At 53.1% G+C, this 226,913-nt stretch carries 215 protein-coding genes, 8 tRNA genes, 3 rRNA genes, 10 pseudogenes and 1 riboswitch (1 of these 237 cut by a window edge); of the genes and pseudogenes, 144 read left to right on the top strand and 92 right to left on the bottom strand.

The window, feature by feature from the left end; genetic code table 11:
• Positions 1-203: 203 nt before the first annotated feature.
• Positions 204-1,007: a tRNA pseudouridine(38-40) synthase TruA gene (truA, locus tag FGL10_RS07595; protein WP_003711606.1), complete on the top strand. Its 804-nt coding sequence runs from the start codon at positions 204-206 to the stop codon at positions 1,005-1,007.
• Positions 1,008-1,344: 337 nt separating this feature from the next.
• Positions 1,345-2,358, top strand: coding sequence for a trimeric porin PorB (gene porB / locus FGL10_RS07585; protein WP_036470733.1), 1,014 nt, complete (start codon positions 1,345-1,347; stop codon positions 2,356-2,358).
• A 134-nt stretch (positions 2,359-2,492) separates the two neighbouring features.
• On the opposite strand, the gene FGL10_RS07580 is transcribed toward porB, so the two are convergent.
• The 4 genes from FGL10_RS07580 to apbC form a co-directional block, all read right to left on the bottom strand.
• Entirely contained in the window at positions 2,493-3,449 is a 957-nt protein-coding gene (locus tag FGL10_RS07580) for an IS110 family RNA-guided transposase (RefSeq protein WP_003711642.1), read from the bottom strand.
• A gap of 584 nt (positions 3,450-4,033) precedes the next feature.
• Complete coding sequence (pilC, locus tag FGL10_RS07565; protein WP_003710813.1) at positions 4,034-7,078, bottom strand: PilC family type IV pilus tip adhesin; 3,045 nt, start codon at positions 7,076-7,078, stop codon at positions 4,034-4,036.
• An 897-nt stretch (positions 7,079-7,975) separates the two neighbouring features.
• Positions 7,976-8,245, bottom strand: coding sequence for a hypothetical protein (locus FGL10_RS07560; RefSeq protein ID WP_003710820.1), 270 nt, complete (start codon positions 8,243-8,245; stop codon positions 7,976-7,978).
• Between the two features lie 230 nt (positions 8,246-8,475).
• Positions 8,476-9,555 (bottom strand): iron-sulfur cluster carrier protein ApbC, encoded by a 1,080-nt coding sequence (apbC, locus tag FGL10_RS07555; RefSeq protein ID WP_036470280.1) that lies wholly within the window; start codon positions 9,553-9,555, stop codon positions 8,476-8,478.
• A 210-nt stretch (positions 9,556-9,765) separates the two neighbouring features.
• On the opposite strand from apbC, the gene FGL10_RS07550 reads away from it, so the two are divergent.
• From FGL10_RS07550 to murU, 5 genes are all read left to right on the top strand, one after another.
• Positions 9,766-9,841 (top strand) — tRNA-Lys (locus FGL10_RS07550).
• Positions 9,842-9,918: 77 nt separating this feature from the next.
• The gene (locus tag FGL10_RS07545) at positions 9,919-10,428 is read left to right on the top strand and encodes a protein disulfide oxidoreductase (RefSeq protein ID WP_003710827.1); all 510 of its coding nucleotides are present in this window, start codon (positions 9,919-9,921) and stop codon (positions 10,426-10,428) included.
• Between the two features lie 308 nt (positions 10,429-10,736).
• Positions 10,737-11,177, top strand: coding sequence for a homoprotocatechuate degradation operon regulator HpaR (gene hpaR, locus FGL10_RS07540; RefSeq protein WP_003710829.1), 441 nt, complete (start codon positions 10,737-10,739; stop codon positions 11,175-11,177).
• Positions 11,178-11,291: 114 nt separating this feature from the next.
• On the top strand, positions 11,292-11,792 hold the full coding sequence (gene hpaC, locus FGL10_RS07535; protein ID WP_003710832.1) for a 4-hydroxyphenylacetate 3-monooxygenase, reductase component: 501 nt from the start codon (positions 11,292-11,294) through the stop codon (positions 11,790-11,792).
• Between the two features lie 16 nt (positions 11,793-11,808).
• Positions 11,809-12,504 (top strand): N-acetylmuramate alpha-1-phosphate uridylyltransferase MurU, encoded by a 696-nt coding sequence (gene murU / locus FGL10_RS07530; protein ID WP_003710834.1) that lies wholly within the window; start codon positions 11,809-11,811, stop codon positions 12,502-12,504.
• Positions 12,505-12,537: 33 nt separating this feature from the next.
• On the opposite strand, the gene FGL10_RS07525 is transcribed toward murU, so the two are convergent.
• Complete coding sequence (locus FGL10_RS07525; RefSeq protein ID WP_002240016.1) at positions 12,538-12,969, bottom strand: EamA family transporter; 432 nt, start codon at positions 12,967-12,969, stop codon at positions 12,538-12,540.
• Between the two features lie 174 nt (positions 12,970-13,143).
• Here FGL10_RS07525 and FGL10_RS07520 point away from each other — a divergent pair, with 174 nt between their 5' ends.
• The gene (locus FGL10_RS07520) at positions 13,144-14,820 is read left to right on the top strand and encodes a formate--tetrahydrofolate ligase (RefSeq protein WP_003710837.1); all 1,677 of its coding nucleotides are present in this window, start codon (positions 13,144-13,146) and stop codon (positions 14,818-14,820) included.
• A gap of 59 nt (positions 14,821-14,879) precedes the next feature.
• Here FGL10_RS07520 and FGL10_RS07515 read toward each other — a convergent pair whose 3' ends face one another.
• Positions 14,880-15,929 carry a bestrophin family protein gene (locus FGL10_RS07515; RefSeq protein ID WP_003710840.1) on the bottom strand — a complete coding sequence of 350 codons (1,050 nt, stop codon included), beginning with the start codon at positions 15,927-15,929 and terminating at the stop codon, positions 14,880-14,882.
• Positions 15,930-16,004: 75 nt separating this feature from the next.
• Here FGL10_RS07515 and ychF point away from each other — a divergent pair, with 75 nt between their 5' ends.
• The 5 genes from ychF (at position 16,005) to FGL10_RS07490 (ending at position 20,858) form a co-directional block, all read left to right on the top strand.
• Positions 16,005-17,096, top strand: a complete 1,092-nt coding sequence (ychF, locus tag FGL10_RS07510; protein WP_003710843.1) for a redox-regulated ATPase YchF — start codon at positions 16,005-16,007, stop codon at positions 17,094-17,096.
• Positions 17,097-17,133: 37 nt separating this feature from the next.
• Positions 17,134-17,361 carry a hypothetical protein gene (locus tag FGL10_RS07505; RefSeq protein WP_228372562.1) on the top strand — a complete coding sequence of 76 codons (228 nt, stop codon included), beginning with the start codon at positions 17,134-17,136 and terminating at the stop codon, positions 17,359-17,361.
• Positions 17,358-19,238: an acyltransferase family protein gene (locus FGL10_RS07500; RefSeq protein WP_138251444.1), complete on the top strand. Its 1,881-nt coding sequence runs from the start codon at positions 17,358-17,360 to the stop codon at positions 19,236-19,238. Before FGL10_RS07505 ends, FGL10_RS07500 begins: the two co-directional genes overlap by 4 nt.
• 62 nt (positions 19,239-19,300) lie before the next feature.
• Positions 19,301-20,596: a tyrosine--tRNA ligase gene (gene tyrS, locus FGL10_RS07495; protein WP_003710849.1), complete on the top strand. Its 1,296-nt coding sequence runs from the start codon at positions 19,301-19,303 to the stop codon at positions 20,594-20,596.
• 16 nt (positions 20,597-20,612) lie between these two features.
• Entirely contained in the window at positions 20,613-20,858 is a 246-nt protein-coding gene (locus FGL10_RS07490; protein ID WP_003710851.1) for a hypothetical protein, read from the top strand.
• Positions 20,859-20,884: 26 nt separating this feature from the next.
• On the opposite strand, the gene FGL10_RS07485 is transcribed toward FGL10_RS07490, so the two are convergent.
• From FGL10_RS07485 to FGL10_RS07465, 6 genes are all read right to left on the bottom strand, one after another.
• On the bottom strand, positions 20,885-21,574 hold the full coding sequence (locus FGL10_RS07485; protein ID WP_003710853.1) for a M48 family metallopeptidase: 690 nt from the start codon (positions 21,572-21,574) through the stop codon (positions 20,885-20,887).
• Complete coding sequence (locus tag FGL10_RS07480; RefSeq protein ID WP_003710855.1) at positions 21,571-22,314, bottom strand: lysophospholipid acyltransferase family protein; 744 nt, start codon at positions 22,312-22,314, stop codon at positions 21,571-21,573. Before FGL10_RS07480 ends, FGL10_RS07485 begins: the two co-directional genes overlap by 4 nt.
• A gap of 30 nt (positions 22,315-22,344) precedes the next feature.
• Complete coding sequence (gene gmhB / locus FGL10_RS07475; RefSeq protein WP_003710857.1) at positions 22,345-22,908, bottom strand: D-glycero-beta-D-manno-heptose 1,7-bisphosphate 7-phosphatase; 564 nt, start codon at positions 22,906-22,908, stop codon at positions 22,345-22,347.
• 248 nt (positions 22,909-23,156) lie between these two features.
• Positions 23,157-23,669, bottom strand: coding sequence for a glycosyltransferase (locus FGL10_RS12605; RefSeq protein ID WP_230455351.1), 513 nt, complete (start codon positions 23,667-23,669; stop codon positions 23,157-23,159).
• Positions 23,638-24,207 (bottom strand): glycosyltransferase family 4 protein, encoded by a 570-nt coding sequence (locus tag FGL10_RS12600; protein WP_232043757.1) that lies wholly within the window; start codon positions 24,205-24,207, stop codon positions 23,638-23,640. Before FGL10_RS12600 ends, FGL10_RS12605 begins: the two co-directional genes overlap by 32 nt.
• Positions 24,208-24,359: 152 nt before the next feature.
• Positions 24,360-25,601, bottom strand: a complete 1,242-nt coding sequence (locus FGL10_RS07465) for an aromatic amino acid transporter (protein ID WP_003710866.1) — start codon at positions 25,599-25,601, stop codon at positions 24,360-24,362.
• 152 nt (positions 25,602-25,753) lie between these two features.
• On the opposite strand from FGL10_RS07465, the gene ubiG reads away from it, so the two are divergent.
• The 6 genes from ubiG to FGL10_RS07435 all read left to right on the top strand — a co-directional run bounded on the left by ubiG (position 25,754) and on the right by FGL10_RS07435 (position 30,940).
• Positions 25,754-26,482, top strand: a complete 729-nt coding sequence (gene ubiG / locus FGL10_RS07460; RefSeq protein WP_003710869.1) for a bifunctional 2-polyprenyl-6-hydroxyphenol methylase/3-demethylubiquinol 3-O-methyltransferase UbiG — start codon at positions 25,754-25,756, stop codon at positions 26,480-26,482.
• Between the two features lie 35 nt (positions 26,483-26,517).
• Positions 26,518-27,435, top strand: a complete 918-nt coding sequence (thrB, locus tag FGL10_RS07455; protein ID WP_036470286.1) for a homoserine kinase — start codon at positions 26,518-26,520, stop codon at positions 27,433-27,435.
• A gap of 244 nt (positions 27,436-27,679) precedes the next feature.
• Positions 27,680-29,221, top strand: a complete 1,542-nt coding sequence (locus FGL10_RS07450; protein ID WP_036470274.1) for an ABC transporter permease — start codon at positions 27,680-27,682, stop codon at positions 29,219-29,221.
• Positions 29,222-29,249: 28 nt separating this feature from the next.
• Positions 29,250-29,837 (top strand): beta-class carbonic anhydrase, encoded by a 588-nt coding sequence (locus tag FGL10_RS07445; RefSeq protein ID WP_003710879.1) that lies wholly within the window; start codon positions 29,250-29,252, stop codon positions 29,835-29,837.
• Positions 29,837-30,445: a nicotinate-nucleotide adenylyltransferase gene (nadD, locus tag FGL10_RS07440; protein ID WP_036470277.1), complete on the top strand. Its 609-nt coding sequence runs from the start codon at positions 29,837-29,839 to the stop codon at positions 30,443-30,445. Before FGL10_RS07445 ends, nadD begins: the two co-directional genes overlap by 1 nt.
• A 21-nt stretch (positions 30,446-30,466) precedes the next feature.
• Entirely contained in the window at positions 30,467-30,940 is a 474-nt protein-coding gene (locus FGL10_RS07435; RefSeq protein WP_003710883.1) for a hypothetical protein, read from the top strand.
• On the opposite strand, the pseudogene FGL10_RS07430 reads toward FGL10_RS07435, so the two are convergent.
• The 11 genes and pseudogenes from FGL10_RS07430 to FGL10_RS07380 form a co-directional block, all read right to left on the bottom strand.
• Positions 30,941-31,906 (bottom strand): annotated as a pseudogene (locus FGL10_RS07430) (IS110 family RNA-guided transposase).
• An 860-nt stretch (positions 31,907-32,766) separates the two neighbouring features.
• Positions 32,767-33,822, bottom strand: coding sequence for a zonular occludens toxin domain-containing protein (locus FGL10_RS07425; RefSeq protein WP_036475113.1), 1,056 nt, complete (start codon positions 33,820-33,822; stop codon positions 32,767-32,769).
• A gap of 2 nt (positions 33,823-33,824) precedes the next feature.
• On the bottom strand, positions 33,825-34,112 hold the full coding sequence (locus FGL10_RS07420; RefSeq protein ID WP_036475189.1) for a DUF2523 domain-containing protein: 288 nt from the start codon (positions 34,110-34,112) through the stop codon (positions 33,825-33,827).
• A 1-nt stretch (position 34,113) separates the two neighbouring features.
• Entirely contained in the window at positions 34,114-35,664 is a 1,551-nt protein-coding gene (locus FGL10_RS07415) for an IgG-binding virulence factor TspB family protein (protein WP_138251443.1), read from the bottom strand.
• On the bottom strand, positions 35,597-35,905 hold the full coding sequence (locus FGL10_RS07410; RefSeq protein WP_003711561.1) for a DUF1132 family protein: 309 nt from the start codon (positions 35,903-35,905) through the stop codon (positions 35,597-35,599). Before FGL10_RS07410 ends, FGL10_RS07415 begins: the two co-directional genes overlap by 68 nt.
• A 128-nt stretch (positions 35,906-36,033) precedes the next feature.
• Entirely contained in the window at positions 36,034-36,309 is a 276-nt protein-coding gene (locus FGL10_RS07405; protein WP_003711560.1) for a hypothetical protein, read from the bottom strand.
• A gap of 10 nt (positions 36,310-36,319) precedes the next feature.
• On the bottom strand, positions 36,320-36,538 hold the full coding sequence (locus FGL10_RS07400) for a major capsid protein (protein WP_003711558.1): 219 nt from the start codon (positions 36,536-36,538) through the stop codon (positions 36,320-36,322).
• An 83-nt stretch (positions 36,539-36,621) separates the two neighbouring features.
• A complete protein-coding gene (locus FGL10_RS07395; protein WP_003711556.1) occupies positions 36,622-36,825 on the bottom strand; it encodes a hypothetical protein in 204 nt (67 codons plus the stop codon).
• 17 nt (positions 36,826-36,842) lie between these two features.
• On the bottom strand, positions 36,843-37,154 hold the full coding sequence (locus tag FGL10_RS07390; protein WP_003711554.1) for a hypothetical protein: 312 nt from the start codon (positions 37,152-37,154) through the stop codon (positions 36,843-36,845).
• A 20-nt stretch (positions 37,155-37,174) separates the two neighbouring features.
• Positions 37,175-38,524, bottom strand: coding sequence for a replication initiation factor domain-containing protein (locus FGL10_RS07385; RefSeq protein WP_003711552.1), 1,350 nt, complete (start codon positions 38,522-38,524; stop codon positions 37,175-37,177).
• On the bottom strand, positions 38,521-38,736 hold the full coding sequence (locus tag FGL10_RS07380; protein WP_003711415.1) for a hypothetical protein: 216 nt from the start codon (positions 38,734-38,736) through the stop codon (positions 38,521-38,523). The genes FGL10_RS07385 and FGL10_RS07380 overlap by 4 nt, the downstream gene beginning before the upstream one ends.
• Positions 38,737-39,192: 456 nt before the next feature.
• Here FGL10_RS07380 and rsfS point away from each other — a divergent pair, with 456 nt between their 5' ends.
• From rsfS to coaD, 5 genes are all read left to right on the top strand, one after another.
• Positions 39,193-39,579 carry a ribosome silencing factor gene (rsfS, locus tag FGL10_RS07370; RefSeq protein ID WP_002214954.1) on the top strand — a complete coding sequence of 129 codons (387 nt, stop codon included), beginning with the start codon at positions 39,193-39,195 and terminating at the stop codon, positions 39,577-39,579.
• Between the two features lie 53 nt (positions 39,580-39,632).
• Entirely contained in the window at positions 39,633-40,103 is a 471-nt protein-coding gene (rlmH, locus tag FGL10_RS07365; RefSeq protein ID WP_002251643.1) for a 23S rRNA (pseudouridine(1915)-N(3))-methyltransferase RlmH, read from the top strand.
• 74 nt (positions 40,104-40,177) lie between these two features.
• Positions 40,178-40,444 carry an oxidative damage protection protein gene (locus FGL10_RS07360; RefSeq protein ID WP_002214948.1) on the top strand — a complete coding sequence of 89 codons (267 nt, stop codon included), beginning with the start codon at positions 40,178-40,180 and terminating at the stop codon, positions 40,442-40,444.
• A gap of 156 nt (positions 40,445-40,600) precedes the next feature.
• Positions 40,601-41,284: a Bax inhibitor-1 family protein gene (locus FGL10_RS07355; RefSeq protein ID WP_003711410.1), complete on the top strand. Its 684-nt coding sequence runs from the start codon at positions 40,601-40,603 to the stop codon at positions 41,282-41,284.
• Positions 41,285-41,407: 123 nt separating this feature from the next.
• Positions 41,408-41,920, top strand: a complete 513-nt coding sequence (gene coaD / locus FGL10_RS07350; RefSeq protein WP_036470654.1) for a pantetheine-phosphate adenylyltransferase — start codon at positions 41,408-41,410, stop codon at positions 41,918-41,920.
• Between the two features lie 134 nt (positions 41,921-42,054).
• On the opposite strand, the gene FGL10_RS07345 is transcribed toward coaD, so the two are convergent.
• Positions 42,055-43,518: a YadA-like family protein gene (locus FGL10_RS07345; protein WP_003711407.1), complete on the bottom strand. Its 1,464-nt coding sequence runs from the start codon at positions 43,516-43,518 to the stop codon at positions 42,055-42,057.
• Positions 43,519-43,605: 87 nt separating this feature from the next.
• Between FGL10_RS07345 and FGL10_RS07340 the strand changes: the two are divergent.
• The 7 genes and pseudogenes from FGL10_RS07340 to FGL10_RS07305 form a co-directional block, all read left to right on the top strand.
• Positions 43,606-43,821: pseudogene (locus FGL10_RS07340) on the top strand (TIGR01621 family pseudouridine synthase); the annotation flags it as partial.
• A gap of 278 nt (positions 43,822-44,099) precedes the next feature.
• A 16S ribosomal RNA gene (locus FGL10_RS07330) occupies positions 44,100-45,640 on the top strand.
• Between the two features lie 100 nt (positions 45,641-45,740).
• Positions 45,741-45,817, top strand: a tRNA-Ile gene (locus FGL10_RS07325).
• A gap of 5 nt (positions 45,818-45,822) precedes the next feature.
• Positions 45,823-45,898 (top strand) — tRNA-Ala (locus FGL10_RS07320).
• 361 nt (positions 45,899-46,259) lie between these two features.
• Positions 46,260-49,151 (top strand): 23S ribosomal RNA (locus tag FGL10_RS07315).
• A gap of 96 nt (positions 49,152-49,247) precedes the next feature.
• Positions 49,248-49,361: ribosomal RNA gene (gene rrf, locus FGL10_RS07310) — 5S ribosomal RNA — on the top strand.
• Together the 16S, 23S and 5S rRNA genes with 2 tRNA genes alongside form the textbook arrangement of a ribosomal RNA operon.
• 34 nt (positions 49,362-49,395) lie before the next feature.
• Positions 49,396-49,850: pseudogene (locus FGL10_RS07305) on the top strand (helix-hairpin-helix domain-containing protein).
• A 438-nt stretch (positions 49,851-50,288) separates the two neighbouring features.
• Here the strand turns inward: FGL10_RS07305 and FGL10_RS12930 are convergent.
• Positions 50,289-50,378 carry a hypothetical protein gene (locus tag FGL10_RS12930; protein WP_308029116.1) on the bottom strand — a complete coding sequence of 30 codons (90 nt, stop codon included), beginning with the start codon at positions 50,376-50,378 and terminating at the stop codon, positions 50,289-50,291.
• A 16-nt stretch (positions 50,379-50,394) separates the two neighbouring features.
• Positions 50,395-50,598: a hypothetical protein gene (locus FGL10_RS12095; RefSeq protein WP_003714034.1), complete on the bottom strand. Its 204-nt coding sequence runs from the start codon at positions 50,596-50,598 to the stop codon at positions 50,395-50,397.
• Between the two features lie 407 nt (positions 50,599-51,005).
• Between FGL10_RS12095 and aroG the strand changes: the two genes are divergently transcribed.
• The gene (gene aroG, locus FGL10_RS07290; RefSeq protein ID WP_004467512.1) at positions 51,006-52,061 is read left to right on the top strand and encodes a 3-deoxy-7-phosphoheptulonate synthase AroG; all 1,056 of its coding nucleotides are present in this window, start codon (positions 51,006-51,008) and stop codon (positions 52,059-52,061) included.
• Positions 52,062-52,128: 67 nt separating this feature from the next.
• Positions 52,129-52,617 (top strand): dihydrofolate reductase, encoded by a 489-nt coding sequence (locus FGL10_RS07285; protein WP_004467510.1) that lies wholly within the window; start codon positions 52,129-52,131, stop codon positions 52,615-52,617.
• A gap of 350 nt (positions 52,618-52,967) precedes the next feature.
• Here the strand turns inward: FGL10_RS07285 and FGL10_RS07280 are convergent, their stop codons facing one another.
• Together FGL10_RS07280 and FGL10_RS07275 are read right to left on the bottom strand one after the other, a co-directional pair.
• Positions 52,968-53,444, bottom strand: coding sequence for a CYTH domain-containing protein (locus FGL10_RS07280; RefSeq protein ID WP_003711425.1), 477 nt, complete (start codon positions 53,442-53,444; stop codon positions 52,968-52,970).
• Positions 53,445-53,455: 11 nt separating this feature from the next.
• On the bottom strand, positions 53,456-53,884 hold the full coding sequence (locus FGL10_RS07275) for a CopD family protein (RefSeq protein ID WP_003711424.1): 429 nt from the start codon (positions 53,882-53,884) through the stop codon (positions 53,456-53,458).
• A 111-nt stretch (positions 53,885-53,995) separates the two neighbouring features.
• On the opposite strand from FGL10_RS07275, the gene FGL10_RS07265 reads away from it, so the two are divergent.
• The 3 genes and pseudogenes from FGL10_RS07265 to FGL10_RS07250 all read left to right on the top strand — a co-directional run bounded on the left by FGL10_RS07265 (position 53,996) and on the right by FGL10_RS07250 (position 58,718).
• The gene (locus FGL10_RS07265) at positions 53,996-54,241 is read left to right on the top strand and encodes a hypothetical protein (RefSeq protein ID WP_002226028.1); all 246 of its coding nucleotides are present in this window, start codon (positions 53,996-53,998) and stop codon (positions 54,239-54,241) included.
• Positions 54,242-54,934: 693 nt separating this feature from the next.
• Positions 54,935-57,022, top strand: a pseudogene (locus FGL10_RS07260) (autotransporter outer membrane beta-barrel domain-containing protein); the annotation flags it as partial.
• A gap of 229 nt (positions 57,023-57,251) precedes the next feature.
• Positions 57,252-58,718: a surface lipoprotein assembly modifier gene (locus tag FGL10_RS07250; protein ID WP_003711359.1), complete on the top strand. Its 1,467-nt coding sequence runs from the start codon at positions 57,252-57,254 to the stop codon at positions 58,716-58,718.
• Between the two features lie 200 nt (positions 58,719-58,918).
• Here the strand turns inward: FGL10_RS07250 and FGL10_RS07245 are convergent, their stop codons facing one another.
• Entirely contained in the window at positions 58,919-59,887 is a 969-nt protein-coding gene (locus tag FGL10_RS07245; RefSeq protein ID WP_003711351.1) for a hypothetical protein, read from the bottom strand.
• 77 nt (positions 59,888-59,964) lie between these two features.
• Between FGL10_RS07245 and FGL10_RS07240 the strand changes: the two genes are divergently transcribed.
• Positions 59,965-61,257: a DD-carboxypeptidase/endopeptidase Mpg gene (locus FGL10_RS07240; RefSeq protein ID WP_036470632.1), complete on the top strand. Its 1,293-nt coding sequence runs from the start codon at positions 59,965-59,967 to the stop codon at positions 61,255-61,257.
• Positions 61,258-61,758: 501 nt separating this feature from the next.
• Here the strand turns inward: FGL10_RS07240 and FGL10_RS07235 are convergent.
• Together FGL10_RS07235 and queF are read right to left on the bottom strand one after the other, a co-directional pair.
• Positions 61,759-62,445, bottom strand: coding sequence for a 7-cyano-7-deazaguanine/7-aminomethyl-7-deazaguanine transporter (locus tag FGL10_RS07235; protein ID WP_003710992.1), 687 nt, complete (start codon positions 62,443-62,445; stop codon positions 61,759-61,761).
• Positions 62,446-62,520: 75 nt separating this feature from the next.
• A complete protein-coding gene (queF, locus tag FGL10_RS07230; RefSeq protein WP_003710991.1) occupies positions 62,521-62,994 on the bottom strand; it encodes a preQ(1) synthase in 474 nt (157 codons plus the stop codon).
• 3 nt (positions 62,995-62,997) lie between these two features.
• A riboswitch (PreQ1 riboswitch) is annotated at positions 62,998-63,042 on the bottom strand.
• 232 nt (positions 63,043-63,274) lie between these two features.
• On the opposite strand from queF, the gene farA reads away from it, so the two are divergent.
• From farA to rpmG, 4 genes are all read left to right on the top strand, one after another.
• The gene (gene farA, locus FGL10_RS07225) at positions 63,275-64,447 is read left to right on the top strand and encodes a fatty acid resistance MFS efflux transporter adaptor subunit FarA (protein WP_003710990.1); all 1,173 of its coding nucleotides are present in this window, start codon (positions 63,275-63,277) and stop codon (positions 64,445-64,447) included.
• A gap of 23 nt (positions 64,448-64,470) precedes the next feature.
• Positions 64,471-65,997 carry a fatty acid resistance MFS efflux transporter permease subunit FarB gene (gene farB / locus FGL10_RS07220; RefSeq protein WP_036470342.1) on the top strand — a complete coding sequence of 509 codons (1,527 nt, stop codon included), beginning with the start codon at positions 64,471-64,473 and terminating at the stop codon, positions 65,995-65,997.
• A gap of 249 nt (positions 65,998-66,246) precedes the next feature.
• The gene (rpmB, locus tag FGL10_RS07210) at positions 66,247-66,480 is read left to right on the top strand and encodes a 50S ribosomal protein L28 (protein ID WP_002216391.1); all 234 of its coding nucleotides are present in this window, start codon (positions 66,247-66,249) and stop codon (positions 66,478-66,480) included.
• 31 nt (positions 66,481-66,511) lie between these two features.
• On the top strand, positions 66,512-66,667 hold the full coding sequence (rpmG, locus tag FGL10_RS07205) for a 50S ribosomal protein L33 (protein WP_003689824.1): 156 nt from the start codon (positions 66,512-66,514) through the stop codon (positions 66,665-66,667).
• Positions 66,668-66,855: 188 nt separating this feature from the next.
• Here the strand turns inward: rpmG and ubiM are convergent, their stop codons facing one another.
• The 3 genes from ubiM to rplU form a co-directional block, all read right to left on the bottom strand.
• Positions 66,856-68,040, bottom strand: a complete 1,185-nt coding sequence (gene ubiM, locus FGL10_RS07200) for a 5-demethoxyubiquinol-8 5-hydroxylase UbiM (RefSeq protein WP_003714013.1) — start codon at positions 68,038-68,040, stop codon at positions 66,856-66,858.
• Between the two features lie 233 nt (positions 68,041-68,273).
• Positions 68,274-68,546 (bottom strand): 50S ribosomal protein L27, encoded by a 273-nt coding sequence (gene rpmA, locus FGL10_RS07195; RefSeq protein WP_002212328.1) that lies wholly within the window; start codon positions 68,544-68,546, stop codon positions 68,274-68,276.
• Between the two features lie 25 nt (positions 68,547-68,571).
• The gene (rplU, locus tag FGL10_RS07190; RefSeq protein WP_002216394.1) at positions 68,572-68,880 is read right to left on the bottom strand and encodes a 50S ribosomal protein L21; all 309 of its coding nucleotides are present in this window, start codon (positions 68,878-68,880) and stop codon (positions 68,572-68,574) included.
• A 223-nt stretch (positions 68,881-69,103) separates the two neighbouring features.
• Between rplU and FGL10_RS07180 the strand changes: the two genes are divergently transcribed.
• From FGL10_RS07180 to pilB, 4 genes are all read left to right on the top strand, one after another.
• Positions 69,104-70,078: a polyprenyl synthetase family protein gene (locus FGL10_RS07180; protein WP_003710984.1), complete on the top strand. Its 975-nt coding sequence runs from the start codon at positions 69,104-69,106 to the stop codon at positions 70,076-70,078.
• A gap of 4 nt (positions 70,079-70,082) precedes the next feature.
• The gene (locus FGL10_RS07175) at positions 70,083-70,529 is read left to right on the top strand and encodes a DUF441 domain-containing protein (protein WP_003710982.1); all 447 of its coding nucleotides are present in this window, start codon (positions 70,083-70,085) and stop codon (positions 70,527-70,529) included.
• Positions 70,530-70,549: 20 nt separating this feature from the next.
• Positions 70,550-70,621, top strand: a tRNA-Arg gene (locus FGL10_RS07170).
• Between the two features lie 539 nt (positions 70,622-71,160).
• The gene (gene pilB / locus FGL10_RS07160; RefSeq protein WP_003710978.1) at positions 71,161-72,837 is read left to right on the top strand and encodes a type IV-A pilus assembly ATPase PilB; all 1,677 of its coding nucleotides are present in this window, start codon (positions 71,161-71,163) and stop codon (positions 72,835-72,837) included.
• An 84-nt stretch (positions 72,838-72,921) separates the two neighbouring features.
• On the opposite strand, the gene FGL10_RS07155 is transcribed toward pilB, so the two are convergent.
• The 4 genes from FGL10_RS07155 to pilG all read right to left on the bottom strand — a co-directional run bounded on the left by FGL10_RS07155 (position 72,922) and on the right by pilG (position 75,924).
• Entirely contained in the window at positions 72,922-73,131 is a 210-nt protein-coding gene (locus tag FGL10_RS07155; RefSeq protein WP_003710977.1) for a DNA gyrase inhibitor YacG, read from the bottom strand.
• Entirely contained in the window at positions 73,124-73,756 is a 633-nt protein-coding gene (gene coaE, locus FGL10_RS07150) for a dephospho-CoA kinase (protein ID WP_003710976.1), read from the bottom strand. The genes FGL10_RS07155 and coaE overlap by 8 nt, the downstream gene beginning before the upstream one ends.
• 1 nt (position 73,757) lies before the next feature.
• A complete protein-coding gene (locus FGL10_RS07145) occupies positions 73,758-74,618 on the bottom strand; it encodes a prepilin peptidase (RefSeq protein ID WP_003710975.1) in 861 nt (286 codons plus the stop codon).
• A gap of 73 nt (positions 74,619-74,691) precedes the next feature.
• Complete coding sequence (gene pilG / locus FGL10_RS07140; RefSeq protein WP_003710974.1) at positions 74,692-75,924, bottom strand: type 4 pilus assembly protein PilG; 1,233 nt, start codon at positions 75,922-75,924, stop codon at positions 74,692-74,694.
• Between the two features lie 353 nt (positions 75,925-76,277).
• On the opposite strand from pilG, the gene pgi reads away from it, so the two are divergent.
• From pgi to fabI, 4 genes are all read left to right on the top strand, one after another.
• Complete coding sequence (gene pgi / locus FGL10_RS07135) at positions 76,278-77,921, top strand: glucose-6-phosphate isomerase (protein WP_036475187.1); 1,644 nt, start codon at positions 76,278-76,280, stop codon at positions 77,919-77,921.
• Complete coding sequence (locus tag FGL10_RS07130) at positions 77,891-78,121, top strand: hypothetical protein (RefSeq protein ID WP_036475185.1); 231 nt, start codon at positions 77,891-77,893, stop codon at positions 78,119-78,121. Before pgi ends, FGL10_RS07130 begins: the two co-directional genes overlap by 31 nt.
• 9 nt (positions 78,122-78,130) lie before the next feature.
• Entirely contained in the window at positions 78,131-78,952 is an 822-nt protein-coding gene (gene dapD / locus FGL10_RS07125; RefSeq protein WP_003710970.1) for a 2,3,4,5-tetrahydropyridine-2,6-dicarboxylate N-succinyltransferase, read from the top strand.
• A 154-nt stretch (positions 78,953-79,106) separates the two neighbouring features.
• Positions 79,107-79,892: an enoyl-ACP reductase FabI gene (gene fabI / locus FGL10_RS07120; RefSeq protein ID WP_002223367.1), complete on the top strand. Its 786-nt coding sequence runs from the start codon at positions 79,107-79,109 to the stop codon at positions 79,890-79,892.
• A gap of 185 nt (positions 79,893-80,077) precedes the next feature.
• Here the strand turns inward: fabI and ilvE are convergent, their stop codons facing one another.
• The 5 genes from ilvE to FGL10_RS07095 form a co-directional block, all read right to left on the bottom strand.
• On the bottom strand, positions 80,078-81,076 hold the full coding sequence (ilvE, locus tag FGL10_RS07115) for a branched-chain-amino-acid transaminase (protein WP_036470345.1): 999 nt from the start codon (positions 81,074-81,076) through the stop codon (positions 80,078-80,080).
• 85 nt (positions 81,077-81,161) lie between these two features.
• Entirely contained in the window at positions 81,162-81,965 is an 804-nt protein-coding gene (locus FGL10_RS07110; protein ID WP_003710966.1) for a LicD family protein, read from the bottom strand.
• A gap of 126 nt (positions 81,966-82,091) precedes the next feature.
• The gene (locus FGL10_RS07105) at positions 82,092-82,820 is read right to left on the bottom strand and encodes an NTP transferase domain-containing protein (RefSeq protein WP_003710964.1); all 729 of its coding nucleotides are present in this window, start codon (positions 82,818-82,820) and stop codon (positions 82,092-82,094) included.
• The gene (locus tag FGL10_RS07100) at positions 82,817-83,695 is read right to left on the bottom strand and encodes a DMT family transporter (RefSeq protein WP_003710962.1); all 879 of its coding nucleotides are present in this window, start codon (positions 83,693-83,695) and stop codon (positions 82,817-82,819) included. Before FGL10_RS07100 ends, FGL10_RS07105 begins: the two co-directional genes overlap by 4 nt.
• Entirely contained in the window at positions 83,695-84,615 is a 921-nt protein-coding gene (locus FGL10_RS07095) for a choline/ethanolamine kinase family protein (protein WP_179951443.1), read from the bottom strand. The genes FGL10_RS07100 and FGL10_RS07095 overlap by 1 nt, the downstream gene beginning before the upstream one ends.
• A gap of 169 nt (positions 84,616-84,784) precedes the next feature.
• Between FGL10_RS07095 and FGL10_RS07090 the strand changes: the two genes are divergently transcribed.
• The 3 genes from FGL10_RS07090 to gloA are packed head-to-tail and all read left to right on the top strand — an operon-like array spanning position 84,785 to position 86,721.
• Positions 84,785-85,099: a LapA family protein gene (locus FGL10_RS07090; RefSeq protein ID WP_003710956.1), complete on the top strand. Its 315-nt coding sequence runs from the start codon at positions 84,785-84,787 to the stop codon at positions 85,097-85,099.
• Between the two features lie 10 nt (positions 85,100-85,109).
• Positions 85,110-86,279, top strand: coding sequence for a lipopolysaccharide assembly protein LapB (gene lapB / locus FGL10_RS07085; RefSeq protein WP_003710955.1), 1,170 nt, complete (start codon positions 85,110-85,112; stop codon positions 86,277-86,279).
• A 25-nt stretch (positions 86,280-86,304) separates the two neighbouring features.
• A complete protein-coding gene (gene gloA, locus FGL10_RS07080; RefSeq protein WP_036470332.1) occupies positions 86,305-86,721 on the top strand; it encodes a lactoylglutathione lyase in 417 nt (138 codons plus the stop codon).
• Positions 86,722-86,824: 103 nt separating this feature from the next.
• Here gloA and FGL10_RS07075 read toward each other — a convergent pair whose 3' ends face one another.
• Together FGL10_RS07075 and tspA are read right to left on the bottom strand one after the other, a co-directional pair.
• Complete coding sequence (locus FGL10_RS07075) at positions 86,825-87,031, bottom strand: hypothetical protein (RefSeq protein WP_003710953.1); 207 nt, start codon at positions 87,029-87,031, stop codon at positions 86,825-86,827.
• A gap of 230 nt (positions 87,032-87,261) precedes the next feature.
• Complete coding sequence (gene tspA / locus FGL10_RS07070; protein WP_036475181.1) at positions 87,262-89,913, bottom strand: FimV/HubP family polar landmark-like protein TspA; 2,652 nt, start codon at positions 89,911-89,913, stop codon at positions 87,262-87,264.
• A gap of 288 nt (positions 89,914-90,201) precedes the next feature.
• Between tspA and FGL10_RS07065 the strand changes: the two genes are divergently transcribed.
• The 7 genes from FGL10_RS07065 to dusA all read left to right on the top strand — a co-directional run bounded on the left by FGL10_RS07065 (position 90,202) and on the right by dusA (position 94,651).
• Positions 90,202-90,732 (top strand): septation protein A, encoded by a 531-nt coding sequence (locus FGL10_RS07065; RefSeq protein WP_003711205.1) that lies wholly within the window; start codon positions 90,202-90,204, stop codon positions 90,730-90,732.
• A 2-nt stretch (positions 90,733-90,734) separates the two neighbouring features.
• Positions 90,735-91,025: a YciI family protein gene (locus FGL10_RS07060; RefSeq protein ID WP_171007433.1), complete on the top strand. Its 291-nt coding sequence runs from the start codon at positions 90,735-90,737 to the stop codon at positions 91,023-91,025.
• Positions 91,025-91,303 (top strand): BolA family protein, encoded by a 279-nt coding sequence (locus tag FGL10_RS07055; RefSeq protein ID WP_003711207.1) that lies wholly within the window; start codon positions 91,025-91,027, stop codon positions 91,301-91,303. The genes FGL10_RS07060 and FGL10_RS07055 overlap by 1 nt, the downstream gene beginning before the upstream one ends.
• Positions 91,304-91,351: 48 nt before the next feature.
• Positions 91,352-92,218: a peptidyl-prolyl cis-trans isomerase gene (locus FGL10_RS07050; protein WP_003711208.1), complete on the top strand. Its 867-nt coding sequence runs from the start codon at positions 91,352-91,354 to the stop codon at positions 92,216-92,218.
• 69 nt (positions 92,219-92,287) lie between these two features.
• On the top strand, positions 92,288-93,046 hold the full coding sequence (locus FGL10_RS07045) for a peptidylprolyl isomerase (protein ID WP_003711209.1): 759 nt from the start codon (positions 92,288-92,290) through the stop codon (positions 93,044-93,046).
• 72 nt (positions 93,047-93,118) lie between these two features.
• Positions 93,119-93,610, top strand: coding sequence for a D-aminoacyl-tRNA deacylase (gene dtd / locus FGL10_RS07040; protein WP_003711210.1), 492 nt, complete (start codon positions 93,119-93,121; stop codon positions 93,608-93,610).
• Between the two features lie 30 nt (positions 93,611-93,640).
• Complete coding sequence (dusA, locus tag FGL10_RS07035; RefSeq protein ID WP_003711211.1) at positions 93,641-94,651, top strand: tRNA dihydrouridine(20/20a) synthase DusA; 1,011 nt, start codon at positions 93,641-93,643, stop codon at positions 94,649-94,651.
• Between the two features lie 69 nt (positions 94,652-94,720).
• Here dusA and gluQRS read toward each other — a convergent pair whose 3' ends face one another.
• The 5 genes and pseudogenes from gluQRS to tal form a co-directional block, all read right to left on the bottom strand.
• Positions 94,721-95,608: a tRNA glutamyl-Q(34) synthetase GluQRS gene (gene gluQRS, locus FGL10_RS07030; RefSeq protein WP_003711212.1), complete on the bottom strand. Its 888-nt coding sequence runs from the start codon at positions 95,606-95,608 to the stop codon at positions 94,721-94,723.
• 16 nt (positions 95,609-95,624) lie between these two features.
• Positions 95,625-95,832 (bottom strand): annotated as a pseudogene (locus FGL10_RS07025) (hypothetical protein); the annotation flags it as partial.
• Between the two features lie 64 nt (positions 95,833-95,896).
• The gene (locus FGL10_RS07020) at positions 95,897-96,256 is read right to left on the bottom strand and encodes an immunity 8 family protein (RefSeq protein WP_002221979.1); all 360 of its coding nucleotides are present in this window, start codon (positions 96,254-96,256) and stop codon (positions 95,897-95,899) included.
• Positions 96,257-96,353: 97 nt separating this feature from the next.
• On the bottom strand, positions 96,354-96,488 hold the full coding sequence (locus FGL10_RS12800) for a hypothetical protein (protein WP_003711215.1): 135 nt from the start codon (positions 96,486-96,488) through the stop codon (positions 96,354-96,356).
• A gap of 14 nt (positions 96,489-96,502) precedes the next feature.
• Positions 96,503-97,558 carry a transaldolase gene (gene tal, locus FGL10_RS07015; RefSeq protein WP_003711216.1) on the bottom strand — a complete coding sequence of 352 codons (1,056 nt, stop codon included), beginning with the start codon at positions 97,556-97,558 and terminating at the stop codon, positions 96,503-96,505.
• Positions 97,559-97,654: 96 nt separating this feature from the next.
• Between tal and FGL10_RS07010 the strand changes: the two genes are divergently transcribed.
• The 6 genes from FGL10_RS07010 to FGL10_RS06985 all read left to right on the top strand — a co-directional run bounded on the left by FGL10_RS07010 (position 97,655) and on the right by FGL10_RS06985 (position 101,643).
• On the top strand, positions 97,655-98,629 hold the full coding sequence (locus tag FGL10_RS07010; protein WP_036470551.1) for a KpsF/GutQ family sugar-phosphate isomerase: 975 nt from the start codon (positions 97,655-97,657) through the stop codon (positions 98,627-98,629).
• Between the two features lie 217 nt (positions 98,630-98,846).
• Positions 98,847-99,383, top strand: a complete 537-nt coding sequence (locus tag FGL10_RS07005; protein WP_003711183.1) for a KdsC family phosphatase — start codon at positions 98,847-98,849, stop codon at positions 99,381-99,383.
• Entirely contained in the window at positions 99,380-99,961 is a 582-nt protein-coding gene (gene lptC, locus FGL10_RS07000) for an LPS export ABC transporter periplasmic protein LptC (protein ID WP_003713951.1), read from the top strand. Before FGL10_RS07005 ends, lptC begins: the two co-directional genes overlap by 4 nt.
• On the top strand, positions 99,942-100,457 hold the full coding sequence (gene lptA / locus FGL10_RS06995) for a lipopolysaccharide transport periplasmic protein LptA (RefSeq protein ID WP_003713950.1): 516 nt from the start codon (positions 99,942-99,944) through the stop codon (positions 100,455-100,457). The genes lptC and lptA overlap by 20 nt, the downstream gene beginning before the upstream one ends.
• 72 nt (positions 100,458-100,529) lie before the next feature.
• Positions 100,530-101,264 carry an LPS export ABC transporter ATP-binding protein gene (lptB, locus tag FGL10_RS06990; protein WP_003711181.1) on the top strand — a complete coding sequence of 245 codons (735 nt, stop codon included), beginning with the start codon at positions 100,530-100,532 and terminating at the stop codon, positions 101,262-101,264.
• A gap of 303 nt (positions 101,265-101,567) precedes the next feature.
• Positions 101,568-101,643, top strand: a tRNA-Phe gene (locus tag FGL10_RS06985).
• Positions 101,644-101,871: 228 nt separating this feature from the next.
• Here the strand turns inward: FGL10_RS06985 and mtgA are convergent.
• Genes mtgA through FGL10_RS06970 form a run of 3 tightly spaced genes read right to left on the bottom strand, consistent with a single transcriptional unit; the run spans position 101,872 to position 103,660 of the window.
• On the bottom strand, positions 101,872-102,573 hold the full coding sequence (gene mtgA / locus FGL10_RS06980) for a monofunctional biosynthetic peptidoglycan transglycosylase (protein WP_003711179.1): 702 nt from the start codon (positions 102,571-102,573) through the stop codon (positions 101,872-101,874).
• A gap of 1 nt (position 102,574) precedes the next feature.
• On the bottom strand, positions 102,575-103,384 hold the full coding sequence (gene aroE / locus FGL10_RS06975; RefSeq protein WP_003711177.1) for a shikimate dehydrogenase: 810 nt from the start codon (positions 103,382-103,384) through the stop codon (positions 102,575-102,577).
• Positions 103,385-103,414: 30 nt separating this feature from the next.
• A complete protein-coding gene (locus FGL10_RS06970; RefSeq protein WP_003713941.1) occupies positions 103,415-103,660 on the bottom strand; it encodes a hypothetical protein in 246 nt (81 codons plus the stop codon).
• A 22-nt stretch (positions 103,661-103,682) separates the two neighbouring features.
• Here FGL10_RS06970 and glnA point away from each other — a divergent pair, with 22 nt between their 5' ends.
• The 3 genes from glnA (at position 103,683) to FGL10_RS06955 (ending at position 106,804) form a co-directional block, all read left to right on the top strand.
• Positions 103,683-105,101, top strand: coding sequence for a type I glutamate--ammonia ligase (gene glnA / locus FGL10_RS06965; RefSeq protein WP_013448455.1), 1,419 nt, complete (start codon positions 103,683-103,685; stop codon positions 105,099-105,101).
• 147 nt (positions 105,102-105,248) lie between these two features.
• On the top strand, positions 105,249-106,532 hold the full coding sequence (locus FGL10_RS06960; protein ID WP_036470521.1) for an MFS transporter: 1,284 nt from the start codon (positions 105,249-105,251) through the stop codon (positions 106,530-106,532).
• Entirely contained in the window at positions 106,529-106,804 is a 276-nt protein-coding gene (locus tag FGL10_RS06955; RefSeq protein ID WP_003711175.1) for a GIY-YIG nuclease family protein, read from the top strand. Before FGL10_RS06960 ends, FGL10_RS06955 begins: the two co-directional genes overlap by 4 nt.
• 623 nt (positions 106,805-107,427) lie before the next feature.
• On the opposite strand, the gene FGL10_RS12595 is transcribed toward FGL10_RS06955, so the two are convergent.
• The 13 genes and pseudogenes from FGL10_RS12595 to FGL10_RS06875 all read right to left on the bottom strand — a co-directional run bounded on the left by FGL10_RS12595 (position 107,428) and on the right by FGL10_RS06875 (position 116,179).
• Positions 107,428-107,718, bottom strand: coding sequence for a hypothetical protein (locus FGL10_RS12595; protein WP_003711173.1), 291 nt, complete (start codon positions 107,716-107,718; stop codon positions 107,428-107,430).
• A 71-nt stretch (positions 107,719-107,789) separates the two neighbouring features.
• Complete coding sequence (locus FGL10_RS12795; RefSeq protein ID WP_003711172.1) at positions 107,790-107,918, bottom strand: hypothetical protein; 129 nt, start codon at positions 107,916-107,918, stop codon at positions 107,790-107,792.
• Positions 107,919-107,924: 6 nt separating this feature from the next.
• Positions 107,925-109,058, bottom strand: coding sequence for a hypothetical protein (locus FGL10_RS06935; RefSeq protein ID WP_036470500.1), 1,134 nt, complete (start codon positions 109,056-109,058; stop codon positions 107,925-107,927).
• Between the two features lie 63 nt (positions 109,059-109,121).
• Complete coding sequence (locus tag FGL10_RS06930; RefSeq protein ID WP_003711170.1) at positions 109,122-109,499, bottom strand: immunity 41 family protein; 378 nt, start codon at positions 109,497-109,499, stop codon at positions 109,122-109,124.
• A 68-nt stretch (positions 109,500-109,567) separates the two neighbouring features.
• Positions 109,568-110,023 (bottom strand): hypothetical protein, encoded by a 456-nt coding sequence (locus tag FGL10_RS06920; protein ID WP_010360642.1) that lies wholly within the window; start codon positions 110,021-110,023, stop codon positions 109,568-109,570.
• Positions 110,024-110,207: 184 nt separating this feature from the next.
• A pseudogene (locus FGL10_RS06915) lies at positions 110,208-110,633 on the bottom strand (HINT domain-containing protein); the annotation flags it as partial.
• 144 nt (positions 110,634-110,777) lie between these two features.
• On the bottom strand, positions 110,778-111,008 hold the full coding sequence (locus FGL10_RS06910) for a hypothetical protein (RefSeq protein WP_002259487.1): 231 nt from the start codon (positions 111,006-111,008) through the stop codon (positions 110,778-110,780).
• Between the two features lie 335 nt (positions 111,009-111,343).
• Positions 111,344-111,538, bottom strand: a pseudogene (locus FGL10_RS12290) (MafB family polymorphic toxin); the annotation flags it as partial.
• Positions 111,539-111,684: 146 nt separating this feature from the next.
• On the bottom strand, positions 111,685-112,044 hold the full coding sequence (locus tag FGL10_RS06900) for a hypothetical protein (protein WP_003711165.1): 360 nt from the start codon (positions 112,042-112,044) through the stop codon (positions 111,685-111,687).
• 2 nt (positions 112,045-112,046) lie between these two features.
• On the bottom strand, positions 112,047-113,450 hold the full coding sequence (gene mafB / locus FGL10_RS06895; RefSeq protein WP_036475178.1) for a polymorphic toxin MafB class 1: 1,404 nt from the start codon (positions 113,448-113,450) through the stop codon (positions 112,047-112,049).
• A 3-nt stretch (positions 113,451-113,453) separates the two neighbouring features.
• Positions 113,454-114,395, bottom strand: a complete 942-nt coding sequence (mafA, locus tag FGL10_RS06890) for an adhesin MafA (protein WP_003709864.1) — start codon at positions 114,393-114,395, stop codon at positions 113,454-113,456.
• Between the two features lie 122 nt (positions 114,396-114,517).
• Positions 114,518-114,904, bottom strand: a complete 387-nt coding sequence (locus FGL10_RS06880; protein WP_036470000.1) for a hypothetical protein — start codon at positions 114,902-114,904, stop codon at positions 114,518-114,520.
• Positions 114,905-115,078: 174 nt separating this feature from the next.
• Positions 115,079-116,179 (bottom strand): anhydro-N-acetylmuramic acid kinase, encoded by a 1,101-nt coding sequence (locus tag FGL10_RS06875; protein ID WP_171007444.1) that lies wholly within the window; start codon positions 116,177-116,179, stop codon positions 115,079-115,081.
• 153 nt (positions 116,180-116,332) lie between these two features.
• On the opposite strand from FGL10_RS06875, the gene FGL10_RS06870 reads away from it, so the two are divergent.
• Together FGL10_RS06870 and FGL10_RS06865 are read left to right on the top strand one after the other, a co-directional pair.
• A complete protein-coding gene (locus FGL10_RS06870) occupies positions 116,333-117,907 on the top strand; it encodes an inorganic phosphate transporter (protein ID WP_036475176.1) in 1,575 nt (524 codons plus the stop codon).
• Between the two features lie 13 nt (positions 117,908-117,920).
• Entirely contained in the window at positions 117,921-118,151 is a 231-nt protein-coding gene (locus FGL10_RS06865) for a hypothetical protein (protein ID WP_003709875.1), read from the top strand.
• 7 nt (positions 118,152-118,158) lie between these two features.
• Here FGL10_RS06865 and hemN read toward each other — a convergent pair whose 3' ends face one another.
• A complete protein-coding gene (gene hemN, locus FGL10_RS06860) occupies positions 118,159-119,571 on the bottom strand; it encodes an oxygen-independent coproporphyrinogen III oxidase (RefSeq protein ID WP_003709876.1) in 1,413 nt (470 codons plus the stop codon).
• 134 nt (positions 119,572-119,705) lie between these two features.
• On the opposite strand from hemN, the gene fnr reads away from it, so the two are divergent.
• Positions 119,706-120,440 carry a fumarate/nitrate reduction transcriptional regulator Fnr gene (fnr, locus tag FGL10_RS06855; RefSeq protein ID WP_013448471.1) on the top strand — a complete coding sequence of 245 codons (735 nt, stop codon included), beginning with the start codon at positions 119,706-119,708 and terminating at the stop codon, positions 120,438-120,440.
• Between the two features lie 111 nt (positions 120,441-120,551).
• Here fnr and FGL10_RS06850 read toward each other — a convergent pair whose 3' ends face one another.
• On the bottom strand, positions 120,552-121,502 hold the full coding sequence (locus FGL10_RS06850) for a CysB family HTH-type transcriptional regulator (protein WP_036469983.1): 951 nt from the start codon (positions 121,500-121,502) through the stop codon (positions 120,552-120,554).
• Between the two features lie 374 nt (positions 121,503-121,876).
• Here FGL10_RS06850 and FGL10_RS06840 point away from each other — a divergent pair, with 374 nt between their 5' ends.
• Entirely contained in the window at positions 121,877-122,569 is a 693-nt protein-coding gene (locus FGL10_RS06840; protein ID WP_003709883.1) for an OmpA family protein, read from the top strand.
• Between the two features lie 604 nt (positions 122,570-123,173).
• Here the strand turns inward: FGL10_RS06840 and FGL10_RS12090 are convergent.
• Positions 123,174-123,287, bottom strand: a pseudogene (locus tag FGL10_RS12090) (IS5/IS1182 family transposase); the annotation flags it as partial.
• A 22-nt stretch (positions 123,288-123,309) separates the two neighbouring features.
• Here FGL10_RS12090 and thiL point away from each other — a divergent pair.
• Positions 123,310-124,266 (top strand): thiamine-phosphate kinase, encoded by a 957-nt coding sequence (gene thiL / locus FGL10_RS06830; RefSeq protein ID WP_003709886.1) that lies wholly within the window; start codon positions 123,310-123,312, stop codon positions 124,264-124,266.
• Entirely contained in the window at positions 124,259-124,744 is a 486-nt protein-coding gene (locus FGL10_RS06825) for a phosphatidylglycerophosphatase A family protein (protein ID WP_003709887.1), read from the top strand. The genes thiL and FGL10_RS06825 overlap by 8 nt, the downstream gene beginning before the upstream one ends.
• 59 nt (positions 124,745-124,803) lie before the next feature.
• On the opposite strand, the gene ettA is transcribed toward FGL10_RS06825, so the two are convergent.
• On the bottom strand, positions 124,804-126,480 hold the full coding sequence (gene ettA, locus FGL10_RS06820) for an energy-dependent translational throttle protein EttA (RefSeq protein WP_003709889.1): 1,677 nt from the start codon (positions 126,478-126,480) through the stop codon (positions 124,804-124,806).
• A gap of 389 nt (positions 126,481-126,869) precedes the next feature.
• On the opposite strand from ettA, the gene FGL10_RS06815 reads away from it, so the two are divergent.
• The 3 genes from FGL10_RS06815 (at position 126,870) to pgmB (ending at position 131,282) form a co-directional block, all read left to right on the top strand.
• Positions 126,870-128,225, top strand: a complete 1,356-nt coding sequence (locus FGL10_RS06815; protein ID WP_003709890.1) for an SLC45 family MFS transporter — start codon at positions 126,870-126,872, stop codon at positions 128,223-128,225.
• Between the two features lie 120 nt (positions 128,226-128,345).
• The gene (locus tag FGL10_RS06810) at positions 128,346-130,604 is read left to right on the top strand and encodes a glycoside hydrolase family 65 protein (RefSeq protein ID WP_003709895.1); all 2,259 of its coding nucleotides are present in this window, start codon (positions 128,346-128,348) and stop codon (positions 130,602-130,604) included.
• A gap of 12 nt (positions 130,605-130,616) precedes the next feature.
• Entirely contained in the window at positions 130,617-131,282 is a 666-nt protein-coding gene (pgmB, locus tag FGL10_RS06805; protein WP_003709897.1) for a beta-phosphoglucomutase, read from the top strand.
• A 175-nt stretch (positions 131,283-131,457) separates the two neighbouring features.
• On the opposite strand, the gene nadB is transcribed toward pgmB, so the two are convergent.
• Both nadB and nadA read right to left on the bottom strand, forming a co-directional pair.
• Complete coding sequence (gene nadB / locus FGL10_RS06800; RefSeq protein WP_003709901.1) at positions 131,458-132,966, bottom strand: L-aspartate oxidase; 1,509 nt, start codon at positions 132,964-132,966, stop codon at positions 131,458-131,460.
• A 51-nt stretch (positions 132,967-133,017) separates the two neighbouring features.
• Positions 133,018-134,130: a quinolinate synthase NadA gene (nadA, locus tag FGL10_RS06795; protein ID WP_036470003.1), complete on the bottom strand. Its 1,113-nt coding sequence runs from the start codon at positions 134,128-134,130 to the stop codon at positions 133,018-133,020.
• A 353-nt stretch (positions 134,131-134,483) separates the two neighbouring features.
• Between nadA and FGL10_RS06790 the strand changes: the two genes are divergently transcribed.
• The 6 genes from FGL10_RS06790 (at position 134,484) to FGL10_RS06760 (ending at position 138,958) form a co-directional block, all read left to right on the top strand.
• The gene (locus tag FGL10_RS06790; protein ID WP_003709906.1) at positions 134,484-135,422 is read left to right on the top strand and encodes an NUDIX hydrolase; all 939 of its coding nucleotides are present in this window, start codon (positions 134,484-134,486) and stop codon (positions 135,420-135,422) included.
• A gap of 229 nt (positions 135,423-135,651) precedes the next feature.
• Positions 135,652-136,533 (top strand): carboxylating nicotinate-nucleotide diphosphorylase, encoded by an 882-nt coding sequence (gene nadC / locus FGL10_RS06780; RefSeq protein WP_036469986.1) that lies wholly within the window; start codon positions 135,652-135,654, stop codon positions 136,531-136,533.
• Positions 136,534-136,560: 27 nt separating this feature from the next.
• Positions 136,561-136,797: a hypothetical protein gene (locus FGL10_RS06775; RefSeq protein ID WP_003709909.1), complete on the top strand. Its 237-nt coding sequence runs from the start codon at positions 136,561-136,563 to the stop codon at positions 136,795-136,797.
• A gap of 206 nt (positions 136,798-137,003) precedes the next feature.
• Positions 137,004-137,285, top strand: a complete 282-nt coding sequence (locus FGL10_RS06770) for an ArsR/SmtB family transcription factor (RefSeq protein ID WP_003709912.1) — start codon at positions 137,004-137,006, stop codon at positions 137,283-137,285.
• Positions 137,286-137,344: 59 nt separating this feature from the next.
• Positions 137,345-138,115, top strand: a complete 771-nt coding sequence (gene xth / locus FGL10_RS06765; RefSeq protein WP_003709914.1) for an exodeoxyribonuclease III — start codon at positions 137,345-137,347, stop codon at positions 138,113-138,115.
• Positions 138,116-138,388: 273 nt separating this feature from the next.
• On the top strand, positions 138,389-138,958 hold the full coding sequence (locus FGL10_RS06760) for a hypothetical protein (RefSeq protein ID WP_003709915.1): 570 nt from the start codon (positions 138,389-138,391) through the stop codon (positions 138,956-138,958).
• A gap of 191 nt (positions 138,959-139,149) precedes the next feature.
• Here the strand turns inward: FGL10_RS06760 and FGL10_RS12085 are convergent.
• The 3 genes and pseudogenes from FGL10_RS12085 to putP all read right to left on the bottom strand — a co-directional run.
• Positions 139,150-139,263 (bottom strand): annotated as a pseudogene (locus tag FGL10_RS12085) (IS5/IS1182 family transposase); the annotation flags it as partial.
• A 68-nt stretch (positions 139,264-139,331) separates the two neighbouring features.
• Positions 139,332-142,937 (bottom strand): bifunctional proline dehydrogenase/L-glutamate gamma-semialdehyde dehydrogenase PutA, encoded by a 3,606-nt coding sequence (putA, locus tag FGL10_RS06755; RefSeq protein WP_036475320.1) that lies wholly within the window; start codon positions 142,935-142,937, stop codon positions 139,332-139,334.
• Between the two features lie 250 nt (positions 142,938-143,187).
• On the bottom strand, positions 143,188-144,714 hold the full coding sequence (gene putP, locus FGL10_RS06745; protein ID WP_003709921.1) for a sodium/proline symporter PutP: 1,527 nt from the start codon (positions 144,712-144,714) through the stop codon (positions 143,188-143,190).
• 481 nt (positions 144,715-145,195) lie between these two features.
• Between putP and FGL10_RS06730 the strand changes: the two genes are divergently transcribed.
• The 6 genes from FGL10_RS06730 (at position 145,196) to FGL10_RS06705 (ending at position 150,009) form a co-directional block, all read left to right on the top strand.
• A complete protein-coding gene (locus FGL10_RS06730; protein ID WP_003709924.1) occupies positions 145,196-145,516 on the top strand; it encodes an accessory factor UbiK family protein in 321 nt (106 codons plus the stop codon).
• A 13-nt stretch (positions 145,517-145,529) separates the two neighbouring features.
• A complete protein-coding gene (locus tag FGL10_RS06725; protein WP_003709925.1) occupies positions 145,530-147,026 on the top strand; it encodes a YifB family Mg chelatase-like AAA ATPase in 1,497 nt (498 codons plus the stop codon).
• A 110-nt stretch (positions 147,027-147,136) separates the two neighbouring features.
• Positions 147,137-148,006 carry a cell division protein FtsN gene (ftsN, locus tag FGL10_RS06720; RefSeq protein WP_171007432.1) on the top strand — a complete coding sequence of 290 codons (870 nt, stop codon included), beginning with the start codon at positions 147,137-147,139 and terminating at the stop codon, positions 148,004-148,006.
• A 2-nt stretch (positions 148,007-148,008) separates the two neighbouring features.
• Complete coding sequence (locus FGL10_RS06715; protein ID WP_003709928.1) at positions 148,009-148,653, top strand: thiol:disulfide interchange protein DsbA/DsbL; 645 nt, start codon at positions 148,009-148,011, stop codon at positions 148,651-148,653.
• 33 nt (positions 148,654-148,686) lie between these two features.
• The gene (locus FGL10_RS06710; RefSeq protein ID WP_003709929.1) at positions 148,687-149,508 is read left to right on the top strand and encodes an undecaprenyl-diphosphate phosphatase; all 822 of its coding nucleotides are present in this window, start codon (positions 148,687-148,689) and stop codon (positions 149,506-149,508) included.
• 234 nt (positions 149,509-149,742) lie between these two features.
• Complete coding sequence (locus tag FGL10_RS06705; protein ID WP_118778675.1) at positions 149,743-150,009, top strand: hypothetical protein; 267 nt, start codon at positions 149,743-149,745, stop codon at positions 150,007-150,009.
• Positions 150,010-150,357: 348 nt separating this feature from the next.
• Here FGL10_RS06705 and FGL10_RS06700 read toward each other — a convergent pair.
• From FGL10_RS06700 to FGL10_RS06690, 3 genes are all read right to left on the bottom strand, one after another.
• Positions 150,358-150,433 (bottom strand) — tRNA-Ala (locus FGL10_RS06700).
• A 6-nt stretch (positions 150,434-150,439) separates the two neighbouring features.
• Positions 150,440-150,516: transfer RNA gene (locus tag FGL10_RS06695), tRNA-Met, on the bottom strand.
• A 131-nt stretch (positions 150,517-150,647) separates the two neighbouring features.
• Complete coding sequence (locus tag FGL10_RS06690) at positions 150,648-151,796, bottom strand: class I SAM-dependent methyltransferase (protein WP_036469992.1); 1,149 nt, start codon at positions 151,794-151,796, stop codon at positions 150,648-150,650.
• A gap of 348 nt (positions 151,797-152,144) precedes the next feature.
• Between FGL10_RS06690 and mraZ the strand changes: the two genes are divergently transcribed.
• The 21 genes from mraZ to FGL10_RS06580 all read left to right on the top strand — a co-directional run bounded on the left by mraZ (position 152,145) and on the right by FGL10_RS06580 (position 174,397).
• Positions 152,145-152,600, top strand: a complete 456-nt coding sequence (mraZ, locus tag FGL10_RS06685; protein WP_003709938.1) for a division/cell wall cluster transcriptional repressor MraZ — start codon at positions 152,145-152,147, stop codon at positions 152,598-152,600.
• Positions 152,597-153,556 (top strand): 16S rRNA (cytosine(1402)-N(4))-methyltransferase RsmH, encoded by a 960-nt coding sequence (rsmH, locus tag FGL10_RS06680; protein ID WP_003709939.1) that lies wholly within the window; start codon positions 152,597-152,599, stop codon positions 153,554-153,556. Before mraZ ends, rsmH begins: the two co-directional genes overlap by 4 nt.
• 22 nt (positions 153,557-153,578) lie before the next feature.
• A complete protein-coding gene (ftsL, locus tag FGL10_RS06675; RefSeq protein ID WP_003709941.1) occupies positions 153,579-153,842 on the top strand; it encodes a cell division protein FtsL in 264 nt (87 codons plus the stop codon).
• A gap of 65 nt (positions 153,843-153,907) precedes the next feature.
• Entirely contained in the window at positions 153,908-155,653 is a 1,746-nt protein-coding gene (penA, locus tag FGL10_RS06670) for a peptidoglycan D,D-transpeptidase PBP2 (RefSeq protein ID WP_003709943.1), read from the top strand.
• A gap of 24 nt (positions 155,654-155,677) precedes the next feature.
• Complete coding sequence (locus tag FGL10_RS06665) at positions 155,678-157,156, top strand: UDP-N-acetylmuramoyl-L-alanyl-D-glutamate--2,6-diaminopimelate ligase (RefSeq protein ID WP_003709945.1); 1,479 nt, start codon at positions 155,678-155,680, stop codon at positions 157,154-157,156.
• Positions 157,157-157,213: 57 nt separating this feature from the next.
• On the top strand, positions 157,214-158,227 hold the full coding sequence (locus FGL10_RS06660; RefSeq protein WP_036469997.1) for a Card1-like endonuclease domain-containing protein: 1,014 nt from the start codon (positions 157,214-157,216) through the stop codon (positions 158,225-158,227).
• Positions 158,228-158,257: 30 nt separating this feature from the next.
• Positions 158,258-159,616 carry a UDP-N-acetylmuramoyl-tripeptide--D-alanyl-D-alanine ligase gene (locus FGL10_RS06655; RefSeq protein WP_003709949.1) on the top strand — a complete coding sequence of 453 codons (1,359 nt, stop codon included), beginning with the start codon at positions 158,258-158,260 and terminating at the stop codon, positions 159,614-159,616.
• A 2-nt stretch (positions 159,617-159,618) separates the two neighbouring features.
• Positions 159,619-159,795, top strand: a complete 177-nt coding sequence (locus FGL10_RS06650) for a hypothetical protein (RefSeq protein ID WP_002218790.1) — start codon at positions 159,619-159,621, stop codon at positions 159,793-159,795.
• A 246-nt stretch (positions 159,796-160,041) separates the two neighbouring features.
• A complete protein-coding gene (gene mraY / locus FGL10_RS06640) occupies positions 160,042-161,124 on the top strand; it encodes a phospho-N-acetylmuramoyl-pentapeptide-transferase (RefSeq protein ID WP_013448496.1) in 1,083 nt (360 codons plus the stop codon).
• A gap of 126 nt (positions 161,125-161,250) precedes the next feature.
• The gene (locus FGL10_RS06635; RefSeq protein WP_036475173.1) at positions 161,251-162,279 is read left to right on the top strand and encodes an SEL1-like repeat protein; all 1,029 of its coding nucleotides are present in this window, start codon (positions 161,251-161,253) and stop codon (positions 162,277-162,279) included.
• Between the two features lie 86 nt (positions 162,280-162,365).
• Positions 162,366-163,703 carry a UDP-N-acetylmuramoyl-L-alanine--D-glutamate ligase gene (gene murD, locus FGL10_RS06630; RefSeq protein ID WP_003711137.1) on the top strand — a complete coding sequence of 446 codons (1,338 nt, stop codon included), beginning with the start codon at positions 162,366-162,368 and terminating at the stop codon, positions 163,701-163,703.
• A 143-nt stretch (positions 163,704-163,846) separates the two neighbouring features.
• A complete protein-coding gene (locus tag FGL10_RS06620) occupies positions 163,847-165,181 on the top strand; it encodes an FtsW/RodA/SpoVE family cell cycle protein (RefSeq protein WP_036475171.1) in 1,335 nt (444 codons plus the stop codon).
• 3 nt (positions 165,182-165,184) lie between these two features.
• Complete coding sequence (gene murG, locus FGL10_RS06615) at positions 165,185-166,252, top strand: undecaprenyldiphospho-muramoylpentapeptide beta-N-acetylglucosaminyltransferase (protein WP_036470468.1); 1,068 nt, start codon at positions 165,185-165,187, stop codon at positions 166,250-166,252.
• A complete protein-coding gene (locus tag FGL10_RS12790; RefSeq protein WP_003711132.1) occupies positions 166,242-166,367 on the top strand; it encodes a hypothetical protein in 126 nt (41 codons plus the stop codon). Before murG ends, FGL10_RS12790 begins: the two co-directional genes overlap by 11 nt.
• 38 nt (positions 166,368-166,405) lie before the next feature.
• On the top strand, positions 166,406-167,815 hold the full coding sequence (gene murC, locus FGL10_RS06610) for a UDP-N-acetylmuramate--L-alanine ligase (protein ID WP_003711131.1): 1,410 nt from the start codon (positions 166,406-166,408) through the stop codon (positions 167,813-167,815).
• A 147-nt stretch (positions 167,816-167,962) separates the two neighbouring features.
• A complete protein-coding gene (locus FGL10_RS06605; RefSeq protein ID WP_003711130.1) occupies positions 167,963-168,877 on the top strand; it encodes a D-alanine--D-alanine ligase in 915 nt (304 codons plus the stop codon).
• Positions 168,867-169,595, top strand: a complete 729-nt coding sequence (locus FGL10_RS06600; RefSeq protein WP_003711129.1) for a cell division protein FtsQ/DivIB — start codon at positions 168,867-168,869, stop codon at positions 169,593-169,595. The genes FGL10_RS06605 and FGL10_RS06600 overlap by 11 nt, the downstream gene beginning before the upstream one ends.
• 85 nt (positions 169,596-169,680) lie before the next feature.
• The gene (ftsA, locus tag FGL10_RS06595) at positions 169,681-170,925 is read left to right on the top strand and encodes a cell division protein FtsA (protein ID WP_003711128.1); all 1,245 of its coding nucleotides are present in this window, start codon (positions 169,681-169,683) and stop codon (positions 170,923-170,925) included.
• 122 nt (positions 170,926-171,047) lie between these two features.
• Complete coding sequence (gene ftsZ / locus FGL10_RS06590; RefSeq protein WP_003711127.1) at positions 171,048-172,229, top strand: cell division protein FtsZ; 1,182 nt, start codon at positions 171,048-171,050, stop codon at positions 172,227-172,229.
• Between the two features lie 135 nt (positions 172,230-172,364).
• Positions 172,365-173,675 carry an NCS2 family permease gene (locus tag FGL10_RS06585; protein ID WP_003711126.1) on the top strand — a complete coding sequence of 437 codons (1,311 nt, stop codon included), beginning with the start codon at positions 172,365-172,367 and terminating at the stop codon, positions 173,673-173,675.
• A 101-nt stretch (positions 173,676-173,776) separates the two neighbouring features.
• Complete coding sequence (locus tag FGL10_RS06580) at positions 173,777-174,397, top strand: L-threonylcarbamoyladenylate synthase (RefSeq protein WP_036470463.1); 621 nt, start codon at positions 173,777-173,779, stop codon at positions 174,395-174,397.
• Positions 174,398-174,559: 162 nt separating this feature from the next.
• Here FGL10_RS06580 and FGL10_RS06575 read toward each other — a convergent pair whose 3' ends face one another.
• The gene (locus FGL10_RS06575) at positions 174,560-175,006 is read right to left on the bottom strand and encodes an Rrf2 family transcriptional regulator (protein ID WP_003711123.1); all 447 of its coding nucleotides are present in this window, start codon (positions 175,004-175,006) and stop codon (positions 174,560-174,562) included.
• 174 nt (positions 175,007-175,180) lie between these two features.
• Here FGL10_RS06575 and FGL10_RS06570 point away from each other — a divergent pair, with 174 nt between their 5' ends.
• Positions 175,181-175,570, top strand: coding sequence for a hemerythrin domain-containing protein (locus tag FGL10_RS06570; protein ID WP_036470462.1), 390 nt, complete (start codon positions 175,181-175,183; stop codon positions 175,568-175,570).
• Positions 175,571-175,597: 27 nt separating this feature from the next.
• Positions 175,598-176,755 (top strand): NnrS family protein, encoded by a 1,158-nt coding sequence (locus FGL10_RS06565; protein ID WP_003711121.1) that lies wholly within the window; start codon positions 175,598-175,600, stop codon positions 176,753-176,755.
• 63 nt (positions 176,756-176,818) lie between these two features.
• On the opposite strand, the gene FGL10_RS06560 is transcribed toward FGL10_RS06565, so the two are convergent.
• Positions 176,819-177,691 (bottom strand): prephenate dehydrogenase, encoded by an 873-nt coding sequence (locus FGL10_RS06560; RefSeq protein WP_003711120.1) that lies wholly within the window; start codon positions 177,689-177,691, stop codon positions 176,819-176,821.
• A gap of 83 nt (positions 177,692-177,774) precedes the next feature.
• Here FGL10_RS06560 and FGL10_RS06555 point away from each other — a divergent pair, with 83 nt between their 5' ends.
• Together FGL10_RS06555 and FGL10_RS06550 are read left to right on the top strand one after the other, a co-directional pair.
• On the top strand, positions 177,775-178,587 hold the full coding sequence (locus FGL10_RS06555; RefSeq protein ID WP_036470466.1) for a carbon-nitrogen hydrolase family protein: 813 nt from the start codon (positions 177,775-177,777) through the stop codon (positions 178,585-178,587).
• 98 nt (positions 178,588-178,685) lie between these two features.
• A complete protein-coding gene (locus FGL10_RS06550; RefSeq protein WP_003711118.1) occupies positions 178,686-179,540 on the top strand; it encodes a DMT family transporter in 855 nt (284 codons plus the stop codon).
• Between the two features lie 421 nt (positions 179,541-179,961).
• Here FGL10_RS06550 and FGL10_RS06545 read toward each other — a convergent pair whose 3' ends face one another.
• Entirely contained in the window at positions 179,962-180,480 is a 519-nt protein-coding gene (locus tag FGL10_RS06545; protein WP_036470459.1) for an opacity family porin, read from the bottom strand.
• A gap of 530 nt (positions 180,481-181,010) precedes the next feature.
• Here FGL10_RS06545 and FGL10_RS06540 point away from each other — a divergent pair.
• From FGL10_RS06540 to FGL10_RS06505, 8 genes are all read left to right on the top strand, one after another.
• Positions 181,011-182,243 carry a multidrug effflux MFS transporter gene (locus FGL10_RS06540; RefSeq protein ID WP_138251441.1) on the top strand — a complete coding sequence of 411 codons (1,233 nt, stop codon included), beginning with the start codon at positions 181,011-181,013 and terminating at the stop codon, positions 182,241-182,243.
• A gap of 36 nt (positions 182,244-182,279) precedes the next feature.
• Positions 182,280-183,407, top strand: coding sequence for a prephenate dehydratase (pheA, locus tag FGL10_RS06535; RefSeq protein ID WP_115178074.1), 1,128 nt, complete (start codon positions 182,280-182,282; stop codon positions 183,405-183,407).
• 33 nt (positions 183,408-183,440) lie between these two features.
• Complete coding sequence (gene recO, locus FGL10_RS06530; protein WP_003710418.1) at positions 183,441-184,232, top strand: DNA repair protein RecO; 792 nt, start codon at positions 183,441-183,443, stop codon at positions 184,230-184,232.
• A gap of 23 nt (positions 184,233-184,255) precedes the next feature.
• Positions 184,256-184,984 (top strand): pyridoxine 5'-phosphate synthase, encoded by a 729-nt coding sequence (gene pdxJ, locus FGL10_RS06525; RefSeq protein WP_003710416.1) that lies wholly within the window; start codon positions 184,256-184,258, stop codon positions 184,982-184,984.
• 48 nt (positions 184,985-185,032) lie between these two features.
• Positions 185,033-185,410, top strand: a complete 378-nt coding sequence (acpS, locus tag FGL10_RS06520) for a holo-ACP synthase (RefSeq protein ID WP_002258477.1) — start codon at positions 185,033-185,035, stop codon at positions 185,408-185,410.
• Positions 185,411-185,483: 73 nt separating this feature from the next.
• Positions 185,484-186,296 (top strand): NUDIX domain-containing protein, encoded by an 813-nt coding sequence (locus tag FGL10_RS06515; protein WP_003710411.1) that lies wholly within the window; start codon positions 185,484-185,486, stop codon positions 186,294-186,296.
• Positions 186,289-186,711, top strand: a complete 423-nt coding sequence (locus FGL10_RS06510) for a hypothetical protein (protein WP_003710410.1) — start codon at positions 186,289-186,291, stop codon at positions 186,709-186,711. Before FGL10_RS06515 ends, FGL10_RS06510 begins: the two co-directional genes overlap by 8 nt.
• Before the next feature lie 48 nt (positions 186,712-186,759).
• Positions 186,760-187,902: a THUMP domain-containing class I SAM-dependent RNA methyltransferase gene (locus FGL10_RS06505; RefSeq protein WP_003710408.1), complete on the top strand. Its 1,143-nt coding sequence runs from the start codon at positions 186,760-186,762 to the stop codon at positions 187,900-187,902.
• Between the two features lie 57 nt (positions 187,903-187,959).
• Here FGL10_RS06505 and FGL10_RS06500 read toward each other — a convergent pair whose 3' ends face one another.
• Positions 187,960-189,210 (bottom strand): N-acetylmuramoyl-L-alanine amidase, encoded by a 1,251-nt coding sequence (locus FGL10_RS06500; RefSeq protein WP_036475168.1) that lies wholly within the window; start codon positions 189,208-189,210, stop codon positions 187,960-187,962.
• Entirely contained in the window at positions 189,207-189,668 is a 462-nt protein-coding gene (gene tsaE, locus FGL10_RS06495; protein WP_002212547.1) for a tRNA (adenosine(37)-N6)-threonylcarbamoyltransferase complex ATPase subunit type 1 TsaE, read from the bottom strand. Before tsaE ends, FGL10_RS06500 begins: the two co-directional genes overlap by 4 nt.
• A 186-nt stretch (positions 189,669-189,854) precedes the next feature.
• On the opposite strand from tsaE, the gene murI reads away from it, so the two are divergent.
• Complete coding sequence (murI, locus tag FGL10_RS06485; RefSeq protein ID WP_036470143.1) at positions 189,855-190,667, top strand: glutamate racemase; 813 nt, start codon at positions 189,855-189,857, stop codon at positions 190,665-190,667.
• A gap of 581 nt (positions 190,668-191,248) precedes the next feature.
• Here murI and fic read toward each other — a convergent pair.
• Positions 191,249-192,358, bottom strand: coding sequence for a protein adenylyltransferase Fic (fic, locus tag FGL10_RS06480; protein WP_003710400.1), 1,110 nt, complete (start codon positions 192,356-192,358; stop codon positions 191,249-191,251).
• A 198-nt stretch (positions 192,359-192,556) separates the two neighbouring features.
• Here fic and FGL10_RS13090 point away from each other — a divergent pair.
• From FGL10_RS13090 to tbpA, 3 genes and pseudogenes are all read left to right on the top strand, one after another.
• Positions 192,557-192,673: pseudogene (locus tag FGL10_RS13090) on the top strand (Fic family protein); the annotation flags it as partial.
• Between the two features lie 387 nt (positions 192,674-193,060).
• Entirely contained in the window at positions 193,061-195,187 is a 2,127-nt protein-coding gene (locus FGL10_RS06475; protein WP_036475167.1) for a transferrin-binding protein-like solute binding protein, read from the top strand.
• Between the two features lie 86 nt (positions 195,188-195,273).
• On the top strand, positions 195,274-198,021 hold the full coding sequence (gene tbpA / locus FGL10_RS06470; RefSeq protein ID WP_036475165.1) for a transferrin-binding protein TbpA: 2,748 nt from the start codon (positions 195,274-195,276) through the stop codon (positions 198,019-198,021).
• 1,008 nt (positions 198,022-199,029) lie between these two features.
• Here tbpA and FGL10_RS06460 read toward each other — a convergent pair.
• The gene (locus FGL10_RS06460; RefSeq protein ID WP_002224944.1) at positions 199,030-200,172 is read right to left on the bottom strand and encodes an extracellular solute-binding protein; all 1,143 of its coding nucleotides are present in this window, start codon (positions 200,170-200,172) and stop codon (positions 199,030-199,032) included.
• Positions 200,173-200,474: 302 nt separating this feature from the next.
• Between FGL10_RS06460 and rpsT the strand changes: the two genes are divergently transcribed.
• The 5 genes from rpsT to FGL10_RS06435 all read left to right on the top strand — a co-directional run bounded on the left by rpsT (position 200,475) and on the right by FGL10_RS06435 (position 205,194).
• Positions 200,475-200,738, top strand: a complete 264-nt coding sequence (gene rpsT, locus FGL10_RS06455) for a 30S ribosomal protein S20 (RefSeq protein ID WP_002212556.1) — start codon at positions 200,475-200,477, stop codon at positions 200,736-200,738.
• A 183-nt stretch (positions 200,739-200,921) separates the two neighbouring features.
• Complete coding sequence (locus tag FGL10_RS06450) at positions 200,922-202,049, top strand: phospholipase A (protein WP_036470148.1); 1,128 nt, start codon at positions 200,922-200,924, stop codon at positions 202,047-202,049.
• Between the two features lie 142 nt (positions 202,050-202,191).
• The gene (locus FGL10_RS06445; RefSeq protein WP_036475161.1) at positions 202,192-202,893 is read left to right on the top strand and encodes a DUF502 domain-containing protein; all 702 of its coding nucleotides are present in this window, start codon (positions 202,192-202,194) and stop codon (positions 202,891-202,893) included.
• Between the two features lie 58 nt (positions 202,894-202,951).
• Positions 202,952-204,760 (top strand): aspartate--tRNA ligase, encoded by a 1,809-nt coding sequence (aspS, locus tag FGL10_RS06440; protein ID WP_003710379.1) that lies wholly within the window; start codon positions 202,952-202,954, stop codon positions 204,758-204,760.
• A gap of 149 nt (positions 204,761-204,909) precedes the next feature.
• A complete protein-coding gene (locus FGL10_RS06435) occupies positions 204,910-205,194 on the top strand; it encodes a PepSY domain-containing protein (protein ID WP_036470138.1) in 285 nt (94 codons plus the stop codon).
• A gap of 81 nt (positions 205,195-205,275) precedes the next feature.
• On the opposite strand, the gene FGL10_RS06430 is transcribed toward FGL10_RS06435, so the two are convergent.
• Entirely contained in the window at positions 205,276-206,298 is a 1,023-nt protein-coding gene (locus tag FGL10_RS06430) for a L,D-transpeptidase (protein WP_114935699.1), read from the bottom strand.
• Between the two features lie 63 nt (positions 206,299-206,361).
• Here FGL10_RS06430 and rlmD point away from each other — a divergent pair, with 63 nt between their 5' ends.
• From rlmD to FGL10_RS06395, 7 genes are all read left to right on the top strand, one after another.
• A complete protein-coding gene (rlmD, locus tag FGL10_RS06425; RefSeq protein ID WP_003710376.1) occupies positions 206,362-207,693 on the top strand; it encodes a 23S rRNA (uracil(1939)-C(5))-methyltransferase RlmD in 1,332 nt (443 codons plus the stop codon).
• Positions 207,694-207,945: 252 nt separating this feature from the next.
• A complete protein-coding gene (locus FGL10_RS06420) occupies positions 207,946-209,364 on the top strand; it encodes a tetratricopeptide repeat protein (RefSeq protein WP_003710375.1) in 1,419 nt (472 codons plus the stop codon).
• Positions 209,365-209,383: 19 nt separating this feature from the next.
• Entirely contained in the window at positions 209,384-210,481 is a 1,098-nt protein-coding gene (locus FGL10_RS06415; RefSeq protein ID WP_003710374.1) for a response regulator, read from the top strand.
• A gap of 11 nt (positions 210,482-210,492) precedes the next feature.
• Positions 210,493-211,029 carry a GTP-binding protein gene (locus FGL10_RS06410; protein WP_003710372.1) on the top strand — a complete coding sequence of 179 codons (537 nt, stop codon included), beginning with the start codon at positions 210,493-210,495 and terminating at the stop codon, positions 211,027-211,029.
• Between the two features lies 1 nt (position 211,030).
• A complete protein-coding gene (locus FGL10_RS06405; protein WP_003710371.1) occupies positions 211,031-211,675 on the top strand; it encodes a hypothetical protein in 645 nt (214 codons plus the stop codon).
• A gap of 20 nt (positions 211,676-211,695) precedes the next feature.
• Complete coding sequence (locus tag FGL10_RS06400; RefSeq protein WP_003710368.1) at positions 211,696-212,055, top strand: roadblock/LC7 domain-containing protein; 360 nt, start codon at positions 211,696-211,698, stop codon at positions 212,053-212,055.
• An 83-nt stretch (positions 212,056-212,138) separates the two neighbouring features.
• A tRNA-Asn gene (locus FGL10_RS06395) sits at positions 212,139-212,214 on the top strand.
• A gap of 446 nt (positions 212,215-212,660) precedes the next feature.
• On the opposite strand, the gene pntB is transcribed toward FGL10_RS06395, so the two are convergent.
• The 3 genes from pntB to FGL10_RS06380 form a co-directional block, all read right to left on the bottom strand.
• Positions 212,661-214,046, bottom strand: coding sequence for a Re/Si-specific NAD(P)(+) transhydrogenase subunit beta (gene pntB / locus FGL10_RS06390; protein ID WP_013448527.1), 1,386 nt, complete (start codon positions 214,044-214,046; stop codon positions 212,661-212,663).
• A 65-nt stretch (positions 214,047-214,111) separates the two neighbouring features.
• Positions 214,112-214,495 carry an MAPEG family protein gene (locus tag FGL10_RS06385; protein WP_003710363.1) on the bottom strand — a complete coding sequence of 128 codons (384 nt, stop codon included), beginning with the start codon at positions 214,493-214,495 and terminating at the stop codon, positions 214,112-214,114.
• A gap of 3 nt (positions 214,496-214,498) precedes the next feature.
• Positions 214,499-216,040: a Re/Si-specific NAD(P)(+) transhydrogenase subunit alpha gene (locus tag FGL10_RS06380; RefSeq protein ID WP_003710359.1), complete on the bottom strand. Its 1,542-nt coding sequence runs from the start codon at positions 216,038-216,040 to the stop codon at positions 214,499-214,501.
• 290 nt (positions 216,041-216,330) lie between these two features.
• Here FGL10_RS06380 and serB point away from each other — a divergent pair, with 290 nt between their 5' ends.
• From serB to FGL10_RS12070, 4 genes are all read left to right on the top strand, one after another.
• On the top strand, positions 216,331-217,164 hold the full coding sequence (gene serB / locus FGL10_RS06370) for a phosphoserine phosphatase SerB (protein ID WP_036475158.1): 834 nt from the start codon (positions 216,331-216,333) through the stop codon (positions 217,162-217,164).
• Positions 217,165-217,227: 63 nt separating this feature from the next.
• Complete coding sequence (locus FGL10_RS06365; protein WP_003710352.1) at positions 217,228-218,451, top strand: chloride channel protein; 1,224 nt, start codon at positions 217,228-217,230, stop codon at positions 218,449-218,451.
• A gap of 165 nt (positions 218,452-218,616) precedes the next feature.
• Positions 218,617-220,197, top strand: a complete 1,581-nt coding sequence (gene purH, locus FGL10_RS06360) for a bifunctional phosphoribosylaminoimidazolecarboxamide formyltransferase/IMP cyclohydrolase (protein WP_003710350.1) — start codon at positions 218,617-218,619, stop codon at positions 220,195-220,197.
• Between the two features lie 416 nt (positions 220,198-220,613).
• Positions 220,614-220,970, top strand: coding sequence for a hypothetical protein (locus FGL10_RS12070; RefSeq protein ID WP_155270586.1), 357 nt, complete (start codon positions 220,614-220,616; stop codon positions 220,968-220,970).
• Between the two features lie 299 nt (positions 220,971-221,269).
• Here the strand turns inward: FGL10_RS12070 and FGL10_RS12065 are convergent, their stop codons facing one another.
• Positions 221,270-221,425 carry a hypothetical protein gene (locus tag FGL10_RS12065; protein WP_155270585.1) on the bottom strand — a complete coding sequence of 52 codons (156 nt, stop codon included), beginning with the start codon at positions 221,423-221,425 and terminating at the stop codon, positions 221,270-221,272.
• Between the two features lie 17 nt (positions 221,426-221,442).
• Positions 221,443-223,239 carry an aminopeptidase P family protein gene (locus tag FGL10_RS06340; protein WP_004467471.1) on the bottom strand — a complete coding sequence of 599 codons (1,797 nt, stop codon included), beginning with the start codon at positions 223,237-223,239 and terminating at the stop codon, positions 221,443-221,445.
• A gap of 321 nt (positions 223,240-223,560) precedes the next feature.
• Between FGL10_RS06340 and FGL10_RS06330 the strand changes: the two genes are divergently transcribed.
• Complete coding sequence (locus FGL10_RS06330; protein WP_004467469.1) at positions 223,561-224,814, top strand: NRAMP family divalent metal transporter; 1,254 nt, start codon at positions 223,561-223,563, stop codon at positions 224,812-224,814.
• Between the two features lie 154 nt (positions 224,815-224,968).
• Entirely contained in the window at positions 224,969-226,480 is a 1,512-nt protein-coding gene (gene lysS, locus FGL10_RS06325) for a lysine--tRNA ligase (RefSeq protein ID WP_004467468.1), read from the top strand.
• A 76-nt stretch (positions 226,481-226,556) separates the two neighbouring features.
• Here lysS and FGL10_RS06320 read toward each other — a convergent pair whose 3' ends face one another.
• Positions 226,557-226,913 carry the end of an NAD(P)/FAD-dependent oxidoreductase gene (locus tag FGL10_RS06320; RefSeq protein WP_004467466.1) on the bottom strand. The gene runs 882 nt beyond the window's last position, so 357 of the gene's 1,239 nt are visible here — the last part of the coding sequence; its start codon lies off the right edge, out of view; its stop codon occupies positions 226,557-226,559.

Here is a 226,913-nt window from a genome sequence, read left to right as displayed (position 1 = left end):
CAACGGTTGTGTGCCTTGGGTGGGCGCGGGTGGCGGCCGGGCGGTTTGTTGCTATGATACGGTGATTCCAATATACAAGGGTGGGCTTCAGCCCACCGATTCCGCCAATTTCACCGCATCAAAGGTTTTGGCGATTCGGCAGTTTCGTTTCCCCGCAAAATCTGAGATACAATGCCGTCTGAAACCCACCGGCAGAATCCGCAATGAACACACAACCCCCCGACACGCAACGCTGGGCATTGACCCTATCCTACGACGGCAGCCGTTTTTACGGCTGGCAGAAACAGGCGGGCGGCGTGCCGACCGTTCAGACGGCATTGGAAGACGCGCTCGCCCAAATCGCAGGAGAATCTGTCGCCACCACCGTTGCCGGCAGGACCGATACCGGCGTGCACGCAACCGCCCAAGTCGTCCATTTCGACACCGCCGCCCGCCGTCCGGCACAAGCCTGGATACGCGGCACAAACGCCGCGCTGCCCGAAGGCATAGCCGTTTTGCACGCCCGGCAGACCTCCCCCGGATTTCATGCCCGCTTCGACGCATACGGACGGCACTACCGCTACCTGCTCGAATCCTCCCCCGTCCGTTCCCCGCTGTTGAAAAACAGGGCGGGCTGGACACACCTCAAACTCGACATCGGGCCGATGCGGCAGGCTGCCGCCTTATTGGTCGGCGAACAAGATTTTTCCAGCTTCCGCGCCGCCGAATGCCAGGCAAAATCCCCCGTCAAAACCATTTACAGCGCAACCCTTGCCCAAACCGGCGGGCTGATACGCCTGGATTTGCACGGCAACGCCTTTTTGCACCATATGGTACGCAACATTATGGGCGCGCTCGTCTATGTCGGCAGCGGCAGGCTCAGTGTAGAGGGTTTTTCCACCCTCATACGGGAACGCAGCCGCCTCAAAGCCCCCCCGACCTTTATGCCCGACGGGCTTTACCTGACCGGTGTCGATTATCCCGAGGCATACGGCATCGTCCGCCCCGATCCCCCCAAATGGCTTTAAACCGGCATTTCGGGCGCATTCGGTGCGGCAAACCCCGTTGCAGCGGCAGATTTCATTCCCGCCCCGCCCCTTTTCCGATAAGTGTTGTAAAAATGCAAATTTTAAAAGCAAATCACAACACAATGTTTTCAAACAAGAAAAACAAACAAATCCCCTTCAGCTTCCAATTCCGGTACACGCATTGCCCGTATCGGGCGGGCAGAAGTTTGTTTTTTTGGGCGGGAACATTTATAGTTTCAAACAAGGAATCGCCGAAAACGTCGGCGGTAAATGCAAAGCTAAGCGGCTCGGAAAGCCCGGTTCGCTTAAATTTCTTAACCAAAAAAGGAATACAGCAATGAAAAAATCCCTGATTGCCCTGACTTTGGCAGCCCTTCCTGTTGCAGCAATGGCCGATGTTACCCTGTACGGCACCATCAAAGCCGGCGTAGAAACCTACCGTACTGTAAAACACACAGACGGCAAAGTAACTGAAGTGAAAACCGGCAGCGAAATCGCCGACTTCGGTTCAAAAATCGGCTTCAAAGGTCAAGAAGATTTCGGCAACGGCCTGAAAGCCATTTGGCAGTTGGAACAAAGCGCCTCCATCGCTGGCACTAACAGCGGCTGGGGCAACAAACAATCTTTCATCGGCTTGAAAGGCGGCTTCGGTACCGTCCGCGCTGGTAACCTGAACAGCATCCTGAAAAGCACCGGCGACAACGTCAACGCTTGGGAATCCGGCAAGGCTACCGAAGACGTGCTGCAAGTCAGCAAAATTTCCGCTCCGGAACACCGCTACGCATCCGTACGCTACGACTCTCCCGAATTTGCTGGCTTCAGCGGCAGCGTACAATACGCGCCTAAAGACAATTCAGGTGCAAACGGCGAATCTTACCACGTTGGTTTGAACTACCAAAACAGCGGCTTCTTCGCACAATACGCCGGTTTGTTCCAAAGACACGGCGAAGGCACTAAAGCCACAGTCGGCGAGCCTGTTGAAAAACTGCAAGTTCACCGTTTGGTCGGCGGTTACGACAATGATGCCCTGTACGCTTCCGTAGCCGTACAACAACAAGATGCGAAACTGGCCGCTGCTCCCAATTCGCACAACTCTCAAACCGAAGTTGCCGCTACCGTGGCATACCGCTTCGGCAACGTAACGCCCCGCGTTTCTTACGCCCACGGCTTCAAAGGCACTGTTGCTAAAGCAGACGGCGACAACCGTTACGACCAAGTGGTTGTCGGTGCGGAATACGACTTCTCCAAACGCACTTCTGCCTTGGTTTCTGCCGGCTGGTTGCAAGAAGGCAAAGGCGCAGGCAAAACCGTATCGACTGCCAGCACCGTCGGTCTGCGCCACAAATTCTAATCTGCAAAGATTGGTATCAACAAAAAGCCTGTCGTCAGACAGGCTTTTTTCTGTTTTTTGTTTTTAGCGAGCCGTAGGGTGGGCTGTAGCAACTGTATTTTTCACCCCGTCGGGCAAAAATACCAAAACTCAAATCAAGCCGTCCGGATATCGTTTTCGGCGGTATCGTTTTCGGCAAAATAATCACGTATCCGGGCATTCAATATCGTCAGCAGTTTGCGCATACATGCCGTAACGGCAACCTTATACGGCTTACCCTCGGACAGCAGGCGTTGGTAGAAATCCCGAATAAGCGGTTCAAAACGTGCCGCTGCCACGGCAGCCATATACAGCGCCTTACGCACCGCAGACCTTCCGCCGAAGCAGCGGCTTTTGAATTTGGTTTCCCCGCTCTCCCTCGGGTGCGGGGCAATGCCGATCAAACCCGCTATCCGTTTGTGGCTCAGCCGCCCCAACTCAGGCAGCATCGCCATCAGCGTAGCCGTCGTTATCGAACCGATGCCTTTGATTTGCTCTGCCACTTGGGCTTTGCCGTCAAAATGCGTGTGGGTGTGGTCGTCGATTTGTTTGTCCGATTCGCCAATCAGCCGGTCAAAATGGGCAATCAGTTGTTTGACGCTTCCGACTTGCGTTTCGTGAACCTGATGCAGACGGTTTTTCTCGGCAGTCCGCATATCCACCGGTTGGTTGCGGCGGTTGACCAAGGCTTCCAACACTTCTTCCGCTTCGGTGGGCGGTTGGTAGGGCATGGTTTGCCAACCTTCTTTCTGCATCATCATCTGCGCGAAGAAGGCGGGCATTTTGGCATCTTTGGCATCGGTTTTGGTCAGCGGCTGCGACTGGGCAAACTGATGCGTCTGACGCGGGTTGGCGATAATCACGGCTATGCCTGCCCGGCGGATGGCTTTGGCGGCGGGGATTTCGAGACCGCCGGTGCTTTCCGTCACGACGAGGGCGACGTTGTGCTTTTTAAGGTATTCGACAGTATGGGCGATACCTTTTGGGTTGTTGGTTTCGGTTTTGGTTTTAGACAAAGACGAAACGGCGATGACGAAGTTTCGTTTGGCGATGTCGATATAGTGAATTAACAAAAATCAGGACAAGGCGGCGAGCCGCAGACAGTACAAATAGTACGGCAAGGCGAGCCAACGCTGTACTGGTTTTTGTTAATTCACTATGCCTGCGTAATGGTATCGGGTACTCATCATCAACCTGCCTTGCATTCGGTTGTGTTGTCCGGCAACTGTCCGGTTGTGTCGATGGGTTGCCCTGCCGCTCCCTGAGCTGCGCAACGGTTGTGTGCCTTGGGTGGGCGCGGGTGGCGGCCGGGCGGTTTGTTGCTATGATACGGTGATTCCAATATACAAGGGTGGGCTTCAGCCCACCGATTCCGCCAATATTACCCATCCCGTAAATTCCCCATTTCCGCCGATTCCGCCAAGAACGAAACCGCCGAATCCCGCCGGTTCGCCAAAAATTTTTGATGCGGTGAACTCGGTGAAATTGGTGGGCTGAAGCCCACCCTACATCCCACCCTACATCTCGCCCTGCAACCCATCCTACATCGCGCCCTGCAACCCGCTTTTTACGAACCGCCCCCTCCGAAAAACGCAAAAAAATGCCGTCTGAAGACCTTTCAGACGGCATTTGCGGGGGAATCGGACGCGCGGGCGGGTTAGAAGAAGACTTCGCGCCAGCTTACCCGTTTCATATTGCAGATCGGGCCGGCAACGTCCAAGTCGGACATATCGTTCATCAGCAGCGTGTGCACGCCTTTGCTGAAGAAGCAACGGTTGCCGGATTTTTGGAAGGGGGTGTTGTCATTGCCACTGCCGCCCGCGTCGCCGTCTGCCGTTGTCGGGTGATCGCTTGTTTTTTGGCTGTCCAAATAGCTTGCGGTCAGCAGTTTCGGATAAACATATCCGCTCGGGCAGACGGTTTCAGTGCCTTTTTCCATACAGCCCACGGGGATATTGTTGCCTTTCGCGTCTTTTTTCTCGCCGACTTTTTTTGCCACGCGGTTATCCGGTACGACGGGGCGCGCGCTTTTCTTCGTCAGCTTGCCGCCGTCGGCGGTATTGATGCCCAAAAATGCCGTTTCCGCGCCGCAGCCGTTGGCATTGTAGTTGCGGATGGTTACAAAGGCGGTACGCAATACCACGGTCGGTTTGACGGTAACGCGCTGTCCGGGCTGCAATTTCACTACCCAGCCCTTATCGCCCGAGCCGTCAGACCTTTTGTAGTCGCTCAAGAACAGCGTACTGCCGTCTTTTGTCAGCACTTGCTCAAGCAGCCCTTTGCCCAAACCGTCTTCTGCCGGCAAAGAATCCGTATCGTTATCAAAGATACCGTAAACGTGTTGGATGTCTTGGCTTGCCACATCTTCTTCGGTCAAATCGCTGCCCGTGCCGAAGATGACGACGCGTTTGTCTTTCAGTTGGGAAATGGCGGGCGCGGAAGTAATCGGCTTCGTGCCGTTGAAAATGGCGCGTGCAGACCATCTGGTCGGATCGTTGCCGCCCAAATCAAAGCGGTACATCTTGCCGCCGCGATCGCCGGCATAGGCGATATCGACCGTGCCGTCCAAATCCGTATCGACAAGCGTTGGGGACGAAAGTCCGCCCTTGCCGCCGGGTACATCGATTTTTTTAATCAGCGTACCGTTGCTTTCCAAATCATACACATACAGCGCGGTTTGATTATCGCCGCTGTTAATATCTTTAGTCGCATAACCGGAAGCGAGGAAGGCGGCGTATTTGCCGTCGTGGGTTTTGCCGATTTGCGGCGTACCGACGGTGTAGCCTAATGTTGCGCCATTCTCTCCATTCTTCACATCAAACAGGGAAACGCCGGTCTGATTGCTTTCGGCTTTAGTCAAATCCAAGGCATACGCGCCTTTGCCGCCCTGACCCATCGCGCCGAACATAAACACGCGATCTTTGTATTGGCGCAAGACAAAGCCGCCGTCCACGCCGTACAAACCGCCCGTGTAGTTTTCGTTGGCAAAATTGTGCAGGTCTTTTGCCAAATCGGAATCTTGGTTATCCAAATCTTTGCGCGGCATCGTGCCGGGGATGTAGCTGAGCTTCAGATTGTAGCCGCCGCCGCTTTTTTTGAAGATATGCACCATCCCGTCGTTGGCGGCGGTTGCCAGATAGTCGCCGACCGCCGTTACCGGGCTGTTGACGATGTCGCCCAAATCGCGTTTGCCGTTGTCGCGGATGCGGTATTGCTGGCTATACAGTTTGCCGCGTGTTGAGGCATCTATCGCATTGTTAAAATAGTTAAACTGATTGTCGTTTCCATCGCGCCTGTCGGTCCAGCGCAATAACACGTCTTTCCATTCTTGCTGATTATTCCCATTATCGCCGATACCGAATGTGCCATTCGTAATGCCGTTAATATTGCTGTCGCTCAAGGATACGCCGTTTGCCAAGCGGATTGCCGCCTTGCGTCCGGCAAAGACGGGTTCGGTAAAACCTTTGCTTGGCAGATAATCCGCGCCGCCGTTTTTCTTATTGTTTTTATCCAAGGTGTAAAAGAGGATGCGGCTGCTTGCCGACTTGGGATCGGTAACGACCGCCGCAGCACCGCCCGGGAAACCCGCGCCCAAAGGGGCTGGGGCGACAATGGCGTATTGGCTGCCGTCCGGGCCGGCGGCGGTATATTGCGCCCGCGTACAGCCGCCCGCGCCTATGCTGGGAAGCTGGAGTTTTACGTCGATATGGCCTTGTTCGCGTACCTTATATATAGTTGCTGTCCGCCCATTGCCGTTTTCGTTATGCGGCATAAAGGCGAAGTTGGGCATACTAATCTCGCCCAGCTTGATTTCTTGGGCGTTGAGGCTGCCGGAGTTGCCCAGCATATGCAGTTTGGCGCGCAGGGCGAATACTTGACCCTTGCTTCTTTCCCCTGTCGGCTGGGTAATCATTTTGCTGACTTCGGTATGGTCTCTCTGAATGGCGAGCCAGTTTTCCGGCGTTTTCCCATCCGATAAAGCTAATTGGAAGGAAACGCCCAGCCACGGATGGTCTGTCAGCTTGTATATCGGCAGGCCGTCTGAACTGGTTCCCACCGATGTGGAGTCGAGCGCGCTATTGGTAAAGTCGAAAAAAAACTGGAAGGGCAGGTCGGGACACTGGCGGCTTTGACCCGTCGAGACACCCAAGCCCTTGAGGAAGCAACTCAAGCCGGTAAAATCGTAACCCATCTTCCCTTTATGGACGGTCGTCAGCCAACTGTCGGTTTTGCGCCCCGCCATATTGTCGGCATCAAGCCCGGAAACTTTGCCCCACAGCGGGGCGGAACCGCCGCCGAGAATCAGCTTCCCACCGTTCTTGCCCGCAAGCAGCGTGTCGGTATTTGCGTAGGTGAGTTCATAAGTTGTTGCGGCGAAAAAGGGACACCCTTGTGTGGCATCAAATTTGATACCCAGTTCCCTACATATGTTTCTTCCCGGGCGTGTAGAGCTTCCGATTGGGAAAGTTTCTTTCTTACCCGTGCGTACGCCCTTGCCGCCGGGTGTCTGATCGCCTTTTACGCTGCCGTCGTCGTTGACGATAAAATTGAAATTTGCAGTATCGCCCACGCCGAACGCCTGTTGGGACGATACCGCCAAGAGCATCGCGGTATAAACCGCAGTATGGCGGAGCAAGTGCCGTTTGGGTGTTTTTTTCATATCGTTTTCCTTCCGTTTGTTTTCCCGATGGCCGGACGGCATTCCCGCCTGGCCGTAAATATCGCAATATGCGCCGTGATGCGGATTTTCAGGGCGCGGGGTGTTTCGTGAGGCGGATGCGTAAGGTGGGTTGCGGGGCGGGTTGTAAGGTGAGTTGTAGGGTGGGCTTCAGCCCACCACATCCTACCAACTCCACCAATCCCGCCGATTCCGCCGCCGTCATTCCCACAAACCTACATCCCGTCATTCCCACGAAAGTGGGAATCTAGAACGTAAAATCTCAAGAAACCGTTTTACCCGATAAGTTTCTGCGCCGACAGGTCTGGATTCCCGCCTGCGCGGGAATGACGAATCCATCCGCACGGAAACCTGCACCGCGTCATTCCTACGAACCTGCATCCCGTCATTCCCACGAAAGTGGGAATCTAGGATGCGGAATCTAGAGAAACCGTTTATCCGATAAGTTTCCGTGCCGAAAGGTCTAGATTCCCGCCTGCGCGGGAATGACGGCGGTAGTTGTATGGTGGGCTGTAGGGTGGGCTTCAGCCCACCAACTCCACCAACTCCACCAATGTTACCAAATCCATCAATCACGCCTATTCCGTCAATTCCAACCACATCCACCAGTCCCACCCTACATCCTACCTTACAACCCACCTTACGCATCCGCCTCGCGCGTCCGTAATGACGGACGGGAACGGCGCACGGGCATTGCCGGAATCTTCCGTGTTTCCATTATCATACTCTTTTTAATGCGCTATTCCAAGAATATGATGCCCGCCGGCGGCATCGCGCCTTATCCGCGCGCTCCGGAACAGGACTGTATGGCGAATACGCAGGATGGATGTAGGCGAGATGTGGCGGGTTACTATTAGGAATACTCGAATCGTCATTCCCGCGCAGGCGGGAATCTAGAACGTAAAATTTAAAGAAACCGTTTTACCCGATAAGTTTCTGTGCCGACAGGTCTGGATTCCCGCCTGCGCGGGAATGACGGCATATTTCTTTCAGCGGGTGCAAAGTGGGTTGTAGGTGCAAAGCGGGCTGTAGGGTGGGCTTCAGCCCACCACATCCACCAATCCAACCGATTCCAACCAACTCCGCCAATTTCAACAATTCCAACGATTCCGTCAAATCCAACCGATTCCAACCAACTCCGCCAATTTCAACAATTCCAACGATTCCGTCAAATCCAACCAATTCAGCCATTTCCGCCGAAAACCGAAACCGCCGAATCACGCCGGTTCGCCGAAAACCTTTGATGCGGCGGAATCGGTGGGATTGGCGACATCGGTGGAGTTGGTGGATATGGTGGGATTGGTGGGCTGAAGCCCACCCTACAGCCCACCCTACATCTCACCCTACGGCTCGTTGCGCGGGAATGACGGCGTATCGGCAGGCGCGGGGTTTCAGACGGCATTGCGGTTTCGGGCGGGGCTTTATTCGACGACGATTTTGGGGAAGCGGCTGCTGAAGTCTTTGCCTTTGTCGGCAATGCTCAGGGCGATTTGGAATGCTGCATCGGTGTAGATTTTGGCGATGGCGGGGTGCTTGTCGAACAGTTGCGCCGGTGTGCCGCCGTCCATCGCTTCGCGCACGGGCAGGCTTAATGGAAGCTGTCCGAGCAGGGGGACGTTGAGGCGTGCCGCCAAGTCTTTGCCGCCGTCCGTGCCGAACAGGGCTTCGCTGTGTCCGCAGTTGGTGCAGATGTGGACGGACATATTTTCCAATACGCCTAAAATGGGAATGTTGACCTTGCGGAACATATCCACGGCTTTGCGTGCGTCTATCAGCGCGATGTCCTGCGGCGTGGTTACGATGACGGAACCGGTTACGGGGATGCGTTGGGACAGCGTGAGCTGGATGTCGCCCGTACCCGGGGGCAGGTCGATAAACAGGTAGTCCACTTCGTCCCACTCGCTTTGAAACATCAGTTGCTGCAAGGCTTGGCTGACCATCGGCCCGCGCCAGACGACGGCTTGGTCGGTATCGACGAGAAAGCCGATGGACATAACCTGTATGCCGTCTGAAGATTCGACGGGAATGAGTTTTTGGTTTTTCTGATCGGGTTTGCGGTCGTCCACCCCCAGCATCGTGGGCTGGCTCGGGCCGTAAAGGTCGGCATCGAGCACGCCGACGCGTGCGCCCATGCGCGCCATCGCGGCGGCAAGGTTGGCGGTGGTTGTTGATTTGCCCACGCCGCCTTTTCCCGATGCGACGGCGATGATGTTTTTCACACCTTTGATGGTGGTAACGCCGGGCTGGACTTTGTGTGTGCCGATTTCCGTGTCCATGGACAGATGGATGTGTGTGTTGCCTGTTTCGGGCATCAGGGTTTCTTGCACGGAATCGGCGACGGCGGCGGCAATGTGCGCGACGGGGAAGCCGAAATGCAGGGCGATATGGATGCCGTCTGAACGCTGTTCGACCGAGCGGACGGCCTTTTCGCTGCCGAGCGTGCGTGCCGTATTCGGAATACTGACAGTTTCAAGGAGGGTGCGGATGTTTTGTATGTTCATAATGTGTGTTTCTGTGTGCAGTTTGGGAAACGGGCGGAAAGTGTACATTGATTTCGGGCGGTTTGCCTTTCCTTGTGCGAACTTTTACACGGTATGCGGCGGATTGTGAAAATCTGTTGCCAAAATATCCCGTGCAAACAGTGGCCTGCAATTAAGCCTGTAAAATTTGCTTGACGAGGCAGGATGGTGCTGTATAATGCACGGCTTATCGGGTCGTTAGCTCAGCCGGTAGAGCAGCGGACTTTTAATCCGTTGGTCGAGCGTTCGAATCGCTCACGACCCACCAGATAACCGGAAGCCAAGTTTTAGGACTTGGCTTTTTTGTTTGCCTGCAGGTTGCGCGGGCGTACCGTTTGGGGGCGTATGAAAAAGAAACTGCTTTCGGGCATCAAATTTGCCGTTCGGACGGTATTGGTGTTTTTATTGGTGTCGCTGTTTTTGGATTGGGTACGCAAGCCCGACGAACCGGCGGGCGCGGCGCGGCAGGTTTTGACCCTGCTGTCGGGGCAGCGGCTGACTTTGGAACAATTGGGACGGGATAGGGCGGTTTTGGTGTATTTTTGGGGAAGCTGGTGCGGCGTGTGCCGTTATCAGTCGCCGATAATCGATGATTTGGCGGCGGACGGCGTTCCGGTCGTCGGCGTGGCGGTACGTTCCGGCAGTTCGGCGGAAGTGGGGGCGTATATGGAAAAACGCGGCTTGGGCTTTCCGACGGTCAACGATGAGGACGGGGGTTTGGCAAGGTCTTGGCGGATTGTGGCAACGCCGACTGTCGTTTTGGTCAAAAATGGGAAAATGGTCCACTATACGACGGGAATCAGTAGTTATTGGGGCTTACGCGCAAGAATTTTTCAGGCGGATGTTTTCGGTTAACCTTTGTTTTTGTTAAACTTTCCGCTATGTAGAGAATAAAACGGCATATGCCTTGCGCGGCGGATGCGGCGGCTTTTGTTTTTTGGGAAAGAGCCGGCGCGCCTGCCGGTGTAATCCCTTGTTGTGATTATGGGAAAAATAGATTAAGATATAACCATTAAAATATTTTCGGACAGGATAATCGGCAATCCGATGCGGTTTGCGGCATATTTTCCCCATCTGTTCGTTTTGTTGTATAACGGTCGTATCAAAATGATGCCCGCAGACGGTTTGAGGGTTTGATTTTCGACAACTTGGAGACTTGAGCAATGGCTACCCCATCCAAACACGCTTCCATCAATATCGGCCTGGTGCAGGCAAGGGAAGCCCTGATGACCCAATTCAGACCTATTTTGGGTCAGGCAAACATTACCGATCAGCAGTGGCGGATTATCCGGCTTTTGGCGGAAAACGGCACGCTGGACTTTCAAGATTTGGCGAATCAGGCGTGCATCCTGCGCCCCAGCCTGACCGGCATCCTGACCCGCCTTGAAAAAGCGGGCCTGGTCGTCCGCCTGAAACCTTCCAACGACCAACGCCGCGTTTTTCTGAAGCTGACTGACGAGGGCGAGAAGCTGTATGAGGAAATCGGCGAAGAAGTGGACGAGCGTTACGACGCTATCGAGGAAGTGCTGGGCCGCGAGAAAATGCTGATGCTTACGGAGCTGCTGGCGGATCTCGCCAAAATCAGGGATGCGCTGAATCCGTAAAATGCCGCAATGCGCGGAAACGCCCGCCCGGCGGGATTCCGGATCGGGATTGCTGCACATAGGGAGTGCCTTGTGTGCAGCATTCTTATATAGGGGACGGCTTAAAGGGGAAAAATGACGGATTTGCAGAAAAATTTTCAAATTTCGTTCCGCGATGCGATGGCATCTTTTGCGGCAGGGGTCTGCGTCATCACGACAGACGGGGCGGCAGGGCGTTACGGCATCACGATGACGGCGGTTGCGCCGGTGACGGACGAGCCGCCGACCGTGATGCTGTGCATCAACCGGGGCGCGCGGATTGTCCCGATTCTGTCGGAAAACGGCAGACTGTGCATCAATATGCTGGCGGACGAACATCAGGATGTTGCCGAACATTTTGCCGGGCTGACCGGCCTGTCGCCCGAAGAGCGGTTTGCCTACCACATCTGGCATCGCGGCAAAACCGGACAGCTTGAAATAGAGGGCGCGTTGGCGCACCTGCACGGGCATATTGTCGGCAAACATGAAATCGGCACGCATTTTGTGTTTTACGTCAGGCTCGACGAAATCAAAAACTGCGGGTGCAAACGCCCCGCGCTGCTGTATTTCAGACGGCAGTTCCGGTCTTTAGACTGATATTCGGACAGATATTATGAAAGCGATGATACTGGCGGCGGGGCGCGGCGAGCGTATGCGTCCTTTGACCGACACCACTCCGAAGCCGCTGCTGGACGTGGCGGGCAAGCCCCTGATCGGCTGGCACTTATGCCGTCTGAAGCAGGCGGGGTTTACCGAAATCGTCATCAACCACGCTTGGCTGGGTCGGCAGATAGAAGATGCTTTGGGCGACGGCTCGGCTTATGGCGTGAACATTGCCTATTCGCCCGAACCCGCAGGCGGTTTGGAAACGGCAGGCGGCATCGCGCAGGCATTGCCGCTGTTGGGCGACGCTCCGTTTTTGGTCGTCAACGGCGATGTATTGACCGACATTGATTTCGCGGCGGCGTTTCAGACGGCATCGTCCCTGCCCCGGCATATTCGGGCGCATCTGTGGCTGGTGGAAAATCCCCCGCACCATCCTGACGGCGATTTTTCCCTGCTGCCGGACGGAAGCGTACAGGCGGAAATATCCGGCGGCAACGGGCTGACATTCAGCGGCGCGGGCATTTACCGCCCTGAAATGTTCGGAGGCATCGAAGCGGGCGGCACGACAAAACTCGCGCCCGTATTGCGGAACGAAATGCGGCAAAACCGCGTCAGCGGTCAGAAGCATACGGGCTTGTGGCTGGATGTCGGCACGGCAGGCCGTCTGAAGGAAGCGCAAGCCCTTGCAGGGGCTTGGAAGTAAAAACCCGGTTTCAGACGGTATGGCGGATTCGGTTTAACGTTTCAACGCCAGCACCAACACGCCCGCCGTTACCAGTCCCAAGCCTATCCATTCCTGCGTGTTCGGGCGTTCGTCCAAAAAGACCACCGCCATCAGCGCGACCAAGACCAGGCTGAATTTGTCAACGGGCGCGACTTGCGAGGCGTTGCCCAGTTGCAGGGCTTTGAAGTAGGCGAGCCAAGATGCGCCGGTCGCCAAACCCGACAGAATTAAGAATGTCCAGTTTTTTCCTGTAAACCCGTTTACGCCCTGCCATTTGCCGGTGTAGGTCAAAAACAGTACCAAAGCGGCGAGGATCACCAAGGTGCGGATAAAGGTGGCGAAATCGGAATCGATGCCCTGCAAACCCATTTTGGCGAAAATGGCGGTCAGCGAGGCGAAGCCTGCCGATGCCAATGCCCAAAACAGCCATGCGTTGCTGCCCATGTTTTCTCCTTGGATTGTGAACAATATGAACGGTATTTTTGTTGCTGCGTCAAAAATTTCACTGCGGGTTTGGTGCGGATAACGTTATAATATGCCTGATATTATTTTCAATCCACCTGTTTGTCGCCTGATGCTTTCAGACGGTATGTCCCTCCTCATTTCTAAAGGAAAATCATGAGCTTCAAAACCGATGCCGAAATCGCCCAATCCTCCACTATGCGCCCGATTGGCGAAATTGCCGCCAAGCTGGGTTTGAACGTGGACAATATCGAACCCTACGGCCATTACAAAGCCAAAATCAATCCTGCCGAAGCGTTCAAGCTGCCGCAAAAACAAGGTAAATTGATTTTGGTAACCGCGATTAACCCGACTCCTGCCGGCGAGGGCAAAACGACTGTTACCATCGGCTTGGCGGACGCATTGCGCCACATCGGCAAAGATGCCGTGATTGCCCTGCGCGAACCTTCTCTGGGGCCGGTGTTCGGCGTGAAAGGCGGTGCGGCAGGCGGCGGCTACGCGCAAGTTTTGCCGATGGAAGACATTAATCTGCACTTTACCGGCGATTTTCACGCCATCGGTGCGGCAAATAATCTGCTTGCCGCGATGCTCGACAACCACATCTACCAAGGCAACGAGTTGAACATCGATCCGAAACGCGTGCTGTGGCGGCGCGTGGTCGATATGAACGACCGCCAGTTGCGCAACATTATCGACGGTATGGGCAAACCTGTTGACGGCGTGATGCGTCCCGACGGTTTCGACATTACCGTTGCCTCCGAAGTGATGGCGGTATTCTGCCTTGCCAAAGACATCGGCGATTTGAAAGAGCGTTTGGGTAACATCCTTGTCGCCTACGCCAAAGACGGCAGCCCCGTTTACGCCAAAGATTTGAAGGCACACGGCGCAATGGCGGCATTGCTTAAAGATGCGATTAAGCCCAACTTGGTGCAAACCATTGAAGGTACTCCGGCATTTGTACACGGCGGCCCCTTCGCCAACATCGCCCACGGCTGCAACTCCGTTACCGCCACCCGACTGGCGAAACACCTTGCCGACTACGCCGTAACCGAAGCAGGCTTCGGCGCGGATTTGGGCGCGGAAAAATTCTGCGACATCAAATGCCGCCTTGCCGGTTTGAAACCCGATGCGGCTGTCGTCGTCGCTACGGTTCGCGCTTTGAAATACAACGGCGGCGTGGAGCGTGCCAACCTCGGCGAAGAAAATTTAGACGCTTTGGCAAAAGGTCTGCCCAATCTTTTGAAACACATTTCCAACCTGAAAAACGTATTCGGCCTGCCCGTCGTCGTCGCCATCAACCGCTTCGTGTCCGACTCCGATGCCGAGTTGGCAATGATTGAAAAAGCCTGCGCGGAACACGGCGTTGAAGTTTCCCTGACCGAAGTGTGGGGCAAAGGCGGTGCGGGCGGCGCGGATTTGGCGCACAAAGTCGTCAACGCCATCGAAAATCAAACCAATAACTTCGGTTTCGCCTACGATGTCGGGTTGGGCATTAAAGACAAAATCCGTGCGATTGCCCAAAAAGTATACGGCGCGGAAGATGTCGATTTCAGCGCGGAAGCGTCTGCCGAAATCGCCTCGCTGGAAAAACTGGGCTTGGATAAAATGCCGGTCTGTATGGCGAAAACCCAATATTCCCTGAGCGACAACGCCAAACTCTTGGGCTGCCCCGAAGGCTTCCGCATTACCGTGCGCGGCATCACCGTATCCGCCGGCGCAGGCTTCATCGTCGCACTGTGCGGCAATATGATGAAAATGCCGGGTCTGCCGAAAGTTCCGGCCGCCGAGAAAATCGATGTGGACGCAGACGGCGTGATTCACGGCTTGTTCTGATACCGTTTCTATATTCACGCTGAAAAAATGCCGTTTGAAGCTCTTCAGACGGTATTTTCTTATTGGACGATACAGGGCGACGGACGCGCGGTTTCGCTTGACGGCGGCAACGTCAGCCCCGACAGCGTACAAAGTTGCGTTTCGATGGTTTGGCAGATTTGTGTCAGCGACAAATCGTTTTCGTTTTTGCCGAAAGGCTCGCCGATTTCATCGACAATTTCGTTCAGACACATAAACGTATAGCCGACAAAAGTCGCCATAAACGGTGTCACCCAGCCGATGGCGTTGACCAGCCCGAAAGGCAGCAGGAAACAATAGCCGTGCACCGTACGGTGCATCAGCACAAAGTAGGCAAACGGAATCGGCGTATTGTTGATGCGCTCGCAGGCGGCTTGGATTTCCGACATTTTGGCAAACGTGTCTTCAAACGCGTGCCAGCAAATCGTATCGATTATGCCGTCTGAAAGCAGCGCGGCATTGTATTCGCCCAAAATCTGGCAGCAGGTCATGGCAGGGTAGTCGGACGCGAGCAGACGGTTTTTCCATTTCTCGGGCGCGGTGCGGCAGATGTCTTTCTGCGGACTTTCGCGGCGCAACTGGTGGCGCAGGCAGTGGGCAAATGTAATGCTCAAAGCCAGCATTTCCGTACGCACAGCATCGGGCACATTCGGCAGCGTCAGGATTTTTCGGCAAAACGAACGGCTCACGTGCAGCAGATTGCCCCACTGTTTTCGTCCTTCCCAAAAACGGTCATAGGCGGACGCATTACAAAAGCCGTGGAAAATCGCCAGCGCAATCCCCAACAGCGTAAACACCGACGTATTGAGCGGAATATGGTATTTCAACAAATGGCTCTGGTAATAGGCAACCACGGTCGAAAACACAAACAAAGCCAGCAGCGGCTTCCATAGTTTTGAAAAAAACGAACCCTGCAAAATATACAGAATCTGAAAGCGGCGGATGGGGCGGATAATCATATAGGGCTTCTTGCGGGAGGTTTCGGTTTGCGAAGTGAATGTGTAAACATTATAACGATATTCGACATAAAAAATCCCGACCGCCGCGATAGCCTGCCGACGGCAAACCCGAAACCGCGCTTCAGACGGCATACCGCGCAAACAGGTATTTTTAACGGCAGATATGCTATAATCCGCCGTTAAATTTCTCTATTTTCAGGAAAAAACATGAGTTTGAAATGCGGCATCGTCGGTTTGCCCAACGTCGGCAAATCCACCCTCTTTAACGCGTTGACCCAATCGGGTATCGAAGCGGCAAACTATCCTTTCTGTACCATCGAACCCAACGTCGGCATCGTCGAAGTCCCCGACCCGCGTATGGCGGAGCTGGCGAAAATCGTTAATCCGCAAAAAATGCAGCCCGCCATCGTCGAATTCGTCGATATCGCCGGTTTGGTCGCGGGCGCGAGCAAAGGCGAGGGCTTGGGCAACCAGTTCCTTGCCAACATCCGCGAAACCGACGCGATTGTGAATGTCGTGCGCTGCTTTGACGACGACAATATCGTCCACGTTGCAGGCCGCGTCGATCCGATTGCCGACATCGAAACCATCGGTACAGAGTTGGCCCTTGCCGACCTCGCCAGCGTCGAAAAAGCCATCGTCCGCGAAGAAAAACGCGCCCGTTCAGGCGACAAAGACGCGCAAAAGCTGGTCGATTTGTGCAAAAAACTGCTGCCGCATCTGGACGAAGGCAAACCCGTGCGTTCCTTCGGTTTGGACGCGGAAGAACGCGCGATGCTCAAACCGCTGTTCCTGCTGACCGCCAAACCGGCGATGTATGTGGGCAACGTCGCCGAAGACGGTTTTGAAAACAATCCGCACCTCGACCTCCTGAAAGAATTGGCGGCAAAAGAAAACGCCCCCGTCGTCGCCGTTTGCGCCGCAATGGAAAGCGAAATCGCCGAATTGGAAGACGACGAAAAAGCCGAGTTCCTCGCCGAAATGGGCTTGGAAGAACCGGGCCTGAACCGCCTGATCCGTGCCGGCTACGACCTTTTGGGGCTGCAAACCTACTTTACCGCCGGCGTGAAAGAAGTCCGCGCTTGGACGATACACAAAGGCGACACCGCCCCGCAAGCCGCCGGCGTGATTCATACGGATTTTGAACGCGGCTTCATCCGCGCCCAAGTGATTGCCTACGATGATTTTGTCTCGCTCGGCGGCGAAGCCAAAGCCAAAGAAGCCGGCAAAATGCGTGTGGAAGGCAAGGAATACGTCGTGCAGGATGGGGATGTGATGCACTTTTTGTTTAACGTGTAACCCAAATGCGGCAGGTTTTCAGACGGCTTTGCCGGAAATGCCGTCTGAAGCCGGTTTTGGTGGTTTTCGGCGTTTCCATACCGCCGGAATGCAGCCGCATCAAAATAAAATCCCGCCCGCATTTCCGATTTGCCCTCCCCGATTCCTGCAAAACAAACCGCCTGCCCCGCTGTTGCAAAAAGCCGTCCGGCATTCCGAATATCCCGTACAAAATGACCTTTCAGACGGCATTTGCGCCGCCGCGATGAAAGCAAAAACATTATGAGCCAAGCCTTACCCTATCGTCCGGACATCGACACATTGCGCGCCGCCGCCGTCTTGTCCGTCATCGTGTTCCATATCGAAAAAAATTGGCTGCCGGGTGGGTTTCTCGGTGTCGATATATTTTTCGTGATTTCAGGCTTTTTGATGACGATGATTCTTCACCGCGAAATGTCGGGGGGGGGGGGGAGGTTTTCCCTGAAGGCATTTTATATCCGCCGCATCAAGCGGATTCTGCCCGCATTTTTCGCCGTATTGGCGGCAACGCTGACAGGCGGCTTCTTTTTATTCACCAAAGATGATTTCTTTCTTTTATGGAAATCCGCGCTGACAGCCTTGGGTTTCGCCTCCAACCTGTATTTTGCAAGGGGGAAGGATTATTTCGATCCCGCGCAGGAAGAAAAGCCCTTGCTGCACATTTGGTCTTTGTCGGTCGAAGAACAATTTTACTTTGTCTTTCCGATATTGCTGCTGCTTGTCGCCCGCAAAAGCCTGCGCGTCCAAGCCGGCTTCCTCGCCGCACTGTGCGCGTTAAGCCTTGCCGCTTCCTTTATACCTTCCGCGCTCGATAAATATTACCTGCCCCACCTGCGCGCCTGCGAATTACTGATAGGATCGCTGACCGCCGTGTGGATGCGCTGCCGGCAACAGCGGCAACCTGCTATCGGCAGACGCTGTGCCGCCGCCGGCGCATTGTTCGCCGTGTGCATATTGTCAACCTGCCTGTTTTCCTATTCGGAACAAACCGCCTATTTCCCGGGGCCCGCCGCGTTGATTCCCTGTCTGGCTGTTGCCGCGCTGATTTATTTCAACCATTACGAACACCCGCTTAAAAAATTTTTCCAATCGAAAATCACCGTTGCCGCCGGTTTGATTTCCTACTCGCTTTATCTGTGGCATTGGCCGATATTGGCCTTTATGCGCTATATCGGCCCGGACAACCTGCCGCCTTATTCGCCGGCGGCGGCTGTCGTCCTGATATTGCTGCTTTCCCTGATTTCTTACCACTGCATCGAAAAGCCGTTTAAAAAATGGCAAGGTTCGTTCGCGCAATCCGTTTTATGGATTTATGCCTTGCCTATGCTCATTTTGGGCGCGGGCTCGTTTTTTGCGATGAGGCTGCCGTTTATGGCGCAATACGACCGCTTGGGGCTGACGCGTTCCAACACCTCCTGCCACAACAATACCGTCAGACAATGCCTATGGGGGGATACGGAAAAACAGCCGGAACTGCTGGTTTTGGGCGATTCCCACGCCGACCATTACAAAACATTCTTCGATGCCGTGGGCAAAAAAGAAAAATGGTCCGCCACAATGGTTTCCGCCGACGCTTGCGCCTATGTGGAAGGCTACGCGTCCCGAGTGTTCCAAAACTGGGCCGCCTGCCGCGCCGTTTACCGCTATGCCGAAGAACACCTGCCCCGGTATTCAAAAGTGGTTTTGGCGATGCGCTGGGGCAGCCAGATGCCCGAAAACAGCCGCTCCCTTGCCTACGATGCCGGTTTTTTCCAAAAATTCGACCGTATGCTGCACAAACTCTCATCCGAAAAACAAGCCGTTTACCTGATGGCGGACAACCTTGCCTCGTCTTACAACGTCCAGCGCGCCTATATCTTGTCTTCACGCATACCGGGCTACCGCCAAACCCTGCGCCCGGACGACGAAAGCACCCTGAAAGCCAATGCACGCATCAGGGAATTGGCAGCCAAATACCCCAACGTCTATATTATTGATGCCGCCGCCTATATCCCCGCAGATTTTCAAATCGGCGGATTGCCGGTTTACTCGGACAAAGACCACATCAACCCTTACGGCGGCACGGAATTGGCAAAGCGTTTTTCCGAAAAACAACGGTTTCTCGATACGCGCCATAACCATTGATTCGCTTAAATTTGTTACAATCGGCGGTTTGCAAAAACGCTAATTTTTTTTGAAAGAGACCGATGAGCGTCATCCAAGACCTGCAATCGCGCGGCCTTATCGCGCAAACTACCGACATCGAAGCCTTAGACGCTTTGTTAAACGAACAAAAAATCGCCCTTTACTGCGGTTTCGATCCGACCGCCGACAGCCTGCACATCGGACACCTGCTGCCCGTATTGGCATTGCGCCGCTTCCAACAGGCGGGGCATACGCCGATTGCTTTGGTGGGCGGCGCGACCGGTATGATCGGCGACCCCAGCTTCAAAGCCGCCGAACGCAGCTTGAATTCCGCCGAAACCGTTGCCGGCTGGGTGGAAAGCATCCGCAGCCAATTAACCCCTTTCTTGAGCTTTGAAGGCGGAAACGCCGCCATTATGGCGAACAACGCCGACTGGTTCGGCAAAATGAACTGTCTCGACTTCCTGCGCGACATCGGCAAGCATTTCTCCGTCAACGCCATGCTGAACAAAGAATCCGTCAAACAGCGCATCGACCGCGACGGCGCAGGCATTTCCTTCACCGAGTTCGCTTATTCCCTGCTGCAAGGTTACGACTTCGCCGAGTTGAACAAACGCCACGGCGCGGTTTTGGAAATCGGCGGCTCCGACCAATGGGGCAACATCACCGCCGGCATCGACCTGACCCGCCGCCTGCACCAAAAACAAGTGTTCGGACTGACCCTGCCTTTGGTTACCAAATCAGACGGCACCAAATTCGGCAAAACCGAAGGCGGCGCGGTGTGGTTGAACGCGAAAAAAACCTCGCCGTACCAGTTCTACCAATTCTGGCTGAAAGTGGCCGATGCCGATGTGTATAAATTCCTGAAATACTTTACCTTCCTGTCGGTTGAAGAAATCGATGCCGTCGAAGCCAAAGACAAGGCAAGCGGCAGCAAGCCCGAAGCGCAACGCATCCTCGCCGAAGAAATGACCCGCCTGATTCACGGCGAAGAAGCCCTTGCCGCCGCGCAACGCATTTCCGAAAGCCTGTTTGCCGAAGACCAAAGCCGGCTTACCGAAAGCGACTTCGAGCAACTTGCCCTCGACGGCCTGCCCGCATTTGAAGTTTCAGACGGCATCAATGTCGTTGAAGCCTTGGTCAAAACCGGCTTGGCATCCTCCAATAAAGAAGCGCGCGGCTTTGTCAACGCCAAAGCGGTTCTGCTCAACGGCAAACCTGCCGAAGCCAACAACCCCAACCACGCCGCCGAACGCCCCGATGACGCCTGCCTGCTGACCGAAGAACACAAACGTTTCGGCAAATATACTATCATCCGGCGCGGCAAACGCAACCACGCGCTTTTGGTCTGGAGATAATCCGGTTGCCGCAGAAATGCCGTCTGAAGCCTTCAGACGGCATTTTTATCAAATGCAAAACACCCTGCTTCGGACGATATGCCGTCATTCCCGCGAAGGCGGGAATCTAGACCTGTCGGTGCAGAAATTTATCGGTTTGACAGCGTTTCACTTCACCTTCCATCCCGAAAAACGCAAAAAATACCGTCTGAAAGCGGCGGCAGCGGTATGTGCCGCCGGCTGTGATGCTGCCTTCCGGATGTCCGTTTGGGCGGAAGCCTGAATTGGCGGATGTCTGCCCGGGCAGCGTCAGCCCAAGGCGAAAAGTTCCCTGCCGTGCGCTTTGAGCCACTGTTTCGCTTCGTCCGCGTAGGGGGCGAAGCGGCGGGTCAGCGCCCAGAATGCGCGGCTGTGGTCGGGGTGGGCGAGGTGGCAGAGTTCGTGTATGCAGACATAGTCGGCAACGTATTCCGGTGCGCCGACCAGCCGCCGGTTGAGGCGTATGCCTGTGGTTTTGCGGCACACGCCCCAGAAGGTTTTGGCGGAGGTCAGCGAGGCGGCGGCGGGGAATAGTTGCGTGGCGCGGGCGTGGCGTTCGAGGCGGGGAATCAGGTAACTGTGCGCCTGCCGTTCCAAAAAGTCCCGCAGCAGCGCAAGCTGTTTGTCGTGCGTGTCTTCGGGAACGCGGATTTCAGACGGCATCAGCAGGATTTGCGCGTCCTGATGGGCGGTGAGGGCAAGCTGCCTGCCGTGGAACCAGATATGTTCGGGCAGCCGGTTTGCCGTATTGTGCGGCGGTGTTTTCGCCAGTGTCCGCCGCAGGACGGCTTCGTTTTCGGACAGCCAGCGGTTGAGGGCGGCGGCGGACAGGTGCGGTGGGACGCTGATACTGACGGTATGTGTGCCGATAGGGCGGATAATCAGGTTTTTCTTGGCACGGCGTTTGACTTCTATGGTCAGTTCTATGCCGTCTGAAAGGGTGTGGATCAGGGAGGTCATACGGTTTCAGACGGCATTTTGGCGGCAAACGGGCCTGCGCCGGAAATGAGCGGCTGCTGCGTTTCGATGAGGCGTTCGCATTTTTCCATCAATTCGGCTTCGCTGCCGCTTGCGTGCGGGACGGGCGGACAGATGACGACGGTGATTTCGCCCGGATATTTCAGAAAGGAGTTTTTCGGCCAAAATTCGCCGCTGTTGAGGGCGACGGGGACGATGTCCATCTCAAACATTTTCGCCATACGCGCGCCGCCGAGCTTGTATTTGCCGCGCTTTCCGGGCGCAAGGCGCGTGCCTTCGGGGAAGATGGTGATCCAATAGCCTTCGTTTTTGCGCGCCAAGCCCTGCTTCATCAGCCGTTCGTTGGCCTCGCGGCGGTTGTTGCGGTCTATGCCTATGGTTTTGACCAATTTCAAGCCCCAGCCGAAAAAGGGGATTTTGAACAACTCACGTTTGGCGACGAACACCTGCGGCGGAAAAATCTCTTGGAGCGCGAGCGTTTCCCAGCCGCTTTGGTGTTTGGCGCAGATGACGGAGGGGCGGCCGGGGATGTTTTCCGCGCCGATGATGCGGTATTTGAGCCCGACGATGTGTTTGAGCGAGAGGTTGAGGATTTTGACCCAGACACGCGCCATCTTGTGCGCCCCGTCCCGGAAAGGCGAGGCAAGCAGCATAAAGGGGAACAAAAAAATCAGGCTGGAAGCGAGTATCAGCCAGTAAGCCAGATTGCGGATGATGAGCATGGTTTTGCCTTGTCGGGGCGGGCAGCGCGTTCAGACAGCGTCCGGCGCGGCGTTTTCCCGCATAATGTATTGCGAAAAATCAAGCAGGCTGTCGAAAACCTGTGTGTGTTCGGGCAATTCGTGTCCGTGTTGGGAGAGCGTTTTTTTGCCTTTCCCGGTCAGAACCAGCGCGGGTTTTCCGCCGACGGCATCGATTGCCTGCAAATCGCGCAGGCTGTCGCCGACCAGCCAGGTTTCCGAGGCTTGGGCGTTGAAGCGTCCGATGATGTCTTCGACCATACCCGGTTTGGGCTTGCGGCAGTTGCAGCCGTCGGCATCGGTGTGCGGGCAAAACCAGATGCCGTTGATTTCGCCGCCCGCCTGACGGACGAGGCGGTGCATTTTGGCGTGCATTTCGGTGAGGTCTTGAACGGTGAAATATTTGCGCCCGATGCCGGATTGGTTGGTGGCGACGGCGACGGTGCAGCCTGCCTGCGTCAGGAATGCCACCGCATCCATGCTGCCTTCGACAGGTATCCACTCGTCGGCGGATTTGACGAAGTCGTCTCGATCTTGGTTGATGACGCCGTCGCGGTCGAGAATAATGAGTTTCATCGCGTTTCCTTTGGGTTTGGGGCGTGTCGGGGGTGGCATTATACTGAAATATCGGCAGTAATGCGCCTGTGCCGCGCGATAACGCGCCTGTGCCGGCAACCGCTTGCAATGCGCGGGTACGGCGTTGCGGGGGCGGTTGCCGATGTTTTCCTGCCTGTTCCTGCAACGGCGGATTTGCCGCCGGACGTATTTTCCGCTGCAAAAGTCTCGGCGCGGAAGTTGCGCGGCAATGCCGTTTGGGGACGCGGTCAGGCGGCAAGCATTTCAAGAATCAGCCCGATGTGTTTGTCTAAAGCCGGGTTGTAGTTCAGTGCCCGCATCGGGTCGGACAGGCGGTGTCCGCCCTGTTTTTTAAGGCTGACGGCTTGGGCAACGGCTTGCGCCAGGGTTTCCGGGTTTTGGCGTGAGAAAAAGAAGCCGGCTTCTTCGTTCATGACTTCTGTGCACGCCATATTGTCGGAGAGGACGACGCGTGTGCCGCATAGGACGGATTCGACGCCGACCAGCCCGAAGGGTTCGTACAGGGAAGCCATAATGGTAAAGTCGGCGGCGCGGTAGAGTTCGGGCATATCGGTGCAGAAGCCCAGTCCGACGACGTTTTTCATAGTGCGGGGAAGCGGTGAACCGGCAACGGCGAGCTTGACGGGCAGACCGGTGTGTTCGAAAAAGTCGGCGAGCAGTTCCAAGCCTTTGCGCGTGTGGCCGGTCGATGGGAATAGGAAAACGGTTTCATGGTCGGCAAAACCGTATTTGGCGCGCAGGGCGGCAGTTTCTCCGGATTGGGGGAAGAAGCGTTCCGTATCTGCGGGGGGGGGCGACTTGGATTTTTTCGGGGGAAACGCCGTACAGTCCGACCAGTTCGCGCCGCATCATATGGGAATGCGCCATAATCAGTTTGGCGGTGGCGTAGTTGCTGCGGTTGCGGCGTATGGCGAGGCGGTCGAGCAGGTTCGGTTTTTGCGCCATATGGTGCAGGTAGCCCAAGTGCGTGCCGCCGCAGATGAAGAGGTCGGCGTAATCGGCGTGGTGGCAGGCAACCAGTTTGGCGGCACTGTTTTTTCTGGTTTGAGCGAGCCGGCTTGAAAAGAGGAACGAGCGCAGTTTTTTCAGCGTCCGGCGTTGATCGACAAGATGGGGTTCGATTAGGGCGTATTCGGGAATGCTGTGATCAAATTTCGTCGCATAAACGGCCGGTGTGATGTTTTGCCTGTTCAGACCGTTTACCAAATCCAATGTGTAGCGTTCCGTGCCGCCGCCGTGTTTGAAGTTGTTGGTTGCAATGTCTATTTTGAGCTTCATCATTGTTCCTTTATGGTTGCGTCCCGCGCCTGACGGGGCGGGATTTGTGCGTGAGGGGGTAGGGTAATGCGCTGTGTGCCGGAACACGGTTGCCGTTTGTTGCGGCAATGCCGTCTGAAGCCGCCGGCGGGCTTCAGACGGCATTTTGCCTTTTATCCTTTAAATACGGGGACGAGTTCCATTTGGCTCAATACCTGTGCGGCGATGTTGGCGATGCCGAAAAGGAAGACCCAAACCATCAGCCACAAGCCGCCGTAAACTTTATAGGTTTTGCCCGCGCCGAATTTTTGGCGCGAACGGTAGAGCAGCATAGCGGGGATGATGCCTGTCCAGACGGTTGCCGCCAGGCCGACGTAGCCGATGGCGGTAACGAAGCCGGTGGGGAAGAGCAGGCAGGAAATCAGGGGCGGCAGGAAGGTCAGCGCGGCGGTTTTGGTGCGGCCGGAGATGCTGTCGTTCCATTTGAAGATGTCGGCGATGTAGTCGAAGAGTCCGAGCGTTACGCCTAAAAACGAGGTGGCGATCGCCATATAGGAAAACAGGGACAATATTTTATCCATATTGCCGGTTTGGGCGAATTTGGACAGAGTTTCAATCAGGACGGAGACTTGCCCTTCGGCGGCGATGACGGGGGCGAACTCGTTGCGCGGCAGGTTGCCTTGGATGGCGGTTTGCCAGAGGACGTAAATCACGAGCGCGACCAATGTGCCCGTCCAGATGGATTTAGCCACTTTGGGCGCGTCGCCTTTAAAGTATTTGAGCAGGCTGGAGACGTTGCCGTGGAAGCCGAAGGAGGCGAGGCAGACGGGCAGGGCGGTGGCGGCGTAAATCCAGTAGTTTGTGCCGGCCGGTGCTTGGGTGTCGAACAGGACGGACGGTTTGGCATCGGCAATCAGCCCGCCGGTTGCCCAAATAAAGGTCAATACCATACCGCCGATAAGGATGCCGGTGAAGCGGTCGACCAAGCGTGCGGATGCCCACACGCAAAAGGCGAGGATGCCGAAGAAGACGAGTTGTCCGACGGTGAGCGAAACATTGCCGCCCAAGGCGTTGCCTAAGCCTTTGGCGGTCAAATCGCCGCCGACGAAGATGTAGGCGTAGGTGAGCAGGTATAGGACGAAGGCGACGGCGATGCCGTTGATGATGTTCCAGCCGCGTCCGAGCAGGTCTTTGACCATCGTGTCGAAACTTGCGCCGTGGGGGTAGTGGGTGTTGACTTCCAAAATCATCAGGCCGCTGGATAGCATAGAAAACCAGGTGTAGAGCAGCACAATCAGCGAGCCGGCAAACCATACGCCGGAGGTGGCGGTCGGGTTGGCGAGCATACCGGCGCCGATGACCGTACCGGCGATAATCATCGCGCCGCCGAACAGGGAAGGGGTTTTGTTGGGCATATTTTGTCTTTCTGCCAAAAAAAGCGTGCCGCCATTATGCCGTAAAGTGTAAGGGTTTGTAAGGTATTTGCGCCGCGCCGCCCGAAAAGGCTTTCAGACGGCATCGCGTTCCATAGTATAATCTTGGGTTTTTGAGTGGGGCGGTTCGTCAGATGGGAGGGAAAATGTCCGACAAAGAATATAATGTCGATGAGGGGGAAATCGCCAAATTCAGCCGGATTGCCGACAAATGGTGGGACAAATCGGGCGAGTTCAAAACCTTGCACGACATCAATCCGCTGCGGCTGGATTATATCGACGGACACGCGGATTTGCGCGGCAAACGGGTTTTGGACGTGGGCTGTGGCGGCGGGATTTTGGCGGAAAGTATGGCGCGGCGCGGCGCGGCGTTTGTCAAAGGCATCGATATGGCGGAGCAGTCTCTGGAAACCGCCCGCCTGCACGCGGCTTTGAACAATGTCGCCGATATCGAATACGAATGTATCCGCGTGGAAGACCTTGCCGGGGCGGAACCGCATTCTTTTGATGCGGTAACGTGCATGGAAATGATGGAACACGTCCCCGATCCCGCCGCCATCGTGTGTGCTTGCGCCAAGCTGGTCAAACCGGACGGTATGGTGTTTTTTTCCACCATCAATAAAAACCCGAAATCGTACCTGCATCTGATTGTGGCGGCGGAATATCTGTTGAAGTTTGTCCCCAAAGGCACGCACGACTGGAAAAAATTTATCGCGCCTGCCGATTTGGCGCGGATGTGCCGTCAGGCGGGTTTGGACGTGGTGGAAACCAAGGGTATGACTTACCACGTGTTGTCGCAAACTTATGCCCTGTGCGATTCGACCGATGTGAATTATATGTTTGCCTGCCGTCCGGCGTTCTGACGGCGGGTTTGATTGTTTTGAACGGGTGAATGGATATGTCTGTTTATACCAGTGTTTCCGATGATGAAATGCGCGGCTTTTTGGATGATTACGATTTGGGAGAATTTGTTTCCCTGCAGGGCATCGCGCAGGGGATTACCAACAGCAATTATTTTCTGACGACGACTTCGGGACGTTATGTGCTGACCGTGTTTGAAGTGTTGAAACAGGAAGAGCTGCCGTTTTTTCTGGAGCTTAACCGGCATTTGAGTATGAAGGGCGTGGCGGTTGCCGCGCCGGTTGCGCGCAAAGACGGCCGGCTTGATTCCGTTTTGGCGGGCAAGCCGGCTTGTTTGGTTGCCTGCCTGAAAGGTTCGGATACCGCGCTGCCGACGGCGGAGCAGTGTTTCCATACCGGCGCGATGTTGGCAAAAATGCACCTTGCCGCCGCCGATTTCCCTTTGGAAATGGAAAACCCGCGTTACGATGCGTGGTGGACGGAGGCGTGCGCCCGGCTGCTGCCCGTGCTGCCGCAAGACGATGCCGCGCTGCTGTGTTCCGAAATCAATGCACTGAAGGACAATCTCGGCAACCATCTGCCTTCGGGCATCATCCACGCCGATTTGTTTAAAGATAATGTGTTGCTTGACGGCGGTCAGGTATCGGGCTTCATCGATTTTTATTATGCCTGCCGGGGCAATTTTATGTATGACTTGGCGATTGCGGTCAACGATTGGGCAAGGACGGCGGACAATAAGTTGGATGAGGCGTTGAAAAAGGCGTTTATCGGCGGTTATGAGGGCGTGCGCCCCTTGAGTGCCGAAGAAAAGGCGTATTTCCCGACCGCCCAACGTGCCGGCTGCATCCGTTTTTGGGTGTCGCGCCTGTTGGATTTTCATTTTCCGCAGGAGGGCGAGATGACGTTTATCAAAGACCCGAACGCGTTTCGCAACCTGCTGTTGAGTTTGGATTGAGTGCGTCCGGCGTTTGACAGAAATGCCGTCTGAAAGGGTTTCAGACGGCATTTTGTTTCGGGTTTGAATATGTTTTCCGGTTCGGCGTACCGGTTTCGGCTGCTTTGTTACGCACCCGCGCCGGTGTTTGACTCTGAATTCCGGCGGTTGGCGGCGGTTTGACTGCGGACGGATAAAATTGTGCAGTCATTTTTGATCGGCTTTGGGTACAATCCAGCCATTATGTTTTGAAATGGGAAAACGGATGGATATGCGGCGTTGGGCGGTTGTCGGATTGGTTACGCTGCCGCCCCTGTTTTTTTTGACCGCGATGGTGCTTGCGCCTTTGTGGGCGATGGCGGCATATGACGGTTTGGCGTGGGGCACGGTGCTGTCGGATGCTTATATGCTCAAACGTTTGGCGTGGACGGTATTTCAGGCGGCGGCAACCTGTGTGCTGGTGCTGCCTTTGGGCGTGCCGGTGGCGTGGGTGCTGGCGCGGCTGGCGTTCCCGGGGCGGACTTTCGTGCTGCGCCTGCTGATGCTGCCGTTTGTGATGCCCACGTTGGTGGCGGGCGTGGGCGTGCTGGCTCTGTTCGGGGCGGACGGCCTGTTGTGGCGCGGCTGGCAGGATACGCCGTATCTGTTGTTGTACGGCAATGTGTTTTTTAACCTTCCTGTGTTGGTTAGGGCGGCATATCAGGGGTTTGTTCAAGTGCCTGCGGCACGGCTTCAGACGGCACGGACATTGGGCGCGGGGGCGTGGCGGCGGTTTTGGGACATTGAAATGCCCGTTTTGCGCCCGTGGCTTGCCGGCGGCGTGTGCCTTGTCTTCCTGTATTGTTTTTCCGGGTTCGGGCTGGCATTGCTGTTGGGCGGCAGCCGTTATGCCACGGTCGAAGTGGAAATTTACCAGTTGGTTATGTTCGAACTCGATATGGCGGGGGCTTCGGCACTGGTGTGGCTGGTGTTGGGGGTAACGGCGGCGGCAGGGTTGCTGTATGCGTGGTTCGGCAGGCGCGCGGTTTCGGATAAGGCGGTTGCCCCCGTGATGCCGTCGCCGCCGCAATCGGTCGGGGAATATGTGCTGCTGGCATTTTCGGCGGCGGTGTTGTCCGTGTGCTGCCTGTTTCCTTTGTCGGCAATTGTGGTGAAAGCGTGGTCGGCCGGCGAATCGTGGCGTGTGTTAATGGAAAGTGAAACGTGGCAGGCGGTGTGGAATACTTTGCGCTTCTCGGCGGCGGCGGTGTTTGCGGCGGCGGTTTTGGGTGTGGTGTATGCGGCGGCGGCGCGGCGGTCGGCGTGGATGCGCGGGCTGGTGTTTTTGCCGTTTATGGTGTCGCCGGTTTGTGTTTCGGCGGGCGTGCTGCTGCTTTATCCGGGGTGGACGGCTTCGTTGCCGTTGCTGCTGGCGATGTATGCGCTGCTGGCGTATCCGTTTGTGGCAAAAGATGTTTTATCGGCCTGGGACGCACTGCCGCCGGATTACGGCAGGGCGGCGGCAGGTTTGGGCGCAAACGGCTTTCAGACGGCATACCGCATCACGTTCCCCCTTTTGAAACTGGCGTTGCGGCGCGGTCTGACCTTGGCGGCGGCAACCTGCGTGGGCGAATTTGCGGCGACATTGTTCCTGTCGCGTCCGGAATGGCAGACGTTGACGACTTTGATTTATGCCTATTTGGGACGCGCGGGTGCGGACAATTACGCGCGGGCGATGGTGCTGACATTGCTGTTGGCGGCGTTCGCGCTGGGTATTTTCCTGCTGTTGGACGGCGGCGAAGGCGGAAAACGGACGGAAACGTTATAATGCGAACCCTTTTTCAGAGGACGGCAAAATGAGCGAGTTGGATAACATCCTTGCCCACAACCGGCAGTTTGTCGAATCGGGCGAATATGAAAAATACTTTACCGACAAATACCCCGAACGCGGGCTGGCAGTTTTGTCCTGTATGGATGCGCGGATTATCGAGCTGCTGCCCAATGCTTTGGGGTTGAGGAACGGCGATGCCAAGCTGATTAAAAATGCCGGCGCGCTGGTTACGCACCCGTGGGGTTCGGTGATGAGGAGCCTGTTGGTCGCCGTGTTTGAACTGAAGGTCAGAGAGATTATGGTCATCGCCCATCACGATTGCGGGATGCAGGGGCTGAATGCCGAAGAATTCCTCGGGCGCGTCCGGGAAAGCCGGATTCCCGAAGACCGCATCGAAACCCTGCGTTATGCCGGCATCGACCTCGACGGCTGGCTGACCGGTTTCGACAACGTCGAAGACAGCGTGCGCCACACGGTCGAACTCATCCGCCACCATCCGCTGATGCCGCGCCATATCGCCGTTCACGGGCTGATTATCCATCCCGTTACCGGCAAACTGACCACGGTGGTGCGGGACGGCGTTTCAGACGGCATTTCAAGGGAGGCAGTATGATGGAGAAAATCGGACTCTTCGGCGGCACTTTCGACCCGATACACAACGGACACCTCCATATCGCCCGCGCCTTTGCCGACGAAATCGGCTTGGACACGGTTGTTTTCCTGCCGGCAGGCGGCCCGTACCACAAAGATGCCGCCTCCGCTTCCGCAGCCGACCGCCTTGCCATGGTCGAACTGGCGACGGCAGAAGACGCGCGTTTTGCCGTCAGCGACTGCGACATCGTCCGAGAAGGTGCAACCTACACCTTCGACACCGTCCAAATTTTCCGTCAGCAGTTCCCCTCGGCGCAACTCTGGTGGCTGATGGGCAGCGACAGCCTGATGAAGCTGCATACTTGGAAAAAATGGCAGATGCTCGTGCGCGAAACCAATATCGCCGTCGCCATGCGGCAGGGCGGCAGCCTCAAACACGCCCCGCACCAGCTGCACGCATGGCTGGGCAATGCGCTTCAGGACGGCAGCGTCCGCATCTTGTCCGCCCCGATGCATAATGTGTCGTCAACGGAAATCCGCCGCAACCTTGCCGGCCAAGGCGTTTCAGACGGCATACCGCCTGCCGCCGCCCGTTATATCCGAGAACACCGGCTATACGAAAAATTATGATAAATAATACTCACTAGAAATATGAACAGCAAAACTAAACTTCGAGTTAATAAAATAATCGAACTGAAGCATCATATTGAGAATTGGGAAACTCAAACAAGCGAAGAGATCGAAAAGCTTCTTGTTGATTTTGAGAAACAGCCTAGGCAAGAAATGTCTTCTTATTATACGGAGCTTTTTAGAGATGTTCAATTTGCGGGTGTTTTGGTGCAAATAGCAAATAAGTATGCGGAAAACAGTAAAATCAATCGCTGTATAGTATCTGCTCTTGGGATGATGATGTGGAGGTATAAGCTTCCTGAGAGTGAGGAAATATATCGCCTTATGTTAGCGAATATTCAAAGAAAGATGTTTCTTTATTATTCAAACAAAATAAATTGTAAATTTATTATCTTGTTGTTTTTATTGGCTATTCAGTTTTACATTTTTTCGGAATACAAAAATCCAAGCGGATTTTTTACAATCCGCTTTTGCTGTTTTTATCAGTTCGGTTAGCTAAGCCGTCTGATAACGTGTTTTATCGAAGTCGGTTTCTGTTTTATAAAGATTAAATGCAACGACTAAAATTTTTCTCATCAATGCGCCGATGATCAGCATTTTGGGCTTTTTGGCTTTTTTCAGCCTGTTTGTGAATGCTGGAAAGTAGTTGTTTTTGAATGCGACTAATGCGGCCATGAACAGGGATCCGCGTATTCTTCGGTTTCCGTATTTGGTCATTTTGCTTTTTTTGTTGACGCTTGTCCCTGATATGTTTTGATGCGGATTTAATCCGGCATAGGCTGTAAACTGCTTTGCGTTTTCGAATGTGCTGTTAATAAGGTAGCTCATTAGCGATATGGCTGTTGTTTTGCCTACTGACGGTATTGTCTCTAACCGTTTTGTCAGCTCTTTCATTTTTTTGTCTGATTTGATTGTTTGGTCGATTTTCTTTTTTACTGCATTTAGATGGTTTTCAAGTTCTTTTAGCTGTTTTTCATGTATTTTCTGTACAAATGAATCTTTTGCTGCTTTGATTCTATTTTTTTGCGATGTCTGTTGTTCTAAAAGTTGGCTTTGAAGTGATAGCAGTCTTTTCAAGCTGTATTGCTATTCAGTCGGTTTTTCTCTCTTTGGCAGCTCTTCTATTAATGCTGTTTGGCAAAACTCTGCGATTAGTTTTGCGTCTTGTTTGTCGTTTTTGACTCTGCTGAATCGCTTTTGTGCATAGGCTTTGATTTTTAGCGGGTTTATTACTGATACGTGGTATTCTTCGGCCAAGCAGTCTGCGGCCTGTTCGTAGTAGTTTCCTGTTGCTTCCATGCATACGTATATGTCTTTTTCTCTTTTTGCCGATATCCATTCTTTCAGGTTTTTGCAGCCTTGTTCATCGTTGCTGAATTTTCTGTAATCGGTTTCGCCGTTGATTATGGTAACGACATCAAATGTTTTTGCGGATATGTCTAATCCTACTGCGTTTCTCATGTTAATTTTCCTTACGATTCAGGCTTTAATGCCTTTGATGTTTCTCAATTTCAAACATAAGAAAACCGCCGTCCTTATCTTTCTTTCAATCTTGCGATTAGGAAGTAATCAGGTTCGGCGGCTTTGTCGTCGGTTAGCTATTCCGAGACGTTTGAAGTATATCAGAATCGTATGAATTAATTTTTTGTATTTGCTGGTTTATTTAAAAATTGCTGTTGCGACCCGCTGCATTGTGTTTTTTTACTGCTTTCAGTCCGGTTTTCGCAGGCATGGGGTTTGTGTGCGATTGGAGAACAACCGATAAAAAGGTGCAAGGGGGTATTCATAAAGATTTGGAAAAAAGCACTCCAAATCTTTACAAAACTTCCCCCTTGCACCTTTTTATCGGCCGTTCTCTGTCAAACGCCCCCCCATACCTCAGCGAAAACCGGACTGAAAGCAGTAAAAAAAAACAATTCCGCTAGATATTTTCCCCCGCCCTAGCTCCTCCGTCCTGAAGGGCTGGGAAAGGTTTCTGAAACTCAAACAGGCGCGGCAAGCGCGGAAAGGTAGATTGATATGACTTAGATTTGATGATATGACAATTTGTAGAGCGGTGGGGATAAGCAAAATCCCCGAGCGCGAACTAGGGGATTTTTGCATTCCTGCCAAGTTTTAAACTTTACAGGAAATTTTAAAATGCGAATTACCGTTAGCCTCGGAAAACTGCATTTGACTGTATCGGTAGATACGCGGTTTATTCTATCCGTGTTCATGCTGTTTAGTCAATAACCCACGATTAGAAGGCCGCCATGCAGCGGCCTTTCTTAATTCGCTGCGCCGACAACCGCGCCGCTTTGCGGCTCGAACTTCGCGCCCGCTTAGGACGTTGTAGGGGCTTTTTGCGCGTTGTTTGCGCTGTTGTCCTGTTCTTTGTATGGATTAAAGGGTAGGCCGTTTCTTGCGTACTGTTTGCACATTTCTTTTGTTACTTCTTCCAGCGGTGTTGCTTGATCGCTGTAGCAGGTGCAGCCGGTTTTTCCGCCTTCGATACATGCGGCGATACGCTCATAGGTTTTGACTTGGCGGACGTTGTTGTAAATCGGTTTGGATTCGGGTTTTTCGGCCAACGTCGGGATAAAATCGTCTGCTTTCAAATCCTGATTGATTTTTTGTGATTGTACTGCTGTATTTAAATCTGCTTCTTTATTTATCGGCTCTGATGCTGAAACTTGTGATGTTGTTTCAAACTGTTCTGGATTTATGGCTTTTTGTGATATTCCATAAACTGTATAGATTTTCCAGCCGATAAATCCGATTATCAGAATTAAAGCCCAAACGGCCAACGGTACTTTTTTCTTAAATTTGATGTGCTGGCTTGATGATTTGTAGTATTTAAATGCTTCTTTGGGCGGTGTGAAATTCTTCGATTCTGTATTTGAAACAGCTGCGGGATTTTCTAAGCTGGTTACGCATTTGTACCACGAATATTGTTTTGTTCCTAATGCTTTTCTTTCTAAATGGATGTGCTTGGATATCAGGTTTCTAACGAAGATATCAAGCTGCTGCGGGTGTTGTGTCATCATGATAACCGTATGGCCGTGATGTCTTAATTCTGTTAATTCTTGAATATAAGGCGGTACGGCTCGGCCTGATGATCTTACCGGATAGGTATAGTGTGCTTCGTCTACTATCAGAACCGCGCCATCAGGGATGATGTCTCTTAGCGGCGCGGACATGATTTGTTCTTCTGTTAGTTCGTGTGCGTTGAACTTTTTTGCGTCTAGTCCGTCGATATGGCAAAAATATAAGGGCCTATCTACTTCTGTTCCGTCTTCGAGTTTCATTTTAAACAATCCGTCTTCGTTGTTTAAAATCATTGAAACTGCTTTTGATGTTTTGCCGGTTCCCATGTTGCCGGTAATCAGATAAATCATTTTTATCCTTTCGGTAATACTGTTGTCAGTTTGTTCAATGCTTTCATGCTTACCCAAAAAGAGAACGCACCGAAAAGATAGTTAAAACCTGTTCCGAATCCGCCTATCAGTAGAAGGTTATAAATGTCTTCAGGCATGGAGTTTGCCGCATTTAAAAAGTATTCTTTGAATTTATTCAATGCGACAATATAGCCGGCGAATGATACAAACGTTAGTCCTGTTGCAATGATGATCTTTACTATCAGCATTCTTAACAGAAATGCGATTAATGGAATTAGAGCAGCCGGCATTTTATTCCTTTCTCAATGATCCGAATGTGATAAACGCGGACATGATGATAAAACCGAGGATAACGGCAAATCTGACGTTTTCCATTAATATACACAATGGCTGATAACTGACGTTAAACGCTTTTCCGAAAACGTGGAATGTTTTGTCTTTCGGACAAACTCCGCTTGACGAAAACATGTTATCGGGCGACCACGTTTCTTCATTTACGGCTTTGGGTATGGCTATGCCTTCAAAATCGTTTTCTGAAGGTTCGCCCATATCTGCACAGGCTAAGATTGTAGGAAAGAGATCACAGAGCAATCCGCCGTTTCCGTCTGGTTTCTTTTCTTCTCGCCGATCTTTCGGGCTTTCGTTCGGGCTTGGTGTTTCGCCCGGTGTGGGCGTGGGTTTGGGATTGTCTTGATCTGCTTCGCGCGGGTTTTCTTTTTGCTTTGGATTGGTTTCGGGCGTAGGCGCTGGATTCGGCTTGATTTCGGGTGCTTCTGCGCTTCCGGGTGTGAGATCGGGACGCTGTATCTCTTCTACCGATGCCGTTGTGTTGCCTTGTGCGTCTTGGCCGAATGTGATTTTTATCTGCTTGGGCTTTCCGTCTTCGCCTGTTACGGGGCCGAGCATTACGATTTTGCCGTTTTCGATTTTGACATCTTCCTTGTAGCCCGGAAAGCCTGTTGCTTTGATAAATCTGTCGGGATTGGCATCGACTTTTAAGGATAAAATCTCTTCCAGCTTTTTGGCATCCATTTCTTCTTTGTATTTTGGATCTCTTGAAAGTGAAAAATTGATAAAACCTCTATAATCATCTCCTTTATGAACTGAACAACCTCCGCCGTTCCAGCCGAATTCACAAGGTCCGAAATTGTAATTTTTGTAACTAACCATATCAGGACGATTTCTTAACTTTTCCCAATACTTTCTGCCGAGAATTTCCATTCTGGCTTCCATCAGTTCTTTAACTTCTGGGAATCTGCTGTAATCTGACATAAGGCGCATAGTCGAACTGTCGACGCCATAGCAGGAATCATTTACCAACTTTTCATGGGGGTAATCTCCCACCCTGTACCAAATGCAATTACTATATTCGTAGCCTTTTACAAATTTATCGGTTTTGGGATCGTATTGATAGCCTTGTTCCTGAATGTCTTCTTTAAATGTTTCGTAAATGTCGTGAGCTAAAAGGGCAGTGCCGACATAGGGAACTGCCCTCGTGCTGAATTTCGCGCCTAAGCGGGCGAGTTTGCCGACCCCTGCCAAGACTCCGGCGCGGGAGACGGTACTTTCTATTGTTGCGGGGAGAGTGGAGGCGGAGCGGAGTCCGGTGGGAGTGTGTTCGATGATGGCCGGTTCTATTCTTCTAAAACCAAAGAAGTCGCCGCCACTGCTTCTAGAAAATCTATCGACAACATCTTTATTTGCATCCCAAATTACATTAACTGAAGAATTAGGAATTTTAACAACTTTCAAATTTTCATTTGATGAAAAAGCATTAATCGGGAAATAAGCTAGAGCAATCAACGCTATCAGATGCACATTGGAAATAGTATTTTTCTTCATCTTTTTCCTTAACTCGTTTTATTAAAATTGTAGAGCCATCTGGAAAAGAAAATTCCCAAATATCATTATAAATTTTTCTATTCCAAAAATGTGAAAAACATTCAATGACACTTACAGCAGATTTTGAAACTTTTCCAAACTCAATAAATTCATTTCTCGCAATTAAAGACATCGGCTTATTAAAATATTTAGATGCAGCCTGATACTTATAAAGAGCCAATTGCGCTTCAGTGATAAACATGATTCCAACTTCCTTTTTTGTTGTTCGGAAGTAGGATTATCTGCCTAACCGTTTTGAATATCAATCCTTGAACAGGATGGCGGCGATGATGATCGGAACGGAAAGACCGACATAAAAATAAAAATCCATCATCTCAAGAGCCTTTTAATCACGATTACGAAATAGACGGATGCCGCGATTCCGAAAATCAGCCAGCCTATATACATGCCGTCTTTCAGGTTTTCGGACGGGTCGCATTCAGGTAAATCGGCCTTGATGATTTGGCCGTCTATTTTCCAATCTTTGCCGTTGTATTCGGGTTTTATGATTTTCCCGTCTTCAGTTATTTTAGGTACTACCAAGCTGAAATAGACGTTTTCGGCCTGATGCTGCTCTAAACACTGATTTCCAACTTGGTAGTACATTTTGCCGACCTTATCGCATTACACGTTTTACAATCGCGATCACAAACAGTGCCGCGAATACGCCGATAACGAGCCAACCGGCTTCCAGACCGTCATTTTTTGCGCCTTCTAATGCTTGTTTTGCAGGTTCGGGCAATGCTGCATAGGTATTTGCTGCCAGTGCGAACGGAGCAGCTGCGAAAGCGGCGATTTTCGCGCCGTATTTTTTCAGGTTATTCATGAATTTCATGATTTTTTCCTTAGTCGGTTAAAAAAATGGTTTTGCGGGCTTTGTGAAGGTTTTACAGACCGCCCGCCGAGCCTGTTAACTTTTTATTCTTCTCTGATGTATAAGCTGAAAATCTGAAAATGTCCGCCAATCTCTTCTAATCCGGCATTGAATGCGTCTTCATAGTTTTCATACTGTCCGGCTTCTTTCAGATTTTGGGTAAATCCAATATCGCCTAACTGATTGGGGAAGATGAATTCATAGTTTTCCAGTTCCTGAACAATAAATTTTTGCTGATAGCTGCTCATATTCCGGACTTTCTGCCTTAGGCTTTGGTCGCCGCGCCTTTCACTTCAAAATCAAGCAGCTTGGGTACTAAGCCTTTGCCGGTAGATTCCATTGCGACGGTTACATTTACGGAACAGGGGAATTTGAGGTTTTTCAGCCGATCGAAATTGTGGCTTTCGCCAAACTTCATGCTGGCGGCGGTAAAACCTACGCTGTTGCCGTTTGCGGGCATAGGGGTTGCTACCAGTACGGTACAGGTATCGATTTTGTTGCCGTCAATCTCACCTTTAAACTGTTTTGCGCCCAAGAGTGTGGCGGGATAGTTGATTACTTGTAATTGATCAAACATGGGTATTTCCTTTCTTTGATTTATAGATATTTCCAGTAGTCTAACTGGTCTGATATTTGATACTGCTCTTTGTCGTAATCGCGCTCATGCTGTTTATGCCTGTCTTGCGGATACTCGTATTGCTTTTCCTGATTTAATTCAAACTCTAAGACTTCGATATTCAGGGCGTTTATGGCTTTTTGCTCATCATGGATATAAAAAACACTGGCTTTGCTGCTGTCGTATTCTTCGGGCTGGAGACCTTTGGGATAGCCTTCAACGCCATTAGTTAGGTCTTTGACGATATCTTCGGCCGTCCAACCGATGTCTTTTAAAAAATTGACCCATTTGCCGACTTGCTGCCTTGCGTAAAATTGTTTGTGTTCAAACGTGAGATTGACCTCTTTAACCGTTGAATCCATGCGCTTGGCTTCGCATTTGAATATCTGTTCACAGACGGGATACGCTCCGCCAAGATACGAACCGGCATGAATCAGTATGTCTATGGGGACTTCTATATCTCCGTTTCTGAACTCTGTTTCAAATCGAACCCACGGGCTTGATTTATCGCCTAGCTGTTTGCCTTTTTCGTAAATCCTTGTGTATTTGGCGTTTCCGCGTTTGCCGATGTAGAAGCTTTTGCCGCTGCCGTCTTCGTGTCTCCAAGCAACGCCTTTACATTCGCTTTTCGGGCGGACGTTATGGCAATCAAAAAGGCCGTTATCGTGGTCGGTTAAAGCGTGCTGGGGCGTGTACTCTCCATTGAAAAAATCATGTGATACGTCAACCCTTGTTATTTTTGGCCGGACACACTTTTGCAGAAATTCATAAAGCCTGTTTTCCCAACCGGGTTTTGCTGCTGTGCAGCCGGTGCCGTTCAGCTCTACAAGTATGGTTTCTCTTTGGCCGCCGTAGTGGACTTTGCCATACTCAACATTTTGCGGGCCGAGCTGATAGCAGGACTTATAGAAAAATTTGCCTTTGTAGGGCAGTTTTGCACTGATGCCGAAACCTAGAATTTCCTGCAGCAATTCGCTGTACTTTGCGAGGTACTCGGCATCTGTTACATAGGCTTTTTGGGTTACTTTGGGTATGGATTCCTCATGTATCGTAAATGTGATCTGGTCGATGAATGCACCGTCTTCCCTGCCGCGTCTTAGCGGAATTTCTATCAGACGGCCTTTACCGTCGGTTACGTATTGGGAAAAATATTCAAATTCGACTTGATGCGATTCAAGAATTTCTATGGGCTGTTCCCCACCCTGCAGATTAGGGTTTTTTTGCTCCCCCCCTATTAGCCTAGGGGGGCATTCGACGGCGTGGGTCGTCTGCGGCGCGCAAGGCGCGCCCACACACGCCCCCGCCGTTTCTGCTCTCTCTTCGGCTCTCATGCGGTTTTCTCCTGCTTATCCATAAGAGCCTTGACAGTCAGACGGCCGTATTCTTCGGCTTCTTGCCTTGTTTTATATGTGTTTTGCGGATTTGTAATAGGAAATGCTTTTGTTTCGGTTAATTCGTCATCTACGAAAATACGCACGATGAAAGCGCGTGATTTTTGATATTCGTCTTGATCGGGATTAACGGTATAAAATGCGATGCACATAAGAAAGCCCCTTCACTGGCTAGAGTTAAAGGGGCTTGATGTTTGTAAAGACTTGCGCCCCTTGATGGGGTGCAATATATAAGGGAGTAGCTCTTTTTGTAGCATTTCATCTCCCTAAGATGAAAATGTTTGAGGAATTCCCGAATAAATGGACCTATTTTATGAGTATACCTAAACTCTCTCCTAAAAAGACTTCTGCGGAATACTTTACTAACTTGGTCGAAGAATACATTTACTTTGTACCTATGATGTATAAGTCAGAATTGATTCAATACTTCAGTTTGAAATATAGTGAAACAAAAAGTGAATATCTAAAAGATAGATATAAAAAAATACTAATAATCCTGCGGGATTAGTACTTAATTGAGTAATTTTTGAGGAAAAACATCAACCCGAAAAGTCAAATCAGTAAGGAACGGCTATAATGCCGTCTGAAAACATCCCGTTAGGAACATAATGAACGAACAAGAACTGCAAGACCTGCAAAAAATGGTCGGGGTCGCCGTCAACGCCCTCGAAGACATCAAAGCCAAAGACATTTCCGTTCTCGAAACGCAAGACAAAACTTCGCTGTTTGCCAGAATGATTATCGCCAGCGGCGACAGTACGCGCCAAGTCAAAGCGCTGGCCAACAACGTTGCCGTCGATTTGAAAGAAGCCGGTTTTGAAATCCTCAGCACCGAAGGCGACAGCGGCGAATGGACGCTGGTCGATGCGGGCGACCTCGTCGTCCACGTTATGCTCCCCGCCGTGCGCGACTTCTACGACATCGACACCCTGTGGGGCGGAGAGAAACCGAGTTTTCACGCAGGAATGCAGAAGCCGTGGCACGCGGCAGACTGATTCCCGATGCCGTCTGAATGTTCAGACGGCATTTTCCTGTCAGGGAGAAAGCATTGAACATCACCGTCTTGGCAGTCGGCACCAAAATGCCGCGCTGGGTTGACGAAGCCGTCGCCGAATACGCCAAACGTTTCGGACGCGACGTCGCCTACGCACTCAAAGAAATCAAACCCGAAAAACGCGGTGCGGGCGTGAATGCCGCCCAAGGTATGGCGGCGGAAGAAAAACGCATCCTCGAAGCCGTACCGCAAGGCGCGTTCCTCGTCGTCCTTGACGAACGCGGCAAAGCACCGACCTCCGTCGAGCTGGCGGAACACCTCAAAAGCTGGCAGCAAAACGGCGAACACGTCTGCTTCGTCATCGGCGGCGCGGACGGTATGACCGACCGCCTCAAACAACAGGCGCGCATGATGATGCGCCTGTCCAGCCTCACCCTGCCGCACGGGATGGTGCGCGTCCTTCTGACCGAACAACTCTACCGCGCCGCCTCCATCCTGCACAACCATCCCTACCATCGGGAATAAGAAGGCTTTTGTCCGCACTCCCAATCGGTTAAAATCCCCCCGTTATTTCTGAACACACAGCAAAGGAATCCGCTATGGCACGCATGGTATTCTGCGTCAAGCTCAACAAAGAAGCCGAAGGCATGAAATTTCCGCCGCTTCCCAACGAATTGGGCAAGCGCATTTTTGAAAACGTATCGCAAGAAGCGTGGGCGGCGTGGACGCGCCACCAAACGATGCTGATTAACGAAAACCGTTTAAGCCTCGCCGATCCGCGCGCGCGCGAATACCTGGCTCAGCAGATGGAGCAGTATTTCTTCGGCGACGGCGCGGATGCCGTTCAGGGGTATGTTCCGCAATAAACGGTTTCCTGCTTCAAATAAAAGGCTGTCCGAACCTGTTTCAGACGGCCTTTAAAATACGCCGGACAACTTTATCTTCACGCAACCGGACAAATTTTGACATTGGGCAATGTTAAAATCCCGTTATTTCCAACCGCGCTTTCAGGAGCAGATGATATGCAACACGACGTTTACGACTACACCGCGCATACGGTTTCTAAAAACACCGTCCTGCAGAAAACCTACCGCCTGCTCGGATTTTCATTTATTCCGGCAGCCGCAGGCGCGGCACTTGCCGCCAATGCCGGCTTCAATTTTTACGCCGCCTTCGGTTCGCGCTGGATAGGGTTTGCCGTCGTGCTGGCGTTTTTCTACGGTATGATCCACTTCATCGAGAAAAATCGTTACAGCAATACTGGCGTTACCCTGCTGATGGTATTCACATTCGGTATGGGCGTATTGATCGGCCCCGTGCTGCAATACGCGCTTCATATTGCCGACGGTGCGAAAATCGTCGGCATTGCCGCCACGATGACCGCCGCCGTCTTTTTAACGATGTCCGCCTTGGCGCGCAGGACCCAGCTCGATATGAACGCACTCGGACGCTTCCTGACCGTAGGCGCAGTCATTCTGATGGTCGCCGTAATCGCCAACCTGTTTTTGGGTATTCCCGCACTTGCCCTGACCATTTCCGCCGGTTTTGTCTTGTTCAGTTCCTTAATGGTTATGTGGCAGGTACGCACCGTCATCGACGGCGGCGAAGACAGCCACATCAGCGCGGCACTGACACTGTTTATCTCGCTTTATAACATCTTCAGCAGCCTGCTCAACATCCTGCTGTCCTTAAACGGCGAGGATTGATGCCGGCAAAACGCCGTCCGGCTATGCCGTCTGAAAATGCTTCAGACGGCATTTTACTTTGGGCATACAATACGGATGCACACGCACCAACACACAGCCGGCTATGAGGCTGGGAGGAATCAAATGTTACCGAATACACCGCGCCGCGCCGTTTATGCCGGCAGTTTCGATCCGCCCACATTGGGGCATCTGTGGATGATACGGCAGGCGCAATCTATGTTTGACGAACTCATCGTCGCCATCGGCATTAATCCCGACAAACGCAGCACCTACACGATAGCCGAAAGGCGGGATATGCTGCACGATATTACTAAAATGTTTCCTAACGTCAGAACCGATGTATTTGAAAACCGGTTTTTGGTGCATTACGCCCGTGAGGTAGATGCAGGATTCATCGTACGCGGCATCCGTTCCGCCTCCGATTATGAATACGAACGCTCTATGCGCCACATCAACAGCGACCTCGCCCCCGAAATATCCACCGTATTCCTTATGCCGCCGCGCGAAATCGCCGAAGTATCCTCCACTATGGTCAAAGGATTGGTCGGGCCGGAAGGCTGGACGGAAACCGTCAAAAGATATGTGCCGCCGGCCGTGTATCAAAAAATGATTGCAGAACATCACAAAAATGCCTGACAGAAAGTTCCTGTCAGGCATATTCGGGTTCAAACTTGCTGAGGTGTTGGCAGTTCATTGAATATTATCAAAGGATTGCCGATGATGCACTTTATCATTGGCGATATACCCGGTAAACCGCTATCGCCACAAGGCTACATAGCATTTAGACGGGCTTCTAATTTCTCCAATCGTGCTTTCAATTGGCGATTATCTTGTATCAACTGTTCCATAAGCACCTTATCACTTGTAGCCGGAACACCTTGGCTCGTTCCAAATTTCCAAGTCAGACCTACATTCATCATATGTCCCGTTTTATTGCCTCCGCCTAAAGTTCCGCCCACTTTTACCATAAAGCGGTCATTAACGAAATGGGACAATCCTAATGCCACAGCTTGACGGCCTTTGTATGTGCCGAAACCGACCATAAACTGCGTCGGATTGTTTGCATCATAGGATAACGGGGTCAGTGCCGATAGGGCTGCGCTACTCGCTGCCACACCGTGCACTTCGCTACGCACTGAAAACAGATCCGCCATATTTTGCCCTTGCATCGCTTTCAACTGGCGGACATTGACGGCATCAAAATCATTGGCACCATCATCAACACCCACAATTCTTCTATGGGAAAGTTCTGTAGATTGTGGTGTTTCTTTATAGGCAACAGAGACAACATTATTTTCACTAGCTACTGAACCATACCCCAGTGCCACAGAATTGCTCACACCATCTTTTATTTCACTATAAGATCCTAAACTTACAGAATGATTTCCGTTTGCCCTTGCGTATCGGCCAATGGCAAGCGCGTTTTCCTTAGTCGCTTCAGCCTTATTCCCCACAGCCACCGCAAAATCTGCCTCTGCTTTAGATTGGTTACCGAGACCTACACTGCCTTGCCCCTTTGCCTTACTTTCATTACCCACAGCGGTACTGAAAGCACCGGCAGCTTCTGATTCTACGCCAAGTGCCATTCCCTTTTGTTTCGTTGCTTTTGCTTGTTTTCCCAAAGCAATAGCACCACCTTTGTTAGCCTCTGCTTGATACCCAACAGCAATAGTGTCCGCATAATATGCCGGTCCATTGAACTGTGGGTTCGTTGTTTCGCCTCCTGCTTTGGCTTCTTTACCAATCGCAATACCATGTTCTGCATTTACCCTTGCCTCAGAACCTACCGCAATCCCTTGATCTGCTTTTAGTTTTACTTGTCCTGAATTGCCAATTACAACACTGCCCTCTGCGCTGGCAACACTACTTGGCCCTATCGCCATAGAATTTGGTGCAGAAGCCACAGAACTATGCCCTACTGCATAGGATTTCTCTCCACTGGCAGCAGAATTCGCTCCTAATGCGACCGCATACTTATTCTCTGCCTTACTTTCAGTACCAATCGCTACTGCATTCAATGCCGTTGCCTTTGAAGAAACACCTACTGCAATTCCTTTCGTACCACTGGCAGCGCTTTTTCTTCCTAAAGCAATAGAAAACGCCCCCGATGCTGACGCACCAGTACCCCACGATAATTTATCATTATCTTCTTGCAAAGTAGAACCTGCCCCATAAGAAGAAAAAGCACTCATTAACAAAACACTAGCCGCTATCGCGGTACGACCTACATACATAACATTACCTTATATGATTTCATTCAGTATCAATAGTATAGGATAACTCCCCCCCCCCCCGTCAATCGAAATAATTCTCGTATTTTTCAGTTGGGAATAGCAATGAAAAGCCCGGGCAGTCCTATTTTGGGAGACAGCTTATATGGAGGGACGGAATCCGAGACTATGTTTCTGTATGCATGGAAAATACAATTTACCTATCAATAACAAGAAATCGAAATTACCGCACCTTTGAAAAATACATGGCAGGCTGAAAATATCTCTCATGCGCTGGAAGAATTTTATATGGCAAAAGCAGGTTAATAGATATAAATCAATTTATAAACAATATGATAAGTATTTTTATAAAAATTTTTCAAGAAAACGGTTGACCGCAAATCTCTTCAAGCGTATAGTTCGCGTCTTCGCTGCTGACGAAGCGGCGGTGATGAAGCAGTTCAAACGCTCTTTAACAAAACAGATTACCGATAAGTGTGAGTGCCTTGGGCCTCACACTGTTTGAAAGACAGACAAGATAATGTTTTGAACATTGTCCTGTCGGTTTCTTTGAAGCAGACCAGAAGTTAAAAAAGTTAGAGATTGAACATAAGAGTTTGATCCTGGCTCAGATTGAACGCTGGCGGCATGCTTTACACATGCAAGTCGGACGGCAGCGGGGTAGTGCTTGCACTACTGCCGGCGAGTGGCGAACGGGTGAGTAACATATCGGAACGTACCGGGCAGTGGGGGATAACTGATCGAAAGATCAGCTAATACCGCATATTTTCTGAGGAAGAAAGCAGGGGACCTTCGGGCCTTGCGCTATCCGAGCGGCCGATATCTGATTAGCTGGTTGGCGGGGTAAAGGCCCACCAAGGCGACGATCAGTAGCGGGTCTGAGAGGACGATCCGCCACACTGGGACTGAGACACGGCCCAGACTCCTACGGGAGGCAGCAGTGGGGAATTTTGGACAATGGGCGCAAGCCTGATCCAGCCATGCCGCGTGTCTGAAGAAGGCCTTCGGGTTGTAAAGGACTTTTGTCGGGGAAGAAAAGGTCGGGGTTAATACCCTCGGCTGATGACGGTACCCGAAGAATAAGCACCGGCTAACTACGTGCCAGCAGCCGCGGTAATACGTAGGGTGCGAGCGTTAATCGGAATTACTGGGCGTAAAGCGGGCGCAGACGGTTACTTAAGCAGGATGTGAAATCCCCGGGCTCAACCCGGGAATTGCGTTCTGAACTGGGTGGCTAGAGTGTGTCAGAGGGAGGTAGAATTCCACGTGTAGCAGTGAAATGCGTAGAGATGTGGAGGAATACCGATGGCGAAGGCAGCCTCCTGGGATAACACTGACGTTCATGCCCGAAAGCGTGGGTAGCAAACAGGATTAGATACCCTGGTAGTCCACGCCCTAAACGATGTCGATTAGCTGTTGGGCAGCCTGACTGCTTGGTAGCGAAGCTAACGCGTGAAATCGACCGCCTGGGGAGTACGGTCGCAAGATTAAAACTCAAAGGAATTGACGGGGACCCGCACAAGCGGTGGATGATGTGGATTAATTCGATGCAACGCGAAGAACCTTACCCGGTTTTGACATGTACGGAATCCTCCGGAGACGGGGGAGTGCCTTCGGGAGCCGTAACACAGGTGCTGCATGGCTGTCGTCAGCTCGTGTCGTGAGATGTTGGGTTAAGTCCCGCAACGAGCGCAACCCTTGTCATTAGTTGCCATCATTCAGTTGGGCACTCTAATGAGACTGCCGGTGACAAGCCGGAGGAAGGTGGGGATGACGTCAAGTCCTCATGGCCCTTATGACCGGGGCTTCACACGTCATACAATGGTCGGTACAGAGGGTAGCCAAGCCGCGAGGCGGAGCCAATCTCACAAAACCGATCGTAGTCCGGATTGCACTCTGCAACTCGAGTGCATGAAGTCGGAATCGCTAGTAATCGCAGGTCAGCATACTGCGGTGAATACGTTCCCGGGTCTTGTACACACCGCCCGTCACACCATGGGAGTGGGGGATACCAGAAGCAGGTAGGCTAACCGCAAGGAGGCCGCTTGCCACGGTATGCTTCATGACTGGGGTGAAGTCGTAACAAGGTAGCCGTAGGGGAACCTGCGGCTGGATCACCTCCTTTCTAGAGAAAGAAGGGGCTTTAGGCATTCACACTTATCGGTAAACTGAAAAGATGCGGAAGAAGCTTGAGTGAAGGCAAGGTTCGCTTGAGAAGAGAATCCGGGTTTGTAGCTCAGCTGGTTAGAGCACACGCTTGATAAGCGTGGGGTCGGAGGTTCAAGTCCTCCCAGACCCACCAATAACGGGGGCATAGCTCAGTTGGTAGAGCACCTGCTTTGCAAGCAGGGGGTCATCGGTTCGATCCCGTTTGCCTCCACCAAAACTTTGCAAATCAAAGTAATCCTGTTGCTTTTATTTTTTTATATTTTATAGCAACTTATTTTGATTTGCGGAGTAAAATAACGACGCATCGATCTTTAACAAATTGGAAAGCCGAAATCAACAAACAAAGACAATGAGTTTGTTTTGATTTTTACCCTTTGCAAAGGATAAAAATCTCCCGAGAGGGAAAAGAAGACAAACACAGAATTTGGGTGATGATTGTATCGACTTAATCCTGAAACACAAAAGGCAGGATTAAGGCACAACAAGCAGTAAGCTTTATCAGAGTAGGAATTTCAAGTCTGTTTCCCTAGTCAACGGGTAGACAGACGAAGTCAAAGAAGTTCTTGAAATGATAGAGTCAAGTGAATAAGTGCATCAGGCGGATGCCTTGGCGATGATAGGCGACGAAGGACGTGTAAGCCTGCGAAAAGCGCGGGGAAGCCGGCAATAAGGCTATGATCCCGCGATGTCCGAATGGGGAAACCCACTGCATTCTGTGCAGTATCCTAAGTCGAATACATAGACTTAGAGAAGCGAACCCGGAGAACTGAACCATCTAAGTACCCGGAGGAAAAGAAATCAACCGAGATTCCGCAAGTAGCGGCGAGCGAACGCGGAGGAGCCTGTACGTGATAACTGTCGAGATAGAAGAACAAGCTGGGAAGCTTGACCATAGCGGGTGACAGTCCCGTATTCGAAATCTCAATAGTGGTACCAAGCGTACGAAAAGTAGGGCGGGACACGTGAAATCCTGTCCGAATATGGGGGGACCATCCTCCAAGGCTAAATACTCATCATCGACCGATAGTGAACCAGTACCGTGAGGGAAAGGCGAAAAGAACCCCGGGAGGGGAGTGAAACAGAACCTGAAACCTGATGCATACAAACAGTGGGAGCGCCCTAGTGGTGTGACTGCGTACCTTTTGTATAATGGGTCAACGACTTACATTCAGTAGCGAGCTTAACCGGATAGGGGAGGCGTAGGGAAACCGAGTCTTAATAGGGCGATGAGTTGCTGGGTGTAGACCCGAAACCGAGTGATCTATCCATGGCCAGGTTGAAGGTGCCGTAACAGGTACTGGAGGACCGAACCCACGCATGTTGCAAAATGCGGGGATGAGCTGTGGATAGGGGTGAAAGGCTAAACAAACTCGGAGATAGCTGGTTCTCCCCGAAAACTATTTAGGTAGTGCCTCGAGCAAGACACTGATGGGGGTAAAGCACTGTTATGGCTAGGGGGTTATTGCAACTTACCAACCCATGGCAAACTCAGAATACCATCAAGTGGTTCCTCGGGAGACAGACAGCGGGTGCTAACGTCCGTTGTCAAGAGGGAAACAACCCAGACCGCCGGCTAAGGTCCCAAATGATAGATTAAGTGGTAAACGAAGTGGGAAGGCCCAGACAGCCAGGATGTTGGCTTAGAAGCAGCCATCATTTAAAGAAAGCGTAATAGCTCACTGGTCGAGTCGTCCTGCGCGGAAGATGTAACGGGGCTCAAATCTATAACCGAAGCCGCGGATACGTGCTTGCACGTATGGTAGGGGAGCGTTCTGTAGGCCGATGAAGGCGCATTGTAAAGTGTGCTGGAGGTATCAGAAGTGCGAATGTTGACATGAGTAGCGATAAAGCGGGTGAAAAGCCCGCTCGCCGAAAGCCCAAGGTTTCCTACGCAACGTTCATCGGCGTAGGGTGAGTCGGCCCCTAAGGCGAGGCAGAAATGCGTAGTCGATGGGAAACAGGTTAATATTCCTGTACTTGATTCAAATGCGATGTGGGGACGGAGAAGGTTAGGTTGGCAAGCTGTTGGAATAGCTTGTTTAAGCCGGTAGGTGGAAGACTTAGGCAAATCCGGGTCTTCTTAACACCGAGAAGTGACGACGAGTGTCTACGGACACGAAGCAACCGATACCACGCTTCCAGGAAAAGCCGCTAAGCTTCAGTTTGAATCGAACCGTACCGCAAACCGACACAGGTGGGCAGGATGAGAATTCTAAGGCGCTTGAGAGAACTCGGGAGAAGGAACTCGGCAAATTGATACCGTAACTTCGGGAGAAGGTATGCCCTCTAAGGTTAAGGACTTGCTCCGTAAGCCCCGGAGGGTCGCAGAGAATAGGTGGCTGCGACTGTTTATTAAAAACACAGCACTCTGCCAACACGAAAGTGGACGTATAGGGTGTGACGCCTGCCCGGTGCCGGAAGGTTAATTGAAGATGTGAGAGCATCGGATCGAAGCCCCGGTAAACGGCGGCCGTAACTATAACGGTCCTAAGGTAGCGAAATTCCTTGTCGGGTAAGTTCCGACCCGCACGAATGGCGTAACGATGGCCACACTGTCTCCTCCCGAGACTCAGCGAAGTTGAAGTGGTTGTGAAGATGCAATCTACCCGCTGCTAGACGGAAAGACCCCGTGAACCTTTACTGTAGCTTTGCATTGGACTTTGAAGTCACTTGTGTAGGATAGGTGGGAGGCTTGGAAGCAGAGACGCCAGTTTCTGCGGAGCCGTCCTTGAAATACCACCCTGGTGTCTTTGAGGTTCTAACCCAGACCCGTCATCCGGGTCGGGGACCGTGCATGGTAGGCAGTTTGACTGGGGCGGTCTCCTCCCAAAGAGTAACGGAGGAGTTCGAAGGTTACCTAGGTCCGGTCGGAAATCGGACTGATAGTGCAATGGCAAAAGGTAGCTTAACTGCGAGACCGACAAGTCGAGCAGGTGCGAAAGCAGGACATAGTGATCCGGTGGTTCTGTATGGAAGGGCCATCGCTCAACGGATAAAAGGTACTCCGGGGATAACAGGCTGATTCCGCCCAAGAGTTCATATCGACGGCGGAGTTTGGCACCTCGATGTCGGCTCATCACATCCTGGGGCTGTAGTCGGTCCCAAGGGTATGGCTGTTCGCCATTTAAAGTGGTACGTGAGCTGGGTTTAAAACGTCGTGAGACAGTTTGGTCCCTATCTGCAGTGGGCGTTGGAAGTTTGACGGGGGCTGCTCCTAGTACGAGAGGACCGGAGTGGACGAACCTCTGGTGTACCGGTTGTCACGCCAGTGGCATAGCCGGGTAGCTAAGTTCGGAAGAGATAAGCGCTGAAAGCATCTAAGCGCGAAACTCGCCTGAAGATGAGACTTCCCTTGCGGTTTAACCGCACTAAAGAGTCGTTCGAGACTAGGACGTTGATAGGTGGGGTGTGGAAGCGCGGTAACGCGTGAAGCTGACCTATACTAATTGCTCGTGAGGCTTGACTCTATCATTTGAAGAACTTCAAGGGATAAAAGCTTACCGGCTGATTCAGTCATCACCGAATATATTGATTAAGGCTTTACCGATTTGTAACAGTTTGAGTTTGGCGGCCATAGCGAGTTGGTCCCACGCCTTCCCATCCCGAACAGGACCGTGAAACGACTCAGCGCCGATGATAGTGTGGTTCTTCCATGCGAAAGTAGGTCACTGCCAAACACCCATTCAGAAGACCCCCGGAATCCGGGGGTCTTTGCTTTGTGCGGAAAAAATGTCGGGGGTGGCGGGACGGTATCCGTACGGTGTCCGGCCGGGTTTGCGGAGGAACGGCTTGAAACTTTTGGATATTCATTTTAGAATGGCGCGTTTTATCGTCCGCAGGATGCGGTTTTATTTAAAGGAAAAACCATGAAGAAGATGTTTGTGCTGTTCTGTATGCTGTTCTCCTGCGCCTTCTCCTTTGCGGCGGTAAACGTCAATACCGCCTCGCAGCAGGAGCTGGAGGCGCTGCCGGGGATAGGCCCTGCAAAGGCGAAGGCCATTGCGGAATACCGTGCGCAAAACGGCGCGTTTAAGTCTGTGGACGATTTGACGAAAGTTAAGGGTATCGGCCCCGCGGTGCTGGCGAAGCTGAGGGATCAGGCCTCGGTCGGCGCGCCCGCGCCCAAGGCCCCCGCCAAACCGGCAACGCCCGCAGCTAAAAAATAGGGCGTATGCGCCGACAAAGTGCCGTCCGACCATGGGTCGGGCGGCGTTTTATTATGTGTGTTTTAGAGCGGGGCAGGGTGTGTGGTTTTAATTGGCTATATGCCGTCTGAAAATCGGTTTAAAGGCGGCACTTTTATGCCGTCTCTCATACGCAAGGGAATGGGAACGCTGCGGCTGCGAGGAAACCGTGTTGCTTGAACTTCATACCGGTCATTTTGAATTTGCTGCCATCTGAGACGAGCCGGGTGTTGCGGGTCGTATCGTGGTGTTGCCTTTATTTTGCAGAAAGCTTTAAAAACCGTGTGGCCGGTATGCCGGGAAGCAATTGCTATTTTATTTTTGTTGCGGAGATAGACAGCCGCTTCAGCCCACGGAGTCAGATACCGGTCTTCGCCAGGGTCTTGACGGATTTCGCCGTTTACTTGAAGGGTAAGGCGTTTACCTTTTGGATGTACTGTATTCCAGACCGATACCGCCACGGAAGCGTGTGGATTCGCCGACCGGTTGGGTGTAATAGCCGGCATACACTTTAGTGTTTTGCCTATTACGCTGTTACGTTTGTCGTAGGTATCGTGTATGTCGCTTCAAAACGCATACCGTGGCGTTCCTCAAACGGCATATCCGTACGGAAACCGATAGACGGCGTGCGTTGTTTTTCTTTCAAATCGCTGGCAGCGGCTTTGCTTTTTGTATATCCGTTAGAGATTTTGTATTTTCCCTTGCCGATAAGGTTGGGAACTTCTGCCATTGCGGCGGCAGAAACGGCTGCCAATGAAAGTGCAAGTAAGGTTTTTTCATGTCCTGCTTTCTATAATGAAGATAAGTTAAAAATTTGCGGGGAAATGCCTGTTTATAAATTAAATTATTTTTCTCAAGTAATTCGTTCATTTTCTTTTCAAGGGTTTCCGTGTATTTGCGGTTATTCCGGTTTTAGGTTTGTCCGAATGAATGGCGGGTATTGTTTTTATCAATCTGTTTCTTTTTATTTGAAATAAAATTCCTAAAATAATAAAAATATGAAATTTAAAATCTATAAAAAAAGATATATCAGTTATTTTGAAATAAAATAGCTTTGTAGTAATATGTTGCACTTGTTTGTACGAGGTAAACGATGTAACCTAAGCCGCGTATAAAACCCATCAGGAAAGATGCAAAATGACACACCATTACCCCACAGACGATATTAAGATTAAAGAAGTTAAAGAGTTGTTGCCGCCGATTGCCCATCTTTACGAGCTGCCGATTTCCAAAGAGGCTTCGGGCTTGGTTCACCGTACCCGTCAGGAAATTTCCGATTTGGTCCACGGCAGGGACAAGCGGCTGTTGGTCATTATCGGGCCGTGTTCGATTCACGATCCGAAAGCGGCGTTGGAATATGCGGAGCGTTTGTTGAAACTCCGCAATCAGTATAAAAACGAGCTTTTGATTGTGATGCGTGTTTATTTCGAGAAGCCGAGGACGACGGTGGGTTGGAAGGGCTTGATTAACGACCCGCATTTGGACGGTACATTCGATATCAATTTCGGTTTGCTTCAGGCGCGCAGCCTGTTGTTGTCGTTGAACAATATGGGTATGCCTGCCTCTACCGAGTTTTTGGATATGATTACGCCGCAATATTATGCGGACTTGATTTCTTGGGGGGCAATCGGCGCGCGGACGACCGAAAGCCAAGTTCACCGCGAATTGGCAAGCGGGCTGTCCTGCCCCGTCGGCTTTAAAAACGGTACGGATGGCAATTTGAAGATTGCCATTGACGCAATCGGTGCGGCGAGCCATTCGCATCATTTCTTGTCTGTAACCAAGGCCGGGCATTCCGCCATTGTCCATACCGGTGGCAATCCCGACTGTCATGTCATTTTGCGCGGCGGCAAAGAGCCGAATTATGATGCGGAACACGTCAGTGAGGCGGCGGAACAACTGCGTGCGGCAGGCGTAACCGACAAGCTGATGATTGATTGCAGCCACGCCAACAGCCGCAAGGATTACACCCGGCAGATGGAAGTGGCGCAAGACATTGCCGCCCAATTGGAACAGGACGGCGGCAATATTATGGGCGTGATGGTGGAAAGCCATTTGGTCGAAGGCAGGCAGGACAAGCCGGAAGTGTACGGCAAAAGCATTACCGATGCGTGTATTGGTTGGGACGCGACTGAAGAACTGTTGGCATTGTTGGCAGGTGCAAACAAAAAACGTATGGCGCGCGCCGGTTGAGATTTTTGACGCAGAATGTCATAAAATGCCGTCTGAAGCGTTCAGACGGCATTTTTGTGGAGGAAATATGCTCAAAATAACCCTAATTGCGGCGTGTGCGGAAAACCTGTGCATCGGGGCGGGCAATGCGATGCCTTGGCACATTCCCGAAGATTTCGCATTTTTCAAAGCCTATACCTTGGGCAAACCCGTCATTATGGGGCGGAAAACGTGGGAATCCCTGCCCGTCAAACCCCTGCCCGGACGGAGGAACATCGTCATCAGCCGGCAGACGGATTATTGCGCGGCAGGCGCGGAAACGGCGGCAAGTTTGGAGGCTGCATTGGCATTGTGTGCCGGCGCGGAAGAAGCCGTCATTATGGGCGGCGCGCAGATATACGGACAAGCGATGCCATTGGCGACCGATTTGCGGATAACCGAAGTGGATTTGTCTGTGGAAGGAGATGCATTTTTCCCCGAAATAGACCGGACGCATTGGAAAGAAGCAGAGCGGACGGAACGCCGTGTCAGCAGCAAAGGCACGAGCTATGCTTTTGTGCATTATTTGAGATATTGAAATATAAACTCTCTATAAAATCCCCCGCAAATGATGGGCTGAAATAGAAAATATTGTTATTCCCCCGAAGATGGGAATCCGGGATTTTAAAGTTAGGGTAATTTATCCGAAATAACAACAATCTTTCCATCGTCATTCCCGCAAAAGCGGGAATCCGGAAACGAAAAGCTAAAGCAATTTATCGGAAAAAACTGAAGTTTAAAGAACCGGATTCCCGCCTGCGCGGGAATGACGAGATTTTAGGTTATGGGGATTTATTGGGAATAATGGAACAAAGAAAGCAGAAATAAGGATATAGAGGCTGTCTTTGGATTTGCGATGGTTGTCGGGGAATGCCGTCTGAAGCCGCTTCAGACGGCATTTTTCCAGCTTGAGAACGGATGCCTGCTCAAATAAGCATTGGTAAACATACCGTCGGCAGTGATTTCCCGCCCCAGCCAGTCCGGACGGTCAAAATCGGCATTTTCGGCGGGCAACTCGATTTCCGCGACGACCAAAGGCGCGTTTTCGCCAAGGAAAACATCGACTTCAAACAGGCTGCCGCCCCATTTGACCGGATATCGCCATTTTTCCATCTTAAACGGGCACATCGTTTCCATCATCTTTTCCGCATCTGCAAGCGGGATTTCGTATTCGAACTCACTGCGGCTGATTTCCGAAATATAGCCTTTCAGCGTCAGCCACGCCCGTTTTCCGGCAATGCGGACACGGACGGTGCGTTCTTTTTCGACAGACAGATAACCCTGCCTCAACAGCAGCGGCTCATCGGCGTATTGCCGCCATTTGTCGTTTCCAATCAAAAAACGGTGTTCTATTTCTATCGGCATAAGATGCTCCGTCAAAACGGTTTGAACACAACCAGGTAAAGCGCACCTATCATCAGCAGTACAGGGATTTCGTTAAATACGCGATACCAGCGGTGTGAGAAAGTATTGCTGTAATTCTGAAAACGACGCAGCAGCACGCCGCAATACAACTGGTAAGCCAAAAGCATCAAGCCCAAACACAGTTTGACGTGAACCCAGCCGTTGCCCCACCAGCCGGCGGCAAACGGTATCGCCGCGCCGAACACGACCGCGCCGAAACCCAAAGGCGACATAAAACGGTACAGCCGCACCGCCATACCCGACAGGCGCACATACTCGGGATTGCCGCGCGGCGCATCAATCATCGCCATATTGACGAAAATCCTCGGCAGGTAAAACAGCCCTGCAAACCACGAAATGACAAAAAACAAGTGAAACAGCTTGAACCAAGAAAACATCATCGCCCACACCCTGCCGAAAAGCGGTATTGTACAGGCAAACCGCTTGGGAAACGTGATAAAATCAGGCGGATAAACAAATCGAATAAATCCTTACCGCAAAACGGAGGCAAAATGCTCAAATCCATCGAACTCAATTCCCACATCCGCAACCGCCTTGCAGCATATCTGAAAGGCAGGGGTATGGATTTTCAGACGGCGATGCGGGAGGAAAAAGGCAACAAAGAAATCGCCTCCATCGTCCACAGCGGTCTGCCCACTCTGGTCCGCAAACTGTATTCCGAACAAAAAATGCAGAAGTTTTTTTGGGAAAAGCGGGATTTGATTGCCGACTACATCAGCCGCCGGATGCAGGGATAGGCGGCTGAAATCTGTTTTCAGGCAAGTGAAAAGACAATATGGCAGATTGAAATTATGCTTATCGTCATTCCCGCCCGCGCGGGAATCCAACTTGTCCGGTTTCGGTTCTTTTTCTCGTTTCGGGTGATTTCTAAACCGTCATTCCCGCGCAGGCGGGAATCCGACTTGTTCGGTTTCGGTTCTTTTTCTCGTTTCGGGTGATTTCTAAATCGTCATTCCCGCGCAGGCGGGAATCTAGGTCTTTAAACTTCAGTTTTTCCGATAAATTCTTGCCGCATTAAAATTCTAGATTCCCACTTTCGCGGGAATGACGGCGGAGGGGTTTTTAGTTTTCCCGATAAATGCACATCATCCAAAATTCCGTTATTCCCACAAAACAGAAAATCAAAAACAACAATCTGAAATTCCGTCCTTCCGGTGCAGGCGGGAATCCGACTTGTCCGGTTTCGGTTCTTTTTCTCGTTTCGGGTGATTTCTAAACCGTCATTCCCGCGCAGGCGGGAATCTAGGTCTTTAAACTTCAGTTTTTTCCGATAAATTCTTGCCGCATTAAAATTCTAGATTCCCATTTTCGCGGGAATGACGGCGGAGGTTTTTTTGTTTTTCCCGATTTTTCATTGCGATGTAGTGTGATGTAGTATATAATCATTATAATTTCAACACTTGACAAAGGAAAATTTCTCATGACACTGAAAGCAAGCAAGCAAGCAAGCAAGCAAGCAAGCAAGCAAGCAAGCAAGCGGTCGGGTTAATCTATTAACATTATCTGTTTTATCGCTGTTTTGCACGCCATATGCTTGGGGTTCGGATGCGTACGATCCCGTCAAAGAAGCCGAGATTAAAAACAAATTTATTTTAGAAGCGGCGGAAGACAGAAATTCCCACGTTTGGCGCGGCCCGTGCAGCATATTTTTTGATTGCTTCGGTGCTTTCAGTTATCAGCCCGGTTCAAATACTCGTTCTACCGAAATCGGCAACGATACCGATTTTTCATTTTCAGACAAGCCGGCAAACGGTGTTTCCCATTATTTTTCCAGCGGCAAAACCGATCAAAATTCATCCGAATACGGGTATGACGAAATCAATATCACGGGTAAAAACTACAATAGCGGCATTCTCGCCGTCGATAATATGCCCGTTGTTAAGAAATATATTACAGAGAATTACGGAACTGATTTAAAGCAGGCGGTTAAGAAGCAATTAAAGGCTTTGTACGACACGAAACCCGAAGATTGGGAAAAAAATAAAAAAATAGTTGAGAAAGTGTATAGAAAACAGCTTGGAGGAACATTTGATATACTTAAACAGAAAAGACCCAATATAATTAATCAATTGATAGAAGACGCCGTACTTACTCCTTATACACCACAGACTAATCTCGACAACATCTTCAATAAAACACTGCACGTCAAAATCGAAAACAAATCCCACGTCGCGGGACAGGTGTTGGAACTGACCAAGATGACGCTGAAAGATTCCCTTTGGGAACCGCGCCGCCATTCCGACATCCATACGCTGGAAACTTCCGATAATGCCCGCATTCGCCTGAACACGAAAGATGAAAAACTGACTGTCCATAAAGCGTATCAGGGTGGCGCGGATTTCCTGTTCGGCTACGATGTGCGGGAGTCGGACAAACCCGCCCTGACCTTTGAAGAAAAAGTCAGCGGACAATCCGGCGTGGTTTTGGAACGCCGGCCGGAAAATCTGAAAACGCTCGACGGGCGCAAACTGATTGCGGCGGAAAAGGCAGACCCTAATTCGTTTGCGTTTAAACAAAATTACCGGCAGGGACTGTACGAATTATTGCTCAAGCAATGCGAAGGCGGATTTTGCTTGGGCGTGCAGCGTTTGGCTATCCCCGAGGCGGAAGCGGTTTTATATGCCCAACAGGCTTATGCGGCAAATACTTTGTTTGGGCTGCGTGCCGCCGACAGGGGCGACGACGTGTATGCCGCCGATCCGTCCCGTCAAAAATTGTGGCTGCGCTTCATCGGCGGCCGGTCGCATCAAAATATACGGGGCGGCGCGGCTGCGGACGGGCGGAGCAAAGGCGTGCAAATCGGCGGCGAGGTGTTTGTACGGCAAAATGAAGGCAGCCGGCTGGCAATCGGCGTGATGGGTGGCAGGACCGGCCAGCACGCATCAGTCAACGGCAAAGGCGGTGCGGCAGGCAGTTATTTGTATGGTTATGGCGGGGGTGTTTATGCTGCGTGGCATCAGTTGCGCGATAAACAAACGGGTGCGTATTTGGACGGCTGGTTGCAATACCAACGTTTCAAACATCGCATCAATGATGAAAACCGTGCGGAACGCTACAAAACCAAAGGTTGGACGGCTTCTGTCGAAGGCGGCTACAACGCGCTTGTGGCGGAAGGCGTTGTCGGAAAAGGCAATAATGTGCGGTTTTACCTGCAACCGCAGGCTCAGTTTACCTACTTGGGCGTAAACGGCGGCTTTACCGACAGCGAGGGGACGGCGGTCGGACTGCTCGGCAGCGGTCAGTGGCAAAGCCGCGCCGGCATTCGGGCAAAAACCCGTTTTGCTTTGCGTAACGGTGTCAATCTTCAGCCTTTTGCCGCTTTTAATGTTTTGCACAGGTCAAAATCTTTCGGCGTGGAAATGGACGGCGAAAAACAGACGCTGGCAGGCAGGACGGCACTCGAAGGGCGGTTCGGCATTGAAGCCGGTTGGAAAGGCCATATGTCCGCACGCATTGGATACGGCAAAAGGACGGACGGCGACAAAGAAGCCGCATTGTCGCTCAAATGGCTGTTTTGATGCGTCGGGAAATGTTTTGACGCACAGGCGGCACACCGGCACGGCCCCGCAAACCGATCCGAACCCTGCCGCCCCGAAGGGCGGGGCATAATGATGAAACCGGCGGAAAACCGCCGGTTTTTTGCTGCCGTCTGAAACCCGATTCCGGCTTCAGACGGCATTGTCGCGGCATCGGGCGGCAGGGTTTGGAACAGCGGCATAAAAAACTGATACAATCCGCCGATTGATAATGGTTATTTTTTATTTTTGTGGGAAGACATTTATGCCTGCACGAAACAGATGGATGCTGTTGCTGCCTTTATTGGCAAGCGCGGCATATGCCGAAGAAACACCGCGCGAACCGGATTTGAGAAGCCGTCCCGAGTTCAGGCTTCATGAAGCGGAGGCCAAACCGATCGACAGGGAGAAGGTACCGGGGCAGGTGCGGGAGAAAGGAAAAGTTTTGCAGATTGACGGAGAAACGCTGCTGAAAAATCCCGAATTGCTGTCCCGCGCGATGTATTCCGCAGTGGTCTCAAACAATATTGCCGGTATCCGCGTTATTTTGCCGATTTACCTACAACAGGCGCAGCAGGATAAGATGCTGGCACTTTATGCACAAGGGATTTTGGCGCAGGCAGACGGCAGGGTGAAGGAGGCGGTTTCCCATTACCGGGAATTGATTGCCGCCCAACCCGACGCGCCCGCCGTCCGTATGCGTTTGGCGGCGGCATTGTTTGAAGACAGGCAGAACGAGGCGGCGGCAGACCAGTTCGACCGCCTGAAAGCGGAAAACCTGCCGCCGCAGCTGATGGAGCAGGTCGAGCTGTACCGCAAGGCATTGCGCGAACGCGATGCGTGGAAGGTAAACGGCGGCTTCAGCGTTACCCGCGAACACAATATCAACCAAGCCCCGAAACGGCAGCAGTACGGCAAATGGACTTTCCCGAAACAGGTGGACGGCACGGCGGTCAATTACCGGCTCGGCGCGGAGAAAAAATGGTCGCTGAAAAAAGGCTGGTACACGACGGCGGGCGTCGACGTGTCCGGCAGGGTTTATCCGGGGAATAAGAAATTCAACGATATGACGGCAGGTGTTTCCGGCGGCATCGGTTTTGCCGATCGGCGCAAAGATGCCGGGCTGGCAGTGTTCCACGAACGCCGCACCTACGGCAACGACGCTTATTCTTACACCAACGGCGCACGCCTTTATTTCAACCGTTGGCAAACCCCGAAATGGCAAACGTTGTCTTCGGCGGAGTGGGGGCGTTTGAAGAATACGCGCCGGGCGCGTTCCGACAATACCCATTTGCAAATTTCCAATTCGCTGGTGTTTTACCGGAATGCGCGCCAATATTGGATGGGCGGTTTGGATTTTTACCGCGAGCGCAACCCCGCCGACCGAGGCGACAATTTCAACCGTTACGGCCTGCGCTTTGCCTGGGGGCAGGAATGGGGCGGCAGCGGCCTGTCTTCGCTGTTGCGCCTCGGCGCGGCGAAACGGCATTATGAAAAACCCGGCTTTTTCAGCGGTTTTAAAGGGGAAAGGCGCAGGGATAAAGAATTGGACACATCCTTGAGCCTTTGGCACCGGGCATTGCATTTCAAAGGCATCACGCCGCGCCTGACGCTGTCGCACCGCGAAACGTGGAGTAACGACGTGTTCAACGAATATGAGAAAAATCGGGTGTTTGTCGAGTTTAACAAAACGTTCTGATTGCTGTTCCTTTTCGGAGGAAACCCTGCCGGCGGCGGTATCACGGCGGGCATCGGCGGCTTTCGGGCGGTGCTTTGCGTGCCGCCGCGTGTGCGGAAACGCATTCCGGTTTTTCCGGCATAACGGCGATGCGAGGTAAAATGCCGTCTGAAACCCGATTCCGGCTTCAGACGGCATTGTCGCGGTTGCGGCGGGCGGGTTCACCAGATTCCGTCAAAGGTTTTCGCGCCGCGCCAAAATTTCCACCTGTCGGCGGGTTTGAAGGTCAGCGTACCGCCGTGTTGTCCGTCCGTGGCGATGTCCAGCCGCTTGATTTTGCCGGTGCGGACGGCTTCGTAGATTGGTGCGAACCAGCGTTCTTCCCACTGCTGTAATATTGCCGCATACCGCTCCCTGTCCCCTGTCAGGGCGGTCAGGCGCAAATCGTCCATAAACAGGATATGGTGCGTGTCGGGCAGGTGTGCCGCCGTTTCTTCATAGGCGCGGAAGTTGTCGGGCAATGCGCGGCGGTCGGGGTGGAAACGGCTCCAAACCGTATCGGCGAAAAGCGTGCCGCCTTGACTGCTTCCGTGCAGACTGTCCCAAAGCCATAAGCCGTTCAACTCGGGCAGCCCGCGTTTCTTGCGGTTATGGTTGACGGGGTGCGCCGCCAGCCACATTTGGATTTCGGTTTGGACGCGCAGCCATTCCAACGCATCTTCTCCGTCCGGCTGATCGTCCGCGCCCAACAATCCGCCCAAGTCCAAAACGGGCTTCGCGCCCCAGCGGTACGCGCGGGGAAGGGAAATCAGCCATAATTCGGGCAGGACGGGCGTGAAATGCCAGGGAGTATCGGCGTAAAACGCCGACAGGTCGCGGCAGAGCCGTTCCGCTTCATCCGTACCGACGTTCAGATATTCCGCCGTCAGCACATTTGCCTGATGCATCCCCATCTTTTGCCAGACGGGCGTGGCGAGCGCGACGGCTTCAGACGGCATATTCAGGCTTTGCGCCGCGCGTTCCGCCAGTCTGCCGCACCACAAATAACGCGCGTAAAATGCCGAAGCCGTGCAGCTTTGGCGATACGGCGAGCCGTATTGCAGGATTTTGTTGAAGGCGTGCAGGCATAGAGGTATTCGGGTTTCGTCTTCATCCAAATTGAGCGAGGGAATGGCGAGGGTGAGTTTCATCGTTTGACGTTTCAGAAATGCAGGTCAGGCGCAACATTATAGAGGATTCGGCGCAAACGCCGTCAAAAAGGAACAATATGGCTGTCTTCCCACTTTCGGCAAAACATCGGAAATACGCGCTGCGCGCGCTTGCCGTTTCGATTATTTTGGTGTCGGCGGCATACATTGCTTTGACAGAGAGGACGGAACGCGTCAGACCGCAGCGCGTGGAACAAAATCTGCCGCCGCTGTCTTGGGGCGGCAGCGGCGTTCAGACGGCATATTGGGTGCAGGAGGCGGTGCAGCCGGGCGACTCGCTGGCGGACGTGCTGGCGCGTTCGGGTATGGCGCGGGACGAGATTGCCCGAATCACGGAAAAATATGGCGGTGAAGCCGATTTGCGGCATTTGCGTGCCGACCAGTCGGTTCATGTTTTGGTCGGCGGCGACGGCATCGCGCGCGAAGTGCAGTTTTTTACCGACGAAGACGGCGAGCGCAATCTGGTCGCTTTGGAAAAGAAAGGCGGCATATGGTGGCGGTCGGCTTCTGAGGCGGATATGAAGGTTTTGCCGACGCTGCGTTCGGTCGTGGTCAAAACGTCGGCGCGCGGCGCGTTGGCGCGGGCGGAAGTGCCCGTCGAAATCCGCGAATCCTTAAGCGGGATTTTCGCCGGCCGCTTCAGCCTTGACGGTTTGAAGGAAGGCGATGCCGTGCGCCTGCTTTACGACAGCCTGTATTTCCACGGGCAGCAGGTGGCGGCGGGCGATATTCTGGCGGCGGAAGTCGTCAAGGGCGGTACAAGGCATCAGGCGTTCTATTACCGTTCGGACAAGGAAGGCGGAGGGGGCGGCAATTATTACGATGAAGACGGCAGGGTGTTGCAGGAAAAAGGCGGCTTCAACATCGAGCCGCTGGTCTATACGCGCATTTCTTCGCCGTTCGGCTACCGTATGCACCCCATCCTGCACACTTGGCGGCTGCACACGGGCATCGATTATGCCGCACCGCAGGGAACGCCGGTCAGGGCTTCCGCCGACGGCGTGATTACCTTTAAAGGCCGGAAGGGCGGATACGGCAACGCGGTGATGATACGCCACGCCAACGGTGTGGAAACGCTGTACGCGCACTTGAGCGCGTTTTCGCAGGCACAAGGCAATGTGCGCGGCGGCGAGGTCATCGGTTTTGTCGGTTCGACAGGGCGTTCGACCGGGCCGCACCTGCATTACGAGGCGCGCATCAACGGGCAGCCCGTCAACCCTGTTTCGGTCGCATTGCCGACACCCGAATTGACGCAGGCGGACAAGGCGGCGTTTGCCGCGCAGAAACAGAAGGCGGACGCGCTGCTTGCGCGCTTGCGCGGCATACCGGTTACCGTGTCGCAATCGGATTGAAGTTTGAACCGGCGACGAAAACAATGCCGTCTGAAAATCTGCAAACAGGTTTTCAGACGGCATTTATAGTGGATTAACAAAAACCAGTACAGCGTTGCCTCGCCTTAGCTCAAAGAGAACGATTCTCTAGGGTGCTGAAGCACCAAGTGAATCGGTTCCGTACTATTTGTACTGTCTGCGGCTTCGTCGCCTTGTCCTGATTTTTGTTAATCCACCATACAGTCGATTAAAATAAAACTAAGCCAAGGAAGCACTGCCGTCATTCTCGTACCGGCGGGAATCCGGACACCACGGCACGGAAACCCATCCGCCGTCATTCCCGCGAAAGCGGGAATCTAGAAATACAACGCGGCAGGAGTTTATCGGAAATGACTGAAACCCAACGTACCGGATTCCCGCTTTCGCGGGAATGACGAAGTGGGCGGGAATCCGGATTTATCCGTTCCGGCAGTGTTTGCAAATAAAAGAAAACCCAATCGTCCCGATTCCCGGCAGGGCTGTTTACGGATTTTGCAGCGAGGGCGCGGGGCGGTCTTGCGCCTGTTTGGTTTGCAGGGTCGTCAGTTTTTTCGTCAGCAGATTCAGAATCACGCCGTATGCAGGCAGGAAGAAGAGGGTGCAGATGGTGAGTTTGAACAGGTAATCGACAAATGCGATGCCCTGCCAGTTTGCCGCCATAAATTCATCGCTGCTTGCGTAAAAGGCAACGGCGAAAAATACCAAGGTATCCAAGGCGTTGCCGATGACGGTTGATGCGCTCGGGGCAACCCACCACGCTTTCAGACGGCGTAATTTGTCGAACACGAAAATATCGAGGATTTGTCCGAGCGCGTAGGCGGCAAAACTTGCCAGTGCGATGCGTCCGACAAAGGTGTTGAATTCGGACAGTGCGTCCAAGCCTGTCCAACTGCCGTTGTGGAACAAAACGGAAAAGACGTAGGAAAGCAAAAGGGCGGGGAACATCACCCAAAAGATAATCCGCCGTGCCAAGTGCGAACCGAAAATGCGGACGGTCAGGTCGGTGGCAAGGAAGATGAAGGGAAAGGAAAACGCGCCCCAAGTGGTGTGGATGCCGAAAATTTGGAAAGGGAACTGCACCAGATAGTTGCTGGCGGCGATGATGAGGATATGAAAAAGCACCAGCCGGAAGAGTGCCTTCTGTTGCTGTGCGTCGGTAAATGCGTACATAAAAATCTTTCGGAAAGGCGTTCAGACGGCATATCGTATCGAAGGAATGCCGTCTGAAAGTGGGAATAGGGAAGTTTATTGCGCGTCGTGCTCGAACAAGCGTTTACGCGCCAATGTTTCGAACTCGGTGCCTGCTTTGCCGTAATTGGCAAACGGATGAATGGCGATGCCGCCGCGCGGTGTGAACTCGCCGAATACTTCGATGTATTTCGGATCCATCAGGGCAATGAGGTCTTTCATGATGATGTTGACGCAGTCTTCATGAAAATCGCCGTGGTTGCGGAAGCTGAAGAGGTAGAGTTTCAGGGATTTGCTTTCCACCATTTTGATGTGCGGAATGTAGCGGATGTAGATGGTGGCGAAGTCGGGCTGCCCGGTCATGGGGCAGAGGCTGGTAAATTCGGGGCAGACGAATTTGACGAAATAGTCGTTATCGGGATGTTTGTTGCCGAATGCTTCGAGAATTTCAGGCGCGTATTCGGACGGGTATCGGGTTTTCTGATTACCCAAAAGCGAGATGCCTTGCAGCTCTTCGGTATTGCGGGACATAGGGTTTCCTTAGTTTTTTAGTGTGGGAGGTTTTCGAACCACGGGGCGGCGATTGTAATATAAGCGGCGGTATCTGTGTAGCTTCCCTGTCCGGCAGGGGTGGCGCGCTTATCCGATTATTTTTGAACATAAATTAATTTTGCGGAACGCGGGTGTGGTGGTTTATTTGAATATTCATTCTAAATCATTAACTTGATTGGGTTATTGCCAGGGTATAGAATCCGAGCTGCCTTTAATCGGCTTTATTTATATCGTATTAAAAATATTCGGAATATGAATAATGGCAACACACGGAGACGAAGTGAAAATTCAAAACGGGCAAGAAGCCGACGGCGTAAAAGCCAAACGCAAACGCCGCCTGACGGCATTGACGCTGCTGTTCGCGCTTGCCGCCGCAGCCGCCGGGTCGGCGTTTTTTTTATGGTGGCAGCACGAAGAAGAAACGGAAGACGCTTATGTTGCCGGGCGCGTGGTTCAGGTTACGCCGCAAAAGGGCGGCACGGTGCGGAAGGTTTTGCACGACGATACGGATGCCGTGAAAAAGGGCGACGTGCTGGCGGTGTTGGACGACGATAATGACGTGTTGGCGTATGAGCGGGCAAAAAACGAGCTGGTTCAGGCGGTGCGGCAAAACCGCCGGCAAAATGCCGCCACTTCGCAGGCGGCGGCGCAGGTTGCCTTGCGCCGGGCGGATTTGGCGCGCGCGCAGGATGATTTGCGCCGCCGGTCTGCTTTGGCGGAATCGGGCGCGGTGTCCGCCGAGGAGCTGGCACACGCCCGTGCGGCAGTGTCTCAGGCGCAGGCGGCAGTTAAGGCGGCTTTGGCGGAAGAGTCTTCGGCACGCGCGGCTTTGGGCGGTCAGGTCGCTTTGCGCGAACAGCCGGAGGTTCAGACGGCAATCGGCAGGTTGAAAGATGCGTGGCTGAACCTTCAGCGGACGCAAATCCGCGCGCCGGCGGACGGTCAGGTGGCGAAGCGTTCGGTGCAGGTCGGGCAGCAGGTGGCGGCAGGCGCGCCGCTGATGGCGGTGGTGCCGCTGTCGGATGTGTGGGTGGATGCCAATTTTAAAGAGACGCAGTTGCGGCATATGAAAATCGGACAGCCTGCCGAGCTGGTGTCGGATTTGTACGGCAAACAAATTGTTTATCGCGGCAGGGTGGCAGGGTTTTCGGCAGGTACGGGCAGCGCGTTTTCGCTGATTCCGGCGCAAAACGCAACGGGCAACTGGATTAAAGTGGTGCAGCGCGTCCCCGTCCGTATCGTGCTGAACCGCGAAGATGTGGACAGGCATCCCTTGCGCATCGGTTTGTCGATGACGGTTAAAGTGGATACTTCCGCCGCAGGCGCGCCTGTTTCAAAAACGCCGGGTGCGGCATTGCCGGAAATGGAAAGTACCGACTGGTCGGAAGTCGATCGGACGGTCGATGAAATCCTCGGGCAATCCGCGCCCTGATGCCGTCTGAAACGGAGGACACAATGGATTATCCACCGCTTAAGGGTGCGGCATTGGCGTGGGTTACGCTGTCTTTGGGGCTTGCCGTATTTATGGAAATTTTGGATACGACTATTGCCAACGTCGCCGTCCCCGTCATCGCCGGCAACCTCGGTGCGGCAACCACTCAGGGGACGTGGGTCATCACTTCTTTTTCTGTGGCAAACGCCGTTTCCGTGCCGCTGACGGGCTTTTTGGCAAAACGCATCGGCGAGGTCAAACTGTTTACCGCCGCCGCCGTCGGTTTCGTCATCACATCGTGGCTGTGCGGTATTGCACCCAACCTTCAGGCTTTGGTAATTTTCCGCATCTTGCAGGGCTTTATCGCCGGGTCGCTGATTCCCTTGTCGCAAAGCCTGTTAATGGCATCCTATCCGCCCGCAAAACGGACGCTGGCACTGGCATTGTGGGCAATGACCGTCGTTGTCGCCCCCGTCCTCGGGCCGATACTCGGCGGCTGGATTTCCGGAAACTGGCATTGGGGTTGGATTTTCTTCATCAATATCCCCATCGGAATCATATCGGCCCGGGTAACTTGGAAACATTTGAAACATCGGGAAACGGAAACCGTTAAAATGCCGACCGACTATGTCGGGCTTACATTGATGGTAGTCGGTGTCGGTGCGTTACAGATGATGCTGGACAGGGGTAAGGAGCTGGACTGGTTCGCCTCTGGAGAAATCATTACCTTGGGCGTAGTCGCGCTGGTGTGCTTGTCGTATTTTATTGTTTGGGAATTGGGTGAGAAATACCCGATTGTCGATTTATCGCTGTTTAAAGATAGGAATTTTACCGTCGGCGTCATTGCCACATCATTGGGTTTTATGGTGTATATGGGGACGCTGACCCTGCTGCCCTTAGTGTTGCAGACCAACCTGGGCTATACCTCCACGTGGGCAGGGCTTGCCGCCGCGCCCGTCGGCATCCTCCCAGTTTTCCTATCTCCGTTAATCGGCAGGTTCGGCAACAAGGCCGATATGCGCCTGCTCGTAACCGCCAGCTTCCTGACCTTTGCCTTCACTTTCTATTGGCGTACGGATTTTTATGCCGATATGGATATCGGCAACGTCATTTGGCCGCAGTTTTGGCAAGGGGTAGGTGTCGCCATGTTTTTCCTGCCGCTGACGACCATCACCCTGTCGCATATGAAGGGCAGGCAGATTGCCGCCGCCGGCAGCCTGTCGAATTTCCTGCGCGTGCTGATGGGCGGTGTCGGCGTATCCGTCGTCAGCACCCTGTGGGAACGGCGCGAAGCGTTGCACCATACGCGCTTTGCCGAACACATCACGCCCTATTCCGCAACATTGCACGAAACGGCGGCGCATTTGTCCCAACAAGGCATTTCCGACAGTCAAACCCTAGGCATCATCAACAACACCATCACGCAACAGGGCTTCATCATCGGATCGAATGAAATCTTTATGGCAGGCAGCCTGCTGTTCATCATCATGATTCCTGTCATATGGCTGGCAAAACCGCCGTTCCACAGCAGTGGCGGTGGTGGACATTGAGGGATTTGAAAACTTGAAATGCCGTCTGAAAATACTGGAAATATGTTCGGACGGCATTTTGAATGCAGCAGTTCCCGAAATCCGCTATAATCGCGCCCCATCTGTTTCGCACCTGCAAACGTTCCGCAGATGCGACAATCGGAAGGATTATCCGCGCAAAACAGCCGTTTTTCTTTAAAACACTTGAACTAACACTGTTTTTCGTGGTATAAATCGCGTTTTACTATTTTAGAAGTTTGGAGACTGATTATGGCACGAGTTTGCAAAGTGACCGGCAAACGCCCGATGTCCGGCAACAACGTATCGCACGCCAACAACAAAACCAAACGCCGTTTTTTGCCCAACTTGCAATCACGTCGTTTTTGGGTAGAAAGTGAAAACCGCTGGGTTCGCCTGCGCGTTTCCAACGCTGCATTGCGTACCATCGACAAAGTAGGCATTGATGTCGTATTGGCTGATTTGCGTGCTCGCGGCGAAGCTTAATTTAAACACTATTTAATTAAGGATTACTGCAATGCGCGATAAAATCAAACTGGAATCCGGTGCAGGTACCGGTCACTTCTACACCACCACTAAAAACAAACGCACTATGCCCGGCAAATTGGAAATCAAAAAATTCGATCCGGTTGCCCGCAAACACGTAGTGTACAAAGAAACCAAACTGAAATAATTTCAGTTTGAAAGCAAAGCCTCCGACTGTTCGGAGGCTTTGTTATTTTTATCGTGTTTCCTTTCCGCTTGAAACATCTGCCGTATGCGAATCTGCTGCAAATCGTCTGCCAAGGATATGGAAACCGCAAAATAGTTCGTAACACAAAAATGCCGTCTGAAACGTTTCAGACGGCATTTCAGCAGTTTTCAACCGGTCAGTTGTTTGGTAATCAGTTTTTTCAGCGGCGGGAAGTTGTTGCCGGCACGCAATACCAGGCCACGCAACAGTTTTGCCGGTGCGGTTTCGTTGGTAAACAGCTTCAGCATCATATTGGTCCCGTGATAAAGCGGATGGGCGTGCAGCATATGTTTGTTGCTGTATTTTTCCAACAAGGAAGCCGCGCCGATGTCCTGACCGCGTTGTTCGGCTTCGAGTATCAGTTTTGCCAGAATATCTGCGCTGGAAAGCCCGAGGTTGAAGCCGTGTGCCGTTACGGGGTGCATACCGACGGCGGCATCGCCAATCAGCGCGCTGCGTTTGCCGTAGAAACGTTTGGCAATCATACCGACAAGGGGGTAATGGTGGATGCTGCTGACCAATTCCATGTCGCCGAGCCTGCCCTTGAGCTGTTCTTTTACGCTTGCCGCCAATTCTTCGGGCGAAAGGTTTTGAATGCTGTTGATTTTATCGGTATCGACGGTAATGACGGTATTGGTCAGGTGTTCTTCCAGCGGCAGCAGCGCGATGGTGCGCCCGTAATGGAAGCATTCGTAAGCGGTATGTTGGTTGGAAAGAGTATGTTTCATGCGGCAGACGAACATGGTTCGGCTGTAGTCGTGCATATCTGAAGAAATGCCGAGTTGCCGGCGGGTTTGCGAAAAACGGCTGTCTGCCGCCAAAAGCAGGCGGGCGGTCAGGATTTTGCCGTTTTCCAAAATGACTTGTGCTTCGTTGTCAGATGTTTTGACTTCTTTGACAACCGTATCGGTCAGAATGGTAATGTTGTCGAGTTGGGATACGACTTCGTAGGCAGCGCGGCGGATATTGTGGTTGGAAATCAGATAGCCCAAACAGTCGGCAGGCTCGCCGCGCGCTTCAGTCGGTTGGGGAAAGTGGAGCTGGTAGTCGGAACGTCCGTTCAGCACTTTGGCATCGCGCAAAGGGTAGATTTCGTTTTCGGGAATTTTGTCCCACATACCCAAACGCTGCATGATTTCGCGGGAAAAATGGGTCAGGGCGATTTCGCGTCCGTCATATGGAGGATTTTGCAGAACAGTCAGTGGGCTGCGTTCGATCAGGGTAACTTTCAAACCGCTGCCGGCAAGTTCGGCTGCAAAACTTAAACCCGCCGGACCTGCGCCGACGACGAGGATGTCGCTGTGTAAACTCATAAAATATCCTTTGCATAGGCGGATGCCGATGATTTCAGACGGCATTTGTAAGGGTTTGAATGCCGTTTGAACTATCTGTAACAGATAGGCGATTATATCAAAACCCACTGTTGAAGAAATATGCAGGGGAGGGTGTATGCGGATTTTTACTTTCAGCTTAATGTGTATCAAGTCGGGTGTGGGGTATATAAAAAGCCGCATCACGAAAAGATGCGGCTTCCTGTTCGGTTGAATTATTCTTCAGAACCGGTGTAAGGGCGGATGCTTACGGTTTTGCGGTTCAGCGCGCCTTTGGTTTTGAATTCGACATAACCGTCGACTTTGGCGAACAAAGTGTGGTCTTTGCCCATACCTACGTTGTCGCCTGCGTGGAATTTGGTACCGCGTTGGCGTACGATGATGGAACCTGCGGGAATCAGCTCGTTGCCGTAGGCTTTAACGCCCAAGCGTTTGGCTTCTGAATCGCGGCCGTTGCGGGTGCTGCCGCCTGCTTTTTTACTTGCCATTTGTCATACTCCTAAATGTTAACAATCAGGCGATTGCCACGATTTCGATTTGGGTGAAATTTTGGCGGTGGCCTTGGCGTTTTTGGTAGTGTTTGCGGCGGCGCATTTTGAAGATGCGGACTTTTTCGCCACGACCGTGTGCCACTACTTTAGCCGTTACTTTTGCACCTTCGATAAAAGGTGCGCCAACTTTTACAGATTCGCCGTCAGCAATCATCAAAACTTCGGTCAGTTCGATTTGGCTGTCGAGTTCGGCTGGTATCTGTTCTACTTTCAATTTTTCGCCGACGGAAACTTTATATTGTTTGCCGCCGGTTTTTACGACCGCGTACATACTCAACTCCATAAGGGTTATGGTTAATATCCGCACACCATTGTGCGAAATTTGGCATTTTATTGTTATTTGCCTGTTTTGTCAAAGTTTGCGCGGTTCGGACAATCATATGCCGTCTGAAAAGATGTGTCCTCATAGCTTTGCTGATATAATTGCCCGCTATTTGAATCAGCTTTCAAGCGGTATCTGCCGTTTGACGGAAACGTAAACCTGAGAGTCTGCCATGCTCGAGAATCTGCCTTATTTCCAGCAGCACCTGTCCGAAGACCTTGCCAAAGTCAACAAGGTCATCAATCGGGCGGTGCAGTCCGATGTCGCGCTGATTGCCCAAATCGGCACATACATTATCGGTTCGGGCGGGAAACGGCTGCGCCCCATTATGACGATTTTGGCTGGACGGTCGGTTGGCTATGACGATGACAAACTGTATTCGCTGGCGGCAATGGTCGAGTTTATCCATACCTCGACGCTGCTGCACGATGACGTGGTCGATGAAAGCGATTTGCGCCGAGGGAGGAAGACGGCAAACAACCTGTTCGGCAACGCGGCGGCGGTTTTGGTGGGCGATTTTTTGTACACGCGCGCCTTTCAGCTGATGGTCGGATCGGGCAGTATGCGTATTTTGGAAGTAATGGCGGACGCAACCAATATTATTGCCGAAGGCGAAGTCATGCAGCTGATGAATATCGGCAATACGGACATTACCGAAGAACAATATATCCAAGTCATCCAATATAAAACGGCAAAATTGTTTGAAGCTGCCGCTCAAGTCGGCGCAATTTTGGGCAAGGCTTCCCCCGAGCACGAACAGGCGTTGAAAGATTACGGTATGTATGTCGGCACGGCTTTCCAAATCATTGACGATGTATTGGACTATTCTGGTGAAACCGAAGAAACCGGCAAAAACGTCGGCGACGACTTGGCGGAGGGGAAACCGACCCTGCCTTTGATTTATTTGATGAGGCAAGGGTCTGAACAGGTAGCAAACGATGTGCGTACTGCTTTAGAAAATGCAGATCGCAGCTATTTTGAGAAAATCCACGATTATGTCGTTCGTTCGGATGCGTTGGCATATTCGATAGGCGAGGCGCGCAAAGCAGTCGATTGTGCTGTTGCCGCGTTGGATGCCCTGCCCGACAGTGAGGCGAAAGAAGCGATGATTCGGCTGGCGCGGGAATCTTTAGTCAGGGTGTCTTGACCCGATGAATGTCAGTTTTGTTTCCTTATTTTTAGTTGCGCTGATTTTTTTGGGAGTAATCAGCCAAAACAATTCGATTACGATTTCGGCAACCATATTGCTGCTGATGCAGCAGACGGCATTGGCGCAATTTGTCCTCCTGGTTGAAAAACACGGTTTGAATATCGGCATCATTATATTGACCGTGTCCGTTTTGAGCCCTTTGGTTTCAGGCAGAATTCAGATACCGCCTGCCGCCGGATTCCTCAACCTTAAAATGGCGGCAGCCGTCGCCATCGGTATTTTTGTAGCGTGGATTGCCGGGCGCGGCGTACCTTTAATGGGGCAGCAGCCTGTTTTAATGACAGGGCTGTTGATCGGGACGGTTATCGGGGTTGCATTTATGGGCGGCATTCCTGTCGGCCCGCTGATTGCGGCCGGCATCTTGTCTTTTGTTGTCGGAAAGGTTTAAAATCCCCATCTTCATTTTGGCTCGCCATAGTTCAACGGATAGAACGTATGCCTCCTAAGCGTAAAATACAGGTTCGATTCCTGTTGGCGAGGAACAAGCCCTAAAAACGGGGTTTCAAGCCGATGCAATGCGTAACAATCAGCGGTAACAATCCAAAGTAAAACAAGCCTTTCAGCGATATGAAAGGCTTTTTTGCGTTGTATGGGAACTTTTTTCCGGGAAACGGGGATGTTTTTGGGGCGTATTTTTTAATGTAGATGATATGGCAGAAGAAAATATTAATTTTGATGATGACATAAAAAAGCCCCTTTCACTTGGCCGTCAGAGGGGCTTGTTAAGGAAAGCAATGCGCCCTTTGACGGGACGCAATATGTAGTGGATTAACAAAAATCAGGACAAGGCGACGAAGCCGCAGACAGTGCAAATAGTACGGCAAGGCGAGGCAACGCCGTACTGGTTTTTGTTAATCCACTATATAAGGGAGGGAAGGCGTATGCCGTCCCCCGTGTGTCGAGATATAAATATGCTGGATTTGCAAGGCGGTTGTTTTTTTGATAATCTGTTCGCCGATAATATTCAATAACAAAAGTTATATTGGCATAACAATGAATGAATTTGGGGAAAAGGCCGTATGAGCGTAGGTTTGCTGAGAACTTTGGTTCAAAACCAAGTGGTTACTGTCGAACAGGCCGAACACTATTATAAGGAGTCGCAGGCGGGTAAAGAAGTGTTGCCGATGCTGTTTTCAGACGGTGTCATTTCGCCTAAATCCCTTGCGGCACTGATTGCCAGGGTGTTCAGTTATTCGGTTCTTGATTTGCGCCATTATCCGCGCCACAGGGTGCTGATGGGGGTGTTGACGGAAGAGCAGATGGTGGAGTTCCACTGTGTGCCGGTTTTCCGTCGGGACAATAAAGTATTTTTTGCGGTTTCCGATCCGACACAGATGCCGCAAATTCAGAAAACCGTGTCTGCCGCAGGGATTGCGGTTGAGTTGGTCATTGTCGAGGATGACCAGTTGGCGGGTTTGCTCGATTGGGTGGGGTCGAGATCGACATCGCTGCTTCAGGAGCTTGGGGAGGAGCAGGAGGAAGAGGAAAGCCACACCCTGTATATCGACAATGAGGAGGCGGAGGACGGCCCTGTTCCGAGGTTTATCCATAAAACTTTGTCGGATGCCTTGCGCAGCGGGGCATCGGACATTCATTTTGAGTTTTACGAACACAATGCCCGTATCCGTTTCCGCGTGGACGGGCAGCTTCGCGAGGTGGTTCAGCCGCCTATTGCGGTAAGGGGGCAGCTTGCTTCCCGGATTAAGGTGATGTCGCGTTTGGATATTTCCGAAAAACGCATACCGCAGGACGGCAGGATGCAGCTGACCTTTCAAAAGGGCGGCAAGCCTATCGATTTCCGCGTCAGCACTTTGCCGACGCTGTTTGGCGAAAAGGTTGTGATGCGGATTTTGAACTCCGATGCCGCGTCTTTGAACATCGACCAGCTCGGTTTTGAGCCGTTTCAGAAAAAATTGCTGTTGGAAGCGATTCATCGTCCTTACGGTATGGTGCTGGTAACCGGCCCGACGGGTTCGGGTAAGACGGTGTCGCTCTATACCTGTTTGAATATTTTGAATACGGAGTCGGTAAATATTGCAACGGCGGAAGACCCTGCCGAGATTAACCTGCCGGGCATCAATCAGGTCAACGTCAATGAGAAGCAGGGTCTGACTTTTGCCGCTGCTTTAAAGTCTTTCCTGCGTCAGGATCCGGACATCATTATGGTCGGTGAGATTCGTGATTTGGAAACTGCCGATATTGCGATTAAGGCGGCACAAACAGGGCATATGGTGTTTTCCACCCTGCACACCAATAATGCGCCGGCGACGTTGTCGCGTATGCTGAATATGGGTGTCGCGCCGTTTAATATTGCCAGTTCGGTCAGCCTGATTATGGCGCAGCGTCTTTTACGCAGGTTGTGTTCGAGCTGCAAACAGGAAGTGGAACGCCCGTCTGCTTCTGCTCTGAAGGAAATCGGCTTCACCGATGAGGATCTTGCAAAAGATTGGAAACTTTACCATGCCGTCGGTTGCGACCGTTGCCGGGGTCAGGGTTACAAGGGGCGTGCGGGCGTGTATGAGGTTATGCCCATCAGCGAAGAAATGCAGCGTGTGATTATGAACAACGGTACGGAAGTGGATATTTTGGACGTTGCCTATAAGGAGGGTATGGTGGATTTGCGCCGGGCCGGTATTTTGAAAGTTATGCAGGGCATTACTTCATTGGAAGAGGTAACGGCAAATACCAACGATTAGGTTTGAGAATGAAAATGCCGTCTGAAGCGTATTTGTTTCAGACGGCATTTGACTTTCAGGGTGTTTGCCGGGAAGGCGGGGCGGTCAGCGGTATGCTCCGTCGGGTTCGGATATTTCCGGCAAACTTTCCGTTTGGTCGGAAACCGTATATTTCCCGTCTGCCCATCCGCCCAAGTCGATCAGTTTGCAGCGTTGCGAACAGAAGGGGCGGAATGCGTTTTCCGGTTTCCATACTACTGCCGTTTGACAGGTCGGACATTTGACTTGAAGACGTGTTTGCCGCGACTCAGCCATTGTGTTTTCCTTGTGTTGGTTTTAAGGCGAAAATCCCTGAATAAAACGCGTGCAGGCGCATTGTTTTCTCACGCAGGCTTTTGAGGCTGCCGTCATTGAGCAGCACATCGTCTGCAAGCAGCAGGCGTTCGGATTCGGATGCCTGATGGCTGATGATGGTTTCCACCTCGCCGCGCGTCAGCCCGCTGCGGGCCATCACCCTGCGGATACGTTTTTCCAAAGGTGCGCTTATGGTCAGGACACGCCGTATCAGGCTGATAAATTGACGCTTTTCCGTCAGCAGCGGAATTTCGACAATGCCGTAGGCCGCATCGGTAAAGGTTTCTTGCTGCTTTTTGATTTCTAAGAAAATCAGCGGCAACATCACGGATTCGAGCAAGGCTTTTCGCGATGGGGAGGCAAAGACTTCTTTACGCAATATGTCGCGCCGCAACAAACCCTGTGTGTCGAAAACGGTATCGCCGAACAGCCGCCTGATTTCCGGCAGGGCGATGCCGTCTGAAGCCGTCAGCGAGTGCGCCGCCGCGTCCGCATCGATGCGCGGCACGCCCAAATCGGCAAAACATTGCGCGGCTGCCGATTTGCCGCTGCCGATTCCGCCGGTCAGTCCGACCCATACCGTCATCTTACAGCACCGGATGGGTCAGCCACCAGTTGACCGCCCGCCATACGGAATCGTTTGCCGTAAAAATTATCCAGCCTGAAACTGTCAGTGCGGGGCCGAAGGCAAAATGCTGCCCCTTGGCGACGCGCATAACGATTGCCGCGACCAAACCGATCAGCGAGGAAACAAAAATCAGCACGGGCAATGCGGATATGCCGAGCCACGCGCCCAATGCGGCAATCAGTTTGAAATCTCCGTTGCCCATACCGGTTTTTCCTGTGAGCAGTTTATACACCGCACATAAGAGCCATAATGAACCATAGCCGGCAACCGCACCTAAAACGGCAGACTGCAAAGGCACGAAGCCGCCGTCCAAATTAAATATCAGCCCCAGCCAAATCAAGGGTAATGTCATCGAGTCGGGCAGGTATTGGGTGTCCGCATCGATAAAGGTCAGGGAAATCAGAAACGCGGTCAGTACCAATCCGCCCAGCGTAATCCAAGACCAGCCGTATTGCCAGGCGACCAGCCCGAACAATACGCCGGTCAGCAGCTCGATAGAGGGGTAGCGTATGCTGATTTTGGTTTGGCAGGAGGCGCATTTGCCGCGCAGGAGCAGGTAGCTGACAATCGGGATGTTCTGCCACGCGCGTATCGGCACACGGCATTTCGGACAGCAGGAATCCGGCTTCATCAGGTTGAAGGTGCGGCTTTCCTCATCGGTCAGCGGCAGGTTTAAATGTTCTTTGGCAAATACCGTCCAACCGCGCTCCATCATCACGGGTACGCGGTAAATGACGACATTCAGGAAACTGCCGACCAGCAGTCCCAACACCGCTGCCAAAGGTACGGCAAACGGAGGCAGTACAGATAAAGCAAACATATTTTGCCCTCGATATATTCAAAGCAAAAACAAACCGGCGCAGAACCAATCCGCGCCGGATCCATATGACGGGTCAGCCGACCACGTTGCCCAAATTAAACAGCGGCAGATACATAGCGACCAGAAGCGTACCGATGACCAAGCCCAAAATCACAATAATAATCGGCTCCATCATAGCGGACAGTCGGCCGACCGCATTATCCACCTCGTCTTCGTAAAATTCGGCGGCTTTGTTGAGCATATCGTCCAAAGAACCCGATTCCTCGCCGATGGAGGACATCTGCACCATCATATTGGGGAACAGTTCCGTCGCACGCATCCCCGAAGTCATAGACAAACCTTGGATGACGCGCGTACGGATTTCCCGGGTGGCTTCTTCATAGATTAAATTGCCCGCCGCGCCGGCAGTGGAGTCCAATACATCGACCAAAGGCACGCCTGCCGCAATCAGTGTCGCCGTCGTCCTGCCCCAGCGGGCAATCGTCCCTTTACGGACGATGTCTCCGAAAATCGGCATACGCAGCAGCAGGGCATCCATACGCCGTTGGATTTTAATCGAACGCGCCTTCAATTTGAGGAAGCCGTATATGGCAAAGCCGAGTGCGATCAGCACCATCCAGCCGTATGAGACGAAAAAGTCGGACATATCCATCACTGTTTGGGTCAGTGCGGGAAGCTCCGCGCCCATATTGGCGTAAACCTCTTTAAAGGCGGGCAGTACGAAAATCATCATCACGAATACCAAACCGATGGCGACGGCGATGACGGATACCGGATAGGTCAGCGCGGTTTTTACCTTTTTGCGGATGGCCTGGGTTTTTTCTTTATAGACTGCCAATTTGTCCAACAGGCTTTCCAACACGCCGCCCGTTTCGCCCGCCGCAACCAGGTTGCAGTAGAAGCGGTCGAAATATTTAGGGTGGTTCGAGAATGCGCGGCTCAACGTGCTGCCCTGTTCCACATTGCTGCGGATTTCCATCAGCATTTCCGTCATAGACGGGTTGCCGTGTCCGCGCGCCACGATTTCAAATGCCTGCATCAGCGGCAGGCCCGCTTTAATCATCGTGGACAGCTGGCGGGTGAAGACGGTGATGTCTTCTTGTGTGATTTTGCGCTTGGAGCTTGTTTTCACACGGGTAACCTGCAGCGGGCGGATGCCGCGTTTGGCGAGTTTTTTGCGTGCCTCTTCTTCGGTAAACGCAGATACTTCGCCGTTGACCAGTTTGTCGGAGGCGGAATGCCTGCCTTCAAAGATAAAGCGTTTTTCTTTCTTTGCGAACAAAGAAAATCCCCCATTTTTAGCCATATTCTAGCCCCGTAAAGTAATTGGAATAAAATGTAAGAAATATCGTTAAAAAACAGTATCGGCGTGTTCCCGGTAAGATGGAAACCGCCGACATCCCGCCTGCGGGCGGCAAACGGGACGGAATCGGGTGCGATTATACCTTATTAAACGGCTGTCCGGCATTTATGCGTACACAATAAATCTTGCAGGATATTGTTGTGGGTCAAATGCCGGCCGGAGGGTATTTCCGCCATATGGAAATAAGGCGCTATCGGACGCGGCGGGCGGTGTTTTGGAGATTCGCCAAAGCAGCTTTCGTTTGTTACACTGCATCCTGTTATATTTTTAATCCGAATTTGGAATCAAGGAAAATCATGGATGCTTTTGCCCGGGCGTGGCGGGTGCTCGAACAACATCATCAGGATACGCGCCACATCCTTTTGCGCGACCGCTTTGCCTGCGAACCGGACCGCTTTGACCGTATGCACGAACGGCTGGGCGGTATGTTGTTCGATTACAGCAAAAACCGTTTGGGCGAAGATACGCTGCAACTGCTCTGCCGTCTTGCGGAGACGGCGGATTTGGAAGGGAAAATGCGTGCTTTGCGGACGGGTGCGAAAGTCAACGGCAGCGAGGGGCGTGCCGCGCTGCATACGGCTTTGCGCCTGCCCGACGGTGCGGATGCCGTTTATGCGGACGGCAGGGACGTGTTGCCCGAAATCCGCCGCGAGTTAAATCGTGCGTTGGAGTTTGCATACAGTTTGGACGATGGTTCGTACAAGGGGGCGACGGGAAGGCGGATTACGGATTTTGTCCACATCGGCATAGGCGGATCCGACCTCGGGCCGGCAATGTGCGTGCAGGCGCTTGAGCCGTTCAGACGGCATATCGCCGTCCATTTTGCCGCCAACGCCGACCCTGCCTGCCTGGATGCGGTTTTATGCCGTCTGAACCCCGAAACGACGGTGTTTTGCGTTGCCAGCAAGTCTTTCAAAACGCCCGAAACCCTGCTCAATGCAGAGGCGGTCAAGGCGTGGTATCGCGGCGCGGGGTTCTCGGAATCCGAAACGGCGCGCCATTTTTGCGCGGTATCTGCCGACACTGCGGCAGCTGCGGCTTTTGGTATCGCGGCGGAACGCGTGTTTGCGATGTACGACTGGGTGGGCGGACGCTATTCCGTCTGGTCGCCCGTCGGTCTGCCCGTGATGGTTGCGGTCGGCGGGGCGCGTTTCCGCGAGTTGTTGGCGGGGGCGCACGCGATGGACAGGCATTTTTTCCACACGCCGCCGCGCCGCAACATTCCCGTTCTGATGGCGCTGATTGCCGTGTGGTACAACAATTTCCAACACGCGGACGGGCAGACCGCCGTTCCGTACAGCCACAACCTGCGCCTGCTGCCGGCGTGGCTGAACCAGCTCGATATGGAGAGTTTGGGCAAAAGCCGCGCTTCAGACGGCAGTCCCGCCGTGTGCAAAACGGGCGGCATCGTGTTCGGCGGTGAAGGGGTCAACTGCCAGCACGCCTATTTCCAACTGCTCCACCAAGGCACGCGCCTGATTCCCTGCGATTTTATCGTCCCGATGACGGCGCAGGGCAGGGAGGACGGACGCAGCCGTTTTACCGTTGCCAACGCCTTTGCCCAAGCGGAAGCCCTGATGAAGGGCAAAACCTTGGACGAAGCACGCGCCGAACTGGCAGATTTGCCCGAAGCGGAACGCGAACGCCTTGCGCCGCACAAAGAGTTCCCCGGCAACCGCCCCAGCAACAGCATCCTGCTCGACCGCCTCACGCCCTACAATCTGGGTATGCTGATGGCGGCTTACGAACACAAAACTTTTGTACAAGGCGTAATCTGGAACATCAACCCCTTCGATCAGTGGGGTGTGGAATACGGCAAACAGTTGGCGAAAACCATCATCGGCGAACTGGAAGGCGGCACGTCCGTACACGATGCCTCGACCGAAGGGCTGATGGCGTTTTACCGCGAATGCCGTCTGAAAGGCGGCGGCGCGGCATAAAAGTGCCGCCGCCGTTCTGTATTGATTCGGGTGCGGAAAAGGCAATGCCTGCCGCCCGCCCGATTCCGAAACGCCAATGTTCGGCAACCGCCCGCGTATTGCTGACGAATATGCGTTTGCGTGGCACAATAGCGCATTCATTTCAAATGAACATACTGCCTGAAAATACCGGCAAACGTCCCACGAAACATCTCACATAAGGAAACTTTATGTCTTTGCAAAACATCATCGAAACCGCCTTTGAAAACCGCGCGGACATCACCCCGACCACCGTTACTCCCGAAGTTAAAGAAGCCGTGTTGGAAACCATCCGCCAACTCGACTCCGGCAAACTGCGCGTCGCCGAACGCTTGGGCGTGGGCGAGTGGAAAGTCAACGAATGGGCAAAAAAAGCCGTGTTGCTGTCCTTCCGCATCCAAGACAACGAAGTCCTCAACGATGGCGTGAACAAATACTTTGACAAAGTGCCGACCAAGTTTGCCGATTGGTCTGAAGACGAATTCCGCGCCGCCGGTTTCCGCGCCGTTCCGGGTGCGGTTGCCCGACGCGGCAGCTTTGTGGCGAAAAATGTCGTGCTGATGCCGTCTTATGTCAACATCGGCGCATACGTCGATGAAGGCGCGATGGTCGATACTTGGGCGACCGTCGGTTCTTGCGCGCAAATCGGTAAAAATGTGCACTTGAGCGGCGGTGTCGGCATCGGCGGCGTACTCGAACCCCTGCAGGCCGCACCCACCATCATTGAAGACAACTGCTTCATCGGTGCGCGTTCCGAAATCGTCGAAGGCGTGATTGTCGAAGAAGGCAGCGTGATTTCGATGGGCGTGTTCATCGGTCAATCCACCAAAATCTTCGACCGCACCACCGGCGAAATTTATCAAGGCCGCGTACCGGCCGGTTCGGTCGTCGTGTCCGGCAGTATGCCTTCCAAAGACGGCAGCCACAGCCTCTACTGCGCCGTCATCGTCAAACGCGTGGATGCGCAAACCCGTGCGAAAACCAGCGTGAACGAATTGTTGCGCGGCATCTGATGCCTTAAACCGTATTTGAAACGTCCAATGCCGTCTGAAATCCGCTTCAGACGGCATTGCCGTTTGCACGCTGCAACGTGAAAACACAGAAACAGGGACAATTTGCTATAATCAACGGTTTAGAACGAACCGAACACTATTTGAAGGATACAAAATGGGTTTTCTGCAAGGCAAAAAAATTCTGATTACCGGCATGATTTCCGAGCGTTCCATCGCTTACGGCATCGCCAAAGCCTGCCGCGAACAAGGCGCGGAACTGGCGTTTACCTACGTTGTGGACAAACTGGAAGAGCGCGTCCGCAAAATGGCGGCGGAATTGGATTCCGAACTCGTATTCCGCTGCGATGTCGCCAGCGACGACGAAATCAACCAAGTGTTCGCCGATTTGGGCAAACATTGGGACGGCTTGGACGGTTTGGTGCATTCCATCGGCTTCGCGCCGAAAGAAGCCTTGAGCGGCGATTTCCTCGACAGCATCAGCCGCGAAGCGTTCAACACCGCACACGAAATTTCCGCATACAGCCTGCCCGCATTGGCAAAAGCCGCCCGTCCGATGATGCGCGGCAGAAACTCCGCCATCGTCGCCCTGAGCTACTTGGGCGCGGTGCGCGCGATTCCGAATTACAACGTGATGGGTATGGCAAAAGCCAGCCTTGAGGCGGGCATCCGCTTTACCGCCGCCTGTTTGGGCAAAGAAGGCATCCGCTGCAACGGCATTTCCGCAGGCCCGATCAAAACGCTTGCCGCCTCCGGCATCGCCGATTTCGGCAAACTCTTGGGACACGTCGCCGCCCACAATCCGCTGCGCCGCAACGTTACCATCGAAGAAGTCGGCAATACCGCCGCCTTCCTGCTGTCCGACCTGTCGTCCGGCATTACCGGCGAAATCACTTACGTTGACGGCGGTTACAGCATCAATGCCTTGAGCACCGAGGGATAATCCGCCGTTTCCAAATCTGTGCGCCGTCCGTGCCGCATATCGGTTTCGGGCGGCGTTTTGCCGTCTGAAGCGTATTTCTAGGGAAATGCCCGACTTGCTACAGGTGCGGCGGAAACGGTTCGGATGCGAAAATGCCGTCTGAAACGCCAAACGGGTTTCAGACGGCATTTTTTTTATTTAAAGCATCAGCACACTTCAACCAGCCAGCCGTATTTGTCTTCCGCCAAACCATACTGGATGTCGGTAATCGCCTTACGGATGGCATAGCCGCGTTCTTGGCTTTTCACTTCGATTTCTTTGCCGCTGATGACGAAGGAAGTAACGGGGGAGATGACGGCTGCCGTACCGGTCAAAATGGCTTCCGCACCGTTTTCCACCGCAGCTTTGAGTTCGTCAACCGTGAAATTGCGTTCGCTGACGGTATAGCCCAAATCTTTGGCAACCGTCAGTACGGAATCGCGGGTAACGCCGTGCAAAAATTCGTCGGTCAGCGGTTTGGTAATGATTTCATCGCCGTTAATCAGGATAAAGTTGGACGCGCCGGTTTCCTGCACGTCGCCGTTCGGGCAGAAGAGGACTTGGTTTGCGCCGTATTCGGCTTTCGCCTTCAGCACCCAGTGCATGGCGGAAGCGTAGTTGCCGCCGCATTTGACGCGGCCCATATGCGGGGCGCAGCGGATGTGTTCGGTTTCCACCAAAATTTTGACGGGCGAGCCGACTTTGAAATAGTCGCCGACGGGGGAAGCCAAAATATACAGCAGGGCGGTTTCGGAAGGAGAACCGGCCTTGCCGATAACGGGATCGGTACCGATTAAGGTCGGACGCAGGTACAGGGCGGCAGGCGCATCGGGAATCTCGTCTGCCGCACGTTTGACTAATTCGATTAGTGCGTCGAGATAAGCTTGGGTTTCGGGGCGCGGCAGGTGCAAAATGTCCGCACTTTGCCGCATACGCGCGATATTGGCGGTCGGACGGAACAGCACGATTTTGCCGTCTGCCTGACGGAAGGCCTTCAAACCTTCAAAGCATTCGCTGCCGTAGTGCAGGGCGTGCGCACCCGGTGCGAGGGAGAGGTCTTGGGAAGATTGCCATTCGGTCGGCTGCCATTTGCCTTCGCGGTAGGCGAGGACGGGCATTTGGGCGTGAAAAACGCTGCCGAATACGGCGGGTACGGGTCTGCTCATGATGTAAAGCCTTTCTTGTTCGGATATGTATTCGGACATTTTAATCCGTATCGGGGACGGATGACAATCTGCCCGCCGCCCGCGCTCATTCGGACAACAGGTATGCTTCGGACGTATGGTGCGGTTTCTGTTCTTCTTCGGGCGGCAGCCGCATATAGTCGCCGTAATATTGCGTCAGGTGTTCGTGGTAGCCATTCATCACTTGAAACTGCCTGCCCTCGAATGTTTTATAGACGACGCTGTCGAAATATTTTTTGGGCATATAGGATTTCCGCCAGCCGCCGTAATCGGACAAAACCAAGCCGATGAAACCGCATTCCCGAATGGGATAGGCGGCTCGAAATTGCTGAAGGTTTTGCGTCATTTTGTCAAACAGGAAACGACTTAAAACGGCAAAAATTTTGTGTTTCAGGCCGCCTTCTTTTGCCCTCAGCCACCTTTTTTTGCAGGAAGAAAAACGCAGCTTGATGCGGCGGTGTCTTTTCATCATACGGAAAATGGTTTTTGGTTCGTCAGGTACGCCGTCATAAATGAAAATGTCGATAAATAAAGGGCTTTTTTTGCCGTATGCGTCGATGAGTTCCGCACGGGGATCGAAGATTTTTGCCATTTCGCCGCTGTGCCGGGCGCGTATGTCTTCGATGGTTTCCAAAAAATAATGCGGGTGCGCGGTTTTTTGCCAAGCATCGACAAATTTTTGGTATTCGTCGAAGTGCATATAAACGTCGATGTCGTCGTCCCAAGGGATGAAGCCTTGGTGGCGTATCGCGCCGATCAGTGTGCCGCCGCCGAGCGAATAGCGGATGCCGTGCCGTTCGCACAGGGCGTGGAAATCGTCCAAAATGTCGAGGCAGACAAGCTGTTGTTCCCTGAGTGTCAGTTTTTTCATTTAAATTCCTTATATATTGCACTTATATATTGCACCCCGTCAAAGGGGCGCATTGCTTTTCTTTACGGTTGGAACGCCGTCATCCGCAGCGGCAAAACTGTTCGGGCAATACGGCAGGGCCGCGCTTTATGTGCCGCCTTGCGTGTCGGGACATTGCCGCTGCCGAAGGGGGGCGAGCTGCCGCAAGATGGCGCGGTAGTCTTCTTGGTCGTCCATTTCAAATATGTCGCCGCTGCCGAGCAGCTCGGTGCGGATGTCCAGTTTGCCGAGGTGTTCCATCGGGATGTTGTCCCAATAGAGTTTGGGGTTTTCCAAGCGTTCCGCGCCGGTGTATGCCCCGAGCAGGTTTAAGACGGTGCGGCAGTCTTCCGCCGTCCAGTAAGACACGCCCGACAGGCTGGGGCGGGATTGGGAACCGATGTCGATGCGGACGACCCGTCCGATGCCGTCTGAAACAGGCAGCCATTCGTTGTGCGTGCGGGCGCGGACGACGGTGAAATAGGTGCTGTGCCGCGGACGGTTTAAAAAAATATTGCGTCCGAGCACCACGTCAGCATCGACGACGTAGCAGCCGTTGAAAAAATCACGCGCCAGCGAAAAGGAATAGATGCTGTTGTATTCCCGATATTTTTCGTTGTGAATCAAAATACAGCCGTATTTTTCTTGAAGATAATCGAATTGCCGGTGCAAATGGCCGGTCACGACGGCGATATTGCTTATGCCGGCTTCGCGCAGGAAGGACAGCGTCCTTTCGAGGTTGGGCGTGCCGCAGATGTCCAAAAGGGCTTTGTGGACGGTTTGCGTCATTTCTTTAAAGCGGCTGCCCAGCCCCGCCGCCAAAATAATGGCATTCATATTTCACCTTCCCGCCCATACAGGCTCAATGCCGCGCCGGCTCCCAACAAAACCGCCCACATTATGGCGGACGGCGGAACCGGGTGGCGGTAAACGAAAAACCCCAAAGCCATCGCCCAAACAGGGTAGGTAATGTTCAAAGCCATCGCCTTGAGGGGTTTCAACAGATAAATCGCCTGATAATAACAGGCATAAGACAACGCGCCGAAGGCAATGATGCCGATGATGCGCGCGTCGTGAAAATCGGAGGGGTTTAAAGAAAACCCCCGGGCAGACAGGAAAACGAGAATCAGCAGGTAGCCGCATACCGATCCGCACAGGCGCAAACAATAAACCTGAAGGCCGGAGAGCGTACGCATCGTCCGGGCAGACAAAACAACCTCGAGCGACCAGCCCGAAACGCACACCGCGATACAAACCAGCCCCAAAGCGTTCAGTCCGCCCCGTCCGCCCGCATCCGCCGCCAAGCCAGCCGAAGCGAGTACCGCCAGCGCGAAACCGGCACGCGCCGCCGCTCCCGTGCGTTCCTTTAAAAACCAAGCCGACAAAGCCGCCGCCAATACGGGGAACAGGGACGATAAAGGCGCGGCATAATATACCGTCAGGTAATGGATGCCCAAGAGGTATGCCGACATACCGACCGGCCCGCCGAGCAGCCCCGACAACACGGGTCGCCAAAAACAGCCGCGAAACCCCGGCCGCCTGCTGCGCCCCAACCACGCCCACACTGCCGACAAAGAACACAAATCAATCAAAAACAGCAAAAAAACCATCTGTCCGAATGCCGCGCCGCGCGCAAACGGCAAACGGTCGAACAATAGGCCGGAAGCCGCCCAAAATACCGCCGAGGCCGCTCCGAACAGACAGCCACGCATCACGGCAGCACCGCCGACAGTTCAAACGCAGCAGCCAGCCGCCGTGCCGCATAACCGCCGAAATCTTCACCCTGTTCCTCTTTAACCTTCGTCCACAAAAACCACAGCACGTTTTGGCAAAAACGGTGGATGGTCAGGCGCGCCGCCGCGTCCCGCGCCGAAATGCAGTCTGAAGCCCCGCCGGCAAAATAGGCTTCCAGCAGGCAGTCTGTCGCTTCAGACGGCATCCGCCCCTCCTCGATAACGGCGGCAAGGTCGAACAAGGGGTCGTTCATACCCGAATACTCCCAATCGATAAAAAACAGCCTCTCCCCCTGCAACAGCATATTTTCCGGTACCAAATCATTGTGGCACGGGCGCAGGGGCAGTTTCCGGCATACGCCTTCCAGCCGCCAAAAAGCATCCGCAAGCCTGTCCATACGCGCGTCCGCCTTCAGGAACAAATCCTTGTCCTGCAATAAGGAAAAATACCGGCGGAATGCGTCAAAGGCATTGAATGTGTTGCGGAAGGCAAAGTTTCCGCCGTGCAGCCGGCGCAGGTTGCCCGCGACCAGGCGCAGGCAGCGTCCGTCTTGCAGTTGCGTTTGATTTAAGGGCGCGGCATTTTCCAGATAACGCGTCAGCTTCACGCCGCTCCGCACATCCAAAACGGGCGTTTCCACATTCAAACCGGCGCGGTACGCCAAATCATTGTTGAACGCCTCGTGCCCCCGGTCGATCAAGGCGGCACGGGAGTGATGGGGCAGGCGCAGGACGAATTTCCCGCCGGGCAGATCCAGCAGGATATTTTGGTTGGTCATCCCACCGATGGGGGAGAAGGGGACGGCGTGGCGCGTGAGAAAATCAAATACCTCGTCAGGCTTGCGGCAGGTTCGGGCAAAGCCTACAATTTTATTGATTGATTGATTGATTGATTGCATGGCATTTCTGTATCGGCGCGGGGAGTTTGTCTTTGCATATTTTAGCATTGCCTGCCTGCCCGTGTCAGCGGCTTCCCTATCCGGAAGCGTCCAAATCGTTTAAACTTGCACAATCCGGCTGCCTTACCGTTTGGGTGTGCCGCCCGTCTGTCTTACCTGCGGAACGCATATGAAACTTATTTATACCGTCGTCAAAATCATTATCCTGCTGCTCTTCCTGCTGCTTGCCGTCCTCAATACCGATACCGTTTCCTTTTCCTACCTGCCGGGGCAGAAATTCGATTTGCCGTTGATTGCCGCCCTGTTCTGCGCGTTTGCGGCGGGCATCGTCCTCGGAATGTCCGCCCTGTTCGTCAGGCTGCTGTCGTCGCGCGCCGAAAACGGCCGGTTGCGCGCCCAAATCAGGAAAGACGCGCGTCTGACAGAGCCGGCTTCAAACGCACAGGCGGCACAAAATACCGCCGAATCCGCCAAACAGCCTTAAGAAAGCCGATATGGACAACGAATTGTGGATTATCCTGCTGCCGATTATCCTTTTGCCCGTCTTTTTCGCAATGGGCTGGTTTGCCGCCCGTGTGGATATGAAGACCGTGTTAAAGCAGGCAAAAAGCATCCCTTCGGGATTTTATAAAAGCCTGGACGCTTTGGTCGACCGCAACAGCGGGCGCGCGGCAAGGGAGTTGGCGGAAGTCGTCGACGGCCGGCCGCAATCGTATGATTTGAACCTCACCCTCGGCAAACTTTACCGCCAGCGCGGCGAAAACGACAAAGCCATCAATATACACCGGACGATGCTCGATTCTCCCGACACGGTCGGCGAAAAGCGCGCGCGCGTCCTGTTCGAGCTGGCGCGGAATTATCAAAGCGCGGGCTTGGTCGATCGTGCCGAACAGATTTTTTTGGGGCTGCAAGACGGTGAAATGGCGCACGAGGCCCGCCAGCACCTGCTCCATATTTACCAGCAGGACAGGGATTGGGAAAAAGCGGTTGAAACCGCCCGGCTGCTCAGTCATGACGAGCAGACTTATCAATTTGAAATCGCGCAATTTTATTGCGAGCTTGCACAAGCCTCGCTGTTCAAATCCAATTTCGACGCGGCGCGTTTCCATATCGGCAAAGCCTTGGAAGCCAATAAAAAATGTACCCGTGCCAATATGATTTTGGGCGATCTCGAGTACAGGCTGGGCAATTTCCCCGCCGCCGTCGATGCCTATGCCGCCATCGAACAGCAAAACCACGCCTATTTGAGTATGGTCGGCGAAAAACTTTACGAGGCCTATGCCGCACAGGGCAAGCCCGAAGAAGGCTTGGACCGCCTGACCGGATATATGCAGACTTTCCCCGAATTGGATTTGATTCAGGTCGTGTATGAAAAATCCCTGCTGCTCAAGGGCGAGAAAGAAGCCGCGCAAACCGCCGTGGAGCTTGTCCGCCGCAGGCCCGACCTTAACGGCGTGTACCGCCTGCTCGGTTTGAAACTCAGCGATTTGAATCCGGCCTGGAAAGCCGATGCCGATATGATGCGTTCGGTTATCGGACGGCAGCTACAGCGCAGCGTGATGTACCGTTGCCGCAACTGCCACTTCAAATCCCAAGCCTTTTTCTGGCACTGTCCCGCCTGCAACAAATGGCAGACGTTTACCCCGAATAAAATCGAAGTTTAACCGCCACCAATGAGGAACACGAAAAATGCGCTTACTCCATACTATGCTCCGCGTGGGCAATCTCGAAAAATCCCTTGATTTCTACCAAAACGTTTTGGGGATGAGGCTTTTGCGCCGCAAGGATTATCCGGAAGGCAGGTTCAGCCTTGCCTTTGTCGGTTACGGCGACGAGGCGGACAGCAGCGTTTTGGAACTGACCCACAACTGGGACACGGCGCAATACGATTCGGGCAATGCTTTCGGACACATCGCCATTGAAGTGGACGATGCCTACGAAGCCTGCGAACGTGTGAAGCGGCAGGGCGGAAACGTCGTCCGCGAAGCCGGTCCGATGAAGCACGGCACAACCGTCATTGCCTTTGTCGAAGATCCCGACGGCTACAAAATCGAGTTTATCCAAAAAAACAGCGGTAACGATTCGATTGCCTATCAAACTGCCTGATACCCTGATACCGCAGCCAATGCCGTCTGAAGCCTTTGGGGGTTCAGACGGCATTTTGCCGCCGGCGGTTTGTGCGCGGACGGGCAATCCGGTTATCGGATAATCAGGCGTAAGGGGCTTGCAGTAAGGAGGGCGGGCAGGCGGCAAGCTGTCCGCCAAAATGCCACCGGGCGCAGCAGGAATCCCAATTTTGCGGGGCGCGGTATGCGGGCTTGCTCTGTTTTTCCCATCCTTCCGCCGCATCAAACAGACAAAGCAAAGGCAGTGTTTCAAAATAGTGTTGAAAATAGGCGGGTTTGAATAAAGCCATTTTAAAATAACCGCGTTAACAATCCGCCGATTCCGACTGTTTGCAAGGGAAAGACAATTATTTTTCAGTCAGGCGGCAAGCCGTCTTATTGAATACCTTGAAGCCGGCTATGCCTGCCGGCGCCACATTAAAACAACATCTAAGCAAATCGACACTATTTGAAACGCAGCCAAGCAAAAAAAGATGCCGTCGGAAACGGCATCTTTTTGTTTGCGAAGGGCGGATTCGGATCAAATACCCAATTCCTGCGCCAACGTTTGGGCGCGTTTCAACACATCGCCTTCCGCTTCTTCCAGCAACTCTTTCACGGTTTCGGCAGCGGCATCGCGGTCGCCGATTTCGAGATACATTTCGGCAAGGTCGTATTTCGCTTCGGCAGGCGTATCAGAACCTGCAGCTTCCGAAGCAAAGCCGGTACCCGCGCTCGGGATATTTTCTTCGGCAAGGGAAATGCTCCAATCTACCGTTTCTTTTTCCCCGTCTTTCAGAAAGTCGGGCAAAGCGTCTGCCTCGGGGACGTTGGAATCCGGTGTTTCCAAAGTGATTTCCGCCGCTTTTTCTTCGGCAGCCGGTGTTTCAAAAGGCTGCATCAGCGCGGACAAATCATCTGCGGCTGTGTGGAAATCGGGCGTTTCGGCAACAGTTTCCGCCGCTTTTTCTTCGGCAGCCGGTGTTTCAAAAGGCTGCATCAGCGCGGACAAATCGTCTGCGGCGGTGTGGAAATCGGGCGTTTCGGCAACGGTTTCCGCCGCTTTTTCTTCAACAGCAGGTGCTTCAAATTTCTCAAAGGCAGGTGTTTCAAAAGGTTGAAGCAGTGCGGACAAATCGTCTGCAACGGTGTGGAAATCGGGCATTTCGGCAACGGTTTCCGCCGCTTTTTCTTCGGCAGCCGGTGCTTCAAAAGGCTGCATCAGCGCGGACAAATCGTCGGCAGCGGTGTGGAAGTCGGACGTTTCGGCAACGGTTTCCGCCGTATTTTCCTCAACGGCAGGTGCTTTAAATTCCTCAACAGCCGGTGTTTCAAAAGGTTGCATCAGCGCGGACAAATCGTCTGCGGCGGTGTGGAAGTCGGGCGTTTCGGGCGCGTTGTCTGAAACGGTATCGGTTTCATATACTTTCAGGAAGTCGTGCAACGCTTCCGGCGTTTGGACTTCGCCAACGGTTTTTTCCAAGATGGTTTCGGGAGAGGAACCTTTAAGGAATCCCGCCAGTCCGGAAGGCACCTGCGTGCCTGAGAAGGATTGGGCGGGCGTTGCCTCTTCGTGGCCGGCAGGGATGTCGTCGGAATCTGCACCGGCGGTTTCCGGTCTGCCTTCGGTAAAATCCGGTTCGGGCGTATCGGTGACGATGGAGACCGGATTGTACGGGTTGGGGGTTTCGGGTTCGTACACGCTGTCTGTGGATTCGACGGTGTTCCAATCGGCATTCTCACGGTTTTGGGTTTCTTCATCCCGGGTAAGCGCGCCGGATACGATGCCGTTTTGCGCGGTTTCCAAACTGTCGAAATCCAAATCGATATGGCCGGAAGGGGTGTCTGCACCTACATCGAACGTTTGTTCCGCCGACAAGGTTTGTTCGGCCTCTTCATCCAAGGCAAGCGGGGCATTCCCGTCCGGTTGGGGCGCGGTTTCGGACGCTGTCGGGATTTCGGTTTCGGAGAAGGTGATTTCTATGCCGTCGTCCGATGCGCCGTCCGGGCCGGATTCCGCACCTTCTGCAAGGGCGGATTCTTCCGTGCGGCGCGCGCGTTTGGTTCGGGCAAGGCGCAAAAGCAGCAGCAGGGCAATTAATGCCGCGCCTCCGCCGGCAAGCAGCAAGGTGTACGAAACGCCGAACAGACCGTCAAACAGTCCGCTTTCGGTTTCTTCTTCGGCGGCTGCCTGTCCGGCAGGTTCGGCAACGGGTTCGGGCGCAACTTTGCCGGCGGGTTCGGCAACGGGTTCTGCGGCAATTTCGCCGGCAGGTTCTGCGGCAGTTGCGGAAGCGGCAGCTTCTTGAGGCGCGGATTCGGCAGCCGGTTCGGGTGTTTCAGACGGCACGGACGCGGTTTCGGGCCGGTGTTTTGCCGGAGCCGGCATTTCTGTTTCGGCGGGTACGGATGCCGGTTTTCCTGCCGGTTTGGGCGTTTCAGACGGCACGGGTGCGGCTTGGGGTTTCGCTGTTTTTGGCGGGGTAGGTTCCGGCTTGATTTTTTTAGGGGTTTCCGCCTTGATTTTGCTGAAGTCCGGGATTTGGATGACGCTGCCCGCACGCAGTCTGCCGTGTGCGGAAACATTTGGGTTTGCCTTCAGCAGCGCATCGGCAACCTGTTCGAGCGTCAGGTGTTTCGGACGGATGGCGGCGGCAATCTGTTTGAGCGTTTCGCCTTTGCGGACGGTATGGGTTTTGCCGTTATGCGCCGGTTTGACGGCTACGTTCGCGCTGTCTTTTTTATCGGTTTTGCGGAGGGCTTTGGTGTTTTGATTTTCTTGGGACTCTGCTGTCGGAGTGGTTTTGCGGTGTGTCTTGCCGTCTGAAAGTGCAGATTTGGTTTTGGGCGAGTAGCCGACAGGATCGAGGATGGCGGTGTATTCGCGTACCTGCGCGCCTGCACCGATGCGGAACACCAGGACGGGATCGCGGACTGCCTGCGCGGAAGAAACGGCAATGACGGCTTTGTCGCCCAACTTGTGGACTTTGGCGGTCAGGCCTTTTTCGGAAACGGTAACGCTGCCGCCGCCTAGCAGGGCTTTGGCTTCTTCGCCGGTTACGGTAATGCTGCCGGAAAAAGGTTCGTCAAGGTTGGAACGGACATCCAGCCCGCTGAGCCCCGCGTGCGCCTGTAAGGATGCGGCAAGTGCGACGGAGGCGGCAATCAGTTTGATTTGTCTGTTGTTTTTCAAGATGTATCCCCTGTGGGTTGGCGGCTGAATACGGTTTGACCGCGTACAGTCTGTAAATTTCGTCATCAGGCATCGGCAATACGGACGATAGGGTGCGGATAGGCAGAGGTCCCAGCCGAAGCTGTATTTTAAAGCCAATTTTACAAATTATGACATATCTCCATCTTTTTTCAAAAACATCTGTGCATATTTTCATTAAACAAAACAAAATTTGTTGGCTTTGCAGGTGCAAAAATAGGGTTCTGCCTGTATGATTAGCGTTTATTTGATTTGCTTTCTCATTTGGATATGAAATTTGTCAGCGACCTTTTGTCTGTCATCTTGTTTTTTGCTACTTATACCGTTACCAAAAATATGATTGCCGCTACGGCGGTTGCCTTGGTTGCCGGTGTGGTTCAGGCGGCTTTTCTGTATTGGAAATATAAAAAGCTGGATACGATGCAGTGGGTCGGACTGGTGCTGATTGTCGTATTCGGCGGCGCAACCATTGTTTTGGGCGACAGCCGCTTCATTATGTGGAAGCCGACAGTATTGTTCTGGTGCGGGGCGTTATTCCTGCTGGGCAGCCACCTTGCGGGTAAAAACGGTTTAAAGGCGAGTATCGGCAGGGAGATTCAGCTTCCAGATGCCGTATGGGCGAAATTGACTTATATGTGGGTCGGTTTTCTGATTTTTATGGGTATTGCCAACTGGTTTGTGTTTACTAGGTTTGAAGCGCAATGGGTTAACTATAAGATGTTCGGTTCGACTGCGCTGATGCTTGTTTTCTTTATTATTCAGGGTATTTATCTGAGTACCTATCTGAAAAAGGAGGATTGACTGTGGAATATTTTATGTTGCTGGCAACAGACGGGGAGGATGTGCACGAGGCGCGTATGGCGGCACGTCCCGAACACCTCAAACGGCTGGAGACGCTGAAGTCGAAAGGTCGGCTGTTGACGGCAGGCCCAAACCCGCTGCCGGACAATCCCGAACGTGTTTCGGGCAGTCTGATTGTGGCGCAGTTCGAGTCTTTGGATGCGGCGCAGGCTTGGGCGGAAGACGATCCCTATGTTCACGCCGGCGTGTATAGCGAAGTGCTGATCAAGCCGTTTAAAGCGGTGTTCAAATAATGCCGTCCGTCGATTTGATCCGCGAACGCCTGCAGACGCTCGATCCTCTGGTGTTGGAAATCGGCGATGAGAGCCATCTGCACAAAGGACACGCGGGCAATACCGGCGGCGGACATTATGCCGTTTTGGTTGTCAGCCGGCATTTTGAAGGCGCAAGCCGTCTGAATCGTCAGAAAACGGTCAAATCGCTGCTCAAAGATTTGTTTTCAGACGGCATCATCCACGCGCTCGGCATCCGGGCGGCTGCCCCCGACGAGTATTTCCATACGGCGGACTGAATGAAGTCTGCCCGAACATTTCAATTTAAAATTTAAAGAGAGAAGATTATGAAAGCAAAAATCCTGACTTCCGTTGCACTGCTTGCCTGTTCCGGCAGCCTGTTTGCCCAAACTTTGGCAACCGTCAACGGTCAAAAAATCGACAGCAGCGTCATTGATGCCCAGGTTGCCGCGTTTCGTGCGGAAAACAGCAGTGCCGAAGATTCCCCGCAGTTGCGCCGTGCACTGCTGAATCAGGAAATCACCCACACCGTGGTGGCGCAGGAGGTCAAACGTTTGAAACTCGACCGGTCGGCAGAGTTTAAAGACATGCTGGCCAAATTGCGTGCCGAAGCGGAGAAGTCGGGCGATGATAAAAAACCGTCCTTCAAAACCGTTTGGCAGGCGGTAGAATATGGCTTGAACGGCAGGGCATACGCGCTGCATATCGCCAAAACCCAGCCGGTTTCAGAGCAGGACGCAAAAGCCGCATATGACAATATCAGAGGTTTTTATAAAGGTACGCAGGAAGTCCAGTTGGGCGAAATCCTGACCGACAAGGAAGACAATGCGAAAAAAGCGGTTGCCGGCCTGAAGGCGAAAAAAGGTTTTGATGCCGTTTTGAAACAATATTCCCTCAACGACCATACCAAACAGACCGGCAAGCCGGACGGATATGTGCCGCTGAAAGATTTGGAACAGGGTGTTCCGCCGCTTTATCAAGCAATTAAGGACTTGAAAAAAGGCGAATTTACGGCAACGCCGCTGAAAAACGGCGATTTCTACGGCGTTTATTATGTCAACGACCGCCGCGAGGTGAAAGTGCCTTCCTTTGATGAAATGAAGGAACAGCTTACCGGCGACCTTCAGGCGGAACGGATCGACCGTGCCGTCGGCGCGCTGTTGGGCAAGGCAGACATCAAACCTGCAAAATAATCTGAAAACGGGATACGGCGGCAAGACGTTCAGACAGGCGTTTTGCCGCCGCACAGGACAGGGAATACCATGAAACAGAAAAAAACCGCTGCCGCAGTTATTGCTGCAATGTTGGCAGGTTTTGCGGCAGCCAAAGTACCCGAAATCGACCCGGCTTTGGTGGACGAGGTGGTGGCGCAGCTTATGGGGCAGCCGGACCTGCATACGGAACAATCCCAAAAACCGGACGGGCAGGCAATCCGGAACGATGCCGTCCGCCGGCTGCAAACTTTGGAAGTTTTGAAAAACGGGGCATTGCAGGCGGGTTTGGATAAGGATAAAGGCGTTCAAAACCGCTTTAAAATCGCCGAAGCGTCTTTTTACGCCCAAGAATACGTCCGCTTTTTGGAACGTTCGGAAACGGTTTCCGAAAGCGAACTGCGTCAGTTTTATGAGCGGCAAATCCGCATGATCAAATTGCAGCAGGTCGGTTTTGCCACGGAGGATGAGGCGCGTCAGGCGCAGCAGCTTCTGCTGAAGGGCCTGTCTTTTGAAGGATTAATGAAACGTTATCCGAACGACGAGCAGGCGTTTGACAGTTTCATTATGGCGCAGCAGCTTCCCGAGCCGCTGGCTTCCCGGTTTGCCGCGATGAATCGCGGCGACGTAACCCGAGATCCGGTCAAATTGGGCGAACGCTATTATCTGTTCAAACTCAGCGAAATCGGGAAAAACCCCGACGCGCAACCTTTCGAGTTGGTCAGAAACCAATTGGAGCAGGGTTTGAGACAAGAAAAAGCCCGCTTGAAAGTCGATGCCCTTTTGGAAGAAAACGGTGTCAAACCGTAATGGCATTTCCGATACCGATGCCGTCTGAAGCCTTTCAGACGGCATTGCACGTTCAGGTAAGGAGGACGGCTTATGCGTGCGGTGATACAGAAAACGACGGGCGCGAAGGTAGATGTCGTGTCTGAAAACGGCACGGAAACCTGCGGCAAAATTGACGGCGGGTTTGTCGTGTTGCTCGGTGTAACGCATGATGATACCGAGAAAGATGCGCAATATATTGCCGACAAAATTGCCCATTTGCGCGTGTTTGAAGACGAAGCGGGCAAGCTGAACCTGTCTTTGAAAGATGTCGGGGGATCCGTGCTGCTGGTGTCGCAGTTTACGCTTTATGCCGATGCGGCAAGCGGCCGGCGGCCGTCGTTTTCGCAAGCCGCACCTGCAGAACAGGCAAAACGGCTTTATCTGCATACGGCAGAACTGTTGCGCGGACACGGGATTCATGTCGAAACAGGGCGTTTCCGTACGCATATGCAGGTGTCGCTCTGCAACGACGGGCCGGTAACCATACTGCTGGACTCTTTCATGACGCGGATTTCCCCAAAAATGAAGGTTGTTCCGGATTGAAATTGAATCCGCAATGATGAAATATCGACAATGAACGACAACACGCAAACCCTTCCTCCCCGCCGCCTGTCCGTCGCCCCGATGCTCGACTGGACGGACAGGCACTACCGTTATATGGCGCGCCAGATTACCCGCAATACTTGGCTGTACAGCGAAATGGTCAACGCCGGCGCGATTGTTTACGGCGACAAAGACCGCTTTTTGATGTTTAACGAAGGCGAGCAGCCCGTCGCCCTGCAACTGGGCGGCAGCGATCCGTCCGATTTGGCGAAAGCCGCCAAAGCTGCCGAAGCATACGGCTACAACGAGGTCAACCTCAACTGCGGCTGCCCCAGTCCGCGCGTGCAGAAAGGTTCGTTCGGCGCGTGCCTGATGAACGAAGTCGGGCTGGTTGCCGACTGCCTCAACGCCATGCAGGAAGCGGTCGGTATTCCCGTTACCGTCAAACACCGCATCGGTGTGGACAGGCAGACCGAATACCAAACCGTTGCCGATTTCGTCGGCACGCTGCGCGACAAAACCGCCTGCAAAACCTTTATCGTCCACGCCCGCAACGCTTGGCTGGACGGTCTTTCGCCCAAAGAAAACCGCGACGTTCCGCCCTTGAAATACGATTACGTTTACCGCCTCAAGCAAGAGTTTCCCGAGCTGGAAATCATCATCAACGGCGGCATCACCACCAACGAAGCAATCGCCGGACACCTGCAACACGTTGACGGCGTGATGGTCGGGCGCGAGGCGTACCACAACCCGATGGTGATGCGCGAATGGGACAGGCTGTTTTACGGCGATACCCGCAGCCCGATTGAATACGCCGATTTGGTGCAGCGTCTCTACACATACAGTCAAGCCCAAATCCAAGCCGGACGCGGCACAATCTTGCGCCACATCGTCCGCCACAGCCTCGGGCTGATGCACGGCTTGAAAGGCGCGCGGACTTGGCGGCGTATGCTTTCCGACGCAATGCTCTTGAAAGATAACGACGGCAGCCTGATTCTCGAAGCGTGGAAAGAGGTTGAGCGGGCAAATATGCGCGAATAGGGCGGGGCTGTATGTGTGAAATGCCGTCTGAAGGTTTCAGACGGCATTTGTGCGTTTGTCGGGCGGTGTTTAGGGAGTGGTAATGGCGTGTTTCGGCACTTTGTCCATATCCCAGTGTGTCACCGCCCAGTCGAGCAGTTCGGCAGGGCGGTCGGTTTCCGGTGCTTCGGGCAGGTTGAGGTAACGGAACACTTGGCGGAGGAGTTGTTCGCGGCGGTTTAAATCCAATGTGGGGGCGAGCGTCTGTTTCGACCATTTCTGCCCTTGCGCGTTGGTCAGGAGCGGCAGGTGGGCATATTGCGGTGTCGGAACGCCCAAACACTGCTGCAAATAGATTTGGCGCGGCGTAGAAACGAGCAGGTCTTGTCCGCGGACGATGTGGGTAACGCCCTGTTCGGCATCGTCGGCTACGACGGCGAGCTGGTATGCCCAGTAACCGTCTGCACGAAGCAGGACGAAATCGCCGATGTCGCCGGCTAGGTTTTGGGCGTAACCGCCGACGATGCCGTCTGAAAAACCGATAACGCGGTCGGGGACGCGGATGCGCCACGCCGGTTGTTTGCCTTGCAGTGCAGGGCGTTGCTGCGGATTGCGGCAACGTCCGTTATAGACGAATCCGTCTGCGCCGTGGACTGCCGCAGCCTGCCAGTCTTTGCGGCTGCAATGGCAGGGATAGACCAGTCCGGCGGTTTTCAGACGGCATAGGGTTTCTTCATACAGGGCGTAACGGCGGCTCTGATAGGCGACTTCTCCGTCCCATTCGAATCCGAATGCCTCGAGCGTGTGCAGGATATGGCTTGCCGCCCCCGGCATTTCGCGCGGCGGATCGAGGTCTTCCATGCGGACCAGCCATTTGCCGCCGTTTGAGCGTGCATCGGCATAGGAAGCGACGGCGGTCAGCAGCGAGCCGATGTGGAGCAGCCCGGTCGGGCTGGGGGCGAAACGTCCTGTGTACATATCCGGTACAGCCCCTTTATTTAAGACTATTAATCAAAGCCATTATCTTATCTTTATTCAGTTCCATCCCGGGCTCTTCAAGCAAGGTTAAATCATATAGGGCATTATATTGCTCTTCGGTAGCCGAATCATCCATAAGGCCGGACGAGAAAAAATCGAAGGCTCTATCTGCAATTCTCTCACTTACTTGCATTTCTACTAACCAGTTTCGTCAATTCTGTATATTTTGAAAAGTTTATGGAAAAATAAAACAGCGAAAAAGTTTTGGTTTCGCTGTTTTTGATTTAATTAGCACTGATAATCTTCAAATTCCCACGAAAAAAAACGAAGTAAATAAGTCAATGACTTTTCCCAAGTTTCTTTTGAACATTCTTTAAGAATTTTCTCAATTTCCGATTTAATAACAGAATGATTAAATTCATTCATAATCATCATACCCGCTCCCCATTTAACTCTTTGATTTTGGAAACAATTATGCAAAATCCATTTAGGAGAGCATATGCGAACAGAAAATATATCTGCAGCATCACTATCATCAGTTCCTATGTCTAAATCAATTCCCACACAAAAATTGTCTTTGATTTCGGGAACGAAATCTTCAAAGGCACAATCGTAAAGATTGATGGCTTTCAATTCTAGGTTAATCATTTTATATTCAATAGTATGGGGAGATACCGGATCCTTAAAAATCAGATCTGAATAAATTTCATCGGGTGAAATGATTTCGAGTGCTTTTGCCATGATTCTATTCCCTTTTGTGTTGGTGGGTAATGTCGTGCATTAACTTCTTGTTGATTAATATTTTTAGGGCGAATCCTTGATATGCCGCACTGTGTCCGGTCAAACGGGCGATGCCGTCTGAAAGCCTTTCAGACGGCATCGGGGATGAAAAGTTTAAACCAACGGTGCGAGCAGTTTTTCAAACGCTTCTTCAAATTGTTTCAAACCGTCTTCCTGCAAACGCGCCGCCAAGGTTTCGACATCTATGCCGAGCGCGGCGGTTTCGGCAAGCTGCGCTTGTGCTTCTTCCGCGCCTTCGGTCAGCGTGGCTTTGGCTGTGCCGTGGTCGATAAAGGCTTTGAGCGTGGCATCGGGAACGGTGTTGACGGTGTGCGCGCCGATTAGGCTGTCAACGTAGAGCGTGTCGGGATAGGCCGGGTTTTTCACGCCGGTGGATGCCCATAAAAGCTGCACGCGGTTTGCGCCTTGGGCTTCCAGCGCGGCAAATTCCGGGCTGCCGAAGTATTGCGCCCAGTCTTGGTAGGCGGCTTTGGCAAGGGCGATGGCGATTTTGCCTTTGAGCCGGTCGGGCAGTGTTGCGTCCAGCGCGCCGTCCACGCGGGAGATGAAGAAGCTGGCGACGACGTGGACATGGGCAACGCTTTGTCCGGCCGCCAAACGTTTGGCGATGCCGCGCGCGTAGGCGGCGTAGGCTTTGAGGGTTTGGGCGCGTGAGAACAGCAGCGTGAGGTTCACGCTGATGCCGTCTGAAACGAGGGTTTCGAGCGCATCGATGCCTGCGTCGGTAGCCGGCACTTTAATCATCGCGTTTTTGCACCCGATGGCGGCGTAGAGGCGGCGCGCTTCTTCAACCGTGCCTTGCGCGTCTTTGGCAAGCTCGGGCGAAACTTCGAGGCTGACGAAGCCAGTTTTGCCGCCGGTGGATTCGTGTTCGGCAAGGCAAACGCCGCAGGCGGCACGCACATCGGCAACCGCCATTGTTTCGTAGCGTTGTTTCGGGGTCAGGTCTTGCTGCTTGAGGGCGGCGACCTCGTCGGCGTAAAGCGCGTCGCCGGCGAAGGCTTTTTGGAAGATGGCGGGATTGGAAGTTACGCCGCACACGCCTTGTTTCAACATTTGCGCCAATTCGCCGCTTTGCACGAGCGAGCGGGAAAGGTTGTCCAGCCAGATTTGTTGTCCTAATGCTTTAACGTCCGATAAAATGGTCATCTCTGATTCCTTTGGATGGATAGGCGGGGTTTGAGGGCTTATGCTACCCCGATTCGGAAATTTTGGGTAGTTTTATTACAGCAAAGGCGGATTGCGATGGTAGGAAACGGAAAATATCTCGACTGGGCGCGCGAAGTGTTGCACACCGAAGCGGAAGGCTTGCGCGAAATTGCGGCGGATTTGGACGAAAACTTCGCCCGCGCGGCAGACGCGCTGTTGCGCTGCACGGGCAGGGTCGTCATCACGGGGATGGGCAAGTCGGGACACGTCGGGCGCAAAATCGCGGCAACGATGGCCTCGACCGGCACGCCTGCGTTTTTCGTCCATCCTGCGGAAGCGGCACACGGCGATTTGGGGATGATTGTGGATAACGATGTCGTCGTCGCCATTTCCAATTCCGGCGAAAGCGACGAAATCGCCGCCATCATTCCCGCGCTCAAACGCAAAAACATCACGCTTGTCTGCATCACCGCCCGCCCCGGTTCGACGATGGCGCGTTATGCCGACATCCACATCACCGCATCGGTTTCCAAAGAAGCCTGCCCGCTGGGGCTTGCCCCGACCAGCAGCACCACCGCCGTCATGGCTTTGGGCGATGCGTTGGCGGTCGTCCTGCTGCGCGCACGCGCGTTCACACCCGACGATTTCGCCTTGAGCCATCCTGCCGGCAGCCTCGGCAAACGCCTGCTTTTGCGCGTTGCCGACATTATGCACAAAGGCGGCGGCCTGCCTGCCGTCCGGCTCGGCACACCTTTAAAAGAAGCCATCGTCAGTATGAGCGAGAAAGGACTGGGGATGCTGGCGGTAACGGACGCACAAGGCCGTCTGAAAGGCGTGTTCACCGACGGCGATTTGCGCCGCCTGTTCCAACGGCGCGACAGCCTTGCCGGCCTTCAAGTGGAGGAAATGATGCATACGCAGCCCAAAACCATCTCCGCCGAACGCCTCGCCGCCGAAGCGTTGAAAGTGATGCAGGCAAACCACATCAACGGTCTTTTGGTAACCGATGCCGACGGCGTGCTGATCGGTGCGTTGAATATGCACGACCTTTTGGCGGCGCGGATTGTATAGTGGATTAACAAAAACCAGTACGGCGTTGCCTCGCCTTAGCTCAAAGAGAACGATTCTCTAAGGTGCTGAAGCACCAAGTGAATCGGTTCCGTACTATTTGTACTGTCTGCGGCTTCGTCGCCTTGTCCTGATTTTTGTTAATCCACTATATAAGGCGGCGCAGCCGTTTCAGACGGCATTTGTGCTAAAATGTGCCGCCTGAAAACAAGGAAATCCCATGCAGGCAATTTCTCCCGAATTACAGGCGCGCGCCGCCAAAATCAAGCTGCTGATTCTGGATGTGGACGGCGTTTTGACCGACGGGCGCATCTTTATCCGCGATAACGGCGAAGAAATCAAATCGTTTCACACACTGGACGGACACGGTCTGAAAATGCTTCAGGAGAGCGGCGTGCAGACTGCGATTATCACGGGCCGGGACGCGCCCTCCGTCGGCATCCGCGTCAAACAGTTGGGCATAAATTACTATTTCAAAGGTATCAGCGACAAACGTGCCGCCTATGAAGAATTGCGCGCGCAGGCGGGCGTGGAAGAAGCCGAGTACGCCTTTGTCGGCGACGACGTGGTCGATTTGCCGGTAATGGTGCGCTGCGGATTGCCGGTTGCCGTCCCCGGCGCGCATTGGTTTACGCGGCAACACGCCGCCTATATCACGGAACACGCGGGCGGCGCAGGCGCGGTGCGCGAAGTGTGCGACCTGATTATGCAGGCGCAAGGGACTTTGGGCGCGGCTTTGAACGGGTACATCAAATGAAAATCAGATGGCGCTACGGAATCGCGTTCCCATTGATATTGGCGGTTGCCTTGGGCAGCCTGTCGGCCTGGCTGGGGCGCATCAGCGAAGTCGAAATCGAGGAAGTCAGGCTCAATCCCGACGAACCGCAATACACGATGGACGGCATAGACGGGCGGACTTTCGACACGCAGGGCTATTTGAAAGAACATTTGGGCGCGAAAGGCGCGAAACAGTATCCCGAAAGCAGCGACATATATTTTGACTCCCCCCGCCTGAAATTTTACCGGAACGGCGCGCTGCTGTACGAAGTCGGCAGCGGCGGGGCGGTTTACCATACCGGAAACAAACAGGTTTCGTTTCAAAAAAACGTCGTATTGGCCCAAACGCCCGAAGGCGGCAGGCAGCCGGGCACGGTCGAAACCGACGAGTTGCACGTCGATACCGAATCGCAATACGCCAGGACCGACGCGCCCGTCCGCTTCAGGTACGGCGCGTCATACGGACGGGCGGACGGTATGGAATACGACCGCCGGACCGGTTTGTTGAACTTCCCATCCAAAGTGAAAGCCACGATTTATGATACAAAAAATAGGTAAGGCGTTTGTTTTAACCGCATTATCCGCAGCCTCCCCCGCCTTCGCCCTGCAAAGCGACAGCAGGCAGCCCATCCAAATCGAAGCCGACCGGGGCTCGCTCGATCAAACCAAACAAAGCACCACGTTCAGCGGCAACGTCGTCATCCGGCAGGGTACGCTCAACATTTCCGCCTCGCGCGTCAACGTCACACGCGGCGGCAAAGGCGGCGAATCCGTGCGGGCGGAAGGTTCGCCCGTCCGCTTCAGCCAGACCTTGGACGGCGGCAAAGGCACGGTGCGCGGACAGGCAAACAATATCGCCTATTCCTCCGCCGGCAGCACCGTCGTTCTGACCGGCAATGCCAAAGTGCAGCGCGGCGGCGATGTCGTCGAAGGCGCAGTCATTACCTACAACACGCAAACCGAAGTCTATACCGTCAGCGGCGGCGCGAAATCCGCCGCCAAATCCGGCAGGGTCAGCGTCGTCATCCGGCCGGCCGGCGCGCAGTCCGAATAACCGGCCGATGCCGTCTGAAACGGCAGCACGCTTCAGACGGCATTTGCCGGCCGAAACACCAAAGGGGGATTTATGAGCGAAAATACCAGCCGCCTCGTTGTTCAAAACCTGCAAAAAAGTTTCAAAAAACGCCAAGTCGTCAAAAACTTTTCCCTTGAAATCGAAAGCGGCGAAGTCGTCGGGCTGCTCGGTCCCAACGGCGCGGGCAAAACCACCGGCTTTTATATGATAGTCGGGCTTATCGCCGCCGACGCGGGCAGCGTGATGCTGGACGGGCGGGAATTGCGCCGCCTGCCCATACACGAACGCGCCCGGCTGGGCATCGGCTACCTGCCGCAGGAAAACTCGATTTTCCGGAAAATGACGGTCGAACAAAACATCCGCGCCATTCTCGAAATCCGCATCAGAGACAAAAAACAAATCGACGGCGAAGTCGAAAAACTGCTTGCCGACCTCAATATCGGACACCTGCGCCGCAGCCCCGCGCCGGCATTGTCCGGGGGCGAACGCCGCCGCGTCGAAATTGCCCGCGTATTGGCGGTGAAGCCGCGTTTTATTTTGTTGGACGAACCTTTTGCCGGCGTCGATCCCATCGCCGTCATCGACATCCAGAAAATCATCGGATTCCTCAAATCGCGCGGCATCGGCGTACTGATTACCGACCACAACGTGCGCGAAACCCTCAGCATCTGCGACCGCGCCTACATTATTTCGGACGGGGCGGTGCTGGCATCCGGCAGGCCGGACGACTTGGTCGGCAACGAAAAAGTCCGCGCCGTCTATTTGGGCGAGAATTTCAAATATTGAAACATTGCGCCGCCGCATTATCGCCAAAGATGTCCGGGCGGATGTCCGGCATATGCGGGCAGGGCGGCGGATTTTGCGGCGGGCGGGACTCATCGGGATTCGTCGGGATTCGTCAGGCAGAATGGCGAACCGTCCGCGCGAATTGTGCGTCTGTGCCGCCATTTCCCGATATTGCCGGCGCGGTGAAAATTAATTCAAATTTAAAACATTGACTTAAACCGGTTTTCAAAGAATATTGCCGGATATGCTTGCATACGGTCCCGTAATTTGGTTTAATACGCATCTCTTAACGAGACAGACACAGGCCAGATAGCTCAGTTGGTAGAGCAACGGATTGAAAATCCGTGTGTCGGCGGTTCGATTCCGCCTCTGGCCACCAAAAAACCGCTTTGAAGCGGTTATTTTTTTGCCTGCCGTTTTTGGAAAGTTGCCCGGTTTTTGGAAAGCTGTCCGTATTGTCCGTGTCGGGAATGTTTTGTGTCCGAACCTTATGTAAAGGGGTGGAAGCGGCAATCGTCTGCCCCGTTGCGTTTTGGGAAGCGGGGCAGGGCGGGAGGCAGTGCCGTCCGAACGATGCTTCAGACGGCATCGCTTATCGCGGCGGCACTCAGTCCGTGTCGTCTTCAGGCAATTCTGCCGAACCCATGCGTTTGAGTACGATATTGGTTTTGTTGCGCAGCCGTTTGCTTTTCGGATGATCGGCGTAGTAGAGCGGGGCGGGGACGCGGGCGGTCAGTTTCGCCGCCTGCTGTTTGTTCAGCTTGGCGGCGGGTATTTGATAAAAATACCGGGACGCGGCTTCCGCACCAAACACGCCGTAGTGCCATTCGATTGAATTTAAATACAATTCAAAAATCCTGTCTTTGTCGGTAACGGCTTCCATCATCGCGGTAATCGCGGCTTCTTCGCCTTTGCGGATATAGCTGCGGCTTTCGTTCAAAAACAGGTTTTTGGCAAGCTGCTGGCTGATGGTCGAGCCGCCCGCCTTCACTTTGCCGCTGTTCCGGTTGCGCCTGATGGCGTTTTGAATGCCGCCCCAATCGAAGCCGCCGTGTCCGGCGAAACGGGCATCTTCGGAAGCAATCAGGGCTTTTTTCAGGTTGACTGAAATGCGGTTGTAGGGCACCCAGCGGTAATCCAGAGGAACATCGCGCCCTTCTTGTTCAAACTGCTTCATCCGCATCGACATAAAGGCAGTCCGATGCGGCGCGACAGCGCGGTAGGTGATGATGTTGCCGTACACATAGGCATTGAAAAAGATAAAGATGCCGACAGGCAGGGCAATCAGCCATTTGACGATGCGGAACATATTACAGGGCTTTCATATATTCGATGACGGGGCGGATGTCCGGTTTGAAACCGCGCCAGAGGGCATAGGAAGCCGCCGCCTGACCGACCAGCATACCCAGTCCGTCGGCGGTTTGTTTCGCGCCCGATTGCCGGGCAAAATCCAAAAACGGTTTTGCCGCTTCGCCGTACACCATATCGTAGGCAAGCGCGCAGTTTTGAAAAATATCGGGTGGAATATCGGGAATCTGACCGTTCAGACCGCCGGACGTGCCGTTGATGATGATGTCGAAACCGCCGTTCAAATCCGCCATCGGGACGGCTTCGATGCCGAAACGCGCTGCAACTTCTTCCGCTTTGGCACGCGTCCGGTTGGCGATGACGATGCGGGCGGGATTTTGCGCCAGCAATACGGGAATCACGCCGCGCACCGCGCCGCCCGCGCCGAGCAATAGGATATTTTTGCCTTCAACTTCTGTGTTTTGCACCTTCACTATATCGCCGACCAAGCCCAAACCGTCGGTATTGTCGCCGCGCAGTTTTCCGTTCTCCAGCAAAATCAGCGTATTGACCGCGCCTGCCGCCGATGCGCGTTCGGAATGTTCGTCCGCCAAGTCAAACGCTTCCTGCTTGAACGGTACGGTAACGTTTGCCCCGCAACCGCCTGTTCCAAAAAATGTCGAAACCGCCTGTGCAAAACTGCCGATGTCGGCGCAAATGCGTCCGTATTCGATTTCAACGCCTTCCTGAAGGGCAAACTGCCGATGGATTTGCGGCGATTTGCTGTGGGCGACGGGGTTGCCGAAAACGGCGTAGCGGGGGAGGGCGGTCATGGTCGTGTTCCAAAAGACGAGGAGGCTATTTTATAACGGCGGCGTACAGATGGAAACGATGCCGTCTGAAACCGCCTTCAGACGGCATCGTTCCCTGTATCGGTCGGGAAAAATCCGGATGCGGTGCGCCGGCTTGTCCGCATTGTTGACAATCTTGCCGTCTGAAACTATATTTTCCGGCTTGAAATTTGACGCAAAACCGGTTTCAGACGGCATCGGCGTGGTAAAATCGTGCCGACTTTGCGTCAAGCCGCCGCGTTCCGCATATTTTGCCATTTCCCTTTTTCAGGAGCTGAAGATGTCCATCAAAGACGCTGTAAAACTGATTGAAGAAAGCGAAGCCCGCTTTGTCGATTTGCGCTTTACCGATACCAAAGGCAAGCAGCACCACTTTACCGTGCCTGCGCGCATCGTGTTGGAAGACCCCGAAGAGTGGTTCGAAAACGGACAGGCGTTTGACGGTTCGTCCATCGGCGGCTGGAAAGGCATTCAGGCTTCCGATATGCAGCTTCGCCCCGATCCCGCCACGGCGTTTGTCGATCCTTTTTATGATGATGTTACCGTCGTCATTACCTGCGACGTTATCGATCCCGCCGACGGTCAGGGTTACGACCGCGACCCGCGCTCCATCGCCCGCCGAGCCGAAGCCTATTTGAAATCTTCCGGTATCGGCGACACGGCATACTTCGGCCCCGAGCCTGAATTCTTCGTTTTTGACGGCGTAGAATTTGAAACCGATATGCACAAAACCCGTTATGAAATCACGTCCGAAAGCGGCGCGTGGGCAAGCGGTCTGCATATGGACGGTCAAAATACCGGCCACCGCCCCGCCGTCAAAGGCGGTTACGCGCCTGTTGCGCCGATTGACTGCGGTCAGGATTTGCGTTCGGCGATGGTGAACATTTTGGAAGAACTCGGTATTGAAGTGGAAGTGCACCACAGCGAAGTCGGCACCGGCAGCCAAATGGAAATCGGCACGCGCTTTGCTACTTTGGTCAAACGCGCCGACCAAACCCAAGATATGAAATACGTCATCCAAAACGTTGCCCACAACTTCGGCAAAACCGCCACCTTTATGCCCAAACCGATTATGGGCGACAACGGCAGCGGTATGCACGTCCACCAATCCATCTGGAAAGACGGTCAAAACCTGTTTGCAGGCGACGGCTATGCCGGTCTGAGCGACACCGCGCTCTACTACATCGGCGGCATCATCAAACACGCCAAAGCCCTGAACGCGATTACCAATCCGTCCACCAACTCCTACAAACGCCTTGTGCCGCACTTTGAAGCGCCGACCAAACTGGCTTATTCCGCCAAAAACCGTTCCGCTTCCATCCGCATTCCGTCTGTGAACAGCAGCAAGGCGCGCCGCATCGAAGCGCGTTTCCCCGATCCGACCGCCAACCCGTATTTGGCATTTGCCGCCCTGCTGATGGCCGGTTTGGACGGTATTCAAAACAAAATCCATCCGGGCGACCCTGCCGATAAAAACCTGTACGACCTGCCGCCGGAAGAAGATGCATTGGTGCCGACCGTTTGCGCTTCTTTGGAAGAAGCACTCGCCGCCCTCAAAGCCGACCACGAATTCCTGCTGCGCGGCGGCGTGTTCAGCAAAGACTGGATCGACAGCTACATCGCCTTTAAAGAGGAAGATGTCCGCCGCATCCGTATGGCGCCGCATCCGCTGGAATTTGAAATGTATTACAGCCTGTAAGCACGTCGGGTTTTCAGAAAAGCAATGCCGTCTGAACACAGTTTCAGACGGCATTTTGCATTGGAACGGCAAAACGGCGGCGCGGCGTTTTTCAGCAGGCGGGCGATATTTGCTACAATAGGCTTTTGTTTTTTGGCTACACGAACGATGACTGCATCGAAATCAGGTTTTATCGGGCAAATCTTTTCCCGCAATATGCTCGTCTGTATTTTTACGGGGTTTGCCTCGGGGCTGCCGCTGTATTTTCTGATTAACCTGATTCCGGCGTGGTTGCGCAGCGAGCAGGTGGATTTGAAGAGCATCGGGCTGATGGCGTTAATCGGTCTGCCGTTTACTTGGAAATTTTTGTGGTCGCCGCTGATGGACGCGGTCAGGCTGCCCGTTTTGGGTCGGCGGCGCGGGTGGATGCTGCTGACGCAGGCAGGGTTGCTGGCGGCTTTGGCGGCATATGCCTTTTTAAACCCCCGTAATCATCTGCCGCTGATTGCCGGCTTGTCGGTGCTTGTCGCGTTTTTTGCCGCCAGTCAGGATATTGTGTTGGATGCGTTCAGGCGCGAGATTTTGTCGGACGAAGAATTGGGTTTGGGCAACTCGGTTCACGTGAACGCCTATCGGGTTGCCGCCCTGATTCCCGGTTCATTGAGTTTGGTGTTGGCAGACAGGATGCCGTGGCCGGAGGTGTTTGTCATCACTTCGCTGTTTATGCTGCCCGGCCTTCTGATGACGCTGTTTCTCGCTCGCGAACCCGTGTTGCCGCCTTCCGTTCCTAAAACGTTGAAGCAGACCGTGGTAGAGCCGTTTAAAGAATTTTTTACGCGCAAAGGCATCGCTTCGGCGGTATGCGTGCTGCTGTTTATCTTCCTTTACAAACTCGGCGACAGTATGGCAACCTCGTTGGCAACGCCGTTTTATCTGGATATGGGTTTCAGCAAGACCGACATCGGTTTGATTGCGAAAAATGCAGGACTGTGGCCGGCAGTGGCGGCAGGTATCTTGGGCGGCGTGTGGATGCTGAAAATCGGCGTAAACAAAGCCTTGTGGATATTCGGCGCGGTGCAGGCTGTAACCGTTTTGGGGTTTGTATGGTTGGCAGGGTTCGGACATTTCGACACAGTCGGTACGAGCGAGAGGCTGATGCTGGCGGCAGTTATCGGCGCAGAGGCAGTCGGCGTGGGTTTGGGGACGGCGGCGTTCGTATCGTATATGGCGCGTGAAACCAATCCCGCATTTACCGCAACGCAGCTTGCGCTGTTTACCAGCCTGTCCGCCGTGCCGCGTACGGTCATCAATTCCTTTGCAGGCTATCTGATCGAATGGATGGGTTATGTGCCGTTTTTCCGGCTGTGTTTCGTACTTGCCCTGCCGGGTATGCTGCTGCTGCTGAAAGTTGCGCCTTGGAACGGGGAGAAAACTCAGGATGCAGGCAGATGAACGCGTCAAACTGGAGCGTTTACCTGATATTGTGTGAAAACAGCGCGTTCTATTGCGGTATCAGCCCGAATCCGCAACAGCGGCTTGCCGCCCACGCTTCCGGCAAAGGCGCGAAATATACCCGCGTATTCAAACCGGTGGCGATGCGTATCGTTGCAGGCGGGATGGATAAAGGCACTGCGCTCAAACAGGAAATCGCCGTCAAAAAACTGACCGCCGCACAAAAACGGAAATTGTGGGAACAGGCAGAAAAAATGCCGTCTGAAACCTGACGGTTCAGGTTCGGACGGCAGTTGGCAGCAATCAGGGAAAAGCGGGGCAGGCGGTAAGGAAAACCGACGTTTCAACACACAGGACGGCACATAAAGCGTCGCCCTATGAAAGTGAAGGCATATATCAGTATTTTTTATACGCCAACAGAAAAGAATACGATGAACTGTTTGTTGGATTCGTATTGATTAATCAGTATATTTTTTATGCCGGGGTATTTTCCCTTATCGGTATCCCTTCTTTTATGAGGATGCCTGCCGCTCATATAAAGAACGGGGAAGACCCGATGGGAAAATACGGTACAGCTTTCGATATCGCACAATATGTCAACTTATTTGTTTGTTTTATTGGGCAGCAAAAAGGGAATTTTTTGTGTTCAAAACTTTCGACTCCGCTTAAAGTCTTGCAGGATAAGGCTTGCAGGGGTTTCTAGCCCCTTTTTTGTCCTATATGCCGCTTATTCAATATTTAAAAGATATAATGGGGAATAGTGGATTATTCTCATCCCATGCTACCTCATAATTAACAAATATATTTTTTAATGTTTTAATGAAAGGAATGTTTAATTCAAATTTCTTTCCATTCCACTCTTCAAACGCCTCTGGAATATATTCCTTTATTAAATCTATCCCTTTTTTGTTAATACAATTTCCCCCTGATACCACACCTCATTATCATTATTAAAAGGACTTTGTTTTGCTAAATTATGGCAAAAGTCTAAAATATCATTTTTCGTTTCAAAGTTGATAGGTTCAAGAGTTGCTAATTGACATATTAATAATCTATATATGAATTCAACTGCAAATTGCCAATCTTTGTTTCCTTGACCATGCGATGCAAAATGCATTGGAAAATAACCATCTAATGCTAAATACTCAAATTCGCATTGAATATTTTCTGCTGTCTCTAAATTCATTAAAACATCCTTATCTAGCAGGGAATTTAAATTTTAACTCTGTTGGCTTGCCTTTTAAATTAATATTTAAGTTATTTAATGTGTATTTCCGTTTTTTGGATTGTGGTTTTCAATTTGTTGCGAATCGGATTCGGCATATACGGCATTGCAAAAAGCGTCTGACTCTCCAATGCCGTCTGAAAACCGGTTTCAGACGGCATTTGCGTTCAGTGAGAAAGGTCGCGCCTGCCGCCCGAACGTCTCGCCGCAGCCTCTGCATAACGGCTCACCTCTTTTTCCAAATCTTCCAAGTTCAAAGGAAAATCAGGCAGTTTGTCCCCCTGTTTCTCTTCGCGGATAATCCGCCCGCCATCCAAATACCACGTCTGTTGCGCATGATAGGTCTGTATATCCGCCGTTACGCCATCCGCTTTCAATGCTACCGTCGAAGATTGTGCAATAAAAAGATTTCCGTTTTTCAAATAATATTCGAAACTCTGGCGTTTTTTCCCATTGTCGAAACTCCAATAGACTTTCTGCGGCAGACCGTCCGCATCATAGCCGACCACAAGACTGTTTGCCTTCATCCCCCGGGGCATCAATTCCCGCATATTCTGATAAAACACAGAATCGCGCGAGTCCGATGCAATCCGGTTGCTCTCTTCGCGGAAGTCCCAAACCTTCTGCTCGTCATTCGCGACATCCCGGTATTTCGCCAAATATACCCGGGCCATCTGATAACACCCGAGGCAATGCTCATAAACATCCTCCCCGATTTTCCCGCGCCCCGCCGCATCAAATACCGAACCGTCCGGTTGCCAAATAACCCGATATTCTCCTGTCGTTTCATAATTTTCCCCGTGAACCGTTCCGCCGTACACATTTACAGAAAACGGACGATCGTTCCGATACAGATATTCGGCATTAACAAACGCTTCCGGCGAGCGTTGCAAAAGCGAAACCGCAACCAAACCGCCCTCGCCGATATAGTAATCCAGCCAGACCTCTTCCCCATGTTCCTGCTCCGTTACGTGAAACCATTTCGCCTTTTCTTTCAAACGACTGAGCCGGATAGCGAGCGCAAGATAATCCTTCTCCGACTGCAACGGACCGTCATCCGCAGTTTCGGCAAGACTTTCCTCCGTCCTCATCGATTCCTTCACGATGACAACCGCCCTGTCGGCATTTCGGAACAGGCGGGCAAGTTTCGCCACAAAAGCATTCGGATTTTCAGGTATTTCAGTTGCCGTATCGCTCAAAAACCAACGCGGATTAATCTCATAGGCAATACCCGTCCCCAGCCAAAAGGCAAATACAAGTGCAAAAAATGACAACAATACCGGTTTGAATTTTTTAAACATATTCATTTTTCGTTTAAAAGGATATATCGATTATATCAGACGAGCTTTGATTGCCGGGTTTTGCTATTTTTTGTTGTAATAATCAAATCGCACGTTGACTATGTCTATCTCGGTAAAAATATAACGGAGCATCGTTGTGAATCTTTCATAACGTTCATGAATTCCCACACTATCAGGCAACCAAGGGGAAGCTTTAATTTCAAAAAGCTCCCAATTTGGAACCATTAAAAAATCAATAATGGTACCGATTCCAATCACAATATCCCTTGGTATATCCATCGGATAAGGATATTTTCTCCTAACCTCGATTAAATCATTCTCCAACTTCCAATATTCTTCATCATCCCACACCCCGTCATCATACCATTTGCCAATAAATGAATTTTCGTCATACTCTTCAAAACAAGGGATGTTTCTTCTAAAATCCTTGAACTCACACATAATAATTAATCTCCAATACGATTTAGGTTTTTATCAAATGTACCGTTTCTTGTTTCTTTTCTGTAATGTTATTCATCGTAGTAAGGTTCTGTCGAATAATTGTCTTTGCCCCCGGCAATGATAGTAACAATTTTCCCTTTTGCTTCCCAAGCTTGTACTCCTATTTCATCAAACTCATAGACATATGTCGGATAAGATTCATTTGATAAATAATATTTATCAACACCGTATGATTTAGGGTGATGGAAAAGCTGTTTAAAATCTTCAAAATTCAGACCTATTATATTAACGCCCATAAAATATAGCTCCTGATAACAAAATATCGAAATAATTTTGTTTTTTTTGACGGAAATGAGTAAATTTGAGTCGGGAGATTCATAATATTCTGTTCCAAACTCATCAGGAGGTTCATACATAAAAGTTTCCAGTATGTTTTTGTACTGTGTTATATCCGCACCAAAACGGAATATTCCTACAGAAGTAAAAGGTAAAAATTCGGGAGTTTTAACGACCGCGTCGACCATGCTCTTCTCCTTTTGTTTTTCGATTGGCATTTTTGGCAATATTTTTGATTTTTTGCTTAATCTTTAAGCGTTCATTTTTGGACATTCCGGGAATAATTTTATTTGTTAATTCAGTAATTTTTGATTCCGCTGATATTTGACTTCGACCGCCGTCTCCATGTTTTTCATTCTTGGAGCTTCCTGTTCTTTTGGGCGGACAAGAATTATGAACCCAAACCCCTTCCGTCTCCGCCTGATTGCCCTTGACGAAGTAAGTATGCCAGTCGGCAACGGTCAGATTGTAGGCTTTGAGCGGTTTTGGTTTAACGGTAACGCTTTGAACGGCCTGCTCTGCACCGCTTTCGGATAACAGCCTGATTCCCGCCTTTAAGTCTTCCGCCTTAATCCATTTGCCGTCCGAATAAAACGGATGGATGCGGTTGGAAATCAGGGTTTGGCTGTTGCCGATGCCGTCTGAAACTTCAATGTAAACGGTTTCCCGATACGGATTGCCGTATTGGGCGGTAACGGGTTTGTATCCTGTTTCCCCGCTTGCCTCGTCCTTGGCAAAGACGCGGTCTCCGACCTAGATACGGGCAATAGCTTTGTAGCCGTCTGCCGTTTTGACCAAGGTGCTGCCGTGGAAGGAGCAGGTGTAGGATTTTTGAAGAACTTAGTTCTCAATATCCTGTTTCAAATGAAGGAAAGGTCGTTTGGAAATTAAAAGCAGTTTCAGACGACCTTTTGATTGTGGGATTTTCAGCCTAACCTATACTTACTCAACTAAACTGTCAATCAATTCTTTTATGTCATTACGGGTCAGTTCCATACCCGGTTCACCGATAAGTGCTAAATCATAGATTATATTACGCGATTCTGGAGAATTATCTTTTGACCAAGCATACAGAAAATCAAAAGCAAGATTCGCAATTTTTTCATCCGAAGCGTTTTGATTGAACAATCTGAGCAGTTCAGAATATGCGTATTGTTGAGTTATTTTTTCCATGAATCTAATTCCTGTTTTGTTGGTGGATAATGCTGAGAGGTTACACTTTGTCCGTTAATTGATTTAGGATGAACCATAGTTACGTTCCCGCTATGGTCATAATTTTCCGTCCATTGTCGGGTACTGCCTGTTTTAGGATTATATTCTGTAACAAAGCTATTACCCCTCGTTCTTCCCTCGGTTCTAGCAAATCGCTCAGCTTCATAATACCTGATTCTCCCATCAGGTAAAGTTTTTGTCCTAGACGCACTATTTTGAGCATCTTCCAAACCTGACAATTTCTTAGCTAATGCCGATTGGGCATTGGCAGAATGCGCATCCCCATATTGCTTGTATTTGGCTTGTGTGGCAACAGCAAAATCCCCGCTGACCTTCGCCTTCCCCGGTTTTGCCGCCTTTGCCAACTTCGCGGCTTTGGCTACTTTTGCCGCCTTTGTCAGGTTTTTGACTTTGGCAAACGGCAGGACGTTGGCCAGGGCTTCGATGGTTTCGGCGGCATTGGGATTTTCCCGTATCCACCGGTCAACGGCTTAGCGTATGGAATTTTCTCTATCCTCAATTTCCCGATAGCTGTAAATTCATAGTCTGCCGATACGGGAAAAGGTTGTCTGAAAACCAAATTGAGTTTCAGGCAATTTCTAGGTTTAGGTGTCCAATCTAACTTATATTTGTCCATTTAATCAGTTGTTTGTATTAAATTGCCATTATTTATTTTCCAATTTACTTTATAACCATCTTCATAATAATCTAATTCAAAAAAACCTGATATTTCAATATCCAATTCCATTATTGTTTTAATACATTTTTCAAAATAAATCATGAAATAAGATTTTACGCATGCACCAAAAAAAATATAGCTGCTCCAATTAAAACTATTTGTCGGGAAAACCCACCCGCTTTTATATATTTTTGCAGATTCTTTCTCTTCGATATTAAAGGGACAATTATTCCAAAAATTATTAATGTTTTCTTGGATGATTTTTATATCATCGTCAGAGCATTCAATCCATCCTTTTATGGAAACATATGATGCCATGTTTAATCTCCTAAACCTGTTTTAACAATGCCGCCTTTTGATTCAATATATGACTTAACTTGTGAATGAACACCGTATTTAAACCAAAATTCTGCACGTTTTCCCTGTTGGTTTGCTGCTTCGATGGTTGCTTTAATTTGCTTTCTATTTTTTTGATTTAAGAAATTTTTAGGTTTATCTATTGCTGAAATTGTTCTTTTGGCTTGTATTAAAGCATCATTCGTGACAGCGTCAATTTCTCTACCGTTAATAAATTTTGATGAACCACCAGTTTTTCTTCTAATTAAATCTTCATAATGTATATCTAGAGCTTCTCTATACTTTGCATTTTGATATAACTGTCTCGCACTATCAGACAAAGCCAATTTCTTTTTATAAGAATCAGCAAAATCCCCGCTAACCGCAGCTTTCCCCGGTTTTGCCGCCTTTGCCAACTTCGCGGCTTTGGCGGCGGCGGCAACGTTGAAGACGGCTTCGACGGTTTCGGCGGCATTGGGGTTTTCCTGTATCCACCGGTCAACGGCTTCGCGCGTATTCTTTTCAAAGCCCGCCACGCTGCCCAAGCCGCCGATGACGGCGAATTTGCCCTCGGCGGGCAAGGGGGCGATGTTGCGCATCGCGGCTTTGTCTATGGCATAGCGCGTTCCGTACAGTATGTCGCCTATGCCCAAGGCTTCGCCCGCGCTGATAAAGGGGTTGAGCGCTCCGGCGGCAATACCGTTGACAAACTCCATGCTGTTGCCCCAGCGGTCGAGCTTGGCATTGTGCTCGAACATTTTTTTGTTGGCTTCATCGGCGCGGTCGGAGAAATTGCTGCCGAGATTGTTGTAGTTGTCGGACAGGCGTTGCCGGATGCTGCGGGTGTCGGTCGGATTGAGTTTGATACTGCGGGCTGTGCCGTTGACGTGATAGGTGTATTCGTCCCTTGCGCCCGTGGGGTCGGGATAGTCGCTGCCTTTGGGCCCGTCGTAGGCATCGGCGGGATGGTGTTCGTGTCCTTCCCAGTTGAGCCGGTATACGGTAAAGCCGTCGTCAACGTTGCCTTGTTCTTCGCTTGCGCTGTCGGCGGCGTGGTTGTCGAAGGGGGCGTGTTCTTCGTATCCGTGTCCTGAAAAGCGGACGGTGTAACCAAGATTGCCTTGGATTGCCGCCTGTTGGATGAGCAGGTTGCCCATCCGGTGGGTATAGTCTTGGATGATATTGATTTTGCCGGTGCGGTCGGAGACGCTGCCGCGCGGGTCGCCGAAGAGGTGGTATTTGCCTCCGGGTTCGTAGTGCTGCCGTTGGGCGTTATCGGTAATGAACGGGTCTTGCGCCAATTCTGCGGCGAGGGCGGGCTGTATGAGTGCGGCCGCCGCTACGGCGCAGGCGGCAAGGAGGTTTGTCAGTCTGCGCAGCGGTTTCACGGTTTATCCTCCTTTGCGGCGGCGGATGACTTCGTTACCGACATCGGGGTTTTTACCGTTGTTTTGTTTGAAGTCGGGACGGTTTTGGGCGGTCGTGTCGCCGTAGGGGGTGATGTCGGAGAAATCGACCATCAGGCCGTCTGAGGCTTTGACGGTTTTGCCGACGCTGTAAGGTCCCATCCAGAGGGCGTATTGTTCTTGGTATTGGGATTCGTAGGCGGCGGTTTTAGGGGCAATCAGCAGTTTCCGGCTGTCGCGGTCGACGGCGAAATATTCGAGCTTGGTTTGGGCTTTAAGGGTTTCGGCGTTGTAGAGGTGCAGTTCGGTACGGCTGCGGACGGTGCCGAATACGTCGACGGTTACGAATACGTCGGTGTCGGCGTATTCGGGCGGTACGACCTCGATGCCGCGCAGGTAGAAGACGGTTTGAATGAGGTTGGTCAGGAAGGAAACGTCGCGGGGATTGGCAAGCAGGGTTTCGTTGCGGTAGTCGCCCGTACCGTTGACGGACAGTCCGGCGGAGCGTTCGCCTTTGCGCCCGTTGTTTTTCGTCAGGGCGGCGGCGGGGGCGTTTAAGACCGATGTGGAAGTGGTTACGCTGGAGAGCGCGTCGGATTTGGTGGTGGCGGTAGTGTCGTAGGCGGGGTAGCTGTATTGGGTGCTGCTGTCGGGGTTGTTGTGGTAGCCGCCGCGTATCAGTGCGTCGATAGAGTAGCGTCCGCCGCTTATGTTGCCCGAACCTTGGTCGCCCATAACGGAGACGTAAAGGGCGGCTTTGCGTCCTTTCAGGGCGGACAAATCCATTTCTTTGACGGCGGCGCGGGACGATGCGGCGACGAGTTCTTGTTCGACGGCAAAGCGTTTGCCGCCGCCGTGGGCGGGAATACCGGTCAGTGTGCCGCAGGCGGCGAGGACGAGAGGGATGAGGAGGAGCAGGATTTTCATAGCGGGGTTTGTTTGATGTTGAACGGATTTTGAGTGTAAAGGGATTTTAAGATTTTGTAAACAAAAGGGGCGGAAATGCCGTCTGAACGGCGGAACGGTCTTTCAGACGGCATTTTGACTGTTTAAAGCGGGGGCAGCTCTACAAACGGAAAGAAATGTCGAAACTTCTGATAAATTTCAGGATGTTTCTTTAAGGCTTTTAATGCTTTTTCTTTTGAAACGGGAGGGTCATAGACATCTATCCCCCTTAAGAAGGCAATGCCTGTTAATGCATTATCCTGATTTTTTGATAAGTTATTTTCGGGAACAAATCCTATAATATCAATTAGATGGAATAGTGATTGAAGATCTGTTAAATCAAAAAAATAATTTGGAATTTCATCTAAATCCATTTCCCTTATGATTTTTTCGACCCACATTTTAAATTCGGTAATATTGATTGCTTGGCAATATATACTGCCTAGGGCAAAATTTAAGTCGGTGCTATTTTCTTTATAAATTTTCCACATAATTATCTTCTTGTGTTCATCGCTTTCCAGCCGATACATCCGGTATCTTGATGATGCCAAGTGTAATCCTTTATTTTAGTTTCTTCTTTGCCGTCAAACGTTCCTTTTAGTTACCTGCTTTGTATCAAAAATGCCGTCTGAACGGCGGAACGGTCTTTCAGACGGCATTTGCGCTCAATAATAATATCCCGCGCCCAGAATACACGGTTTTGCCGCGCCGGTTGCTTTGTGCGGACTATCGGGGATGCGGTTGACCCAACACGCCGCCAACCACGCAAATGCGGCGGCTTCCACCCATTGCGGATCGAGGTTCAGTTCGGCGGTGCTGTGCAGGGAAACGTGTGTGCCGAAACAGTCTGCCAAATCCGCCATTAAAACAGGATTGCGGATGCCGCCGCCGCAAATATACATTTGACGGGCATCTGCCGCTGCGTGTGAGACGGCGTCGCAAACGGTTTGCGCGGTAAAACGGGAAAGCGTCCGCAATACGTCGTATCGGTTTTCACCGCCGCCAAGGTAGGTTTCGAGCCAATTTAGGGCAAACAGTTCGCGCCCCGTGCTTTTGGGGTGGGGTTGTGCGAAATACGGGTGGGCGAGCAGCCTGTCGAGCAGGTGCGGCAATATGTTGCCTTGTGCCGCCTTTGCACCGTTTTTGTCGTAAGGCAGCTGCCAGTGTGCCTGCGTCCATGCGTCCATCAGCATATTGCCAGGCCCTGTGTCGAAGCCGAAGGCGGGTGCGTCGGGCGGGAGTACGCTGATGTTGGCAATCCCGCCGATGTTCAGCACCGCGCGTGTTTCTTTGTCGTCGCGGAACAGGGCTTCGTGAAAGGCGGGGACGAGCGGCGCGCCTTGTCCGCCGGCGGCAAGGTCGCGGCTGCGGAAGTCGCCGACGGTAAAAATCCGCGTCAGTTCCGCCAGCAGCGGCAAATCGGCAAGCTGTACGCTGTAACCGTGTTCCGGCGCGTGTCGGACGGTTTGCCCGTGGCAGCCGAGGGCGGTAATGTCGCACAGTGCGAGGTTTTGACTGCACAGCAGTTCGGCGACGGTTTGCGCGTACAGGCGGCTGAGTTCTTGCGACAACATCCTGCTGCGGTGCAGTTCGTCTGCGCCTGTGTCCTGCAAATCCAGCAATTTGCGGCGCAACCGGTCAGGGTAGGGGGTAAAGGCGTGCCCTTCCGCGCCCAGCCATTTGCCGCCGTCCATCCGTATCAGTACGGCATCCGCCCCGTCCATGCTTGTTCCCGACATGATGCCGATGTAAAGCTGAGTTTCCATCATCACTCCCGAACCAGTGTAAAACGCCATTTTAACGTGTATTGACGCTCGTATACCGATTTGCCGCCGCAGTGTAAATAAATGTTTCAAGACGGATTGCAAAAGGTTACAATATCCGCGAAAACCCTTTCTGTATCCACTAAGGAATCTTCCATGGCTCAAACTCAAATGAGTGCGAACTTGAAACTGATTAACGCCGTCTTTGCCGCCATGCTGGTAGGCATAGTCGGCTATTTTATCTATTGGGGTTTGGGTTACACCCACTACACGAACAGCGTGCTTTTCATCATCGCCACCATGTTCGGCGTGTTTATGGCGTTCAACGTCGGCGGCAACGATATTGCCAACTCTTTCGGTACCAGCGTCGGTTCCGGCACGCTGACCATCCCGCAGGCCTTGCTGATTGCGGCGGTGTTTGAGGTCAGCGGCGCGGTCATCGCGGGCGGCGAGGTAACCGATACCATACGCAAAGGCATCGTCGATCTGAACGGTATGAATCTTGAGCCTATGCAGTTTGTGTTTATTATGATGTCCGCACTTTTGGCGGCGGCATTGTGGCTGTTGTTCGCGTCCCGCAAAGGTCTGCCGGTTTCGACGACGCACGCGATTATCGGCGGCATCGTCGGCAGTGCGTTGTGTATGGCGTTTACGCATAATGCCGACGGGGTGGCGTTGATACGGTGGGGCAAGCTGGGCGAAATCGGAATGTCTTGGGTGTTGTCGCCCGTTTTGGGCGGCGCGGTTTCCTATTTCCTGTTTTCCCGCGTCAAGAAAAATGTCTTAGATTACAATGCTTGGGCGGAAGGCACGCTCAAAGGCATCAAGCAGGAAAAAAAGGCGTATAAAGAACAGCACCGCCTGTTTTTCGAGGGTTTGTCCGAAGCGGAAAAAATCGAATATGCCACCAAAATGGCGCACGACGCGCAAATTTACGACGAGCCGGAATTCGATCCGCAAGAGCTGCAATCCGAGTATTATCGCGGGCTGTATGTGTTCGACAACCGCAAAGACAATGTCGATTCTTACAAGGCGTTGCATTCCTGGGTTCCCTTTATCGCTTCGTTCGGCGCGATGATGATTTCCGCTATGCTGATTTTCAAGGGCTTGAAAAACCTGCATCTGGGGATGAGCAACGTCAACAGCTTCCTGACCATCTTTATGATAGGCGCGGCGGTGTGGATGGGGACGTTTGTTTTTGCCAAAAGCCTCAAGCGTAAAGATTTGGGCAAATCGACCTTTCAGATGTTTTCTTGGATGCAGGTCTTTACCGCCTGCGGCTTCGCATTCAGCCACGGTGCGAACGATATCGCCAACGCCATCGGCCCGTTTGCCGCGATTATGGATGTTTTGCGTACCAACAGCGTTGCCGCGCAAAGCGCCGTTCCTCCGATTGCGATGCTGACTTTCGGCATCGCGCTGATTGTCGGTTTGTGGTTTGTCGGTAAAGAGGTGATTAAAACCGTCGGTACGAGTTTGGCCGAAATGCATCCTGCTTCGGGATTTACTGCCGAACTGTCCGCCGCCTCCGTCGTGATGGGCGCGTCGCTGATGGGGCTGCCCGTGTCCAGTACGCACATCTTGGTCGGCGCGGTACTCGGCATCGGTTTGGTCAACCGCAATGCCAACTGGAAACTGATGAAGCCCATCGGTCTGGCGTGGGTTATTACCCTGCCTGCCGCCGCCGTATTGTCGGTTGCCGGTTATTTGGTTTTGCAGGCAGTGTTCTGATTGTGAAATACTGATGCCGTCTGAACCCGTGTTCAGACGGCATTTTGTTGATGGAATGTACGGGCTTGTGCCTTATGCACAATCTGTTCTGTCGGGATATGCCGTTTGGTATCTTGGTTTCGGAACGGTCGGATACAAAGGTGCGGAACGTTATGATATGCCGCCGCCTGTTCTTGAAAACACTTATCCTGCCGACAGCAAAATGCCGTCTGAAAAAGCCTTTCAGACGGCATTGGTACGTTGAAAACCGGTCACACCGTTTGCGAATATTTCGCCTTGGTTTTCTTGTGGCGCAAGTGGTAGTCGAACACCATAGCGATGTTGCGGATGAGGAAGCGACCCTTCGGGGTAACGGTCAGCCCCTGCTTGTTCAGGCTGACGAGTCCCAAATCTGCAAGTTTTTCCAAATCGGCGAGTTCGTCTTTGAAGTAACGGTCGAACGGAGTGCCGGATATGTCTTCGTAAACACGGTAGTCGAGCGCGAAACGGCACATCAAATCCTGAATAATATTGCGGCGCAGGATATCGTCCTGATTGAGCTGATAACCGCGCATAACGGGCAGTCTGCCTTCGTCGATAGCGGCATAGTAGGCATCGATGTCGCGTTCGTTTTGGGAGTAGGTATTGCCGATTTTACCGATGGACGACACGCCGATGGCAACCAGGTCGCAATCCGCATAGGTCGAATAACCTTGGAAATTGCGTTGCAGCAATCCTTTTTCGAGGGCGACAGACAATTCGTCGTCCGGCTTGGCAAAATGATCCATACCGATGAAGACGTAGCCGCGTTCGGTCAGGGTTTGGACGCAGTATTGCAGCATATCGAGTTTTTCCTCGCTGCCGGGAACGGCGGCGGTATCGATGCGTCGTTGCGGTTTGAAAACATGCGGCAGGTGGGCGTAGTGATAAAGGGCGAGCCGGTCGGGATCGAGCGACAAAACAGTATCGATGGTGGTTTTGATGCTTTCGGAAGTCTGATACGGCAGGCCGTAAATCAAATCGACGCTGACGGATTTGAACCCTGCCTCACGGGCGGCATCGATGACTTCTTTGGTTTCTTCGTAACTTTGGATGCGGTTGACCGCCGCCTGCACTTTGGGGTCGAAATCCTGAATGCCCACACTCATACGGTTGAAGCCGAGTTTGCCCAGTTTGAGGACGGTTTCCCGGCTGACTTTGCGCGGGTCGATTTCGATGGAGTATTCCCCGTCCGGAATCAGTTGGAAATATTTCCGTATCATCTCAAAGACGCGTTCCAACTGATTGTCGCTCAAAAAAGTCGGCGTGCCGCCGCCGAAGTGCAGTTGGGCAAGCTGGTGCCGCCCGCCCAAATGCGGGGCAAGCAGCTTCATTTCTTTTTCAAGATATTCGATATAGGCATCGGCGCGGCCCTTGTCTTTGGTAATGATTTTGTTGCAGCCGCAGTAGTAGCAGATGGTATTGCAAAAGGGGATGTGGATGTAAAGGGAAAGCGGTTTGTTTGACGCATCCGCGCCGCGCGAATGCAGGGCTTCAAGATATTCCTTTTCGCGGAAACCGCCGTGGAAACGGTCTGCGGTAGGGTAGGAGGTGTAGCGCGGGCCGCTGGACGGGAGGCCGGCAATCAGCTCGCGGTCAAACTCGGGACGGGTATTGTGATTGTTCTGTATCTGTATAATTTTCATGGTGCGTGTTCGATTTTATGATGTTCGTCAAATTTTGGATAGTTTGGTAAAATGCCGCCGTATGATAAACCTGTCTTGATATGTGTCAACAAATACACAATCGGGATGGGGCAAAACGCACAAAAAGGTACGGTATGGCTCCGCATAATACTACACATCAGATGAAAACGCTGTGTTCTTCCTGTTCCCTGAGGGAACTCTGCCTGCCTGTCGGGCTGCTGCCCAACGAGTTCAGCCAACTCGATGCCGTCATCCGCCAAAGCCGCCGCCTGAAAAAAGGCGAATACCTGTTCCGTGCCGGCGAAGCCTTTACCTCGCTCTTTGCCATCCGTTCGGGTTTCTTCAAAACAACCGTCGCCAGTCAGGACGGACGCGATCAGGTAACGGGTTTCTTTATGTCGGGCGAACTCATCGGTATGGACGGCATCTGTTCCCACGTGCACAGTTGCGACGCGGTCGCCTTGGAAGACAGCGAGGTATGCGAGCTGCCGTTTACCCATATCGAAGAACTCGGTCAGAATATCCCCAGCCTGCGTACCCACTTTTTCCGTATGATGAGCCGCGAAATCGTGCGCGACCAGGGGGTAATGCTGCTTTTGGGCAATATGCGTGCCGAAGAGCGGATTGCCGCCTTTCTGTTAAACCTTTCCCAACGCCTTTATTCGCGCGGTTTTGCCGCCAACGATTTCATCCTGCGTATGTCGCGCGAAGAAATCGGCAGCTATATCGGCCTGAAACTCGAAACCGTCAGCCGCACATTGTCCAAATTCCATCAGGAAGGGCTGATTTCCGTCGAACACAAACACATCAAAATCCTCAACCTGCAGGCGCTGAAGAAAATGGTGTCCGGCTGTTCGCACGCCATTTGATGCGCCGCCGTCCGGCAGGCGGCATACGGGCGGGCATTTCCCCGAAAAACACTTTCAGACGGCACGGGTGTCCGTCTTCGCCCGCAAAATATGCCGTCTGAAGGCAGGACGCTAAATCGAGAAATCTTCTCCGACGGGGGTGTACAAAATCCTATCCACCTTCTCGCGCGTCAAATGCGGCGCAAACGCTTGGATAAAGTCGTAGGCATATCCGCGCAAATAAGTGTCGCTGCGTAAGGCAATCCAAGTCGGGGAAGGTTCGAACAAATGCGCGGCATCCACAAGCTGCAAATCGCCGTCCGTATCCGGGTTGTAAGCCATCTTCGCCATCAGGCCCACCCCCAGCCCCAAACGCACATAAGTCTTTAATACGTCCGTATCCGCCGCCGCCAACGCGACATCGGGCCGTTCCAAACGGGCTTTGGCGAATGCCCGTGCGATGCTGCTGCCCGCATTGAATGCAAACTCATAAGTAACCAGCGGAAACCTTGCCAAATCTTCAATGCGGAGGGGGTTTCTGCACTCGAGCAGCGGATGATCGCCCGGTACGATAACCGCGTGCGTCCACTCATAACAGGGAAGCCCCGCCAGTTCCGGCCCGTCGTCTATCCGTTCCGTGACAATCGCCAAATCCGCCTCGCCCGAAGCAGTCATCCGCACAATGGCGGACGGGCTTCCCTGTTTGATGGTCAGATTGACCTTCGGGTAGCGTTTCACGAAATCGGCAACAATCAGGGGCAGGGCATAACGCGCCTGCGTATGCGTCGTGGCAACCGTCAGCGAACCGCTGTCATGCCCCGTAAACTCGCTGCCGATGTTTTTAATGTTCTGCACATCGCGCAAAATACGCTCCGCAATATCCAAAACCGCCTTGCCCGGCTGCGAGACGGAAACCACGCGCTTGCCGCTGCGGATAAAAATCCGAATGCCGATTTCCTCTTCCAATAACTTGATTTGTTTGGAAATGCCCGGTTGCGAGGTAAACAAGGCTTCGGCTGCTTCGGAAACATTCAGGTTGTGCCGGTAAACTTCCAAGGCGTATTTCAATTGCTGTAATTTCATATCGGTCCGGTATATATTCTGTATCGGTGGCTGCATATCGTTTGCAATCTACCACATTTTCTTGCCGCTAAGGTACGCGGCGTTGCCGGCAAGTTTGTTGTTTTTGTGCAACGGCAGGGGCGCGATACGGCGGCAATCCCCCTAACATAATCTCTAACATAATGAAGTAAAATTAATTTTTCAACCTGTCCGGGCATCGGGACGCAGACCGTCCCATACTTGTTTTCAGGCGTTGAGTATTGACAGTCCGCCCCGGGTTTCTTTATAGTGGAGACTGAAATATCCGATTTGCCGCCAAGTTTTACAGCGGCCCGTATGTTGGCAATTCAGCAGCTTCTCCTGTATCTGCTGTACAAATTTAATGAGGGAATAAAATGACCAAACAGCTGAAATTAAGCGCATTATTCGTTGCATTGCTTGCTTCCGGCACCGCTGTTGCGGGCGAAGCGTCCGTTCAGGGTTACACCGTAAGCGGTCAGTCGCACGAAATCGTACGCAACAACTATGGCGAATGCTGGAAAAACGCCTACTTCGATAAAGCAAGCCAAGGCCGCGCAGAATGCGGCGACGCGGTTGCCGCCCCCGAGCCTGCCGCCGTCGTGGAACAGGCTCCGCAATATGTTGACGAAACCGTTTCCCTGTCTGCCAAAACCCTGTTCGGTTTCGATAAAGATTCATTGCGTGCCGAAGCCCAAGACAACCTGAAAGTATTGGCGCAACGCCTTGCCCAAACTAATGTCCAATCTGTCCGCGTCGAAGGCCATACCGACTTTATGGGTTCTGAAAAATACAATCAGGCTCTGTCCGAACGCCGTGCCAACGTAGTGGCAAACTACTTGGTCAGCAACGGCGTACCTGCTTCCAAAACTTCTGCCGCCGGTCTGGGCGAGTCTCAAGCGCAAATGACCCAAGTTTGTGAAGCCGAAGTTGCCAAACTGGGTGCGAAAGCCTCTAAAGCCAAAAAACGCGAGGCTCTGATTGCGTGTATCGAACCTGACCGCCGTGTGGATGTGAAAATCCGCAGCATCGTAACCCGTCAGGTTGAGCCTGCACACAATCATCACTAACACTAAGGCGGGGCAATATCCTGCCTATGTATGAGGTTGGCGGATTTTATACCGGATGCTGTTGCAGTGTCCGTTTAACGCCGGCCGGCATTGATGATGTGAAAAAACCCCGCTTTTGCGGGGTTTTTTTTGGATGGTTTTCTGAAACAGTTATTGTCAGAATCGGGGCAGATTCAGGTTTGGGTTCAGGTTCAGGTTTGTGTCCCATTGCAGCTCCCTGTCGGTTGAAACTCTGATTTTAAGGCGGTAGGATGCGGGTTTGCCCATAGCAAAAGGGATAATTCATATAAATTCACACCTTCCCCTCATTGTGAAAGGGATGGAATCGTGCCCGATGTGTGCGGCACTGTATGCCGGATATGGTTTTATCCCCATTCCTTTTTGCTTGGAAATCAGCCGCTTGCGGAAATTGAACCTAATCGGTGGCGGATTGCATTCGGGGCGGCGCGCAGTGCGGTGCTTTATATGTGGTTTGCGTGTTGAAACAGGGTGGTCGGTGCATACGGGTACGGTATGGTAAAGGCGGTGCGGCTTGAAATACGCTGAAACACCGGATAAGCCGCTTTTATTGTTTGTACGGCCTTTGCTGCCTTGCTATGATTTATAGTGGATTAAATTTAAACCAGTACATCGTTGCCTCGCCTTGCCGTACTATTTGTACTGTCTGCGGCTTCGTCGCCTTGTCCTGATTTAAATTTAATCCACTATAAATTGGCTTTACTCGCCGGATATTTTGGGATATGAAAGAATTTGACTTCATCAAACGGTATTTGCAAACAGGCACGGATAAGGATGTCGTATTGGGCATAGGCGACGATGCGGCGATTGTCCGCCCGCGCGAGGGTTTCGATTTGTGTTTCAGTGCGGATATGCTTTTGAAGGATAGGCATTTTTTTGCAGATGTCAAACCTGAAGACTTGGCTTGGAAGGTTTTAGCCGTCAATATTTCGGATATGGCGGCAATGGGTGCGATACCGCGTTGGGTGCTGCTGAGTGCGGCGTTGCCCGAATTGGATGAGGTATGGCTGAAACGGTTTTGCGGCAGCTTTTTTGATTTGGCAAAAAAGTTTGGCGTAACGTTAATCGGCGGCGATACGACCAAGGGCGATATGGCGTTCAATGTAACCATTATCGGCGAATTGCCGAAGGGGAGGGCATTGCGGCGTGATGCGGCGGTTGCGGGCGACGATATTTGGGCGTCGGGGCGTGTCGGTATGGCGGCGGCGGCTTTGAACTGCCGTCTGAAACGGTGTGTGTTGCCGGATGATGTGTTTGCCGAATGCGAACAAAAGCTACTCCGCCCCGAGCCAAGGGTTGGGCTGGGGCTTGCGCTGTTGCCGTTTGCCAGGGCGGCGCAGGATGTTTCAGACGGCCTCGCGCAAGATTTGGGGCATATCCTGACCGCTTCCGGCGTGGGGGCGGAAATTTGGGCCGATTCGTTGCCGTCTTTATCTGTATTGAAAGATATTTTGCCCCGAGCGCAATGGCTGTCTTATACTTTGGCGGGAGGTGATGATTACGAGCTGGTTTTTACCGCATCGGAAAGTTGCCGCAGCCGCGTGCTTGATGCGGCGGAACGGTGCGGCGTGCCGGTAACGCGCATCGGCAAAATCAACGGAGGATGCCGTCTGAAGGTTTTAGATGCCGGCGGCAGGGAATTGGAACTACATTCTTTAGGATTCGATCATTTTGGCTGATTTTAAACCTGATTGGGCGTGGCTGCGGCAGCGTCCCTTGCGTTTTTTGGCTTTCGGTTTCGGCAGCGGGCTGGCTCCGTTTGCGCCGGGAACATTCGGTACTTTGGCGGCACTGCCTTTGGCATTTGTGCTGATATTGGCGGGTGTGGACGGATGGCTGCTGGCATTGTTGTGCGCCGTGCTGTTTGTTTGGGGCATACGCATTTGCGCGTGTGCGGAAAAGGAAAGCGGAGTATCCGACCACGGCGGCATCGTGTGGGATGAAATCGTCGCGATGATGTTTGTGCTGGCTTTCGTTCCGTTTAAATGGGCGTGGTGGCTGGCGGCGTTCGTCCTATTCCGTCTGTTTGACGCGCTCAAACCGCTCCCCGTCGGCTGGTTTGACAAAAACCTGCACGGCGGCTTGGGGATTATGGCGGATGATATGGCGGCTGCGGTGATGACCTTGATTGTCTTGAGGATTGCGATGCTGTTTTAAACGGTGCTGCCTTGTAAAAATGCCGTCTGAAAGCCTTTCAGACGGCATTGCTTCGTGGGTTAACGCGTTACCGGTTTGTATTTGATGCGTTTCGGTTTCGCGCCTTCTTCACCCAAACGGCGTTTCTTGTCGGCTTCGTATTCCTGATAGTTGCCGTCGAAGAACACCCATTTGGAGTCGCCTTCGCAAGCCAAGATATGCGTAGCAATACGGTCGAGGAACCAACGGTCGTGCGAAATCACCATCACGCTGCCGGCAAATTCCAGCAACGCGTCTTCCAGCGCGCGCAGGGTTTCTACGTCGAGGTCGTTGGACGGTTCGTCCAGCAGCAATACATTGCCGCCGCCCAACAAGGTTTTTGCCAAGTGCAAACGTCCGCGTTCGCCGCCGGAAAGCTGCCCCGCGATTTTGCTTTGGTCGCTGCCTTTGAAGTTGAAGCGTCCCAAATATTGGCGGGCGGGAATTTCAAACTGCCCGACCTGCAAAATGTCGCGGCCTTCGGCAATGTTGTCGAACACGGTTTTGTCGTTTTGCAAACCTTCGCGGCTTTGGTCAATCAAGCTCATTTTCACGGTTTGTCCGATTTTCACCTCGCCGGAATCAGGCTGCTCTTTGCCCGAAATCATTTTGAACAGTGTCGATTTACCCGCGCCGTTCGGGCCGATGATGCCGACAATCGCGCCCGCAGGTACTTTGAAGCTCAAACCGTCAATCAGCACTTTATCGCCAAACGATTTGGAAACATTCACAAATTCAATCACTTCATTACCCAAACGCTCGGCAACAGGGATAAAGATTTCCTGCGTTTCATTGCGTTTTTGGTATTCATAGTTGCTCATTTCTTCAAAACGAGCCAAACGCGCTTTGGACTTGGCTTGGCGGCCTTTGGCATTTTGGCGCACCCATTCCAATTCCTGCTTCATCGCCTTCACGCGCGCGGCTTCGGATTTTGCCTCGTTTTCCAAGCGTTTTTCTTTCTGCTCCAGCCAAGACGAGTAATTGCCTTTCCACGGAATACCGTGTCCGCGGTCGAGTTCCAAAATCCATTCGGCGGCGTTGTCGAGGAAGTAGCGGTCGTGCGTTACCGCAACGACTGTGCCGGGGAAACGCACCAAGAATTGCTCCAGCCATTCCACCGATTCCGCATCCAAGTGGTTGGTCGGCTCGTCCAGCAGCAGCATATCGGGCTTACTCAACAAAAGTTTGCACAAAGCCACACGGCGTTTTTCACCGCCGGACAGATTGCCGATTTTGGCATCCCAATCAGGCAGGCGCAGCGCGTCGGCAGCGATTTCCAATTCGTGTTCCGCACCGCCGCCCGTGGACGAACCCGCCGCGATAATCGCTTCCAAGCGGCCCTGTTCTTCTGCCAGCGCGTCAAAATCCGCATCGGGATTAGCGTACTCGGCATACACTTCCTCCAAACGTTTCTGCGCGGCAGCCACTTCGCCCAAACCGCTTTCCACTTCCTCACGCACGGTTTTCTCTGGATCAAGCTCAGGCTCTTGCGGCAGGTAGCCGATTTTAATGCCGCCCATCGGCACGGCTTCGCCCTCAAATTCCTTATCCACACCCGCCATAATCCGCAGCACGGTGGACTTGCCCGCGCCGTTCAAACCGAGCAAACCGATTTTCGCGCCGGGGAAGAAAGAAAGGGAAATATCTTTAATGATGGTTTTCTGCGGCGGCACAACCTTGCTTACGCGCAGCATAGAATAGACGTATTGTTGGGACATAGTTTTCTCGTTTTCATCAAACAAATTTCAGACGGCCATTTTAACCGATAATTTGATTTAAGCCAGTTTATCCGCGAACCGGTATTGCCAAAATCGGGCAGGATTCATAAAATCCGCCTATCCCTTTGAAATTATACAGACAAAAAAAATAATAATGATAGGGGATCGCCGCACCGGCAACCATTTCGGATTTTCCAAAGCAAATATAGTGGATTAAATTTAAATCAGGACAAGGCGACGAAGCCGCAGACAGTACAGATAGTACGGAACCGATTCACTTGGTGCTTCAGCACCTTAGAGAATCGTTCTCTTTGAGCTAAGGCGAGACAACGCCGTACTGGTTTAAATTTAATCCACTATACTTTTCAAATCAAAAAAGGATTTACCTTATGTCGGAATATACGCCTCAAACAGCAAAACAAGGTTTGCCCGCGCTGGCAAAAAGCACGATTTGGATGTTGAGCTTCGGCTATCTCGGCGTTCAGACGGCCTTTACCCTGCAAAGCTCGCAAATGAGCCGCATTTTTCAAACGCTAGGCGCAGACCCGCACAATTTGGGCTGGTTTTTCATCCTGCCGCCGCTGGCGGGGATGCTGGTGCAGCCGATAGTGGGCTACTACTCAGACCGCACTTGGAAGCCGCGCTTGGGCGGCCGCCGCCTGCCGTATCTGCTTTACGGCACGCTGATTGCGGTTATCGTGATGATTTTGATGCCGAACTCGGGCAGCTTCGGTTTCGGCTATGCGTCGCTGGCAGCCTTGTCGTTCGGCGCGCTGATGATTGCGCTGTTGGACGTGTCGTCGAATATGGCGATGCAGCCGTTTAAGATGATGGTCGGCGATATGGTCAACGAGGAGCAGAAAAGCTACGCCTACGGGATTCAAAGTTTCTTAGCGAATACGGGCGCGGTCGTGGCGGCGATTCTGCCGTTTGTGTTTGCGTATATCGGTTTGGCGAACACCGCCGAGAAAGGCGTTGTGCCACAAACCGTGGTCGTAGCATTCTATGTGGGCGCGGCATTACTGATTATTACCAGTGCGTTCACAATCTTCAAAGTCAAAGAATACGACCCGGAAACCTATGCCCGTTACCACGGCATCGATGTCGCCGCGAATCAGGAAAAAGCCAACTGGTTCGAACTCTTAAAAACCGCACCTAAAGCGTTTTGGACGGTTACTCTGGTACAGTTTTTCTGCTGGTTTGCCTTCCAATATATGTGGACTTACTCGGCAGGCGCGATTGCGGAAAACGTCTGGCACACCACTGATGCGTCTTCCGTAGGTTATCAGGAGGCGGGCAACTGGTACGGCGTTTTGGCGGCGGTGCAGTCGGTTGCGGCGGTGATTTGTTCGTTTATTCTGGCAAAAGTACCGAATAAATACCATAAGGCGGGTTATTTCGGCTGTTTGGCTTTGGGCGCGCTCGGCTTTTTCTCCGTTTTCTTCATCGGCAACCAATACGCGCTGGTGTTGTCTTATACCTTAATCGGCATCGCTTGGGCGGGCATTATCACTTATCCGCTGACGATTGTGACCAACGCCTTGTCGGGCAAGCATATGGGCACTTACTTGGGTCTGTTTAACGGCTCTATCTGTATGCCGCAAATCGTCGCTTCGCTGTTGAGTTTCGTGCTTTTCCCGATGCTGGGCGGCTTGCAGGCCAATATGTTTTTGGCGGCGGGCTTCGTGCTGCTGCTGGGCGCGTTTTCCGTGTTCCTGATTAAAGAAACGCACGGCGGCGCATAATCTTTTTATTTATCGGCAGAAAGACCGTCTGAGACTTCTGCCGACGCTTTATCCGATTCAATAAGGCAAACCGTATTTCCAAACGGTTTGCCATAAAACCATCAAAACAGGAGCTTTACGATGTACACAAGAATTATGGAAATCAGCCCTTGGACGCTGCGTTCGGCAAAACTGGAAAAAGAACACAAACGGCTGCAAGAGAGCCTGACCAGCTTGGGCAACGGCTATATGGGTATGCGCGGCAGCTTTGAGGAAACCTACTCCGCCGACAGCCACTTGGGCACCTACATCGCCGGCGTGTGGTTTCCCGACAAAACCCGCGTCGGCTGGTGGAAAAACGGCTATCCCAAATATTTCGGCAAAGCCATCAACGCGCTCAATTTCAGCAAAGTCAAAATCTTTGTCGACGGGCAAGAGGTGGACTTGGCGAAAAACGACGTTGCCGGCTTCGCCGTCGAACTCGATATGCGGCACGGCGTATTGCGCCGCTCGTTCACCGTATTCGGCGTGCGTTTCGATGTGTGCAAATTCCTGTCCGTCGCGCAAAAAGAGCTGGCGGTTATCCGCTGGGAAGCCGTATCCGTTGACGGTAAAACCCACCAAGTCCGCATCGATTCCATCATCGATGCCGACGTGAAAAACGAAGACTCCAACTACGAAGAAAAATTCTGGCAGGTATTGGACAAAGGCGTTTCAGACGGTCTCTCCTACATTGCCACCCAAACCGTCGCCAACCCCTTCGGCGTGGAACAATTCATCGTCAACGCCGAGCAAACCTTCGCCGGCAGCTTCAAAGCCCTAGGCGGCAGCCAAACCGACTGGCAGGTCTCCAATTCTTTCGAGGCCGAAGTCGGCGGCACGCCCGAAACCTTTGAAAAACGCGTGATTGTTACCACCAGCCGCGATTATCAGGGCTTGGAAGCAGTGAAAGCCGCAGGTCGCGCCTTGTCGGAAAAAATCGCAGGCGTTGCGTTTGAAACCTTGCTGGACGCGCACAAAGCAGGCTGGCTGCACCGTTGGGAAATCGCCGACGTGGTCATCGAAGGCAGCGACGAAGCGCAACAAGGCATCCGCTTCAACCTGTTCCAACTGTTCTCCACCTACTACGGCGAAGACGCGCGACTGAACATCGGCCCGAAAGGCTTTACCGGCGAAAAATACGGCGGCGCGACCTATTGGGACACCGAAGCCTACGCCGTGCCGCTCTACCTCGCGCTGGCTGAACCCGAAGTTACCCGCAACCTGCTGCAATACCGCCGCAACCAACTGCCGCAGGCGCAGCACAACGCGCGCGAACAGGGCTTGGCGGGCGCACTCTATCCGATGGTAACGTTTACAGGCATCGAGTGCCACAACGAATGGGAAATCACCTTCGAGGAAATCCACCGCAACGGCGCGATTCCTTACGCCATCTACAACTACACCAACTACACTGGCGACGAGGGCTATCTTGCCAAAGAAGGCTTGGAAGTCTTGGTCGAAGTGTCCCGCTTCTGGGCGGACCGCGTCCACTTCTCCAAACGCAACGGCAAATACATGATTCACGGCGTAACCGGCCCGAACGAATACGAAAACAACATCAACAACAACTGGTACACCAACACCCTTGCCGCTTGGGTATTGGACTACACCCGCGAAGCCTTGGCGAAATACCCGCGTCCGGATTTGAACGTGCGCGCCGCCGAGTTGGAAAAATGGGCGGACATCAGCGCGAATATGTACCGTCCGCATGACGAAGAACTCGGCGTATTCGTGCAGCACGACGGCTTCCTCGACAAAGACATCCGCCCCGTGTCCGCGCTTTCGCCCGACGATTTGCCGCTCAACCAGAAATGGTCGTGGGACAAAATCCTGCGTTCGCCCTTTATCAAACAGGCGGACGTATTGCAAGGCATCTATTTCTTCGGCGACCGTTTCAATATCGACGAAAAACGCCGCAACTTCGACTTCTACGAACCGATGACCGTGCATGAAAGCTCGTTGTCGCCGTGTATCCACTCTATTCTCGCCGCCGAACTGGGCAAAGAGGAAAAAGCCGTGGAAATGTACCGGCGCACCGCCCGCCTGGACTTGGACAACTACAACAACGACACCGAAGACGGCCTGCACATTACTTCTATGACCGGCTCGTGGCTCGCCATCGTCCAAGGTTTCGCCCAAATGAAAACTTGGGGCGGCAAACTCAGCTTCGCACCGTTCCTGCCGGGCGCATGGACAGGCTACGCCTTCCATATCAACTACCGAGGCCGTCTGATTAAAGTCGCCGTCGGCAAAGAAAACGTCGTCTTCACCCTGCTTAAAGGCGAACCGCTCGATTTGCAGGTGTACGGCAAAGACATCACGCTCAACGGCAGCCACACTGTCGCGTTGGAAAAATAAGGAGGGCGAAAAATGACGTTTACCGCTGTGCTCTTCGATCTCGACGGTGTCATCACCGATACCGCCGAATACCATTACCGCGCATGGAAAAAGCTCGCCGAAGAACTGGACATCGGCATAGACCGCAAGTTTAACGAGCAGCTCAAAGGCGTGTCGCGCGACGATTCGCTCAAACGCATCCTCGCGCACGGCGGCAAAACCGTCGGCGAAACCGAGTTCGCCGAACTGACCCGCCGCAAAAACGACAACTACGTCGAGATGATTCAGGCAGTCAAACCCGAAGACGTGTACCCCGGCATTTTGCCGCTGCTGGAAGCATTGAGGGCAAACGGCAAAAAAATCGCCCTCGCGTCCGCCAGTAAAAACGGCCCGTTCCTGCTCGAACGCATGGGGCTGACCCACTTCTTCGACGCCATTGCCGACCCTGCCGCCGTCGCGCATTCCAAACCCGCCCCCGACATCTTCCTCGCCGCAGCCGAGGGCGTGGGCGCGGACATCCGCCGCTGCATCGGCATCGAAGACGCAGCAGCAGGAGTAGCCGCCATCAAAGCCGCCGGCGCCTTGCCTATCGGCGTGGGCAAAGCCGAAGACTTGGGCAGCGACATCGCGCTGGTGTCCGACACCGCCGAGCTGACCTACGCCTACCTGCAAAACGTGTGGGCACAGTCGGGCAGGTAAAACGCGTCAGATAAAGTGTTAAGGAAGTAAAAGGCCGTCTGAACAGTGTTTCAGACGGCCTTTTTGCTTTTAGAACAGAATGATAACCCAACTTACGCAACCATAAAAACCGAATGCCAATTTCTTAACCATGCTATTCAAATTTATTTGAACGATTTTCTCTGACCTGCCAACCTTAACAATCACTATTAAAATGCGCGCCGATGTTTTGCCGCCTTGCGTATGCGGCTTGGGCGACGGCGAGGCTGCATTCGAGCAGGTTGCGGTTTTCGTATTCGGACGCGGTGTGCGGTTCGGCTTGGTTTTGCTTCCAAAGCCACAGTTGGGCGATGGCGCGGCGCAGGCCGGTATCGTTGCGGAGGATGCCCAAATGGCGTTGGTTGAACGCTTGCAGGACGGGGCGGCTGAATGCGCTTTGGATGCCGTCTGAAAAGATGCCTGCTTCGGCGGAGGGGTGTTCAGACGGCCTTTTGGGCGGTGCGGTTTGGAATGCTTGTCCGTCTGCGATGGTTTGGGCGGCAAGTTTGGCGGTAACGACACATTCGAGCAGGGAGTTGCTGGCGAGGCGGTTGGCTCCGTGCAAGCCGGTGCAGGCGGTTTCGCCTAAGGCGTAGAGCTGCGGCAGGGAAGTTCTGCCGCAGGGGTCGGTTTGGATGCCGCCGCAGGTGTAGTGCTGCACGGGGCGGACGGGGATGGCTTGGCGCGTAATGTCCAAACCGCATTGGGACAGGCAGTGCCGATGGATGGACGGGAAATGCTGACGGACGAACGCTGCGGATTGGCGGCTGATGTCGAGCGAGACGAAGTCTTGCGTTTGTTTGGCGATTTCGGCGGCGATGGTGCGGGCAACGATGTCGCGCGGCGCGAGTTCGGCGCGGCGGTCGTAATGCGGCATAAACCGTTCGCCCGCTTGGTTGGTCAGGATGCCGCCTTCGCCGCGCACGGCTTCGGAAATCAGGAAGGTGCGGCCGTTTTCAGACGGCCTTGCCAAGCCTGTGGGGTGAAATTGGATAAATTCGAGGTTTTCGACTGCGCAGCCTGCGCGTATCGCCATGGCGATGGCGTCGCCCGTGCATTCGGGCGGCGTGGTGGTGGCGGCGTAAATCTGTCCCAAGCCGCCGCCTGCGAGTACGGTATGGCGGGTGCGGATGCGGTAGGTTTCTTGCGTTTGGCGGTTGAGGACGGTCAGCCCGCACGCCGCGCCTGATTCGGTTTGGATGTCCAACGCCATCTGCCGCTCGCAAACTCGGATGTTCGGGCGGCGGCGTATTTGGGCAATCAGGCTCTGCATGACGGCTTCGCCCGTGTAGTCGGCGACGTGGGCGATTCGGCGGCAGGTGTGCCCGCCTTCGCGCGTCAGGTGCAAGTCGTTATTATTTTGGTCGAACGCTACGCCCTGCGTCAACAGCCATTCGATTGCCGGTTTGCCCTGCGACAGGATGGTGCGGACGGCGGCTTCGTCGCACAAACCCGCGCCCGCTTCCAAAGTATCGGCAACGTGTTTTTCGATATCGTCCTCTCCCGACCACGCCGCCGCAATCCCGCCTTGCGCATGACGGCTGGCAGTGTCGTCCAGCCGGTTTTTGCACAAAATGACGATGCGGAACGATTCAGGCAGCGACAGGGCGAGCGTCAGTGCCGCCAGCCCGTTTCCGGCAATCAATACGTCGCAATCGGTTTGCATGGTGTTGTCCTTGTTTGAGAGGTCGTCTGAAACGGCAATATAGACGGCAAATCAGGCGGGGCCCATGCCGTTGAACACATCTTTTTTCTTCAGCCCTGCCGCGAAGTCGAGCATACGCTGCAAAGGCAGTTTGGCGGCTTCGCCCAGCTTTCTGTCCAACAGGATTTCGTTACGTCCGCTTGTCAGGGCGTATTTGATGCCGCCCAGCGAATTCATCGCCATCCACGGACAGAACGCGCAGCTTTTGCAGCTTCCGCCGTTGCCCGCCGTCGGTGCGGCGATAAATTCTTTGTCGGGCGCCTGCTTTTGCATTTCGTGCAGGATGCCCAAATCGGTCGCCACGATGAATTTTTTTTCGGGGCGCGATACGGCGGCTTTCAGCAGTTTGCTGGTCGAGCCGACCACGTCGCCCAGTTCGATGACGCTTTGCGGCGATTCGGGATGAACCAGCACCACCGCGTCGGGATGTTCCGCCTTCAACGCCGCCAATTCCTGCCCTTTGAATTCGTTATGGACGATGCACGAACCCTGCCACAGCAGCATATCCGCGCCCGTTTCGCGGCGGATGTAGTCGCCGAGGTGGCGGTCGGGTCCCCAAATCAGCTTCTCGCCGCGTGATTTCAAATACGATACGATTTCCAACGCCACTGAAGACGTTACCACCCAGTCGGCACGCGCTTTCACGGCGGCGGAAGTGTTGGCGTACACCACTACCGTGCGGTCGGGGTGTTGGTCGCAAAACGCTGAAAACGCTTCTTCCGGGCAACCCAAATCTAAAGAACATTCCGCCTCCAAATCAGGCATCAGCACCGTTTTTTCAGGGCAGAGGATTTTCGCGCTCTCTCCCATGAAGCGCACGCCCGCCACCACCAATGTATCGGCTTCGTGTTCCGCGCCGAAGCGCGCCATTTCCAGCGAATCGCCCACGCATCCGCCCGTCTCCAAAGCCAAATCCTGAATCAGCGGATCAACGTAATAATGCGCCACCAAGACCGCGTTTTTCTCCTTCAGCAAAGCCTTGATTTCGTCTTTCAGACGGCCTGCCGTCTCGCGGTCAGGCGTGTCGGCAACCTTTGCCCACGCCTGACGGATTTGGCAGGCGGAAGTCGGGGTTTGGATGAGGGGCATATCGTAATCGAACGAGCGGCGGGCGGCGGTTTGCATGATGTTTCCTTGTAGCTGTTTTTCAGACGGCATGAAGGTTTGCCGTCTGCTTTTCAAACTGTTTTTACATTATGCTCAACTTGAGTATAATATGCAAGGTCGTCTGAAAACAGGTTTGCGATACCGCAAAACCGACCTGCTTGTTCCGACAAGCCGCTTTGGTTTATAGTGGATTAACAAAAACCGGTACGGCGTTGCCTCGCCTTAGCTCAAAGAGAACGATTCTCTAAGGTGCTGAAGCACCAAGTGAATCGGTTCCGTACTGCTTGTACTGTCTGCGGCTTCGTCGCCTTGTCCTGATTTTTGTTAATTCACTATACAATAAAGCCTTTCCCACCCGCAGAAAGCCGAGCATGGACACCTACCCCGAAGCCGAAGCCCCGCCGCAAAGCATCGTCGAGCTGGTTCCCGTATTGATTGCCGTTACCGACGGCGGCCTGCGGGTGTTGACCGTCGCCCAAGGCACGCTCCTGCCCAACGGCCCGCTCTCCCCCCTGCGCAATTCCCTGCAGGCAGGCGTGAAGCTGTGGATCGCCAAGCAGACTTCGCAGCCTATGGGCTATGTGGAACAGCTTTACACCTTTGTCGATACCCACCGCCGCAACGAACACGGCATGCCCGTCTTGTACGTCAGCTATTTGGGGCTGGTGCGCGAGGCAGCCGACAGCATCCTGCATCCCGACGCGAAATGGCTGGACTGCTACGGCTATTTCCCGTGGGAAGACTTGCGCACCGACGGCGGGCAGCGCGATGCCGTCGTCAGCCGACTGCGCATTTGGGCAAACTCGGCGGACACGGAGGAAGTCCGCCAAAAGCGGCTCAAGCGCATTCATTTGTGCTGGGGGGTCGAACCGGAAAACTGGTCGGAAGAATACGTTTTGCAACGCTATGAAATGCTGTATGAAAGCGGTCTGATAGCGGAAGCCGCCGAGCCGCAGGCAAACTTCGACTTCGCGTTCACGGGGCAGCCCATGCGTCACGACCATCGCCGCGTGCTGGCAACCGCCCTGTCCCGCCTGCGCGCCAAAATCAAATACCGCCCCGTGATTTTCGAACTGATGCCGCCCGAATTCACGTTGCTGCAACTGCAAAACAGCATCGAAGCCATCAGCGGCAGATTGCTGCACAAGCAAAACTTCCGCCGCCAGATTCAGCAGCAAAACCTTATCGAGCCGTCGGATGCCGGCGTATCGGGCAGCAAAGGCCGTCCTGCGCAGCTTTACCGCTTCCGCGACGACGTCCTGCCCGACAGGCTGATTTCGGACATCGGACTGCCGCTGGGCAGCCGTTAGCCCGTTTTCAGACGACCTATAGTGGATTAACAAAAATCAGGACAAGGTGACGAAGCCGCAGACAGTACAGATAGTACGGAACCGATTCACTTGGTGCTTGAGCACCTTAGAGAATCGTTCTCTTTGAGCTAAGGCGAGGCAACGCCGTACTGGTTTAAAGTTAATCCACTATAAAATGAAGTTTTGCCCCATCGGTGCAACATCAATCTTTTTCGACAAAGGAAACCTCATGCCGTCTGAAAACACCCTCTTTTCCCTGCCCGACACCCTGTTGCGCCCCATAGTCGAACAAGCCTTGAGCGAAGACTTGGGCAGGCGCGGCGACATTACGTCCGCCGCCGTCATCGCCCCCGATAAAACCGCCAAATTCTTCCTCGTCAGCCGCGAAGACGGTGTTATCGCCGGCATGGACTTGGCGCGCCTCGCCTTTCAGACAATGGATCCGTGCGTCCGCTTCCAAGCCGAAATCCGAGACGGGCAAGCCGTCCGCGCAGGTCAGTCGCTTGCCGCCGTCGAAGGCAACGCACGCGCACTGCTCGCCGCCGAACGCACCGCGCTCAACTACCTCACGCACTTGAGCGGCATCGCCACCGCCACCGCGCGTGCCGTTGCCGAAATCGCCGAATACGGTACAGATATCGTGTGCAGCCGCAAAACCATCCCCCTGCTGCGCGTCCTGCAAAAATACGCCGTCAGGGCGGGCGGCGGCGTGAACCACCGCATGGGTTTGGACGATGCCGTACTCATCAAAGACAACCACCTCGCCTATTGCGACAACATTGCCCAAGCCGTGCAGCAGGCAAAACAGGCGGTCGGACCGTTGACCTGCGTGGAAATCGAAGTGGACACGTTGGCACAACTGGACGAAGCCATCGCAGCGGGCGCGGAACGGATTTTGCTGGATAACATGGACGACGAAACCCTGAAAGAAGCGGCAAACCGCTGCCACACGCAAACCGCCCATCCCCACACCGTCTATTGCGAAGCATCGGGCGGCATCGGCTTCGACCGACTGAAGCGCGTAGCGCAAACCGGCGTGGACGGCATCGCCCTCGGCTATCTGACCCACAGCAGCCGTTCGTTGGACATAGGTTTGGATTTCGTGGCGTGAGTTTTAGGGTGCGGGCGGCTGTCTGATATGTCAGGCAAGGAACCGCTTAACCGTAATCCGGTTATTGCCTCAGGGAGGGAATGCCGTCTGAAAGATTCTTCAGACGGCATTTTTCGTAAAGGTCGTGATGCTTTAGAAAAAACAGCATTTCAGGCAGGTATTTTGTTTGCCCGACAGCGCGGAGGCATCGGCAGGGCAAGGTATGCGGCGCTTGTAAGGTATCTTTTGAATAATACGGATGATTCCGACGCATCGGCAGGATAGGGAAAAGGACGGGCGCGGCAGTTTTATGCCGTCTGAAAGCCCGCCTTTACGCTTGTTTGCAAAAAAAGTGGGAAAAGGAACATACAATCCTGTACAATCATCCATAAATATTTGATTTATAATACGATTTATAAAGATAATCACAATCATCCATATCTGTCGCCCGTCAATCCGCTTGGCGGGCGGCAAAGGTTTTAGGAATACCGATGAACACAATACCGCTCCACACCATACTCAAACTTATGGCGCATCCCGAACGTATGGCGATACTGATCCAACTGTTGGACAGCGAACGCAATATCGCCGAATTGGCAAAATCCTTATCCCTGCCGGCCACCGCCGTTTCCGGCCATTTGAACCGCCTGAGGGCGGGCGGGCTGGTGGATTTTACGCGTTACCACCGCATTATCGAATACCGCCTGGTTTCCGAAGAGGCGGCGGAGATTTTGCGGACAATCCGCGATTTGGCAAACAAACGCGCGGTATAGTGTTAAAATCCTTTCCTTTTGCCGTCTGAACGTTTCAGACGGCATTTTTCGGAAATGTTATGAAAATCACCACTTGGAACGTCAATTCGCTCAATGTGCGGCTGCCGCAGGTGCAAAACCTGCTTGCCGACAATCCGCCGGATATTTTGGTTTTGCAGGAACTCAAACTCGATCAGGACAAGTTTCCCGCAGCCGCCTTGCAGATGATGGGCTGGCACTGTGTTTGGAGCGGGCAGAAAACCTACAACGGCGTGGCAATCGTCAGCCGCAACGCGCCGGAAGACGTGCATTTCGGTTTGCCCTCCCTGCCGGACGATCCGCAACGGCGCGTGATTGCGGCAACCGTCGGCGGCGTGCGCGTTATCAATGTCTATTGCGTCAACGGTGAGGCTTTGGACAGCCCCAAATTCAAATATAAAGAACAATGGTTTGCCGCGTTAACCGAATTTGTCCGCGACGAAATGACCCGCTACGGCAAACTGGTGCTGCTGGGCGATTTCAATATCGCGCCTGCCGATGCGGACTGTTACGACCCTAAAAAATGGTATGAAAAAATCCACTGTTCGTCCGTCGAACGGCAGTGGTTTCAAAACCTGCTGGATTTGGGATTGACCGACAGCCTGCGCCAAGTCCATCCCGAAGGCGCGTTTTACACATGGTTCGACTATCGCGGCGCGATGTTCCAACGCAAACTGGGCCTGCGTATCGACCATATTTTGGTGTCGCCTGCGATGGCGGAGGCGTTGAAGGATGTCCGCGTCGATTTGGATACGCGCGCTTTGGAACGTCCGAGCGACCACGCGCCCGTAACGGCGGAATTCGATTGGTAAAAGGCAGTGTTTTAATATGGCGTTGATAAACATCTTTATCTTTAAATTATTCAATAGGATAACTTTCTATCTGACTGAAAAATAATTGCCTTTCCCGGCAAACAGCCGGAATCGGCGGATTGTTCAAACACAGCCTATTTTCCTGAAAAATTTACAAAATCCATAGGTTTAATATCAGATTTTGGAGCAGTAAAATTTATTATGTACACTAATCCAAAACAAAATCAAATATTGAAAACTAGATTTATTATCGAATAAATAGAAAGCCGTCTTATGTATAGTAATAAATTAATAACCCTGTTTTTTCTATTGCCTTTATTGTGCCATGCAGTTGAGTTTGATGAAACTCAATATAACAACTGTAAAGATAGACCTATGTTATGTGCTGCTAGAATTTATTCTCCCAAAGGCAATAACTATAAATCTATATGGTATGACGACAATGGCAAGTTAGCATTTATAGCCTTTACTAATCAACAAATGGAAAATCAAGGTCGCCCATCTCTAGCGATGTTTATTAGTGATGACAAAATATCTGATACCAATATTGATGAATTTTTAGCATCTTTCGATCCTGATAAATATCGAATATTTCATGATCCAAGATATAAATTTTTACCATTAGTATGTGAAACTCATTGTAATCCTTATTCTCTTTTTAATATTGATAACAAATTTAAACCTGATGAGAAAGATAAAATCTTTTTTTCAATCCCGACAGATAACACAGATTTTTATAAGAGTTTTTATTTAAATAAGGATTATATAGAAGGTATATATCCTGGTAGGCGCAATGTCAGCTATTACAAAATATCTGCAACAGATAATGGAATAGTTCCGTAGCAACTGTATTTTTCACCCCGTCTGACAAAAATACAGTTGTTACGGAACTGATTCCCGCCTGCCGGGAATGACGGGATTTTGGTTTTCTGTTTTCGTGGGAATGACGGAATAAAAGAAGTTGAAATAATGAAGTAAAAAACGTGATGTGCGATTTGGGCTTGTGCAGGTAGGAAACGTCAAGTTGTGTGAGTGATGAAATATAGTGGATTAAATTTAAACCAGTACATCGTTGCCTCGCCTTGCCGTACTATTTGTACTGTCTGCGGCTTCGTCGCCTTGTCCTGATTTAAATTTAATCCACTATAAAAATGCCGTCTGAAAGGTTTTCAGACGGCATTTGTTCGCGGGCCGCACCCGGGCGGTTTTGGAACAATCAGTCGGCAACCGCCATCAGGCTGGCGTTGCCGCCGGCGGCTGTGGTGTTGATGCTGCAAGAGATTTCTTCAAACACTTGCAGGATGTCGAGTCCGTTTTCCGAAGGGAGGATGCGGATGAGTGCGCCGTCGTGGGCGGCAAGTTCCTGTTTGCGCGCGCTGTCCAAAGGCGACAGGGCGGCAACGTGGCTGATGCCGGCGGTTTCGGGTTTGCCGTTGACCAGCAGCAGACCTTCCAAGTCGGCGGTGTAGGAAGCCAACGGGCTGCCGGGTTCGACGACGGTTTGGATGCCGGCGGCGGCAAGTTCGGTCAGGGCGCAGAAGGCTTGCAGGAGGCTGCCGCCGTGTACCCAGACGCGTTTTGGCGCGCGCCAGCTCAGGGTGTTGTGTTCGCCGGTCGGGCCGGTCAGGACGGATTCTGCCCGGCGCAGGGTGCGGATGCGGGCGTGTCCCAATGCCGATGCCGCTGATTTTTTCTCTTCCGCATCAAACGGCAGCTTGTGAATCAGGGCTTCGAGGCATTTGAGCGCGGCTTCGTCGGCTTGTCCGATGCGGCTCAGCGGCGGGGCAACCCATTCGGGGATGCGGGTCAGTTTTTGCAGGTAGAACGAACCGCCTGCTTTCGGGCCCGTACCGGACATACCGTGTCCTCCGAACGGTTGTACGCCGACGACTGCGCCGACGATGTTGCGGTTGACGTAAACGTTGCCCGCTTCGATGCGTTCGCGGATGTGGCGTACCGTGCCGTCGATGCGGCTGTGTACGCCGCCGGTGAGCGCGTAACCTTTGCTGTTGATTTGGTCGATGATTTGGTCAAGCTCGTCGGCGCGGTAGCGGACGACGTGCAGGACGGGACCGAAGACTTCGCGTTGCAACTCGTTCAAGTTGTTCAATTCAAACAGGATGGGGCGAACGAACGTGGATTTCTCGGAATCGACATCGGCGGCGGCTTTGACTTCGTGGTAAGACTTGGCAACGCCTTTCATTTTGTTGATGTGGTTCAACAGGTTTTGCTGCGCTTCGGCATCGATGACGGGGCCTACGTCGGTGGTGAGTTGGACGGGTTTGCCGACGACCAATTCGTCCATCGCGCCTTTGATGATACCGATCATCTTGTCGGCAACATCTTCTTGAACGCAAAGGATACGCAGGGCGGAGCAGCGTTGTCCCGCGCTGTCGAAGGCGGAGTTCAATACGTCGAGGCAGACTTGTTCGGGCAGCGCGGTGGAATCGACAATCATGGCGTTTTGTCCGCCGGTTTCGGCAATCAAGACGGGGCTGTCGTCGCGTTTGGCAAGGGCTTTGTTAATCAGTTGCGCCACTTCGGTCGAGCCGGTGAAAATCACGCCGCCGATACGCGGATCGCCTGTCAGCGCCGCGCCGACATCGCCTGCGCCGAGGACAAGCTGCAAGGCGGAAGTCGGGATGCCGGCTTCGTGCATCAGGGAAACGGCGTAACCGGCAATCAGGCCGGTTTGTTCGGCAGGTTTGGCGATAACGGTGTTGCCTGCCGCCAATGCGGAAACGACTTCGCCGGTAAAGATGGCGAGCGGGAAGTTCCACGGGCTGATGGCGACAATCGCGCCGACGGCTTCGGCATCTTCAGGCAGGGTGTTTTCGGCTTCGTTTGCGTAGTAGCGGCAGAAGTCGACGGCTTCGCGTACTTCGGCAACGGCGTTGTTCAAGGTTTTACCGGCTTCGCGCACGGCAAGCATCATCAGCGCGGGGGTGTGCTGTTCGAGCAGGTCGGCGAAACGGCGCAGGCAGGCGGCGCGTTCGGCGGCAGGTGTCGCGCTCCATTCGGGGAACGCGGCAACGGCTGCGCCAACCGCTTCTTGGGCAAGCGCGGCATCGGCAAAGCTGACTGTGCCGACGATGTCGTCGTGGTCGGCAGGATTTTTAATCGGTTGCGCTTCGCCGACATCGCGGGCTTTGCCGTTGACGATGGATGCGGCGTGGAAGTCTTGCGCGGCGGCGCGGTTGAGTTTTTCTTGAAGCTGCTGCAACACGGTTTCGTTGCTGAAATCCACGCCTTGCGAGTTCAGACGGCCTTTGCCGTACAAATCGCGCGGCAGCGGCAGGGCGTTGTGCAGGTGGATGCCTTGTTCGGCGATGGTGTCGAACGGGCTGCGGATCAGCGTATCGATGCTGATGTTTTCATCGACGATTTGGTTGACGAAAGAAGAGTTCGCACCGTTTTCCAGCAGGCGGCGCACCAAGTAGGCGAGCAGGGTTTCGTGCGTGCCGACCGGGGCGTACACGCGCACGCGGCGGCCTAAGTTTTGCGGGCCGACCACTTGGTCGTACAAGGTTTCGCCCATACCGTGCAGGCATTGGTGTTCAAAGTCTTTGCCTTTGCCCATCTGGTAAATCGCGCCCAAGGTGTAGGCATTGTGGGTGGCGAATTGCGGGAAGACGGCATCTTGCGCGGAAAGCAGTTTGCGCGCGCAGGCGAGGTAGGAGATGTCGGTGTGGACTTTGCGGGTGTAGGTCGGATAGCCGTCCAAACCGTCCACTTGCGCCCATTTGATTTCGCTGTCCCAATACGCGCCTTTGACCAAACGGATCATCAGTTTTTGGTTGTTGCGGCGGGCAAGGTCGATCAGGTAGTCGATAACGAACGGACAACGTTTTTGGTAGGCTTGAACAACGAAACCGATGCCTTTGTAGCCCGCCAAATCGGGGTCTGAAACCAAGGCTTCCATCAAGTCCAAAGACAATTCGAGACGGTTGGCTTCTTCGGCGTCGATGTTGATACCGATATCGTATTTTTTACCCAAAAGGAACAATTCTTTCAGGCGCGGCAACAGTTCGCCCATTACGCGTCCGTGTTGGGCGCGGGAATAACGCGGATGGATGGCGGAAAGTTTGACGGAAATGCCGTTGCCTTCGTAAACGCCTTGTCCTGCGGCATCTTTGCCGATGGCGTGAATGGCTTGAACGTAGTCGTTATAGTAGCGGTCGGCATCTTCTTCGGTGTAGGCGGCTTCGCCCAACATATCGAAGGAGAAGCGGTAGCCCATTTTTTCGCGTTCTTTGCCGTTTTGCAGGGCTTCTTCAATGGTTTGTCCGGTGACGAACTGCTTGCCCAACAGGCGCATGGCGTAATTCACGCCTTGGCGGATGAGGGGCGCGCCGCCTTTGCCGATCAGGCGGCTCAATGCGGAACTCATCTGTTTGTCGTTTGTGGCGGTCAGTTTGCCGGTAATCAGCAGGCCCCAGGCGGCGGCGTTGACGAAGAGGGAAGGGCTGTTGTTCAGATGGCTTTTCCAGTTGCCGTCTGAAATCTTGTCGGCAATCAGGCGGTCGCGGGTGGCGTTGTCGGGGATACGCAAAAGGGCTTCCGCCAGACACATCAGCGCGATGCCTTCTTCGCTGGAGAGTGAAAACTCGTGCATCAGCGCATCCACGCCGCCGGCTTTGGTGCGGCCGGCGCGGACTTGGGTAACCAGGCGGCGGGCAAGCTCGGAGGCGGCTTGGCGTTCTTCGTCGGTCATCTGTGCGCGCTGCAGCATATCCTGTACGGCTTCGATTTCGTCGCGGCGGTAGGCATCGGTTATCGCTTGGCGCAGGGCAGTTTGTGCCGGAAATGCAAAATGAAACATTTTTTGGATTCTCCAAAGTTTTTCGGGGGGTTCAGACGGCATCGGTGCGACCTGAATACGGTAATATCGTAATAAATCCGCAGATGAAATACAAGGCTTCAAATGCGGGCAGGGTAGGTGCTTCCGTTTCTTTGAAAATGAAACGGGTAAAACACAAATAAGGCCTGTATGCAGGCAAGGTTTATTTGTGTTTGACCCGGAAACGGGTTCAGACGGCACGAACCGGGATGCCGTGCCGTCTGAAAGGGGTTTATCGGGCGGCGCGGTAATCTGCGTCGGCTTTTTCAAAGCGTTCTTGGGTTTCGCGCGAAGGTTCTTTGTTGAACAGGGAAACCAACACGGCAACGATCAAGCAAACAATAAAGCCCGGCACGATTTCGTACATCGTCAACAAGCCGCTTTCTCCTGCCGCTTGAGCCGGTTTTTTCACCCATTCCGCCCACACAACAACGGTTAAGGCACCTGCAACCATACCCGACAACGCGCCGTAGGCAGTGATGCGTTTCCACAATACGGACAGAATCACAATCGGGCCGAATGCCGCACCGAAACCTGCCCACGCGTAAGACACCAGTCCCAATACTTTGCTGTTCGGATCGGAAGCAATCAGGATGGAAATCACGGCAATCGCCAAGACCATCAGGCGGCCGACCCATACCAATTCCGACTGTTGCGCGTTTTTACGCAAAAAGCCTTTGTAGAAGTCTTCGGTAATCGCGCTGGAGCAAACCAAAAGCTGGCAGGACAGGGTGGACATCACGGCGGCAAGAATCGCGCTCAGGATGATGCCCGCAATCCAAGGGTTGAACAGCAAAGTAGAAAGCGCGATGAAGATGCGTTCGTGGTTGCCGCTCATAGAAGAAACTTTGTCGGGGTTTGCGCCGAAATACGCAATGCCGAAATAACCGACTGCTACCGCGCCTGCAAGGCACAACGCCATCCAAGTCATACCGATGCGGCGTGCGGATACCAGCGATTTCGCGCTTTCGGCCGCCATAAAGCGCGCCAAAATGTGCGGCTGTCCGAAATAGCCCAAGCCCCAGGCGGCGGTGGAAATGATGCCGATGACGGTCGTACCGGCAAACAGGCTGCCGTATTCTTTGCCCGTGCCTGCGGCGACGCTTTGAATCGCGGCAGACATTTGTTCCGCGCCGCCCAAGCCCAGATAGACCATCACCGGCGTTAAAATCAGCGCGAAAATCATCAAAGAAGCCTGCAGCGTATCCGTCCAGCTTACCGCCAAGAAACCGCCCAAGAAGGTATAGGCGATGGTCGCGCCCGCGCCCAGCCACATTGCCTGATTGTAAGTCATACCTTCAAACAGGCTTTGGAACAGGGTTGCACCCGCCACAATGCCCGAGGCGCAATAAATCGTGAAGAAAAACAGGATAATCAGTGCGGAAACCACTTTCATCAAGTGTCCGCCCGCGCCGAAGCGGTGGAAGAAATAATCCGGCAGCGTCAGCGCGTTGTTGGCGTATTCGGTATGCACGCGCAGGCGACCCGCCACCAAAAGCCAGTTGAAATATGCGCCGACCAAGAGGCCGATGGCAATCCAGGCTTCGTTCAAACCGCTCAAATAAATCGCGCCCGGCAGACCCATCAAAAGCCAGCCGGACATATCGGACGCGCCTGCCGACATCGCCGTAACAAACGGGCCCAGGCTGCGGCCGCCCAAAATATAATCGTCGAAATTGCGCGTGGAAAAATAGGCGGCAAGTCCGATGAGAAGGACTGCGATCAGATAGATTGCAAAAGTGATGTACATGGGATTCATGTGCTATTCCTCGTCTAAAACTTCAGAATTACAGGCTTTGAAATTGCAAGCAACTTGCGCCTGAAATGTTTTTCTAATAAAAGTACAACGGAAAATCCGGACACCTGGAAGGGGATTCGGATAAATTATCTTCAATCACAATAAGATATGTAATGAAACTATATGAAATTGTAAATAATCCGATTCAGGATAACCCAATTTCTGTTGTTTGCAAAGCACTTATGGCTTAAAAAACCGGGTTTGAACCGCTGCGCGTCGGAAAAATCATTTAAAACAGTATATTGTTTTGTAGTACCTTGTAACCGGGCGTTGCGCGGAATATGAAATCCGTTTTCAGGCGGCAGGTGTCTTGAAGTGTAATTTAGCAACCGCAAAGGGGGGCGCGGTATGTTTTGCCGATTATCCGCCTCCCGTTTTCAGACGGCATTTTTCCTTATACAATAGCCGCTTGAATTTGATATGTTCAGGAAGGATACAGATTATGTTCGGCAAGCAGCTTTTTGAAGAAGTCGGCTCGAAAATCAGCGAAACCATCGCCAACAGCCCTGCCAAAGATGTGGAAAAAAATATTAAGGCGATGTTGGGCGGCGCGTTCAACCGTATGGATCTGGTTACGCGCGAAGAATTCGACATCCAGCAGCAGGTTTTGATTAAAACCCGTACCAAACTGGCGGCTTTGGAAGCGCGTTTGGCGAAACTCGAAGCCGCGCAAAATCCCGAACGGGCAGCATTGGAAGCGGCTGAAGCCGCTGCCGAAGAAGCCGCCGCCGAAATCAGGCAGCAAACCGCAGCCGGCGAATAAGGCCGTCTGAAATATGTCGCTCGCCTTGGTTTACAGCCGCGCCTTGAGCGGTATGAATGCGCCGTTGGTCGAAGTGGAAGCCCACCTTGCCAACGGTCTGCCGCATTTCAACATCGTCGGACTGCCCGATACGGAAGTCAAAGAAAGCCGCGACCGCGTCCGTGCCGCCATCATCCAAAGCGGCTTCGAGTTTCCCGCCAAAAAAATCACCGTCAATCTCGCCCCTGCCGATCTGCCCAAAGAGTCGGGGCGTTTCGATTTGCCGATTGCAATCGGCATCCTTGCCGCATCGGGGCAGGTTGCGCCCGAAAAGCTGGCGGAATACGAGTTTGCGGGGGAATTGGCACTGTCGGGGCTGTTGCGCCCCGTGCGCGGCGCGTTGGCGATGGCGTGGCAGGGTATGCAGGCAAAACGTGCATTTGTTTTGCCTGAAGAAAACGCAGGACAAGCCGCCGTGATGCGCGGCATTACCGTTTACGGCGCGCGCTCTTTGGGCGAAGTCGCCGCCCATTTGAACGGCATCGAACCTTTGGCGCAAACCGAATGCCAAGTTCCTCAGATGCCGTCTGAAAACGCCAAACTGCCCGACCTTGCCGATGTCAAGGGCCAACACACTGCCCGCCTTGCTTTGGAAATCGCTGCCGCAGGCGGACACAGCCTTTTGATGATGGGTCCGCCGGGAACGGGCAAGTCTATGCTCTCCCAACGGCTGCCCGGCATCCTGCCGCCGCTGACCGAAGACGAATTGGTCGAAGTGTGGGCATTGCGTTCGCTCCTGCCCAACCACCAACAACAACTCGACAGCAACCGTCCTTTCCGCAGTCCGCATCACAGCGCCAGCGCGGCGGCTATGGTCGGAGGCGGTTCGGACCCGCGTCCGGGCGAGATTTCATTGGCGCATCACGGCGTTTTGTTTTTGGACGAATTGCCCGAGTTCGACCGCAAAGTTTTGGAAGTGTTGCGCGAACCTTTGGAAAACGGCGAAATCCACATTTCCCGCGCGGCGCGCCAAGCCGTCTATCCCGCCAAATTCCAGCTTGTCGCCGCCATGAACCCGTGTCCGTGCGGTTATCTCGGGCATCCCGTCAAACCCTGCCGTTGCACGCCCGAAAGCGTCGCGCGTTACCGCAGCAAAATTTCCGGCCCGCTGCTTGACCGCATCGATTTGACCATCGAAGTCCCCAGCCTGTCCGCCGCCGAACTGATGCAGCAGGAAGCAGGGGAAAGCAGTGCAAACGTTTTGGAACGCGTCATCGCCGCCCGTGACAAACAATACGCACGGCAGGGCAAAGTCAACGCCGCCTTGAGTGTCGGCGAACTCGAGACCATCGCACGCATCCAAAAAGAAGCGCAGGAAGCCTTGGGCGGATTGTTGGAAAAACTCTCCCTCTCCGCCCGCAGCTTCCACCGCATCATGCGCGTGGCGCGTACGTTGGCGGATTTGGCAGGCGACGAAGAAGTCGGCAGAAGCCATGTTTTGAAAGCCATAGGTTTCCGCCGCGCTTTATGACTTTATAAAAGGCATCGGGGCGGGTTTTGCCCAAATATGGCAATATTGTTAGAATATCCGTCCGCACGCAAACGGCGTTAATGCCGTCTGAAATACATTAAGGTATGTTTATGAACAAATTTTCCCAATCCGGAAAAGGTCTGTCCGGTTTCTTCTTCGGTTTGATGCTGGCAACGGTCATTATTGCCGGTATTTTGTTTTATCTGAATCAAACAGGTCAAAATGCGTTTAAAAGCCCGCTTGTGCCGCAACAGCAGGAAGTGGCGGACACGCCGAAGCCGGCAACCCGGCCTAAAGAAGAGGCAGCCCGGCCGGATCCGGTAGGACAAGATGCCTCGTCCGAACCGGATGCCGCCCTGCCGGAAGGGCAGGCGGATGAGGAAGAAACCGCCGATAAACAGCCTGTTTCCGAAAAAACCGATGAAACCGAAAGTGAAGCGGACAGGCAGGAGCAGGAAACGCCTAAGGGGCAGAAGATGCACAACAAGGCAGGACAGCCGGACGGGCGTGAAAAAGACATCGGCGGGAAGGTACGGGAAAAAGAAGCCGGAACGGTTAAAAAACAACCGGTAAAACCATCCGAAGAAGCCGGCGGGCAAGCGGCAAAAGAAAAGAAAAAGGCAGGAAAAGAAAAAGCAGCGCCGCAACCGACCCCCGAACAAATCCTCAACAGCGGCAGCATCGAAAAAGCGCGCAGTGCCGCCGCCAAAGAAGGGCAGAAGCCGAACACGCCCGCCAAGGCGGAAGCAACGCATTATCTGCAAATGGGCGCGTATGCCGACCGTCAGAGCGCGGAAGGGCAGCGTGCCAAACTGGCGATTTTGGGTGTGCCTTCCAAAGTGGTCGGTTATCAGGCGGGACATAAAACGCTTTACCGCGTGCAAAGCGGCAATATGTCTGCCGATGCGGTGAAAAAAATGCAGGACGATTTGAAAAAGCACGGGGTTGCCAGCCTGATTCGTGTTATTGAAGGCAAATAATTATGAAGCTCAAACATCTGTTGCCGCTGCTGCTGTCGGCAGTGTTGTCCGCACAGGCATATGCCCTGACGGAAGGGGAAGACTATATTGTTTTGGATAAGCCTGTCCCGCAGCAACAATCGGGAAAAATCGAAGTTTTGGAATTTTTCGGCTATTTTTGCGTACATTGCCATCATTTCGACCCCTTGTTATTGAAGCTGGGCAAGGCATTGCCGTCTGATGCCTATTTGAGGACGGAACACGTGGTTTGGCGGCCTGAAATGCTCGGATTGGCCAGAATGGCGGCCGCCGTCAATTTGTCAGGTTTGAAATATCAGGCAAACCCTGCCGTGTTTAAAGCAGTTTACGAACAGAAGGTTCATTTGGAAGACAGGGCGGTGGCCGGAAAATGGGCTTTGTCGCAAAAAGGCTTTGACGGCAAAAAACTGATGCGCGCCTATGATTCCCCCGAAGCTGCCGCCGCCGCATTAAAAATGCAGAAACTGACGGAACAATATGGTATTGACAGCACACCAACCGTTATTGTCGGTGGGAAATACCGCGTCATCTTCAATAATGGCTTTGATGGCGGAATCCATACCATTAAAGAATTGCTTGCCAAAGTCAGGGCGGAGCGCAAACTGTCAAACCATCCTGTGCAAAAATAACCGCATCCCCGCGCATTTGAAAGAAACCAAGCAATGGATTTTCTGATTGTCCTGAAAGCCCTGATGATGGGCTTGGTAGAAGGTTTTACCGAATTCCTGCCTATTTCCAGTACCGGTCATCTGATTGTGTTTGGTAACTTGGTCGGTTTTCACAGCAACCACAAGGTTTTTGAAATTGCCATCCAGCTTGGTGCGGTTTTGGCAGTGGTAGTTGAATACCGTCGGCGTTTTGCCGGTGTGTTGCACGGCTTGGGCAAAGACAAAAAAGCCAACCGGTTCGTCCTCAATCTTGCCGTCGCCTTTATGCCGGCCGCCGTGATGGGATTATTATTCGGCAAACAAATCAAAGAGTATCTGTTTAATCCCTTGAGTGTTGCAGTTATGCTGGTTTTGGGCGGCTTTTTTATTTTGTGGGTAGAAAAACGCCAAAGCCATACAGTGCCCAAAAAAATTGATGTCGATGCACTCCGTCCGGTCGATGCCTTGATGATCGGCATCGCGCAGGTGTTTGCCTTGATTCCGGGAACATCCCGCTCGGGCAGTACGATTATGGGCGGGATGCTTTGGGGCATCGAACGGAAAACAGCAACGGAGTTCTCGTTTTTCTTGGCTGTGCCGGTGATGGTTGCCGCAACGGCTTATGATGTTCTGAAACATTACCGGTTTTTCACCCTGAATGATGTCGGTTTGATTCTGATAGGCTTTATTGCCGCTTTTGTTTCCGGTTTGGTAGCGGTCAAAGCACTGCTGAAGTTTGTTTCCAAGAAAAACTATATCCCGTTTGCCTATTACCGCATTGTTTTTGGTATTGCCATCATTATATTGTGGCTGTCAGGCCGGATAAGTTGGGAATAAAGTCATGTATCCGGTTTGAGGATATATTTTCGGGTCGGATTTGTGTCGGACGGTAGAAAGAGGATGTCAGATTGATCGGTACGCCGATTTGTTTCAGAGTTTGAAAGGAAATACTTTTTATTGCACTAACTAATCAACGTTACCGCAGTTGTATTGTCACGGCGGCTTTGAACTGGAGAAGCCGCCTCGAAATGGCTTTGATGGGCATTTAAACGCAATATGCCGGAGAGAATCATGGAATTTATCCAACTGATCCAACTGCTTGCGAACAGATTGTCAGTGAACGGCAAATGGTATGTCTACCTGTCCTGCCTGCCGTTTACCGCCTATTGGGTATCGGCGGACAAAGAGATTGTCCGAACACTCATTATGGGAGACAGGTTTGTTGTTTTGATACTTTGTACGGCATTATTCGGTATGTGGTTCTTCTGCCGCCGGCAGCGGTGGTTGTGGGTTCTTCCCTATCTCTGCATATTCAAGATTTTATTCTCCCTTATCTAGCCTGTACCGCCCCGCCTCGGGGCGGTTTTTTACCGCCTCCGGCAAATAAGTTCTAAACCCGATTAAAAGCCGTTTCAGACGGCATTTGCCACAATAGTCTCATCCAATTGAAGCCTGTTTGCCGGCTTATCAAGGATTGGAAATAAAAGGTTGTGTTTTAATATTCCGTTGATGCAGCCCTAATTAGCCGGACAAATGCCATTTTATTTAATGGGGTCGATTTCTGCACAAACGGAAATACGGCTTTTTTCTTGCAAACGGATGGAATCGGGCGGGTATTCAGACACAGTCGAAATAAAAAACAAAATAAAAAAAGCACATACCTTTTATGGTGTGTGCTTTTTTATTTGGTGGAGGTAAGCGGGATCGAACCGCTGACCTCTTGCATGCCATGCAAGCGCTCTACCAACTGAGCTATACCCCCGAAATATGGTGGCGAATCAGGGACTCGAACCCCGGACACAAGGATTATGATTCCTCTGCTCTAACCGACTGAGCTAATTCGCCGTTTCGTGAAGCCGCTATTATATGTTTTTTTGTTTTTTTGACAAGCCGTATTTTTCAATTTTGAATTAGTATGCTGTTTTTAAATATTAAAAATTTTATGCCGCCTGAAAAGGGTTGGGGCGGTCGGTGAATTAGAGTTTGTGGCAGATGTCGCCGAAACAAAATCCTGTCCAGTCGATGCCGATATTTTTTCCGAATGCGATGACTTTAAACAGTTCGCCCATTTCGTGCTGGTCAATCAGTTTCTGAACAGCGGCGGCTTCACGGATATAGGCTGCCGAATCCGTTTTACCCGTCTGTGCCAACAGTTCGGTAATGCCCAAGTTTAATAAGAAATGGGATTGGGGGAGGTAGCCTATCAAATCTAATCCGGCATCCGTCCCTGCTTGGGCGATGTCGGTAAAGTTGACGTGGGCGGTCAGGTCGGCCAATCCGATGAAGTCGAAAGGATTGTGGATAACGTGATGCCGGTAGTGTCCGATCAGCGTACCTTGACTGCGTTGGGGGTGGTAATACTGTGCCGCATCAAAACCGTAGTCGATGAATATCATGCAGCCGTGTTCGAGTCTTGAGGCAAGGGTGCGGATGAAGGCATATTGTTGCGGGTGCAGTTCGCCGGTATAGGGGAAATCTGTTTGGGGGAAATAAAGGGAAGCCGAAGCCGACAGCGACGGGTCATTCAAGGGTCTTGCCGAATAGGCGAAACGGCCGTTATCCAGGCAAACGCCGACATGCTCGAATAAGCCGCCTTCATCTTTACGGATGATTTCGACAGGCATGGCATCGAGTACTTCGTTACCGATGATGATGCCGTCAAATATTTCCGGAAGTGCGGACAAGTGGATAACTTTGTGAGACGCTTCCGGTGCGTGGGCTTGAATCAGATTTTTCTGACGTACGGCCAGCTCCGGCGATATTTCAATAATGTAGTAACGGTTGATGCCGTCTGAAAGGTTGTTTAACAAATCGGCGGCGAGTTGGCCGGTTCCCGCACCGAATTCATAGATATTGCCTGCAGTTTGGGGTAGGAGTTCTTGAAGTTGGCGTGCCAGTGTGCGGGCAAACAGGGGGGTAAGGGTAGGGGCGGTAATAAAATCCCCGTCGTTACCGATTTTATGGCTGCCTCCGGTGTAATAGCCGTATTGAGGGGCGTATAAAACCAGCTCCATAAAACGTGAAAATGGAATCCAGTTGTCGTGTTTGCCGATTTCTTCGGCAAGGAGGGTTTGAAGGTTGATTGAGGATTGTTGCGCGGCAGGGGAGGGTGGGGGGAGGGGCATGATAAATGTTATCTTGTGTAAATTTATTGGATTTGTACGCATATTACACGTTGGTGCGGGTGCTGTCATGGCTTTATTTCAATACTATATATTGTGTTTATATTATTAAATTAATCATATATAGTTATCCGCTGATTCAAACATTCTGTGCCGCCCCCCGCCGTGCCGTTGTTGGAATTTTTATCTTATTGTTTTTAAAAGGAATAAAAATTTCGGATATGTTAATGAGTTTTCCTGCCTTGATTTGACCGAGTGTTTAAAATTTCTTATAGTGTCGATTAGTGGGGGAATGTGGGTCAAAGTGTCTTCTTTACCCTTATTTAATTTTAACTTCAGCTTGGGACATCTATGTTCGGCGGCGCACATGAATTGAGTATCGACAGCAAAGGGCGGTTGGCGGTTCCTGCCAAATTCCGCGATATCCTGTCGCGCCTCTATACGCCTGCCGTGGTCGTAACGCTTGAGTCGAAGCATAAGCTGTTGATGTACCCTGTTGCGGAGTGGGAAAAAGTCGCGGCGCAACTTTTAAATTTAAAAGTTGCGGATAACCCTGTTTTACGGCGGTTTCAAAACCTTCTGCTGCATAACGCGGAAATTTTGGAATGGGACGGTGCCGGTCGGGTGCTGCTTCCTGCCGGACTGAGGAAGAGGGTGGTTTTTGACCGCGAGGTTGTTTTGGTCGGACGTGCCAACCGTTTGGAGCTTTGGGGTCGCGAGCAGTGGGAGGCTGAGATGGTTCAGGCTTTGGACGACGATCCGGAAGAGCTTGCCTTCCAGTTGAGTCAGACGGATTTGCAATTGTGAGTGAAACAGAAAATTACCGGCATATCACGGTTTTGCCGTATGAGGCTGTAGATGCGCTTGCCGTACGCGAGGATGGTGTCTATGTGGACGGTACGTTCGGCAGGGGAGGGCATTCCCGGCTGATTTTGTCCCGTCTGGGCGATGCGGGCCGGCTGGTCGTATTTGATAAAGATCCCCGGGCGGTTGCCGCGGCAGAAGAATTGGCGCGTTCGGATAAGCGGGTCAGCGTCGTGCACGGGGGCTTTGCTTCTTTTCAGACGGCATTGGATGATTTGGGCATCGGCGACGTGGACGGCGCATTATTCGATTTGGGTGTTTCGTCCCCGCAAATCGATGACGCGGCACGCGGTTTCAGTTTCCGTTTTGATGCGCCTTTGGATATGCGTATGGACACGACGCGCGGGATGTCGGCGGCAGAGTGGATTGCATCGGCATCGGAGCAGGATTTGCACGAGGTGATTAAAAATTATGGTGAAGAGCGGTTTAGCCGTCAGATTGCGCGCGCCATTGTCGCGCAACGGGCGGAAAATCCCATTGATACAACCCGCAAGCTGGCGCAGCTCGCGGCACAAAACGTCCGTACTCGCGAGCGCGGGCAAGACCCTGCGACGCGCACCTTCCAGGCGGTCCGCATCTTTATTAACCGCGAGCTTGAAGAGGTAGAGGCGGTATTGCCGCAGGTGATGTGCCGGTTGAAACAGGGCGGGCGTTTGGCAGTTATCGCGTTCCATTCTTTGGAAGACCGGATTGTGAAGCAGTTTGTCGGGAAATATTCCCGACACGCGCCCTTGCCGCGTTGGGCGGCGGTCAGGGAAGCGGATTTGCCCGAGCCGCCCCTGAAAATCGTGGGCAAGGCATTAAAGCCGGGCGGGGCGGAAGTTGCCGCCAATCCGAGGGCGAGGAGCGCGGTTTTGCGTGTGGCGGAACGGACTGCCGGCCCGATACCGGCGGAATAACAGGGAAGACATTAGAACAACAATGAATAAATTGAATTTCTTTCTGCTGCCGGCGGTTTGTGTTTCGGCTTTTCTCGTCGTGATTCAGCAAAACCAGTACAGGCTTAACTTTACGGCTTTGGATAAGGCAAAAAAACAGGAAATCGCCTTGGAGCAGGATTACGCGCAAATGAGGCTGCAACAGGCGCGTTTGGCGAACCACGAAGCGATTAGGGCGGCGGCAGAAAAACAAAACCTCCGCCCGCCGGCTTCAGGCAATACCTTTATGGTGGAACATCAAAGATAGAAGCAGGCCGCCTGCCGGAACCGGGTTTCGGCGGCGGGCGGCAAAATAAAATAACGAGAAGTAAAATGTTGATTAAGAGCGAATATAAGCCCCGGATGATTTCCAAGGGAGAACAGGTTAAAAAACCGCTGACCAGTGACGGGCGGATCGGCTTCGTCCTGCTGGCGATGGCGGTTTTGTTTGCCGGTTTGATAGTCCGCGGGCTGTATCTTCAGACGGTAACGTATAACTTCTTAAAAAATCAAGGCGACAACCAAATTGTGCGGACCCAGTCGCTGCCTGCCGCGCGCGGTACGATTTCGGACAGGAACGGTGCGGTTTTGGCATTGAGCGCGCCGACGGAGTCCCTGTATGCCGTCCCCAAAGATATGGAGGAGATGCCGACCGGGGCGCAATTGGAACAGCTTTCCGGGCTTGTCGATGTGCCGGTTGATGTTTTGAGGAACAAACTCGAACAGAAAGGCAAGTCGTTTATTTGGATTAAGCGGCAGCTCGATCCCAAGGTTGCCGAGAAAATCGATGCCTTAGGCTTGAAGCATTTTGCATTTGAAAAAGAATTAAAACGCCATTACCCGATGGGCAGCCTTTTTGCACACGTCATCGGATTTACCGATATTGACGGCAAAGGTCAGGAAGGTTTGGAACTTTCGCTTGAAGACAGCCTGCATGGCGAAGACGGCGCGGAAGTCGTTTTGCGGGACCGGCAGGGCAATATTGTGGACAGCTTGGACTCCCCGCGCAATAAAGCCCCGCAAAACGGCAAAGACATTATTCTTTCTCTGGATCAGAGGATTCAGACTTTGGCTTATGAAGAGTTGAACAAGGCGGTCGAATACCATCAGGCAAAAGCCGGAACGGTGGTGGTTTTGGATGCCCGCACGGGAGAAATCCTCGCCTTGGCCAATACGCCTGCCTACGAGCCCAACAAACCCGGTCAGGCAGACAGCGAACAGAGGCGCAACCGTGCCGTTACCGACATGATCGAGCCCGGTTCGGCGATAAAGCCGTTCGTCATTGCAAAAGCATTGGATGCGGGCAAAACCGATGTGAACGAGAGATTGAATACGCAGCCTTATAAAATCGGCCCGGCACCGGTGCGCGATACCCATGTTTACCCTTCTTTGGATGTGCGCGGCATTATGCAGAAATCTTCCAATGTCGGTACAAGCAAGCTGTCTGCACGGTTCAGTTCGGAAGAAATGTATGACTTGTACCACAGCTTGGGTATCGGTGTGCGTATGCATTCCGGCTTTCCGGGGGAAAGCGCGGGCGTGTTGCGCGATTGGCGGAAATGGCGGCCTATCGAACAGGCGACGATGTCTTTCGGTTACGGCCTGCAATTGAGCCTGCTGCAATTGGCGCGCGCCTATACCGCACTGACGCACGACGGCGTTTTGCTGCCGGTCAGCTTTGAAAAACAGGCGGTTGCGCCGCAAGGCAAACGCATATTCAAAGAATCGACCGCGCGCGAGGTACGCAATCTGATGGTTTCCGTAACCGAGCCGGGCGGCACCGGTACGGCGGGCGCGGTGGACGGTTTCGATGTCGGCGCGAAAACCGGCACGGCGCGCAAGTTCGTCAACGGACGTTATGCCGACAACAAACACGTCGCTACCTTTATCGGTTTTGCCCCCGCCAAAAATCCCCGCGTGATTGTGGCGGTAACCATCGACGAACCGACCGCCAACGGCTATTACGGCGGCGTAGTGGCAGGGCCGCCCTTCAAAAAAATTATGGGTGGCAGCCTGAACATCTTGGGCGTTTCCCCGACCAAGCCCCTGACCGCCGCAGCCGTCAAAACACCGTCTTAATCCAAGTATCAACGAGATTGTTTTATGTTCAGCAAGTTAACCCCTTTGGCTGAAACCGGCATTCCGCCCCTGCCGTGTGCAAACGCGGCAGGGCGTTTGTTGCATTCAGACAGCCGCCAAATCAAACAAGGCGATATTTTCGTTGCCTGTCCGGGCGAATATGCCGACGGCCGCAGCTATATCCCCGCCGCCGTTGCCAACGGCGCGGCTTTTGTTTTTTGGGACGACGATGGCAAATTCGCGTGGAATCCCGAATGGAAAGTCCCCAATCAAGGCATCAGAGATTTGAAACACCGTGCCGGTATCTTGGCGGCACAGGTTTACGGCAACGTTTCAGACGGCCTCAAAGTCTGGGGCGTAACCGGAACCAACGGCAAAACCTCCATCACACAATGGCTGGCGCAGGCTGCCGATTTATTGGGCGAAAAAACCGCCATTATCGGCACAGTCGGCAACGGCTTTTGGGGCGCATTGGAAGAAACCACGCACACCACCCCCGCGCCCGTCGATGTCCAAACCCTGCTCTACCGTTTCCGCCAACAGGGCGCAACCGCCGCCGCGATGGAAGTTTCCAGCCACGGGCTTGACCAGTCGCGCGTCAACGGTGTGTCGTTTTGCAGCGCAATCTTTACCAATCTCACACGCGACCACCTTGACTACCACGGCACGATGGAAGCCTACGGCGCTATCAAGTCGCGCCTGTTTTACTGGCACGACCTGCAACACGCCGTTATCAATGTAGATGATGAATACGGCGCGGAACTCGTAGGTCGTCTGAAAAAAGACTGTCCCGATTTGGTCGTTTACAGTTACGGCTTCAGCGAGCAAGCCGACATCCGCATTACCGATTTCACCGCCTCTTCAGACGGCATAGAGGCCGTATTCCGAACCCCTTGGGGCGAAGGGAAATGCCGCACGCGCCTGCTCGGACGGTTCAACGCGCAAAATCTCGCCGCCTGCATCGCCTTGCTGTGTGCCAACGGCTATCCGCTGGATAAGGTATTGGATGTGTTGGAAAAAATCCGTCCTGCTTCAGGCCGTATGGATTGCATTATGAACAGCGGCAAGCCCTTGGTCGTCGTCGATTACGCCCACACGCCCGACGCATTGGAAAAAGCACTCGCCACCTTGCAGGAAATCAAACCGCAGGGTGCGGCTTTGTGGTGCGTATTCGGTTGCGGCGGCAACCGCGATCGCGGCAAACGCCCGCTGATGGGCGCGGCAGCCGTACAGGGCGCGGATAAAGTCGTCGTTACCGGCGACAACCCGCGTTTGGAAAATCCGCAAGACATCATCAACGATATTTTGCCTGCTGTACCTAATCCTGAGCGCGTCGAAGCCGACCGCGCCGCCGCCATCCGTTATGCAGTCGAACGCGCCGCCGCAAGCGATATCATTTTGATTGCCGGCAAAGGACACGAAAACTATCAGGATGTACAAGGCGTGAAGCACCATTTTTCCGATTTTGAAGTTGCGGAAAAAGCGTTGGCGGGGCGGAGATGAAAGACCGTCTGAAACATTATGAATCTTGATTTATGTAATCTGAATCTAAGGAAAAAAATGGGTATTTACCGTTGCAATAAATGCGGTTGCATGAATGAGCATTACTACGAATCCGGAATGAGTGAAATTGCCTGTCCAAAATGCACGGCTCCGGTTAGGGTTTACGACACTTTATTTTTTGTCAGTAAATTGTTGGAACGTTATTTCTCGGTAAACCGGGAATTGCAGGCTTTGAAGCAACAGGAAGACGGCGGTGAGGAAAATGCACAACAAGATACCGGTTCGGAAAACCAAAATTATAACCTGCTGACAGGCGTTAATTTATCGGAAACTGACATTTTGGCTACTGAAAAACAGCATGAACCGATACGCCAATGGTTTGCCTGGGCCAATATTGTGCCGATGTTTAACTTGCAGGCGGTCAATATGAGCGGTTTTTTTGATGAGGCTGCCGCTAAATTGGGCGGTAATTATCAGATTACTAAAAATATGTTGGGCCAGATTATTCGGGCATACGGCCACAACCACACAAGCATTAGTTTGGATATCGGCAAAATGTCGCAAAAAGACGGGCAGACAATGAATAACCTATGCCGGCAATTTTATAGCCATACTTTGTTTTCTAAGTATTTTTATCAGAAACAGGAAAAAATTGTCCGCTTGAACCTGCAACGTGCCACTGCCATCAAACACTTTTTTTGCGGCGGTTGGCTTGAATGGTTTGCCTTGGGCAAAATGCTTGAAGAAGCAAAACAAAAAGGCAAGGATTATGCTTTTTCTTGCGCTAGAAATGTGAAAATCGAATTCGGCAATGAAGATAAACAGGAGTTGGATGTCGTATTTTTACCGATGGGTAAAGAGCCGGTTGTGGTGGAATGTAAATCAGGGGAATTCAGACGGGACATTGAAAAATATGTACGTTTGAAAAAACGGTTGAATTTGCCGGATGAACGCTTTGTGATACTGGCTGCCGATTTAGAGGAAAGTCAGGCGGCGGCATTGGGCAGTATGTACGGTTTAACTTTTGTTACACCTAAATCTATGATGAAACATTTACAGATGGTGATGTGAGGCCGTCTGAAAAAATAAACGGAAGAAACCATGAAACCACTGGATCTAAATTTCATCTGCCAAGCCCTCAAGCTTCCGATGCCGTCTGAAAACAAACCCGTGTCGCGCATCGTAACCGACAGCCGCGACATCCGCGTAGGCGATGTGTTTTTCGCATTGGCGGGCGGGCGGTTTGACGCGCATGATTTTGTTGAAGACGTATTGGCTGCGGGTGCGGCGGCGGTTGTGGTTTCGCGCGAAGATTGCGCGTCTTTGAAAGACGCGTTGAAAGTTGATGACACGCTTGCCGCATTGCAAACGCTGGCAAAGGCGTGGCGTGAAAATGTGAATCCGTTTGTGTTCGGCATTACCGGTTCGGTCGGCAAGACGACGGTAAAGGAAATGCTGGCTGCGGTATTGCGCCGCCGTTTCGGCAATGATGCCGTTTTGGCGACGGCGGGCAATTTCAACAACCACATCGGATTGCCGCTTACTTTGTTGAAATTAAACGAAAAACACCGCTATGCCGTGATTGAAATGGGCATGAACCATTTTGGCGAACTGGCGGTTTTAACGCAAATCGCCAAACCCGATGCCGCCTTGGCCAACAATGCCCTGCGCGCCCATATCGGCTGCGGTTTTGACGGAGTGGGCGATATTGCCAAAGCGAAAAGCGAGATTTATCAAGGCTTATGTTCAGACGGCATTGCGCTGATTCCTCAAGAAGATGCCAATCTGGCTGTTTTCAAAACGGCAACGCTTAATTTGAATACGCACACTTTCGGTATCGATAGCGGCGATGTCCACGCGGAAAATATCGTGCTGAAACCTTTGTCGTGCGAATTTGATTTGGTGTGCGGCGACGAACGCGCAGCCGTGGTGCTGCCTGTTCCCGGCCGCCACAATGTCCACAACGCCGCCGCTGCCGCCGCGCTGGCTTTGGCTGCGGGTTTGGGTTTGAACGATGTGGCGGAAGGTTTGAAAGGTTTCAGCAATATCAAAGGCCGTCTGAACGTCAAATCCGGCATCAAAGGCGCGACCCTGATTGATGATACCTACAATGCGAATCCCGACAGTATGAAAGCCGCGATTGACGTGTTGGCGCGTATGCCTGCGCCGCGTATTTTCGTGATGGGCGATATGGGCGAACTGGGCGAGGACGAAGCAGCCGCCATGCACGCCGAAGTCGGCGCGTATGCCCGCGACCAAGGCATCGAAGCGGCTTATTTTGTCGGCGACAACAGCGTCGAAGCGGCGGAAACATTTGGCGCAGACGGTTTGTGGTTCGCCGCCAAAGACCCGTTGATTCAAGTGTTGCGCCACGATTTGCCCGAACGCGCCACCGTGTTGGTGAAAGGTTCGCGCTTTATGCAGATGGAAGAAGTGGTCGAGGCATTGGAGGATAAGTGAAAATGAAAAGCCGACGTTTTTTTAAAGCCTTATTGCTGATTGCCGCACTGGTCGGCGCGTTTTATGCCGGAATGCGGACGCAGGCGTATCTTTATGAAGATTTATGTTTAGACTTGGGCGGCGGCAAAAATCCGGGGAGTTACCCGATTTGCGTGATTGAGAAAGTCCCTGCACGTTAATCTGCAAAAGCCGTCCGAAACCTTGCCGGGCGGTAAGCCAACCTCAAACGGGCGCAAGCCCGATGTATAGTGGATTAACAAAAATCAGGACAAGGCGACGAAGCCGCAGACAGTACAAATAGTACGGAACCGATTCACTTGGTGCTTGAGCACCTTAGAGAATCGTTCTCTTTGAGCTAAGGCGAGGCAACGCCGTACTGGTTTTTGTTAATCCACTATAACGACAAAACAAAAAAAGGAAGCCCCATGTTTTTATGGCTCGCACATTTCAGCAACTGGTTAACCGGCCTGAATATTTTTCAATACACCACATTCCGCGCCGTCATGGCGGCGTTGACCGCCTTGGCGTTTTCCCTGATGTTCGGTCCGTGGACGATACGCAGGCTGACCGCGCTCAAATGCGGGCAGGCAGTGCGTACCGACGGCCCGCAAACCCACCTCGTCAAAAACGGCACGCCGACGATGGGCGGTTCGCTGATTCTGACTGCCATTACCGTGTCCACCCTGTTGTGGGGCAACTGGGCGAACCCGTATATCTGGATTCTCTTGGGCGTACTGCTTGCCACCGGTGCGCTCGGTTTTTACGACGACTGGCGCAAAGTCGTCTATAAAGACCCCAACGGCGTGTCCGCCAAATTCAAAATGGTGTGGCAGTCAAGCGTTGCCGTTATCGCCGGTTTGGCATTGTTTTACCTTGCCGCCAATTCCGCCAACAATATTTTGATTGTCCCGTTCTTCAAACAAATCGCCCTGCCGCTGGGCGTGGCCGGCTTTTTGGTGTTGTCTTACCTGACCATCGTCGGCACATCCAACGCCGTCAACCTCACCGACGGCTTGGACGGCCTTGCCGCCTTCCCCGTCGTCCTCGTTGCCGCCGGACTTGCCATTTTCGCCTACGTCAGCGGACACTACCAATTTTCCCAATACCTCCAGCTTCCCTATGTCGCCGGTGCGAACGAAGTCGCTATATTCTGCACCGCCATGTGCGGCGCGTGCCTCGGATTTTTGTGGTTCAACGCCTATCCCGCGCAAGTCTTTATGGGCGATGTCGGCGCGCTGGCATTGGGTGCCGCGCTCGGTACCGTTGCCGTCATCGTCCGCCAAGAGTTTGTCCTCGTCATTATGGGCGGATTATTTGTCGTAGAAGCCGTGTCCGTTATGCTTCAGGTCGGCTGGTACAAAAAAACCAAAAAACGCATCTTCCTGATGGCGCCCATCCACCACCATTACGAACAAAAAGGCTGGAAAGAAACCCAAGTCGTCGTCCGCTTTTGGATTATTACCATCGTCTTGGTATTGATCGGCTTGAGTACCCTCAAAATCCGCTGAACCTATGCCGTCTGAACACCTTTCAGACGGCATTTGAACGCGCAATAAACCTGCGGCGGCAATCCGCCCCGCCTTATCGTTAACGGCGGCTGAAACCTCGCCTTATACTGAAACAGGAGAGAAACCATGAAACAGACAGTCAAATGGCTTGCCGCCGCCCTGATTGCCTTGGGCTTGAACCAAGCGGCGTGGGCGGATGACGTATCGGATTTTCGGGAAAACTTGCAGGCGGCAGCACAGGGAAATGCAGCAGCCCAATTCAATTTGGGTGTGATGTATGAAAATGGACAAGGAGTTCGTCAAGATTATGTACAGGCAGTGCAGTGGTATCGCAAGGCTTCAGAACAAGGGGATGCCCAAGCCCAATTCAATTTGGGCGTGATGTATGCCGAAGGACAAGGCGTGCGCCAAGATTACGTCGAGGCGGTCAAATGGTTTCGGCAGGCGGCGGATCAGGGGTTAGCCCAAGCCCAATACAATTTGGGCTTGATGTATGGCACAGGACGCGGCGTGCACCAAGACGATGCCGAAGCGGTCAGATGGTATCGGCAGGCGGCGGAGCAGGGGTATGCCGTAGCCCAAACCAATTTGGGCTTGATGTATGGCACAGGACGCGGCGTGCGCCAAGACGATGCCGAAGCGGTCAGATGGTATCGGCAGGCGGCAGCGCAGAGGGATGCCGCAGCCCAAACCAATTTGGGCGGGATGTATAAAGATGGACGCGGCGTGCGCCAAGATGATGCCGAAGCGGTCAGATGGTTTCGGCAGGCGGCGGATCAGGGGTTAGCCCAAGCCCAATTCAATTTGGGCAATATGTATGCCAACGGACGCGGCGTGCGCCGGGATGATGCCGAAGCGGTCAAATGGTATCGGCAGGCGGCGGAACAGGGGTTAGCCCAAGCCCAAAACAATTTGGGCGTGGCGTATGAAAATGGACAAGGTGTGCGTCAAGACGATGCCGAAGCGGTCAGATGGTATCGGCAGGCGGCGGAACAGGGGTTAGCCCAAGCCCAATTCAATTTGGGCGGGATGTATGCCGAAGGACGCGGCGTGCGCCAAGACCTCGCCCTTGCACAAGAATGGTACGGTAAGGCTTGTCAAAACGGAGACCAAAAAGCCTGCGACAATTACCAACGCCTGAAGGCGGGTTATTGAACAGCTCGCGATGCCGTCTGAAAGCGGCTTGGGCAGGGGGCGGACATCTCTCTGTTCAATATGATTTGTTTTAGGACAAAACCACAATGACTTTCCAAAACAAAAAAATCCTCGTCGCCGGACTTGGCGGCACGGGTATTTCCATGATTGCCTACCTGCGCAAAAACGGCGCGGAGGTTGCCGCTTATGATGCGGAGCTGAAACCGGAGCGGGTGTCGCAAATCGGTAAGATGTTTGACGGGCTGGTGTTTTATACGGGCCGTCTGAAAGATGCGCTCTCCAACGGTTTCGATATTCTGGCGCTCAGCCCGGGCATCAGCGAGCGGCAGCCGGATATCGAGGCGTTCAAGCAAAACGGCGGGCGCGTGTTGGGCGACATCGAATTGCTGGCGGACATTGTGAACCGCCGCGGCGACAAGGTGATTGCGATTACCGGCAGCAACGGCAAAACCACGGTAACGAGCCTGGTCGGCTATCTCTGCATCAAGTGCGGGCTGGATACCGTTATCGCGGGCAATATCGGCACGCCGGTTTTGGAGGCGGAATGGCAGCGCGAAGGCAAAAAGGCGGATGTGTGGGTGTTGGAGCTTTCCAGCTTCCAACTGGAAAACACTGAAAGCCTGCGCCCGACTGCGGCGACGGTGCTGAACATTTCCGAAGACCATCTCGACCGTTACGACGACTTGCTCGACTACGCGCATACCAAGGACAAGATTTTCCGTGGCGACGGTGTGCAGGTTTTGAATGCGGACGACGTCTTCTGTCGCGCGATGAAACGGGCAGGGCGCGAGGTAAAATGGTTTTCGTTGGAACACGAAGCTGATTTCTGGTTGGAACGCGAGACAGGCCGCCTGAAACAAGGCGATGAAGATTTGATTGCCACACAAGACATTCCTCTGCAAGGCTTGCACAACGCCGCCAACGTGATGGCTGCCGTCGCCTTGTGCGAAGCCGTCGGTTTGCCGCGAAACGAGTTGCTCGAACACGTTAAAACCTTCCAAGGCCTGCCGCACCGCGTGGAAAAAATCGGCGAGAAAAACGGCGTGGTGTTTATCGACGACAGCAAAGGCACGAACGTCGGCGCGACTGTCGCCGCGATTGCCGGTTTGCAAAATCCGCTCTTCGTGATTTTGGGCGGCATGGGCAAAGGGCAGGACTTCACGCCTCTGCGCGACGCGTTGAAGGATAAGGCAAAAGGCGTGTTCTTAATTGGTGTCGATGCGCCGCAAATCCGACGCGATTTGGACGGCTGTGGTCTGAATATGACCGACTGCGCCACTTTGGAAGAAGCCGTTCAGACGGCATACGCCCGAGCCGAAGCGGGCGATATTGTGTTGCTCAGCCCGGCTTGCGCGAGTTTCGATATGTTTAAAGGCTACGCGCACCGTTCGGAAGTGTTTATCGAAGCGTTCAAGGCTTTGTGATGCCGTCTGAAACGCAAACGCCGTCATTGTTGGGCGGCAAGTAAAGATTTAGAATACCGATTTGGGATGTATCGTATGTTCGGACGGCATTGTCTGCCGTCTGAAATTTTTGCCCTTTGCGGCAGGTGCAAACAGACTGACAGGTGGTTTTTTTGAAGATTTCGGACATATTGGTAAAGGCGGGGAGCAGTATCCATACCGTGCTGCTCGACAGGCAGGTCGTGCGCGACGGCAGGAAATTCGACACGCCGCTTTTGTGGATGCTGGTGCTGATGACGGCATTCGGCCTGTTGATGATTTATTCGGCTTCGGTGGATTCGGCGGTGCGCGAAGGCGGCAGCCAATTCGGTTATGCCGGCAAACAGGCGGGATTTGTCGCTGCCTTCGCCGCCATCTTCGCCCTCATCTACGGTTTCTGTAGTTTTTTTAATAAAAAAAAGTTTCTTAATATGAAAACGTTGCGGCGGCTTGTGCCGTGGATATTCGCCGGTTCGTTTATGTCCCTGGTCGTCGTGCTGGTTGTCGGCAATGAAGTCAATGGTGCGAAACGTTGGATTCCCTTGTTTGGATTCAATGCCCAGCCGACCGAGTTGTTCAAGCCGGCGGTCATTCTTTATCTGGCCAGCCTGTTTACCCGCCGCGAAGAAGTGTTACGCAGTATGGAACACCTCGGCTGGCGGTCGATTTGGCGGGGGATTGCCAATCTGGCGATGTCCTTCACCAATCCTCAGGCGCGCCGCGAAACCAAAGAAATGTATAACCGCTTCCGGTCGATTATCCTGCCTATCGTGCTGGTGGCGCTCGGCTTGACGCTGGTGATGTTCCAGCCGGATTTCGGTTCGTTTGTCGTGATTACCGTCATTACTGTCGGATTGCTGTTCCTTGCGGGTTTGCCGTGGAAATATTTTTTCATTCTGGTGGGCAGTGTTTTGACCGGGATGGCGCTGATGATTGCCGCCGCCCCTTACCGTATGCAAAGGGTGCTGACCTTTCTCGATCCCTGGCAGGACAAACAGAACACAGGCTACCAGCTTACCCAGTCGCTGATGGCGATCGGGCGGGGCGACTGGTTCGGTATGGGTTTGGGGGCGAGTTTGAGCAAACGCGGGTTTCTGCCGGAAGCGCATACCGATTTTATTTTCGCCATTATTGCCGAAGAATTCGGTTTCTTCGGTATGTGCGTGCTGGTGTTCTGTTACGGCTGGCTGGTCGTACGCGCGTTTTCCATCGGCAAACAGGCGCGTGATTTGGGGCTGGGCTTCAGTGCCTATATCGCTTTCGGCATCGGCATTTGGATCGGTATCCAAAGTTTCTTCAACATCGGCGTGAATATCGGCGCGTTGCCGACCAAAGGCCTGACGCTGCCGCTGATTTCTTACGGCGGTTCGGCAGTGTTGTCAACGCTTTTCAGTATGGTGCTGCTGTTGCGTATCGATTATGAAAACCGCCAAAAAATGCGCGGTTACCAAGTGGAGTAAATGATGGGCGGTAAAACCTTTATGCTGATGGCGGGCGGAACGGGCGGTCATATTTTCCCTGCGCTGGCGGTGGCAGATTCGTTGCGCGCGCGCGGCCATCATGTAATTTGGCTGGGCAGCAAGGATTCGATGGAAGAGCGTATCGTGCCGCAATACGGCATACGCTTGGAAACGCTGGCGATTAAAGGCGTGCGCGGCAACGGCATCAAACGCAAGCTGATGCTGCCGTTTACTCTGTACAAAACCGTCCGCGAGGCGCAGCGGATTATCCGCAAACACCGCGTCGAGTGCGTTATCGGGTTCGGCGGCTTCGTTACCTTCCCCGGCGGTTTGGCGGCGAAACTCTTGGGCGTGCCGATTGTGATTCACGAGCAAAATGCCGTAGCCGGTTTGTCCAACCGCCACCTGTCGCGCTGGGCGAAGCGGGTGTTGTACGCTTTCCCTAAAGCGTTCAGCCATGAAGGCGGTTTGGTCGGCAACCCCGTCCGCGCCGATATTGCCAAGCTGCCCGCGCCTGCCGAACGCTTTGAAGGGCGTGAAGGCCATCTGAAAATTTTGGTGGTCGGCGGCAGTTTGGGCGCAGACGTTTTGAACAAAACCGTACCGCAGGCATTGGCTTTGCTGCCCGAAGATGCGCGTCCGCAGATGTATCACCAATCGGGCCGGGGCAAGCTGGGCGGACTGCAGGCGGATTACGACGCGCTGGGCGTGAAATCCGAATGCGTGGAATTTATTACCGACATGGTGTCCGCCTACCGCGATGCCGACTTGGTCATCTGCCGTGCCGGCGCGCTGACGATTGCCGAATTGACGGCGGCGGGGCTGGGCGCGCTGTTGGTGCCGTATCCTTACGCCGTCGACGACCATCAAACCGCCAACGCGCGTTTTATGGTGCAGGCGGAGGCGGGATTGCTGTTGCCGCAAAGTCAGTTGACGGCGGAAAAACTCGCCGAAATCCTCGGCAGCCTGAACCGAGAAAAGTGCCTCAGATGGGCGGAAAACGCCCGCAAGCTGGCACTGCCGCACAGCGCGGACGATGTGGCGGAAGCCGCCGTCGCGTGTGCGCTCTGACGCAAAGGCAAACGGCGCGGCGGTGCAAATGCCGTCTGAACGGAGGCTTTCAGACGGCATCCGTTTGAATTTGCCGGAAAACTATGGCGCACAATCGGTCAGACCTTTAAAATAACGCCTTTGCACATTAGAAACCAACCGGAACGCAGCATTATGATGAAAAATCGAGTCAGCAACATCCATTTTGTCGGTATCGGCGGAGCCGGTATGAGCGGTATCGCCGAAGTCTTGCACAATTTGGGCTTTAAAGTTTCCGGTTCGGATCAGGCGCGAAATGCCGCTACCGAGCATTTGGGCAGCCTAGGCATCCAAGTTTATCCCGGTCATACCGCCGAACACGTCAACGGCGCGGATGTTGTCGTTACCTCTACCGCCGTCAAAAAAGACAATCCCGAAGTCGTTGCCGCGCTGGAGCAGCAAATCCCCGTCATTCCGCGCGCCCTGATGCTGGCGGAGCTGATGCGCTTCCGTGACGGCATCGCCATCGCCGGTACGCACGGCAAAACCACGACCACCAGCCTGACCGCCTCCATCCTCGGTGCGGCAGGACTCGACCCCACTTTCGTTATCGGCGGCAAACTCAATGCCGCAGGTACTAACGCCCGCTTGGGCAAAGGCGAATACATCGTCGCCGAAGCCGACGAATCCGATGCATCCTTCCTGCATCTGACCCCGATTATGTCCGTCGTCACCAATATCGACGAAGACCATATGGATACCTACGGACACAGTGTCGAAAAACTGCATCAGGCGTTTGTCGATTTTATCCACCGTATGCCGTTTTACGGCAAAGCCTTTTTGTGTGTCGACAGCGAACACGTCCGCGCGATTCTGCCCAAAGTGAGCAAACCCTACGCCACCTACGGTTTGGACGATGCCGCCGACATCTACGCCACCGACATCGAAAACGTCGGCGCGCAAATGAAGTTTACCGTTCATGTTCAAATGAAAGGACATGAGCAGGAGTCGTTTGAAGTCGTGCTGAATATGCCCGGCAGACACAACGTGCTGAACGCATTGGCAGCCATCGGCGTGGCGCTGGAAGTCGGCGCATCGGTTGAAGCGATCCAAAAAGGCTTGCTCGGCTTTGAAGGTGTCGGCCGCCGCTTCCAAAAATATGGCGACATCAAGTTGCCAAACGGCGGAACCGCTTTGCTGGTGGACGACTACGGACACCACCCTGTCGAAATGGCGGCAACCCTCGCCGCCGCACGCGGCGCGTATCCGGAAAAACGTTTGGTACTCGCCTTCCAGCCGCACCGCTATACCCGCACGCGCGATTTGTTTGAAGACTTTACCAAAGTACTCAATACCGTTGATGCGCTGGTGCTGACCGAAGTTTATGCCGCCGGTGAAGAACCGGTTGCCGCCGCCGATTCCCGCGCCCTTGCCCGCGCCATCCGCGTGTTGGGCAAACTCGAGCCGATTTACTGCGAAAACGTCGCCGACCTGCCCGAAATGCTATTAAACGTTTTACAGGATGGCGACATCGTGTTGAATATGGGGGCGGGCAGTATCAACCGCGTGCCTGCCGCGCTGCTGGAGCTGTCGGAGAAAGCCTGAACGCCGTTTATCGTGATGCTGCGACAGCCGCCCGATGAAGCAATGTTCCATCAGGCGGGGCAAACAAGATTAAGGCTGTCTGAACACCCGGTTTACTTTCAGACGGCCTGTATCAAAAAATAAAGCAATCAAGAAAGAACAAACACAATGCAGGATTTTGGCAAAGTAGCCGTGTTAATGGGCGGCTTCTCCAGCGAACGAGAAATCTCGCTGGACAGCGGCACCGCCATTTTGAACGCCTTAAAAAGCAAAGGCATAGACGCACACGCCTTCGATCCTAAAGAAACGCCCTTATCCGAATTGAAGGAGCGGGGCTTTCAGACGGCATTCAACACCCTTCACGGCGTTTACGGCGAAGACGGTGCGGTTCAAGGCGCGTTGGAACTGTTGGGCATTCCTTACACCGGCAGCGGTGTCGCCGCCTCCGCCATCGGGATGGACAAATACCGCTGCAAACTGATTTGGCAAGCCTTGGGACTGCCCGTTCCCGAGTTCGCCGTCCTGCACGACGACTCCGATTTCGATGCCGTCGAAGAAAAATTAGGCCTGCCGATGTTTGTGAAACCGGCAGCCGAAGGCAGCAGCGTCGGCGTGGTGAAAGTCAAAGAAAAAGGCCGTCTGAAAAGCGTTTACGAAGAATTGAAACACCTCCAGGGCGAAATCATTGCCGAGCGGTTTATCGGCGGCGGCGAATATTCCTGCCCCGTGTTGAACGGCAAAGGTCTGCCGAGCATACACATCATCCCGGCGACCGAGTTCTACGATTACGAAGCCAAATACAACCGCGACGACACGGTTTATCAATGCCCGGCCGAAGACTTGGGCGAGGCTGAAGAAACCCTGATGCGCTCCCTGGCGGTACGGGGGGCGCAGGCAATCGGCGCGGCGGGCTGCGTGCGCGTCGATTTCCTCAAAGATACCGACGGCAAACTTTACCTTTTGGAAATCAACACCCTGCCCGGTATGACGAGCCACAGTTTAGTACCGAAATCCGCCGCCCGGACAGGCGTGGGTTTTGCCGATTTATGCATTGAAATTTTGAAGACCGCATATGTGGGATAATGCCGAAGCAATGGAACGGCTGACGCGCCGGCTGCTCGCCGTAATGGCGGTGCTGCTGGCCTCGTCGGGACTCGTTTGGTTTTACAATTCAAATCACCTTCCCGTCAAAAAGGTATTGCTGAAGGGCGATTTGGTTTATTCCGATCGGAAAGTACTGGGTAATCTGGCAAGGAAATATATTCACGGGAATATATTGCGGGCGGATATTGACGGGGCGCAGGAAGCCTACCGCCGATACCCGTGGATTGCGTCCGCGAAGGTGCGCCGCCTGTTCCCCGATACGGTTGAAATCGTCCTGACGGAACGCAAGCCGGTTGCGCGTTGGGGCGGCAGCACCTTGGTGGACGGCGATGGGAATGTCTTTAAGGCACATTTGGACAGCCCCGGCCTGCCGGTATTCAGGGGCGCGGAAGGAACGTCTGCCGACATACTCCGCCATTACGGCGAATTTTCGGCAATTTTGGCAAAACAGGGTTTGGGCATCAAAGAAATAAGCTACACGGCGCGTTCGGCGTGGATTGTCGTGTTGGACAACAACATCACGGTCAGGCTCGGGCGGGAAAACGATATACGGCGCCTCAGGCTTTTTGCCGAAGCCTGGCAGCATTTGTTGCGTAAAAATAAAAATCGGTTATCCTATGCGGATATGAGGTACAAAGACGGATTTTCGGTCCGCTACCGCACCGACGGTTTGCCTGAAGAAGAATCCGGAGAATAGGGAAAACAGGTATCGGCAGATTGCAGCCGTGCCGTCTGAAAGCGGCGGGGCACAAATTTCAATTAGTTTTAAGGGCAGATGAACAATGGAACAACAGAAAAGATACATCAGCGTATTGGATATCGGCACATCCACAGTTTTGGCACTGATCGGCGAAGTCCAAGATGACAATGAAATTCACATTGTCGGCTTGGGGCAGTCGCCTTCCCGAGGTTTGCGCGCAGGTATGGTGACCAATATCGATGCCACCGTCCAGGCCATCAGACAGGCAGTCGATGATGCGGAGCGGATGGCGGATACGAAAATTACCGGCGTTACCACAGGCATTGCGGGAAACCACATCCGCAGCCTCAATTCGCAAGGCGTAGTCAAAATCAAAGACGGGGAGGTTACGCAGGCAGACATCGACCGCGCCATTGAAACGGCAAAGGCAATCAATATCCCGCCCGATCACAAGATTTTGCACGCCGTCGTCCAAGATTACATTATTGATACCCAGGCAGGCGTGAAAGAACCCATCGGTATGAGCGGCGTACGATTGGATACCAGGGTGCACATTGTTACCGGAGCGGGTACGGCGGTGCAGAATATCCGCAAGTGTATCGAACGGTGCGGCCTGAAGGTGGAAGAAGTGATGCCGCAACCGTTGGCAAGCGGCCAGGCAGTGTTGACCGAAGACGAAAAAGAACTCGGCGTGTGCGTCATCGACATCGGCGGCGGCACGACCGACATCGCCGTTTATACCAACGGGGCCATCCGCCATACTTCCGTCATCCCGGTCGGCGGCAATTCGATTACCAAAGATTTGTCCCAATCGTTAAGAACGCCGTACGATTCCGCAGAGTACATCAAAACCCATTACGGCATCGCATTTCAGGACAAGGAGGGGGCGAACGAGATGATTGAAGTCCCGTGTGTGGGAGACCAAAAATCGCGCCAAGTTTCCAGTGAGGTTCTCGCACTCATCATCGGCGCGCGCATCGAAGAAATTTTAGGGGTGGTGTCGGGCGAATTGGAAAAATCAGGCTTTCCAAAAGAAGTGCTGACCGCAGGCATCGTCCTGACCGGCGGCACGGCGATGATGACCGGCATTGCAGAACTTGCTGAAAAAGTGTTCGGCCTGCCCGTGCGTATCGGCTCGCCCCAGGAGGTCGGCGGGCTTTCGGATCGTGTCCGCATACCGCGTTATGCTACCGCCGTCGGGCTGCTGCACGAAGCGCGCAAATCGAAAGGAGATTTATTGCAGCCGCAGGCCGGTACGGTACGGGAAAGTAAAGAAAGCGGAGGTTTGTGGTCGAGGTTGAAGAGGTGGATTGAAAACAACCTCTAAACAGGCGGGCCGGCGTTTGACAGGGTAAGAAGTATTTTGCAAGTAACAAGATACTTCTTATATAATAAGAAATAATAATTTATTTTCAACCGTCCTCTGAATGGGCGAGCAGGAGTTTTTGAATGGAATTTGTTTACGACGTGGCAGAATCGGCAGTCAGCCCCGCAGTGATTAAAGTCATCGGATTGGGCGGCGGCGGCTGTAATGCAATCAACAATATGGTTGCCAACAATGTGCGCGGTGTGGAGTTTATCAGTGCCAATACGGATGCGCAGTCTTTGGCAAAAAACCATGCGGCGAAGAGAATCCAGTTGGGTACGAATCTGACACGCGGTTTGGGTGCGGGCGCGAATCCCGATATCGGCCGCGCGGCCGCCCAAGAGGATAGGGAAGCCATTGAAGAAGCCATTCGCGGTGCAAATATGCTCTTTATTACGACCGGGATGGGCGGCGGTACCGGTACCGGTTCGGCTCCGGTTGTTGCCGAAATCGCCAAGTCGCTGGGCATCCTGACGGTTGCCGTGGTTACCCGGCCGTTCGCATATGAAGGCAAACGCGTCCATGTCGCGCAGGCAGGTTTGGAACAATTGAAAGAACACGTCGATTCGCTGATTATTATCCCAAACGACAAATTGATGACGGCTTTAGGCGAAGACGTAACCATGCGCGAAGCCTTCCGCGCCGCCGACAATGTATTGCGCGATGCCGTTGCCGGCATTTCCGAAGTGGTTACTTGTCCGAGCGAAATCATCAACCTTGATTTTGCAGATGTGAAAACCGTGATGAGTAATCGCGGTATCGCTATGATGGGTTCGGGCTATGCCCAAGGTATCGACCGTGCCCGTATGGCGACCGACCAGGCCATTTCCAGCCCTCTGTTGGATGACGTAACCTTGGATGGTGCGCGCGGTGTGCTCGTCAATATTACAACCGCACCCGGTTGTCTGAAAATGTCCGAGCTGTCCGAGGTGATGAAAATCGTCAACCAAAGCGCGCATCCTGATTTGGAATGCAAATTCGGTGCGGCAGAAGACGAAACTATGAGCGAAGATGCGATCCGGATTACCATTATCGCAACCGGTTTGAAAGAAAAAGGCGCGGTCGGACCGGCGGTTTCCGCAAAGGACGACGAACGGGCGGCCGCACCGAAACAAGGGCAGGGTAATAATGTTGAAGGCATGATTCGTACCAATAGGGGCATCCGTACGATGAACCTTACCGCTGCGGATTTCGACAATCAGTCCGTCCTTGACGATTTTGAAATCCCGGCGATTTTGCGCCGTCAGCACAATTCAGACAAATAATGTGCCGTTTGCCGTAAACCCATTGCCTCCCGAACCGGTTTTCCTGGTTTGGGAGGTATGTTTTTCAAGATGTTGCAATTTCGTACGGTTTGCGGTCGGCGGATTCAGATTTTTCCACTATACAGACTTTCAGATATGGACACTTCAAAACAAACACTGTTGGACGGGATTTTTAAGCTGAAGGCAAGCGGTACGACGGTGCGTACGGAGTTGATGGCGGGTTTGACGACCTTTTTGACGATGTGCTACATCGTTATCGTCAACCCCCTGATTTTGGGCGAGACCGGAATGGATATGGGGGCGGTATTCGTCGCCACCTGTATCGCATCCGCCATCGGCTGCTTTGTTATGGGTTTTGTCGGCAACTATCCGATTGCGCTTGCACCGGGTATGGGTTTGAACGCGTATTTTACCTTTGCGGTCGTTAAAGGTATGGGTGTGCCTTGGCAGGTGGCTTTGGGTGCGGTCTTTATTTCAGGTTTGATTTTCATCCTGTTTAGCTTTTTCAAAGTCAGGGAAATGCTGGTCAACGCACTGCCTATGGGTTTGAAAATGTCGATTGCCGCCGGTATCGGTTTGTTTTTGGCACTGATTTCTCTGAAAGGCGCGGGTATTATCGTTGCCAATCCGGCAACCTTGGTCGGCTTGGGCGATATTCATCAGCCGTCCGCGTTGTTGGCGTTGTTCGGTTTTGCCATGGTGGTCGTATTGGGGCATTTCCGCGTTCAAGGCGCAATCATCATCACCATTTTGACGATTACCGTCATTGCCGGCCTGATGGGTTTGAACGAGTTTCACGGCATCATCGGCGAAGTGCCGAGCATTGCGCCGACTTTTATGCAGATGGATTTTAAAGGTCTGTTTACCGTCAGCATGGTCAGTGTGATTTTCGTCTTTTTCCTGGTCGATCTGTTTGACAGTACCGGAACGCTGGTCGGTGTATCGCATCGTGCAGGGCTTTTGGTGGACGGCAAGCTGCCCCGCCTGAAGCGCGCACTGCTGGCCGATTCGACCGCTATTGTGGCGGGTGCGGCTTTGGGTACTTCTTCGACAACGCCTTATGTGGAAAGCGCGGCGGGCGTATCGGCAGGAGGCCGGACAGGACTGACGGCGGTTACCGTCGGCGTATTGATGCTCGCCTGCCTGATGTTTTCGCCGTTGGCGAAAAGTGTTCCGGCATTTGCCACCGCGCCCGCCCTGCTTTATGTCGGCACGCAGATGCTCCGCAGCGCCCGGGATATTGATTGGGACGATATGACCGAAGCCGCGCCTGCGTTCCTGACCATTGTTTTCATGCCGTTTACTTATTCGATTGCAGACGGCATCGCCTTCGGCTTCATCAGTTATGCCGTAGTCAAACTTTTGTGCCGCCGGACCGGGGATGTTCCGCCTATGGTATGGGTTGTTGCCGTATTGTGGGCATTGAAATTCTGGTATTTGGGCTGATTGATTCGATATTAAAAATGCCGTCTGAAAGGTTTTCAGACGGCATTTTGTTTGGCGTTTGGGCGTACAATACGGAAAACATGACGATAAGGACGCAAACTATGGCACAGTTTTTCGCCGTTCATCCCGACAACCCCCAAGAACGCCTCATCAGGCAGGTGGTCGAAATCCTCAATAAAGGCGGCGTGGTGGTTTATCCGACCGATTCGTGTTACGCCTTAGGTTGCAAACTTGGCGATAAGGCGGCAATGGAACGCATACTCTCCATCCGAAAAATCGATTTGAAACACCATCTGACCCTGATGTGCGCCGATTTGAGCGAGTTGGGCACATATGCCGAAATCGACAACGTACAGTTTCGTCAGCTTAAAGCCGCCACGCCCGGGCCTTATACTTTTATTTTGCAGGCGACGAAGGATGTGCCGGCGCGCACGCTGCACCCGAAACGCAAAACCATCGGGCTGCGTATTCCCGGCAATGCCGTTGCACAAGCCCTGCTGGAGGAGTTGGGCGAACCGCTTTTAAGCTGCACCCTGATGCTGCCCGAAGACGGCGAACCATTGACCGACCCTTATGAAATCCGCGAGCGTTTGGAACACGCCGTCGATTTGGTGATTGACGGCGGCTGGTGCGGAACCGATCCGGCCACCGTCATCGATATGACCGACGGCACGGAATTGGTGCGCCGGGGTTGCGGCGATACGGCGGTGTTCGGTTTGTAGGGAAACGGATGCCGTCTGAAGCATCAGCCGTTCAGACGGCATCGCGCGCCTTGCCGGCAGAAATCCGAAATGCCGGCACACATTGTACCCGGGTGGAACATCCGTCTGAAACATCAAATAAGATGCCGTCTGAAAACGGGTTCGGACGGCATTTTTGCAGCTTCAGCTTTTCGCCACAATCGGGATTTTCGATTCGTAAAGCAGGTCGTAAGTCGGTTTGTTGAGCAGGTCTTGGAGCGTGAAGCCGTCCAAATAGGTAAAAAACGACTTCATCGCGCCGCCGAGTATGCCCGTCAGACGGCAGGACGGCGTAATCAGGCATTCGTTGTTCGGGCCCATACATTCGACCAGCTGCATCGGTTCGAGATGGCGGACGACCGCGCCGATATTGATGCGTTCGGGCGGCGATGCCAGCCTCAGCCCGCCGCCTTTTCCGCGTACGCTGTGTAAGAACCCGCCTTTGACCAGCGCGGTAACCACCTTCATCAAATGGCTTTTGGAAATGCCGTAGGTCGAGGCGATGGTGGCGATGTTGACCAGCGCGTCGTCGTTGACGGCGGTGTAGATGAGGACGCGCAGCCCGTAGTCCGTATGTTGTGTCAAATACATGATTTTCTCGGTATGGATCGTTATTCTTATCGGTACGGTTTAAGTTTCACGGAAAATACCTTATATGGTTGAAACCCTGTCCGTCGGGGCGGTAGAATGCAGCCTGCCTGCGGCGGTATGCCGTCTGAAGCACCCGTCCTGCCGTTTGATAATTTGTTATTGTAACTCAAAATGATGAAACCGTTGAAACGACATCCCTCCCTTATCGGGCTTTCGCGCGACCACCACCATTCGCTTTCCCTGTGCGTGCGGCTGCTGCGTACGCCGGAAGAGGGGCATCGGGACGAACTCGAACCGCATTTTGCCGAACTGGAAATCCATTTCTGTGAAGAGGAAACCATGTTTGCCCCGATTTGGCAGAACATCGCCCCCGAATTGAAAAAACGTTTCGAGAAAGACCACGCCCGACTGCGGCAGATGATGGCGCAACCCGAATACGGGAGCAAAATATGGAACACGGATTTTGCCGTCACGCTCCGCGATCACGCGCGGTTTGAAGAACGCGAGCTGTTTCCCGCCGCCGAACCGTTTTTGCCGTCCGAGCCTGCCGGTTCGGAGGGGTAAAATATTAACGACAAATAAGGAACACGAATGAGCGCATTTACCAAGCACCCCGTCTGGGCAATGGCGTTCCGCCCGTTTTATTCGCTGGCGGCGCTGTACGGCGCATTGTCCGTATTGCTGTGGGGTTTCGGCTATACGGGAACGCCGGATCTACCCGGTTTTTACTGGCACGCGCATGAGATGATTTGGGGTTATGCCGGCCTCGTCGTCGTCGCCTTCCTGCTGACCGCCGTCGCCACTTGGACGGGGCAGCCGCCTACGAGGGGCGGCGTTCTGGTCGGGCTGACCGCCTTTTGGCTGGCTGCGCGGATTGCCGCCTTTATCCCGGGTTGGGGTGCGGCGGCAAGCGGCATACTCGGCACGCTGTTTTTCTGGTATGGCGCGGTGTGTATGGCTTTGCCCGTCATCCGTTCGCAGAATCAGCGCAATTATGCCGCCGTGTTCGCGCTGTTCGTCTTGGGCGGCACGCACGCGGCGTTCCACGTCCAACTGCACAACGGCAATTTCGAGGGGCTGTTGGGCGGTTTGCAGTCGGGGCTGATTATGGTGTCGGGCTTTATCGGTCTGATCGGGATGCGGATTATTTCGTTTTTTACGTCCAAACGTTTGAACGTGCCGCAGATTCCCAGTCCGAAATGGGTGGCGCAGGCTTCGCTGTGGCTGCCTATGTTGACCGCCATGCTGATGGCGCACGGCGCGCTGCCTTGGCTGTCTGCCGTTTTCGCGTTTGCGGCAGGCGTGATCTTTACCGTGCAGGTGTACCGCTGGTGGTATAGGCCCGTGTTGAAAGAACCGATGCTGTGGATTCTGTTTGCCGGTTATCTGTTTACCGGATTGGGGCTGATTGCGGTCGGCGCGTCTTATTTCAAACCTGCCTTCCTCAATTTGGGCGTGCACCTGATCGGCGTGGGCGGCATCGGCGTGCTGACTTTGGGCATGATGGCGCGTACCGCGCTCGGTCATACGGGCAATCCCATTTATCCGCCGCCCAAATCCGTTCCTGTCGCATTTTGGCTGATGATGGCGGCAACTGCCGTCCGCATGGTTGCCGTATTTTCTTCCGGTACCGCCCATACGCACAGCATACGCACCTCTTCGGTTTTGTTTGCCCTCGCGCTTTTGGTGTATGCGTGGAAGTATATTCCTTGGCTGATCCGTCCGCGCTCCGACGGCAGGCCCGGTTGAGTAAAACCGCCGCAGATTCCCGGTCTGCGGCGGTTTCGGTTTGGGCGCGATGCCGTCTGAACCTCAATTTTCATCAGACTGGCCGTCGCGCGTGGCTTTGGCTTCTTCAAAATAACGGTACAGGGAGGGGCGGTCCCGGTTAAGTAGGATGGTTTCCAAAGTGTCCAACTGCCTGCCCAAACCCCGAACCAGCTCCAACAGGTTGTCCCTGTTGGCAAGGCAGATGTCCGCCCACACGGCAGGGTGGCCGGAAGCGATGCGGGTAAAGTCCTCAAAGCCCGTGGCGGCAAATTTCAGATACGCCTTTCCGTCGGGGTGGTCGAAAAGCTGGTGGACATAGGCGAAGGCGGCAAGGTGGGGCATATGGGAGACGGCGGCAAAAACCGCATCGTGTTTTTGCGCGTCCATCGTATAAATTTCGGCTCCGACGGCGCGCCACAGGTTTTCTATCAATGCGATGCCGTCTGAATCTTCGCCGCCGTGTGGTGTGATGATGAGTTTTCTATTTTGGAACAGGCCGTACTGCGCCGAATCTGCCCCGCTTTTGTCGGAGCCGGCAATCGGGTGCGCGGCGATGCAGCGGTGAATGCTGTCGGGCAGGCAGCGTCGGAAAGCCTCGATAACGGAGATTTTGGTGCTGCCGACATCGGAAATCCAAGTGTGTTCCGGCAAAACGGGGCGCAGCGCGGTCAAAATGGCGGGAACGGTGGCGACGGGCGTGGCAATCAGCACCAAATCCGCACCGCCGATGCTGTCCGCGTCGATGGCAACGGACGCACGGTCAATCACGCCGCGCTCCAGCGCACGTTGCAGGTTGTCGCGGTCGGTGTCGATACCGGTAACGGTGCGGACGAGTCCCTGCCTTTTGAGGTCGAGAACGAACGAACCGCCGATCAGCCCTACACCGATGAGGGCAATATGGTTCAAAATGGGCATTTGTGTAAAGATTTTCGTCAACTGCCGTTATGGTAGCGTATCGGCGGAATATGCCGCAAGGTCGGCAGGAAAAAGGAGAAGAAATGGACAAAATCAGAGTTGCCGCCGTGCAGATGGTGTCGGGCGTGTCGCCGGAAACCAACGTCGCCGCCATGAAACGCCTGGTCGCACGGGCGGCGGAGCAGGGTGCGGATTGGGTGCTGCTGCCCGAATATTGGGTGCTGATGGGCGCAAACGATACCGACAAACTCACGCTTGCCGAGCCTTTGGGCGGCGGGCGTTTTCAGACGGCATTGAGTGAAACGGCGAAAGAATGCGGCGTGGTGCTGTTCGGCGGAACCGTGCCGCTGCAAAGCCGCGAGGCGGGCAAAGTGATGAATACGATGTTGGTGTACGGACAGGACGGCGTAAGGACGGGTCTGTACCACAAAATGCACCTCTTCGGCTTTTCCGGTTTGGGCGAACGCTATGCCGAAGCCGATACCATCCGCGCGGGGTGGGAAGTGCCGCACTTGTCGGCAGAGGGCGTGCCGGTGGCGGCAGGTATTTGTTACGATGTCCGCTTTCCCGAATTTTTCCGCCGCCAGCTGCCGTTTGACGTATTGATGCTTCCGGCGGCATTTACCCACACGACGGGCAAGGCGCATTGGGAGTTGCTGCTGCGCGCGCGTGCGGTGGAGAACCAATGTTATGTTGTCGCGGCGGCGCAGGGCGGATTGCACGAAAACGGCAGGCGCACATTCGGACACAGTATGATTGTCGATCCGTGGGGCGACGTATTGGACGTATTGCCCGAAGGCGAAGGCATCGTTACGGCAGACATCGATGCCAACCGCCTGAACAGCGTCCGCAGCCGCCTGCCCGCTCTGAAACACCGGGTTTTGGATGCCGTCTGAAGCGTTCAGACGGCATTGCCGGCGATGAAATATCTGTTTTATCAGGCGGGGCAACAGCCTTTTTACTTTTTGTATAACCATCCGACTTTATCACTCATATGTTTTACCAAATCCTTGCCCTGATTATCTGGAGCAGCTCGTTTATTGCCGCCAAATATGCCTATGGCGGCATCGATCCCGCACTGATGGTCGGCGCGCGCCTGCTGATTGCCGCGCTTTTGGTGCTGCCCGCCTGCCGCCGGCATATCGGCAAGATTCCGCGCGAGGAATGGAAGCCCCTGCTGATTGCGGCGTTTGTCAACTATGTGCTGACCCTGATGCTGCAGTTTGTCGGACTAAAATATACGTCTGCCGCCAGCGCATCGACCATCGTCGGACTCGAGCCGCTGCTGATGGTGTTTGTCGGACACTTCTTTTTCAACGACAAAGCGCGTGCCTACCACTGGATATGCGGTGTGGCAGCGTTTGTCGGCATTGCGCTGCTGATGGCGGGCGGTGCGGAAGAGGGTGGCGAAGTCGGCTGGTTCGGCTGTCTTCTGGTGCTGCTTGCAGGAATCGGTTTCTGCACGGCAGTCCGCCCGACGCAAAGGCTGATTGCCCGCATCGGCGCACCGGCATTCACATCTGTTTCCATTGCCGCCGCATCGCTGATGTGCCTGCCGTTTTCGCTTGCCCTGGCGCAGAGTTATACCGTGCATTGGAGCTGGCAGGGCGTGGTGTCGCTGCTGTATTTGGGCGTGGGGTGCAGCTGGTACGCCTATTGGTTGTGGAACAAGGGGATGAGCCGTGTTCCTGCCAACGTGTCGGGACTGTTGATTTCGCTCGAACCCGTCGTCGGCGTGCTGTTGGCGGTTTTGATTTTGGGCGAACATTTGTCGCCCGTATCCGCCTTGGGCGTGTTTGTCGTCATCGCCGCCACGCTTGCCGCCGCCCGGCTGTCGCATCAAAAATAAAGTTAGGAAGCGGTGTTTGATGATTGCCGAATAGGCGGAAATCTTTGCGCCGTCATTCCCGCGCAGGCGGGAATCCGGTTTTTTGAGTTTCGGTTATTTCCGACAAATTGCCGCAGCGTCGGATGCCCGGATTCCCGCCTGCGCGGGAATGACGAGAAAAGTAATGCGCCCCTTTGATGGGGTGCAATATATAAGGTTTTGGGTTTCTGTTTTTTGGGAATGATGGGATTTTAGGTTTCTGTTTTCGCGGGAATGACGATTTAGAAGTTGCCTGAAATTCAAAAAAACGAAGCTTAAAAAAACGGATTCCCATTTTTTGCGGGAATGACGGGATTTTAGGCATTTGTTTTTGATTTTTGCGGAAACGGAAAACCGCCGCAATGGCGGCGGTCGGCTTGCCGGCGGATGCCGGTTTCGGGGGTTAGAATTTCACACGGACACCGGCGGTATATTCGTTGGCAAATACCCTTGTATCGTCAAGTTTGCCCAAATAATTGAAGCGGTAGCCCAAATCCAAAGTAACGTTGGGAGCGACTTCAAAGCCGACACCGCCCAATGCGCCGATGCTTGCTTTGGTTTTACTGTATTTTCCGTCTTCATCTTTTACGGTCAATCGGTTCAGTCCCAAACGCGCGCCGACATAAGGTTTGACGATGGAATTGGTGTTGAAGTCTTTGATGACGGCAACGCCTGCGCCTTGGAGTGTGGCGGTAGCGTCGTCAATTTTGTCGCGGACGCGGTAGTAGTCTGCGGCAATACGCATATCGCCGGCATCGAAGCCGACGGAAACGCGCGGGAGGAAATTGTTGAATGTTTCGCCATCGGCGTGGATGGAGGCAAGACCCGCATCGCCCTGTACATAAACGCCCGGTTGGTTGTCGGCGGCAAATGCGGCAGCGGGAAGGGCAAGCACGGTTAATGCAGTAAGGAGTTTTTTCATTTCTTGATTCCTAAAAATGTTCAAAATTTTTTGAATATCGGAATCCGTTAGGGAATCCGTTAGGGAATCCGTTAGGGAATCCGTTAGGGAATCCGTTAGGGAATCCGTTAGGGAATCCGTTAGGGAATCCGTTAGGGAATCCGTTAGGGAATCCGTTAGGGAATCCGTTAGGGAATCCGTTAGGGAATCCCATTCCATTATACAATATTTTTTTTTCAAATCTTTGCCCGCCTCCGGCTTTTTTATAGCAAATTAACAAAAACCAGTACGGCGTTGCCTCGCCTTAGCTCAAAGAGAACGATTCTCTAAGGTGCTCAAGCACCAAGTGAATCGGTTCCGTACTATTTGTACTGTCTGCGGCTTCGTCGCCTTGTCCTGATTTTTGTTAATCCACTATATCGTTCCTGCCTGTCCGGTTTTGCCCGTGGCTTTTGTTGCCGCCTGCTTGTGCCGGTGTGCTAAAATTTTCCGTTTCCGCGTATTGTGTTTTCCGCCGCCGGGCGGTTTGTTTGCGAATCGGACGAGAATTTATGCCTTCTGCCCATTATCCTGAGATGAACGAAAAACTGATGGCGGTTCTGATGGCGATGCTGGTCGCGCTGATGCCGTTTTCCATCGATGCCTACCTGCCGGCGATTCCCGAAATGGCGCAATCGCTGGGCGCGGATGTCCACCGTATCGAACAGAGCCTGAGTGTGTTTATGTTCGGTACGGCGTTCGGACAGGTAGTCGGCGGCGCGGTGTCCGACATCAAGGGGCGAAAACCCGTCGCCCTGACCGGTCTGATTGTATATTGCCTTGCCGTTGCTGCCATCGCATTTGCCTCAAGTGCCGAGCAGCTCCTCAATCTGCGCGTCGTGCAGGCATTCGGCGCGGGTATGACTGTGGTCATCGTCGGCGCGATGGTGCGCGATTATTATTCCGGACGCAAAGCCGCGCAGATGTTTGCCCTTATCGGCATCATTCTGATGGTTGTGCCGCTTGCCGCGCCTATGGCCGGCGCGGTATTGCAGAGTTTGGGCGGCTGGCAGGCGATTTTCGTTTTTTTGGCGGCTTATTCGCTGGTGCTGCTTGCACTGGTGCAGCATTTCCTGCCCAAGCCCGCCGCCGGCGGCAAAATCGGACGGGACGTGTTCGGATTGGTAGCTGGGCGGTTCAAACGTGTTTTGCAAACACGCGCCGCGATGGGTTATCTGTTTTTTCAGGCATTCAGCTTCGGTTCGATGTTTGCTTTTTTGACCGAATCGTCTTTTGTGTACCGGCAGCTTTACCGCGTTACGCCGCACCAATACGCCTGGGTGTTCGCGCTCAATATCATCACGATGATGTTTTTCAACCGTATTACCGCGTGGCGGCTCAAAACCGGCGCGCATCCGCAAAGCATCCTGCTGTGGGGGATTGTCGTCCAGTTTGCCGCCAACCTGTCCCAACTCGCCGCCGTGCTGTTTTGGGGGCTGCCGCCGTTTTGGCTGCTGGTCGCGTGCGTGATGCTTTCGGTCGGTACGCAGGGCTTGGTCGGCGCGAACACGCAGGCGTGTTTTATGTCTTATTTTAAGGAGGAGGGCGGCAGCGCAAATGCCGTGTTGGGCGTGTTCCAATCCTTAATCGGCGCGGGCGTGGGTATGGCGGCGACCTTCTTGCACAACGGTTCGGCAACCGTGATGGCGGCAACGATGGCGGCATCCACCTCTTGCGGCATCGCGCTTTTGTGGCTTTGTTCGCGCAAGGCGTGGAAGGAAAACGAAAAAAGTGAATACTTGTAAACCGATGCCGTCTGAAACCGCTTCAGACGGCATTTGATGTTAGAATGCACGGCAAACCACCGTTCAGGCGAAATTATGTCCCAAACTATCGACGAACTCCTCATCCCTCACCGCAACGCCATCGACAGCATCGATGCGGAAATCCTGCGCCTGCTCAACGAACGCGCGCAACACGCGCACGCCATCGGCGAACTGAAAGGCACGGGCGCGGTATACCGCCCGGAGCGCGAAGTCGCCGTTTTGCGCCGCATTCAGGGTTTGAACAAAGGCCCGCTGCCCGACGAATCCGTCGCCCGCCTGTTCAGGGAAGTGATGAGCGAGTGCCTCGCCGTCGAACGCCCGCTGACCATCGCCTATCTGGGGCCGCAGGGCACGTTTACCCAGCAGGCGGCAATCAAACATTTCGGACACGCCGCGCATACAATGGCGTGTCCGACCATAGACGACTGCTTCAAACAGGTTGAAACGCGTCAGGCGGATTATCTGGTCGCCCCCGTGGAAAATTCGACCGAAGGCTCGGTCGGCCGCACGTTAGACCTGCTTGCCGTTACCGCGTTGCAGGCTTGCGGCGAAGTCGTCTTGCGCATACACCACAACCTTCTGCGTAAAAACAGCCACAGCACCGAAGGCATCGCCAAAGTCTTTTCCCACGCGCAGGCGTTGGCGCAGTGCAACGACTGGTTGGGCAGACACCTGCCCAACGCCGAACGGATTGCCGTGTCCAGCAATGCCGAAGCCGCAAGGCTGGTTGCCGAATCGGAAGACGGTACGGTTGCCGCCATCGCCGGACGCACGGCGGCGGAAATTTACGGACTCAGCCCCGTTGCCGAGTGCATCGAAGACGAGCCGAACAACACCACGCGCTTCTTGGTGATGGGTCATCATGAAACCGGTGCAGCCGGCAACGACAAAACCTCGTTGGTCGTTTCCGCACCCAACCGGGCAGGCGCGGTTGCCTCGCTGCTGCAACCGCTGACCGAGTCGGGTATTTCCATGACCAAGTTTGAGAGCCGTCCGAGCAAATCTGTTTTGTGGGAATACCTGTTCTTTATCGATATCGAGGGACACCGGACGGATGACAAGGTTCAGACGGCATTAAAACAGTTGGGCGGGCGCGCTTCGTTCGTCAAAATCATCGGTTCGTATCCGGCCGCCGTTTTGTAGCGGCGGCAGCGTTCAGACGGCATTTCAGGCATTATGTCCGAACACCGAATCAACCACGAACCCGTTTTCCTGTTGGCTTCCTCGCCCTGGCGCGAAAGCAGCCTGCGGGTTGAAGCATTCAGCCGCCGTTACGGGCGTGTGGCTTTGCTGGCGCGCAGCGCGCGCAAAAGGCAGAGCGAGCTGCGCGGCGTATTGGTGCCGTTCGTCCCCGTCAGCGTGTCGTGGTACGGCAGTCAGGAACTCAAAACCCTTCACCGCGCCGAATGGGTCGGCGGTTGGCGGCAGCCTCAGGGTAGGGCGTTGTTTGGCGGATTGTATGTGAACGAGCTGGTTTTGAAACTGACCGCCCGCGAAGATCCGGTGCCCGAGTTATACGACGCATTGGCGGAAGTCATGGAGGCAGTCTGCTGCAAAGCCGCTTATATCGGCGACTTGCGCCGTTTCGAGTGGCGGCTGCTGAACCTGTTGGGCGTTGCCCCCGATTTGAACCGCGACGGGGACGGCGGAACGATTGCGGCAGGCGGCACATACCTTGTCCGCCCGGAAACAGCCGTCTTCCCCGTCGGAAAAGGATTTGCCGTACCGCCGCACGCCGCCGGCGTTACCGCCCCCGGGCAGAGCCTGATTGATTTGCGGGCGGGCAGCTTCGGCAGCGGGCAAAGCCTTCAGGACGCATTGAAAATCACACGGCTTTTTATCCGCCACCTGTTGCCCGAGGGGCTGAAATCGCGGCAGGTATTGGAACAGATACGGCAGTTTGACCGCAAAGAAACCGCCCGGGAAACCGTCCCGACTTCGGACGGCACGGCTTCAAATGCCGTCTGAAGGCAGAAATAAAAGGAAAGATTATGCTTTTAGGTGTCAACATCGACCACATCGCTACCGTCCGCAATGCGCGCGGCACGACTTATCCCAGCCCCGTGGAGGCGGCACTGGTTGCCGAAACGCACGGTGCGGATCTGATTACCATGCACCTGCGCGAAGACCGCCGCCACATTAAAGACGCGGATGTGTCCGCCGTCAAAAACGCCATCCGCACGCGCCTGAACCTTGAAATGGCGCTGACGGAAGAAATGCTCGAAAACGCGCTTAAAGTGATGCCGCAAGATGTGTGCATCGTGCCTGAAAAACGTCAGGAAATCACGACCGAAGGCGGCTTGGACGTGTTGGCGCAACAAGACAAAATTGCCGGGTTTACCAAAATCCTGACCGACGCAGGCATACGCGTGTCCTTGTTTATCGATGCGGACGACAGGCAAATCCAAGCCGCCTATGATGTCGGCGCGCCCGTTGTCGAGCTGCACACCGGCGCATACGCCGACGCGCGCAGCCACGCCGAACAAATCAGGCAGTTCGAGCGCATCCAAAACGGCGCGCATTTTGCCGGCGATTTGGGCTTGGTCGTCAATGCCGGACACGGTCTGACCATACACAACGTTACCCCCATCGCCCAAATCCTCGCCATCCGCGAGCTGAACATCGGGCATTCGCTGATTGCGCAGGCACTTTTCCTCGGATTGCCCGAGGCCGTGCGCCAGATGAAAGAAACCATGTTCCGTGCAAGAATGCTGCCGTAAGGCAGGCAAACCGTTTCAGACGGCATTTCACGACAAAGGAGCGCAAATATGATTTACGGCATCGGCACAGATATTGTTTCCCTCAAGCGCATCATCCGCTTAAACAAAAAATTCGGACAGGCGTTTGCCGGGCGCATCCTCACTCCCGAAGAGCTGCTTGAATTCCCTCAGGCGGGCAAACCCGTCAACTACCTTGCCAAACGCTTTGCCGCCAAAGAAGCCTTCGCCAAAGCCGTCGGTACGGGCATACGCGGCGCGGTTTCCTTCCGCAACATCGGCATCGGGCACGACGCATTGGGCAAACCCGAATTTTTCTATGCTCCCGCACTGTCCGAATGGCTGGAGGAACAAGGCATACGCCACGTTAATTTGAGTATGGCGGATGAAGGCGATACGGTATTGGCGTTTGCCGTTGCCGAAAAATAAGGCGGCAGCCGCCGGGCCGGATTGACCGCTCCGGCCTTTTCTAATGTTCGGAAAAACCTTTCCCATCTTTCCTATGACCCGAGACACCCGCCCCCTTATCCGCGTCGTTGCCGGCATCCTGCTCAACCGGGACGGCGACTACCTGCTCAGTTCCCGCCCCGAAGGCAAGCCCTATGCCGGATATTGGGAATTTGCCGGCGGCAAGGTCGAAGCGGGCGAAACCGACTTCCAAGCCCTGCAACGCGAGTTTGAAGAAGAACTCGACATCCGCATCCTCGCCGCCACGCCTTGGCTGACCAAAATCCATTCCTACGAACACGCCCGCGTCTGCCTGAAATTCCTATGGGTCAACTCCGATCAATGGACGGGCGAACCGCAATCCCGCGAAGGGCAGGAATGGTCTTGGCAGAAGGCGGGCGATTTTACCGTTGCCCCTATGCTGCCCGCCAACGGCGCGCTTTTGCGTTCGTTGTCCGTTCCGCGCCGTTTGTACGGCAGCCTGAAAACGGGTTTGCACGGTGAAAACAGTATGGGCGCGTACCGCGTCGTTCCGTTTGATCCGGCCGGCATGCGCGATGCAAACGTTTTGGTCGGCGCAGATTGGCGGCAGACGGAAACAGCCGGAACAGGGCAAAGCGTGTGGGCGGAGGTGGAAACGCAAACCCAATGGTGTCAGGCGCAGGAAAAGGGCGCGGATGTCGTCGTGTGGCGCGTGTGCAATGATGTTCAGGCACAAGAGGCGGCAGAAGCCCTGCGGCAGGGCGTATCCGTTCCGCTCGTACTTGCCGCAAACGGACAGACGGTTGCACGTTATGGGAAACTGTGGCTCGGATTGGGGGCGCACGCGGTGGTAAGGGACGAAACAATAGGGGAGAACCATGAATAAAAACCGCAAATTATTGTTTGCCGCATTGCTGCTGCTTGCCTTTGCCGCCTTCAAGCTCGTGTTGTTGCAATGGTGGCAGGCGCAGCAGCCGCAAGCCGTGGCGGCGCAATGCGATTTGACCGAAGGTTGTACGCTGCCGGACGGAAGCCGTGTCCGCGCCGCCGCCGTTTCAACCAAAAAACCGTTTGATATTTATATCGAACACGCGCCCGCCGGCACGGAACAGGTCAGCATCAGCTTCAGTATGAAAAATATGGATATGGGGTTCAACCGCTATATGTTCGAGCGGCAACCGTCGGGGAATTGGCAGGCAGTACGCATCCGCCTGCCCGTCTGTGTCGAAGGCAGGCGCGATTTTACGGCGGACATTACAATCGGCAGTCGGACATTTCAGACGGCATTTACCGCCGAATAAACCTTTCAATCCGCCATTGCCGGAACATCCGTCCGGAAAGGACACGCTATGAATACTTTATATACACTTTTCGCCACCTGCCCGCGCGGCTTGGAAACCGTTTTATCTCAAGAACTCGGAAGCCTCGGCTGTACCGATGTTCAAGCGTTTGACGGCGGCGTTTCCTGCCGGGGCGGATTGGAACAGACCTACGCCGCCAACCTGCACTCGCGCACCGCCGGCCGTATCCTGCTGCGTCTGACCAAAGGGACATACCGCAATGAGCGCGACATTTACAAACTTGCCAAAAACATTAACTGGTTTAATTGGTTTACCTTGCAGCAGACGTTCAAAGTCAAAGTCGAGGCAAAACGCGCCAACGTCAAAAGCCTCCAATTTGTCGGTTTGACCGTCAAAGATGCCGTCTGCGACGCTTTCCGCGACATTTACGACGCACGTCCGAGCGTGGACAAAGCCGCGCCCGATGTCCGTATCCATGTTTTTTTGGATGAGCGCCACGTCGAGGTTTTTATCGACACTTCGGGCGAAGCCCTGTTCAAACGCGGTTACCGGCAGGATACCGGAGAAGCCCCGCTGCGCGAAAATCTTGCCGCCGGACTGCTGCTCTCGGCAGGCTACGACGGCACGCAGCCGTTTCAAGATCCGTTTTGCGGCAGCGGCACGATTGCTATCGAAGCCGCTTGGATTGCCGCCCGCCGCGCACCGGGTATGATGCGCCGCTTCGGTTTTGAAAAACTGCAAAATTTCGATAAAACGCTGTGGGCGGATTTGCGCCGCCGCGCCGAAGCGCAGGTCAAACCCGCTTTTGCACCGATTTCGGGCAGCGACAACGACCGCCGCATCGTTCAGACGGCATTGGCCAACGTACGCAGTGCCGGGGTGGACGACATCGTTTCCTTCAGCGTTGCCGACGCGCAGTCCGTCCGACCGAACGGCGAAAACGGCATTATGGTGTCCAATCCGCCCTACGGCGTACGCCTTGAGGAAGTCCGTGCTTTGCAGGCACTGTATCCGCAGTTGGGGACGTGGTTGAAAAAACACTATGCCGGCTGGCGGGTCGGTATGTTTACCGGCGACAGGGAAATGCCCAAATTCATGCGCCTGTCGCCCAAGCGGAAAATCCCGCTTTATAACGGCAACATCGACTGCCGCCTGTTCCTGATTGATATGGTGCAGGGATCGAACCGTTGAGGAAAATGTACAAAAATGCCGTCTGAAAAATGTTCAGACGGCATTTATTTTTCGGAATCAACCCCGCTTCAATACGGATGTATTGAGGTAGCGTTGGACACCCGAGGCAATGGATTGGGCGCACTGCCGGCGGAAGGATTCGCTGCCCAGCAGCTTCTCTTCGGCAGGATTGGACAGGAAGGCGGTTTCGACCAGGATAGACGGCATATCGGGCGCGCGCAAAACGGCGAAATTGGCTTCGTCCACCCTGCCTTTGTGCAAGTGGTTGAGCCTGCCCAATTCTTCAAGCACCAGTTTGCCGAGTTTGCGGCTGTCGCGCAGTGTGGCGGTTTGGGTCATATCGAGCAGGGCGGTATCGACGTTGCGGTTGCCGCTGGTCGGTACGCCGCCGACCGCGTCGGCATTGTTTTGCGTCTGTTCCAAGAATTTGGCGGCAGAGCTGGTCGCGCCTTTGGTGTTCAGCATATAAACCCCTGTGCCGCGCGCGGAGGGGCTGGTGAAAGCGTCGGCGTGGATGGAGACGAATACGTCCGCCCGCCGTGCGCGCCCTTTGGCGACACGCACGCCCAATGGGATGAACACGTCTTCGTTGCGCGTCATAAAGACGTTGTAACCCAAGGCTTCCAATTGTTTTTTGGTTTCGCGGGCGATGGAGAGGACGACGTGTTTTTCCTGCAAGCCGCCCGAGCTGACGGCGCCGGGGTCTTCGCCGCCGTGTCCGGGGTCGATCATAATGACGGGCCTGCGCCCGTTTCTGCCGCGCCCGGGTTGGGGCGTGGTGTTTTGGGCGAGGTCGGCTTCCGGAGAGCCGCGCCGGGTTTTGTTCGGGCTGCCGTTAAGCAGCGCCATCATCGGATCGTCGGCATCCATCCCTTGCGGATAGAGATCGACGACGAGGCGGTTTTTAAAGCCGCCGACGGGGGGGAGGGAAAAAACTTGCGCGTAGGAAGGCTGTTTCAAATCGATGACGAGGCGGACGGTGTCGGGCGTGTTCTGACCCGCGCGTATGCTGCGGATAAAGGGGTCGTCCGCCATAACCTTCTGAGACAGTCCGTGCAATACGGTATTGATGTTTGCGTTTTGTATGTCGACGACCAGCCTGCCCGGGTTGTCGAGCGCGAAGTGCTGGTATTTGAGCGCGGTTGTGCTTTCCAGCGTCAGGCGGGTGTAGGTGTGCGACGGCCATATCCGTGCGGCGGTGAATTGTGGTGCGCGCACGGTTTTGGCAACGGCGGATGCGATGGGGCTTAGGGCGAACAGTGTGCCGGCGGTGCGGCGGATGATTTGTCTTCGTGTCAGTTTGGTCATAGCGGCAGGCTTTCGCGTCCTCGTTCGGTATGGGCGGTCAGCAGGCATTTTCTGCCGCCGCCGTCGTGTGTCAATGTTGCGGTGATGTCGGCGGGCGGCGTAAATTCCCCGCCCTGTTGCGGCCATTCAATCAGGCAGACGCTGTTTGCGGCAAACAGTTCGTCAAGCCCCGCGTCTTCCCATTCTTCGGGGAACGAGAAGCGGTAGAGGTCGAAATGATGCAGCGTGAAACGTTCCAGCGGATAAGATTCGACGATGGCGTAGGTCGGGCTTTTGACTGCGCCCTGATGACCCAATCCGCGCAGGATGCCGCGTGTCAGCGTGGTTTTCCCCGCACCCAAATCCCCTTCGAGGTAAATGACCAGCGGTGCGTTTAAACGGGAAGACCACGCCGCGCCCAAATCGAGTGTGGCGGCTTCGTCGGCAAGGAATCGGGAAACGGGGGGAAAATCAGGCATAGGGGCTTTACAACTTTTATGTGGCGGATCGGAGGGGCAGGCGGTCGGCAAACCGTGCGCCCGGCGGCATTGCCGTACATTATAACAGCCAAATCCGCATCCTGCTTTCAGACGGCAACGGCTGTCAAGAAAAAGCGGCGCGTGTACAATACGCGGATTGTATGTTTAGGACAGATTGGAAAAAGGATGGAAAATATCGGCAGGCAGCGACCCATCGGCGTTTTTGACTCGGGAATCGGCGGTTTGACCAATGTGCGCGCACTGATGGAGCGGCTGCCGATGGAGAACATCATTTATTTCGGCGACACGGCGCGCGTGCCTTACGGGACGAAATCTAAGGCGACCATCGAAAATTTCTCGATGCAGATTGTCGATTTTTTATTGGAACACGATGTCAAGGCGATGGTTATCGCGTGCAATACGATTGCGGCGGTGGCGGGGCAGAAAATCCGTCAAAAGACGGGCAATATGCCTGTGTTGGACGTGATTTCCGCCGGTGCGAAAGCTGCGCTGGCAACGACGCGCAACAATAAAATCGGCATTATCGCCACCAATACGACAGTTAACAGCAATGCTTATGCGCGCGCCATCCACAGGAGCAACCCTGATACGCTCGTCCGCACGCAGGCTGCGCCGCTGCTTGTCCCTTTGGTGGAAGAGGGCTGGCTGGAACACGAAGTTACCCGCCTGACCGTATGCGAATACCTCAAACCATTGCTTGCAGACGGCATCGATACGCTGGTGTTGGGCTGCACGCACTTTCCCTTGCTCAAACCCTTAATCGGCAGGGAGGCGGGCAATGTCGCGCTGGTCGATTCCGCGATTACGACTGCCGAAGAAACCGCACGCGTCCTTGCACAGGAAGGGTTGCTCAATACCGACAACAACAATCCCGACTACCGTTTTTACGTTAGCGATATTCCTTTGAAATTCAGAACCATCGGCGAGCGTTTTCTGGGCAGGACGATGGAGCAGATTGAAATGGTGTCTTTGGGGTAGCGGCAGGTACGGACGGAAACCGTCCCCGTCCGCGCCATCCGCATACGCACCCGCAACGCCCTGCCGTATTAAACGCCCCGTCTCCGCAAATGCCGTCTGAAAGGCTTCAGACGGCATTTTTTACACAACTCCCACCGTTTCCCATCCTTTTCGATACACTGTAATCTCGAAACCCGTCATTCCCGCGCAGGCGGGAATCCAGTCCGTTCGGTTTCGGTTTTTTTTTGGCTGTGTTTTAACGATGTGTTGATATTTAATTTTAGAAAGGTAGCTATTTAATAGTTACCTTTTCTTATTTAAAAATAGCTTTCTCAAATTCCATTAACGCCTCAATACGATATGCAGAGGCTCTATCGAAATTAAGTTTCAACATTTTGTTTATTAAACATTTTATTTTAGCCATTTTTCAATATACCCCCAAATATACCCCCAATTTGCACAAGTCAAAATTTTAGGCAGGGGTTTTGTTGCTCCCATGATACGCGGGCGGATGCCGGCTTTTCGCGGGGGAAATACAAGGGGTCCCGGTTCGGGTGTCAAAATCCCTGTTTCGTGTTAGTCATGTGGGGATGAAGAGGGGGTTAGAATGAAGTAAAGCTGTTTCCCTCTCCCCGCAATAGTTCCATTAGGCGCGGATGAATGAATAGTTTGTCCCTGCCGATGGCGATTTCTTGCAGCACACCTATGTCTGAAAGCTCTTTCAGGTACTTAGAGGCCGTCTGCCGTTTGGCTATCCCTGCCGCTTCTAGGTTGGCAATGCGTGTATATGGCTGCTCAAACAGAAGATTTACCAGTTCGTGCGTGTAGATTCCTTGTGCGTGTGTCCGTATGTGTTGCCGTGTCTGCTCGAACAGGCAGCGTATCGCATCTATTTTCGATACCGTCCAATCGGCGGTGTCGGCTACGCCGTCTAAGATGTAGATTATCCAGCTTTCCCAATCCTGCCGTTCGGTTACGCCTAACAGCAGGCGGTAATAGTCCGCCCTGTTTTCGATGATGTAGCGGCTCAAGTACAGAATCGGCAAATCCAAAAGCCCTTTTTCAATCAATAGCAGGCTGTTCAATATGCGCCCCGTCCGCCCGTTGCCGTCCGTAAACGGGTGGATGGCTTCAAATTGGTAATGTGCCGCCGCCATGATGATAAGCGGGTCTAAATCGCCGCTTTCGTGAATAAACCGCTCCCAATTTGCCAGCTTGCCGCGTATGGTTTCTTCTCCTTCGGGCGGGGTATAGACAACATTTCCGCTGTTGCCTCCTTTTAGGGCTGTGCCGCCTGTTTTGCGGATGGCCATTTCGTAGGGGTGCTTGATGGCGTTGCAGACCATGATGGCGGTTTGTGTGCATAAAGGGCGGCTCGTCAGTGATTCATAGCCTGCAAACAGGGCGGTGCGGTATTGCAGGGCTTCTTTCGTGGCAGGGTCTTGCCGTTCCGTATCCATTTGCAGGGATTGAAACAGCTTGTCCGTTGTGGTTACGATGTTTTCAATTTCCGAACTTGCACGGGCTTCCATAACAGGAAGGGTGTTAATCAGCATGGCTTGATTCGGTATCAATTCTGCCGCCTGCTTTAAACGGGCAAGGGATGCACGGGCGGCTATACAACGTTTCAGGATGGTTTTGCTTTCAATATCCTGTTTTGGCGGCAGGGGTGGTAAATCGTTATAGGGAATATCGGGTTTCCAGTTGCTCATGTTTAAAATTTCGGAAAATTTAAAGATGTTTCCAGTATATGTTTACGCCGTGTATATATCAAGGATATATGTTTAAAAATTTGGCTTTTGTAAATATATGGGCGGTAAACCGCCCGCAAAAGTCAATTTGCATGGGGTTAATTCAAAATCCGCCCTTCATCTGCCCGCTCCCCTAAAAAAAACCGTATATATATATAACTGTCCGCATTCTATCGCTCCGGCGACGATACCCATATTTCCAAGTTTGTGTATCAAAATTGTATATCGGGCATAGACTATTTCGGCGAGGACGAAGATATAGATTTCCACGATTGAATACATGGAAGCCAAGTACGTCTATCAACACTATATTAAAACACAGCCTTTTTTTTGAGGTTTCGGGTAACTTCTAAACCGTCATTCCCGCGAAAACAGAAAATCAAAAACAGAAACCTCAAATCCCGTCATTCCCGCGCAGGCGGGAATCCAGACATTCAATGCTAAGGCAATTTATCGGAAATGACTGAAACTCAAAAAACTAGATTCCCACTTTCGTGGGAATGACGGGATATAGGTTTCCGTGCGGACGCGTTCGGATTTACGACTGCGCGGGAATGACGGGATTTTGGTGTATTCCCTAAAAAAAATAAAAAAGCATTTGCAAATTTGTTAAAAATAAATAAAATAATAATCTTTATCATTATTTAATTGAATTGGGTTTATATGAACAATCCGTTAGTGAATCGGGCGGCTATGGTGTTGCCTGTGTTTTTGTTGAGTGCCTGTCTGGGCGGCGGCGGCAGCTTCGATCTTGATTCTGTCGATACCGAAGCCCCGCGTCCCGCGCCAAAGTATCAAGATGTTTCTTCCGAAAAGCCGAAAGCCCAAAAAGACCAAGGCGGATACGGTTTTGCGATGAGGTTGAAACGGAGGAATTGGTATTCTCAGGCAAAAGAAGACGAGGTTAAACTGAACGAGAGTGATTGGGAGGCGACAGGATTGCCGACAGAACCCAAGGAACTCCCTAAACGGCAAAAATCGGTTATTGAAAAAGTAGAAACAGACAGCGACAGCAATATTTATTCTTCCCCCTATCTCACGCAATCAAACCATCAAAACGGCAACACTGGCAACGGTATAAACCAACCTAAAAATCAGGCAAAAGATTACGAAAATTTTAAATATGTTTATTCCGGCTGGTTTTACAAACACGCTAAACGAGAGTTTAACTTAACGGGAGAACATAAAAGTGCAAAAACCGGCGACGACGGCTATATCTTTTATCACGGCAAAGAACCTTCCCGACAACTTCCCGCTTCTGGAAAAATTATCTATAAAGGTGTGTGGCATTTTGCGACCGATACAAAAAAGGGTCAAAAATTTCGTGAAATTATCCAACCTTCAAAAAATCAAGGCGACAGGTATAGCGGATTTTCGGGTGATGACGGCGAGGAATATTCCAATAAAAATGAAACGACTTTACAAAGCGGTCACGAGGGTTATGGTTTTACCTCGAATTTACAAGTGGATTTCGACAATAAGAAATTGACAGGTAAATTAATACGCAATAATGCGAACCAAAATAATACTAATAATGACAAACATACCACCCAATACTACAGCCTTGATGCGACGCTTAAGGGAAACCGCTTTAGCGGAAAAGCGGAAGCAACCGACAAACCCGGCAACGGCGAAACCAAACAACATCCCTTTGTTTCCGACTCGTCTTCTTTGAGCGGCGGCTTTTTCGGCCCGAAGGGTGAGGAATTGGGTTTCCGCTTTTTGAGCGACGATAAAAAAGTTGCGGTTGTCGGCAGCGCGAAAACCAAAGACAAAACGGAAAATGGCGCAGCGGCTTCAGGCGGCGCAGGTGCGGCAGCATCAGGCGGTGTGGCAGATATGCCGTCTGAAAACGGTAAGCTGACCACGGTTTTGGATGCGGTCGAGCTGACGCACGGCGGCAAAGCAATCAAAAATCTCGACAACTTCAGCAACGCCGCCCAACTGGTTGTCGACGGCATTATGATTCCGCTCCTGCCCGAGGCTTCCGAAAGTGGGAATACCAATCAAGGTACAAACGGCGGAACAGCCTTTACCCGCAAATTTGCCCACACGCCGAAAAGCGATGAAAAAGACACCCAAGCAGGTACGGCGGCGAATGGCGATCAAGCCGCTTCAAATACGGCAGGTGATACCAATGGCAAAACAAAAACCTATGAAGTCGAAGTCTGCTGTTCCAACCTCAATTATCTGAAATACGGGTTGCTGACGCGCAAAACTGCCGGCAATACGGGGGAAGGTGGCAACGGCAGCCCAACCGCCGCCCAAACGGGCGCGCAGAGTATGTTCCTTCAAGGCGAGCGCACCGATGAAAAAGAGATTCCAAAAGAGCAACAAGACATCGTTTATCGGGGGTCTTGGTACGGGCATATCGCCAGCAGCACAAGCTGGAGCGGCAATGCTTCCAATGCAACGAGTGGCAACAGGGCGGAATTTACTGTGAATTTCGATACGAAAAAAATTAACGGCAAGTTAACCGCTGAAAACAGGCAGGAGGCAACCTTTACCATTGAGGGAACGATTCAGGACAACGGTTTTTCCGGTACGGCGAAAACTGCTGACTTAGGTTTTGATCTCGATCAAAGCAATACCACCGGTACGCCTAAGGCATATATCACAAACGCCAAGGTGCAGGGCGGTTTTTACGGGCCCAAAGCCGAAGAAATGGGTGGATGGTTTGCTTATCCGGGCGACAAGCAGGCGCAGCCGTCCGCTTCGGGGTCAGGCGCATCAGCCGCCAACAGCGCGACCGTGGTATTCGGTGCGAAACGCCAACAGCTTGTGCAATAAGCACGGCTGCCGAACAATCGAGAATAAGGCTTCAGACGGCATCGCTCCTTCCGATGCCGTCTGAAAGCGAAGAGTAGGGAAACACTATGCAACAGCAACATTTGTTCCGATTAAATATTTTATGCCTGTCGCTGATGACCGCGCTGCCCGTTTATGCAGAAAATGTGCAAGCCGGACAAGCACAGGAAAAACAGTTGGATACCATACAGGTAAAAGCCAAAAAACAGAAAACCCGCCGCGATAACGAAGTAACCGGTTTGGGCAAATTGGTCAAAACCGCCGACACCCTCAGCAAGGAACAGGTACTCGATATCCGCGACCTGACGCGTTACGACCCCGGCATCGCCGTCGTCGAACAGGGGCGCGGCGCAAGCTCGGGCTATTCGATACGCGGTATGGACAAAAACCGCGTTTCCTTGACGGTAGACGGCTTGGCGCAAATACAGTCCTACACCGCGCAGGCGGCATTGGGCGGGACGAGGACGGCGGGCAGCAGCGGCGCAATCAATGAAATCGAGTATGAAAACGTCAAGGCTGTCGAAATCAGCAAAGGCTCAAACTCGGTCGAACAAGGCAGCGGCGCATTGGCGGGTTCGGTCGCATTTCAAACCAAAACCGCCGACGATGTTATCGGGGAAGGCAGGCAGTGGGGCATTCAGAGTAAAACCGCCTATTCCGGCAAAAACCGGGGGCTTACCCAATCCATCGCGCTGGCGGGGCGCATCGGCGGTGCGGAGGCTTTGCTGATCCACACGGGTCGGCGCGCGGGGGAAATCCGCGCCCACGAAGCCGCCGGACGCGGCGTTCAGAGCTTCAACAGGCTGGTGCCGGTTGAGGATACCAATCAGTACGCAAATTTCATTGTTGAAGAAGAATGCGAAAGCAGAAATTACGAAACGTGTAAAGCGAATCCGAAAAAAGATGTTGTCGGCAAAGACGAACGTCAAACGGTCTCTACCCGAGACTACACGGGTCCCAACCGCTTCCTTGCCGATCCGCTTTCATACGAAAGCCGATCGTGGCTGTTCCGCCCGGGTTTTCGTTTTGAAAACAAACGACACTACATCGGCGGCATACTCGAACGCACGCAACAAACTTTCGACACGCGCGATATGACGGTTCCGGCATTCCTGACCAAGGCGGTTTTTGATGAAAATAAAAAACAGGCGGGTTCTTTGTCCGGCAACGGCAAATACGCGGGCGACCACAAATACGGCGGACTGTTTACCAACGGCGAAAACGGTGCGCTGGTGGGCGCGGAATACGGTACGGGCGTGTTTTACGACGAGACGCACACCAAAAGCCGCTACGGTTTGGAATATGTCTATACCAATGCCGATAAAGACACTTGGGCGGATTATGCCCGCCTCTCTTACGACCGGCAGGGCATCGGTTTGGACAATCATTTTCAGCAGACGCACTGTTCTGCCGATGGTTCAGACAAATATTGCCGCCCGAGTGCCGACAAGCCGTTTTCCTATTACAAATCCGACCGCGTGATTTACGGGGAAAGCCACAGGCTCTTGCAGGCGGCATTCAAAAAATCCTTCGATACCGCCAAAATCCGCCACAACCTGAGCGTGAATCTCGGTTTTGACCGCTTTGGCTCTAATCTCCGCCATCAGGATTATTATTATCAAAATGCCAACCGCGCCTATTCGTCGAAAATACCCACTCAAAACGGCAATCAAAAAATCAGCCCCAACGGCAGCCAAGACAAACCCTATTGGGTCAGCATAGGCGGGGGAAATGTGGTTACGGGGCAAATTTGCCGCTTGGGCAACAATACTTATACGGACTGCACGCCGCGCAGCATCAACGGCAAAAGCTATTACGCGGCAGTTCGGGACAATGTCCGTTTGGGCAGGTGGGCGGATGTCGGCGCGGGCTTGCGCTACGACTACCGCAGCACGCATTCGGACGACGGCAGCGTTTCCACCGGAACGCACCGTACCCTGTCCTGGAACGCCGGCATCGTCCTCAAACCTGCCGACTGGCTGGATTTGACTTACCGCACTTCAACCGGCTTCCGCCTGCCGTCGTTTGCCGAAATGTACGGCTGGCGGTCGGGCGATAAAATAAAAGCCGTCAAAATCGATCCGGAAAAATCGTTCAACAAAGAAGCCGGCATCGTGTTTAAAGGCGATTTCGGCAACTTGGAGGCAAGTTGGTTCAACAATGCCTACCGCGATTTGATTGTCCGGGGTTATGAAGCGCAAATTAAAAACGGCAAAGAAGAAGCCAAAGGCGACCCGGCTTACCTCAATGCCCAAAGCGCGCGGATTACCGGCATCAATATTTTGGGCAAAATCGATTGGAACGGCGTATGGGATAAATTGCCCGAAGGTTGGTATTCTACATTTGCCTATAATCGTGTCCGTGTCCGCGACATCAAAAAACGCGCAGACCGCACCGATATTCAATCACATCTGTTTGATGCCATCCAACCTTCGCGCTATGTCGTCGGCTTGGGCTATGACCAACCGGAAGGCAAATGGGGTGTGAACGGTATGCTGACTTATTCCAAAGCCAAGGAAATCACAGAGTTGTTGGGCAGCCGGGCTTTGCTCAACGGCAACAGCCGCAATACAAAAGCCACCGCGCGCCGTACTCGCCCTTGGTATATTGTGGATGTGTCCGGTTATTACACGATTAAAAAACACTTTACCCTTCGTGCGGGCGTGTACAACCTCCTCAACCACCGCTATGTTACTTGGGAAAATGTGCGGCAAACTGCCGGCGGCGCAGTCAATCAACACAAAAATGTCGGCGTTTACAACCGATATGCCGCCCCCGGCCGAAACTACACATTTAGCTTGGAAATGAAGTTCTAAACGTCCAAACGCCGCAAATGCCGTCTGAAAGGCTTCAGACGGCATTTTTTACACAATCCCCACCGTTTTCCATCATCCTCGACAATACCGTAATCTTGAAACCCGTCATTTCCGCGCAGGCGGGAATCCAGACCGTTCGGTTTCGGTTTTTTTTGAGGTTTCGGGTAACTTCTAAACCGTCATTCCCGCGAAAGTGGGAATCTAGAACGCGGGGTTTGAGCAACTGTTTTTATCCGATAAGTTTCTGTGCGGACAGGTCTGGATTCCCGCCTGCGCGGGAATGACGTTATATTTTTCGCATTTGATAAAAAAGACCGTTTGAAATTTTTTCAGCGGACGCAAAGTTTTGCGTAAAATGCTGCTTATAAGGAACGCAAGGCGGGCGTAGGATGTGCAGCGTGGGCTTCAGCCCTCCAATCCCACCGTTTCCACCTATCCCTCCAACTCCGTCAATGTTATCCATCTTGCCCAATCCCACCGAAAACCGAAACCGCCGAATCACGCCTATTCCCCAAAAAACCTTTGATGCGGTGAAATTGGTGGGATTGGTGGGCTGAAGCCCACCCTACAGCCCACCCTACGGCTCGCTGAAATTTCGTCATTCCCGCGCAGGCGGGAATCTAAGTTTGTCGGGGCGGAAACTTATCGGATAAAACGGTTTCTTTAGATTTTACGTTCTAGATTCCCGCCTGCGCGGGAATGACGGGATGTAGGTTTCTGTGCGGACGTGTTCTAGATTCCCGCCTGCGCGGGAATGACGGGATTTCAGTTTGCGGATTGATTTGAAGTTGCAAAATCTCAACGGATCGGATTACCACTTTCGCGTTTCAAAGTTACGGCGTTATCGGAAAAACAGAAAATCAAAGCTGCGAGGATTTATTTAAAACGACCGGATTTCAACGGATCGGATTTTCGCCTGCGCGGGCATAACGGTATAAATATTTCTATTTCAATCCAATATAAAATGCCGTCCGAACGATGTTCGGACGGCATTTTTAATGCTTCAAATCAGTTGGTGCCGACTTTGATTTTCTGCCACAGGCTGACCGACAGTTTTTTCGCATCCGTACTCATTTGCGGCATCACGAAACCGTCTTTCATATCCTGCTCGTTCGGGAAGATGGAACGGGTGTTCACCAGCTCGGCAGGCATTTTTTCGCGTGCCGGTTTGCTGGCGGGGGCAAAGGTTACGGCGATGCCGTTTTTCGCCGCGATTTCGGGGTCGAGCGTGTAGTTGATGTATTTGTGGGCATTGGCGACGTTTTTCGCATCGGCCGGAATCAACCAAGACTCAATCCAGAAGCCCATACCTTTCGGTGTCAGCACTTCGATGCCGACGTTGTTTTTCACTTCTTCGGAACGTGCTTTCGCCAAGTTCAAATCGCCGCCGTTGCCTGCCGCCAGGCAGATGTCGCCGCGCGCCAGCTCGTCGATGATGGACGGGCTGAAACGTTTGACATCCGGACGGATAGACTTCAACACTTCCGCCGCCGCTTTCAAATCTTCAGGATTCGAGCCTTTGGGGTCTTTGCCCAAGTAGTTCAGCAAAATCGGGAACATTTCGCTCGGGGTGTCCCACAGGGCGATGCCGCAGGATTTCAGCTTGTGGGTGTATTCGGGTTTGAACAGCAAATCCCAGCCGTTTTCGGGCAGCTTGCCGCCCAAAAGCTCTTTGCCCTTCGCCGTAATCGCAATCGTGTTCACGCCGGAGAAATAGGGGACGGCATACTGGTTGCCCGGGTCGGCGGTTTCCAGCATTTTCAAGAGTTCGGGATCGATGTTTTTATAGTTGGGAATCAGGTCTTTGTTGACTTTTTGATACGCGCCCGCCTCGATTTGGCGCGGTAGGAAGGCGATGCCCGGCACAACCAAATCGTAACCGGATTTGCCGGTCAGCATTTTGGCTTCCAGCGTTTCATTGTTTTCGTACAAGTCGTAAGTCAGCTTCAGATTGTTGGCTTTTTTAAAGTCTTCGACCGTACTCTCGTCAACATAGTTCGACCAGTTGTAGATGTTCAGAGTATCGGTGGCAGCGGCTTCGGCATTGGCAGCAGACGCAGCGTCTGCTTGAGGTTGCACGGCGTTTTTTTCGCTGCCGCCGCAGGCTGCCAGAGACAGCGCGGCCAAAACGGCTAATACGGATTTTTTCATACGGGCAGATTCCTGATGAAAGAGGTTGGAAAAAAAGAAAACCCCGCGCCCCATAAACACCCCGGCGCAAGGTTTGGGCATTGTAAAGTAAATTTGTGCAAACTCAAAGCGATATTGGACTGATTTTCCTAAAAAATTATCCTGTTTCTAAAAGGGGAGGAAAACGTCCGCCCGATTTTGCCGTTTTTTTGCGCTGTCAGGGTGTCCGGCGGGCGGATAGAGAGAAAAGGCTTGCATATAATGTAAACCCCCTTTAAAATTGCGCGTTTACAGAATTTATTTTTCTTCCAGGAGATTCCAATATGGCAAACAGCGCACAAGCACGCAAACGTGCCCGCCAGTCCGTCAAACAACGCGCCCACAACGCTAGCCTGCGTACCGCATTCCGCACCGCAGTGAAAAAAGTATTGAAAGCAGTCGAAGCAGGCGATAAAGCTGCCGCACAAGCGGTTTACCAAGAGTCCGTCAAAGTCATCGACCGCATCGCCGACAAAGGCGTGTTCCATAAAAACAAAGCGGCTCGCCACAAAAGCCGTCTGTCTGCAAAAGTAAAAGCGCTGGCTTGATTTTTGCAAAACCGCCAAGGCGGTTTTTTATATGTAATAAGCAAAAAACCCTGAAGCCCGACGGTTTCGGGGTTTTCTGTATTGCGGGGGCAAAATTCCGAAATGGCGGAAAGGGTGCGGTTTTTTATCCGAATCCGCTATAAAATGCCGTCTGAAAACCAATATGCCGACAATGGGGTGGAGATGAATACACGGAATATGCGCTATATCCTTTTGACAGGACTGTTGCCGACGGCATCCGCTTTTGGAGAGACCGCGCTGCAATGCGCCGCTTTGACGGACAATGTTACGCGTTTGGCGTGTTACGACAGGATTTTTGCGGCACAGCTTCCGTCTTCGGCAGGGCAGGAAGGGCGGGAGTCGAAAGCCGTACTCAATCTGACGGAAACCGTCCGCAGCAGTCTGGATAAGGGCGAGGCGGTCATTGTTGTTGAAAAAGGCGGGGATGCGCTTCCTGCCGACAGTGCGGGCGAAACCGCCGACATCTATACGCCTTTGAGCCTGATGTACGACTTGGACAAAAACGATTTGCGCGGGCTGTTGGGCGTGCGCGAACACAATCCGATGTACCTTATGCCGGTTTGGTACAACAGTTCGCCCAACTATGCTCCGGGTTCGCCGACGCGCGGTACGACTGTACAGGAAAAATTCGGACAGCAGAAACGTGCGGAAACCAAATTGCAGGTTTCGTTCAAAAGCAAAATTGCCGAAGATTTGTTTAAAACCCGCGCGGATTTGTGGTTCGGCTACACCCAAAAATCCGATTGGCAGATTTACAACCAAGGCAGGAAATCCGCTCCGTTCCGCAATACCGATTACGAGCCTGAAATCTTCCTGACCCAGCCTGTGAAGGCAGACCTTCCCTTTGGCGGCAGGCTGCGTATGTTCGGTGCGGGTTTTGTCCACCAGTCCAATGGGCAAAGCCGTCCCGAATCGCGTTCGTGGAACAGGATTTACGCCGTGGCGGGGATGGAGTGGGGCAAATTGACGGTAATTCCGCGCGTGTGGGTGCGTGCGTTCGATCAGAGCGGCGATAAAAACGACAATCCCGATATTGCCGATTATATGGGGTATGGCGATGTGAAAGTTCAGTACCGTTTGAATGACAGGAAGAATGTGTATTCCGTATTGCGCTACAACCCCAAAACGGGCTACGGCGCGATTGAAGCCGCCTACACGTTTCCGATTAAGGGCAAACTCAAAGGCGTGGTACGCGGATTCCACGGTTACGGCGAGAGCCTGATCGATTACAACCACAAGCAGAACGGTATCGGTATCGGTTTGATGTTCAACGACTGGGACGGCATCTGAACCGCGTGTTCAGACGGCATATCAAGTTGTCGTGCCGTCTGAAGCCGCCGGCGGTTTGGCGGGGCGGGATAAAAAATTCGTTTGAATCCGGGCAAACGCGTATAATGTGCAGTTTGCACAAACTTTGTCGGAATCAAGCAAGATGACGGAATCTGCGGCCGAAGGCGGCAAAGCTGCCAAGGCGTTAAAAAAATATCTGATTACAGGCATTTTGGTCTGGCTGCCGATTGCGGTAACGGTTTGGGTGATTTCCTATATCGTTTCCGCGTCCGACCAGCTCGTCAACCTGCTGCCGAAGCAATGGCGGCCGCAATATGTTTTGGGGTTTAATATCCCCGGACTCGGCGTTATTGTTGCCATTGCCGTATTGTTTGTAACCGGATTATTTGCCGCCAACGTATTGGGCCGGCAGATTCTTGCCGCGTGGGACAGCCTGTTGGGGCGGATTCCGGTTGTTAAATCCATCTATTCGAGTGTGAAAAAAGTATCCGAATCGCTGCTGTCCGACAGCAGCCGTTCGTTTAAAACACCGGTACTCGTACCGTTTCCCCAATCGGGTATTTGGACAATCGCATTCGTGTCCGGTCAGGTGTCGAATGCGGTTAAGGCCGCATTGCCGCAGGACGGCGATTATCTTTCCGTGTATGTCCCGACCACGCCCAACCCGACCGGCGGTTACTATATTATGGTGAAGAAAAGCGATGTGCGCGAACTCGATATGAGCGTGGACGAAGCGTTGAAATATGTGATTTCGCTGGGTATGGTCATCCCTGACGACCTGCCCGTCAAAACATTGGCAGGACCTATGCCGTCTGAAAAGGCGGAGTTGCCCGAACAACAATAAAGCTGCCGTTCAGACGGCATTTTCTGTTTTCAGTTTAAATCAATAAAAAGGTGATTTTATGCGTACCAACTATTGCGGCCTGATCAGCGAGCAATACTTAGACCAAACCGTTACCGTCAAAGGCTGGGTACACCGCCGGCGCGACCACGGCGGTGTGATTTTTATCGACCTGCGCGACCGCGAAGGCATCGTTCAAGTCGTGATTGACCCCGACACTCCGGAAGCGTTTGCCGCTGCCGATTCCGCCCGCAACGAATACGTTTTGAGCATTACCGGCCGCGTACGCAACCGTCCCGAAGGCACGACCAATGATAAAATGATTTCCGGCAAAATCGAGATTCTTGCCAAAGAAATCGAAGTCTTGAACGCTGCCGCTACGCCGCCGTTCCAAATCGACGATGAAAACATCAGCGAAAACGTGCGCCTGACCAACCGCGTTATCGACCTGCGCCGTCCGGTGATGCAGCGCAACCTGCGCCTGCGTTACCAAGTGGCTATGGGCGTTCGCCGTTATCTGGACGCGCAAGGCTTCATCGACATTGAAACGCCGATGCTGACCCGCTCCACGCCCGAAGGCGCGCGCGACTACCTCGTGCCGAGCCGCGTCCATCCGGGCGAGTTTTTCGCGCTGCCTCAATCGCCGCAATTGTTCAAACAACTGTTGATGGTAGCCGGTTTCGACCGTTACTACCAAATCACCAAATGTTTCCGTGACGAAGACTTGCGTGCCGACCGTCAACCTGAATTCACTCAAATCGACTTGGAAACCTCGTTTTTGAACGAGGATGAAATTATGGACATCACCGAAGGTATGGCGAAACAAGTCTTCAAAGATGCTTTGAACGTAGATTTGGGTGACTTCCCACGCATGCCTTATTCTGAAGCCATGTTCTACTACGGCTCTGACAAACCGGATATGCGTATCGGCTTGAAATTTACCGAGTTGACCGACCTGATGAAAACGGAAGAATTCAAAGTCTTCCGTGGTGCAGCCGATATGAAAGGCGGCCGCGTGGTCGCCCTGCGCGTACCGAACGGCGCGAAATTCAGCCGCAAAGAAATTGACGAATACACTAAATTTGTCGGCATCTACGGCGCGAAAGGTCTGGCATACATCAAAGTAAACGATGTGGGCAACCTCTCCAACGGCGAAGACAGCGGTCTGCAATCTCCGATTGTGAAATTCCTGTCCGAAAACGCCCTGAAAGAAATCATTGCCCGTACCGGCGCGCAAAACGGCGACATCATCTTCTTCGGTGCGGACAAAACCAAAGTCGTGAACGAAGCCATCGGCGCATTGCGTATCAAAGTCGGCTTGGAACACGGCAAAGACAACGGCTACTTCACAGACGAATGGAAACCTTTGTGGGTTGTCGACTTCCCAATGTTCGAATACGACGAAGAAGCCGACCGCTACGTTGCCGTACACCATCCGTTTACCGCGCCTAAAGAAGGTCATGAAGACCTGATGGTTTCCGACCCTGCAAATTGTTTGGCACGTGCCTACGATATGGTATTGAACGGCTGGGAAGTCGGCGGCGGCTCTATCCGTATCCACCGCGCAGACGTGCAAGAGAAAGTGTTTGCCGCGCTGAAAATCAGCCCTGAAGAGCAACAAGAGAAATTCGGCTTCCTCTTGGACAACCTGAAATTCGGTGCGCCTCCTCACGGCGGCCTTGCATTCGGCCTCGACCGTCTGGTAACGCTGATGACCGGTGCCGAATCTATCCGCGACGTGATTGCCTTCCCGAAAACACAACGTGCCCAATGTCTGCTGACCAACGCGCCCAACAGCGTGGACGACAAGCAGTTGCGTGAATTGAGTTTGCGTTTGCGCCAGAAGGCAACCGAAACGAAAGAAGCATAAGGAAAACAGAGCCGTTTACGGCTCTGTTTTTTTCAGACGGCATTTACGCTTCTTAACTTCCCTCTAATTCAAACCTAATTTTGCTGTGTTTTAATGGCGGTATTAAAAAACACATCTTGTTCAATCAACCGATAAAGAAAGGACTGAAAATGAAAAAATTGTTATTGGCCGCCGTTGTTTCCCTGAGTGCCGCAGCCGCATTTGCCGGCGATTCTGCCGAGCGTCAGATTTACGGCGATCCCCATTTTGAACAAAACCGCACAAAAGCTGTGAAAATGTTGGAACAGCGCGGTTATCAGGTTCACGATGTCGATGCCGACGACCATTTGGGCAAACCTGTTTTGGAAGTGGAAGCCTATAAAGACGGCCGCGAATACGATATCGTGTTGTCTTACCCCGACCTGAAAATCATCAAAGAGCAGATCGATCGCTGATTCTTTTGATGGAAAGATGAACCAAAATGCCGTCTGAAAGACAGTTCAGACGGCATTTCGTTTTCCGGTGGGGAGGCAGGTTTAGAACAGCGAATCAAACGGTTCGGAGGCAGTGTTTTTAAAAGTTTCAGTTTCTGCCTGAGGTACGGATTCGGTAACCGGTTCGACATCGGCCGGCGGCAGGGCGGGAATGGGATGGACGATTTGAACCGGCAGTTGTTCGGCAGCTTGGGCAACCGGCTGTTCGGCAGGGTTAACCGGGGTAATTTTCGGCTTAGGTGCTTCAGCTTGGCTGTATGAAGAAGAACCCTGTATCCACGCCAGTGATTTGAGCGGCATCTTCATCTTGCCGTTTTTTCCGCAGGTCAGACAGACGGGCGCGCCGGTACGTGCTTTAAGTACGGCATCGATTTTATCGGATGCGATGGTTTTGCCCTGTGTTTTTGCCCATTGCCCGATGCTTTTTTTCAGGGAGGCGGTGTCAAGGTTGTTTTTGCCGTAAGGGTCGCGGAAGGCGGCAAGCCACAGGTTGCGATCCGCATCTTCATTGAGGCCCGCCATTTGATAGATGACGGAGGCGGGCGAGCCGCTGGCGATGGTTTTGGCAAACTCGAGCGCGTCGGGTGATTTCATGCGGACGCAGCCGTGACTCCGAACCCCGGGGACGCTGGCCGGCGCATTGGTCCCGTGTATGCCCAAACCGAGTTTCGGGTCGCCTAAGCGGACAAAAACCGGCCCCAAAGGGTTGTCCGGGCCGGCGGCTATGGTTTTTACGCCGTCGCCGCGTTCTTTCTGTATGGATTTGGGGATGTGCCAAACAGGGTTATAGGCTTTCGCCCCGATTTTATGTTCGCCTAGATTGGTTTGCGTCATCGCCCGACCTACCGCAACGGGATAAACCTTGGTCAGTTTGCCGTCGGTGTAGAGGAACAGGCGTTGCTGAGGGATGTTAATGAAGACATGTTGACCTTGTGCAACGGGGGAAACATCCGGAATGACGGTGTTTGCGTATGAAAAACCGCTTATCAATAGTGCGGCAGTGCGGCAGATTGTTTTATTCATATCAAAATATGGTGTGTGTCCGATAGGTTTTCGGCAAATCATACCTGAAACCGTACCAATTTGTGCGAAAATATGCGCTTCGGTACAGTGCGGACGGATTGAGTGATGGCAACGGAAACAAATGTCGCGGAAATTTCCGCCTTGGATTATGAAGGCAGGGGTGTGACAAAGGTCGGCGGCAAAACGGTTTTTATTAAAGGGGCATTGCCGTCTGAAAGGGTCGGTTTTCAGATTACCAAACAGAAAAAGCAGTTTGACGAAGCGGAAGCGGTAGCGATATTTAAAGTTTCGGATGAGCGTACCGTCCCGCAGTGCCGTTATTTTGAACGCTGCGGCGGCTGTTCCCTGCAACATATTTCCCCGGCGGCGCAGGTGGCGTTCAAACAAAGGATGATGGAAGAGCAGCTCGAGCGTATCGGCAAGGTCAGGCCGCAGCAGATATTGCCGCCGATTTACGGGTATGCCCGGCATTATCGGGACAGGGCGCGGTTCAGTGTGTCATTAGACAAACTATGCCGTCTGAAACTGGGGTTTCAGGCAAAGAAAACGAATGATGTGGTGGATATTTCGTCATGTATGCTTCTTCCGAAGCCGGTTTCAGACAAGCTGCCCGCCATCAGGGGGCTTTTGCAGGATTTGGCGGAAGAGGGAAGTGTTGCCCGTTTTGCCGAGTTTTATCGCGGCAGTGAAATTACCGTATTGAACATCGCGTTCAAAAGCAAACTTCGGCAGAACGAAGAAAACCGGATTCGGCAGTGGTTTGATTCGGAATTGTCGGACGGCTGGCAGGTTTGGCTGCAAATCGAAGGGGGCGTATCGCAACCGTTTTATCCCAAAACAGACAAAACATTAAAATATACATTACCTGAATTCGGCATTGAAATGCCGTTCCGTCCGGGAGATTTTACACAAATCAATACTGATACCAACCGGCTGATGGTTTCACGCGCCGTAAAAATGCTCGACATACGGCAGGGCGAAAGGATTGCCGACCTGTTTTGCGGTTTGGGCAATTTCAGTTTGCCGATGGTAAAAAGCGGGGCGGATGTGGTCGGCATCGAAGGTGCGGAAAACCTGGTCAGGCGCGCCTGGCAAAATGCACGGTTGAACGGTTGCGACGGACAGACGGATTTTATTGCTGCCAACCTCTTTGATTGCACCGAAAAGACAGTCGCCTCTTGGGGAAGGTTTGACAAAATGCTGATAGACCCGCCCAGAAGCGGTGCGTATGAAGTCGTCAAATCGCTGCATACACCCTATCTTCCGCAAAAAATCGTTTATGTATCCTGCAACCCTTCCACTTTGGCACGGGATGCGGGCGTGTTGGTTGAAAAAGGCTATATACTCAGCGGGGCAGGGATAATGAATATGTTTGCCCAGACATCTCATACCGAGTCTGTCGCTGTATTCGATTTGTTGCCGCAAACAGGAAAATAACTTTTTGAAAATCAAAGGCAAAGAATAATTAAGGAAGGGGTGTAAACAGATAGTGCCCGACAAATACATTTAAACGTATAAAACATAAAAGGTCATATGGCAAGGCTTGTGCAGAAGGCATATTGTCAAACGTTAAATTATGGTATGATTTGAAACTTACAAGTCTATTTCAGTAAATCGTTAATAATAAAAGCGGACAATTGCCGTTGTAGGCAGTCGGCTATCCGCTCGTTACGGTATCGGGAGTATCCTTTGGAAAACTCATTAATTATCGGTCTGGCACTGGCGGTATTGCTGGTGCTTTTGGTTATGCGTGCGAAGCAGGGTAAGAAAACACCGAAGCGCAAATCCCAAGGTGTCGGCAATACGCAGGGGCAGCCGCCCGGAAGCAATGATTCGGACTGGGTCGATCAGGTTGACCAATCGGTTTCAGACGGCGCGCAGACGGGATTTTCTTGGAATGAGAGTGCCGAAAACGCATCTGCCGCCGTATCCGCGCAAGAAGTCGATCCGCTGACGGAGTATCAGGTTTATAAGCAGTTCGGTTATCAGAGCAAGGCTGCCGAGTCTTTGGCTGCCTATCTGGACGGCATTCCGGATGGTGAAGCGAAACCTGAAAACCTTATCCGCGAGCTGCTCGATATCAATCTCGAAGTGGGGGATGTCGATGTTTTGGCAGACAATCTGCAAAAATACGGCAGACTGATTCCTTCCGAACTTTTGGCAAAATATATCGAACAGGCATTACAGCGCGATTCAAACCATTTGCGTATCCGCGTCTTGGCGGAAGAAGGTTTGGGATGGGGCATTCAGGAGATTGAAAAACGTGCGGAAGGCGGTTCTGCGACGGCAGCTTCCGCATCGCCCCCGCCGGATGCCGACGGTAAGGCTTATGGAGCCGAAGAAGTCAAGCGCATCCCGATTGTGCGGGGCAAAAAAGACGTGTCCGGAATCAGCCAAGAGGAAATCGGTGCGATTGCCGGTCTGGTCCGTGCCGATCAAGGTGCGAAAATCCTTAAAGACAAAGTCAGCTACGAAACGGCATCGAAACAATACGACCGTGCCATCCAAACTTCCGAAAAACCTGCAAACCTGATTATCGATGCGTTGAAACTCGATTACCAACACGCGGACATAGACCGTTTTGCCGGACATTTGTGGAAACTTTACCAAACGTTGGGCAATTACGGCAGGCAGGTTAAAGAGCGGATGCTGGGTTGGGGGTACAGCCTGGGTTACCATGAAGTTTTCGATGATTTGGAAAAGGGGCCGAACGACCAGCAAATCAAAGACATCGGTATGGGGCACGGGTATCTGCCGAAAAATATACAGAAATTCAAAGCGCAACATCGGGATTTGGTGCTTCAAGATTCTTCATTGATCAACACCGGTTCGTCTCCGGCAGACGATGCGGTTAAAGAAGTAGAGTCGTTACTGATGTATGGTCAGATTGAAGCGGCAATGGATGTGTTGGAGCAGGCGGTATTGAAATATCCCGACGAGTCCCAGCTTTATATTACGTTGATCGATATTTATGAACGTACTGAAGATTGGGATAGGTTGGGGCAGTTTTTAAGGGTATTGAGGGAACGTGCGGACAGGCTTCCTGAAGAGGTCGTTATGCTGATGAGCCGGCTGCTGCAGCGTATGAATCAAAATATAAAAAAATAAAACGGTACGGAAAATAAAAATGGAAGTTCAACTGCCGAAAATTAAAACAGTACACGTAATGTTGGCGGGGATGACGGCGCAGCAGGAATCCGTTTTCAAAATGGCATTCAAAATGCACAATACCACCCGTTATGAAACGGTATCCCCTTCAGACGGCAGTGTCGTGCCCGATTTGGTTTTGGCGGATACCGATGCCGAGGGCGGTTTTGAACTTTGGAAAGAGCTTGCCGAGCGTTATAAGGATATACCTGTCGCCGTCTGTTCGGAGAAAGTTCCCGATTCTGAAGTTCCCTACCTGCCCAAACCGATTCGGTTTGAAACATTGTTTCCTATGCTCCGCAAGTTGTTGCAGGGCGAGAATGTTTATGGGAAATCGTTTATTGCACCCGCAGACCGGTCGGCGAAAAACAACGGGAATGTGCAGCGTACGGTTACGATACGCCGGTTTAACCCGAATAAAGGATTATTGGGGGCGTTGCGGTTTGCGGAAAAGAACAGGCGGGACATCGCTATCTTGCATGGAAATAAGCCGGTCCTTATTGTTTTCCCCTCGATACAACGGGTTTTGCTGACAGAAAGTGTGCAAAAACTCGAAGAATTGTGCAAAGACGAAAATTTGCAGGTCAGTTGCAAGACTGTTCCCGATAACCCGCAATGGCGCGAAAAGGCTAAAGTAGGCATTATGTCCTGTATGTGGCAGTTTTCCATTTGGACGGCGCAGGGCAGGTTGATTTATCCGATTTCTCCCGATACTCCGTTTACGTTGAAATCTTGGCCAAACCTGACCCGGTTGGCAAATGTGCCGGGATCGATACGCTTGTCGGCATTTCTGACCAAGGCATCCGTCAACCTTAATGTGTTGTATAAAGTGATGCCTTTAAACCTCAATGATATTCTGAATTATCTTGCGGCAACCTATACAACCGGGTTTTTGTCGGTAGATTTAAAAACGGTTTCACAACAGGCATACTCCGATATGGCGGATAAAATAAATATCGGGGCCGATTCTGCCTCTGATAGTGAAATGGTGAAAAAAGCGGAAAAAATCACGACACCATCCCAATCCCAGCCGCGCGGCCTTCTTCAAAGGCTGATGAAAAAACTGTTGGGCAGCTAAGAGGCGGAGAGATGAGAGAAAATAAAATTATTTTCACAGGACCTGTCGGCGTAGGGAAGACCACTGCCATTGCGGCTATTTCGGACGAAGCACCCGTCCAGACCGATGCTTCCGCATCCGATATGACTTTGGATAGGAAAAGGAATACGACAGTGGCGATGGACTACGGGGTCATCAGCTTGGATGAGGATACCAAAGTCCATTTATATGGTACGCCCGGTCAGGAACGGTTCAACTTTATGTGGGAAATCTTAAGCCAAGGCAGTATGGGTTTGGTCTTGCTTTTAGATAATGCCAGAACCAACCCGTTGAAAGATTTGGAATTCTTTTTGCATTCGTTTCGAGGGCTGCTGGAGAAGGCACCCGTCGTTGTCGGTATTACCAAGATGGATATACGCTCTCAGCCCGGTATCGACGTGTATCACAAATATCTTGCAAAACATAATCTTAATGTTCCGGTTTTTGAAATTGATGCCCGTAAGGAAGATGACGTAAAGCAATTGGTTAGCGCAATGTTATTTTCTATTGATCCGGGACTGGAGGTTTAATATGGAATCAACACTTTCACTACAAGCAAATTTATATCCCCGCCTGACTCCTGCCGGTGCATTTTATGCCGTATCCAGCGATACCCCCAGTGCCGGTAAAACCTTGTTGCACAGCCTGTTGAAAGCGGATGCGGACGAAGTGGTCAGCAGTGAGAAGCTGCTCGCCTGGGCGGACACCGCCGACATCGATACCGCTTTGAACCTGTTGTACCGTTTGCAAAAACTCGAATTCCTCTATGGCGATGAAAACGGTCATTCAGACGGCATCAATCTGTCGGACGAGCAATTGCCGTTGCTGATGGAACAATTGTCCGGCAGTGGTAAGGCATTATTGGTCGATCGGAACGGCCTGTATCTTGCCAATGCCAATTTCCATCATGAGGCGGCGGAAGAGTTGGGGTTGCTGGCGGCAGAAGTCGCACAGATGGAAAAGAAACACCGGCTGCTGATTAAGAACAACCTGTATATCAACAATAACGCTTGGGGCGTTTGCGACCCTTCCGGTCAGAGCGAATTGACATTTTTCCCATTGTATATCGGTTCAACCAAATTTATTTTGGTCATCGGCGGTATTCCGGACTTGAGCAAAGAGGCATTTGTTACTTTGGTCAGGATTTTATACCGCCGTTACAGTAACCGTGTGTAAAACTTGGGATAGGAGGGTTTATGCAGCAATTATTAATTTCGGTTTTGGAAGACTTGAACAACACATCTCCGGATATTGTCGCATCTGCCGTTATCTCAACCGACGGATTGCCGATGGCGACAATGCTTCCTTCACATTTGAATTCAGACAGGGTAGGGGCGATTTCTGCCACGTTGCTTGCTTTAGGCAGCCGTTCGGTGCAAGAACTCGCCTGCGGGGAATTGGAACAAGTGATGATTAAAGGAAAATCAGGCTATATCCTTTTAAGTCAGGCGGGTAAAGATGCCGTGTTGGTGCTGATGGCAAAAGAAACCGGCAAACTTGGTTTAATCCTATTGGATGCCAAACGGGCGGCAAGACATATTGCAGAAGCCATATAAGGTTTGCGGGTTTGCGATAGGGTTCGGTTGTTTGTTTATTTTTATTGACATAACCGATATTATCGGTTAGTATTAAAAACTATTCCCCGATAGCTCAGTCGGTAGAGCGACGGACTGTTAATCCGCAGGTCCCTGGTTCGAGCCCAGGTCGGGGAGCCAAATTTTAAAACCCTCTAAGTATCGCTTAGAGGGTTTTGTTTTACCGGCAGTCAGAAACGCATTTTTGAGATGATTGTTTTGAGATGGGATGAAACTTTTGCAAAACCCCTTTTGTGATGGTTATAGTGAATTAACAAAAACCGGTACGGCGTTGCCTCGCCTTAGCTCAAAGAGAACGATTCTCTAAGGTGCTCAAGCACCAAGTGAATCGGTTCCGTACTATCTGTACTGTCTGCAGCTTCGCCGCCTTGTCCTGATTTTTGTTAATCCACTATATTTGTTTCGTTGATTTTGTGTCAGTTTCAGATGGGGTGCTTATTCGGACGGGCCGTCTGAAAATGTTTGCCCCAATGCAAAAAATCACTGCAAACCTTCACAAACGGGGTTTGCAGTGATTTTTTCAAATCAAACAGATTTAAAACCTGCGCCGAATTGTTCAGACGGCATTATTTTTTCAATTCCGCCAAAATCCCGTCCACGGTTTTTTTCGCATCTCCGAAACACATTACGCTGTTTTCGTTGAAGAACAGCGGGTTTTGTACGCCTGCGTAGCCGGTGTTCATCGAGCGTTTGAAGACGACGACTTCTTTTGCCTTCCATACTTCTAAAACCGGCATACCCGCAATCGGGCTGTTCGGGTCGGTTTGGGCGGCAGGGTTGACGGTGTCGTTCGCACCAATCACTAAGACCACATCGGTTTCGGGGAAGTCGTCGTTGATTTCGTCCATTTCCAAAACGATGTCGTAGGGGACTTTGGCTTCGGCGAGCAGTACGTTCATATGACCGGGCAGACGGCCGGCGACGGGGTGGATGCCGAAGCGCACTTCGGTGCCGTTTTTACGCAAAAGTTCGGTGATTTCGGCAACGGGGTATTGCGCTTGTGCGACTGCCATACCGTAGCCCGGGGTAATGATGACACTGTTTGCGCCTTTCAGCATTTCGGCAACATCGGCAGCTTTGACTTCCCGGTATTCCCCTATCTCTTGGCTGCCGGAAGATGCCGCGCTGCTGTCGCTGCCGAAACCGCCGGCAATCACGGAAACAAACGACCGGTTCATGGCTTTGCACATAATGTAGGACAGAATCGCGCCGCTTGAGCCGACCAGAGCGCCGGTAACGATGAGCAGGTCGTTGGAGAGCATAAAGCCTGCCGCTGCTGCCGCCCAGCCGGAGTAGGAGTTGAGCATAGATACGACCACGGGCATATCTGCGCCGCCGATGGAGGCAACCAAGTGCCAGCCGAATGCGAGGGCGATCAGAGTCATTATCAGCAGGATGAAGCCGCTGCCGTCAATGCCGACAAATACGAGCAGCAGTACAAACGATACGGCGAGCGCCAGCGCGTTGAGCTTGTGTTTGGCGGGCAGTTGCAGCGGGCTGCTGCTGATTTTGCCGTTGAGCTTGCCGAATGCGACCAGCGAGCCGGTAAAGGTTACCGCGCCGATGAAAATGCCCAAATAGACTTCGATCAGATGGATGGTGTGCATATCGTGTGCGACGTTGCCCGGCGCGATATAGCTGTTGAAGCCGACCAAAACCGCCGCCAAGCCCACGAAGCTGTGCAGCAGGGCAATCAGTTCGGGCATTTCGGTCATTTCTACTTTTTTGGCTTTGTAGATGCCGATTGCCGCGCCGATGAGCATAGCGATGATAATCCAGCCCAGTCCATGGGTATTGTCGGAAAAGACCGTTACGAAGAGGGCGACCGCCATACCGGCGATACCGGAATAGCAGCCCTGCTTGGCGGTTTCCTGCTTGGACAGCCCCGCCAGCGAGAAGATAAATAAAATTGCGGCAACGATATACGCCGCTGTTACGAGTCCTGAAGACATAGAAATTCTCCGATTTTCGATGATTTGTTTTTGATGCCGTCTGAACTGTTCAGACGGCATCTGTTTTAAGCAGCCGCGACAAACAGTCCGACGGTGCAGGCAAATCCGCCTGCCCACATCAGTGAGCGCATAGCGGCTTTGTCGGCGATATAGCACCAGATAAAGGCGAGGCGGAACAGGATGAACAGACCGGCAAGCGTGTTGATGGTCGATTGCTCCGCATTGCCGGTTGCGTGTGCCGTCAAAACGGCGGCGGCAAACGGTGCAAAGGCTTCAAAACCGTTTTGCTGTGCGGCGTGGGCACGGGCGGCTGCGCCTTGCGTATGCGCCAGAAAATCGCGCGGATTGTGGTTGTCTTTAAACCGGAATCCGCCCGCTTTTTTGGCATACGCCGCACAAAAAAGCGGCAATAGGCAGGCAATCAGAATACACCAATAGGCGAAAGTCATGCTTTATCCTTTCCTAAACATATTCAACATGCGGCGCGTCACAAAGAAGCCGCCGAAGATGTTGATGCCGGCAATCAGGATGGCGATGAAGGCAAGCAGGGTCACGAAACTGTTGCCTTGGCTGATTTGCAGCAGTGCGCCGACGACGATGATGCCGGAGATGGCGTTGGTTACCGACATCAGCGGTGTGTGCAGCGAGTGGCTGACGTTCCAGACGACGTAGTAGCCGATGACGCAGGCGAGGACGAACACGATAAAGTGGTTCAGGAATGCTGCGGGTGCGACCGCGCCGACCCACAGCACCAATACGGCGGCGATGACGGCGGGCGCGAGTTTTTTCCACAGAGGAACGGGTTTCGGTTCGGGCTTGGCGGCAGGCGCGGCTTTTTCAGACGGCGTTTGCTGCGGTTGGGCGGAAACTTGAATCGGCGGAGGCGGGAAGGTGATTTCGCCGTCGCGGGTAACGGTCATATTGCGGATGATTACGTCTTCAAAATCCAGCGTGATTTCGCCGTCTTTGTTCGGGCTTAACAGCTTGGTCAGGTTGACCAGGTTGGTGGCGTAAAGCTGGGAAGACTGTCCGGCAAGGCGGTTTGCCATGTCGGTGTAGCCGATGATTTTCACGCCGTTGCCAGTTACGGACAATTCGCCCGGTTTGGTGAGTTCGCAGTTGCCGCCCGTCGCCGCCGCCAAATCGACGATGACGGAGCCGGGTTTCATGCTTTCGACCATTTCTTTGGTAATCAGCTTGGGCGCGGGTTTGCCCGGAATGGCGGCGGTGGTGATGATGATGTCCACTTCTTTCGCCTGCTCGGCAAAGAGTTTCATCTCGGCGGCGATAAATTCGTCGCTCATCACTTTGGCGTAGCCGTCGCCGCTGCCGCCCGATTCTTGCGGGAAGTCGAGTTTCAGGAACTTACCGCCCATCGATTCGATTTGTTCCGCCACTTCCAAGCGGGTATCGAACGCGCGCACCACTGCGCCGAGCGAGTTTGCCGTACCGATCGCCGCCAAACCTGCCACACCTGCACCAATCACCAAAACCTGCGCGGGCGGCACTTTGCCGGCGGCAGTGATTTGACCGGTGAAGAAACGCCCGAAGGCGTTGGCGGCTTCAATCACGGCGCGGTAGCCGCTGATGTTTGCCATCGAAGACAAAGCGTCCAAAGCCTGCGCGCGGGAAATACGGGGCACCATGTCCATCGCCAGCGCGTTGACTTTCTTGGCGCGCAAGGCTTCGACCAAAGCCTCGTTTTGGCGCGGCCACAGGAAGCTGACGATGGTTTGACCTTCGTTCAAAAGCGGCAGCTCGCCTTCGGACGGCGCGTTGACCTTATAAATCAAAGGGCAGGCCCAAACCGTTGCTTTGTCGGCAACGGTCGCGCCTGCCGCTTGGTAAGCGGCATCATCCAAACTTGCCGCCAAACCTGCGCCGCTTTCGACAACGGTTTCAAAGCCCAGTTTGCCCAGCAGGGCGACGGTGGCGGGCGTGCAGGCGACACGGGTTTCGCCGGATAATGACTCGCGTGGGATACCGATTTTCATCTCTGAATCCTTTTTCGGGTTGTTTATATGTATCGTGGGTTAAATTTAAATCGGGGCAGGGCGGAGCAACGCCGTACCGGTTTAAAGCCGATTCACTTCAAATGTTAATATATTTTAGATAATCCCCTTATAACGAATTTTCATCAGGCTGGCAATAGTTGCGGCATTTTCCCGTGTTGTCCGACACAATACTGCCGTTTGCGTTTGAAGTCATTTTCCGATTGCAGTCCCGCCCGCCGTAACATTCTTTGCCGTTTCACTATATAATCCGCATTTTTTGAGCCGCCGTTATGCCGCAAGCCCTCGTCCTCCAATTTCCCTCCGCCGAAGCCCTGCCTTCCGACTTCCTTTCCCGCCTTCCCGAACCTGATTGTGCCGATGAAAAGCGTATGCGTTTTATTGTTGAAGAAGGGTTTTTTTTAAGCGAAAAAGACGCGGCGTTGCTTGGCAGCCGTCAAATCGACCACGCCGTGTTGCCGGATATGGATTTCGACGAACTCGGTTTGATTGTCAGCGATATGGATTCGACGCTGATTACCATCGAATGCGTCGATGAAATTGCGGCAGGCGTGGGTTTAAAAGACAAGGTAGCGGAAATTACCGAGCGTTCGATGCGCGGCGAACTCGATTTCGAACAGTCTTTACGCAGCCGCGTCGCCCTGTTGGCGAGATTGGACGAACGGGTTTTGGCGGACGTTTATGAAAACGTTTTGAAGCTCTCGCCCGGTGCGGAATTTTTGTTGGACGAATGCAAAAGGCACAATGTGAAATTTCTGCTGGTGTCGGGCGGCTTCACGTTTTTTACCGAACGTCTGCAACAACGCCTCGGCTTCGAATACCAGCACGCCAATGTTTTGGAAATTGAAAACGGCAGGCTGACCGGCCGTCTGAAAGGCAGAATCATCGACGCGCAGGCAAAGGCGGATTTGTTGCGCGAATACCGCAGCCGCCTCGGATTGCAGCCGCATCAGGTGTTGGCGGTGGGCGACGGTGCGAACGATATTCCGATGCTCAAAGAAGCGGGCATAGGCGTGGCTTACCGTGCCAAACCGAAAGCGCGGGCAGCCGCCGATGCCTGTATCAACTTCGGCGGTTTGGAGCGTGTACGCGGCCTGTTCGGATAGGCGGATAGGAAACGAATGCCGTCTGAAAGGTTTTCAGACGGCATTTGAACGGCAGGAACGACAGTGGGACGCAGAAAATTTTGGTTTGCCCTGGCAGCAGCAGGCGTTATCGGCGGTTTGGTCGGCATTGTGCTGACGGAACTGATGCACTTCATACAGCATACGGCATACGGTTATGGCGCGGACGGCGTGTACACTTCGTTCCGCGAAGGCGTGGCCCGTGCTTCGGAAGGGCGGCGTTTGGGCGTATTGATTCTGTGCGGTATGTTGGCAGGCGGCGGCTGGTGGTTGCTCAAACGTTTCGGCAAGCCGCAAATCGGAATCAAGGTGGCATTGAAGCAGCCGTTGCAGGGGCTGCCGTTTCTGACGACGGTTTTCCACGTTCTGCTGCAAATCATAACGGTCGGACTCGGTTCACCGCTCGGACGGGAAGTTGCGCCGCGTGAAATGACTGCCGCGTTTGCTTTTGTCGGCGGCAGGAGGTTGGGTTTGGACGAAGACGAAATGCGGCTGCTGATTGCTTGCGCCTCGGGCGCGGGTTTGGCGGCGGTGTATAACGTGCCGCTCGCCTCTACGCTGTTTATCCTCGAAGCGATGTTGGGCGTGTGGACGCAGCAGGCCGCCGCCGCCGCGTTGCTGACTTCGGTCATTGCCACCGCCGTCGCGCGCATCGGCTTAGGCGACGTGCAGCAATATCATCCCGCCAACCTTGCCGTAAACACCTCATTACTTTGGTTTTCCGCCGTCATCGGCCCGATACTGGGCGCAACGGCGGTATATTTCCGGCGCAGTGCCGAAAAGTTCCCCTTCCTCAAGCGCGACAATCCGAGAATTATTCCTTTGGCGATTGCTTTGTTTGCACTCATCGGCGCGATTGCCGTTTGGTTTCCCGAAATTTTGGGCAACGGCAAAGCAGGCAACCAACTGACCTTTGGCGGATTGACCGACTGGCAACACAGCCTTGAGCTGACCGCCGTCAAATGGCTGGTTGTCTTGATGGCGTTGGCGGCAGGCGCATACGGCGGACTGATTACGCCGTCTATGATGCTCGGCAGCACCATTTCTTTTGCAGCCGCCGCCGCGTGGAACAGCGTTTTCCCCGAAATGCCGTCTGAAAGCGCGGCAGTCGTCGGCACCGCCGTTTTCCTCGGCGTTTCCCTCAATATGCCGCTGACCGCCGCCGTCTTTATTTTGGAACTCACCTACGCCCCCGCCGCTTTGTTGATGCCTTTATGTACGGGTATGGCGGGCGCGGTATGGACGGCAAGGAAAATGGGATGTAAATAACCGAAAGGCAAAATGCCGTCTGAAACCGGTTTTCAGACGGCATTCCTTTGGGGGATTGTCAACAATATCTGCAAAAACCTACTGCCGGAAAGTGGAAAATAGCGGATAATACCGCCCCGACAACATTACCGTTTCCCATCCCAACGTCAGAAAAAGGAAATCCCTATGCCTTCCATCAAACGCGCCCTGATCAGCCTGTCCGACAAGACGGGCGCAGTCGAATTTGCCCAAACCCTGACCAAGCTCGGTGTCGAAATCCTCTCCACCGGCGGCACGGCGAAGCTGCTTGCCGATGCGGGCGTTCCCGTGATTGAAGTTGCCGACTACACCGGTTTCCCCGAAATGCTCGACGGCCGCGTGAAAACGCTGCATCCGAAAATCCACGGCGGTATTTTGGGCCGGCGCGATTTGGACGAACACGTCGCCAAGATGGAAGAACACGGCATCGGCAACATCGACCTCGTGTGCGTCAATCTTTACCCCTTCGCCGCCACCATCGCCAAACCAAACTGCACACTGGAAGACGCGATTGAAAACATCGACATCGGCGGCCCGACTATGGTGCGCTCCGCCGCGAAAAACTGGAAACACGTCGCCATCGTTACCGACCCCGCCGACTTCCCCGCCATCGCCGCCGAAATGGAAGCCAACGGCGGCGCATTGAGCGACAAAACCCGTTTCAACCTTTCGCGCAAAGCGTTCAGCCACACCGCCGAATACGACGGTATGATTTCCAACTACCTGACCTCGCTTTCAGACGGCGTTTTGAGCGGAGAGCCCGAAATCGCCGGATTCCCCGGCCGGTTCAACCAAAGCTGGATTAAAGTACAAGACATGCGCTATGGCGAAAATCCGCACCAGTGCGCCGCGTTCTACCGCGATATTCACCCCGCCGCCGGCAGCCTCGCCGCCTACAAACAGCTGCAAGGTAAAGAATTGTCGTACAACAACATCGCCGATGCCGATGCCGCTTGGGAAGCCGTCAAATCCTTCGACGCGCCCGCCTGCGTGATTGTGAAACACGCCAATCCGTGCGGCGTTGCCGTTGCAGCCGATACCTTGACCGCCTACAAGCTCGCCTACGCCACCGACACCACCAGCGCGTTCGGCGGCATCATCGCCTTCAACCGCGAAGTAGACGGTGCAACCGTCAAACACATTACCGACAATCAGTTTATGGAAGTCCTGATGGCGCCGAAGTTCACCGCCGAAGCCCTCGAAATCGCCGCCGCCAAGAAAAACGTGCGCGTATTGGAAGTGCCTCTTGAAGCAGGCGCAAACCGCTTCGAACTCAAACGCGTCGGCGGCGGACTGTTGGTGCAAACGCCCGACGTTCACCGCATCAGCCGCGCCGATTTGAAAGTCGTCTCCAAACGCCAACCGACCGAGCAGGAATGGAACGATTTGCTGTTCGTCTGGAACGTCGCAAAATACGTCAAATCCAACGCCATCGTGTTCGGTAAAGGCGGTCAAACTTACGGCATCGGTGCAGGCCAAATGAGCCGCGTGGACAGCACCCGCATCGCCGCCCGCAAAGCGCAGGACGCCAATTTCGACCTCAACGGCGCGTGTGCCGCATCCGATGCCTTCTTCCCCTTCCGCGACGGCGTGGATGTGATTGCCGAACAGGGCATTAAAGCCATCATCCATCCGGCAGGTTCGATGCGCGATCAAGAAGTCTTCGACGCGGCAGACGAACACGGTATCGCCATGGTCGTAACCGGCATCCGTCATTTCCGCCATTAAGGCAGATGAACAAGGCAATGCCGTCTGAAGGGCTTTCAGACGGCATTTTTTGCGCCTTGCCGTAATTCTGAAACCCGTCATTCCCGCGAAAGCGGGAATCTAGACCGTTCGGTTTCGGTTTTTTTGAGGTTTCGGGTAATTTCTAAATCGTCCTCCCCGCGAAAAACAGAAAATCAAAATACGAAGGTAGGAATGACGGCGGGGGGATTTCTGTTTTTTTGATAACGCCATAACTTTGAAATTCGTCATTCCCGCGAAAGCGGGAATCCGGAAACGCAACAGGAATTTATCGGAAATAACTGAAACCGAACGGACTAGATTCCCGCCTGCGCGGGAATGACGGGAAACGGCAGCGATTTATCGGAAATAACCGAAATCCCCGCCGCCGTCATTCCCACGAAAGTGGGAATCTAGGAATGAAAAGCAGCAGGAATTTATCGGAAAGGGCTGAAGTACAACGAGCTTGGATTCCCGCCTGCGCGGGAATGACGGGAAACGGCGGCGATTTATCGGAAATAACCGAAACCCACCGCCGTCATTCCCACGAAAGTGGGAATCTAGGAATGAAAAGCAGCAGGAATTTATCGGAAAGGGCTGAAGTCCAACGAGCCTGGATTCCCGCCTGCGCGGGAATGACGGTTTGGAAGTTGCCCGAAATCCAAAAAAAAACCGAAACCGGACAGGATAGACGCTTACAAAAACAGAAAATCAAAAACAGAAATCTAAAATCGCGTCATTCCCACGAAAGTGGGAATCCGGAAATGCAACGTTAAAGCAATTTATCGGCAATGGCTGGAGCTCAAAAAACCGGATTCCCGCCTGCGCGGGAATGACGGGAAACGGCGGCGATTTATCGGAAATAACCGAAACCCACCGCCGTCATTCCCACGAAAGTGGGAATCTAGGAATGAAAAGCAGCAGGAATTTATCGGAAAGGGCTGAAGTCCAACGAGCCTGGATTCCCGCCTGCGCGGGAATGACGGGATTTTAGGATGAAGATGGTGGGAGCCGGCGGGCCGAAGCCCGCCCTGCGCAACTGTTTTTGCGGGAATAACGTTTCTGTTTTCATCCGCTATAAATGCCGTCTGAAGCCTGTTTGGCGTTTCAGACGGCATCGGGCTTTTTGTGCATTTGCCGCAAAACGGATTGGTATTTGCTTGCGGCAAGATGAAAACGGTGCGGGATGTTTTGGGAAACAAATGCCGTCTGAAGGGCTTTCAGACGGCATTTGTTGCGCCGTGCCGTTTAACGCGCCAGCGGTTCGGTGCGTTTGATCAGCCACGCTTTTGCCGCGCCTTCAGTCAGCGGCTCGAGGCGGCGGCGGACTTCGGCGTGGTAGCGGTTGACCCAGTCGATTTCGCCGTCGGTCATCAGGGCGGTGTCCATCAGGCGTGTATCGATAGGGCAGAGGGTCAGGGTTTCAAAACAGAGGAAGCTGCCGAACCCGGTTTCCTGCGGGTTGGTGACGGCTTGGTTGGCGGCGAGGTTTTCAATGCGGATGCCCCATTTTCCCGGACGGTAGAGGCCGGGCTCGATGGAGGTTACCATCCCTTTTTTCATCGCGGTTTCGGGCGTGGCGGGGGCGGCGAAGGCGATGCGTTGCGGGCCTTCGTGGACGTTGAGGAAATAGCCTACGCCGTGGCCGGTGCCGTGTCCGTAGTCGCACTGCGCCTGCCACAGAGGTTTGCGGCAAATCGCGTCAATCAGCGGCGAGGGGATGTTTTCGGGGAACACGGCTTCGGCAAGCGCGATATGGGCTTTGAGGACGAGCGTGTTGTCGCGTTTTTGTTCTGCTGTGGGCGTGCCGACGGGGACGACGCGGGTGATGTCGGTCGTGCCGCCTTTGTATTGCGCGCCGGAGTCGATGAGCAGCAGACCGTCGCCCTTAATGGTGCTGTGGCTTTCGGGCGTTGCGCTGTAATGCGGCAGTGCGCCGTTGGCGTTGAAGCCCGCGATGGTGTCGAAACTCAAGGACACAAACCCCGGGCGCGCGCTGCGGTGGCGGTAGAGCATCGTATCCACGTCGATTTCGGTCAGGCTGCCGCCCTTGCCGATGATGTCTTCAAACTCGGCGAAGAAACCGCACAACGCCGCGCCGTCTTGTTCCATCGCTTCGCGGATATGGGCGATGTCGGCTTCGGATTTGCAGGATTTGAACAGCGTGGACGGGTTGGTGCCTTCAATCAGGCGCACGCTTTCGGGCAGGCGCACAAGCGTGCTGACGGCGGTTTTGTTCGGCTCGATGAGCAGCGCGCCGCCGATTTGCGCGAGTTTGCCGGCAACTTGGGCGTAAGGCTCGACCGTGATGCCGGCGGTTTGCAGCGCGGCGGCGGCTTCTGCGTTCAGACGGCATTGTTCGGTAAACAGGACGGCGCTGTCTTTGCCAATCAGCAGGAAGGATACGAAAACAGGGTTGAAAGGCACGTCGCTGCCGCGCAGGTTGGTCAGCCAAGCGATGTCGTCAAGCGAGGAAACCAAGTGGTAATCCGCGCCTTTTTCCGCCATCACGGCGCGCACGCGGGCGAGTTTTTCGGCGGCGGTTTCGGAAACATAGTCGGGGTCGTGGATGAACACGGTTTCGGCGGGGAGGGCGGGACGGCTTGTCCACACTTGATTCAGTAAATTATCCGGGTGTTCGATGCGGATGTTTTTGGCGGCCAGGGATTGCGCCAAAGTGCGTTTGCCGGTGAGCGACACCATATCGGAAGGGATGCCGACGGCGGCGTTTTCGGGCAGGTTTGCCGCCAGCCATTCGTTGTACGGCGGCACTTGACCGCTTTTTTGCAGCTCAATGCCGCTGTCCGCAAGCTGCTTGGCGGCTTGTTCCCAATAGCGGCTGTCCACCCATACGCCCGCTTCGTCGGCGGTAATGACGAATGTGCCGACCGAGCCGGTAAAGCCCGACAATTCGCGCCGCGCCTGCCAATGCTCGGGCAGGTATTCGGACAGGTGGGGGTCGGCGGAAGGGATGACGAGCGCGTCCAAACCTTGCGCCTTCATCGCTTCGCGCAATGCGGACAGGTAATTCGATACGGTATTCATAACAGTTCCTCCAATCGGGTTTTGCGGCTTCAGACGGCATAGCGCATTGTGAATGCCGTCCGAAAGAACGCAAGCATCTTATCAAATCGCCTGCCGGCTGCAAAACGCGGCAAGGGATTTGAACGCATATTCCGCACGGAAAAAAAGCGATGCAAGGCTGTTTGCCGCAAATTTTCGGGCATAAAATGCCATATTGCATGTTTTTCTGAAAGTAATTTGGAAAAATCAGGAATATCAGGGTGTAAAGTTTCAATAAACTGGTTTGGCGCGTGTTTGGATTACGTTAAAATACGCGCTTTTATCCAGCCATACGGAAACATTATGTCCGAACAACATATTTCGACTTGGAAAAGTAAAATCAACGCACTGGGGCCTGGGATTATGATGGCTTCGGCGGCGGTCGGCGGTTCGCACCTGATTGCCTCCACTCAGGCGGGCGCGCTTTACGGCTGGCAGCTCGCATTGATTATCGTCCTGACCAACCTCTTCAAATACCCGTTTTTCCGCTTCAGCGCGCATTACACGCTGGACACGGGCAAGAGCCTGATTGAAGGTTATGCCGAGAAAAGCCGCATCTACCTGTGGGTCTTTTTGATTTTGTGTATTGCTGCCGCGACGATTAACGCGGGTGCGGTTGCCATCGTAACCGCCGCCATCGTCAAAATGGCGATTCCCTCGCTGACACTGGGTATCGGCGCAATCTCCGCGCTGATTATGGCTTCCTGCCTGATTATCCTTGTCAGCGGGCGTTATAAGGCATTGGACGGCGTTTCCAAAATTATCATCGTCAGCCTGACGGTTGCCACCGTTGCCGCCGTCGGCATCGCCATGTCGCGCGGTATGCAGATGAAACCCGATTTTATCGAGCCGACACCGTGGACGCTGGCCGGTTTGGGCTTCCTGATCGCGCTGATGGGCTGGATGCCTGCGCCGATTGAAATTTCCGCCATCAATTCTTTGTGGGTTACGGAGAAACAGCGCCTCCAACCTTCCTCTTATCATGACGGGATTTTTGATTTCAACGTCGGTTACATCACCAGTGCCGTACTTGCCGTCGTCTTCCTTGCCCTGGGTGCGTACGTGCAATACGGCAACGGTGAAGAAGTGCAGATGGCCGGCGGCAAATATATCGGGCAATTGATTAATATGTATGCGGTAACCATCGGCGACTGGTCGCGTCCGCTGGTGGCGTTTATCGCTTTTGCCTGCATGTACGGCACGACGATTACCGTTGTGGACGGCTACGCGCGCGCCATTGCCGAACCCGTGCGCCTGCTGCGCGGCAGTGAGAAAACCGGCAACGCCGAACTCTTTGCCTGGAATATTTGGGTTGCAGGCAGCGGTTTGGCGGTGATTTTCTGGTTTGACGGCGTAATGGCGAATCTGCTCAAATTTGCGATGATTGCCGCCTTTGTGTCCGCCCCCGTGTTCGCCTGGCTCAACTACCGCCTCGTCAAAGGGGACAAACGCCACAGGCTTACCGCCGGTATGAACGCCCTTGCCATTGTCGGCTTGCTCTACCTGACCGGATTTGCCGTTTTGTTCCTGTTGAACCTTAGCGGACTTTTGGCATAGGTTTCAAAATCTGAATGCCGTCTGTAATATTTTCAGACGGCATTGCCCTTTCCTAGAAAAAAACACCGACATCGCGTAAAATATGCGCAAATTTTGTGATTCAATCAGGTCGTCTGAAACAGACTGCGCCTGATTTATTTTTTCGGAAAACCCTATGAGCGAACAAAACCATCCGCAAACCGAGCCGCAGTTGGACGAAAACCAAATCATCGCCCTGCGCCGTGAAAAACTGCACAACATCCGCCAACAGCGCAACGCCTACCCTAACGATTTCAAACGCGACAGCTTTGCCGCCGATTTGCACGCCCAATACGGCGACATCGGCAAAGAAGAACTCGACCCGCAGGCCGTTCCCGTCAAAGTGGCCGGCCGCATGATGCTCAAACGGCAAATGGGCAAGGCGAGCTTTGCCACCATCCAAGACGTGTCCGGACAAATCCAGCTTTATCTGAACAACAAAGGCGTGAGTCAGGAAGTTTTGGACGATTTCAACCATTGGGACTTGGGCGACATCGTCGGTGCGGAAGGTACTTTGTTCAAAACCAACCACGGCGAACTGACCGTGCGCGTGTCCGACATCCGCCTGCTGTCCAAATCCCTGCGTCCGCTGCCCGACAAACACAAAGGCTTGAGCGATCAGGAAACCAAATACCGCCAACGCTACGTCGATTTGATTGCCAACGAAGAATCGCGTAATACGTTTATCAAACGCAGCCAAATCATCCAATCCGTGCGTAATTTTATGGTGGGCGAGCATTATCTCGAAGTCGAAACCCCGATGATGCACCCGATTCCCGGCGGCGCGACGGCGAAACCTTTCGTTACCCATCACAACGCTTTGGACATCCCGCTCTACCTGCGCATCGCCCCCGAGCTGTATCTGAAACGCCTGGTGGTCGGCGGTTTGGAACGCGTGTTTGAAATCAACCGCAGCTTCCGCAACGAAGGTATGTCCGTGCGCCACAACCCCGAATTTACGATGATTGAATTTTACGAAGCCTTCTCCGACTACGAACGCATGATGCAGATGGCGGAAGACATCATCCGCAACGCATCGCGCACGGTAAACGGTACGGCAAACATCACTTATAACGGCAAAGAAGTCGATTTGGAAAGCCCGTTCGAACGCCTGACCATCCTCGAAGCCATCAAAAAATATAATCCGCACTACACCGACGAGCAGTTGAACGATGCGGAATGGCTGAAAAAAGAAATCGTCAAACACGGCGAAAGCCTGCCGCCGTCTCCCGGCATCGGCAGCCTGCAACTCGCCCTGTTTGAAGGTTGCGCCGAGGGCAAATTGTGGAACCCGACCTTCATCGTCGATTATCCGGTTGAGGTTTCCCCGTTGGCACGCGCTTCCGATACCAAACAAGGTCTGACCGAACGTTTCGAATTGTTCGTTGTCGGGCGCGAACTGGCAAACGGTTACTCTGAGTTGAACGACCCCGAAGACCAAGCCGAACGCTTCAAAGCGCAAGTGGCACAAAAAGATGCCGGCGACGACGAAGCGATGCACTACGATGCCGACTACATCCGCGCCATGGAATTCGGCCTGCCGCCGACCGGCGGTTGCGGTATCGGCATCGACCGCCTGGTGATGCTGCTGACCGATTCGCAAACCATCCGCGATGTGATTCTGTTTCCGCAGATGCGTCCCGAGTAATCATAAAAACAGTTGAAATAGAAATGCCGTCTGAACCCGATTGTATTCAGACGGCATTTTGTATGGCGGTACGGATTTATTCGGTTTCCAACTGACCGACCCATTCGGACAAGGCAGTCAGGCGTTGTTCGGATTTCGCCACGAACGGGTTTTCGGTATCCCACGCGTAGCCTGCCAAAATCGAAGAAAGCATACGGCTGATTTCCGGGCTGCGGTCGGGCGCGTACACGACGTTTTGGAAGCGGAAATCATACCAGCCGTCCACATAGGTGCGGAACGTGTCCACGCCGATCATCAAGGGTTCGGCAAATTCGGTATCCCAATCCGCCGTGCCGCCTTCAAGCTGCTTCGCCAATAAATCGGCGGCCAGTTTGGCGGAGTGCAGCGCGATGGTTACGCCCGACGAGAACACGGGATCGAGGAACTCGGCGGC

Origin of the sequence: Neisseria lactamica, assembly GCF_901482445.1 — a bacterium.
GTDB lineage: Bacteria > Pseudomonadota > Gammaproteobacteria > Burkholderiales > Neisseriaceae > Neisseria > Neisseria lactamica.
Note: the sequence above shows the minus strand (reverse complement) of the source record. Positions and strands in the feature narration are given on the sequence as shown.

Excerpts from the sequence above, each read along its gene's own strand:
- truA (WP_003711606.1), top strand. The coding sequence starts at position 204 with ATGAACACACAACCCCCCGACACGCAACGCTGGGCATTGACCCTATCC.
- porB (WP_036470733.1), top strand. The coding sequence starts at position 1,345 with ATGAAAAAATCCCTGATTGCCCTGACTTTGGCAGCCCTTCCTGTTGCA.
- pilC (WP_003710813.1), bottom strand. The coding sequence starts at position 7,078 with ATGCCGTCCGGCCATCGGGAAAACAAACGGAAGGAAAACGATATGAAA.
- FGL10_RS07560 (WP_003710820.1), bottom strand. The coding sequence starts at position 8,245 with ATGGCTGAATTGGTTGGATTTGACGGAATCGTTGGAATTGTTGAAATT.
- apbC (WP_036470280.1), bottom strand. The coding sequence starts at position 9,555 with ATGAACATACAAAACATCCGCACCCTCCTTGAAACTGTCAGTATTCCG.
- FGL10_RS07545 (WP_003710827.1), top strand. The coding sequence starts at position 9,919 with ATGAAAAAGAAACTGCTTTCGGGCATCAAATTTGCCGTTCGGACGGTA.
- hpaR (WP_003710829.1), top strand. The coding sequence starts at position 10,737 with ATGGCTACCCCATCCAAACACGCTTCCATCAATATCGGCCTGGTGCAG.
- hpaC (WP_003710832.1), top strand. The coding sequence starts at position 11,292 with ATGACGGATTTGCAGAAAAATTTTCAAATTTCGTTCCGCGATGCGATG.
- murU (WP_003710834.1), top strand. The coding sequence starts at position 11,809 with ATGAAAGCGATGATACTGGCGGCGGGGCGCGGCGAGCGTATGCGTCCT.
- FGL10_RS07525 (WP_002240016.1), bottom strand. The coding sequence starts at position 12,969 with ATGGGCAGCAACGCATGGCTGTTTTGGGCATTGGCATCGGCAGGCTTC.
- FGL10_RS07520 (WP_003710837.1), top strand. The coding sequence starts at position 13,144 with ATGAGCTTCAAAACCGATGCCGAAATCGCCCAATCCTCCACTATGCGC.
- FGL10_RS07515 (WP_003710840.1), bottom strand. The coding sequence starts at position 15,929 with ATGCCGTCTGAAGCGCGGTTTCGGGTTTGCCGTCGGCAGGCTATCGCG.
- ychF (WP_003710843.1), top strand. The coding sequence starts at position 16,005 with ATGAGTTTGAAATGCGGCATCGTCGGTTTGCCCAACGTCGGCAAATCC.
- FGL10_RS07505 (WP_228372562.1), top strand. The coding sequence starts at position 17,134 with ATGCCGTCTGAAGCCGGTTTTGGTGGTTTTCGGCGTTTCCATACCGCC.
- FGL10_RS07500 (WP_138251444.1), top strand. The coding sequence starts at position 17,358 with ATGAGCCAAGCCTTACCCTATCGTCCGGACATCGACACATTGCGCGCC.
- tyrS (WP_003710849.1), top strand. The coding sequence starts at position 19,301 with ATGAGCGTCATCCAAGACCTGCAATCGCGCGGCCTTATCGCGCAAACT.
- FGL10_RS07490 (WP_003710851.1), top strand. The coding sequence starts at position 20,613 with ATGCCGTCTGAAGCCTTCAGACGGCATTTTTATCAAATGCAAAACACC.
- FGL10_RS07485 (WP_003710853.1), bottom strand. The coding sequence starts at position 21,574 with ATGACCTCCCTGATCCACACCCTTTCAGACGGCATAGAACTGACCATA.
- FGL10_RS07480 (WP_003710855.1), bottom strand. The coding sequence starts at position 22,314 with ATGCTCATCATCCGCAATCTGGCTTACTGGCTGATACTCGCTTCCAGC.
- gmhB (WP_003710857.1), bottom strand. The coding sequence starts at position 22,908 with ATGAAACTCATTATTCTCGACCGCGACGGCGTCATCAACCAAGATCGA.
- FGL10_RS12600 (WP_232043757.1), bottom strand. The coding sequence starts at position 24,207 with ATGAAGCTCAAAATAGACATTGCAACCAACAACTTCAAACACGGCGGC.
- FGL10_RS07465 (WP_003710866.1), bottom strand. The coding sequence starts at position 25,601 with ATGCCCAACAAAACCCCTTCCCTGTTCGGCGGCGCGATGATTATCGCC.
- ubiG (WP_003710869.1), top strand. The coding sequence starts at position 25,754 with ATGGGAGGGAAAATGTCCGACAAAGAATATAATGTCGATGAGGGGGAA.
- thrB (WP_036470286.1), top strand. The coding sequence starts at position 26,518 with ATGTCTGTTTATACCAGTGTTTCCGATGATGAAATGCGCGGCTTTTTG.
- FGL10_RS07450 (WP_036470274.1), top strand. The coding sequence starts at position 27,680 with ATGGATATGCGGCGTTGGGCGGTTGTCGGATTGGTTACGCTGCCGCCC.
- FGL10_RS07445 (WP_003710879.1), top strand. The coding sequence starts at position 29,250 with ATGAGCGAGTTGGATAACATCCTTGCCCACAACCGGCAGTTTGTCGAA.
- nadD (WP_036470277.1), top strand. The coding sequence starts at position 29,837 with ATGGAGAAAATCGGACTCTTCGGCGGCACTTTCGACCCGATACACAAC.
- FGL10_RS07435 (WP_003710883.1), top strand. The coding sequence starts at position 30,467 with ATGAACAGCAAAACTAAACTTCGAGTTAATAAAATAATCGAACTGAAG.
- FGL10_RS07425 (WP_036475113.1), bottom strand. The coding sequence starts at position 33,822 with ATGATTTATCTGATTACCGGCAACATGGGAACCGGCAAAACATCAAAA.
- FGL10_RS07420 (WP_036475189.1), bottom strand. The coding sequence starts at position 34,112 with ATGCCGGCTGCTCTAATTCCATTAATCGCATTTCTGTTAAGAATGCTG.
- FGL10_RS07415 (WP_138251443.1), bottom strand. The coding sequence starts at position 35,664 with ATGAAGAAAAATACTATTTCCAATGTGCATCTGATAGCGTTGATTGCT.
- FGL10_RS07410 (WP_003711561.1), bottom strand. The coding sequence starts at position 35,905 with ATGTTTATCACTGAAGCGCAATTGGCTCTTTATAAGTATCAGGCTGCA.
- FGL10_RS07405 (WP_003711560.1), bottom strand. The coding sequence starts at position 36,309 with ATGTACTACCAAGTTGGAAATCAGTGTTTAGAGCAGCATCAGGCCGAA.
- FGL10_RS07400 (WP_003711558.1), bottom strand. The coding sequence starts at position 36,538 with ATGAAATTCATGAATAACCTGAAAAAATACGGCGCGAAAATCGCCGCT.
- FGL10_RS07395 (WP_003711556.1), bottom strand. The coding sequence starts at position 36,825 with ATGAGCAGCTATCAGCAAAAATTTATTGTTCAGGAACTGGAAAACTAT.
- FGL10_RS07390 (WP_003711554.1), bottom strand. The coding sequence starts at position 37,154 with ATGTTTGATCAATTACAAGTAATCAACTATCCCGCCACACTCTTGGGC.
- FGL10_RS07385 (WP_003711552.1), bottom strand. The coding sequence starts at position 38,524 with ATGAGAGCCGAAGAGAGAGCAGAAACGGCGGGGGCGTGTGTGGGCGCG.
- FGL10_RS07380 (WP_003711415.1), bottom strand. The coding sequence starts at position 38,736 with ATGTGCATCGCATTTTATACCGTTAATCCCGATCAAGACGAATATCAA.
- rsfS (WP_002214954.1), top strand. The coding sequence starts at position 39,193 with ATGAACGAACAAGAACTGCAAGACCTGCAAAAAATGGTCGGGGTCGCC.
- FGL10_RS07360 (WP_002214948.1), top strand. The coding sequence starts at position 40,178 with ATGGCACGCATGGTATTCTGCGTCAAGCTCAACAAAGAAGCCGAAGGC.
- FGL10_RS07355 (WP_003711410.1), top strand. The coding sequence starts at position 40,601 with ATGCAACACGACGTTTACGACTACACCGCGCATACGGTTTCTAAAAAC.
- coaD (WP_036470654.1), top strand. The coding sequence starts at position 41,408 with ATGTTACCGAATACACCGCGCCGCGCCGTTTATGCCGGCAGTTTCGAT.
- FGL10_RS07345 (WP_003711407.1), bottom strand. The coding sequence starts at position 43,518 with ATGTATGTAGGTCGTACCGCGATAGCGGCTAGTGTTTTGTTAATGAGT.
- FGL10_RS12095 (WP_003714034.1), bottom strand. The coding sequence starts at position 50,598 with ATGGCAGAAGTTCCCAACCTTATCGGCAAGGGAAAATACAAAATCTCT.
- aroG (WP_004467512.1), top strand. The coding sequence starts at position 51,006 with ATGACACACCATTACCCCACAGACGATATTAAGATTAAAGAAGTTAAA.
- FGL10_RS07285 (WP_004467510.1), top strand. The coding sequence starts at position 52,129 with ATGCTCAAAATAACCCTAATTGCGGCGTGTGCGGAAAACCTGTGCATC.
- FGL10_RS07280 (WP_003711425.1), bottom strand. The coding sequence starts at position 53,444 with ATGCCGATAGAAATAGAACACCGTTTTTTGATTGGAAACGACAAATGG.
- FGL10_RS07275 (WP_003711424.1), bottom strand. The coding sequence starts at position 53,884 with ATGATGTTTTCTTGGTTCAAGCTGTTTCACTTGTTTTTTGTCATTTCG.
- FGL10_RS07265 (WP_002226028.1), top strand. The coding sequence starts at position 53,996 with ATGCTCAAATCCATCGAACTCAATTCCCACATCCGCAACCGCCTTGCA.
- FGL10_RS07250 (WP_003711359.1), top strand. The coding sequence starts at position 57,252 with ATGGTTATTTTTTATTTTTGTGGGAAGACATTTATGCCTGCACGAAAC.
- FGL10_RS07245 (WP_003711351.1), bottom strand. The coding sequence starts at position 59,887 with ATGAAACTCACCCTCGCCATTCCCTCGCTCAATTTGGATGAAGACGAA.
- FGL10_RS07240 (WP_036470632.1), top strand. The coding sequence starts at position 59,965 with ATGGCTGTCTTCCCACTTTCGGCAAAACATCGGAAATACGCGCTGCGC.
- FGL10_RS07235 (WP_003710992.1), bottom strand. The coding sequence starts at position 62,445 with ATGTACGCATTTACCGACGCACAGCAACAGAAGGCACTCTTCCGGCTG.
- queF (WP_003710991.1), bottom strand. The coding sequence starts at position 62,994 with ATGTCCCGCAATACCGAAGAGCTGCAAGGCATCTCGCTTTTGGGTAAT.
- farA (WP_003710990.1), top strand. The coding sequence starts at position 63,275 with ATGGCAACACACGGAGACGAAGTGAAAATTCAAAACGGGCAAGAAGCC.
- farB (WP_036470342.1), top strand. The coding sequence starts at position 64,471 with ATGGATTATCCACCGCTTAAGGGTGCGGCATTGGCGTGGGTTACGCTG.
- rpmB (WP_002216391.1), top strand. The coding sequence starts at position 66,247 with ATGGCACGAGTTTGCAAAGTGACCGGCAAACGCCCGATGTCCGGCAAC.
- rpmG (WP_003689824.1), top strand. The coding sequence starts at position 66,512 with ATGCGCGATAAAATCAAACTGGAATCCGGTGCAGGTACCGGTCACTTC.
- ubiM (WP_003714013.1), bottom strand. The coding sequence starts at position 68,040 with ATGAGTTTACACAGCGACATCCTCGTCGTCGGCGCAGGTCCGGCGGGT.
- rpmA (WP_002212328.1), bottom strand. The coding sequence starts at position 68,546 with ATGGCAAGTAAAAAAGCAGGCGGCAGCACCCGCAACGGCCGCGATTCA.
- rplU (WP_002216394.1), bottom strand. The coding sequence starts at position 68,880 with ATGTACGCGGTCGTAAAAACCGGCGGCAAACAATATAAAGTTTCCGTC.
- FGL10_RS07180 (WP_003710984.1), top strand. The coding sequence starts at position 69,104 with ATGCTCGAGAATCTGCCTTATTTCCAGCAGCACCTGTCCGAAGACCTT.
- FGL10_RS07175 (WP_003710982.1), top strand. The coding sequence starts at position 70,083 with ATGAATGTCAGTTTTGTTTCCTTATTTTTAGTTGCGCTGATTTTTTTG.
- pilB (WP_003710978.1), top strand. The coding sequence starts at position 71,161 with ATGAGCGTAGGTTTGCTGAGAACTTTGGTTCAAAACCAAGTGGTTACT.
- FGL10_RS07155 (WP_003710977.1), bottom strand. The coding sequence starts at position 73,131 with ATGGCTGAGTCGCGGCAAACACGTCTTCAAGTCAAATGTCCGACCTGT.
- coaE (WP_003710976.1), bottom strand. The coding sequence starts at position 73,756 with ATGACGGTATGGGTCGGACTGACCGGCGGAATCGGCAGCGGCAAATCG.
- FGL10_RS07145 (WP_003710975.1), bottom strand. The coding sequence starts at position 74,618 with ATGTTTGCTTTATCTGTACTGCCTCCGTTTGCCGTACCTTTGGCAGCG.
- pilG (WP_003710974.1), bottom strand. The coding sequence starts at position 75,924 with ATGGCTAAAAATGGGGGATTTTCTTTGTTCGCAAAGAAAGAAAAACGC.
- pgi (WP_036475187.1), top strand. The coding sequence starts at position 76,278 with ATGGATGCTTTTGCCCGGGCGTGGCGGGTGCTCGAACAACATCATCAG.
- FGL10_RS07130 (WP_036475185.1), top strand. The coding sequence starts at position 77,891 with ATGCCGTCTGAAAGGCGGCGGCGCGGCATAAAAGTGCCGCCGCCGTTC.
- dapD (WP_003710970.1), top strand. The coding sequence starts at position 78,131 with ATGTCTTTGCAAAACATCATCGAAACCGCCTTTGAAAACCGCGCGGAC.
- fabI (WP_002223367.1), top strand. The coding sequence starts at position 79,107 with ATGGGTTTTCTGCAAGGCAAAAAAATTCTGATTACCGGCATGATTTCC.
- ilvE (WP_036470345.1), bottom strand. The coding sequence starts at position 81,076 with ATGAGCAGACCCGTACCCGCCGTATTCGGCAGCGTTTTTCACGCCCAA.
- FGL10_RS07110 (WP_003710966.1), bottom strand. The coding sequence starts at position 81,965 with ATGAAAAAACTGACACTCAGGGAACAACAGCTTGTCTGCCTCGACATT.
- FGL10_RS07105 (WP_003710964.1), bottom strand. The coding sequence starts at position 82,820 with ATGAATGCCATTATTTTGGCGGCGGGGCTGGGCAGCCGCTTTAAAGAA.
- FGL10_RS07100 (WP_003710962.1), bottom strand. The coding sequence starts at position 83,695 with ATGCGTGGCTGTCTGTTCGGAGCGGCCTCGGCGGTATTTTGGGCGGCT.
- FGL10_RS07095 (WP_179951443.1), bottom strand. The coding sequence starts at position 84,615 with ATGCAATCAATCAATCAATCAATCAATAAAATTGTAGGCTTTGCCCGA.
- FGL10_RS07090 (WP_003710956.1), top strand. The coding sequence starts at position 84,785 with ATGAAACTTATTTATACCGTCGTCAAAATCATTATCCTGCTGCTCTTC.
- lapB (WP_003710955.1), top strand. The coding sequence starts at position 85,110 with ATGGACAACGAATTGTGGATTATCCTGCTGCCGATTATCCTTTTGCCC.
- gloA (WP_036470332.1), top strand. The coding sequence starts at position 86,305 with ATGCGCTTACTCCATACTATGCTCCGCGTGGGCAATCTCGAAAAATCC.
- FGL10_RS07075 (WP_003710953.1), bottom strand. The coding sequence starts at position 87,031 with ATGGCTTTATTCAAACCCGCCTATTTTCAACACTATTTTGAAACACTG.
- FGL10_RS07065 (WP_003711205.1), top strand. The coding sequence starts at position 90,202 with ATGAAATTTGTCAGCGACCTTTTGTCTGTCATCTTGTTTTTTGCTACT.
- FGL10_RS07055 (WP_003711207.1), top strand. The coding sequence starts at position 91,025 with ATGCCGTCCGTCGATTTGATCCGCGAACGCCTGCAGACGCTCGATCCT.
- FGL10_RS07050 (WP_003711208.1), top strand. The coding sequence starts at position 91,352 with ATGAAAGCAAAAATCCTGACTTCCGTTGCACTGCTTGCCTGTTCCGGC.
- FGL10_RS07045 (WP_003711209.1), top strand. The coding sequence starts at position 92,288 with ATGAAACAGAAAAAAACCGCTGCCGCAGTTATTGCTGCAATGTTGGCA.
- dtd (WP_003711210.1), top strand. The coding sequence starts at position 93,119 with ATGCGTGCGGTGATACAGAAAACGACGGGCGCGAAGGTAGATGTCGTG.
- dusA (WP_003711211.1), top strand. The coding sequence starts at position 93,641 with ATGAACGACAACACGCAAACCCTTCCTCCCCGCCGCCTGTCCGTCGCC.
- gluQRS (WP_003711212.1), bottom strand. The coding sequence starts at position 95,608 with ATGTACACAGGACGTTTCGCCCCCAGCCCGACCGGGCTGCTCCACATC.
- FGL10_RS07020 (WP_002221979.1), bottom strand. The coding sequence starts at position 96,256 with ATGATTAACCTAGAATTGAAAGCCATCAATCTTTACGATTGTGCCTTT.
- FGL10_RS12800 (WP_003711215.1), bottom strand. The coding sequence starts at position 96,488 with ATGCCGTCTGAAAGGCTTTCAGACGGCATCGCCCGTTTGACCGGACAC.
- tal (WP_003711216.1), bottom strand. The coding sequence starts at position 97,558 with ATGACCATTTTATCGGACGTTAAAGCATTAGGACAACAAATCTGGCTG.
- FGL10_RS07010 (WP_036470551.1), top strand. The coding sequence starts at position 97,655 with ATGGTAGGAAACGGAAAATATCTCGACTGGGCGCGCGAAGTGTTGCAC.
- FGL10_RS07005 (WP_003711183.1), top strand. The coding sequence starts at position 98,847 with ATGCAGGCAATTTCTCCCGAATTACAGGCGCGCGCCGCCAAAATCAAG.
- lptC (WP_003713951.1), top strand. The coding sequence starts at position 99,380 with ATGAAAATCAGATGGCGCTACGGAATCGCGTTCCCATTGATATTGGCG.
- lptA (WP_003713950.1), top strand. The coding sequence starts at position 99,942 with ATGATACAAAAAATAGGTAAGGCGTTTGTTTTAACCGCATTATCCGCA.
- lptB (WP_003711181.1), top strand. The coding sequence starts at position 100,530 with ATGAGCGAAAATACCAGCCGCCTCGTTGTTCAAAACCTGCAAAAAAGT.
- mtgA (WP_003711179.1), bottom strand. The coding sequence starts at position 102,573 with ATGTTCCGCATCGTCAAATGGCTGATTGCCCTGCCTGTCGGCATCTTT.
- aroE (WP_003711177.1), bottom strand. The coding sequence starts at position 103,384 with ATGACCGCCCTCCCCCGCTACGCCGTTTTCGGCAACCCCGTCGCCCAC.
- FGL10_RS06970 (WP_003713941.1), bottom strand. The coding sequence starts at position 103,660 with ATGGCAAAATATGCGGAACGCGGCGGCTTGACGCAAAGTCGGCACGAT.
- glnA (WP_013448455.1), top strand. The coding sequence starts at position 103,683 with ATGTCCATCAAAGACGCTGTAAAACTGATTGAAGAAAGCGAAGCCCGC.
- FGL10_RS06960 (WP_036470521.1), top strand. The coding sequence starts at position 105,249 with ATGACTGCATCGAAATCAGGTTTTATCGGGCAAATCTTTTCCCGCAAT.
- FGL10_RS06955 (WP_003711175.1), top strand. The coding sequence starts at position 106,529 with ATGAACGCGTCAAACTGGAGCGTTTACCTGATATTGTGTGAAAACAGC.
- FGL10_RS12595 (WP_003711173.1), bottom strand. The coding sequence starts at position 107,718 with ATGAATTTAGAGACAGCAGAAAATATTCAATGCGAATTTGAGTATTTA.
- FGL10_RS12795 (WP_003711172.1), bottom strand. The coding sequence starts at position 107,918 with ATGCCGTCTGAAACCGGTTTTCAGACGGCATTGGAGAGTCAGACGCTT.
- FGL10_RS06935 (WP_036470500.1), bottom strand. The coding sequence starts at position 109,058 with ATGTTTAAAAAATTCAAACCGGTATTGTTGTCATTTTTTGCACTTGTA.
- FGL10_RS06930 (WP_003711170.1), bottom strand. The coding sequence starts at position 109,499 with ATGTGTGAGTTCAAGGATTTTAGAAGAAACATCCCTTGTTTTGAAGAG.
- FGL10_RS06920 (WP_010360642.1), bottom strand. The coding sequence starts at position 110,023 with ATGGTCGACGCGGTCGTTAAAACTCCCGAATTTTTACCTTTTACTTCT.
- FGL10_RS06910 (WP_002259487.1), bottom strand. The coding sequence starts at position 111,008 with ATGGAAAAAATAACTCAACAATACGCATATTCTGAACTGCTCAGATTG.
- FGL10_RS06900 (WP_003711165.1), bottom strand. The coding sequence starts at position 112,044 with ATGGCATCATATGTTTCCATAAAAGGATGGATTGAATGCTCTGACGAT.
- mafA (WP_003709864.1), bottom strand. The coding sequence starts at position 114,395 with ATGAAAATCCTGCTCCTCCTCATCCCTCTCGTCCTCGCCGCCTGCGGC.
- FGL10_RS06880 (WP_036470000.1), bottom strand. The coding sequence starts at position 114,904 with ATGTGGAAAATTTATAAAGAAAATAGCACCGACTTAAATTTTGCCCTA.
- FGL10_RS06875 (WP_171007444.1), bottom strand. The coding sequence starts at position 116,179 with ATGGAAACTCAGCTTTACATCGGCATCATGTCGGGAACAAGCATGGAC.
- FGL10_RS06870 (WP_036475176.1), top strand. The coding sequence starts at position 116,333 with ATGGCTCAAACTCAAATGAGTGCGAACTTGAAACTGATTAACGCCGTC.
- FGL10_RS06865 (WP_003709875.1), top strand. The coding sequence starts at position 117,921 with ATGCCGTCTGAACCCGTGTTCAGACGGCATTTTGTTGATGGAATGTAC.
- hemN (WP_003709876.1), bottom strand. The coding sequence starts at position 119,571 with ATGAAAATTATACAGATACAGAACAATCACAATACCCGTCCCGAGTTT.
- fnr (WP_013448471.1), top strand. The coding sequence starts at position 119,706 with ATGGCTCCGCATAATACTACACATCAGATGAAAACGCTGTGTTCTTCC.
- FGL10_RS06850 (WP_036469983.1), bottom strand. The coding sequence starts at position 121,502 with ATGAAATTACAGCAATTGAAATACGCCTTGGAAGTTTACCGGCACAAC.
- FGL10_RS06840 (WP_003709883.1), top strand. The coding sequence starts at position 121,877 with ATGACCAAACAGCTGAAATTAAGCGCATTATTCGTTGCATTGCTTGCT.
- thiL (WP_003709886.1), top strand. The coding sequence starts at position 123,310 with ATGAAAGAATTTGACTTCATCAAACGGTATTTGCAAACAGGCACGGAT.
- ettA (WP_003709889.1), bottom strand. The coding sequence starts at position 126,480 with ATGTCCCAACAATACGTCTATTCTATGCTGCGCGTAAGCAAGGTTGTG.
- FGL10_RS06815 (WP_003709890.1), top strand. The coding sequence starts at position 126,870 with ATGTCGGAATATACGCCTCAAACAGCAAAACAAGGTTTGCCCGCGCTG.
- FGL10_RS06810 (WP_003709895.1), top strand. The coding sequence starts at position 128,346 with ATGTACACAAGAATTATGGAAATCAGCCCTTGGACGCTGCGTTCGGCA.
- pgmB (WP_003709897.1), top strand. The coding sequence starts at position 130,617 with ATGACGTTTACCGCTGTGCTCTTCGATCTCGACGGTGTCATCACCGAT.
- nadB (WP_003709901.1), bottom strand. The coding sequence starts at position 132,966 with ATGCAAACCGATTGCGACGTATTGATTGCCGGAAACGGGCTGGCGGCA.
- nadA (WP_036470003.1), bottom strand. The coding sequence starts at position 134,130 with ATGCAAACCGCCGCCCGCCGCTCGTTCGATTACGATATGCCCCTCATC.
- FGL10_RS06790 (WP_003709906.1), top strand. The coding sequence starts at position 134,484 with ATGGACACCTACCCCGAAGCCGAAGCCCCGCCGCAAAGCATCGTCGAG.
- nadC (WP_036469986.1), top strand. The coding sequence starts at position 135,652 with ATGCCGTCTGAAAACACCCTCTTTTCCCTGCCCGACACCCTGTTGCGC.
- FGL10_RS06775 (WP_003709909.1), top strand. The coding sequence starts at position 136,561 with ATGTCAGGCAAGGAACCGCTTAACCGTAATCCGGTTATTGCCTCAGGG.
- FGL10_RS06770 (WP_003709912.1), top strand. The coding sequence starts at position 137,004 with ATGAACACAATACCGCTCCACACCATACTCAAACTTATGGCGCATCCC.
- xth (WP_003709914.1), top strand. The coding sequence starts at position 137,345 with ATGAAAATCACCACTTGGAACGTCAATTCGCTCAATGTGCGGCTGCCG.
- FGL10_RS06760 (WP_003709915.1), top strand. The coding sequence starts at position 138,389 with ATGTATAGTAATAAATTAATAACCCTGTTTTTTCTATTGCCTTTATTG.
- putA (WP_036475320.1), bottom strand. The coding sequence starts at position 142,937 with ATGTTTCATTTTGCATTTCCGGCACAAACTGCCCTGCGCCAAGCGATA.
- putP (WP_003709921.1), bottom strand. The coding sequence starts at position 144,714 with ATGAATCCCATGTACATCACTTTTGCAATCTATCTGATCGCAGTCCTT.
- FGL10_RS06730 (WP_003709924.1), top strand. The coding sequence starts at position 145,196 with ATGTTCGGCAAGCAGCTTTTTGAAGAAGTCGGCTCGAAAATCAGCGAA.
- FGL10_RS06725 (WP_003709925.1), top strand. The coding sequence starts at position 145,530 with ATGTCGCTCGCCTTGGTTTACAGCCGCGCCTTGAGCGGTATGAATGCG.
- ftsN (WP_171007432.1), top strand. The coding sequence starts at position 147,137 with ATGAACAAATTTTCCCAATCCGGAAAAGGTCTGTCCGGTTTCTTCTTC.
- FGL10_RS06715 (WP_003709928.1), top strand. The coding sequence starts at position 148,009 with ATGAAGCTCAAACATCTGTTGCCGCTGCTGCTGTCGGCAGTGTTGTCC.
- FGL10_RS06710 (WP_003709929.1), top strand. The coding sequence starts at position 148,687 with ATGGATTTTCTGATTGTCCTGAAAGCCCTGATGATGGGCTTGGTAGAA.
- FGL10_RS06705 (WP_118778675.1), top strand. The coding sequence starts at position 149,743 with ATGGAATTTATCCAACTGATCCAACTGCTTGCGAACAGATTGTCAGTG.
- FGL10_RS06690 (WP_036469992.1), bottom strand. The coding sequence starts at position 151,796 with ATGCCCCTCCCCCCACCCTCCCCTGCCGCGCAACAATCCTCAATCAAC.
- mraZ (WP_003709938.1), top strand. The coding sequence starts at position 152,145 with ATGTTCGGCGGCGCACATGAATTGAGTATCGACAGCAAAGGGCGGTTG.
- ftsL (WP_003709941.1), top strand. The coding sequence starts at position 153,579 with ATGAATAAATTGAATTTCTTTCTGCTGCCGGCGGTTTGTGTTTCGGCT.
- penA (WP_003709943.1), top strand. The coding sequence starts at position 153,908 with ATGTTGATTAAGAGCGAATATAAGCCCCGGATGATTTCCAAGGGAGAA.
- FGL10_RS06665 (WP_003709945.1), top strand. The coding sequence starts at position 155,678 with ATGTTCAGCAAGTTAACCCCTTTGGCTGAAACCGGCATTCCGCCCCTG.
- FGL10_RS06660 (WP_036469997.1), top strand. The coding sequence starts at position 157,214 with ATGGGTATTTACCGTTGCAATAAATGCGGTTGCATGAATGAGCATTAC.
- FGL10_RS06655 (WP_003709949.1), top strand. The coding sequence starts at position 158,258 with ATGAAACCACTGGATCTAAATTTCATCTGCCAAGCCCTCAAGCTTCCG.
- FGL10_RS06650 (WP_002218790.1), top strand. The coding sequence starts at position 159,619 with ATGAAAAGCCGACGTTTTTTTAAAGCCTTATTGCTGATTGCCGCACTG.
- mraY (WP_013448496.1), top strand. The coding sequence starts at position 160,042 with ATGTTTTTATGGCTCGCACATTTCAGCAACTGGTTAACCGGCCTGAAT.
- FGL10_RS06635 (WP_036475173.1), top strand. The coding sequence starts at position 161,251 with ATGAAACAGACAGTCAAATGGCTTGCCGCCGCCCTGATTGCCTTGGGC.
- murD (WP_003711137.1), top strand. The coding sequence starts at position 162,366 with ATGACTTTCCAAAACAAAAAAATCCTCGTCGCCGGACTTGGCGGCACG.
- murG (WP_036470468.1), top strand. The coding sequence starts at position 165,185 with ATGGGCGGTAAAACCTTTATGCTGATGGCGGGCGGAACGGGCGGTCAT.
- murC (WP_003711131.1), top strand. The coding sequence starts at position 166,406 with ATGATGAAAAATCGAGTCAGCAACATCCATTTTGTCGGTATCGGCGGA.
- FGL10_RS06605 (WP_003711130.1), top strand. The coding sequence starts at position 167,963 with ATGCAGGATTTTGGCAAAGTAGCCGTGTTAATGGGCGGCTTCTCCAGC.
- FGL10_RS06600 (WP_003711129.1), top strand. The coding sequence starts at position 168,867 with ATGTGGGATAATGCCGAAGCAATGGAACGGCTGACGCGCCGGCTGCTC.
- ftsA (WP_003711128.1), top strand. The coding sequence starts at position 169,681 with ATGGAACAACAGAAAAGATACATCAGCGTATTGGATATCGGCACATCC.
- ftsZ (WP_003711127.1), top strand. The coding sequence starts at position 171,048 with ATGGAATTTGTTTACGACGTGGCAGAATCGGCAGTCAGCCCCGCAGTG.
- FGL10_RS06585 (WP_003711126.1), top strand. The coding sequence starts at position 172,365 with ATGGACACTTCAAAACAAACACTGTTGGACGGGATTTTTAAGCTGAAG.
- FGL10_RS06580 (WP_036470463.1), top strand. The coding sequence starts at position 173,777 with ATGGCACAGTTTTTCGCCGTTCATCCCGACAACCCCCAAGAACGCCTC.
- FGL10_RS06575 (WP_003711123.1), bottom strand. The coding sequence starts at position 175,006 with ATGTATTTGACACAACATACGGACTACGGGCTGCGCGTCCTCATCTAC.
- FGL10_RS06570 (WP_036470462.1), top strand. The coding sequence starts at position 175,181 with ATGAAACCGTTGAAACGACATCCCTCCCTTATCGGGCTTTCGCGCGAC.
- FGL10_RS06565 (WP_003711121.1), top strand. The coding sequence starts at position 175,598 with ATGAGCGCATTTACCAAGCACCCCGTCTGGGCAATGGCGTTCCGCCCG.
- FGL10_RS06560 (WP_003711120.1), bottom strand. The coding sequence starts at position 177,691 with ATGCCCATTTTGAACCATATTGCCCTCATCGGTGTAGGGCTGATCGGC.
- FGL10_RS06555 (WP_036470466.1), top strand. The coding sequence starts at position 177,775 with ATGGACAAAATCAGAGTTGCCGCCGTGCAGATGGTGTCGGGCGTGTCG.
- FGL10_RS06550 (WP_003711118.1), top strand. The coding sequence starts at position 178,686 with ATGTTTTACCAAATCCTTGCCCTGATTATCTGGAGCAGCTCGTTTATT.
- FGL10_RS06545 (WP_036470459.1), bottom strand. The coding sequence starts at position 180,480 with ATGAAAAAACTCCTTACTGCATTAACCGTGCTTGCCCTTCCCGCTGCC.
- FGL10_RS06540 (WP_138251441.1), top strand. The coding sequence starts at position 181,011 with ATGCCTTCTGCCCATTATCCTGAGATGAACGAAAAACTGATGGCGGTT.
- pheA (WP_115178074.1), top strand. The coding sequence starts at position 182,280 with ATGTTAGAATGCACGGCAAACCACCGTTCAGGCGAAATTATGTCCCAA.
- recO (WP_003710418.1), top strand. The coding sequence starts at position 183,441 with ATGTCCGAACACCGAATCAACCACGAACCCGTTTTCCTGTTGGCTTCC.
- pdxJ (WP_003710416.1), top strand. The coding sequence starts at position 184,256 with ATGCTTTTAGGTGTCAACATCGACCACATCGCTACCGTCCGCAATGCG.
- acpS (WP_002258477.1), top strand. The coding sequence starts at position 185,033 with ATGATTTACGGCATCGGCACAGATATTGTTTCCCTCAAGCGCATCATC.
- FGL10_RS06515 (WP_003710411.1), top strand. The coding sequence starts at position 185,484 with ATGACCCGAGACACCCGCCCCCTTATCCGCGTCGTTGCCGGCATCCTG.
- FGL10_RS06510 (WP_003710410.1), top strand. The coding sequence starts at position 186,289 with ATGAATAAAAACCGCAAATTATTGTTTGCCGCATTGCTGCTGCTTGCC.
- FGL10_RS06505 (WP_003710408.1), top strand. The coding sequence starts at position 186,760 with ATGAATACTTTATATACACTTTTCGCCACCTGCCCGCGCGGCTTGGAA.
- FGL10_RS06500 (WP_036475168.1), bottom strand. The coding sequence starts at position 189,210 with ATGACCAAACTGACACGAAGACAAATCATCCGCCGCACCGCCGGCACA.
- tsaE (WP_002212547.1), bottom strand. The coding sequence starts at position 189,668 with ATGCCTGATTTTCCCCCCGTTTCCCGATTCCTTGCCGACGAAGCCGCC.
- murI (WP_036470143.1), top strand. The coding sequence starts at position 189,855 with ATGGAAAATATCGGCAGGCAGCGACCCATCGGCGTTTTTGACTCGGGA.
- fic (WP_003710400.1), bottom strand. The coding sequence starts at position 192,358 with ATGAGCAACTGGAAACCCGATATTCCCTATAACGATTTACCACCCCTG.
- FGL10_RS06475 (WP_036475167.1), top strand. The coding sequence starts at position 193,061 with ATGAACAATCCGTTAGTGAATCGGGCGGCTATGGTGTTGCCTGTGTTT.
- tbpA (WP_036475165.1), top strand. The coding sequence starts at position 195,274 with ATGCAACAGCAACATTTGTTCCGATTAAATATTTTATGCCTGTCGCTG.
- FGL10_RS06460 (WP_002224944.1), bottom strand. The coding sequence starts at position 200,172 with ATGAAAAAATCCGTATTAGCCGTTTTGGCCGCGCTGTCTCTGGCAGCC.
- rpsT (WP_002212556.1), top strand. The coding sequence starts at position 200,475 with ATGGCAAACAGCGCACAAGCACGCAAACGTGCCCGCCAGTCCGTCAAA.
- FGL10_RS06450 (WP_036470148.1), top strand. The coding sequence starts at position 200,922 with ATGAATACACGGAATATGCGCTATATCCTTTTGACAGGACTGTTGCCG.
- FGL10_RS06445 (WP_036475161.1), top strand. The coding sequence starts at position 202,192 with ATGACGGAATCTGCGGCCGAAGGCGGCAAAGCTGCCAAGGCGTTAAAA.
- aspS (WP_003710379.1), top strand. The coding sequence starts at position 202,952 with ATGCGTACCAACTATTGCGGCCTGATCAGCGAGCAATACTTAGACCAA.
- FGL10_RS06435 (WP_036470138.1), top strand. The coding sequence starts at position 204,910 with ATGAAAAAATTGTTATTGGCCGCCGTTGTTTCCCTGAGTGCCGCAGCC.
- FGL10_RS06430 (WP_114935699.1), bottom strand. The coding sequence starts at position 206,298 with ATGATTTGCCGAAAACCTATCGGACACACACCATATTTTGATATGAAT.
- rlmD (WP_003710376.1), top strand. The coding sequence starts at position 206,362 with ATGGCAACGGAAACAAATGTCGCGGAAATTTCCGCCTTGGATTATGAA.
- FGL10_RS06415 (WP_003710374.1), top strand. The coding sequence starts at position 209,384 with ATGGAAGTTCAACTGCCGAAAATTAAAACAGTACACGTAATGTTGGCG.
- FGL10_RS06410 (WP_003710372.1), top strand. The coding sequence starts at position 210,493 with ATGAGAGAAAATAAAATTATTTTCACAGGACCTGTCGGCGTAGGGAAG.
- FGL10_RS06405 (WP_003710371.1), top strand. The coding sequence starts at position 211,031 with ATGGAATCAACACTTTCACTACAAGCAAATTTATATCCCCGCCTGACT.
- FGL10_RS06400 (WP_003710368.1), top strand. The coding sequence starts at position 211,696 with ATGCAGCAATTATTAATTTCGGTTTTGGAAGACTTGAACAACACATCT.
- pntB (WP_013448527.1), bottom strand. The coding sequence starts at position 214,046 with ATGTCTTCAGGACTCGTAACAGCGGCGTATATCGTTGCCGCAATTTTA.
- FGL10_RS06385 (WP_003710363.1), bottom strand. The coding sequence starts at position 214,495 with ATGACTTTCGCCTATTGGTGTATTCTGATTGCCTGCCTATTGCCGCTT.
- FGL10_RS06380 (WP_003710359.1), bottom strand. The coding sequence starts at position 216,040 with ATGAAAATCGGTATCCCACGCGAGTCATTATCCGGCGAAACCCGTGTC.
- serB (WP_036475158.1), top strand. The coding sequence starts at position 216,331 with ATGCCGCAAGCCCTCGTCCTCCAATTTCCCTCCGCCGAAGCCCTGCCT.
- purH (WP_003710350.1), top strand. The coding sequence starts at position 218,617 with ATGCCTTCCATCAAACGCGCCCTGATCAGCCTGTCCGACAAGACGGGC.
- FGL10_RS12070 (WP_155270586.1), top strand. The coding sequence starts at position 220,614 with ATGAAAAGCAGCAGGAATTTATCGGAAAGGGCTGAAGTACAACGAGCT.
- FGL10_RS12065 (WP_155270585.1), bottom strand. The coding sequence starts at position 221,425 with ATGCCGTCTGAAAGCCCTTCAGACGGCATTTGTTTCCCAAAACATCCC.
- FGL10_RS06340 (WP_004467471.1), bottom strand. The coding sequence starts at position 223,239 with ATGAATACCGTATCGAATTACCTGTCCGCATTGCGCGAAGCGATGAAG.
- FGL10_RS06330 (WP_004467469.1), top strand. The coding sequence starts at position 223,561 with ATGTCCGAACAACATATTTCGACTTGGAAAAGTAAAATCAACGCACTG.
- lysS (WP_004467468.1), top strand. The coding sequence starts at position 224,969 with ATGAGCGAACAAAACCATCCGCAAACCGAGCCGCAGTTGGACGAAAAC.